Below are 230686 nucleotides of genomic sequence, written 5' to 3'. Positions count from 1 at the left end.
ACGGGTGCCACCGGATCGGCTCCCGCCCTGCTCGCGGCGCTGGCGCTGCTCATGGTGGGTGGCCTCGCGGCGGGCCTCGCAGGCCGTCGCTCGGCGACCCTCGCGGGGCGCCGGTAGTCAGGGTGCTCCCCTCCCGCCGCGCGTCCGACGCCGGCGGGAGGGGAGCACCGCTCCGGCACGGTCTCGGGTCCCGAGCACGGGGCATCGCCGGCCGTCAGAAGTCCTAGACTTCCCCGCATGAGCACACAGCCCCGCGCGACGAGCGACATCAAGCCCCGGAGCCGGCAGGTCACGGACGGCATCGAAGCCACCGCCTCGCGCGGCATGCTCCGGGCGGTCGGCATGGGTGACGACGACTGGGTCAAGCCCCAGATCGGCATCGCCAGCTCGTGGAACGAGATCACCCCGTGCAACCTCTCGCTCGACCGCCTCGCGCAGGGCGCGAAGGAGGGTGTGCACGCCGGGGGAGGGTACCCGCTCCAGTTCGGGACGATCTCCGTCTCCGACGGCATCTCCATGGGCCACGAGGGCATGCACTTCTCCCTCGTCTCCCGTGACGTCATCGCCGACTCCGTCGAGACCGTCATGCAGGCGGAGCGCCTCGACGGCTCCGTCCTCCTCGCCGGGTGCGACAAGTCCCTCCCGGGCATGCTCATGGCCGCCGCGCGGCTCGACCTCGCGAGCGTGTTCCTCTACGCCGGGACGATCATGCCGGGCTGGGTCAAGCTCGAGGACGGCACGGAGAAGGACGTCACCCTCATCGACGCCTTCGAGGCCGTCGGGGCCTGCTCACGCGGGCTCATGAGCAAGGGCGACCTCGACCGCATCGAGCGCGCCATCTGTCCCGGAGAGGGCGCCTGTGGCGGCATGTACACCGCCAACACGATGGCCTCCGTCGCCGAGGCCATGGGCATGTCCCTGCCCGGCTCGGCGGCGCCGCCGTCGGCCGACCGCCGGCGCGACATGTTCGCGCACCGCAGTGGTGAGGCGGTCGTCGAGCTCCTCCGCCAGGGCATCACGGCCCGGGACATCATCACCAAGCCCGCGCTCGAGAACGCGATCGCGGTCGTCATGGCCTTCGGCGGGTCGACGAACGCCGTGCTCCACCTCCTCGCGATCGCCCACGAGGCCGACGTGGACCTCACGCTGGCCGACTTCAGCCGCATCGCGGACCGCGTCCCGCACCTCGGCGACCTCAAGCCGTTCGGCCGGTACGTCATGAACGACGTCGACCGCATCGGCGGCGTCCCCGTCGTCATGAAGGCGCTCCTCGATGCGGGCCTCCTCAACGGCGACTGCCTCACGGTGACCGGCAAGACCGTCGCCGAGAACCTGGAGAGCATCAACCCGCCGGACGCCGACGGCAAGATCCTGCGCGCGCTCGACAACCCGATCCACGCCACCGGCGGCATCACGATCCTCGGAGGCTCGCTCGCCCCCGAGGGTGCCGTCGTCAAGTCAGCGGGCTTCGACTCGGACGTCTTCGAGGGCACCGCGCGCGTCTTCGAGCGTGAGCGCGCCGCGATGGACGCCCTCGAGGACGGCACGATCGCTGCCGGCGACGTCGTCGTCATCCGCTACGAGGGCCCCAAGGGCGGACCGGGCATGCGCGAGATGCTCGCCATCACCGGCGCCATCAAGGGCGCCGGGCTCGGCAAGGACGTCCTCCTCCTCACCGACGGGCGCTTCTCCGGCGGCACGACGGGCCTGTGCGTCGGCCACGTCGCCCCCGAGGCCGTCGACCAGGGCCCCATCGCCTTCGTCCGCGACGGCGACAGGATCCGCCTCGACGTCGCGAACAAGACGCTCGACCTGCTCGTCCCCGAGGAGGAGCTCGCAGAGCGCGCCGCCGACTGGGAGCCGCTGCCCCCGCGTTACACCCGCGGCGTGCTGGCCAAGTACACGAAACTCGTCCAGTCGGCCTCGCGCGGCGCCATCCTCGAGTGAGCCGGGCGGGCGTGACCGGACCACCGCGCGGCCGGTCACGCCACGTCTGCTACGGGACGAGCAGCACCTTGCCCGTCGTCTCCCGGCCCTCGAGCGCGCGGTGCGCCTCGGCGGCGTCGGCGAGCGGGAACGTCGCGCCGACCCGCAGGTCGAGCCGGCCTGCTACCACCTCGGCGAAGAGCTCCTCCGCGCGCCACCGGAGCTCGGCGCGGTCGGCGGTGTAGTCCGCGAGGGTCGGCCGGGTGACGAAGACGGATCCCGCGCGGTTGAGCCGCTGGAGGTCCACGGGCGGCACCTGGCCGCTCGAGCCGCCGAAGAGGACGAGCATCCCGCGCCGGCGCAGAGAGGCGAGGGAGGCGTCGAAGGTCGTCCGGCCGACGCCGTCGTAGACGACGTGGACGCCGCGGCCCTCGGTCAGCTCGCGGACGAGGGCGGGAAGCTCGGTGTCGAGGTCGTCGAGCTCGGTGTACCGGATGACCTCGCGGGCGCCGGCCGCCCGGGCGAGTGCCTCCTTCTCCGGGGTGGAGACCGTGCCGATGACGCGCGCACCGCGCTGGGTGGCGAGCTGGGTGAGGAGGAGCCCGACGCCGCCGGCCGCGGCGTGGACGAGGACGCCGTCGCCCGCCTGGACCGGGTACGTCGAGGCGACGAGGTAGTGCGCGGTCATGCCCTGGAGCGGGAGGGCCGCCGCCGTCGTCAGGTCGACGCCGTCGGGCACGGGTACCGCGACGGCGGCGGGCACGAGCACCTGCTCGGCGTAGCTGCCGGGCGCCGCGGCCCACGCGACGTGGTCCCCGACGGTGGCGTCCGTGACGCCGGGGCCGACGGCGAGGACGCGGCCCGCGCCCTCACCGCCGGGCACGTGCGGGAAGTCCATGGGGTAGGTGCCGGACCGCTGGTACGTGTCGATGAAGTTGACGCCCGCGGCGGCGACCTCGACGAGGAGCTGGCCAGGCCCGGGCTGCGGTGCCTCGAGCTCGGCGGGGGAGAGGACCTCGGGGCCACCGGCGCGGGTAGCGTGGATTGCTCGCATGGCGCCGACGTTACCGGCACGTGCGTCCTCCGTGCCCCGCCGGGGGCGCGTGACTCGCGTGGCGGACGCGTGTCTACATGCTGAGCCTGTGATCCACGATGCGAGACGGCCGGGCGTGGAGTACCGCTCGCGCGCGTGCGGGGTTATGGTTGTGCCGTGCAGCACCGACGACTCGTAGTTATCCCGCGCGCAGCCGCGGCCCGCTGAAGCGGCCCGTCTGCGCGCATCCCTTCGCACCCCGTTGGGGCGGAGGGCTTTTTTGTGCCCGGCACGCTCGCATGAACGACCTGAACGACCAGGAGGGTAACGATGGTTAAGGGACCAGTCCCCGCACCGCCCCGGCCCACGCCTCGCCCCGTGCAGTCGGCGCCGCCCGTGGCGCTCGACGGTGGCACGCAGGAGCGCGTGACGACGAGCGCGGTCGAGCACGTCAACGGGGCGAAGAGCATCGTCCGCTCCCTCGAGGAGGTCGGGGTCGACACGATCTTCGGCATCCCGGGCGGGGCCATCCTGCCCACCTACGACCCGCTCTTCGACTCCACGCGCCTGCGGCACATCCTCGTGCGGCACGAGCAGGGGGCCGGCCACGCCGCCGCCGGGTACGCCGCGGCGACCGGTCGCACCGGGGTCTGCATGGCGACGTCGGGGCCGGGCGCCACCAACCTCATCACCGCCATCGCCGACGCCAACATGGACTCGGTCCCCATGGTCGCCATCACCGGCCAGGTCGGCGCCTCCTACATCGGCACGGACGCCTTCCAGGAGGCGGACATCGTCGGGGCGACGATGCCGGTCACGAAGCACTCCTTCCTCGTGACGAACGCCGACGAGATCCCCGCCCGCATCGCCGAGGCGTTCCACATCGCCTCGACCGGGCGGCCCGGCCCCGTGCTCGTCGACATCGCCAAGAGTGCGCAGCAGGCGCCGACGACGTTCACGTGGCCGCAGCAGCTCAACCTGCCCGGCTACCGGCCCGTCGCCAAGCCCCACGCCCGCCAGGTGCGCGAGGCCGCCCGGCTCATCGCGACCGCCCGGCGCCCCGTCCTCTACATCGGCGGCGGCGTCATTCGCGCGAACGCGTCCGGCGAGCTGCTCCGGCTCACGAACGACTCCGGCGCTCCCGCCGTGACGACGCTCATGGCCCGCGGCGCGCTGCCCGACTCCCACCCGCAGCACCTCGGCATGCCCGGCATGCACGGCACGGTCGCGGCCGTGGCGGCGCTCCAGCAGGCCGACCTGCTCATCACGCTCGGTGCCCGCTTCGACGACCGCGTCACCGGCCAGCTCTCGAGCTTCGCCCCGAACGCCACGGTCATCCATGCGGACATCGACCCCGCCGAGATCTCCAAGAACCGCACGGCCGACGTGCCGATCGTCGGTGACCTCAAGGAGATCATCGCCGACCTCGTCGTCGAGCTCGGCCACGCCCACGCGCAGCACGGGCGGCCAGACCTCGAGGCGTGGTGGCACCGGCTCGACGACCTGCGCTCGACGTACCCGCTCGGCTGGACCCCGACGGCCGACGGTCACGCCGCACCCCAGCACGTCATCAGCCGGCTCGGCGAGATCGTCGGCCCGGAGGCGATCTACGTCTCCGGCGTCGGCCAGCACCAGATGTGGGCTGCGCAGTTCATCCGGTACGAGCGGCCGCGGAGCTGGCTCAACTCCGGCGGGCTCGGGACGATGGGTTACGCCGTCCCGGCCGCCATGGGCGCCAAGGTCGGCGAGCCCGACCGTACGGTCTGGGCGATCGACGGCGACGGCTGCTTCCAGATGACGAACCAGGAGCTCGCGACGTGCGCGCTCGAGGGCATCCCGATCAAGGTCGCCGTCATCAACAACTCCTCGCTCGGCATGGTGCGCCAGTGGCAGACGCTCTTCTACGACTCCCGCTACTCGAGCACCGACCTCAACACCGGTCACGAGAGCCGGCGGATCCCGGACTTCGTCAAGCTCGCGGACGCCTACGGCTGCGTCGGCCTGCGGTGCGAGACGACCGCGGACATCGACGCGACGATCAAGCGAGCGATGGAGATCGACGACCAGCCCGTCGTCGTCGACTTCACCGTGAGCGCCGACGCGATGGTCTGGCCCATGGTTGCGGCGGGCGTGAGCAACGACGACATCCAGTACGCACGCGGGATGACCCCCGCGTGGGACCGCGACGAGTGAGTGAAGGACGAGAAGATGAGTACCCGCCACACGCTGTCCGTCCTGGTCGAGAACAAGCCGGGCGTGCTCACGCGCGTCGCCGCGCTGTTCGCGCGCCGCGCCTTCAACATCCACTCGCTCGCCGTCGGGCCGACGGAGCACCCGGAGATCTCGCGGATCACCGTCGTCGTCGACGCCGCGGAGCTTCCGCTCGAGCAGGTGACGAAGCAGCTCAACAAGCTCATCAACGTGCTGAAGATCGTCGAGCTCGAGCCTGACTCCTCCGTCCAGCGCGAGCTCCTGCTCGTCAAGGTGCGCGCCGACGACGGCTCGCGCACCGCCGTCCTCCAGGTCGTCGAGCTCTTCCGCGCCCACGTCGTCGACGTGAGCCCGGACGCCGTGACGATCGAGGCGACCGGCTCGGACGGCAAGCTCAACGCCCTCCTCACGGCGCTGGAGCCGCACGGGATCCGTGAGATCGTGCAGTCCGGCACCGTGGCCATCGCCCGCGGCTCGCGCTCGATGACCGACCGGGCCCTCGAACGGATCCGCACCGCCTGACCCCGCCGCCGGCCGCGCCGGCACGGGCGACCCACGTCCGACCGCACCACCACACGCACATCACACACACAGGGAGAACCACAGTGGCTGAGCTGTACTACGACGACGACGCCGACCTGTCGCTCATCGCGTCCAAGAAGGTCGCCGTCATCGGCTACGGCAGCCAGGGGCACGCGCACGCGCTCAACCTGCGCGACTCGGGCGTCGACGTGACCGTCGGCCTGCGCGAGGGCAGCTCGTCGCGGGCGAAGGCCGAGGAGCAGGGCCTCAAGGTCGCCGGCCTCGACGAGGCCGTCGCCGCCGCCGACGTCGTCGTCATCCTCGCGCCCGACCAGACGCAGCGCACGATCTACGCCGACCACATCGCGCCCAACCTCAAGGAGGGGGCCGCGCTGCTCTTCGCGCACGGCTTCAACATCCGCTTCGGCTACATCGACCCGGCCGCCGGGCACGACGTCGTCATGGTCGCCCCGAAGGGCCCGGGCCACCTCGTCCGTCGCGAGTACGAGGCGGGGCGCGGCGTGCCCGTCATCGTCGCCGTCGAGCGGGACGAGTCCGGCCAGGCGTGGGACCTCGCGCTCAGCTACGCCAAGGCCGTCGGCGGCCTGCGTGCGGCCGGCATCAAGACGACGTTCACCGAGGAGACCGAGACGGACCTCTTCGGCGAGCAGGCCGTCCTGTGCGGCGGCGCGAGCCAGCTCGTCCAGTACGGCTTCGAGACCCTGACCGAGGCGGGCTACCAGCCCGAGGTCGCGTACTTCGAGGTCCTCCACGAGCTCAAGCTCATCGTCGACCTCATGTACGAGGGCGGCATCGCCAAGCAGCGCTGGTCCGTCTCGGACACGGCCGAGTACGGCGACTACGTCTCCGGCCCGCGTGTCATCACGCCGGACGTCAAGGAGAACATGAAGGCCGTCCTGGGCGACATCCAGTCCGGCGCGTTCGCCGAGCGCTTCATCAACGACCAGGACGCCGGCGCACCGGAGTTCGCCGAGCTCCGCGCCAAGGGCGAGGCGCACCCGATCGAGGCCACCGGCCGCGAGCTGCGCAAGCTCTTCGCCTGGGTCGAGGCGAAGGACAGCGACTACACCGAGGGCAGCGCCGGGCGCTGATCCCGCTGCACGCCTGCAGGTACGACGACGCCGCCCCGCTTCTCGTGGGGCGGCGTCGTCGTCTGTCCGGCGGCAGGGGCCGTCAGGTCAGGATGGCGATCTGCATGGGGTAGCGGTAGACCTCGCCGCGGTTGGCCCGCACCGCGCCGATGACGGAGAAGACGACCTGGAGGACGAAGGCCCCGATCCACAGGACGATCGCGAGCGGGATGAGGATGATCGTGAAGAGGCAGATCCATCCGGCGATGGTCGCGAGCCACACGGTGATGTTGAAGTTGAAGGCGCTCGCCGCGGCGTTGCGGACGAGCTCCCCGCGCTGACGCATGAGCACCCAGACGAGCAGGGGCCCGACGAAGCTCAGCCAGCCCGCGCTCAGCACCATGGCGATGAGCGGGGACAGGTGGGCGAGGACGGCGATGGCGCGGTCGTCGGCGCCGGCGGGCGGCCGGTAGCCGCTCGGTGGGCGGGACCCACCGGTCTGGCCGTACCCGCCGGACTGCTGGTAGCCGCCGGGCGGCTGATACCCGCCGGCCTGGTCGTACCCGCCCGGGCCGGCCGGACCCCCGGTGCCGTGGTCGCCCGCGGACGGGTAGCCGCCCGGCGTCGATCCGTAGCCTCCGGGGGGAGGCTCGTGCCCGCTGGGAGGCGGGGGTGGTGGCAGGGTGCTCATGGCGCTCCTTCGGTGCGGGTGACGTCGATGCCTCGAGCGTAGTGAGCGGAGGCCGCGAGCGGCAGTGGCGGTCCCGCACCTGGCAGACTCCGGGCATGGACAACGACGCGGCACAGCCCGGCCCGGACGACTTCGACGGCACGCCTGCGCCAGGACCGGGTGCCGGCCCCGCGGCCGACGTCGAGACGGACGCCGACCAGGACGCGGCGATCGAGGCCTACTGGGCCGTCGCGCGCAAGCGGACCGGCATCAACCGGCTCGACGTCGTCGTCGGCCAGGCGCCGCTGAGCAACGTCGTCCCGCCGGCCTGGGCCTTCGGCGGCACGCCGGAGGAGGCCGACGATCTCCTCGCGCTCGTCCTGGCCGGGCAGAAGACCGCGACGACGTCCGCCCGGTGGGAGTACGACGCCGAGGACGTCCCGCTGCCCGCCCTCGGCGACCTCTCGATCATCCTCGACGGCCAGGGCCGGCCGCAGGCGCTCATCTCGACGACGGCGGTCGAGGTCGTGCCGTTCGGCGAGGTCGGGGAGGAGCACGCCGCCGCTGAGGGGGAGGGCGACGGCTCGCTCGAGACCTGGCGCCGTGCGCACGAGGCGTACTTCCGTGAGCACCGCGCGGAGCACGAGGTCACGCCGGACATGCCGGTCGTCCTCGAGCGGTTCACGCTCCTCTACCCGCGCGTGAACCGCGCCGGGGGGCCGGTGGCGGGCGACGGCACGGAGACCTCCTCGGCCGGCGGAGCGGAGTAGCGGCGCTCCACCGACCGAAAGGTGAGACCGCCATCCCGTCTGGTGGGACGCGGGGTTACGATCCCCGGCATGACTCGCAGCATCAGTGTGGCAGTGGTGGCAGGGGACGGCATCGGTCCGGAGGTGACCGCCGAGGGCCTCAAGGTCCTCGACGCAGTCCTTGCGGGCGAGGACGTCGCTGTGACGACGACGCCCTTCGACCTCGGCGCCGCCCGTTGGCACCGGACGGGGGAGACCCTCACGGACGCCGACCTCTCGGCCATCGCCGAGCACGACGTCATCCTGCTCGGTGCCGTGGGCGACCCGGGCGTGCCCAGCGGCGTCCTCGAGCGCGGGCTGCTCCTCAAGCTCCGCTTCGCGCTCGACCACTACGTCAACCTGCGCCCGTCCACGCTCTACCCCGGCGTCAAGAGCCCGCTCGCAGCGCCGGGCGAGGTCGACTTCGTCGTCGTCCGGGAGGGCACCGAGGGCCCGTACGTCGGCAACGGCGGCGCGATCCGCGTCGGCACGCCGCACGAGGTCGCCAACGAGGTGAGCGTCAACACGGGCTTCGGAGTCGAGCGCGTCGTGCGTGACGCCTTCGCCCGCGCGGCGGCCCGCCCGCGCAAGAAGCTCACGCTCGTCCACAAGCACAACGTCCTCGTCCACGCCGGGCACCTGTGGCGTCGGACCGTCGACGCGGTCGGTGCGGAGTTCCCCGACGTCACGGTGGACTACATCCACGTCGACGCCGCGATGATCTACCTCGTGACGAACCCGTCGCGCTTCGACGTCATCGTCACCGACAACCTCTTCGGTGACATCGTCACCGACCTCGCCGCCGCCATCACCGGCGGTATCGGCCTCGCCGCGTCGGGGAACATCAATCCCGACCGCACGACGCCGAGCATGTTCGAGCCGGTTCACGGCTCCGCCCCGGACATCGCGGGCCAGGGCAAGGCGGACCCGACGGCCGCCGTGCTGTCGGTGGCCCTCATGCTCGAGCACGTGGGGCTGGGCGAGGCCGCCCGCCGGATCGAGGCCGCCGTCGCGGCCGACATCGCCGCCCGCGGCGACTCCGTGCGGAGCACGAGCGAGATCGGTGACGCGCTGGCCGCGGCCGTTTCCCGCTGAGCAGGCCGAGCCGGCCCGACGACGGCGGCCGTGGCGCTACCGTCGTCCTCAGCACCCTTTGCCAGTGGAGGCACCATGAGCAACGCGACCCCGTCCACCGCTCCGGCGAGCACCGAGGCGACGCCCTTCGTCGTCGTCCCCAGCTCGAGCCCCCGCACGCCCGAGGCGCGGGCCGCGGCGCTCGCCAACCTCCGCTTCGGCGTCGAGTTCACGGACCACATGGCGCGGGCGACGTGGACGCCGGAGCAGGGTTGGCACGGGCACCGGGTCGAGGCCTACGGCCCGCTCCAGCTCTCGCCGGCAGCCGCCGTCCTCCACTACGCGCAGGAGATCTTCGAGGGGCTCAAGGCCTACCGGCACGCCGACGGCTCGGTGTGGTCGTTCCGTCCCGAGGCGAACGCGCGTCGGTTCGCACGGTCGGCGCGCCGGCTCGCCATGCCCGAGCTGCCCGAGGTCGACTTCCTCGGCTCGCTCGAGGCGCTCGTCGAGACCGACCTCGAGTGGGTGCCGGCGAGCGACGGGGCGAGCCTCTACCTGCGCCCGTTCATGGTGGCGACCGAGCCGTTCCTCGGTGTGCGCCCGGCGCGGATGTTCGAGTACATCCTCATCGCCTCGCCCGTGGGCCCGTACTTCACGAACGGCTTCCACCCCGTCTCGATCTGGGTCGCCGAGGACTACCACCGCGCCGGTCCCGGCGGGACGGGTGCCGCGAAGTTCGGCGGGAACTACGCGGCCAGCCTCCTGCCGCAGCAGCGCGCGCACGAGCAGGGGTGCGAGCAGGTGTGCTTCCTCGACGCCGCGACGGAGACGAACATCGAGGAGCTCGGCGGGATGAACGTCTTCGTCGTCGGGGCGGACGGCAGCGTCCGGACGCCGGAGCTGACCGGCTCGATCCTCGAGGGCGTCACCCGCTCCTCGATCCTCGCGCTCCTGCGCGAGGAGGGGCGCGACGTGCGTGAGACGGCCATCCCGCTCGCCGAGATCGTCGCGGGCGTGCAGGACGGCTCCGTCACCGAGATCTTCGCCTGCGGCACCGCCGCCGTCGTCACGCCCATCGGCCGGCTCGCCGGTGAGGGCTTCGACGTCACCGTCGCGGGCGGCGAGCCCGGCCCGACGACGGAGGGGCTCTTCCGGCGCCTCACCGACATCCAGTTCGGCCGCGCCGAGGACCCGCACGGCTGGATGCACCGGCTCGTCTGAGCAGGGCCCGCGGGTGCTTCCACCGGTGCCCGCGCGGCACAGGCGCGCAGCGGTGGCCCGGGGGCGCCGACCACCCACCGCGGCGCCTCGCCGCGGTGGGCGTGGCGGACGGGCCCGACGCCGCGGCGCATGTGGCATGATGTCCGCGTGACGCAGTTCCGGCTCATTATCGGCTAGCGCACCGGGCACATCCGCCCTGTGCGCAGACCTCCCGTACCTCGGGGGGTTTTTTTGTTGCCGGGGCCGACCGCCACCGGCAGCACGCCGGGTGGGAGCCCGGTACCGATACCGGCACCACCCCCGCCGGTGAGCAGGGCGGCGCACATGCCGGCACACAGGAGTGAGAACCATGAGCACGACGAGCACCGCCTCCAGCGACGCCGCTGCCCGCAGCGCCGTCCCGACGATCGAGGTCTACGACACGACGCTGCGCGACGGCGCCCAGCAGGAGGGCATGAACCTCTCGGTCTCGGACAAGCTCGCCATCGCCCCGCTCCTCGACGAGCTGGGCGTCGGCTACATCGAGGGTGGCTGGCCGGGGGCGATCCCCAAGGACACCGAGTTCTTCGCGCGCGCCGCCAAGGAGCTCGACCTCACCCACGCCCGCCTCGCGGCGTTCGGGTCCACGTGCAAGGCCGGCACGGCGCCGCACGACGACCCGCAGGTGCGCGCCCTCGTCGACTCCGGCGCGCCCGTCATCACGCTCGTCGCCAAGAGCGACATCCGCCACGTCGAGCGGGCGCTGCGCACCGACGGCGCGGAGAACCTGCGCATGATCGGGGACACGGTGCGCTACCTGCGCGCCGCGGACCGCGAGGTCATCCTCGACGCGGAGCACTTCTTCGACGGATACCGCTTCGACCCCGCCTACGCGACGGCCGCGATCCGCACCGCGCTCGAGGCCGGCGCGAGCGTCGCGGTCCTGTGCGACACGAACGGCGGCATGCTCCCGCACTGGGTCGGCGAGATCGTCACGGCCGTGCGCGCCGAGGTGGACGGTGCGCTGGGCATCCACGCCCACAACGACACCGGTTGCGCCGTCGCCAACACCCTCGCCGCCGTCGCCGCCGGCGCCACGCACGTCCAGGGAACGGTCAACGGGTACGGCGAGCGCACGGGCAACGCGGACCTCGTCACCGTCGTCGCCAACCTCGAGCTCAAGCTCGGCGTCCCCATGCTCGCCGGCGCGGGCCTGCGCGAGTCGAGCCGGCTCTCCCACGCGATCAGCGAGATCACGAACATCAGCCCATACGGCCGCCAGCCCTACGTCGGCACGAGCGCGTTCGCCCACAAGGCGGGGCTCCACGCGAGCGCGATCCGGATCGACCCGGACCTCTACCAGCACGTCGACCCGATCGCCGTCGGCAACGACATGCGCATGCTCGTCTCGGACATGGCTGGGCGGGCGAGCATCGAGCTCAAGGGCCGCGAGCTCGGGATCGACCTCACGGGCCGTTCCGACGTCCTCTCCCGGGTGACGGACCGCGTCAAGGACGCCGAGGCCCAGGGGTACACCTTCGACGCCGCGGACGCCTCGTTCGAGCTCATGCTCCGCGAGGAGCTCGACGGCGCCCGCCCGACCTACTTCCAGGTCGAGAGCTGGCGGGCCAGCGTCCAGAGCGTCCCGGGCAACCCGACGCTCACCCTGGCCGAGGCCACCGTCAAGCTCCACACCGGTCGCGGGCGGGTCGTGCGCACCGGGGAGGGCAACGGCCCCGTCAACGCCCTCGACCACGCCCTGCGCGAGGCGCTCATCGACGTCTACCCCGAGCTCGAGGAGTTCGAGCTCGTCGACTTCAAGGTGCGCATCCTCGACACGATGTCCGGCACCGACGCGACGACGCGCGTCCTCATCGAGACCTCCGACGGCGTGCGCACGTGGAGCACCGTGGGCGTCGGCCCCGACATCATCGAGGCGAGCTGGGAGGCCCTCGTCGACTCCGTCGTCTACGGCCTGCTCCACCACGACGTCGTCCCGCGCTGAGGCGCTCCCTGCGGCGACGGCGGCGCCCGCCGTCGCCGTAGGGTGGCGGGATGCGCGGTGAGTACAAGGTTCCCGGGGGCAAGCTCGTAGCAGTCGACGTCGAGGTCGACGACGGACGGCTCACCGGGGTCTCGGTCTCCGGTGACTTCTTCCTCGAGCCCGACGACGCGCTCGCGGACATCAACCGTGCGCTCACCGGCATGCCGCAGGAGGCCGGCGTGGCTGAGCTCGCGCGCGCGATCGACACCGCGCTCGCGCCCGACGTCCGGCTCGTCGGCTTCACCACCGAGGCGGTCGGCATCGCCGTGCGCCGCGCGCTCGGGCGGGCGACGAGCTGGGAGGACCACACCTTCGACGTCATCCACGGCGGTCCCGTCCACCCTGCCCTCAACGTCGCGCTCGACGAGGTCCTCCCGCACGAGGTGGCGGCCGGGCGGCGGGGGCCGACCCTGCGGATCTGGGAGTGGGACGCGCCGCTGGTCGTCATCGGCTCGTTCCAGTCGGTGCGCAACGAGGTGGACCTCGAGGGGCTGCGCCGTCACGGCATGTCGGTCGTGCGCCGGGTCTCCGGAGGCGGGGCGATGTTCATGGAGCCGGGCAACTGCATCACGTACTCGCTCGTCGTCCCGGGCTCGCTCGTCGAGGGCCTCAGCTTCGAGCGCTCCTACGCCTACCTCGACGACTGGGTCCTCGGAGCGCTCGCCGAGGTGGGCGTGCGCGCGCGGTACGTCCCCCTCAACGACATCGCCTCGGACACGGGTAAGATCGGCGGCGCGGCGCAGAAGCGGTTCGCCTCGGGCGTCGTCCTCCACCACGTGACGATGAGCTACGACATCGACGCGGACAAGATGCTCGAGGTCCTGCGGATCGGGCGCGAGAAGATGTCGGACAAAGGGACGAAGAGCGCCAACAAGCGGGTCGACCCCATGCGCTCGCAGACGGGGATGGCCCGTGAGGCGATCATCGACGCGTTCCTCGACCACTTCCGCGGCCGCTACGCCACCCGCGAGTCCGCCTACACCGACGCCGAGCTCGCTCGGGCCCAGGAGCTCGTCGAGACGAAGTTCCTCTCCGACGCGTGGACGTACCGCGTCCCCTGACGCCTCGGCCTCGCGCGGAGGCGACGGCCGCCGCGACGGTCCGGGCAGCGCACACCCCGTGTGTGGATCGCCTCACAGCCACCGACCAGCGCTCCCGGCAGGGCGCGGGCGCTTGCCCTGAGGTGGACGTCGAAGCACTCACATCGTGAGATTTCTCCGCGTTCCCCGGGAAGCGCTTTCTAACGTCATTCGGACGCAGCAGCACCTCCGTCGCTGCGTCTGCCCATCACCGAGGAGCGCATCCACGTGCACGGCCACATGCCCGGATCATTCATCGCAGGCTTGCCCCTGCAGCCCTACGCCGCCGCGCTGGCGGCGATGGGCGCCTTCCTGCGTCGCCGCCCCGTGCGGGACTGACCGCCGGGCGGGCGTCGTGCGCGGTCACCCGCGCTCCCCGAACACGGACGTGCCGAGGCGGACCATCGTGGCGCCGGCGGCGATGGCGATCTCGGCGTCGCGGCTCATCCCCATGGACAGCTCGTGGGCCTCCGCGGTCCCCGGCGCGCCGCTGCCGAGCACGTCGTCGCGCAGGGCGGCGAGCCGCTCGTAGGACGCGCGGACGACGTCGGTGTCCGGGTGGTTCGCGCCGATCGTCATGAGGCCCCGCAGGCGCAGGTGGCCGAGCCGCCCGACCGCCTCCGCGAGCTCGACGGCGTGGGCCGGGGCTGCGCCCGCCTTCGTCTCCTCGCCGGAGGTGTTGACCTGGACGAAGACGTCGAGCACGCGCTCCGCCGCGGAGGCGGCGCGGTCGAGCCGCGCGGCCGTCGCCGGTGTGTCGATGCTCTGGACGCAGGCGACGAGCGGGACGACCTTGGCGACCTTGTTCGACTGGAGGTGGCCGATGAAGTGGGTCGCGTGCGGGAGGTCGGCGAGTCCCGGCTCGACGGCGGTGAGCTCCTGGGCGCGGTTGTGCCCGAGCAGCGTGGCGCCCGCCGCGATCGCCGCCCGGACGACCTCGACCGGCTGGGTCTTGACCGCGAGGAGAAGCTCGATCTCGCCCGGGTCGCGCCCGATGACGCCTGCGGCGTCCGCGACGCGGCGCCGCGCGACGGCGATGCGGTCCGAGAGGTCGACGCTCACGCCTCGACCCTAGCGACGCGGAGGCGCGCCGCCCGAATCCGGGGCGGGCCGGCTCGCGGGCCCCCCTTCGCTCCCGCTCCCTACTCCCGCCCTTGTGGGATCGCTGGCAGGATCGGGGCATGGACCGCTCGCTGCACCTCACCGGTGACCCCGAGGCTGACGAGCTGCTCTCGACCGTCCCGCTCGCGCTGCTCATCGGCATGCTCCTCGACCAGCAAGTCCCCATGGAGACGGCGTTCGCCGGGCCGTACAAGCTCGTCGACCGGCTCGGTGGCCTCGACCCGGCGGCCATCGCCCGCCAGGACCCGGACGAGTTCGAGCGCGTGTGCGCGACGCCTCCGGCGGTCCACCGTTTCCCCGGGTCGATGGCGAAGCGCATCCAGGCGCTGTGCGCCGTGCTCGTCGCGGAGTACGACGGCGACGCCGAGGCGCTGTGGACCTCCGGGGACCCGGACGGCCGTGAGGTCCTCGCCCGGCTCAAGGCGTTGCCCGGGTTCGGGGACCAGAAGGCCCGGATCTTCCTCGCGCTGCTGGGCAAGCAGCTCGGCCTGACGGCGGACGGCTGGCGGGAGGCCGCCGGCGCCTACGGCGAGGAGGGCGCCCACCGCTCGATCGCCGACGTCATCGACGAAGACTCCCTCCACCGCGTCCGCGCGACGAAGAAGGCGGCCAAGGCCGCGGCGAAGGCCGCGAAGGGCTGAAGCGGGCGGGGGCGCGGGAGGTCTTCCGCGGCCCGCCGGTCCTGGCGAGTCAGGGGAGCGCACGCTCCCTGGGTCCGGTGAGGCCGAGCCGATCAGTCTGTGAGCGTGATGCCGGGCTGATCAGTCGGCGAGCGTGATGCCGAGCTCACGCGCCATCGCCGGGAGCAGGGCCTGCGCGTCCTCGGGGGAGACCCGAGCCCCGCGCAGGGCGGTCACGCCCGAGATGCCGTCGAGGCGGCAGCCGCGGACGTGGACGTTCTCGCACCGCATGCCGTCGAGCGTCGCGCGCGTGAGGGTGCAGTCCTCGAGGAGGACGTCGGTGAGCCTGGCACCGGTGAGGTCGGCCTCGGACAGGTCGACCCCGCGCAGGACCACCGAAGACAGCCGCGCCCCGTGCCAGTTCGTCAGCGCCGCCTGCGTGCCCTCGACCAGCACCGACCGGAGCCGCGCGCCGGCGAGCTGGGCGCCGGTGAGCCGGACCTCGCGCAGGCTGCACCGCATGAGCGCGAGCTCCTCGGCGTGGAGGTTGGCGAGGTCTGCGCCGTCGAGGCGGCAGTCGACGAGCGTCGTGCGGTGCCACTGCGCGCCCGCGGCCCGAGCACCCTCGAGCGAGGAGCCCTCGACCTGGGCCTCGTCGAGCGCCGTGCCGCTGAGGTCCGCGCCGGACAGGTCGACCGCGCTCACCGTGGCGGAGCGGAGGTCGGTTGGGTCGCCGTGCTCGAGGTGCGCGGCGACGTCGGGCTGGGGGACCCGTGGCGCCTCGGCCCCGCCCCGCGCGCCACGCCTCAACGCGGCCCCCGCGCGAGGTCGGCCCAAGCCCGCCCGCGCCCCGGGCCCGTCACGACCGGCCGATCGGGGCGGTCGTCGCGCCGGTGAGCGCGAGGAGGTCGGCGGGCGCGAGCTCGACGTCGAGCCCGCGCCGGCCGGCGCTGACGAGGACGGTCGCGTGGTCGGCCGTGGTGGCGTCGACGACGACGGCGAGCCGCTGGCGCTGCCCGAGCGGGGAGATGCCGCCGACGACGTACCCCGTCGCCCGCTCGGCGGCCGCGCGCTCGGCCATGGCTGCCCGCTTCCCGCCGACGGCCACGGCCAGCGCCTTGAGGTCGAGCTCTCCGGTGACGGGGACGACGGCGACGACGAGCCGGCCGTCGACGTCGGCCACGAGCGTCTTGAGCACGCGGGCAGGGTCGACGCCCAGCGCGGCGGCGGCCTCCGCGCCGTAGGACAGGCCGCTGCGCGGGTCGTGCTCGTAGGCGCGGACGGTGTGAGCGATGCCCGCCGCCTCGAGCGCGAGGAGGGCCGGTGTGCCCTTGGCCGCGGGCTTGCGGCTCACCGCGGCCCCACCGCGAGGACGTGGACGACGGCGGAGCCCACCTCGTCCGAGGCGTCGAGGTCGACGAGGGCGCTCAGCCCCCAGTCGCGGTCGCCCTCCGGGTCCTCGAACGTCTGGCGCGCCACCCACACGCGTCCGGTCGCGGCGCGGGCGGCGAGGGCGTCGTCGCCCTCGGGCAGGTCCGCGGCCTCGGGCCGCTCGACGATGCTGACCAGCGCGGCGCTCCGCGCCTCTGGGCCGGTGCCGAGCCAGTCGTACTCCGCCCAGTAGGGCTCCATGGCGGCCTCCCAGCGCCGGGCGTCCCAGCCGTCGGCACCGTGGAGGCGCTCCAGGGTCTCGTAGGCCTCCTGGGCGACGATCTCGACCCGGCGGAAGAGCAGGTTGCGCACCGCGACGCGGAAGGCGTGCCGGTTGCGCGTGAACGTGATGGGCTCGCCGTCGGGCCCCTCGCCGAAGCGGCGCTCGACGACGGCCTCCGCCGCCTCGTCGTCGGGATGGGCCACGGCGCCGGAGGAGAGCTGCTCCCACTCGTCGAGGAGGGAGGAGTCGACGGCGCGGACGAGGTCCCCCAGCCACGTGATGATGGCGTCGACCTCCTCGGTGCGGGCGTGGTCGGGGACCACCTGGCGCAGCGCCCGGTACGCGTCGGTGAGGTAGCGCAGGACGACGCCCTCGCTGCGGCCCACCTGGTAGCGGGAGACGAGGTCGGTGAACGTCATGGCGTTCTCGACCATCTCGCGCACGACCGACTTGGGCTTGAGCTCGTAGTCCGCGACCCACGGGTTGGTCTGGCGGTACGTGCCCAGCGCCGCCTCGAGCATCTCGGCGAGCGGGCGCGGCCACGTGACGTCGTCGAGGGCCTCCATCCGGTCGGCGTACTCCATGCCCTCGGCCTTCATCGCGCCGATCGCCTCGCCGCGGGCGGCACGCTGCTGGGCGTACAGGAGGGGGCGGGGGTCCTCGAGCGTCGCCTCGATGACGGAGACGACGTCGAGCGGGAAGTCGGGGGACTCGGCGTCGAGGAGCTCGAGCGCAGCGAGCGCGAACGGGGACAGCGGCGCGTTGAGCGCGAAGTCCCGTGGCAGGTCGACCGTGAGGCGCACGTAGGGCTCGCCCGGGTGCGCGCGGCGCCACGCGGCGTCGGCGTGCTCGACGACGCCCGCGGTGCGCAGCGAGCGGTAGATCTCGATCGCCCGGCGGACGTGGAGGTTGCGCTCGGTGCGGGGCTCGTGGTTGTCCGTGAGGAGGCGGTACATCGTCGCGACCGGGTCACCCGGTCGGGCGAGCACGGAGAGCACCATCGTGTGGGTGACGCTGAACTGGCTCGTCAGCGGCTCGGGGTCCGCGTCGCGGAGCCGCTCGAACGTCTTGTCCGTCCAGTTGACGAGCCCGGCCGGGGCCTTCTTGCGCACGATCTTGCGGCGCTTGCGCTCGTCGTCGCCCGCCTTGGCGAGCGACTTCGCGTTCTCGATGACGTGCTCGGGTGCCTGGACGATGACCTCGCCCGTCGTGTCGTACCCCGCCCGCCCTGCCCGCCCGGCGATCTGGTGGAACTCGCGCGCGGAGAGGTGGCGGGCGCGCTCCCCGTCGAACTTCGTCAGGGCGGTGAGGACGACGGTGCGGATCGGTACGTTGATGCCGACGCCGAGGGTGTCCGTCCCGCACACGGCGGCGAGGACGCCGGCCTGGGTGAGCCGCTCGACGAGGCGGCGGTAGCGGGGGAGCATCCCGGCGTGGTGGACGCCGATGCCCATGCGCAGGAGCCGGGAGAGCGTCGCCCCGAACCCCGCGCCGAAGCGGAAGGTCCCGATCGCGGCGGCGACGGCGTCGCGCTTCTCCCGCGACATCAGCTGGACCGAGGTGAGGGACTGGGCACGCTCGACGGCGTCCTTCTGGGCGAAGTGGACGACGTAGACGGGGGAGCGGTGGGTCCCGACGAGCTCGACGAGGAGGTCCTGAATTGGCTCGAGCGAGTAGGCGAAGGTGAGCGGCACCGGGCGCTCGGCGTCGTCGATGACGGCGACGTCCCGCCCGGTGCGCCGGGTGAGGTCCTCGGCGAAGAAGGACACGTCGCCGAGGGTCGCGCTCATGAGGACGAACTGCGTGCCGGAGAGCTCGAGGAGCGGCACCTGCCACGCCCAGCCGCGCTGGGGATCGGCGTAGAAGTGGAACTCGTCCATGACGACGATGCCCGCGTCGAGCGCCGCGCCCTCGCGCAGGGCCTGGTTGGCGAGGATCTCCGCGGTGCAGCAGATGATCGGGGCGTCGGCGTTGATGGCGGAGTCCCCGGTGACCATCCCGACGTTGTGGGAGCCGAACAGGGCGACGAGCTCGAAGAACTTCTCGCTCACGAGTGCCTTGAGCGGGGCCGTGTAGTACGTCCGCTCGCCGCGGGCCAGCGCCACGGTGTGCGCGGCGAGGGCGATCATCGACTTGCCGGACCCGGTGGGGGTGGAGACGACGACGTGGGAGCCGGTGGCGATCTCGAGGAGCGCCTCGTCCTGGTGCGGGTAGAGCGGGCGGCCGGTGCCCGAGGCCCACGCCGCGAAGCCCTCGTAGAGGGCGTCCGGGTCGACGGGGCCGTCGCCCGCCGCGTCCTCGAGGTCGTCGAGGAGGACGTTGAGGGCGTGCACCGTGATCGTCACCGGGCCAGTCTCGCAGAGCGGCGTGACGCCCTCGCAGGTGGCGGCGCCCTCAGTGGGGCGCGTCGAGGTATCCCGTGCGGTCCGCGTCGGTGATCGTGCGCAGGACCCGGGCGGGCACGCCGGCGGCGACGGTGCGCGCGGGCACCGACCGGGTGACGACGCTTCCCGAACCGATGACCGCACCGTCCCCGATCGTCACCCCCTGGTTGATCGTGACGTCACCGCCGATCCACACGTCGTCGCCGAGAACGACGGGCTTGGCGTAGCAGGCGCCGGCGGCACGCTCGGCCGGGTCGAGCGCGTGGTTGGACGTGTAGATGCCGACGCGAGGCCCGATGAGGACGCGGTCGCCGATGGTGATGCCGCCGCCGTCGAGCATGACGGCGTCGAAGTTGACGTAGACGTCGTCGCCGACGGTGATGTGGAAGCCGAACTCGCAGCGGAACGTCGGCTCGACGTGCACGCGCGACCCGACGCGCGCGAGGAGCTCGCCGAGGATCGCCTCGCGCACGTCGGCGGGCTGGCCGAAGCTGGCGTTGTACCGATCCGTCGCGAGCACGGTCTGCTCGCGGGCATGGACGAGCTCGTCGGTGAGGTCGTTGTACATGGCGCCGGAGAGGATGAGGCGGCGCTGCGCGTCAAGGTTCATGCCGACCATCCTCCCGTGGCGCGCCGGGCCCTGTGGTCGCAGTTGAGTGCGGTGCCGGTGGAGTGGCGCGCTAGTCACGGCAGGGCGAGGGCGCGGACGGCGTCGACCGTGTCCGCCTCGGCAGGGCTCTTGTCGTCGCGGTAGCGCAGGACGCGGGCGAAGCGCAGCGCCATCCCCGCCGGGTAGCGCGGCGAGGTCTGGATCCCGTCGAAGGCGATCTCGACGACCTGCTCGGGGCGGACGTGGACGACGTGCCCCTCGCGGGAGGTCTCGAGGGCGAGGAAGCGCTCCGTCTGCCACGCGAGCATCTCGTCGGTCATCCCCTTGAACGTCTTGCCGAGCATGACGAAGCCGTCGCCGTCGCGGGCGCCGAGGTGGATGTTCGAGAGCCACCCCTGGCGCCGGCCGCTGCCCCACTCGACGGCGAGGACGACGAGGTCGAGGGTGTGGCGGGGCTTGACCTTGACCCACGCGGCGCCGCGGCGGCCCGCGTCGTAGGGCGCGTCGAGGTCCTTGAGGACGAGGCCCTCGTGGCCGAGCGCGAGCACCTCGCGGAAGAAGTCGGCGAGCTCGGCCGGGTCCGCGCTCACCCGGCGCGGCACGAGGGCACCGGCCGGTACGAGGCGCTCGAGGGCGGCGAACCGCTCGGCGGCGGGGGCGTCGATGAGGTCGCGGCCGTCGAGGTGGAGGAGGTCGAAGAGGTACGTCGTCAGCGGGACCTGGGCGCGCAGCGCGGCCCCGTCGCGGCTCATGGCACGCGACCCGGTCTCCTGGAACGGTCGCGGACGCCCCTCTGGGCCGAGCGCGATCGCCTCGCCGTCGAGGATGGTGGACTCCACGTCGAGCGCCCGGACGACATCGACGACGTCCGGCACGCGGTCGGTGATGTCGTCGAGGGAGCGGGTGAAGACGCGGACGTCATCGCCGCGGCGGTGGAGCTGGACCCGGATGCCGTCGATCTTGCAGTCGGCGGCGACGGCACTGCCGACCTTCTCCAGCGCGTCGGCGACCGTGGGGGCCGCGGAGGCGAGCATCGGCCGCACCGGCCGGCCCACCTCGGGGCGGAACCTGGCCAACGACGTCTCCCCGCCGGTCAGCGCAGCGAGCGCGATGGGCCCGGAGGCGGCGCTGAACATCGCCGCCCGGCGGACGGCCGCGACCGGGACGTCCGCCGCCGCCGCGATGGCGTCGAGGAGGAGCGAGTCGAGCGCTCCCTGGCGGAGCTCGCCAAGGACGAGGGCCTGGAGGTACGGCTGCTCGGGCGCGGTCGCGGCGCCGAAGAGCGTGGCGACGGCGGCCGCGCGGGCGGCCTGCGAGCCGGTCCCGGCGAGGGCGCTGATCTCCTCGAGCGCCGCGTCGACGGCGGTCGGGGTGAGGGTGGGCGTCGGCGCGGGCTCAGGCATGGCGACGAGCGAGCGCCACCCTAGGCCGGTGCGCCGCTGGCGGACCTGGCCCGAGAGGTACGTCGCGACGACGTCGATCTCCTCCGGCGCGCACGCCTGGAGCGTCTCGGCGAGGAGCGAGCGCTTCTCCAGGCGCGAGCGGGTGGCCGCGAGGGCGGCGGAGGTCTCGACGAGCCGGGTCAGCAGCACGGTGCCGAGTCTGGCACCGGGCATGGACGTCCGCCCGCGCGCGTGCGCCGTGCTCAGACGGCGTCGCCGTAGCTCTCGACGACGGCGACGTCGAGCGGGAAGTCGACCGGGAAGGTGCCGAAGAGCAGCCTGCCGGCGGACTCGGCGGCTTCCCGCACGGCGGCCGCGACGTCCTCGGCGAGATCCGCGGGGGTGTGGATGACGAGCTCGTCGTGAAGGAAGAGGACGAGGTGCGGGCGGCCCCCGGCGTCCGTCCCGTTCCCGCCGTCGGCGCCTGGCGCGAGGAGTCGAAGACGGGCGCGGAGGTCCGCCATCCAGCACAGGGCCCACTCGGCGGCCGACCCCTGGACGACGAAGTTGCGGGTGAACCGGCCCCAGTCGCGGGCGGCGGTGCCGGCGCGACGACGGTCCGCCGCGGTCGCGCCGTCCTCGCTCGCACGGCGCTGCACCTCGTGCCAGCGCTCGGGGGGCGTGGGCGACGTCCGCCCGAGCCACGTCCGCACGGTGCCGCCGGCCTCGCCGCGCCGGGCCGCCTCCTCGACGACGGCGAGGGCGCGCGGGAACGCCCGCGTCAGCCGCGGCACGAGCTCACCGGACTGGCCGCTCGTCGCGCCGTAGAGCGCGCCGAGCATGGCGACCTTGGCGTGCGCGCGGGTGTCGACGACGCCCGAGTCGACGAGTCCCTGGTACAGGTCCGCCCCGCGGCCGGCGCTCGCCATCCGCTCGTCGCGGGACACCGCCGCGAGTACGCGAGGTTCGAGCTGGGCGGCGTCGGCGACGACGAGCCGCCACCCCGGGTCGGCGACGACCGCGGCCCGGATCGCCTTGGGGAGCTGGAGCACGCCGCCGCCGCGCGCGGCCCAGCGGCCGGTGACGACCCCACCGGGGACGTACTCGGCGTGGAAGCGCCCGCGCGGGCCGGGCCGCACCCAGGCGTCGAGCCAGGCCCAGCCGTTGGCGGCGTGCAGCCGGGCGAGCTTCTTGTACTCGAGCAGCGGGGGGATCGCCGGGTGGTCGATCTCGCGCAGCTCCCACGTGCGGGTCGTGTGCGCCTCGATACCGGCCGAGCGCAGGGCCCGCAGGACCTCGACGGCGGAGTCGGGGTTGAGCCGCGGCGCGTCGAGGGCCGCTCGGATGTCGTCGGCGAGGGCGGCCAGCACGAGCGGCCGCTCACCGTGGTGCGGCCGGGGGCCGAGCGCCTCGGTGAGCGCCCGGTCGTGGATCTCGTGGCTCCAGGGCAGGCCGTCGTGGCGCATCTCGGCCGCGGCGAGCGCTCCGGCCGACTCGACCGCGAGGAGCGTCGCCAGCCGGCCGGCGTCCGGGTGCCCTGCCACGACGGCGCGCTGGCGGCGGTGCTCGGCGAGCACCTCGTCCGGGGAAAGCGGGAGCGTCTCGAAGAGCGTGGGCACCGCGTCGGGGTCCGTCGGTGCCGCGGGTGTGTCCCACGCGGGGTGCGGCTCTGCTCGGCCCGCGGCGCGGTCGAGGATGGCCCGGCACAGCCGCAGGTCGTAGCACCGCTCGACCCGCACGCCGGCCTCGAGGAGAACCGGGTAGACGGCGGTGGTGTCCGCCCAGACCCAGCGGGGGCGCTGGGGTGCGAGGTCCCGCGCCCGGCGCGCGAAGGCTGCGCGGTCGAGGGCCTCGGGGACCGCGGGCACGGCGACGGCGAGAGCGCGCTCGCCGTCTTCTTCCGCGCTCGCGGCACTACTGCCGCCGGCGGGTGCCACCGGCGAGAGGTGGACGCCGTCCTGGGTCAGCGTCACGACGATCTCCACGCCGCGAGCGTACGGCTGCGGCCCGACCATGCGCTCTTGGCGACGCGCTCCGCCCGGCGCCCCGCAAGCGCGCACCTCCCGGGCACGCGCACGCCCTCACGCCGTGGACGTGTGGCAGTTCTGCATGATGGGTGCGGGGTGGGTGGGGATGGGGCGGGTGGGGGGCTTACTCGTCCGGGGTGAACAGGTCCTCGATCGGTCGCCCGAAGACGGCCGCGAGCCGGAACGCGAGCGGCAGCGACGGGTCGTGCTTGCCCGTCTCGATGGCGTTGACCGCCTGGCGGGAGACGCCGAGGCGCTGGGCGAGGTCCTGCTGGGTCCAGGCCCGTTCGGCCCGCAGGACACGCAGCCGGTTCCTCATCGGAACCGGCCGCGTGCCCAGAGGAGGCCGAGGACGTAGGTGGCCGTGAGCACCCCGAACGCGCCGAACCCGCCGAGGGGAGGCAGTCCGACGCCCTCGAGGAAGCCCCACGAGAACACGACGACCGCCGTCACGGCGAAGGAGACGGCGAGCGCCATGAGGTGGATCCGCTGGACCACCTCGTCCATCCGCCGGTACCGGGCCACGGCGCTGACGACGAGCGCCACCGCCGGCGGGACCGGCAGGAGGGCGACGGCGTACCGCCACGGTGAGCCGGCGAGCAGCTCTCCGGACAGGAGCCAGGCCGAGAGCCCGAGGAGCGCGGCGTAGGCGAGGAGCGACGCCGCGAAGAACCTCACCGCTTGGCGTTCGAGGCCGCGAACAGGACGGCACCGATCACCGCGCCGAACGCGTATCCCACCGGTCCCGCGGAGGCGGCGAACGCCGCTCCGGTGCCGAGTCCGACGGCGACCGCCGCGCCGAGCGAGAACCGTGAGCGAGTGGTGTCCATGTCAGGTCTACCTTCCGCTGTGTCATGTTTACCTGACACATCCTGGGCCTGGTCGCCACGGTGTGTCAAGGCCTACGCTCGACCCACCGCCGGCACCGCGGCCGGCCGTACGGAAGGAAATCCGATGCCCGTCCGCTGGTACTCCGTCGTCATCGACTGCCGGGACGTCAAGGCGCAGGCCGCCTGGTGGCGTGAGGCCATCGACTGGCGCACCGCCTACGAGGCTGACGACGAGGTCGTCCTCGTCCCGCCGCACGTCTTCGTCGAGGACTGGCACGACATCCCGCCCGAGCAGCGCGGCCCCGGCCTCGTGTTCGTGCCGGTCCCGGAGGGCAAGGAGGTGAAGAACCGCCTCCACCTCGACCTCGCGCCGGGCGGGAACGACGACCAGGAGGCCGAGGTGCAGCGGCTCCTCGACCTCGGCGCGAGCCGCGTCGACGTCGGGCAGGGCGACGACGTCAGCTGGGTCGTCCTCGCCGACCCAGAGGGCAACGAGTTCTGCGTCCTGTCCCCGCGCGACGACTGAGCGCGACGGCGCGCGGCTGTCCCCCGCCCGGGTCGGGGGCGACCCGGACGGGGGGCCCCGCTACCAGAGGTGCGCCACGTCGATGACGAGGCGCGAGTGGTCGCCCGGGCCGTCGAGGATGAACACCCGGAACGGCAGCCGCGCGCGGACGCCGAGACCGATGGTGGTCTGCCCCTCGAAGCTGCCGGCCGAGGCGATCTGCCGGAAGGTCCGGTAGCCGCTCACGTTGCTCAGCTCCCGGCTGTTGCGCGGGCGGTAGGTGACGTGCCCGGCGCCGTCGTAGGTCGGCACGGTCGCGACGACCTCGAGGCGGGCGCCGCCGCGCAGCGGCACGAGGAAGCCCGAGCCGTCGGCGTAGACCTGGTTGACGTAGCGGGCGGAGTAGCCGCGCACGTCGCCGCGCACGTCGATGACCATGCGGTCGAAGCACGGGTGCTCACCCGTGCGGAGGTTGAGCATCGAGGCGTGGCCCGACATCGTCGGGACGGACTTCGCCAACGAGCCCCAGTAGATCCCGCAGTACGGCGCCGCCTGGGCGGAGGAGGCTACGGGACCGATGAGGGCGAGCCCGAGCATGAGCCCGAGGACGACCCGGAAGAAGCGCTTCATCGCGATCCCCTTTCACCAGGGCCTCAGCGCGGCCAGGGACCGGTGAGGATGCCGCGAATGTACTCCTCGTCACACCCCGTCTGCTATAGTCCGCCGGTTTCGCTACCAACCTGTGACGGCCGCGGCGCGGGGTCCGGTGCGGCTCCCACGCTCACCCAGCGCAGGACGCGCTCGAACGGGCCCCGGCCGAGCCAGTGGTGCCAGGCCGTCGCGGCTGCGAGCGTGACGAGGACGAACCACGCGAGGACGGCGTTGGACTCCGTGCGCCACACGACGTCGTTGCCGAGGAGGAAGATCGCGACGATGTGGATCGCGTAGGCGCTCAGGGCCATCGACCCCGTCGCGGCGACGGGGTGGAGGACGACCCGCACCGCGCGTGCGTTCGCCGCGAGGAGCAGCACCCCGAGGACGGCGATCGCCACGCCGCTGTTGCCGAGGAGCTCGAGGGTCGAGTCGTCGTGCGGCTCGGCGCGCACGAGCTTCTCGGCGAGCGGTCCGGCGTCGGGGCCCAGCCCGGCCAGCAGGGCGTCGGCGCCGAGGTAGCCGGCGAGCGCGAGGACGACGCCGACGACGGCAAGGCGCACCTGCACCGCCGTCGCGCCCAGGTCGAGCCGGCCGAGGCCGAGGCCGAGGAGCATGTACGCCACCCAGACGAGGGCGGGGTAGTAGCCCGTCATGACGAGGTCGAGGACGAACCCGCTGTCGGTGCCGGTGGTCCGCACGAGCCAGCTCTCCCCGCCCGCCGGGTCCGTCGTCGCCAGGGCGACGAGCGTCGGCCCGACGACGGCCATGACGGCCGCCAGCGTGAGGGCGAGCGGGGGCCGCGCGCGCAGTGCCGGGATGAGCAGGAGGAACGTGACGGCGTAGGACGGGAGGATGACGGCGACCGGTGTGCCGAGGAGCATGAGGAGCGCGCCGAGCACGAGGATCACGCCCGCCCGGGACAAGACCCGTAGCCGCGCGAGCGAGAGCGCCGCACCCGTCGGTGGCGTGCGGCGGCCCGTGAAGAGCGCGATGGAGACGCCGGCGAGGACGGCGAAGAGCGCGGCCGACCGGCCGTCGGCCACGACGAGCCATCCGGGCGCCGGCTCACCGCCGACCTCGTGGCCGAGGTGGGCGGCGAACATGCCGAGGACAGCGAGACCGCGGGCGATGTCGATCGCGACGATGCGTTGCACCGGGCCAGCCTAGGCCGCGGGGACGACGCTGCGCGGCGGGACGGTCGGGCGTCGTCCCGAGGTGACCTGCCCCGTTCCCCCGCCGTTCACCCACCGTGCCCGGACCGGTCACCTCGCCTCCCTAGCCTCCGGCGAGGCAGTCGATGACGAGGAGCGCACATGATGGTCACGAAGTACCGCTCGGCGCGGGTCGGAACCCGCAGCACGGCGGTCGTCGCGGGGTTCTCCCTCGCGCTGGGTGCGGCGCTCGCCGTCCCCGCCCACGCCGCACCCGTGGCGGTGTCCGCCACGCAGGGGGCGGCGGAAGCGCCCGAAGGCCTTCCGGCCGACATCGCGCCGCCAGCCCCTCGGCCGGCCCCGTTCATCACCCACGCGGGTGAGCACGACCACGACGAGGGTCACGAGCACGACGACGACACGGCTGCCGCCGCCGGCGCGCAGGCCCGAGCCGCCGCGCTGCCGGCCGACGCCGACCGCCAGAGCTACCTCGGCAAGACCCACTACCGCGCCGAGGTGCACTCGCACACCGCGGTGAGCGACGGCCAGGCCCTCCCCATCGACGCGATGGAGCACGTCGAGGAGAACGGCAACGTCGACTTCTTCGCCGTGACCGACCACGACGTCGTCTTCGACCTGCGCAACGCCGACCACTTCACGCAGGACTGGCGCGAGTCGCTGTCCGAGGAGTGGCGCTACAGCCACCAGACCGCCGAGGACTTCAACGCCGCGGGCAACGACCTCGTCGCCCTCATCGGCGAGGAGGTCACGTGGTACGACGGCACCGGCCACATGAACCTGTTCAACGCCGACTGGTTCCTCACCGCCCAGAGCGACGGCGGCGGCACGTGGGGCACCGGCAACATCATGTACGACATGCCGACGGTCCTCGCGCGGCTCACGCTCGACCCCGAGGCGATCGGCCAGTTCAACCACCCGGCCTCGAGCCACGGCCACTTCGGGTTCGCGCACCTCACCCCGGAGGCCGACGCCCAGGTCCCGCTCTTCGAGTACAAGTCGACGGGCTACCACGACACGTTCGTCGGTGCGCTCGACGCCGGCTGGCACCTCGCGCCGGTGTGGTCCGGTGACGAGCACCAGCAGACGTGGGTGACGGGCAACCCCGCGCACACCGGCGTGTGGGCCACCGAGCGCAGCACGGACGGGCTCTACGACGCGATGCGTGACCGGAGCATGTACACGACCTTCGACCTCAACGCCTCGCTCCAGCTCGGTGCGAACGGTGAGCAGATGGGCGCGATCCTGCCCGCGTCGACGACGGAGCTCACGCTCGACGTCGTCCTCGCCGACCCGGACGACGGTGACGCCTTCGCCAGCGCCGTCGTCTACACGAACGGCGGCGCCGTCGCGCACGAGTTCACCGGCGTCGGCGGGACCGACGTCGCGCTCTCGACGACGCTCGACGTCGCCGACGGGCAGTACTACTGGCTCAAGGCCACGCAGGCCGACGGCGACGAGCTCGTCTCCGCGCCGGTCTGGGTCGGCGAGCGCGTGGCCGGCGCGAACTACGCCCCCGCGCTCACCGTGGGCAAGGCCCCGGCGACCGCGGCCTACGGCCAGCGCATCGAGCTCCCCACGGTGGACGCGACGGACGACGGCGGCACGGAGCCGGCCGTCGACGTCACCGTCTACAACGGTGGCGGCGAGGTCCTGGTCACCGACGGCGCCTTCACCGTCTCGAGCTACGCCGACCACTTCGTCGTCACGAGGGCGACCGACGCGGTGGGCAGCACGGCGGCGCACATGCAGCGGATCGTCGTCTCGCAGGACCACCTCGACCCCGAGGGCGTCTTCCAGTACTTCGGCAGCGCGGCGACCGTCGGCCCTGAGGGAGGGACGGGGGGCCTGGCCACCATCACGGACCCCGAGATCGAGGACGCGTGGGTCCAGCTCCTGCCGGCCGGCAGTGGTGACTGGTCCCAGGCGGTCACCGTGGCCGCCACGGCAGACCAGGTGTTCGAGGTCGACATGGTGGCGACCGAGGCCGAGACCTACCAGGACTCCATCACCGGCCAGACGCTGCGCTCCCACGAGTTCGACCTCACCGGCCTCGAGGACGGGCAGCGCTACGCGTACCGCTTCGGTGTGGGCACCGACGGCGGCTGGACCGACGTCAGGGGCGAGTTCGTCGCCGGGGGCACGGACAACGCCCCGATCTACGTCCTCGGCGACCTCCAGGTGAGCAGCCAGGAGGAGGCGGACCACGCCCTGTTCACCGAGATGCTCGCCGAGGTCCGCGCGCAGCGGCCCGGCGGCAACCTCCTCGTCCAGGTCGGTGACCTCGTCGACAACGGCGGGCGCGGGCAGTACTGGGACCAGGCGTTCGACTGGGTGCTCGACGACCTCGACCTCCAGCTCGCCACGATGGTCGGCAACCACGAGACGTACGGGGACAAGGAGTTCAACCACATCTCCCCGGAGCGCAACGCGATCTTCCGCGGGATGTTCAACCACCCGAAGAACGGCAGCGAGGTCGGGGAGTCGAACTACTCCTTCGACCGCGGCGACATCCACGTCGCCGTGCTCAACTCCAACTACGACCTCCAGACCCAGATCGACTGGCTCGTCGAGGACATGCGCGCCACGGACAAGAGGTGGAAGGTCGTCACCGGGCACTTCTCCTACTACGGCGGCAGCCACGCCGACGACGCGGGCATGTCCAACGACCGCGCGCTCGTCGCCCAGACGCTCGACCAGCTCGGCGTCGACCTCTACATCGGCGGCCACGACCACGTGTACAAGCGCTCCGTCATCCACGACGACGCGCTCGCGGCGACGCCCGAGGAGGAGGCCGCGGGCACGACGTACGTGACGATGGGCTCCTCCGGCCCGAAGTTCTACGAGAACCAGGAGTTCTGGTGGGACGACGTCGTCTACGACGAGAACAAGCAGGTGGGTGCCGTCCTCGAAGTGACTGACGCGGGGCTGACGATGACCGCCTACACCGTCGACGGCGAGGTCATCGACGAGTTCACGGTCACCCAGCCCGAGGGCACGTGGGAGCTGAGCTCGGCGACCATCACCGACCGCACCCTGCCGGGCGTGGGCTTCCTCAGCTACCCGGGCGCACGCGAGTCGCTCACCGTCATCGCGGCCGCTTACGACTACGCGGGTGAGGAGGTCGTCGACCTGCGTGTCGAGGACGTCACGCTCGACCACCGCGGAGGCGAGCAGTTCGTCGTCTTCGACGAGCCGATGCCCATCGACTCCAGCCACGGGCTGCGGGTCTTCGTCTGGGACAGCCTCGGGAACGGCGTGCCCCTGCGCGACCCCCTCGAGCTGCGTCGGGCCATGCTCGGCGAGGGCAGTGCCGAGAGCCCGTACGAGGTCCGCACGTGGCAGGACGTCGAGAACATCGTCTGGGAGCCCGCCGCGCACTACGTCCTCATGAACGACCTGGACCTCGACGGCGCCCAGCGCCCGCAGATCGGTGCGGGCACCGAGCCGTTCCGCGGGGTCTTCGACGGTCAGGGTCATGCCGTCACCGGCTACCGAGCGCCCGAGAGTGGCGGCGCGGGGCTCTTCGCGACGAACGCCGGCACCATCCGCGACCTCGCGGTCACCGGCGCGGACATCGACTCCGCCCAGGGCACGATCGGGATCCTCGCCGACTACAGCACCGGGGTGATCGAGGGCTCGTGGACGTCGGGATCCATCACCGGCGCGAGCCGCGTCGGCGGCGTCGTCGGTGACTCCACCGGCGTCGTGCGCGACTCCTACTCCACGGCGGACGTGCGCTCGCGGGCCACGGAGGCCGGCGGCGTCGTCGGCGTCGCCCTCGCGGGCTCGACGACGCAGCGCGTGTACTCCACCGGCAACGTCACGGCCGACACCCGCAACGTCGGTGGCGTCGTCGGGTACGGGTACACCGGCACCACCGTCGACCACGTCGTCTCGCTCAACGAGTCGGTGACCGCCCCCTCCTACGCGCACGCCGTCGTCGGCCGCGTGGGTTCGGGCCAGCGCGCGGACCTCGCCGGCAACCTCGCCACGGACGCCGCGTTCGTCAGCGTCGAGTCGCTCGCCGACGCCCCCGCGGAGGACAACCTCAAGGGGCGCGTCGTCCCGGCAGCAGACACGCGGAGCGAGGCGCTCTACGCGGGCGCGCTCGGTTGGGACCTCACGGGCACGTGGGTATGGGACACCGAGGCCCAGCGACCGCTGCTCCGCGGCAACACGGAGGACTACGTCGAGGAGCGGCCCGCGGGTGAGCCAAACGCGGACGGCTTCTACGAGATCGCGGACGTCGCCGGCCTCGCGCAGGTGACGGCCTTCCCCGGCGAGAAGTTCGTCCTCACGGCGGACCTCGACCTCAGTGGTGTGAGCGACTTCGAGCCGCTCGGCGGGTTCCGGCCCTTCACCGGCGAGCTCGACGGCAACGGCCACGTCATCGCGGGTCTCACGTCGGCCCGCGGCGGCCTCGTCAACATCAACAACGGGACGATCCGTGACCTCGGCCTCACCGGCGCCGATGTCACCCTCGACGGCGGGCGCGTGGGGATCCTCGCGAACGTGAGCAACGGCCACGTCGAGAACGTCTTCACCACCGGGACGGTCAGCGGCGGCTCCCGGGTCGGCGGCGTCGTCGGCGACTCGGGCGGCACCGTCCGCAACGTCTACTCGACGGCGGACGTCCACACCCGGGCCACTGAGGCCGGTGGCGTCATCGGCGTCGCGCTCGCGGGCTCGGTAAGCGAGAACCTCTACGCCACGGGCGCCGTCTCGGCGGACGCACGCAACATCGGGGGCGTCGTCGGGTACGCCTACACCGGCACCCAGATCAGCGACGTCATCGCGCTCAACCCGGGCGTGAGCGCACCGAGCTACGCCCACCGGGTGCTCGGCCGCGTCCTCTCGGGCAACACCGCGACACTGGCCAACCTCTGGGCGGCCGAGTCGGTCGTGGCGGACGTCGTCTCCAACCTCGAGCCCCCCAGCACGACGAGCTGGATGGGGGCGACGGCGAGCGCTCGGCAGACGCGGGACCCGCAGTTCTACACCCGCACCCTCGGCTGGGACCTCGAGTCGGTGTGGACGTGGCACGAGGACGCTGGCCGCCCCGTGCTCCGAGCCGTCACCGAGGTCGACACCGGCGAGCCTGTGCCGCCGCTCCCGCCCGAGGAGGCGGGGCCGGCGCTCGAGCGGGACACCGACGGCGCCTACCTCATCGAGGTGCCTGGTGATCTTGCCGAGGTCACCGCCTTCCCCGGCGCGGACTTCCGGCTGGCGGCGTCGCTCGATCTCACCGGGGTGGAGCAGCCGCAGCTGGCGCCGGACGGCTTCACCGGGACGTTCGACGGCGCCGGCCGCACGATCGGCGGCTACGCGTCGACGTCCGGCGGGCTGTTCGTCAACAACGTCGGCACCATCACGCGGGTCGGGCTCGCCGATGCGCACGTGACGACGACGGCGAGCAACGTCGGCCTCCTTGTCGACGCGAACAACGGCCTCGTGGACGAGGTGTGGACCTCCGGGTCGATCACCGGGACCGCGACCGTCGGTGGCGTCGTGGGCTACCTCTACGGCACCCTCCGGGACAGCTACTCGACGGCGGACGTCACCGCCGACGGCGGGAGGCAGGCCGGGGGCGTCGTCGGGATCACCGGCCGTGGGAGCCTCACCGAGCGGGTGTACGCCACAGGCGCCGTAGAGTCGGTCGCCAACCAGAACGCCGGCGGCATCACGGGGTACGCGTACACGGGCACGACCGTGCGGGACAGCTTCGCGCTCAACGCGTCGGTGACGGCATCGAGCCAGGCGAGCCGCGTCGTGGCGCGGGTCCTGGCGGGAGACACCGCGACGATGACGAACAACTACGCGTCGGCGGCGCTCGTCGTCGGCGTCGAGACGGTGACGGCCGAGGGGCCGGGCACGCAACGAGGCGAGACCAGGACGGCGGCCGAGGTGGCCGACGTCGCCACGTGGCGCGACGGGCTGGGCTGGGACTTCGACGCCGTGTGGCAGTGGGACCCGGCCGCCGGTCGCCCCGTGCTGCAGGACGCGCGCGAGAGTGCAGGTAACTGACATGAGGAGCACGAGCATGAGCACGTCACTGCTGGCCACCGCGGCCGCGACCGGGGCCCTCGTCCTCGGTGGCCTCGTCCTCGCCCCCGCGGGCGCGGCGACCGCGATCTCGCACGAGGCGAACCTCGAGGACGGTGCCTTTGCGACGGTGCGCGTCGCCACCGGCAGCGCCCTCGCGGGGGAGTGGATGAGTGTCCTCATCCTGGCCGAGGGGGCCGACCACTCGGCGCCCGCCGCCGAGGACATCGTCTACGTGGACCAGCGCGTCCTCGACGGTGACGGCGCCCTCACCTTCCGCGCCGAGCTTCCCTCCGCCGAGCTCGACGGGTACTACCTCGCCCTCGGCACGACCGGGGACACCGAGCGCTACCTGGCGCCACTCGACGGCGAGGAGGACCCCGGCGAGGAGCCGACCGGCCCGGGTGAGGAGCCGACGGGCCCGGGTGAGGAGCCGACGGGCCCGGGTGAGGAGCCGACGGGCCCGGGTGAGGAGCCGACGGGCCCGGGTGAGGAGCCGACCGGCCCGGGTGAGGAGCCGACGGGCCCGGGAGAGGAGCCGACGGATCCCGGCCCGTCCGACCCGGGCGCGACGGACGAGCCGAGCGCCCCGGGTGCGACGGACCGGCCCACGGACCCGGGCGCGACGGACGGGTCGACCGATGGTGGCCCGGACGGCGGCGGCGTCGGCGCTGGTGGGGGCGGGCACGCACCGGACGGTGACGCTGACGCCGATGCGGGCGACGGGCGAGACCGGCTCACCGAGACCGGCGCGCCGGTCGGGCTCGTCACCGGCCTGGCGCTCGCGGTCATCGCGGTCGGCGGCGGCGCCGTCGCCCTCGTGAGGGCTCGCACGGCCCGCGCGCTGGGTGTCCGCGCGCGGTAGCGCCGGTATGAGACCGCCCTCGTGGGCGCCGGGGGCGGTCCCGGCGCCCACGAGGGTTCTCGTCATCGGCGCCGCCGGAGACGAGGACGGCGCTCCGGGCGGCCTCACCTTGGTGGTGATCGTGCAGAAGTGCTGGGTGCTGGCGGCACTTCTGCATGATCACGACGGGGTGGGTGGGGTTTCTGACGCGGGTCGGGTGAGCGCGATGGCGGCCCGCCCGACGAGTCCGACGACGAGGACGGCGCTCCCGGCCGCCACGGACGCGGGAGGGAGCGTCGCCGCGAGCCCGACGCAGCCGGCGATCCCGATGACCTGGAGGACGCGGGGGTAGCGGCGCGCCGCGCGCCCCTGGCGCAGCGCGGCGGCATTGGCGACGCCGTAGTAGAGCAGGACCCCGAACGAGCTGAAGCCGATCGCGCCGCGCACATCTACGAGGAGCACCGCGACGACGACGACGGTGGCCACGGCGAGCTCGGCCCGGTGCGGGACCGCGAACCGCGGGTGGACGGCGGACAGCGCCCGGGGCAGGTCGCCGCCGCGCGCCATGGCGAGGCTCGTCCGGCTCACGCCGGCCAAGAGCGCGAGGAGGGCACCGAGGCTCGCCGCCGCCGCACCGACCCGGACGACGGGCGCCGCCCACGCCGCGCCTCCGGCGACGACCGCGTCGACGAGCGGGGCGGAGGACGCCGCCGTGGCGGCGGGCCCGAGCGTCGTGAGGAGCGTGAGGGCGACGACGACGTAGACGAGGGCGACGGCGGTGAGCGCGGCGGTGATGGCGCGGGGAAGCGTCCGGCTCGGGTCCCGCACCTCCTCCCCGAGCGTGGCGACGCGCGCGTACCCCGCGAACGCGAAGAAGAGCAGCCCGGCGGACTGGGCGATGCCGTACGCCGTCGGCGCACCGCCGTCGTCGACGACCCAGCCGGGCCACGTCGGGGATCCTCCTAGGAGCGCGCCGACGACGGCGACCGCGAGGGCGACGAGCACGAGGACGACGACGAGCCGGGCGAGGCGCGCCGTGCGGTCGACGCCCCGGTAGCCGACGGCGGTGAGCGCGACGACGGTGAGCGCGGCGACCGGGCCCTGCCACGCCTCCGGCACCGTGTAGGCGGCGAAGGTGAGCGCCATGGCCGCGCACGAGGCCGTCTTGCCGACGACGAAGGCCCAGCCGGCGGCGAAGCCCCACCACGGCCCGAGCTCGGCGCGGCCGTAGGCGTACGTCCCGCCCGACGTCGGGTGCGCCGCCGCGAGCTGGGCCGAGCTCGTCGCGTTCGCGAGGGCCACGACGAGCGCGATCGCCAAGCCGGCGAGGAGCCCGGTGCCGGCGGCTTGGGCGGCGGGGGAGAAGGCGGCGAAGACGCCCGCGCCGATCATCGAGCTCAGGCCGATGACGACGGCGTCGCCGGTGCCGAGGCGGCGGGTCAGACGGGGGAAGCCGGCGGGGTCGGCGGCAGGGCCGGGGCGGGTCACGCGCGCACGGTAGCCGCCGCGGGTGACGGGAGCGTGTCAGCCCCGGCGGCCACGGCGCCGAGGAGCGCCGTCGTCACCCCGAGGAGGCGGCGGCGCAGCGGTGCCGACCGCTCGGCGAAGTCCCGCTGCGCGGCGACGTACTCGGCGCGGCCGGCGGCCGTCTCGATGGCGACGGGCGCGTGCCCCAGTCCCGTGACGTCGTAGGGGCTGGCCCGCATGTCGAGGACACGGATGTCCCGCGCCAGCTCGAAGCACGCGAGGAGGAGCTCGCCGGGGCACGCCGGGCCGAGCTTCCACGCCACCTTGAGGAGGTCCATGTTGACGTGGAGGCAGCCGGGCTGGTCGAGCTCGAGCTGGCGCTCGCGGGTCGGCTGGATCCGGTTGTGCGGCACCGCGGCCGGGGTGAAGAAGCGGAACGCGTCGAAGTGCGAGCAGCGCACGGGGTGAGCGTCGACGACGGCGTCCGTGCCCGCCTGGCCGAGGCGCAGCGGCAGCGGGTGCCGGTGTGTGTCCTGGCGGTAGACCATCGCCCACTCGTGCAGGCCGAGGCACCCGAGGTGGGCCGGCCGGGCGGCCGTGCGCTCCAGGAGCGCGTGCAGCCAGCGCACGCCGTCGCCGCGATCGGCGAGGAAGGCGTCGACGTCGAGGGTGAGGGTGCCGTCTTCATCGGAGCGGTACCAGCGCCACGAGGCGCGCTCGGCGAGGCCGGCGGGAGACGCGGCGGGCGTCTCGGCAGCGGGCCCGGCGGTGCCGGGATCGGCTGTGCCGTCGACGTCCGGGGCCAGCGCGACGCCTATGCCCGGGTGCCAGCGCCGCAGCGCACCGGGCTTGATGGGGTAGTACTCGAAGAGGAAGTCCTCGACCGGCTCCTTCGCGCCGCGGGCACGGCGCTCACGTCGCCCAGCGGTGAGGGCGTCGGCGTGGGCCGCGTGCGCACGCTCCCGCGCGGTCCACTCCCGGGTGGGAAGGACGAGCGGGGCTGAGGCGACGACCACCCATTCAGGGTAGGCGGGCTACCGTTGGTGCATGCGCATCGCTCGATTCACCACCGGAGAGAACCCCCAGTACGGCATCCTCGAGGACGGCAGCACGGACCTCGTCGTCCTCGGCGGGGACCCGATCTACGCGCCGATCACGACGACGGGCCAGCGGGTCTCCCTCGACGACGCCCGGCTCCTCTCCCCGGTCATCCCGCGCTCGAAGGTCATCGGCATCGGGCGCAACTACGCCGAGCACGCGGCGGAGCTCGGCAACGAGGTCCCCGACGAGCCGATCGTCTTCCTCAAGCCGAACACGAGCGTCATCGGGCCTGGTGACCCGATCGTCCTGCCTCCGTACTCGAGCGACGTCCACCACGAGGCCGAGCTCGCCGTCGTCATCTCCCGCATGTGCAAGTACGTGCCGGTCGAGAAGGCCTCCGACGTCATCTTCGGCTACACCGTGGCCAACGACGTGACCGCCCGGGACGTCCAGCGCACCGACGGCCAGTGGACCCGCGCCAAGGGGTTCGACACCTCGTGCCCGCTCGGCCCGTTCCTCGCCATGGACCTCGACGTCTCCGACCTCGCCATCAGGGCGCGGGTCGACGGCGAGCTGCGCCAGGACGGCCGCACGAGCCAGATGGTCCGCTCGATCCCCGAGCTCATCGCCTACGTCTCGGGCATCTTCACGCTCCTGCCCGGCGACATCATCCTCACCGGCACCCCGGCCGGCGTCGGCCCCATCACCGAGGGTCAGCGCGTCGAGGTCGAGGTCGAGGGGATCGGCACGCTGAGCAACCCGGTCGTGCGCCGCTGAGTGCCGAATCCGCGCCACACATGTGACTCGTGATGCTCGTGCGGCGTTGCGGTCACACCACCAGCACCATGCGTCACACGTGTGGCGCGAACGCCGGCACGAGTCAGGGAGAGCCGATGCGCACGCACATGGGTCACGACGCTGCAGCGACCGTCATCGCGGGCACGGGGGCGGCGTGGGCGATGAACCGCGTCACGACGGCCTTCTACGAACGGCAGTCACCGGAGTCAAAGCGACGCGAGCGCGAGGCGAGCAGCGACGTCGCCTACGCGGTCGTCGTCCAGAAGGCGGCGTCGCTCGTGGGCAAGAGCCTCGAGCGGGACAGCGCGGAGCGGCTCGGTCTCGGGTTCCACTACGCCGTGGGGGTCGCGCTCGTTCCCGGCTACGTCGTCCTGCGCCGGGTGATCGGTCTGCGGCCGTTGGCGGCGGGCCTCGCCCTGGGGCTGTCGGCCTCCGTCCTCGTCGACGAGGTCGCCAACCCGGTGCTCGGTTCCTCGGCGCCGCCGACGGACTACCCCCTCGTGACCCACCTGCGCGGGCTGGCCGGGCACGTCGCGTTCGGCCTCGCCGTGCCCGTCCTGTTCGAGAGCACGGTGGCGGTGCTGCGGCGGCGGAAGCGGAGCCTATGAAGCCAGCCGCTCCGGTGCGTCCTGGCTCGATCCGGGCGGCGACGCGCCTCGTACGGGCCTGTTGATCTCCGTCCACACCGCGCCGAGGGAGAGGCCGAGGACGTCGGCGATCGCTGCAAGGTGGGAACATGACCGGGATGGCTGTTGGTTGCACATGAGGGGCGTCGCATGATCGAGATCCTGAGCCCGTCCGAGCTGGTCCGCGCACGGGCGGCAGGGAGCCTCGTCGCCGACATCCTCCAGACGCTGCGCGAGCGCACGACGGTCGGCACGAACCTCCTCGAGATCGACCGGTGGGCGCACGAGGTGATCGTCAAGGCCGGGGCGGAGTCCTGCTACGTCGACTACGCGCCCTCCTTCGGGCGCGGTCCGTTCGGGCACTACATCTGCACGGCCGTCAACGACGCCGTGCTCCACGGTCTCCCGCGCGACTACGCGCTCGCCGACGGCGACCTCCTCACGCTCGACATCGCCGTCCTCAAGGGCGGCATCGCCGCGGACTCCGCCATCAGCTTCCTCGTCGGCGACGCGCGGCCCGCGGAGAGCGTCGCGATGATCGACGCGACCGAGCGCGCGCTCGCGGCGGGGATCGCCGTCGCCGGGCCGGGCGCCCGGATCGGCGACATCTCCCACGCCATCGGCGCCGTCCTTACCGACGCCGGATACCCGGTCAACACCGAGTTCGGCGGGCACGGCATCGGCTCGACGATGCACCAGGACCCGCACGTGCCCAACACCGGACGCCCGGGCCGCGGTTACACCCTGCGCCCCGGGCTCCTGCTCGCGCTCGAGCCGTGGGTCATGGCGGACACCGCCGAGCTCGTCATCGACGCCGACGGGTGGACGCTCCGCAGCGCCACGGGCGCCCGGACGGCGCACAGCGAGCACACGATCGCCGTCACGGAGGACGGCGCGGAGATCCTCACGCTCCCGGCGCACGCGCGCTCCTGACTGCCGCGGCGGGCGGCTGGCCGCCGGTTCGTGGCGGGTTGATGTCACCCCGCAGCGGTCGGCACAGGCGGCGTGGCGGGGTCACGGCCTCCTTGTGGCAGCGAGGTGGCACTCGGCGAACCGGTGCTCGGCGTCGGGCCGGCTGACGGTTCGCCACGCCTCCGCGAAGCCCGCACCGGCGAGCGTTCGCGGACGGCGAGGCCGCCTTGCACACTGGGCCGATGAGCGAGGCGCGACGCACGAGCCGCACACCGGACGTCGTCGTCCTCGGGCAGGTCGCCCGGGACCTCGTCCTCGAGGTCGCCGAGCTGCCGCCCGGGGGTGACGCCACGCCCATCACGCGGCGGCAGGAGCTCCTCGGCGGCAAGGGCGCGAACCAGGCGGTGGCCTGGCGCCAGCTCGGCGTCGACGTCGCGCTCGTCGGCGTGGTGGGGGACGACGACGCCGGGCGGTCGGTCCTCGCGCAGGCGGCTGACGACGGCATCGACGTCGCCGGCGTCGTCGTCCGGCAGGGCGCGCCGACGGCGCTGCTCGTCGACGTCGTCGAGGAGGACGGGACGCGGCGCCTCCTTGAGGACGCGCCCGGCGGCGTCCTCCTCACCGCCGCCGACGTCCGGGGCAGTGCCGAGGTGCTCCGCGCGGCGCGCGTCGTCGTCCTCCAGCTCCAGCAACCCGGCGCTGCGATCCTCGAGGCCCTGCGGGTCGTCGACGGCGCGGACTGTCTTCTCGTGGCTGACGGGGCGGCCGAGGACGCCGACGTCATGCGCGCCGTCCTCTCGGCGGCCACCGTCCTGCGTGCCGACGCCGCCGAGGCGGCCGAGGTGCTCGGCGAGGAGCTCCCAGGGGTGGAGGCCGTGCTCGACGGCGCCCGCCGACTCGTCGCCGACGGACCACGGCTCGTCGCCCTCGAGGCTGGCGGCGACGGCAACGTCGCCGCGTGGCCGGACGGCCACGTCGTCATGCCGTTGCTCGACGAGGGGCCCACCCTCGACCCCACGGGTGCCGGTGACGCGTTCGTCACCGGCCTGGTGCACGCCCTCGTGGAGGGGGCTGACGCGGAGACGGCCGCCTGGCACGGGTCTGCCGCGGCTGCCCTGACCGTGACGAAGGCGGGCGGGCGACCCGACCTCCACTCAGGCCGGGTCGCGGAGGTCGCGCGCGCCGCCCGGGAGCTGGCGGAGGCGGACCGCGGGTCACCGCGCGGCTAGCGCGCGCCCCATCTGCTCGAGCGCCTGCCGCAGGACCGGGCGCGGCGTCGCCATGATGAGGCGCACGAAGCCCTCGCCCGCGGCGCCGCACGCCGTGCCGTCGGTGAGCGCCACCCCGGCCTCCCGGCGGAAGAACTGGGCGGCGGGCTCGTCGAGCCCCAGCCCGCGGCAGTCGAGCCACGCGATGTACGTGCCCTCGGTGCGGGTGAGCACCGCGCCCGGCAGGTGCTCGGCGACGAGCGCCTCAAGCGCGTCCCGGTTGCCGCGCAGGTAGTCGACGACCTCGGTGAGCCACTCGTCTCCCGCGGTGTAGACGGCGGTTGCGGCACGGGCGCCGAGCAGGCCGACCGTGTCCCCGGCGTCCGTCGCGTACGGCGCGAAGGCGGCGGCGTCGGCCTCGTTCGACAGGATCATCTGGCCGCACTTGAGGCCGGGGATGTTCCACCCCTTCGACGCCGCGACGGCGGTGATCGTGTGCCCGGCGGTCCGCTCGTCGAGTGAGGCGTACGGGATGTGCGGGACGTCGTCGAGGACGAGCGGGGCGTGGATCTCGTCGGAGAAGACCCGCCCGCCGTGCCGCTCGACGACGTCGGCGAGCGCGAGCAGCTCCGCGCGGTCGAGCACCCGGCCCACGGGGTTCCACGGGTTGCACAGGACGAGCATGCCCGCGCCCGCGGCGAAGGCCGCGTCGATGGCCTCGAGGTCGAGGCTGTACCGCCCGGACTCGTCCCGCAGCGACGGCACCTCGATGACCTCGCGGTCGGCCGCGGGCGGCACGGTGAGGAAGGGCATGTACGCCGGCGTCGGCACGATGACCGCGGAGCCCGGCCGCGTGAAGCGGGCGATCGTCACCCGCATGACCGAGAGAACGTCGGGCAGGAGGTGGACGCGCTCGGCAGGAACCTGCCAGCCCGTCGTCCGCCGGACCCAGTGCGCGCACGCTGCTCGGGTGGCCTGGCGATCGGCGTAGGGGAGGTAGCCGAGAGCACCGGAGTCGGCGGCGCTGCGCAGGACGTCGGCCACGACCGGCGGGATGCCGAAGTCCATCTCCGCGACGAAGGCGCCGATGGCGGCGGGGAAGGCCGTCCACTTCATGCTGCCCGCGCCGCGCAGGTCCTCGATGGTGATGTCGTCGAAGGTGGGCACCCTCTCGCCTCCCGTGCGTTCCGCTCGTGCTCGTCGGCTGCGACGCTACCCCGCGCCGGGCCGGCCTCGCGGCCGGGGCAATAGGCTGGGACGACCATGACCGAGAACTTGCTGAACGCCTCCGTGCCCGCCACCCCCACCGACGCAGCCGGCTCCCCGGTGCCCGTCAGGGTCCGCTTCTGCCCCTCGCCGACGGGCACCCCGCACGTGGGGCTCATCCGCACGGCGCTGTTCAACTGGGCGTACGCGCGCCACACGGGCGGGACGTTCGTCTTCCGCATCGAGGACACCGACGCGGCGCGCGACTCGGAGGAGAGCTACCTCCAGCTCCTCGACGCGATGCGCTGGCTCGGCCTCGACTGGGACGAGGGCGTCGAGGTGGGTGGCCCGCACGAGCCCTACCGGCAGTCCCAGCGCATGGACCGCTACGCCGACGTGGCCGCCCGGCTCCTCGAGGCGGGCCACGCGTACGAGTCCTTCTCGACGCCGGAGGAGGTCGAGGCCCGCCACCGCGCCGCCGGGCGCGACCCGAAGCTCGGTTACGACGGCTTCGACCGCGGCCTCACCGACGAGCAGAAGGCCGCCTACCGCGCCGAGGGGCGCGACCCGGTGCTGCGCATCCGCATGCCCGAGGACGACGTCACGTTCACCGACCTCGTCCGCGGGGACGTGACGTTCAAGGGCGGCTCCGTCCCGGACTTCGTCATCGTGCGCGGCAACGGCCAGCCGCTCTACACCCTGGTCAACCCCGTCGACGACGCACTCATGGGCATCACCCACGTCCTGCGCGGGGAGGACCTGCTCTCCTCCACCCCACGCCAGGTGGTGCTCTACCGGGCGCTGCTCGACATCGGCGTCGCGAGCGTCATGCCGGCGTTCGGGCACCTGCCCTACGTCATGGGGGAGGGGAACAAGAAGCTCTCCAAGCGCGACCCGGAGTCGAACATCTTCCTCCACCGCGAGCGCGGTTTCACGCCCGAGGGGCTCCTCAACTACCTCGCGCTGCTCGGCTGGTCGATCTCCCCGGACAACGACATCTTCACCAAGGAGGAGATGGTTGCGGCCTTCGACGTCGCCGACGTCAACCCCAACCCGGCGCGCTTCGACATCAAGAAGGCCGAGGCCATCAACGCGGCCCACCTGCGCCTCCTCGGCGCCGAGGACTTCCGTGCCCGTGTCGTGCCCTACCTCCATGGCGCCGGCCTGCTCTCGGCCGCCTCCCTCGCCGACCTGCGGCCCGAGGAGCAGGACGTCCTGGTGCAGGCGACGCCGCTCGTCCAGGAGCGCATGACGATGCTCGGCGAGGCACCCGGGATGCTCGGCTTCCTCTTCGTGGCTGACGCGGACCTCGCCGTCGAGCCCGCGGCGCTCGCGGCGCTGCGGGAGGAGGCCCCGGCGGTCCTCGACGCCAGCATCGCGGCGCTCGAGCCGCTCGACGACTTCACGACGGCGGCCGTCGAGGCCACGCTGCGGGCCGCGATCGTCGAGGGCATGGGCGTCAAGCCCAAGTTCGCCTTCGCGCCGCTGCGCACGGCGATCACCGGGCGCCGCGTCTCCCCGCCGCTCTTCGAGTCCATGGAGATCCTCGGCCGGGAGTCCTCGCTCGCCCGGCTGCGGGGCCTGCGCGCGCAGCTGTAGGGATGGGAGGCGCGCGCTTGGCGCGGGGGCCGGGCCGGCACACCGGATCCGTCCCGGAGCGGGGTGAGGAGACAGGGGATGACGTTACTCACACCCCCCGCGGTTTGGTTCCGGACCCCGCGCTCAGGTAACGTTCAATGTCGGTACGGCGCAGGTCCCGCTCACGAGGCAGGGCCGGCGCTATACCCCCTTGGGGTATGGTGTAATTGGCAGCACGACTGGTTCTGGTCCAGTTAGTCTAGGTTCGAGTCCTGGTACCCCAGCGGTTGGAGCACTACTGAACGTCCGGTAGACTCCTCCAGGCTCGTTGAGCCATTACTAGGGCCCCGTCGTCTAGCGGCCTAGGACACCGCCCTCTCAAGGCGGCGGCGCCGGTTCGAATCCGGTCGGGGCTACAGCGCAGAAGGTCTCCACTCCCTCGCAGGGTGGAGGCCTTCTGCGTTTCTGCGTGCTGGTCCGTGCGTTGGCTGCCCGACGACGACGCTGGCCCGACGCCGGGCCGCACGACGGGGGGACGTCCCCCGCACCACCCTGGGCGCGAGCTCGCGCCGCCCCGCGAGCGGGCGAGCACGGGCGCGCTGCGTCCGCCAGGAGACGAGGGGTCTTCCCCTGATGTGGGAAGGCCGCCGACGCGACGCTGGGCCGTCTCCTGGTCCTGAGGCACAGGAGACGGCCCAGAGCGGGGCGCTCGCGCGACGGGGCCGGGCCGCGGACGGCTCAGCCCGCGCCGGTGTCCTCGGTGCGGCGCAGGACCTCGGAGAGGCGGTTGGCGGCGGAGACGACCGCGCCGGCGTGGAGGCGGCCCGGCTGGCGGCTCATGCGCTCGATCGGCCCCGAGACGGAGACGGCGGCGAGGACCCTGCCCGAGGGTCCCCGCACCGGCGCGGAGACCGACGCGACGCCCGGCTCGCGCTCGCTCACCGACTGCGCCCACCCGCGGCGGCGGACGCCGGAGAGGACGGTGGCCGTGAAGCTCGCCCCGTGCAGACCGCGGTGGAGGCGGTCCGGCTCCTCCCACGCGAGGAGGATCTGGGCGGCGGAGCCGGCGAGCATCGTCAGCGTCGCGCCCACCGGGATCGAGTCGCGCAGGCCCATCGGACGCTCGGCGGCGGCGACGCAGATGCGCTGGTCGCCCTGGCGGCGGTAGAGCTGGACGGACTCACCCGTGTGGTCGCGCACCGCGGTGAGGACCGGGCCGGCGGCGGCGAGCAGGCGGTCCTCGCCGGCGGCCGAGGCGAGCTCGGCGAGGCGGGGCCCCAGGATGAACCGGCCCTGCATGTCGCGGGCGACGAACCGGTGATGCTCGAGCGCGACGGCGAGGCGGTGCGCCGTCGGGCGGGCGAGGTGGGTGGCACTGACGAGCTGCGCCAGCGTCGCTGGCCCTGCCTCGAGTGCTCCGAGAACCGTGGCGGCCTTGTCAAGGACGCCGACTCCGCTAGAGTTGTCCATGGAGCGATATTGGCATCTCAGTGGTTGAGATGCAAGTAGGCCGGTGCGGGACGCGCCGGCGAAGGCGAGAGGTGAGGGTATGAGCGGCACGCTGGCAGAGAAGGTCTGGGAGGCGCACATCGTGCGCGAGGGGACCGACGGGGCACCGGACCTCCTCTACATCGACCTCCACCTCGTCCACGAGGTGACGAGCCCGCAGGCCTTCGAGGGGCTGCGGCTGGCGGAGCGCCCGGTGCGGCGTCCGGACCTGACGATCGCCACCGAGGACCACAACACGCCCACGCTCGACATCGACCTGCCGATCGCCGACCTCACGAGCCGCACGCAGATCCAGACGCTGCGCAACAACGCCGCGGAGTTCGGCGTCCGCATCCACTCCCTCGGTGACGCCGACCAGGGGATCGTCCACGTCGTCGGCCCCCAGCTCGGGCTGACGATGCCGGGCCTGACGGTCGTGTGCGGCGACTCGCACACGTCGACGCACGGGGCGTTCGGCGCCCTCGCGTTCGGCATCGGCACGAGCGAGGTCGAGCACGTCCTCGCCACCCAGACCCTGCCGCTCCAGCCGTTCAAGACGATGGCGATCACGGTCGACGGCGAGCTGCGTGAGGGCACGACCGCCAAGGACATCATCCTCGCGGTCATCGCCAAGATCGGGACCGGTGGCGGGCAGGGCTACGTCCTCGAGTACCGCGGCGAGGCCATCCGTGCGCTGTCGATGGAGGCGCGCATGACGATCTGCAACATGTCGATCGAGGCGGGCGCGCGCGCCGGCATGATCGCCCCCGACGAGACGACGTTCGCCTACCTCAAGGGCCGCCCCCATGCGCCCGAGGGCGCGGACTGGGACGCCGCCGTGGAGTACTGGCGCACGCTGCGCTCCGACGACGACGCGGTCTTCGACGCCGAGGTCGTCCTCGACGCCGCCGACCTCGAGCCGTTCGTCACGTGGGGGACCAACCCCGGGCAGGGCCTGCCGCTGTCCGCGAACGTGCCCGACCCGGCGCAGATCCCCGAGGACTCCGAGCGTGTCGCCGCCGAGCGGGCGCTGGAGTACATGGGGCTGACCCCGGGCACCCCGCTGCGCGACATCCCGGTCGACACCGTCTTCATCGGCTCGTGCACGAACGGGCGCATCGAGGACCTGCGCGCCGTCGTCGACATCGTCAAGGGCCGCAAGAAGCACGACGACGTCCGCGTCCTCGTCGTGCCGGGCTCGGCCCGCGTCCGCCTCCAGGCCGAGGCCGAGGGCCTCGACCAGGTGTTCCTCGACTTCGGCGCCGAGTGGCGCAACGCCGGCTGCTCGATGTGCCTCGGGATGAACCCCGACCAGCTCAAGCCGGGCGAGCGCGCCGCGTCGACGTCGAACCGCAACTTCGAGGGCCGGCAGGGCAAGGGCGGGCGCACGCACCTCGTCTCCCCGCTCGTCGCCGCCGCCACCGCCATCCGGGGGACCCTGTCCTCCCCGCACGACCTCGAGACCGCGCCCGCCGACGCGCTCGTCAACGCCTGAGGAAGAGGGAAGCACCATGGAGAAGTTCGTCCGCCACACCGGCGTCGGCGTGCCGCTGCGCCGCAGCAACGTCGACACGGACCAGATCATCCCGGCCGTCTACCTCAAGCGCGTCACCCGCACGGGCTTCGAGGACGCACTCTTCGCCGCGTGGCGCGGTGACGAGACCTTCGTCCTCAACCAGCCCGCCTACCGGAGCGGCTCCGTCCTCGTGGCGGGCCCCGACTTCGGCACCGGCTCCTCCCGTGAGCACGCCGTGTGGGCGCTCAAGGACTACGGCTTCAAGGCCGTCCTCGCCTCGCGCTTCGCGGACATCTTCCGCGGAAACTCGGGCAAGCAGGGCCTCCTCGCCGCTGTCGTCGACCAGGAGGACATCGAGCTCATCATGAAGGTGCTCGAGACCGAGCCGGGGACCGAGGTGACGGTCGACCTCGCCACGCGGACCGTCACGTGCGGCGACGTCGTCGCACCCTTCCACATCGACGACTACACCCGCTGGCGCCTCATGGAGGGCCTGGACGACATCGGCCTCACCCTCCAGCACGAGGAGGACATCACGGCCTTCGAGGAGAAGCGCGCCTCCTGGCGCCCGACGACGCTGCCGGCCAAGCACCTCCCGCCGGTCGAGATCAAGGCCGCCCGCCCCGTCGAGGGCTCCGGCGTGCCGGCGCACGCCGAGGTCCCGCTCCGCTGACCCTCTGCACCACGCCCGCGGCCTCATCTGTCAGCGGCACCGCACGCCGACGGACGCCCCACGCACACCGCGTGGGGCGTCCGTCGTTCTCCACCCGCCAGACCCCGCGGGGCGGCACTTCTGCATGATCACGAACGGGGGACGGGCGGGGGGCAGCGCGGGGTGTGCGGAGGATCTCGGAATGCCCTGCGAGGCCCGCGGCTTATCCTGATGTGTCACGGCCGCACGGCCGCCAGACTGTGAGCCCTCGGACTGCCGGGGGCGGTGAGGTGGGTATGAGCGGGATCCTGCACGTCGAAGGCGGAACCCCCCTGCGCGGGGAGATCACGGTCCGCGGGGCCAAGAACTTCGTCTCCAAGGCCATGGTCGCGGCCCTCCTCGGCGAGAGCCCCTCCGAGCTGCGCAACGTCCCGCAGATCCGGGACGTCGACGTCGTCTCCGGCCTCCTGCGCCTCCACGGGGTCGACGTCGACTACGACGTCGAGGCCGGCGTCATCCGCCTCGACCCGAGCGACGTCGAGACCGCGCACGTCGCGGACATCGACGCCCACGCCGGCTCGAGCCGCATCCCGATCCTCTTCTGCGGTCCGCTCCTCCACCGCCTCGGCGAGGCGTTCATCCCCGACCTCGGCGGCTGCCGGATCGGCGACCGTCCCATCGACTTCCACCTCACGATCCTGCGCGAGTTCGGCGCCGTCGTGGACAAGCGGCCCCAGGGCATCCACATCACGGCGCCGCGGGGCCTGCACGGCGCGAAGATCACGCTGCCCTACCCGAGCGTCGGGGCGACGGAGCAGCTCCTCCTCACGGCCGTGCGCGCCGACGGGATCACCGAGCTGCGCAACGCCGCCACCGAGCCCGAGATCATCGACCTCATCGCATTCCTCCAGCGGATGGGCGCGATCATCTCCGTCGACACCGACCGCGTGATCCGCATCGAGGGCGTCGGTCGGCTCGACGGTGCCACGCACACGGCCCTCCCGGACCGCATCGAGGCGGGCTCCTGGGCCTCGGCCGCGCTCGCCACGGGCGGCGACATCATGGTCCGCGGCGCGGACCAGGCCGGGATGATGACGTTCCTCAACACGTTCCGCCGGGTCGGCGGGGCGTTCGAGGTCACCGACGAGGGCATCCGGTTCTGGCACCCCGGCGGCGACCTGAGCTCCATCGTCCTCGAGACCGACGTCCACCCCGGGTTCATGACGGACTGGCAGCAGCCGCTCGTCGTCGCCCTCACCCAGGCCAAGGGACTGTCGATCGTCCACGAGACGGTCTACGAGAACCGCTTCGGCTTCACCGAGGCGCTGCGCGGGATGGGGGCGACGATCCAGGTCTACCGCGAGTGCCTCGGCGGCTCGCCCTGCCGGTTCGGTCAGCGGAACTTCTACCACTCGGCCGTCGTCTCCGGGCCCACACCCCTCAAGGCCGCGGACATCGAGGTGCCCGACCTGCGTGGCGGCTTCTCCCACCTCATCGCCGCGCTCGCCGCGGAGGGGACCTCGCGCGTGGCCGGCATCGACATCATCAACCGCGGGTACGAGAACTTCATGGGCAAGCTCGACGCCCTCGGGGCGCGCGTGACGCTCGAGGGCTGATCCGCCCCCGTCCCCTGCCGACGACGCCCGCGCGCCCCATGACACATGTCATGGGGCGCGCGGGTCTTCTCCATCCGGACCGGTGACGTCAGGCACTGCTCCCGCGCCGGATCAGGCGCGAGCATTGAGTCATGAACAGCTCAGTCATCGCAGTCACCGGTCTCCGCCGCAGCTACGGCTCCGGTAGCGAGTCCTTCGAAGCCGTCCGTGGCATCGACCTGACCGTGCGGCGCGGGGAGCTCTTCGCGCTCCTCGGCACGAACGGCGCGGGCAAGACCTCGACGCTCGAGGTGCTCGAGGGCCTCGCCCCGGCCTCCGCCGGCGAGGTCCGCGTCCTCGGTCACGACCCCTACCGCCAGCGTCACGCCGTCCGGCCGCGCACCGGCATCATGCTCCAGGACGCCGGGTTCCCCGCGGAGCTCACCGCCGCCGAGACCGCTCGCATGTGGCACGGGACCCTCACGCGCGCGGTCCCCGTCGACGAGGCCCTCGCCGCCGTCGGGCTCGAGCACCGCGCCGGCGTGCGCGTCGCCTCCCTCTCGGGCGGCGAGCGGCGCCGGCTCGACCTCGCCCTCGCCCTCATGGGGCGGCCCGAGGTCCTCTTCCTCGACGAGCCGACCACCGGCCTCGACCCGCAGTCGCGCCGCACGACGTGGGACCTCGTCACCGGTCTGCTCGAGGACGGTGTCACCGTCATGCTGACGACGCACTACCTCGAGGAGGCCGAGGCGCTCGCGGACCGGCTCGCCATCATGGACGCGGGGCGCATCGCGCGGGAGGGGACGATCCCCGAGATCGTCGCCGCCGAGACCGCCGCGGTCACCTTCGCCGACGACGACGGAGCGGGCTCGCTCCCGCTCAGCTCCCTGCCCGCTCTCGCCGCCGCTCCCGCCCGGGAGCGGGGCACGTGGACGCTCGCCTCGAGCGACCTCCAGGCCACACTGACGGCGCTGCTCACCGAGGCGGGCCGCGCAGGTGTGCACCTGCGCGCGCTCGACGCACGCAGCGCAAGCCTGGAGCAGGCCTTCCTCGCTGTCGCGAGCACCCAGACCGACGCCACTGCCGACGATGCCCGGCGCACCGCGCCCGCGGCCGCCTGAACGGAGACCACGATGACCACGCTCACCCCGCCCGCCACGCGGCCCGCGTCGACCGGTCCCTCGGCCCGCACCGGCAGTGCCGCCCGCCGGCTCCGCGCCCTCGCCCGCGCTGAGCTCACCCTCCTCGTCCGCAACCGGGTCGCCGTGTTCTACGCCGTCCTCGCGGCCCCCGCGTTCGTCCTCGCGCTCGGTTCCTCGGGTCTTCTGGACAACATCGCGTCGGTCATGCCGGGAGGCGGCATGGCGACGATGCTCATCGTCCTGCTCGTGCTCATGGGCATGTCGATGTCGGTCTACATCAACGTGACGACGGCGGTCGTCGCCCGCCGGGAGGCGCTCGTCCTCAAGCGGCTGCGCACGGGCGAGTCGCGCGCGTGGGAGATCCTCACGGCCGTCGCCGCACCGAACGTGGCGATCTTCCTCCTCCAGGTCGTCCTCGTCACGGGCGCGCTCTCGCTCGTCATGGAGCCGCCGGCCCTGACGAACCCGCTCGTCGCGCTCGTCGGCGTGCTCCTCGGCGGGGTCGTCTTCGCCCAGCTCGCCTTCCTCACCGGTGTCCTCACCCGGACCGTGGAGTCCGCGCAGCTGACGACGATGCCGCTGTTCCTGCTCGCCTTCTTCGCCTCCGGGTTCATCGTCCCGCTGCCGGTCCTGCCCGACGCGGTGGGGGAGGTGCTCAGCCGGCTGCCCGTCTACCCCGTCACCGAGCTCGTCACGATCGGTATCGGTGGGGCGAGCGCAACCGGCGAGCAGCTCAGCCTGGGGGAGACGTTCACCGCCTCGCTCGAGCCCGTCGCCGTCATGGTCGTGTGGGCGGTCCTGCTCGGTTACGCCGTCGTGCGGTCCATGCGGTGGGAGCCGCGGCGCTGAGCGCTGGGCGCCCGGCCGGTCTGGGAGAGTGGCGACCGTGAGCACGCACGTGACCCGACGGCGCACCGACCCCGAGCGCTTCGACCTCTACACCCGGGGCTCGCTCTACCTCCTCCTCGCCATGACGCCGCTCCTGGGCGCCGCGGCGGCGAGCGAGGCGAGCGGGCGGCCGGGTGCCGTCGTCACGTTCCTCCTCGGCGTCGTCGTCGAGGCCGGCGTCGCGATCGGAGTGACCTCCGCGGCGCTGCGGCAGTTCCTCGGCGGGACACGCGTGGCGCGCGGTTGGTACGTCGCGCTGGGGGTGAGCGCCGGCACCGTCGCGGTGGCCGCCGCCGTCGCGCTTCCTTACGCGGACGGCCTGGGCGGGCGCGCCGGCGGGCTGCTCATCGCACTGGGGGTGCCGGTCATCGCGCTCGCGCCGGTGGTGCGCACGAGGGCGCTCGGGCTCGGCACTCTCGTCGTGGCCGTCATCGTCGTCCTCTCCTACTCGTTGCCGGACCCCGGCGGGGCCGTGCCGGACACGCAGCACCCCCTGCCTGCCGCGATGAGCACCGCCCTCGTCGTCGGGGGGATGGCCGCGAGCTTCCGCGTCTCGGCGTGGATGCTCGGGGTCGTGTGGGAGCAGGAGCGCACGCGCGCCGTCCACGCACGCCTCGCGGTCGCCGAGGAGCGGCTGCGCTTCTCCCGCGACCTCCACGACGTCGTCGGGCGCACCCTGTCCGCCGTCGCCCTCAAGAGCGAGCTGGCCGCCGAGCTCGCGCGCCGCGGCCAGGACGGCGCCGTCGACCAGATGCTCGAGGTGCGCGAGCTCGCCCAGGACTCGCTCAAGGAGGTCCGCGCCGTCGTCGCCGGGTACCGCACCGCGGACCTCGCCGCCGAGCTCGCCGGCGCCCGCTCGGTCCTGCGCTCGGCCGGGGTGCGCACCCGCGTGCTCGGCGAAGGCGCCGACGTGCCTGACGCGGCGCAGAAGGCGCTCGCGTGGGTCGTGCGCGAGGCCGCGACGAACATCGTGCGCCACTCGAGCGCGACGACGTGCACGATCGACCTCGTCGTCGCGGACGGCGCCGCCCGGCTCACGGTGACGAACGACGGCGTCGAGAGGCGCCGGCGCGGCGTCGGCGGGTCCGGCCTCACGGGGCTCGCCGAACGGCTCGCCGCGCACGGCGGCACCCTCGAGACAGCGGCCGAGGGCGCCTCGTTCACCCTCACCGCGTGCGTCCCGCTGAGCGCCGGGAACGCGGACGCCCGCACGGACCGCTCCACGCGCGGGGGTGCCGGTGGATCCTCACCAGGCGACCCGGCGCACGCGAGGATGGACCCGTGACGATCCGCATCCTCCTCGCCGACGACGAGAACCTCATCCGTGACGCGCTCGCCGGGCTCCTCGCCCTCGAGGAGGACTTCGACGTCGTCGCCCAGGCCGCCTCGGGGGCCGAGGCGCTCGCGGCCGGGCGCAAGCACGCACCCGACGTCGCCGTCCTCGACCTCCAGATGCCCGACGGCGACGGGATCGTCACGGCACAACGCCTCGCCGAGCAGGTACCCGGCTGCCGCACGATCATCGTCACGAGCCACGGGCGCCCCGGTTACCTCAAGAAGGCCCTCGCCGCCGGCGTCGCCGGCTTCCTGCCGAAGACGGTCTCGGCGCGTGTCCTCGCCGACGTCGTCCGGCAGGTCCACGGCGGTGGGCGCTACGTCGACCCCGAGCTCGCCGCGGAGGCGATCGGGGCCGGCGACAGCCCGCTCACCGCGCGTGAGGCGGACGTCCTCGAGCTCGCCGCGGACGGGCGCCCCGTGGAGGAGATCGCTGCCCGGGCCCACCTGAGCCCCGGGACCGTGCGCAACTACCTCTCCTCCGCGGCCGGGAAGATGGGCGCGGCCAACCGCCACGAGGCGGTGCGGGTGGCCCGTCGGCACGGTTGGATCTGAGCCGGGCGGCTAGCATCCATCCGGTGACCCCGACGACCTTCCCCCGCTCCTACCGTGCCGTCGCGGCGGTGCTGCGCCCGCTGCTCATGGTGACGACGCGCCGGCACTGGCGAGGGGCAGAGCACCTGCCCGTGGGCGGGTTCATCGCGGCGGGCAACCACCTGACGAACGTCGACCCGCTGACGTTCGCGCACTTTCTCTACGACAACGGCCGCGCGCCGAAGATCCTCGCGAAGCACTCGCTGTTCGCGGTGCCCTTCCTCGGCTGGGTGCTGCGCAAGACCGGCCAGATCCCCGTGCAGCGCGGCTCCGCCCGCGCCGGGGACTCTCTCGGGCCGGCGATCGCCGCGCTGGATGCGGGGGAGTGCGTGGCCGTCTTCCCCGAGGGGACGCTCACGAGGGACCCTGACCTGTGGCCGATGGAGGCGAAGACGGGCGTCGCGCGGCTTGCCCTGTCGACGCGCGTGCCCGTCGTCCCCATCGCCCAGTGGGGGATGCAGGACCTCATGGGCCGGTACTCCGCCGTGCTCAAGCCGTTCCCTCCCAAGGACGTCCACGTCGTCGCGGGACCGCCGGTCGACCTCAGCGACCTCTACGACCGGCCGCAGGACTCTGCGGCGCTGCGTGAGGCGACCTCGCGCGTCATGGCCGCGATCACCGCGCTCCTCGCGGAGATCCGTCAGGAGGAGCCGCCGGCCCGCACGTGGGACATCCGCCGCGACGGCGACCCCCACGCGGTCGCGAAGGCGGCCAAGGCGGCGCGCAAGGGCCGACGGCGCACGACGGACGGGGGGCAGGCATGAGCGGCGCGAGCACCGCTGCCGTCCTCGGGACGGGAAGCTGGGGGACGACCTTCGCCGCCGTCCTCGCCGACGCCGGCACGAGCGTGCGGATGTGGGGCCGCTCGGCCGAGATCTGCGCCGAGATCGACGAGCGCGCGACGAACGAGCGCTACCTGCCCGGCCTCGCGCTGCCGGCGGGGATCAGTGCGAGCACCGACCTCGACGCCGTCGTCGAGGGCGTCGACCTCCTCGCCGTGGCCCTGCCCTCGCAGAGCGTGCGCACGGTCCTCGCCCCGCTCGCCGGGCGCCTGCCGGAGAGCACGGTCGTCGTCTCGCTCATGAAGGGCATCGAGCTCGGCACGCAGGAGCGGATGAGCGAGGTCCTCGCCGACGTCCTCGGCGTGCCGGCCGAGCGCGTCGCCGTCGTCTCCGGTCCCAACCTCGCCCGCGAGATCGCCGTCCACCAGCCGACGGCGACCGTCGTCGCCTCGGCCGACGCGGAGACGGCGACGTTCGTCGCCCACGCGTGCGCCAACAGCTACTTCCGCCCGTACACGAACACCGACGTCGTCGGCGTCGAGCTCGGCGGAGCGGTCAAGAACGTCATCGCGCTCGCCGTCGGCATGGCGCAGGGCTCGGGCTTCGGGGACAACACGACGGCGACGATCATCACGCGCGGGCTCGCCGAGACGACCCGGCTCGGGACGGCGCTCGGTGCCCAGGCCGAGACCCTTGCCGGCCTCGCCGGGCTCGGGGACCTCGTCGCCACGTGCGCCTCGACGCTGTCGCGGAACAACACGCTCGGGCGGCACGTCGGGGAGGGCATGACCCTCGAGGAGGCGATCGTCGCGACGGGCGGGACCGCCGAGGGCGTCAAGTCCTGCCGGGCCGTCCTCGAGCTCGCTGGGCGGCACGGCGTCGACATGCCCATCACCCAGGCCGTCGCCGCTGTCCTCCACGAGGGGCTGCCCCTCGCGGCCATGACGGAGGCACTCCTCTCCCGCCCGCGCAAGGCCGAGGGCGCCTGAGCCGGGCCTCCGCTCACCCCCCGCGGTAGGCGTCCGCCGCCGCCCGGGCGAGACGCCGCCCGACGTCGATCGGCGCCTCCGGGTGACCGCGCAGGAACGCCGCCAGCGTCCCGTTGTAGGCGACGAGCACGTCGTCCGCCAGCGCCTGGGCGCGTGCCCCGGCGAGGGGGCGGGCGAGGTGGAGGAGCCGGTCGGTGAGCAGGGTGTTGTCCGCGGCCAGCACGTCGCTGATCTCGTCCCCGGCCTCGGGGAGCTCGGTGGCGGTGGCGAGGAAGGCGCACCAGCGCGCCGGCGTGCGCTCGCGGCCGCGGTAGGAGGCGAGGGCGTCGAAGATCGCGAGCAACCGGCCTGTGTCGTCGTCGGCCGCGACGACATGCCCGTCCCAGACCGCCTGCCAGTCCGCCAGCCGCGCCCGGAGGGCCGCGGCGACGAGGGCGTCCTTGCTGCCGAAGTGCGTGTACAGCGACGCCGCCGAGACGCCGGCCTCCTGGAGGAGCTCGTCGACCGGGGTGGCCCGGACTCCCCGCGCGAAGAGCAGGGTGTCTGCCGCCTCGAGCAGCCGAGCCCGCGCCGGACCTCGCCGAACCTGCGTCATGCGGCTAGTGTAACGATCGTTCTGCCAGAACGGTCGTTCTGATCTAGCGTAACGGCCGGTACACCATGACGGCCCGGAGGAGGTGACGTGCGAGCGCTCGTGGTCAGCGGCATGGCTCTCATCGCGGCCACCTACGGGCTGGCACGCTTCGGCTACGGGCTCTTCCTGCCCCAGTTCACCGAGGAGTTCGCCCTCGGCTCGGCCATCGCCGGGATGATCCAGGCCGGCAGCTTCCTCTCCTACTGCCTCGCGGCGGTCATCGCCTCGCGGATGCGCGCGCGCCCCCGCGCGGTCGTGGGATGGGCGGGGACGACGGCGGCCCTGGGGTCCGCAGGGGTGGCACTCGCACCGGAGGCGGTGGTCTTCGCGCTCAGCATCGTCATCGCGGGCGCCGGTGCCGGCTTCGCGACGCCGGGTCTCGTCACGCTCATCCAGCGCAACGTCGCGGCGCCACGTCAGGAAGACGCGCAGAGCGTCGTCAACGCCGGGACCGGGGCCGGGATCGTCACCGCGGGTGCCCTCGTCCTTGCCGTCAGCCAGTGGCGCGTGGGCTGGCTGATCATCGCGGCGCTCGTCACAGTGGTGACCGTCGCGACGCTGCGCTCCGACCGCACCGACCGCGCCGACCGCACCGACCGCGCTAACCGCGCGGGCGCCGAGGATCCGGCGGACCCCGGTGATTCCGCGGACCCCTCCGGTGCTGCGACCGCTTCCCAGGCGCTGCGGGCCCGCGGGCTCGCGCCCTTGGCCCGGCCGCTCGTCGCCGCGGTGCTCGCCGGTGCGTCGAGCGCCGCGGTCTGGACCTTCGGACGCTCGGCGATGGCCGACTCCCGCGGAGGTGAGGAGACGTACTCCGTCGTCGCGTGGATGGTGCTCGGCGCGTTCGCGGTCCTCGGCGCCACGTCGGCGCGGATCGTCCAGAGCTGGAGCCTGCGGGTCGCGTGGGCGCTGACGTCGTCGGTCATGGGTGCCGCGACCGTCCTCGTCGGAGTGGCACCGGGGTCCGCGGTCGCGGCGTACACGTCCGTCGCCGTGTTCGGCGCGAGCTACACCGCACTGTCCGGGGTCCTCATCGTCTGGGCCGTGCGCGTCCTTCCCCACCGCGCCGCCGAGGGGACCGTCGTCCTGTTCGTCGCCCTCGCCGTCGGTCAGGCGGCCGGATCGGTCGCGCTGGGAGCGCTGCTCGGGCTGACGTCCCCGGCCGTGGCCTTCACCGTGGCGGGGATAGCCGGGTTCGTGGCCGTGGTGCCGGCGGCATCCCGGGAACCGGTGCCCCCGGGAAGGCCGAGCGTGCCGCGGGTCGTGTGAGGCGCAGGTCCGGCTAGCGCGCCGTGACCGGTTCCTCGCTCGCGCCCTGGCGCGGGGCAACGCGTTGCCGAGCGGCCGCGGCCAGGGACACACCGAGCGCCACCCATGTCACCGCACTCGCCGAGCCCACCTCGAACACCGGAGGGAACGACAGCACCTCCGCTGGCGCCATCGCCGGCGACGGACCAACGACGAGGCCCACGGCGATCGAGACGAGCAGAGCGCCGCACATGCCGGCTGCGAACGGGCGGCCGAGCCGGTGGGAGACCCACAGCACGAGCGCGCTCACGAGGGCGGCCAGGGCGAGCGGCACCCACGGGACCTGGCCGGTCTGCTCCAGGTGGAACGCACGGGCGGAGTCCGTCACCGCCAGGACGACGAACCACACGATCCCCACGGCGGCACCCGCCACTGCCTTCGCGATCATGCGCCGGCTCGGTCGTGGGCGACGTCGACGACGAGGCGCACCGGGTCGCTCAGCGTGAAGACCCGGAAGGGGACCTGGGAGTCCAGGCCGATGAATCCCTGGGTCATCCCCTCGAACGTGCCGTCGAGGCGGACCTCCTCGACGTTCTCGGCGCCGTCCGCCTCGTACGTCGCCGGGGCGACGACGTCCTCGCCCTCGTCGGGGTAGCGGGTGCCGGTGATGACGACGGCGAGGATGGCGTCGCCGTCGACCTCGACGACGTTGCCGCTGCCGTCCTGGATCGCCTCCTCGACGTACTCCACGCGGTACCCGGGCGTGCCTGACCCCTCGAGGTCGAAGACGACCCGGTCGAACCCGTCGTGCCGGCCGATCCGGACGACCGTGGGCAGGAGGGCACCACCACCGCCGGGGAAGTCGGCCGACTGCTGGGGCTCCGACGCCAGCGCGGGCAGCTCCGTCCCGGCGCTCGGCTCGTCCGTCGCCGGAGGCAGCCTCGTCGGACCGCTGGTCGTGGGCGTCGCCCCTGGCGTCGCGGACGGCGTCGGGCTCGCATCACCCGTCGTCGCGCTGTCGGTGGCCGGGGGGATCGTCGTCGGGCCGGCGGGCTCGTCCCTTCCACCCGTGCACGCGCTGAGCGCGAGGACGAGGACGGCGAGACCGGCGGTCGCGGTGCGGGCGGGCATGGCGGGCTCCTTCGGACGGCGTCACGGGCGGCGTGGCGCACGCCGCCGCTGCCATCGTCTCAGCGAAGCGAGCGAAGGGCCTCGTCGAGGTCGCGCCAAAGGTCCTCGACGTCCTCGATCCCCACCGACATCCGCAGGAGGTCGTCGGGGACCGTCGCCGCCTCCGAGGCGAACCGGCGGCGCCGCTCGAGGCTCGACTCGACGCCTCCCAGGCTCGTCGCCGGCACCCACAGCCGCACCGCCGCGACGAGCGCGTCAGCCCCGTCCCGGCCCCCGCGGGGGCGGAGCGTGAGGATGGAGCCGAACCCGTCCATCTGCGTCTTCGCCAGCTCGTGCTGGGGATGGGAGGGAAGGCCCGGGTGGCTGACGGCGACGACGTCCGGGTGGTCGGCGAGCCTGCGGGCGAGCTCGAGCGCACTCGCCTGGGAGCGCTCGACCCGCAGCGCGAGCGTGCGCAGGCCGCGCAGGGCGAGCCACGCCTCCCACGGCCCGGCGATCGCACCGCCGATGTTGCGGCGCGCGAGGACCCGCGCGTGGAGGTCGGCGTCGTCGGTGAGGACGGCTCCGAGGACGACGTCGGAGTGCCCGGCGAGGTACTTCGTCACCGAGTGGACGACGACGTCCGCCCCGAGCCCGAGCGGGCGCTGCGCCAGGGGCGTGGCGAACGTGTTGTCGACGGCGACGAGCGCGCCGACGCCGTGCGCGGCGGCGACGAGCGCGGGCAGGTCGGCGATCTCGAGCATGGGGTTCGTCGGGGTCTCGACCCACAGCATCGACGTGCGCGGTGCGCCGTCCGAGCCCGCGGTCAGGGCCGCGACGACGGCGTCGGTGTCCGTGATGTCGACCTCGATGACCTCGACCCCGCTGCGCTCGTGGAGGTGGCGGGCAGCCACGAGGGCTGCGTGGTAGCTGTGCCTCGGGATGACGAGCGACGTCCCCGGCTCGACGAGCTCGAGGACGGCGCTGATCGCCGCCATGCCGGAGGAGAACACGAGACCCGGGAGGCGGGACTGCTCGAGCCCGGCGAGGGCCTCCTCGAGCGGCAGCCACGTCTCCGTGCCGAGGCGCGTGTAGACCATCTGGCCGGGTGCGGCCTCGCCGCGACCGATGTACGTCGAGGACATGACGACGGGCGGGTTGACCGGCGCCGCCTCCTCGCGGGGCGGCCGGCCGGAGACGACGGCGAGGGTGGAGGGCTGGAGGCGCTCATGCGCGAGTTCGCTCACCGGCAAAGCCTACGGCGGGCCGGGCGGGACGCCGCGCGGGCGTCCGCCGGGGCGGTAGTCTCGCGAGCGATGAGCCCACAGACCTCGCCCGCAGCCGGCCCCTCGGACGGCGCGGAGCAGCCCCGCACCCGCGTCGCCGTCGTCTTCGGAGGCCGCAGCGGGGAGCACCCCATCAGCTGCGTCACCGCCGGCGGGGTGCTGCGCGCGATCGACCGCGAGCGGTACGACGTCGTGCCCATCGGGATCACGACCGAGGGCCAGTGGGTGCTCGTCGAGGACGGGCACGACCTGCTCTCGCTCGAGGCCGACGAGCTTCCCCACGTCGGTGCGGCGCCCGCCGAGGTGGTCCTCCCCATGGGCGACGGGGCGCGCGAGCTGCGGCTCACCGAACCCGGCAAGGTCCCCGCGGTGCTCGGCAGCGTCGACGTCGTCCTGCCGCTCCTCCACGGCCCCTTCGGCGAGGACGGGACGCTCCAGGGGATGCTCGAGATGGCGGGGCTGCCCTACGTCGGCTCCGGGGTGCTCGCCTCCGCCGTCGGCATGGACAAGCACTACATGAAGGTTGTCCTCGCCGGGCACGGGCTGCCCGTCGGTCCCTACACGGTCATCACGCCGCGGCAGTGGCGCACCGACCGCGCCGCCGCGCTCGACGCCGTCGCGGGCCTCGGCCTGCCCGTCTTCGTCAAGCCGGCCCGGGCCGGGTCCTCCCTCGGCATCACCCGCGTCGAGCGAGCCGAGGACCTCGAGGACGCCGTGGCCGAGGCGCAGCGGCACGACCCCAAGGTCATCGTCGAGGCCGCGCTCGCCGGGCGGGAGATCGAGTGCGCCGTCCTCGAGGGCCGCGGCGACGACGAGCCGCGCACGGCGCTGCCCGGGGAGATCGTCGTCGCCGACCACGCGTTCTACGACTTCGCCTCGAAGTACACGGCGGCCGAGGGCGTCCAGCTCAGCTGCCCGGCGGACCTCGCCCAGGAGACGACGGAACGGGTGCGGACCGTGGCCGCGGAGGCGTTCGAGGCGATCGGTTGTGAGGGGCTCGCCCGGGTCGACTTCTTCGTCGACGGCGACCGCCTGACGATCAACGAGATCAACACGATGCCCGGCTTCACGCCGTACTCGATGTATCCCCTCATGTGGGAGCGCACGGGCCTGAGCTACCCGGACCTCGTCGACGAGCTCATCCAGCTCGCGCTCGAGCGACCCGTCGGGCTGCGTTAGGGCTCTCCGCCCCGCCGCCAGTGGTCCTAGCCGGCCGTGACCCGCACGACGGCCCTACGCTGGCACCACAACCTGAGGGAGGCCTGCCTTGTCGACACCAACGCCGTCGTCGTCTGTCCCGCACGACCCGCACTTCGAGGACCCGGTGCTGCTGGAGGAGGACGAGACCGTTCCGCCCCGGCCGGAGGAGGAGGCCGCGGATCTGATGCGCGCCGAGCCCGACCCGCACGGCTGAGGACGCCTGTAGCCAGACCGGCGGCCGCAGCCCCGCGCCGCGGCGCGGGGCTGCGGCCTCAGTAGACGTCGGTGACGCCGACGCAGTGCCGGGACGCGGGAGCCAGCTCGACGGCGCGCGCGAGGTCGACGAGGACCCCGGTCGGCTGGTCACCGGCACGCTCGACCGGGACGACGACCTCGATGGCGGGCACCCGGCCGTAGGTGAGGAAGACCCACGTGCCCTGCCCCTGGCGGGCGTGCTCGGGCAGCGCCTCGTCGTCACCCTCGAGCGCGATCCAGTCCACCTCGGACCCGTCGGCCTCGACCGTGAGGCACCGTTCCGTCGTCGGGCCCAGGGGCTCGACGCCGCACCGCAGGGTGATGGCCGGCTCGCCCCAGGCCGCCGTCGCCTGGCTCGTGATCGAGCGGCGCTCGCCGTCCGCGAGCACGTGCGGGAGGGCCTGGAGCACCTCGCCGCACACCGGGTCCGCGGCGTCGGTCGCGGGCGGGACGTTGACCGCGGGGGCGCACCCACCGAGGAGCGTGAGACCGGCCGTGGCCACGAGCACCCGGGCCGTCGTCGTCCGCCTCGCCATGCCCACCGTCTCCTCGTCGCCTCATGAGCGTCGTCCGCGCGACGTCCGTCGCGCGCGCCCGCTGGCAGGTTAACCCCCTGCCGGGACCGGTCCCGACGGCAAGGTGCTCCGGCGGTACGGTGGCGCGATGGGTGAGGAGCGCACTGTGAGCGAGGTCTCGGAGACCGAGCTCATCGCCGCCTTCTCCCCGCTCCTGCCCCGCGGTGATCACACCCTCGTGCCGACGGGCGACGACGCCGCCGTCATCGCCGCTCCGGACGGGCGCTTCGTCGTCTCGACCGACGTCCTCGTCGAGGACCGCCACTTCCGCCGCGCGTGGGGCACCGCTGAGGACGTCGGGTGGCGGGCGGCGATGCAGAACCTCGCGGACATCGCCGCCATGGGCGCGCGGCCGGTGAGCATGGTCGTCGGGCTCGTCCTGCCGGCCGACCTGCCGGTCGACTGGGTGCTCGGCCTCGCCCGTGGGCTCGCTCAGGCGTGCGCGCCGCTCGGCGTCGGCGTCGACGGCGGTGACCTCAGCTCGGGGGAGAGCATCGTCGTCGCGGTGACCGTCCACGGCGACCTCGGCGGCCGCGAGCCGGTGCTGCGGCGCGGTGCACGCCCCGGTGACGTCGTCGCCCACGCCGGCGTGCTCGGCCACGCCGCGGCCGGGCTCGCGCTGCTCACGGCGAGCACGGGATCGGGCTGGGGGACCGAGGGGGGCGCGGGATCGGGCGGGGGGACCGAGGCGGGTGCGGGGGAGCGGCATGCCCGGCTCGTCGCGGACTTCCTCCGGCCCCGGCCGCCGCTCGCGGGCGGCCCGGCCGCCGCCGACGCCGGGGCGAGCGCGATGATGGACGTGAGCGACGGGCTGCTCCGCGACGCGGGACGGCTCGCGCGGGCCTCCGGGGTCCTCCTCGACCTCGACCCGCTCGAGACGTCGGTGCCCGACGACCTCGCCGTGCTCGAGCCGGTCGCGCACGACCTCGGGCTCTCCGCCCGGGACTGGGTCCTCACCGGCGGGGAGGACCACGGGCTCCTCGCGACGTTCCCGCGGTCGGCTGCGCTACCGCCGGGGTTCCGCCGGATCGGCGAGGTGCGCGCCGTCGGGGCAGGGGAGCCTGCCGTGCTCGTCGGCGGCCACGCGCCGACGACGGGTTCGCTGGGCTGGGACCACTTCAGCGGCGCGTGACCGACCAGTGACTGATGAGGCCCCATGGGTAACGACGTGACGACTCTGACTCGATGCTCCCCAGCGTGAAGCCCTCGGCTTGCCTGTACGCGTGAGCTCGGCGGGCTCGCTGCCAGCCGAGCCCGCGCGCATGCGAAAGGCCGCCCGACCCAGGGGTCGGACGGCCTCGCGGTGCCGGCATCCCGGCGTGGGGTCAGACGGCGCGAGTGACCTTGCCGGCCTTGAGGCAGGAGGTGCACACGTTGAGACGCTTGGGGGCGCCGTTCACGATGGTGCGCACCCGCTGGATGTTCGGGTTCCAGCGGCGGCTCGTCCGCACGTGCGAGTGCGAGACGCTCTTGCCGAAGCTGGGGTGCTTGCCGCAGACGTCGCAGGTGGCAGCCACGGTCGTTCTCCTGATCTTCTTGCCGGCAACGCGATCGGTGCGATCGCGGATGTTCGTACGGCCCTCGGCGCAGACTCCGGCGTGCGGTGCCCGCGCGGGCAACCTGAGAATGGTACCTGACCAGCGCCGCCTGGCCCAAACGAGGGGTTGATCGGCGCGACGACGGCGATCCGCAGCCCCGAGGGGCGACGACGACCGCCCGTCACCGACGCACTAGCCTGCCATCAGCCCATGCGGGGCTCGACGAGGAGAGGAGGGCGCGCGTGAACGAGGCGTTCGAGGTGCTCGACGCCGCCGCCCTGCGCGGGTGGTCCGAGCACGGGCTGCGCTCCCTCCTCGCCGTGCGCGGTCGGATCGACGCCCTCAACGTCTTCCCCGTGCCCGACTCGGACACGGGGACGAACCTCGTCCGCACGCTCGCGGGCGCCCTCTGCCACGCGAGCCGGCTCCCGGCGCACGCGGACCCCGCCGAGCTCACGGCGGCCGCGGCCCGGGGCGCGCTCTACAGCGCCCGCGGGAACTCGGGCATCATCCTCAGCCAGGCGATCCGCGGCTTCGCCAGTGCCGTCGCGGCGGGCGGGGACCTCGACGGGGCGGGCCTCGCGGACGCCCTCGCCGCCGTGGCGGCCGGGGCGCGGGCAGCCGTGGCCACCCCGGTCGAGGGGACCATCCTCACCGCCGCCGACGAGGCCGCCGCCGCGGCCCGTGACGCGCCGGCGGGCGCGTCGCTGCTCGTCGTCGCCGAGGCCGCGGCGCGCGCCGCCCAGGAGGCACTCGGGCGCACCCCCAGTCAGCTGGCCGCCCTGCGCGGGCCGGGGGTCGTCGACTCCGGGGCCGCCGGCTTCACCATCCTGCTCGCCACGCTCGCCGCCGTCCTCGCCGGGAAGAACCTCAGCCCGCGAGCCCGCGCCGACCGCGCCCGGCGGAGCCTCGACCGTGCGCGCGACGCCGCCGCGGCCGTGGCAGCGGCGTCCGCGGGCGGCTCCGGCGACGCCGGACCGGTCCCCGCCCACGGCTTCCACCCCGACGACCACGACCACGGCGCGGGGGAGTTCGAGGTCATGTACGTCCTGCGCGCCTCCGAGCCCGACGCCGACGCCCTCCGGGAGCGGCTCGGCGCCGTCGGGCACTCGGTGGCCGTCGTCGGCGGGCCGGACGGCGCAGCGGGCGGGCTCTGGCACGTCCACGTCCACGCCGACGTCCCGCTCGAGACCCTCGCGCGGATCGGCACGATGGAGCAGGTGTGTGTGCGCTCGCTGCGGGAGAGCGCGCGCGGGGACGTCGGCGTCGTCGCGTGCACGCGGGCGCCCGGCCTCGCCGCGCCGCTCGCGCGGGCCGGTGCCACGGTCGCCCTCCACCCCGACGCTGCGGGGATCGCCCGCGCCGCCGCGGACACGGGTGCGCACGAGGTCCTCGTGCTCCCGTGCGACGACGACTCCGCCCGCGTGGCCGACGACGTGTGCCCCGGTCCGGGCCGCGCGGCCGGGAGCGCGGCACGGCAGCCGTGGCGGGTGGTCGGCACGCGCACCGAGCTCGCCGTCCTCGCCGTCGCGTCCGAGTGGGTGGCCGGCCAGGGGGCCGCGGCCCAGGCAGAGCGGGCCGAACGCCTCGCGGGGCGTGCGCGGACGACCGCCCTCGACCTCCCGACCTCTGACGTGACCCACGCCGGCGGTGCCACTGCCACCGCCACCGCCGCTTCTGACGCTGAGGCCAGCGCCGTCGCGGCCGCGGTCGGCGCGCTCCTGCGGGGTGAGGACGAGGTCGTCACGGTCGTCCTCGGTGCCCGCGTCCTCGCCGAGCCCGCCCGGCGGGACGCCGTCGTCGCGGCGGTGGAGGCGGCCGTGCGGGAGGCCGCGCCCGACGCCGAGGTGCTCGTCCTCGACGGGTCCCAGGAGCGTCCGGACCTCCTCGTGGGGGCGGAGTGAACCGCACGACGAGCCGTCTGGCTGAGCCGCTCCACAGAGTCGTCGGCAAGCGCACAGGGGACGCCCTGGCGAAGATCGGGCCCCAGACCGTCGGGGACCTCCTGCGCCACTACCCCCGCCGGTACAACGAGCCCGGACGCCTCACCGACCTCGGTGACCTGCCCGCCGGCGAGAACGTCACCGTCATCGCCCGCACCAAGAGCGTCACGATCAAGCCGTCGGGTGGGAAGGTGAACTTCATCCTCACCGCGGTCATCACCGACGGCCGGCGGGACCTCGACCTCACGTTCTTCGGCAAGCACCGCGGGATCCTCGCGCACCGGGAGCACGCCCTGCGCCCCGGGCGGGTCGGCATGTTCACCGGCACGGTGGGGGAGTTCCGGGGCAAGCCCAAGCTCACGCACCCCAACTACCAGTTCCTCGAGGACGAGGAGGAGACCTCCCGCGCGCTCGAGCGGCAGAGCTGGCCGACGCCCATCTACCCGGCGAGCTCCGCCCTGCCGTCGTGGCACATCGGCGCGGCCGTCCAGACGGTCCTCGACACGCTCACCGAGGACGAGCTACCGGACCCGGTGCCCGCGTCCGTCCGGGCCGCGCGCGGCCTGCCGACGCTCCTCGAGGCGCTGCGCCTCGTCCATGAGCCGCGCACGGCCGCCGACTGGCGCGCCGGGCAGCACCGGCTGCGGTACGAGGAGGCCTTCGTCCTCCAGGCGGCGCTCGCCCAGCGGCGGGCCGAGGCGCAGGCCCAACCGGCCACTGCCCGGCCCGGCCGCCCGGGCGGGATCCTCGACGCCTTCGACGCCCGGCTCCCGTTCACCCTCACCGACGGCCAGCGGAAGGTGGGCGAGACGCTCGCGGCCGAGCTGGCCCGTACGTGGCCGATGCAGCGGATGCTCCAGGGCGAGGTGGGCTCGGGCAAGACGGTCGTCGCGCTGCGGGCGATGCTCCAGGTGGTCGACGCCGGTGGGCAGGCGGCCCTTCTCGCCCCCACCGAGGTCCTCACCGCCCAGCACGCCCGCTCCATCACGCGGATGCTCGGCCCGCTCGCCGAGGCCGGCATGCTCGGCGGGGACGCGAACGGCACACGGGTCACGCTCCTCACCGGCTCGTTGCCGGCCGCGGCGCGGCGCAAGGCGCTCCTCGCGGCCGCGTCGGGCGAGGCCGGCATCGTCATCGGCACGCACGCGCTCCTCTCCGAGGGCGTCCAGCTCGCCGACCTCGGGCTCGTCGTCGTCGACGAGCAGCACCGCTTCGGCGTCGAGCAGCGCGACGCCCTGCGCGCCAAGGCCGCGCACGCCCCGCACCTGCTCGTCATGACGGCGACGCCGATCCCGCGCACCGTCGCCATGACGATCTTCGGGGACCTCGAGATCTCCACGCTGCGCGAGATCCCCGCCGGGAGGTCCGGCGTCACGACGCACCTCGTCCCGGCGGACAAGCCGGCGTGGCTCGAGCGCGTGTGGCAGCGCACCCGCGAGCAGGTCGACGGCGGGGGCCGGGCGTACGTCGTCTGCCCCCGGATCACGTCCGCCGACGACGACGTCGAGCCGGGCACCGACCTCGCCGTCGACGCCGCACCCGACGACGGCGACGGCATTCCGGGTACGTCCGCTGGCGCGGGCGCCACGTCTGGCGACGCCGCGCCAACCACGTCGTCCGGCCCGTCCCGTCCCGCGCCCGCCCGCCCGCTCGCCGCCGTCGACGAGGTCGCCCAGATCCTGCGTTCGGTCCCCGCCCTCGCCGGGCTCCGCGTCGGGGAGCTCCACGGGCGCCTGCCGGCCGAGGAGAAGGAGGCCTCGATGGCGGCGTTCGCGGCGGGCGACGTCCCCGTGCTCGTGACGACGACGGTCGTCGAGGTCGGGGTCGACGTGCCGGAGGCGAGCGTCATGGTCATCCTCGACGCAGACCGCTTCGGGCTCTCCCAGCTGCACCAGCTGCGCGGGCGTATCGGCCGCGGCGCCCGGCCGGGCACGTGCTTCGCGGTGACGTCGGCGCCGCCGGGCAGCCCGGCGATGACCCGCCTCGAGGCCTTCGCCGGCACGACCGACGGCTTCGAGCTCGCCCAGGTGGACCTCGAGCAGCGCCGCGAGGGCGACGTCCTCGGGGCCGCCCAGTCGGGGCGCGGCAACTCCCTGCGCCTCCTGCGCGTCCTCGTCGACGCCGACCTCATCGACGAGGCGCGCGCCGACGCCCGCGCGCTCGTCACCGACGACGCGACCCTCGCCGGCTACCCCGCCCTCGCCCGCGCCATCGCCGAGCAGCTCGACCCCGAGCGCGCGGAGTTCCTCGAGCGGAGCTGAGGGGCGCCTGCGGGCGCCGACGGGCGGAACCCTAGGATGATCAGCATGCCGTTCGCTGAGGACACCGACCGCCCCGGCGTGCTCGCCCGGACCCGTGACCTCGCCGTCGGCTACGGCGGCGAGCCCGTCTGCGCCCCCGTCACCCTCACCCTCGCGGCCGGCGAGGCGCTCGCCGTCATCGGCGCCAACGGGACGGGCAAGTCGACGCTGCTGCGCACCGTCGTCGGCCTCCAGGACCCGCTCGGTGGCGAGCTCGAGGTGCTGGGAGCAGCCGTGGACCCGCGCACGGCGGCCTTCCGGGCGGACGTCGCGAGCGTCCTCGGGGACGACGCGTTCTTCCCCGCCCTCACCGTCACCGAGCACCTCCTCCTCGTCGCCTACGGCCACGGCGTCCCCGACGCCGCCGGGGTCGTCGCCGATCTCGTCGAGGAGTTCGGCCTCACCGAGCGTGCGCGGGCGCTGCCGTCGGCGCTCTCCTCCGGGCAGCGCCGCCGGGTGCTGCTCGCGGCGGCGTTCGCCCGGCCGCGCTCGCTCCTCGTCCTCGACGAGCCCGAGCAGCGCCTCGACTCCGGCATGCGCAACCAGCTCACCGACCGGCTCGTCGAGGAGCGCGAGGACGGGGGAGCGGTGCTCGTCGCGAGCCACGACCCGATCCTTGTGGCCGGCGCCGCGACGTCCGTCCTCCTCCTCGCCGACGACGAGGTCCGCCTCCTCAGCCCCGCGGAGGGCGCCGCCGCGATCGGGGCGCTGTGAGCGGCGGGGCACGCGCCGAGAGCGACGGCGCAGCTGCTGCGGACGTCCCCGCCGCCGTCCCCGCGGGGCGGTCCATGCGCCGCTGGACGCGCCGCTTCGAGCGCGCCCGCGCGACGACGTCGGCCGCCGAGGTGCTCGGTGACGTCTACACCGTCGTCCTCACCCTCGCCGTCACGGGCGCCATCGTCGCTGCGGCCGCCGCGCGGTTCGGCGCGGGCGCCGCCATGACGACGCACGAGGTCCCCGTCGCGAACCTCGCGCCCCAGTGGGTCGCCGTCCTCGCCGCCGTCGCCGCGCTCGCCGCGACCGCGGGACTGCTCGCGCGCCTCGGCCCCGTCTCGCTCAGCGGGCCGGAGTCGGCGTGGTGGCTCCCCTTGCCGGGGGACCGCCGCTCGCTCCTGGTCCCCGCCGCGCTGCGCTGGCCCGCCGTCTGCGCCCTCGCTGGCCTGCTCGGAGGAGCGGTCCTCGCGCTCGTCCTCGCGCCCGCTCCCGGTGCGGGGCCGGTCCTCGCCATGGCGGCCCTCGGTGCGGGCGCGGGCGCCGCCACCGCCGGCGCGCTCGCCGTCGGGCAGACGCTCCCGCGCTGGCGGCGGGTCCGCGCGACGGTCGCCGACACCGCCCTCGCCCTCGTGCCGGTCGCCGCCGTCGTCCTCACCCTCGTCCCGACGACGCCGCCCGGCCTCCCGCCGCTCGCCGCCCCGCTCGCCGCGGCGTGCGCAACCGGTGCCGCGCTCGCGGCCTGGGCGATGCTGCGCCGCCTTCCCCTCGTCCACGACGCCGAGCTGCGCGAGCGTGGCGCCGTCACCGGCCAGCTCCACGGCGCGGCCCTGTCGATGGACACCCGCGAGCTCGGCCGCGCGCTGAGCCAGGTGGCCACGCCGTCCCGGCGGCGGCGTTCCGCGCGCCTCGCGTGGCTGCGCGGCCGGGGCGGACGACGGCGGCCGGGGCTCGCGCTCGCCACGGCCGACGCGCTCCTCCTCGCCCGTTCGGGGCGCCACGTCGTCCAGCTCGCCGTCGGCGCGTGCCTGCCGCTCGCCGCCCTCCTCGTGCCGGAGCCCGCGCCGCTCGCCGTCGTCCTCTGCGTCACCGCGGGGGCGTGGATCGCCGCCCTTGCCACGGCGGAGGGCGCGCGGTGGGCGGAGATGGCGCCGGCCCTCGACGCTCTCCTGCCCCTGTCCGAGCGTGCCGTGCGCCGCTGGCGGCTCGCCGTGCCCGTCGCGGCCATGCTCGCCTGGTCCTTCGCCGTGTTCGCCGTCGTCGCGTGGCGCTACGGCGACCTCGGGGGCTGGCTCGCGCTCGGGGCGCTCAGCGCGCCGGTGTGGGCGGCCGGCGTCGTGCGCTCGGCCTACCGCGCGTCGCCGGACTGGTCCGGCCCCCTCATCGTCACCCCGATGGGCGCGTTCCCGCCCGGGATGGCGACGTTCGCCTCGATCGGCCCCGACGTCGCGATCCTCGGTGCCGCGCCGGTGGCCGTCGCGCTCCTCGTCGGGGAGGTCGCGCCCGCGCTCCTCGTCGCACAGGTCCTCGTCTCCGCGCTCGCCCTCGGCATCGCCGCTCGACCGCCCAAGCCGAAGCCGGGTCCGGACGCCCGCTGATCGCCCTCGTCCCGCTCCGAGAGCGAGCGCTGCAAGGAACGCAACGGAGCAGACACAGTCTGTGCAAGACCGGTGATGTCCCGGCCGGCGCTGAGCGTGGGGCGGGCAAGCGCAGGCCGGCGTGGCGGAGCGGCCGCCTCGCTGCAGCGCTGTTACCCCGACGAGGAGTGGAGCGAGCCATGTCAGGTCCGAGACGTACGGGGCTCGTGGGCGCTGCCGCTGCGGTCGCACTCCTCCTCGTCGCGTGCGGCGGGGTCGTCGGTCAGCCGGGCGACGGCGCGGTGGACGGTCCGAGAGTCGATCTCGCGGGCAGCCTGTCGGCCGAGGATGCGGCAGCTGCGGCCGAGAGCGTCAACGCCTTCGGCTTCGACCTTCACACCGGCGTCGCGCAGGACGGTGCCAACACGGTCACCTCGCCGCTGTCGGCGTCGGTGCTGCTGGCGATGGTGGCCGCCGGTGCCGGCGGCGACAACGCCGAGGAGCTGGTCAGGCTGCTGCGCCTCGACGGTCCGCAGGACACGCGGAACGCGGCACTGCTCGCCGACCTGGTCGATACCGACGACGTCACGCTGGCGATCGCGAACTCGCTCTGGGCGGCCGAGGGCTACCCGTTCGAGGACGACTACGTCTCGTTCGTGCAGGACACCTACGGGGCGACGCTCGACGAGGTCGACCTCGGCTCGCAGGACGCCGCCGACGCCATCGATGCGTGGGTCGACGAGCGCACCGAGGGGCTGATCGATGAGATCGCCGCGGACCTGGGCCTGCCCGACCCGCAGGCGGTGCTCGTCCTGCTCAACACGGTGTACTTCCTCGGTACCTGGACCACGACCTTCGACGAGGCCGCCACCCGGGAGGCGCCGTTCACGCTGGCCGACGGCGACCAGGTCGGCGTGCCCATGATGCATCGAGGCCATGCCGAGGTGGAGACCTCCGCCGGGAATGGTTTCCAGATGCTTCGGCTCCCGTACGGCGACGAGGAGCGCTTCGGCATGGAGGTGCTCCTGCCCGACGAGGACGTGGCTCTCGACGAGCTCCTCGAGGGGCTCGACGCCGGGGCCTGGCGCGAGGCGGTCGACGGCCTCCAGCCGACCACGCTCGTGGAGGTCGCGCTACCGCGCTTCGAGCTCGAGTGGGACGCGAACCTCAACGATGTTCTCCAGTCGCTCGGGATGGAGGCTGCCTTCGGCGGCGGGGACTTCACCCCGATGTCCCCGGCCGGCCCGTCCCTCGACACCGTCGTGCAGAAGACCTACATCCGGGTCGACGAGGAGGGCACCGAGGCCGCGGCCGTCACCGGAGGGGTCGTGGTCCAGTCGGCCGGACCACCGCCGTTCCGGGTCGACCGGCCCTTCGCGTTCACCGTGAGCGACCGCGAGACCGGCGCCGTGCTCTTCCTCGGCAGCGTCCACGACCCCCGCGGCTGACACGCCGTCACTGCCGCTCTCGGTGGCGAGGCCGGCAAGCCCCGGTCCATGCGCAACCGGTGACCTCGTTACGCTCACCGGATGACGAGGATCGTTGCCGGCACCGCCGGGGGGCGCGTTCTGCAGGTGCCCCGCACGGGCACCCGCCCGACGAGCGAGCGCGTGCGCGAGGCCCTGTTCTCCCGGCTCGAGCACGCAGGCGCCGTCGACGGCGCGCGGGTCCTCGACCTCTTCGCCGGCTCCGGGGCGCTCGGGCTCGAGGCGGCCAGCCGGGGGGCGCGCGCCGTCGTCCTCGTCGAGGCCGCGCGTCCGGCCGCCGAGCTGTGCCGCCGCAACGCCCGCGAGCTCGGTCTCCGTGACGTCACCGAGGTGGCTACGGCCAAGGTCCAGACCTACCTCGCGAGCACGCCCACCGAGCGGGCGGACCTCGTTCTCATCGACCCGCCGTACGAGCTTCCCGACGCTGACGTCGCCGGCATCCTCGCGGCGCTCGCGGACCGCTGGCTCGCGCCGGGCGCGACGCTCGTCCTCGAGCGCTCGCGGCGCAGCGCCGAGCCGGCGTGGCCCGCCCCGCTCGAGGGCGAGGCCAGCAAGCGCTACGGGGACACGACACTGTGGTTCGCCTCCACGCCGTCGGGCGACGGGCAGCTACCGTGAGAGGCATGCCCGAGCGCGCGCCATCCATGCGGGGACGGCGATGACCCTCGCCGTGTGCCCGGGGTCGTTCGACCCCATCACCCTCGGGCACATCGACGTCGTCCGCCGGGCCGCGACGATGTTCGACGAGGTCGTCCTCGCGGTCGCGCACAACAGCGCCAAGCGCTACCTCTTCGACCTCGACCAGCGCCTCGACCTCGCCCGCGACGCCGTCGCCGGACCGCGCGTGCGCGTCGAGCCCGTCCACGGCCTCCTCGCCCACTTCTGCCGCGACGCCGGGGCGACGGCCATCGTCAAGGGGCTGCGCGGCGGCGCGGACTTCGACGCCGAGCAGCCGATGGCGCTCATGAACCGCACGCTCAGCGGCGTCGAGACGGTGTTCGTCATCGGTGACGGCGCGCTCGCCCACGTCGCGTCCTCCCTCGTCAAGGACGTCGCGCGGCACCACGGGTCGGTGGCCGGCATGGTCACCCCCGCGGTCGAGGCCGCGCTCGCCTACGCCTTCCCCGCCGGACCGACTGCAGGAGACCCCTCATGAGCACCCCCGTGCACGCCCGCGCCACGTCCGACAAGGACGGCGGCTCGCTCATCGCCATCCTCGACGAGCTCACCGAGCTCGTCTCCCAGGCGCGCGCCATGCCGATGTCCGCCTCCGTGCTCGTCAACCGGGCCGAGGCGCTCGACCTCCTCGACGCCGCCCGCGGGGTGGTCCCCGGTGAGATCCACGCCGCCGATGGCGTCCTTCACGACGCCGACGCCGTGCTCGAGGGGGCGCGCACCCGCGCCGCAGACATCGTCGCCCGGGCAGAGGCCGAGGCGCAGCGGCTCGTCGGCGAGGCCAACGTCGTCGCCCTCGCCGAGCAGCGCGCGGCCCAGATCGTTGCCGACGCCGAGGCGAGCGCCGCCAAGCTCGCCCGGGAGGCCAACGACTACTGCGACCGCCAGCTCGCGCAGTTCGAGATCGACCTCAGCGCCGTGACGACGCAGGTGCGGGCCGGCCGGGAGCGGCTCGCGAGCCTCGGAGCCGGCCCGCGCGACGAGGGCTGAACGAGCGCCGGTGCGTTAGGATCGCCGGGCTGGTCCGGGCGCCGCGCGCCCCCCTGGGTAGCCGCAGGCACCGACGGACCGCGTCCTCGCACGGCGCCCTGCCGTGCGCCCTCTCTCGTTCGGAGCACATCGTGGACACGCGTTCTCCGCTCGTGGTCAGCACCCACGAGCTCGGCCGCCGGCCCGGCGCCATGCGCCCCCTCGCCCGCACGGTCCCGGCGCCGGCCGAGCTCGGGACCGAGGTCATCGCGATCCCCGAGGGCTCCGACATCGAGCTCGACCTGCGCCTCGAGGCTGTCATGGACGGCGTGCTCGTCTCCGGCCCCGTCCACGCGCAGGCGGCCGGCCAGTGCGTGCGCTGCCTGCGCGACCTCGACGAGGACCTGACGGTCCACCTGAGCGAGCTCTACCTCTACCCTGGCGGCCGCGCCGCCGCGAAGGCCGCCGGTGACGAGGAGGCCGAGGAGCTGCCCGAGCTCGTCGGCGACCGCCTCGACCTCGAGCCCGCGCTCGTCGACGCGCTCGTCCTCGCCCTTCCCTTCCAGCCGCTCTGCACCCCGGACTGCCCGGGCCTGTGCGCGCGGTGCGGCGAGCGGCTCGCCGACCTGCCCGCCGACCACAGCCACGAGGACCTCGACCCGCGGTGGTCGGCGCTCGGGTCCCTCCTCGCGGGCGAGGGCGACGACGCCGACGCGGTGAGCGCCGACGACGACCCCGAGCCCGCCGAGCGGGCCCCGGAGCCGGGGCGCGCGGACTGATGGCGCGGAGGAAGGACAACAAAAGGGCACAACACGAAACAGACGCGGACTGATGGCGCGGCGGCCGGCCGCCGCGGGCGCCCGCGACGACGTCGCGGTGCTCCTCGAGCGGCTCGGGCTGAGCATCGACGGCGAGCTCCTCGTCCTCGCGCTCACGCACCGGTCGTTCGCGCACGAGGCCGGCGGCATCCCGACGAACGAGCGGCTCGAGTTCCTCGGCGACTCCGTCCTCGGGATCGTCGTCACCGAGCACCTCTACCGGGCGCACCCGGAGACCCCCGAGGGTGACCTGGCGAAGATGCGCGCGGCGACCGTGAGCCAGCGCGCCCTCGCGCAGGTGGCCCGCGCGCTCGAGCTCGGCCCGTTCATCCTCCTCGGGCGCGGCGAGCTCGTCACGGGCGGGCGGGAGAAGGACTCGATCCTCTCCGACACCGTCGAGGCCCTCATCGGGGCCGCGTACCTGTGCCACGGGCTGGAGCCGACCCGCGCGATGGTCGAACGCCTCGTCGCCCCGCTCCTCGGCAACGCCGCGGCGCTCGGTGCCGGCCTCGACTGGAAGACGAGCCTGCAGGAGCTCGCCGCGGAGAACGGCCGCGCCCTGCCCGTCTACGCCGTCGTCGGGTCCGGCCCGGACCACGAGCGCAGCTTCGTCGCGCGCGTCCTCCTCGGCGCGGAGGAGTACGGCACGGGCACGGGGACGTCGAAGAAGGTCGCCGAGCAGCAGGCCGCGCAGGACGCCTACGAGCGGCTCACCGCGGAGGTCGCCGAGATCCCGGCGGCGCCGGCCGCCGACCCCGTGCCCCGTGCCGACCCGAGCGAGCGGTGAGTGCCTGAGCTCCCCGAGGTCGAGACGGTCCGGGCCGGGTTGGCCGCGCACGTCCTCGGCCGGACGGTCGCCGCGGCCCACGTCCACCACCCCAGGGCGGTCCGCCGCCACGAGGGCGGGGGAGCGGACCTCTCCGGGCGGCTGCGCGGGCGCACGCTGACGGCGGCCGTCCGGCGCGGCAAGTACCTGTGGCTCCTCCTCGACGACGGCGCCCAGGGCGCGCTGCTCGCGCACCTCGGCATGAGCGGCCAGCTCCTCGTCCAGCAGCCCGACGGCGTCCGCCGCACCGGGGCCGAGGGCGCCGGCGCGGTGGACACGGCGATCGCGCCGGCGGGCGAGCCCGTCGTCGACCTCACCGCCCGGCAGCCCCCGACGATGGTCCGCACGGTGCCCTCGACGGCGGCCCACCTGCGCGTCGAGGTCGAGATGACGGACGGCGCGGCCCTGTGGTTCGTCGACCAGCGCACCTTCGGTCACGTCCTCGTCGCCGAGCTCGCACCCACGCCCGACGGCGCGCCGGGCGGGCAGGGCAGCGAGGTCGCGGCCGTCCCCGAGCCCGTCGCGCACATCGCCCGGGACCTGCTCGACCCCGCCCTCGACCGCCGCGCCCTCGCGGCCCGGCTGCGCTCGCGCCGCACCGAGGTCAAGCGCGCCATCCTCGACCAGACCCTCGTCTCCGGGGTCGGCAACATCTACGCGGACGAGGCGCTGTGGCGGGCGCGCCTCCACCCGCGGCGCCTCGCCGCCGGCCTGTCCGCGCGGGCGACGGGCCTCCTCCTCGACTCGGCGGAGGCCGTCATGCGCGAGGCGCTCGCCGTCGGCGGGACGTCCTTCGACGCCCTCTACGTCGACGTCGAGGGGGCGAGCGGGTTCTTCGCCCGCTCCCTCGACGCCTACGGCCGGGCCGGTCAGCCGTGCCGGCGCTGCGGCGCCCTCATGCGCAAGGAGGCCTTCATGGGCCGCTCCTCGACCTTCTGCCCGCGGTGCCAGCGCCCGCCGCACGCGGTGGCCCCCTGACACCGGAGGGTGGCCGTCGGCGCGTCCGACGGGTCCCTTTCCCATGACCGTGCCCGGTCCTCGATAGGCTCGCGCCCGTGGCGACAAACGAGCACGAGCAGCACGGCGTCCGGGTCATGATCATCGACGACCACGAGATCGTCCGGCGCGGCATCGCCGAGATCGTCGAGCGCGCCGACGGGCTCACGGTCGTCGCCGAGGCGGGCTCCGTGGCCGAGGCGCTGCGCCGGGCCCCGCTCGTGCGCCCGGACGTCGCCCTCATCGACCTCCAGCTCCCCGACGGCACGGGGATCGACATCATCACCGCGCTCGCCGAGTCCCTGCCGAGCGCCCGGCCCATCGTCCTCACGTCCTTCGACGACGACGACGCGCTCGCCGCCGCGCTCCAGGCCGGCGCCCGCGCCTACCTCCTCAAGACGGTGCGCGGCGCGGAGATCGCCGACGTCATCAAGGCCGTCGCGGCCGGTCGCACGCTCCTCGACGAGCGCACCGTCATGCGCCGCCGCGCCGACCACGAGGACCCGACGGCTGACCTCACGCCGTCCGAGCGCAAGGTGCTCGAGCTCATCGGCGACGGCCTGTCGAACCGTGAGATCGGCGAGCGGCTCGGCGTGGCGGAGAAGACCGTCAAGAACCACATCACCGCCCTGCTGAGCAAGATGGGCCTCCAGCGCCGCACGCAGGTCGCGGCGTGGGTGGCCGGCCAGCGGGCGAGCGGCTGGCGCGGCTGAGCGCCGCCCTCAGGTGAGCGGCACCTGCCACGCGAGCAGCGAGCCCTGACCGCTCGTCGTCGTCCCGAGCGAGAACGTCCCGCGGTGGCGACGGGCGCGCACGGCGAGGTTGTCGAGGCCGGAGCGGCGCGTCGAACCGGGGTCGACGCCGGCGCCGTCGTCCTCCACCTCGATGGCGACGCGCCCCGCGGGGCCGGCTCCGTGGACGCTCACCCGGACCTGGACGGAGGAGGAACGCGCGTGGCGCGCCGCGTTGGCGAGCCCCTCCCGGACGACGGCGACGACGTCGTCCGCGATGTCGGCGTCCACCCGGTTGTCGACCGCGTCGACGAGGTGCTCCTCCTCCGCCTCGCTGCCGAGGTCCTGCCCGTCGACGTCGATGACGAGCGACGGGGCGAAGCCGAGGCCCGTCCGGGCGAGGGAGGTCTCGCGCCGCAGCCGCTCGACGAGGGAGACCGCCGTGTCCGGTTCGCGCAGGGAGTGCACGATGCTGCGGATCTGGCGCACGCTCTCGTCCACGCTCGTGAGGCCGTCCTCGAGCACCGTGCTGAGCCAGCCGAGGTCCCCGCCCGCCCCCACGACCTGGGCGCGTGCACTCTCGAGCTGCATGCCGGTCGCGAAGAGCTGCTGGATGGCGAGGTCGTGGAGGTCGCGGGAGATGCGCTGCCGCTCGTCGAGGAGGGAGGCGACGTCCTGGGCGTGCCGCGCGGAAGCGAGCTCGAGGGCGAGGGCCGCCTGCGCCGCGACGGCCTCGGCCATCGTGAGCTCGGTGCCGGTGAACTCGGGCTCGCCCTGGAGCCGGAGGAGGATGAGGACGCCGGCGCCCGTGCCCCTGGCGACCATCGGCGCGTAGAGCGCCGGCCCGTAACGCCCGAGCGCGGGCACGCGCATCGACCGGGCCCGGGAGAGGGAGTCGACGATCATGCCGGTCCCGTTCGCGAGGACGGTCATCGCGCGCCCCTCGGGCGGGAAGACCGCGCCGACGACGTCCTGCGCGCCGACGCCGTCGGCGATCTCGCACACCCACGTGCCACCGACTGACGGCAGGACGATGAGCGCGGCGTCGGCCCGGGCGACCTCGCGGACGCGCGCGGCGATCATCGCGAGCGCCTCCTCCTCCTCGGTGCCCTCGAGGAGCGTCGTCGTGATCTCCTGGCTCACCGCCACCCAGCGCTCGCGGTCCCGCGCCGCCGTGTAGAGGCGGGCGTTCTCCACGGCGATCGCCGCCGCGCCGGCGAGCTGCTCCATCGCCTCGGCGTCCGCCCGGGTGAACCCGCCCGGCTTGTCGGCGAGGTAGAGGCGGCCGTACACCTGCTCGTGGACCCGGACGGGGACGCCGAGGAAGGAGCGCATCCGCGGGTGGTGCTCGGGCCAGCCGCGGAAGCTCGGGTGCTCGGCGAGGTCGTCGAGGAGGAGGTAGTCGTCGGCGGGGATGGCCCCGAGCAGACCGTGCCCGCGGGGCGGCCGACCGAGGAGCCGAGCCGTCTCCGGGGTGACGCCGTGCTGGACGAAGGTCGACGTCTCGCCCCGGTTGTCGAGGACGCCGATGGCGGAGTACGTGGCGCCGGTGAGGCGGGCGGCGCTGAGGACGAACCCCTCGAGCACGGCCTCGAGCTCGAGGTTGGCCGTGAGGTCGAGGGCCGCGCCGAGGAGCGGCGAGGCCTCGGCGGCGACCGTCCCCCGCGGTGCCTCGGCGCGCGGGCTCCCCTCGGCGGACGGGGCGGGGCGGCTCATGGTGCGTCCTCCTGCTCGGGGTGCTGGGCGTGCCGGGACCCTCGCGCGTGCACGGCGGCCCGGTGCCAGCACGGTAGCCGCTGGGGCGGGTCGGCAGAACGGGGCGCGCGGCGCGTCGTGGGTCGGCGCGGGGGCACTGTGCGATACTGAGCGGGATCGAAGGGCGGTCCACACCCGTCCCCAGGTCCGACGACGAACAGGGTCGCGCTGGTCCGCATGTTGCCTCGCGCCGCCTCACCATCCGGGTGAGTGCGCTGCAGCAGAAGCATGCGCCGCGCTCGCACGGCCGGCTCCATGCCGGCGCACGAGGACCCCCCGCCGCCGCCGTCAGCCCCGCGGAACCGCGGGCGCCTGGCGAGACCCACGACTTCCGTCGTCGGCCATGGCTGATGACGACTGAACCGCCTGGCGGCGCCGGGGTGTGGCCGGCGCCGGTGGGCAGGGGAGCACCCCATGACCGAGCAGAACAACGACGCAACCACCGACGCCACCGCGACGGAGGCCCCCGCGGCGCCGGCGCGCCGCGCCAGCCGATCCCGCCGGGCCACGAGCCCGGCGGCCGCGCCCGAGGGCACCGGCACTGATGCGGCCACCACGCCCGCCCCCGCCGCGCCGACGACCGACGCCGCGGCACCCGAAGGAGCGGCCCCCGAGGCCGCCACCAAGCCGCGCCGCAAGCGGGCGACGAGCCCGCGGACGACCGCCGCGGCAGCCGCCGAGGCGCCCGCTGAGGCCGCGGCCGCGCCGGCCGAGGACGCACCCGCCCCCGCGCGGGCACCTCGCCGCCGCGCCACGGCGAAGACGACGGCGCCGACCGCCGACGCCGGGGCGGGCGAGACGGGCACGCCCGCGCCCGCCGCCGACGCTGCCACCACCGAGCCTGCCGCCCCGGAGGCGGCCCCGAAGGCCAAGCGCCGCAGCCCGCGCGCGAAGGTCGCCCCGGCCGAGGCTCCCGCGGGCCAGGCCTCCGAGGCGCCGGCGGGGGAGTCCGCCGAGGCCCCCGTGGCCGCCGACGACGCCGCGGCTGTCGAGGCACCTGCGCCGGCGAAGGCCAAGCGCCGCAGCCCGCGGACGAGCAAGGCCGCAGCGGCCGCTGCCGACGCGACCGAGCCGGCCCCGTCTGAGCCCGCGCCGGCCGAGCCCGCGCCTACCGAGGCGACTCCGGCCGAGGACGCCGCCGCACCGGCACCCAAGGCTGCCACCCGCGCCCGCAAGCCCCGCCGTGCGACGAGCACGACGACGCCCGCGAGCTCCGCCGGCACGGCCCCGGCCGAGGCGCCCGCCGCTATCGAGGTGCCGGCCACCGAGCCCGCGCCGGCCGCCGCCCCGACGGACGCCGAGCCGGCCCCGGCCGCCGCCGAGCCGGCCGCCCCGCGCGCCCGCGGGACCCGCAGGCGCGCCCAGTCGACCGGGACGACCGATTCCACGAGCACGAGCGCGCCCGCCCGCGACGCCGAGCAGACGCTCGACGTCCTCGCCGCGTTCGGCGTGACCTCCGACGCCGCCGCGCCCGCCGCGAGCTCTCCGGACGACACGGCCGACGACGCGCCGCGCAAGCCCGCCCGCAGCCGCCGGACCCGCGCCCCCAAGGCGGCGCAGGACGCACCCCGCACCGAGACGGCCGAGCCCGCGGCAGACCCCGCGACGGACGACACCACGGAGGACGCCGACGCCGCACCGCGGCTGGCGGCCACCGCGCTGCTCTTCCAGGCGCCGGACCCCACCGCGGCCCGCCCGCGCCGTCGCGCCCAGGCCAAGGCCGGACCGCCGGCCGACCCGGAGCCGGTCTCGCCGGAGGACCCGGACGAGGACGAGGAGACGACCGAGGACGACGCCGCACTCGCCGACGACGTCACCGGGGACGACTCCACCGACGAGGCGGCCGCGAGCGACTCTGACGACGACGACTCGGCGAGCGGTCAGCGCCGTCGTCGCCGCCGTGGCGGCCGCGGCCGTCGCAACCGCAGCGGGCAGCGCGAGGAGAGCGACGACACGGGCGAGGAGGCCGAGGCGCAGGACGAGGCCGCCCCGCGGGCGGAGCGTCGCGACCGCCGGTCGGACGCCGGCACCGCGCAGGCCGAGCCCGAGGGCGAGCGCGAGGGCGTTCCCGACACCGAGGACTCCGAGGACGACGGCGACGCCGCGAGCCGCCGCCGCCGCCGTCGGCGCAGCCGCACCGGCCGCTCCGGCGAGGGCGAGGCCGCGACGTCGACCCGCGAGGGCCGTGCCGCGCGCGACGAGGTGACGGCGCTCAAGGGCTCGACCCGCCTCGAGGCCAAGCGGCAGCGCCGCAGGGACGGGCGGGACGCCGGGCGTCGCCGCCCGACCATCACCGAGTCCGAGTTCCTCGCCCGCCGCGAGGCCGTCGACCGTGCCATGGTCGTGCGCGAGAAGGACGGGCGCATGCAGGTCGCGGTGCTCGAGGACGGCATCCTCGTCGAGCACTACGTCGCGCAGAAGACCCAGACGTCGATGGTCGGCAACGTCTACCTCGGCCGCGTGCAGAACGTCCTGCCGAGCATGGAGGCGGCGTTCGTCGACCTCGGCAAGGGCCGCAACGCCGTCCTCTACGCCGGCGAGGTCAACTGGGACGCGGCCGGGATGGAGGGGAGCCCCCGCCGGATCGAGCAGGCGCTGTCCTCCGGCGACCCGGTGCTCGTCCAGGTGACGAAGGACCCCATCGGTCACAAGGGCGCACGCCTCACGGCGCAGATCACGCTCGCCGGGCGCTACCTCGTCCTCGTGCCGAGCGGCGCCATGACGGGCATCTCGCGCAAGCTCCCCGAGAACGAGCGTGCCCGGCTCAAGAAGCTCCTCAAGGAGATCGTGCCCCAGGGCGCCGGCGTCATCGTGCGCACCGCGGCCGAGGGCGCCACCGAGGAGCAGCTGCGCGCCGACGTCGAGCGCCTCACGGCCCAGTGGGCCGACATCGAGGCGAAGCAGAAGTCCGCGAAGTCCGCCCCCGTCCTCCTCAAGGGCGAGCCCGAGCTCGCCGTCCGCGTCGTCCGTGACGTGTTCAACGAGGACTTCCGCTCGCTCACGGTCGCCGGCGACGAGGCGTGGGAGACGATCTCGACGTACGTCCGTTCGCTCGCGCCGGACCTCGCCGAGCGGATGAGCCACTGGACGAGCACGAAGGACGTCTTCGCCGAGTACCGGATCGACGAGCAGCTCGCCAAGGGCATGGACCGCAAGGTCTGGCTGCCCTCCGGCGGCTCGCTCGTCATCGACCGCACCGAGGCGATGACGGTCGTCGACGTCAACACCGGGAAGTTCACCGGATCGGGCGGGACGCTCGAGGAGACGGTGACGCGCAACAACCTCGAGGCCGCCGAGGAGATCGTCCGTCAGCTCCGGCTGCGCGACATCGGCGGCATCATCGTCATCGACTTCATCGACATGGTGCTCGAGTCCAACCGCGACCTCGTGCTGCGCCGCCTCGTCGAGTGCCTCGGCCGGGACCGCACCCGTCACCAGGTGGCCGAGGTGACGTCGCTCGGGCTGGTCCAGATGACCCGCAAGCGCGTGGGCCAGGGCCTCGTCGAGGCGTTCAGCGAGACGTGCGAGCACTGCAACGGTCGCGGGTTCATCGTCCACAGCGACCCGGTCGAGCGCAGCGCCGGCTCGGAGGAGCCCGCCGGACCGGCCGGGCGCCGCCGCGGCAAGCGCGACGAGAGCACGCCGCGCGCGGCCGAGGTCGAGCGCGTCGCACCGCAGGAGTCGCAGGACCCGGCGGCCATCGCCGCGCGGGAAGCCGTCAAGGCGACCCTCGCGACGATCGCCGCCGCGGCGGCTCACGCCCACGAGGAGACCGAGCACGCCCAGGACGGCGGGCGCCCGCAGGAGGCCGCGACGACCGGACAGGGCGGCGAGCCCGCATCGTCGGCGCCGGCCCCGGTCGAGCAGCCCGCGGCGTCAGCTCCGGCCCCGGCCGAGCAGCCGGCACCGGCGGCACCCGCCACGTCGGACCAGCCTGCGGCGCAGGCCGACCAGCCCGGGTCGCAGGCTGGCGAGCCGGTGGCAGCACCGCCGGCCGAGCAGGCCTCGCCCGCGGCAGCCCCGCGCAAGCGCGGGTCACGCCGGGCGTCGTCGTCGGGCCGCGTGACGGCCGGACCCTCGACCCCGGTCGTGGCCGAGCCCGTCACGACGGCGGCCGCCGCCACGTCCGTGGCAGCGGCCGCACCCGCGGCAGCCGTACCCGCGGCTGCAGCGCCGGAGCCGTCCTCCCCGAGCACGCCGGCCCCGGCCGAGGCGGCCGCGCCCGCCGAGCCCGCGGAGCAGGCCGCCCCGCGTCGCGGCCGCCGACCGCGCCGCGCCACGTCGGGCGGCCCGGCCACGGCCTGACCCGTGGGTGGGGGTGCCCCGAAGCCCGGTCGGCTCCGGGCCACACCTGTCTCTGCTGTCAGCCCGGCCCGCGCGCGGCCGGAGCGGCGATGAGCGACCGCGCGCGCCGGCACGCGGCGTCGACCTCGAGCAGGAAGCACGCCATGGCGTGGCGATCGACGTGCCGGTTCTCCTCGAGCCAGGCGACGAGGGCCTCGACCAGCCTCACCTGTGCGCGGGCCGCCGTCTGGGCCGGCAGCAGCCAGGCCGCGTCGACGAACCCCGGGAGCGCCGCCACGAGCGCCTCGGGCCCGGTCACGCGGGCGACCGCTGCCACCGGGTCGATCTGCCGCTCGGCCTCCACGAGCGCCAGCTCGTCCGTCGTGAGTACGCGCTCCGCCTCGGTGTCGAGGTAGACGTCGAGGTGCTGCTGGACCGCGCCCGCGTGCGCGCGCACGACCCGGTTGGCGCGGGCATCGACCGCGCTGAAGAACTCCGCCAGTACTCGCGCCGTCGACTCCGGCGCCCGTGAATCGTTCATGCACGGATGCTGCCAGCGCCCTCTGACATCGCCTCCGGCGCACGGTCCTCGACCGGGGGCCGGACCGGTGCCAGGCTGTCACCCATGAGCAACGCGCTGGAGAAGTACGTCCTGACCCCCGCCGAGGCGCATGCGCGCCCCGGCCTCGAGGACTGGCGGGTCCTGCGCAGCCACCTCCACGCGGCGTTCCGGACCGGCTCGATGACGCGCGGGCTCGAGCTCGTCGAGCGGGTCGTCGCCGCCGCGGAGGCGCTCGACCACCACCCCGACATCGACCTGCGCTACTTCCGGGTGCACCTCGTGCTGACGACGCACGCGACCCGCTCGCTCACCGAGGCCGACGTCGCCCTCGCCGCTCAGATCTCCGTCATCGCCGCGGAGATGGGGCTGCGCGCCGAGCCGGGGCTGGTCCAGCACGTCGAGATCGCCATCGACGCCCTCGACATCCCGTCCGTCCTGCCGTTCTGGAAGGCGGCGCTCGGGTACCGCGCGCAGCTCCCGCCGGGGGAGGAGGACGAGACGGACGCCGACCTCCAGGACCGCTCGGCGCGGGGCCCGTCGGTGTGGTTCCAGCAGATGGACGCACCCCGGCCGCAGCGCAACCGGATCCACCTCGACATCGATGTGCCGCACGACGAGGCGCGCTCGCGCGTCGACGCCGTACTGGCCGCCGGGGGCCGCCTCGTGACCGACGAGTACGCGCCGTCGTACTGGGTCCTCGCCGACGCCGAGGGCAACGAGGCGTGCATCTGCACGTGGCAGGGTCGGGGCTGAGGTCCCGGCCATCCTGAGGCCCCGGCCCGGCTGAGGCGCCCGCCGCCACCGTGCGGCCCCGCCGGGTGCCACGTACGGTCGGCAGATGCGCATCGTCATCGCCGGAGGCCACGGAAAGATCGCCCAGCACCTCGAGCGTCAGCTCGCGGCACGAGGGGACGAGGCGGTCGGGCTCATCCGCAACCCCGACCACGCCGCCGAGCTCGCCGACCTGGGCGCGACCTCCGCCGTCTTCGACCTCGAGCAGGGGACGGCGGCCGAGCTCGCCGAGATCGTCCGCGGGGCCGACGCCGTCGTCTTCGCCGCCGGCGCGGGTCCGGGCAGCGGCGCCGAGCGCAAGAAGACGGTCGACCGCGACGGCGCCCGGCTCCTCGCCGAGGCCGCCGAGCTCGCGGGCGTGCGCCGCTACGTCATGGTCTCCGCCATCAACGCCGACCGTGGCGGGGAGGGCATCGAGGACGAGGTCATGGCCGTCTACATGGACGCCAAGAAGGCCGCGGACGAGGACCTCATGGCCCGCGACCTCGACTGGACGATCGTGCGGCCCGGAGGGCTGACGGACGCACCGGGCACCGGGCAGGTGCACATGGCCGCCGGCACGGGCCGCGGCGAGATCCCCCGCGAGGACGTCGCGGCCGTCATCGTCGCCGCGCTCGACGACCCGTCGACGGCGCGCGGCGTCGCCGAGCTCATCTCCGGCGACACCCCCGTCGCCGAGGCGGTCGCCGCCCTGCGTCCCTGACGGCGGACGTACGCCACCCGGTGGTGGCGTACGATCCAGCGCGGTCGCGGGCGCCTGATGTGTCCGATGCCACACGGGCGTCGGGGCGCTGCCTGGCGGGAGTCATTTGCCCGGGGGGCCGCCTGTGCGTAAACTCGAGCGTCGGTGCGCCCGCGGGTGCGCCGTTCCCGTGCGCCTGGCGCGCCCCTGATGGACTCGAGTCCCGAGGGCCGCTGCGACAGGTTCCGTATCGACAGAGATGAGCAGCAACGTGGTTTACGCGATCGTCAAGGCCGGCGGCCGTCAGGAGAAGGTGTCCGTCGGCGACGTCGTCGTCATGGACCAGGTCCGCGGTGCGGTCGGCGACTCCGTCGAGCTCACCCCGCTCATGCTCGTTGACGGCGAGAATGTCACCACCGGTGCGGACGACCTCGCGAAGGTCACCGTCACCGCCGAGATCGTGCGCCCCGAGAAGGGCCCCAAGATCACGATCATGAAGTTCAAGAACAAGACCGGCTACCGCAAGCGCCAGGGCCACCGCCAGAAGCTCACGCGCCTCAAGGTCACCGGCATCTCCTGATCTCGCGGCCCGCCCGGGCCCGCTCCGCACACGTTCACTACCCAAAGACGAAAGCAGGTTCGAGATGGCACACAAGAAGGGCGCCAGCTCATCCCGGAACGGCCGCGACTCCAACGCCCAGCGCCTCGGCGTCAAGCGCTTCGGTGGTCAGGTCGTCAAGGCCGGCGAGATCATCGTCCGCCAGCGTGGCACGCACTTCCACCCGGGCGAGAACGTCGGGCGCGGCAAGGACGACACGCTCTTCGCGCTGTCGGCCGGGTCGGTCCTCTTCGGCACGCGCCGCGGCCGCAAGACGGTCAACATCGTCACCGCTGAGGTCTGAGCAGACCTTCGGCGAGCAGCGGGGGCGCCCGGCGGAGAGCCGGACGCCCCCGCTTCGTATGTCCAGGGCCCGATCCTCGGGTCATGATGGGAGCGGACCCGGTACGGGGCCGCGGGAGGAGGGACGTTCATGGCGAGCTTCGTGGATCGCGTGGTCCTGCACGCCTCCGGCGGTGACGGCGGCAACGGCGTCGCCTCGGTGCGCCGGGAGAAGTTCAAGCCGCTCGGCGGCCCCGACGGCGCCAACGGTGGCAAGGGCGGCGACGTCATCCTCGTCGTCGACCCGCAGACGACGACGCTGCTCAACTACCACCACTCCCCGCACCGCAGCGCGCAGTCCGGCACCCAGGGCGCGGGCGACATGCGGATGGGCAAGAACGGGACGGACCTCGTGCTGCCCGTGCCCGACGGCACCGTCGTCAAGACGCCCGACGGCGAGATCCTCGCCGACCTCGTCGGGGCCGGCACGCGCTACGTCGCCGCCGCCGGTGGGCGCGGTGGCCTCGGCAACGCCGCGCTCGCCTCGCCGCGCCGCAAGGCGCCGGGCTTCGCGCTCCTCGGCGAGCCGGGCGACGTCGTCGACCTCGTCCTCGAGCTCAAGACCGTCGCCGACGTCGCGCTCGTCGGGTTCCCCAGCGCCGGCAAGTCGAGCCTCATCGCGGCGATGTCCGCGGCGCGGCCCAAGATCGCCGACTACCCTTTCACCACCCTCGTGCCGAACCTCGGCGTCGTGCAGGCCGGGGAGGAGCGCTTCACCGTCGCCGACGTGCCCGGCCTCATCCCGGGCGCGAGCCAGGGCAAGGGCCTCGGCCTGGAGTTCCTCCGGCACATCGAGCGCTGCGCGCTCATCGTGCACGTCCTCGACTGCGCCACCCTCGAGCCCGGGCGCGACCCGCTGAGCGACCTCGACCTCCTCGAGGCCGAGCTCGCCCAGTACGCGGCCGACCTCGAGATCAGCGGCGGGCGGGTGCCGCTCATGGAGCGCCAGCGCGTCGTCGTCCTCAACAAGATCGACGTCCCCGAGGCGCGCGAGCTGGCCGACCTCGTCCGGGGCGACCTCGAGGCCCGCGGGATGCCCGTCTTCGAGATCTCCGCCGTCTCGCACGAGGGCCTGCGGCCCCTCTCGTTCGCGCTCGCCCGGCTCGTGCGCGAGGCGCGCGCCGCCGCCCCGGTCGAGGAGCCGACGCGCACCATCCTGCGCCCCCGCGCGGTCGACGACGCAGGCTTCACGGTCACGCAGCGTCAGCGGCACGACGGCGTCTACTTCCAGGTGCGGGGCGTCAAGCCCGAGCGCTGGGTGCGGCAGACCGACTTCACCAACGACGAGGCCGTCGGCTACCTCGCCGACCGCCTCGCCCGGCTCGGAGTCGAGGACGGGCTCTTCAAGGCCGGTGCCGTCGCGGGCGACGAGGTCGTCATCGGCCCGGAGGAGGGCGGGGTCATCTTCGACTGGGAGCCCACGATGAGCACGGGCGCCGAGCTCCTCGGTCCGCGCGGGGTGGACCTGCGGCTCGACGAGGACCACCGCCCCACCCGCACGGACAAGCGGCGCGAGTACCGCGAGCGGATGGACGCCAAGACCGAGGCGCGCGCCGAGCTGTGGACCGAGCGCGAGTCCGGCCACTGGGCGGACCCGGCCGACGTCGACGACGCGGGCGAGGCCGAGCCGCGCGACTGAGCGCCGCTCGCACTCCGGTCGTGGCACGCGGCCGCCGACCGGGGTACGGGAGGATGGGCACGTGAACCCACCGCTGCAGGGCCGGTCCCGCCTCGCCGACGCCGCGCGCGTCGTCGTCAAGATCGGCTCGTCCTCGCTCACCGGCCCCGACGGCCGGCTCGACCTCGACCGGCTCCGTGAGCTCGTCGAGGTCATCGCCGCCCGGCGGGCCCGTGGGCAGCAGGTCGTCCTCGTCTCCTCGGGCGCCATCGCCGCGGGCATCGCCCCGCTCGGGCTCGCCGGGCGCCCCCGCGACCTCGCGACGGCGCAGGCGACCGCCTCGGTGGGCCAGGGGCTGCTCGTCGCCCGCTACACCCAGGCCTTCGCCGATCACGACCAGCGGGTGGGCCAGGTGCTCCTCACCGCCGAGGACCTCATCCGCCGCCAGCACTACCGCAACGCGCAGCGCGCGCTCGAACGCCTCCTCACCCTCGGTGTCGTCCCCATCGTCAACGAGAACGACACCGTCGCCACCGACGAGATCCGGTTCGGGGACAACGACCGGCTCGCCGCGCTCGTCGCGCACCTCGTCCGCGCCGACGCGCTCGTCCTCCTCACCGACGTCGACGGGCTCTACGACGGCCCGCCCAGCCGGCCGGGCACCCGTCTCGTCCCCGAGGTGCGCAGCGCCGCCGACCTCGAGGACGTCATCGTCACCGGCCGAGGCACCGCCATCGGCACGGGCGGGATGGTCACCAAGCTCGACGCGGCCGCCATCGCCACGGGCGCCGGCGTGCCCGTCGTGCTGACGGCGGCCCCCAACGCCGGCCGGGCCCTCGCGGGGGAGCAGGTCGGCACGTGGTTCGCCGCCACCGGCCGCCGCAAGAGCACCCGGCGCCTCTGGCTCGCCCACGCGGCCCGCACGACCGGTCGCCTCACCCTCGACACGGGGGCGATGCACGCCATCACCGTGGGCAAGCGCTCGCTCCTCGCGGCCGGCGTCATCGGTGTCGACGGCGACTTCGAGCCCGGGGACCCCGTCGAGCTCGCCACCGCCGAGGGCACCGTGCTCGCGCGGGGCCTCGTCGCCTACAGCACCGCCGAGGTCACTGCGATGCTCGGCAAGACGACCGACGAGATGCGCGACGAGCTCGGCTGGTCCGCCCCCCGCGCCGTCGTCCACCGCGACGACCTCGTCATCGTCCGCCGCTACTGACCCGGCGCCGCCCCGGGACCGGGACATGCGGTGGCTGCTGGCGACCGATCCCCTGACCGGCCGCGCGCGAGGTCACACGACCGTGACGGCGACCCCCGCCGCGCGCATCCGCTCGAGGACCTCGGGCGCCGCCCCCTCGTCGGTGATGAGCGCGTCGATCGCCGTCGTCTCGCAGATCTTCGCGAATGCCGTCGTCCCCACCTTCGTGTGGTCGGCGACGACGACGACGCGCCGTGCGTTCGCGACAAGCGCGGCATTGATCGCGGCCTCGCCCTCGTGGTGCGCGAACGCCCCCGACTCGGGGTCGAACGCGTTGACGCCGAGGAAGAGGACCCCGATGGAGATCTCGTCGAGGATCCCCCGGGCGAGGGGACCGGTCAGCTCGTAGCTCATCGCCCGCACGACGCCGCCGGTGAGGACGACGCGCACGTGCTGGCGCACGGCGAGCTCGTTGGCGATGTTGACCGCGTTCGTCACGACGACCACCTGGGCGCTCACGTCGCCGGCGTGGAGGTCCTGGCGCATGACGAGCTCGCGGGCCACCTCCGTCGTCGTCGTCCCGCCGTTGAGGCCGACGACCTCGCCCGCGAGGACCATGTCCGCGGCCGCCTTGGCGATGCGGCGCTTCTCGTCGGCCTGGCGCGCCGTCTTGTAGCGCAGCGGCAGGTCGGAGGACGTCGGGCTCGTCGAGGCCCCGCCGCGGGTGCGGGTGATGAGCTGCTGCTGCGCGAGGTGGTCGAGGTCGCGCCGCGCCGTCGCAGCAGAGATGCCCAGCTCGCGCATGATGTCGCCGATGTGGACGTTGTCGCGCTCGACGACCAGCTGCAGCAGCGCGGTGAGGCGCTCGTGGCGGTTCATGTCAGGAACTTTCCTCTCCTAGGGCGCGGGGTGCGGCGCTGCCCCCCAGTGTGACGCCCACTCACGGTGTGCGATCCGTGAACGCTCGGGATCTGCGAGGAGAGTCCTGTGGCCGGAAGAACGGCGTCCACGACCCGTCCGCCCGTACCGAGCCGGGTACGCCGCCGCCTGACCGCAGGAGTGCTCAGGCGGTCGGGGGTACGGCGCACACCCCGTCGACGCACCACCCGGCGTCGTCGACGGCGCCGAGGGGCGCGAGCAGCGTGAGCGGCGTGAGTGATCCGGCCGGCGCGGGTACGGGCGCGGGCAGCGCCGCTACCAGCGCGACGTCGTCGTGCGCGCGGGAGGCGCCGCTCCCGGCGGTGGCCGCGCTCACGAGACCCCCGCCGTCGTGCGCTCGGCGCGCACCTGGGCGAGGGCGGCGGTGAACGTCTCGGCGCTCTGGGCGCCGGAGATGCCGTACCGGCCGTCGATGACGAAGAAGGGCACGCCCTGGATGCCGTACGCCCGCGCCTGGTCGATGTCCGCCTGGACGGCGCCCGTGTGCTCCCCGGACTCGAGGGCCCGGCGCACGTCGCCGGCGTCGAGGCCCACCTCGGCGGCCAGCCCGACGAGCTCGTCGACCCGGCCGACGTGACGGCCCTGCTCGAAATACGCGGCGAAGAGCCGCTCGACGAGCTCGAGCTGCTTGCCGTGCGCCTTGGCGTGGTGGAGGGCCTCGTGCGCCAGGAGCGTCTTCGTCTGCCGCACCGCTGCGAAGTCGTAGGTGAGGCCCACCGAGCCGGCGACCTCGGCGACGTGCCCGAGCATCTGCTCGACCTGCTGCGCCGGCAGCCCCTTGTGGGCGCTGAGGAAGTCGACAGCGCTGCCCTCGAAGTCGACGGGGGTGTCGGGGGAGAGCTCGAAGCTGTGATAGGTCACGACGACGTCGTCGGCGGCGCCGTCGGGGAGGGCCGCGAGCCCCTCCTCGAACTTCCGCTTGCCGATGTAGCACCACGGGCAGGCGATGTCGGACCAGATGTCAACGGTGATGGAGGGGCTCGTCATACCGGGGCAACGCCGCCGACCGCCCCGGGCATTCCGGCGCTCCTCAGGCGGTCTTCTTCTCCCGCGGCTTGGCGGGTGCGCGCTTCTTGGCGGCGGGCTTCGCGGGCTCCTTCGCGGTGTCCTTCTTCGCCGTCGTGCTGGCCTTGGACGCGGCGGCTTTCGACGCGGCGGGCTTGGACGCGCTCTTCGCGGCCGGCTTGCGTGCAGGGGCCTTCGACGTCCCGGACGCCTTCGTCGTCGTGCCCTCGTCGTCGGACGCCGGCTCCGCCTTGGCACCGCTGCGCTTCTTCTTCGACTGCTCGACAGAGCGGCGCAGCGCCTCCATGAGGTCGAGCACCTCGCCGCCCTCGTCGTCGTCCCGCGCACCGAACGTCTCCTCGGTGTCGAGCGCCTGCCCCTTCTCGAGCTTGGCCTCGATGAGCTTGGTCAGCTCCTCCTGGTAGTCGTCGGTGAACTCCGACGGGTCGAAGTCGGCGGAGAAGGAGTCGACGAGCGCCGAGCTCATCTCGAGCTCCTTCGCACCGAGGCGCACGTCCTGGTCGAGCTCGGGGAAGCTCGCCTCGCGCACCTCGTCGTCCCACAGGAGCGACTGCAGGACGAGGACGTCGCCCCGGACGCGCAGCGCACCGAGGCGCGTCTTCTGGCGCAGGGTGAACGTGACGACGGCGGTGCGGTCGGTCTCCTCGAGGGTCCGCCGCAGGAGCTGGTAGGACTTCGTCGACTTCGAGTCCGGGCCGACGAAGTAGCTCTTGTCCATCATGATCGGGTCGATCTGCTCGCTCGGGACGAACTCCATGACGTCGATCTCACGGTTCTTCTCCACCGGCAGGGACTCGAGGTCGGCGTCGGTGAGGACCACCGTCTGCTCGCCGTCGTCGTACGCCTTGTCGATGTCGTCCCACTGGACCACCTGGTCGCACACCTCGCACCGCCGCTGGTAGCGGATGCGCCCGCCGTCGGCGTTGTGCACCTGGTGCAGGCGCACGTCGTGGCTCTCCGTCGCGCTGTAGAGCTTGATCGGCACGTTGACAAGACCGAAGGTGATGGCACCGGTCCAGATGGCACGCATGGTGGCCCCTTTCCTTGATGATCAGTCAACCGGCGGTGCCGGTGCTCCGCCACCGGGCCGCGGCGGTGCGGACACCGGAAGCGTAGCGAAGGCACCGGTGCGTGCGGTGGGTGGTCGGCTGCCATGCTTGGCGCTGACGCGCGCGGGCAAGCCCCGCGCGAGACGGCCCCCACGAGAGGACGACAGGCCATGACCGCGCTCCGACGTCCAGCGGTGCTCGCCGCAGCGACGGCCCTTCTCCTCGCCGGGTGCGGGACGGGCGGCCAGGCACCGGCCGAGACCGAGGACGGGACGGTTACCAGCACCGCCACCGCCACGAGCGCCGAGACGTCTGCGGAGCCGACGGCGACGCCGGGCGCGGGCGAGGCTGCGGCGCTGCCGCCGGCGGTCGAGGACGCCCTCGGCGCGTTCGTCGACGCCGGCGCGGTGGCCGCCGTCGTCCACCTCAGCGACGGGGGCTCCGCGTGGGCGGGCGCCGCCGGCGTCGCGGACGTCGAGCGCGGCACGACGCCCGCCGTCGACGCGCCGGTACGGATCGCGAGCATCACCAAGGCGATGGTCGCGACCGTCGTCGTCCGGCTCGCCGAGCGGGGCGAGCTCGCCCTCGACGACCTCGTCGCCGACCACCTTCCCGGCGTCCTGCCGGAGGAGCAGCCGGTCACCGTGCGCCACCTCCTCGACCACACGAGCGGCATGCCCGGCAGCGACGCGCTCGCGTTCACGGACGTGGACGGGGCGCTCGCGGCGCTGGGCCGGGCCTGGACGGAGGAGGAGCTCGTGGCGAGCGCGCTCGCCAAGCCGTGGGGCGCGGCACCCGGCACGGCCTTCTCCTACGCGAACGAGAACTACGTCGTCCTCGGCATGCTCGTCGAGGAGCTGACGGGAGCGGGCCTCGCCGCCGTCCTCGAGGAGGAGGTCTTCGCACCGGCGGAGATGAGCGCAACGACGTACCCGGACGACGCGACGATGCCCGCGGACGCCCTGCGCGGCTACCTCTTCAGCGGGCCCGACCCGACCTCGGAGCTCGTCGAGGTCACGGAGCAGGAGCCGTCCGTGTGGAACGCGGGCGCGGCGGTGGTCTCGACCGCGCCGGACGTGACCCGCTTCTTCCGCGCGCTCTTCGACGGCACGCTCGTGTCCGCGGAGAGCCTCGCGCAGATGCAGGCGGTCGGCGTCGAGGGCTACGGCCTGGGCCTGCTCGCGGGCGGCGACGCGTGCGGCGTCCAGCCGCCCGAGCTCGTCCTCGGCCAGCGCGGGAACGGGGTCGGGTACCGCGCGATATCGCTCGCGTCCCCGGACGGGGAGCGCCAGGCGACCCTCGTGTGGACGGGCACGGCCCTCGACCCCGCGGCGGACCCGCTCGAGGGGCCGATGAACGACCTCCTCGTCACCGCGCTCGCGGCGACCTGCCCGTGACCGCGCCCGGCACCGGCCGGACCCGCCCGGGCGCGGGCGGCCGCAACGCGCACGCAGGCGCCCGCCTCGCGGTGGCCGCCATGTTCCTCACGAACGGGGCGATCTTCGCGAACCTCCTGCCGCGCTACCCCCTGATCAAGGACGAGCTCGACCTCAGCAACGCGGCGATCGGGACGGCGATCGCCGCGTTCCCGCTCGGTGCCCTCATCGCCGGGCTCGCGGCCGGGACGCTCATCCAGCGGTTCCGCTCCTCGCGGGTCGCGGTGGCGGGCACCCTCCTCACCGCCGTCGCCATCCTCGTCGCCGGCCTCGCGCCGTCGTGGGTCGCCCTGGCGGCGGCGATGTTCGTCGGTGGCGCGATGGACGCGATCGTCGACGTCGCCCAGAACGCGCACGGCCTGCGCGTCCAGCGCCTGTACGGGCGCTCGATCCTCAACTCCTTCCACGCCGCGTGGAGCGCCGGCGCGGTGCTCGGCGGGCTCATGGGCTCGGCGGCGGCCGGCGTGGACCTCGACCTCGGCGTCCACCTCGGCATCTCCGGGGTCGTGTTCTGCGTCGTCGCGCTCGCCGCCTACCGGTTCATGCTGCCCGGGCCGGAGAGCGCGGAGCGGGAGACGCCGTCGTCGGCGCCCGCCGGGCGAGCCGCGCCGGGCGTACCGGGACGTTCGCGCGGCATCCCCTCCCGCACCCTCGGGATCCTCCTCGCGCTCGGCGTCATCGGGGCCTGCGCCGCACTGGCCGAGGACGCCGGGTCCTCATGGGGAGCGATCTACCTCACGGGCACGCTCGGCGCGGCGGCCGGCGCGGCGGGCCTGGCCTTCGTCGCGCTCCAGGGCATGCAGTTCGTCGGGCGGATCCTCGGCGACCGGATGGTCGACCACTTCGGGCAGCGGACCATCGGGCGCGCGGGCGGGGCACTGACGGCGATCGGCATGGGCCTGGCGCTGGCGTTCCCGACGACGGCGACGACGATCGCCGGGTTCGGCCTCGCCGGGCTCGGCGTCGCGACCCTCATCCCGGCGGCCATGCACGCCGCCGACGAGATGCCGGGGCTGCGCCCGGGGGCGGGGCTCACCGTCGTGACCTGGCTCATGCGGGTCGGCTTCCTCGCGTCCCCGCCGCTCGTCGGTCTCGTCGCGGACGCGGTCGACCTGCGCACCGGCCTGCTCCTCGTCCCGCTGGGCGGGGTCGTCGTCGTCGTCCTCTCCCGGTTCCTCCCGCGCCGGCCGGCGGGCGTGCCCGCGGAGCTCCTCGGGCGCTGAGGGGGCACCGGGGGCCGCGACTCAGCCGTCGCGGGGGTCGGTCGCCGCGGCGGCGTCGAGCGCGGCGAGGGCGTGGCGGCGCTTCTCCTGCTCGACGGGGTCCGGCACGGGGACGGAGGCAAGCAGGCGCTGGGTGTAGGGGTGCCGCGGTGCCCCGAGGACCTGCGCGCCACCGCCCTCCTCGACGAGGCGGCCCTGGTACAGGACGGCGATCCGGTCGGCGAGCATCCCGACCACGGCAAGGTCGTGGCTGATGAAGAGGGTGGCGAACCCGAGCCGCTCCTGGAGCTCGGTGAAGACCTCGAGCACGCGGGCCTGGACGGAGACGTCGAGCGCCGAGGTCGGCTCGTCCGCGATGAGCAGGTCCGGGTCCAGCGCGAGCGCCCGCGCGAGGCTCGCCCGCTGGCGCTGGCCGCCGGAGAGCTCGTGCGGGTAGCGGGCCGCGTAGTGGGTGGGCAGGTGGACGGCGTCGAGGAGCTCGTCCACGCGTGTGCGCGCGCCGGTGGGGTCCTTGGCACGGCCGTGGATGACGAGCGGCTCGGCGATCGCGTCGCCGACCGTGAGGAGGGGGTTGAAGCTCGTCGCGGGGTCTTGGAAGACGAACCCGAGCCGCGCGCGCAGCGGTCGGAACCTCCGCTCGGAGTGGCCGACCATCTCGTGGCCGAGCACTTGCAGGGATCCGCCGGTCACGCGCGTCAGGCCCGCGATGGCGCGCCCGATGGTCGTCTTGCCAGAACCGGACTCCCCGACGAGCCCGAGGATCTCGCCCGGCGCGATGGACAGGCTCACCCGGTCGACGGCCCGGAAGCCGGGTCGGCCGAGCCGCCCCGGGTAGACGACCTCGATGTCGCGGGCCCGCACGACGGGGTCCCGGTCCGCGGTCGCGGCCGCGGCGGCGCGGGCCGGTCCGCGGTCCCTCGTGCGGACGCCGAGCCGAGGGACCGAGGCGAGGAGGCTACGGGTGTACTCGGCCTTCGGGGAGGCGAAGATCGTGCGCACGTCCCCCTCCTCGACGACGACGCCGTCGTGCATGACGGCGACGCGGTCCGCGAGGTCCGCGACGACGCCCATGTTGTGGGTGATGAGGATGATCGAGGCGCCGAGCTCGTCGCGCACGAGGCGCAGGAGGTCGAGGATCTCGGCCTGGACGGTGACGTCGAGGGCCGTCGTCGGCTCGTCGGCGACGATGACCTTGGGACCGAGGACGAGCGCCATCGCGATGACGATCCGCTGCTTCTGCCCGCCCGAGAACTGGTGGGGGTAGTGATCGACCCGCTCGGCGGGGTCGGGGATGCCGACCTTGCCCAGCACGTCGATAGCGCGGGCGCGGGCCTCCTTCCTCGAGACCTCGCCGTGGGCCCGGATCCCCTCGATGATCTGCCACCCGACGGTGAAGACCGGGTTGAGCGCCGTCGAGGGCTCTTGGAAGATCATCGCGACGTCGCGGCCGCGGGCCTGCCGCAGCTGGGAGGGTGAGAGCGTGACGACGTCGTTCCCGGCGAGGACGACCGCGCCGGAGACCAGGGCGTTGTCCGGGAGGAGCCCGAGGACGCTCTTCGCGGTGACCGTCTTCCCCGAGCCCGACTCGCCGACGATGGCGAGGACCTGGCGCGGCTCGGCTCGCAGGGAGACGCCCTCGACGGCGTGCACGGGCTCGCCGTCCGTGGCGAAGGTGATGCGCAGGTCACGGATGTCGACGACGGGGTCCATCAGGCACCTCCCTTCATGACCGGCGGCGTGCGCCGCGGGCGGCGCCGGACGCGCAGGCGCGGGTCGGACAGGTCGTTGAGGCTCTCCCCGACGAGCGTGACGCCCATGACGAGCAGGACGATCGCTGCGCCGGGGAAGATGCCCGTCCACCAGATGCCGCTCGCCGCGTCCGAGAGCGCCCGGTTGAGGTCGTAACCCCACTCGGCAGCGGCTGTCGGGTTGATGCCGAACCCGAGGAAGCCGAGCCCGGCGAGGGTGAGGATCGCCTCGGAGGCGTTGAGCGTGACGATGAGCGGCAGGGAGCGCGTGGCGTTGCGCAGGACGTGGCGGGAGAGGATCCGCGGGGTCGAGGCACCGAGGACGCGCGCGGACTCGACGAAGGGCTCGGCCTTGAGGCGCACCGTCTCCGCCCGGACCACGCGGAAGTACTGCGGGACGAAGACGACGGTGATGGAGATGGCGGCGGCCACGATCCCGCCGAGAAAGCTCGACTGGCCGCCGGAGATGAGGATCGAGACGACGATCGCCAGGAGGAGGGACGGGAACGCGTAGATCGCGTCGGCGATCGTCACGAGCACGCGGTCCAGCCAGCCACCGAGGTAGCCGGAGACGAGGCCGAGAACGATCCCGAGGAAGATCGAGGCGACGACGGCGAGGACAACCGTGAGCAGGGCGGTCTGCGTGCCCCAGACGACGCGGGAGAAGACGTCGTACCCGCCGACGGTCGTGCCCCACCAGAACTCGCCGGACGGCGCCGACTGGCGCGGGAAGCTGCCGTCGGGGCCGGAGAGCTGGCTCGCGCCGTACGGGGCGATGAGCGGCGCGAGGGCGGCGGTGAGGACGAAGAGGGCGCACAGCGCCAGGCCGGCGACGAGCATGCCGCGCTGGAGGCCGACGCTGCGGCGCAGCTGCCACACGAGGGGCAGAGACTTCCACCGCGGCTCGCCCCGGACGACCTGGTCCGCCGTCTCGGCGGGGGTGGTGGCCACGGTCAGTACCTCACTCTCGGGTCGATGAGGGCGGCGACGACGTCGACGACGAAGTTCGTGACGGCGACGATGACGGCGAGCAGCGCGACGATGCCCTGGACCGCGACGAAGTCGCGCGCGCCGAGGTACTGCGCGAGCTGGAAGCCGAGGCCGCGCCACTCGAAGGTGGTCTCGGTGAGGATCGCGCCGCCGAGCATGAGGGCGATCTGCATGCCCATGACGGTGAGGATCGGGATGAGCGCCGGCTTGTACGCGTGCTTGCGCAGCAGGCGGCCCTCGCTGACCCCGCGCGAGCGGGCGGCGTCGACGTAGTCCATCGACAGGGTCCCGATGAGGTTGGTGCGCACGAGGCGCAGGAAGACCCCGGCGGTGAGGAGCCCGAGGGCCACCGAGGGCAGGACCGCGTGGGAGAGGACGTCGGAGATGAGGTCCCACCGCCCGGTGCGCAGCGCGTCGACGATGTTGATGCCGGTGGACCCGCTGATCCGGCCGAGGATGAGCTGCGTCTGCGGGTCTGCGCGCCCCCCGAGCGGGAACCAGCCCAGGCCCACGGAGAAGACGAGCTTGAGGAGGAGACCGGCGAAGAAGACCGGCGTCGCGTAGCAGAGGATCGCGAAGATGCGCAGGGCGGCGTCGGGGAGGCGGTCGCGCCGGTACGCCGCGATACGCCCGAGCGGGATCCCGACGACGAGTGCGACGGCGAGCGCGAAGAGGACGAGCTCGAGGGTGGCGCTGCCGTAGGTGAGGAGGACCTCGCTGATCTCCCGGTTGTCCGTGAGGGTGCGCCCGAAGTCCCCCGTGAAGATCTGGCCGAGGTACTCCACGTACTGCACGAGGACGGGCCGGTCGTAGCCGGCCTCCGCCAGCCGCTCGGCGAGCTGGGCCTGCGTGAGGCGCCCGCCCACCGAGGCGGTGATGGGGTCGCCGACCACCCGCATGAGGAAGAAGACGAGGGTGACGAGGATGAAGACGGTCGGGATGATGAGCAGGAACCGCACGAGGACGTAGCGGCCCAGGCCCGCCCCGCCGGCCTTCTCGGCCGCGCTCTCGACGGTGCGCTCGTCGGCGATCGTCACGTAGGTCTCCTCTCACGCGCGAACGCCGATGCCGCCGCGGGTGGCGGCACCGGCGTTCGCGGGTTGCCCGGCTCAGCGTCCGAGCGGTGCGTAACGGAACTTGAAGGACGCGTCGAGCGTGACGCCGGTGATGTCGTTCTGGGCGACGGCCACCTGGGCGCCCTGGAGGTAGGGAAGCGTCGAGAGGTCCTCGGCGACGAGTCGCTGGACCTCCTCGATCTTCGCGGTGCGCTCCGCCTCGTCGGGCGTTGCGGCCTGCTCGAGGATGAGGTCGTTGACCGCCGGGTCGGAGTAGGCGTTGGCGAGGAAGTTCTCCGTGAGGAAGAACGGGGACAGGTAGTTGTCCGCGTCGGAGTAGTCGGGGAACCAGCCCAGCTGGTAGGCGGGGTAGACGCCCTCGACCCGCTCGCCGGAGTACGTGTCCCACAGCGTCGACTGGAGGTTGACGTCGAAGAGACCACCGGCCTCGAGCTGGCTCTCGATCATGGCGTACTCCTCGTCGGAGGAGTTGCCGTAGTGGTCGGGGCTGTACTGGAGGTTGAGGGTGACCGGCGTCTCGACGCCGGCGTCCGTGAGGACCGCGGCCGCGGCGTCGCCGTCGGGGCCGCCATCGCCGTCGCCGTAGAGCTCCTTGAGCGGCTCGGCCGCACCGGTGAGGCCGTCGGGGACATAGGAGTACAGGGGCGTGAAGGAACCCTGGTAGATCTCCTCGGACAGCGCCTCGCGGTCGAGGAGGTGGGCGGCGGCCTGGCGCACGGCGAGCGCCTTGGCCTCGTCCGCCTCCGGCGTCTGCGCACCGAACGGCTGGGTGTCGAAGTGGAAGACGATGTAGCGGATCTCGCCGCCAGGCCCGTCGTGGACGGTGACGTTGTCGTCGTCCGCGAGGTCCGCGAGGTCGGTCGGGCTGAGCGAACGGAATGCGACGTCGACGTCGCCCTGCTGGACGGCGAGCTTGAGCGAGGTCTCCTCGGTGAAGTACCGCGCCGTGATCGTCTCCGTCACGGCCGGCTCGAGGACGCCGTCGTAGTCGGCGAAGGCCTGGTACTGGATGAGCTCGTTCTCGGTGTAGTCCGTGATCGCGTACTGGCCCGCGAAGGCGTTGGCCTCGACGATGTCCGACGACGGCGTCAGCTCGGTCGGGGAGAAGCTCTCCTCGTCGACGATCGGCCCCACCGGGGAGGAGAGCACCTGCGGGAAGGTCTGGTCGTCCTCGCTCATGAGGTTGAAGACGACCGTGAGGTCGTCGGGTGCCTCGACGCTGTCGAGGTTGTACAGCAGGGACGACGGGCCGTTCGGGTCCGCGATCTCGACCTGGCGGTCGAAGCTGAACTTGACGTCCGAGGACGTCAGCTCGTTGCCGTTGGCGAAGGTGAGGCCCTCCTTGAGGGTGACCGTGTACTCGGCGGGGGCCGTGAACTCGGCCGACTCGGCGATGTCCGGCTCGACGTCGGGGCTGCCGTACGGGGTGTTGAGGAGGAACGGGTACACCTGGTTCTGCACGGCGAACGAGCCGTTGTCGTAGGAGCCGGCCGGGTCGAGCGACGTGATGACGTCCGTCGTGCCGACCGTGATGCCCTCGCTGCTGCTCGTGCCCCCGTCCGTGGCGCCGTCATCGGGGTCCTCGGTCTCGGCGCAGGCGGCGAGCACGAGCGCGACCACGGCGGAGGTGCCGATCACGCTCAGCGCCCGGCGGCGGTGTCCATCGATTGCCATGGTCCACTTCCTTCGGTGCGGGGTGCCGTGGACGCACGACGTCACGGCCTGCCAGAGGTGGTTTCCCTCGTCGTGGTGTGTGTTCTAACACACCGGTCGCGCCGCTCCGGGGATTGACGGCCGGGGTGGATCGATGTCGCGGTGCGCGCCCCCGCGGGCCACGATGGGCCGATGGCGAGGAAAGATCAGCCCGAGACGGTGACCATCGACGGTCGCCGCCTGCGCCTGACGAACCTGTCGAAGGTGCTCTACCCCGTCACGGGCACGACGAAGGCCGAGGTCATCGCCTACTACGCCGAGATCGCGCCCGTCATGCTCCCGCACTGCGCCGGGCGTGTGGCGACGCGCAAGCGGTGGCCCAACGGCGTGGGGACGGCGGACGAGCCGGGGCAGATGTTCTTCCAGAAGAACCTCGACGACTCGACGCCGGACTGGGTGGTGCGGGCCGCCCTCGAGCACAGCAGCCGCACGGCCGAGTACCCGCTCGTCGACGACGCGGCCACGCTCGCCTGGCTCGCCCAGATCGCCGCGCTCGAGATCCACGTCCCGCAGTGGCGGGTGGGCTCCGACGGTGAGCGGCGCAAGCCCGACCGGCTCGTCCTCGACCTCGACCCCGGCGAGGGGGCGGGGCTCGCCGAGTGCGCCGAGGTCGCGCGGCTCGCGCGCGGGATCCTCGACGGGATGGGCCTCGAGCCGGTCCCGGTGACGAGCGGCTCGAAGGGCATCCACCTCTACGCGCCCCTCGCGGGGACACACACGTCCGAGCAGATCAGCGACCTCGCCCACGAGCTCGCGCGCGCCCTCGAGGCGGACCACCCTGACCTCGTCGTCTCGGACATGAAGAAGACGCTGCGCCGCGGGAAGGTGCTCGTCGACTGGTCGCAGAACAACGGGTCGAAGACGACGATCGCGCCGTACTCGCTCCGGGGGCGCGAGCGGCCGACCGTGGCCGCACCGCGGACCTGGCGCGAGATCGCTCATCCCGCGCTCCGCCACCTCGAGTACGGGGAGGTCCTCGACCGGGTGCGCCGGCGCGGGGACCCCATGGCCGGGCTCGGCGCGGTGGCCGACCGTGCCGGAGGTCAGCCGGCGCGCGACCGCCTCGAGATCTACCGCGCCAAGCGTGACGCCACGAAGACGCCCGAGCCGGTCCCGGAGCGGATCGGCGGGGGTACGGGGGAGCCGACGTTCGTCATCCAGGAGCACCACGCACGCCGCCTCCACTGGGACCTCCGCCTCGCGCACGACGGCGTCCTCGTCAGCTGGGCGCTGCCCAAGGGGGTGCCGGTCGACGCGGCGAAGAACCACCTCGCGGTGCAGACCGAGGACCACCCCATGGAGTACGCCACGTTCTCGGGCACGATCCCCGCCGGGGAGTACGGCGCGGGGGAGATGACGATCTGGGACTCGGGCACGTACGAGCTGGAGAAGTGGCGTGAGGGGCGGGAGGTCATCGTCACCCTCACCGGGCGTAGTGACGGCGGGCTCGCCGGTCCCGACGGGCCGGGGCGGACGAGCCGGTTCGCGCTCATCCGCACGGGGGGCCGCGGGGGCCGTGAGGACAACCAGTGGCTCATCCACCTCATGAAGTCCGCCGGCGGCAGCGACCAGGCGAAGGCCGCGGTCGCGTCGGGGGACGACGAGGCGGCGGAGGCCGCCGACGCGAAGTCCGACCGTGCCGGCCAAGACGAAGCTGACGGGTACGACGAGGCGCAGGACGACCCGGCCGAGGACCACGAGCATGCCGAGGAGGAGGACGAGGACGAGGTCGACGAAGCCGATGACGGGGACGGCGCCGCCGACGAGGACGACGAAGAGGGCGACGAAGCCGACGACGGGGACGAGGATGACGTCGACAGCGCGGAGGAGGCCGACGGCGACACCGAGACCGAGGACGAGCACCAGCGCGCTGCGGACGAGAGCGCGGGAGGCGACGCCCGTATCGAGGCCCCGCGGCCCATGCTCGCGACCCTGGGGGAGGTGCGCGACCTGCTCCGCCCCGAGGACTGGGCGCTGGAGATGAAGTGGGACGGGATCCGCGCCGTCGTCGTCGTCGAGGACGGCGAGGTGCGCCTCGCCTCGCGCCGGGGGCACGACATGACGGCGACCTACCCCGAGCTCGCCGACGTGGCGCGGTGCGTCGGGGCCTCGAGCGCGATCCTCGACGGGGAGATCGTCGCCCTCGACGACCGCGGGCGCCCGAGCTTCGGTGTGCTCCAGCAGCGGATGAACCTCACCCGTCCGGCGGACATCAACCGCGCCGTGGGCGCCTACCCCGTGCGGCTCATGCTCTTCGACGTGCTCGAGGTCGACGGCGTGACCTGGCGCTCTCAGACCTACGACGCGCGCAGGGAGGCCCTGCAGCTTCTCGTCGACCCGGACCGGCACCCGCTCGTCGACGTGCCGCCGGCGTACGAGGGAGACGTCGAGGAGGCGATCGCGGCGTCGCGCGCGTGGCGGCTCGAAGGCGTCATGGCGAAGCGGCGGGACTCGACGTACGCGGACGGCCGGCGCTCGCGGTCGTGGCTGAAGATCAAGCACGCGGAGAGCGAGGAGGTCGTCGTCGTCGGCTGGCGCCCCGGCCAGGGCTCCCGGGCCGGCCAGGTCGGGTCCTTCCTCCTCGCCGTACCCGGCGACGACGGCGCGCTCACCTACGTCGGCAAGGTCGGCTCCGGCTTCAGCGAGCGCGAGGCGACCGACTGGGTCGCGAAGATGTCCCGGCTCGAGAGACGGACCCCGCCGCTCGTGGACGTCCCGCGCGCGGACGCCCGCGACGCGCGCTGGGTGACCCCGCGCCTCGTCGCGGAGGTCGAGTTCGCCGAGGTGACCGCCACAGGAAGGCTCCGCCACCCGCGCTGGCGAGGCTGGCGGCCGGACAAGGCACCGGAGGAGGTCGCGGCCCTGTCTGCCCTGCGCGGCTGAGTGGTGCGGTCGCGTGAGACCCGGGTCGTTTCTCTGGCCCGACCTGGCCGGGCCAGGGAGTCGTTGGCGGGCCGCGGTGGCGTTCTCGGGCGTTAGCGCGGGCTCGTCCAGGGGCCGGCTCAGGCGGTGAGGATGTACTGGATGAGGCGGTTCTCGACGGGGCTGATGGCGTAGGGCGGTAGTGGTCGCGGGGGCTGGGGCAGGGGTGGCTGGGTCGCGGTCGTGAGTGGGCCCGTGCCCAGGGTGGGTGACGTCGACGTGCCGCGGGTGGTGGTCGTGCCGGCTCCGGCTTCGGTGGCTGGGGGTGGTGCACCGGGTAGGGGTGGGGCGTGGGAGTGGTACTCGTGGCCGGTGGGGGTGCGGGTGGTGACGGTGTGGGGTCCGTTGGGTGGAGTGGTGGTGCGGGCGGTCCAGCCGGGGGCTTGTTTGGTGTAGTTGCAGGTCTCGCACAGTCCTTGGAGGTTGTCGGCGGTCGTGGGGCCGCCGTCGGCGTGGGCGCGGATGTGGTCGTGGTGGCGGATGGGGGCGTCGCACCAGGGGGTGCGGCAGGTCTGGTCGCGGGTGTCGATGAAGCGGGCGAGGCCGGGTGGGGCGAGGCGGGAGCGGGAGTCCATGGCGATGAGCTGCCCGGTCGTGGGTGTGAGGTAGAGGCGGCGGATCCAGACGGCGTCGGGGCAGGTCAGGCGCCGGGTGATGAGCTCGCGGGCCCAGGCGGCCGGGACGGGGCCGTAGCCCGGCACGTGTGCTGTGCCATCACCCCGGGTGGTGCCACCGTTGTCGTCGTTCTCGGTCGCCTTGCCGCCCGTGCCCGCGCCCGTGCCCGCGTCCGGGTCAGTGCTGGGTTTCGTGGCGCCGTCATCGCGTGCGCTCGACCGGCCGGGAGGCGCGGTGCTGGTCCGGTCGCCGTCGCCGTCGCCGGTGCTGCTGCCGGTCTGGTGGCTGTCGCTCTCGGGGCTGTCGTCGTCGGGCCCGCATGACGTCGCGGGTCCGCTGGTGGTGCCGCGGCGGGTGGTCGGGCTGGTGGTGTGGAAGAGGTCGTGGTCGGTCATGACGAGCTGGACCTCGAGGCGGGTGTCCTCGGCGGTGGTCTGTCCGGTGAGGCGTTCGATGAGGGTGTCGGCCATGATCTGCCCGCGGGAGCGTTCGTCGCCGGTGGCGCGCAGGGTCTCGGCGGTGCGGGTGAGGTTGGCCCAGGCGGCCACGCCCTGGGCCACGGGCACCAGGGCGGTGAGGTAGGACATGGTGTCCGGGGCCGGGCGCAGGGTCACGGTCCGTTCGGTCTCGGCCTTGCGTGCGCGCGCCACGACGGAGCCGGCGTCCAGGGTGTAGGCGGTCTTCTTCGCCGTGGCGATCAGGCGCCGGTCGCCGGCGGACTCCAGGTCGGGCAGGTTCGCGGCCATGAGCTCGTCGAAGGTGGCCCGGTCGGGGCGGGTCAGGCACGCCGACTCGCGTACGAGGAGCGTGGCGCGCCACTCACTGATGCGCCCGGCGCTCAGCGCGGCGTGGGTGTGGGGCATCTCCAGCACGAGGGCCTTGGCCAGGCCGAGGTGGCGCCCGCCGGTGTAGGGCGACTCGCGCCGGGCGAGGGCGACCTGGGACGCGACACCGGCCCCGCGGCGCGCGGCGGGGACACCGGCCGCGGCCTGCGCGGCCCGCTGGGAGGCGTCCAGGTCGACCGCGGCGCGGGCCTGGGCGGCGCACGCGGCGGCCTTGAGGTCCTCCAGCGCCCGGATCTGCTCGACCCGCTCACCGTCATCGACCCCACGGTCCGTCCCGGCCAGCGCCGCCACCCACGACGCGATCACCTCAGCACGCACACCCGAACCCGACCCGGCGCCCGCGCTCGTGCGGACCGCCGCGGGCACGGCTGCCACCGGCACGTCACCGACAATCCCCGACGCAGACGCAGACGCAGACGCAGATGCAGATGCAGATGCAGATGCAGACGCAGACGCAGACGCAGACGCCGGCGCGGACGCGGACGCGGACGCGGGCCCGGGGGCTGGCGCAGGCGCGGACCCGGGCGCAACGGCGATCCCGGACGCCGACCCTTGCTCGGACGAAGCGGTCACCCCGAACGCCGAGCCGCACCCGCCGGAGGCAGCGGGAGAAGCCGCGCGCCCCTGCGCGGCTCCTGCTCGACGACCGGCTTCCCTCATGTGACCGACGCTACATTCGACCACTGACATCGCCCTCAGTCCGACGCCCCAGCCGTGGACAGGCCAGTGGGGTGGTGCGGCCCAGGCCGTCACCCGGTGAACGTGCCGGCGGGCCGGTCCCAGCCTGCGTGCAGCGGCGGGGGTGACTGGCCAGGCAGCCCCGCTCGCCGCCCGGCAGATGGGCCGGCCTGACGACCGGGCGCCGACGGACCTACCCTTGTCCCATGACGGACACCCTCACGCCTCCGGCGACCGACGTCGACGCCGCCGTCACGGACATCGCCCGTGCGGCCAAGAAGGCCTCGCGCGTCCTCGCGACGAGCACCCGGGCCACGAAGGACGCCGCGCTCCAGGCCATGGCGGACGCCCTCGTCGCGGCCGGACCCCGCATCGTCGAGGCGAACGCGGTGGACCTCGAGCGGGGCCGCGCGAGCGGTATGAAGGACTCCCTGCTCGACCGGCTCGCCCTCACCCAGGATCGCATCGTCGCCATCGCCGACGCGCTGCGCGAGCTCGCGGCGCTGCCCGACCCGGTCGGCGAGGTCGTCCGCGGCTCGACGCTGCCGAACGGCCTCAAGCTGCGCCAGGTGCGGGTGCCCATGGGCGTCGTCGGCATGATCTACGAGGCACGCCCCAACGTCACGGTCGACGCAGCCGGGCTCGCCCTCAAGTCCGGGAACGCCGTCATCCTGCGCGGCGGGTCCGCCGCCGCCTCGTCCAACGAGGTCATCGTCGACGTCCTCGCGGGCGCGCTCGAGGCCCGGGGGCTCCCGCCCACGCTCGTCCAGTCGATCGACGCCCACGGCCGCCCCGGCGCGGTCGCGCTCATGCGTGCGCGCGGGCTGGTCGACGTCCTCGTCCCGCGCGGGGGCGCGGACCTCATCCAGACCGTCGTGCGCGAGTCGCTCGTGCCCGTCATCGAGACCGGCGTGGGTAACTGCCACGTCTACGTCGACGCGAGCGCCGACGTCGAGCAGGCGGTCGCCATCGTGCTCAACTCCAAGACCCAGCGCACCGGCGTGTGCAACGCCGCGGAGACGCTGCTCGTCCACGCCGGCGCCGCCGCGACGTTCCTGCCGGCTGTGCTCGCGGCGCTCGCCGCGGCCGACGTGCGGGTCCACGGCTGCGACGAGACCGCCCGGCACGCACCCGAGGGCGTCGACGTCATCCCCGCGACGGACGAGGACTGGGCCACCGAGTACCTCAGCCTTGACCTCGCCGTCCGCGTCGTCCCGGACCTCGACGCCGCCATCGAGCACATCGGGCAGTGGTCGAGCGGGCACACGGAGGCCATCTGCACGCGCGACGTGCGGGCCGCGGACCGCTTCACCTCCGAGATCGACTCGGCCGCGCTCATCGTCAACGCCTCGACGCGCTTCACCGACGGCGGGCAGTTCGGCCTCGGCGCGGAGATCGGCATCTCCACCCAGAAGCTCCACGCCCGCGGCCCGATGGGTCTGGGCGAGCTGACGACGACCTCGTGGATCGTCACCGGCGACGGCCAGATCCGGGAGTAGACGCGACCCGCACCTCCGTCGGGGAGCGTGCGAGACTGTGGGCAGCAGCCACGAGGAGAGGAACGCCATGCAGAGCTCGATCGTGAGGCTTGCCGCCGAGCAGGGTGAGCACGCCGCCAACCACCTTCCGATGCACCCGATCATGTTCGGGGTCATCGCGATGGCCATCTTCGTCTTCCTGCTGCTTGTGACGGTCGCGTTCCGCAGCGTGCACACCCGCCACCGCTGAGGAAGCGAATGACGTCGGCCCAGAAGCAGGCGCGGCGGATCGGGGTGATGGGCGGCACCTTCGACCCCATCCACCACGGTCACCTCGTCGCGGCCAGCGAGGTCGCAGACGTGTTCGCGCTCGACGAGGTGATCTTCGTCCCCACGGGCGAGCAGCCGTTCAAGCGGGACCGCGACGTGACGACGGCGGAGCACCGCTACCTCATGACGGTCATCGCGACGGCGTCCAACCCCCGCTTCAACGTCTCCCGGGTGGACATCGACCGCCACGGGATCACGTACACGATCGACACGCTGCGTGACCTGCACGCGCTCCTTCCCGACGCCGAGCTCTTCTTCATCACCGGCGCCGACGTCCTGCCCCAGATCCTGCGCTGGAAGGACTCCGCGGAGCTGTGGTCCCTCGCCCACTTCGTCGGGGTGACGCGCCCCGGTCACCTGCTCGACGACGCCGGGCTCCCCGAGGCGGGTGTCTCGCTCCTCGAGGTCCCCGCCATGGCGATCTCGTCCACGGACTGCCGGGTGCGCGTGAGCTCCGGGATGCCGGTCTGGTACCTCGTGCCCGACGGCGTGGTCCAGTACATCGCCAAGCACCGGCTCTACGACCCCGAGGGTCCCGTCGAGGTCGACCGGCCCGTCATCGCTGCTCGCCGTGACGGTGCCGAGTGAGCGAGGGGGACCGCGGTATGGAGGACCCGTCGCCGCCCACGGCAGGTCTCGGGGAGCGCCGTCGCCGGCGTGAGGCCGAGCGCGCGGCGGCCCTTGCGGCTGCGCGCGACGACGCCCCCCTGAGCCGCAAGGAGCTGCGCCGCCGCGCCGCTGAGGAGGAGGCGCGGCTCGAGGCCCTGCGCACCGGCGAGCTCCGGCTCGACGGCTCGGTGGCGCCCGTTCCCGACCGACCCTCTGGAGCCTCCCCTCAGACGGGGGAGAGCGGCGCGACCGACGGCGGGGCGCCGGCGGCGCGCCCGGCTGATGGCGGCACGACGGCGCGACCCGACGCCGGCGCGGCCGCGCAGCCGTTGTCCGGTGCGACGTCCGGTGACGCCGCTCCCGGGCAGCCGTCGTCGGACGCGGGCTCCGGTGACGGCGCTCCCGGGCAGGCGTCGTCGGACGCGGGTTCCGACGACGGCGCTCCCGCGCCGCGGTCGACCGACGCGAGGCCCGATGACGGCGCGTCCGGGCAGCCGACGTCCGGCGCGACGGCCGCTGGCGGCGTGTCCGGCCAGCCGACGTCCGACGCGGGCTCGCCCGACGCGGCACCGTCGGCCGCCTCTGGTTCCAGCGGCGCCATCCCCCGCCTCAGCCGGCGGTCGCTGCGCGAACGGCAGCCGGTGGATCCGGTACCGGCAGAGACGCCGCCGAGCCAGCGGACCGCGACGGGCCGGCGCCCGGTCGTCCGTACCCCGAGCACCGCGCAGGGCACCCGCACCATCGACAGCACGGGCCGGCTGACTGGAATCATCCCCGTCGTCCCCGCCGAGGAGCCGGCACCGGAGCGGTCAGTGCCGATGGCGCCCGAGGAGCCGGGCGTCGGCCCTCAGGCCGAGGGGAGCGCGGACCCGGTCTCATGGGAGTCCACCGCAGGCATGCCCGTCATGTCGGAGGAGATCCTCGACCGCGAGTCGGAGCGCTTGGCGAGCCCCCAGACCCCCGCCGTCGTGCCGACGCCGGTGCCCGCGGAGCCAAGCCCTGCCGCCGCACCGTCCCCGGGTGAAGCCGCGGCAGCCGCCGGCGCAGTCCCCGGCGACGACGAGCCCGGCGAGGTGACGGCCCCTGACGGCACCGAGGGCGACGTGACGGCCCCTGACGGCACCGAGGGCGACGTGACGGCCCCTGACGGCACCGAGGACAGCGACGACGAGGACGCCGACGGGCCGCTCCGGCCGCAGTGGGTCGCGCTCGCCGCGGTCGACCCCGCACCCGCCCAGTCCGTGGCCGGCTCGGCTGCCTCTGCCCGCTCGGCCGTCTCCGCCGGGTCGGCGGACACGGCCGCCTCCGACGACGGGGCCCGCACGCACCGCGCGCAAGGCTCGGCTCCCGCGCGGCGGAGCCTCGGTGACCGCACGCGCAGCGCAGCCCAGCTCGAGTCGGACGCACCGGCGGGCGGCGTCCAGGGCAACGATGGAGCCGGCCCTGTGCTCACCGACCCGGAGCCCGAGGACGTGGACGACGGCTCGACCAACCCCGCCGTCGCGTTCGTCAAGGTGCTCGTCCTCCTTCTCGTCGCCGCGGTCATCGGCGCGCTCATCTGGCTTCTGTACTCGGGCGCGCTCGGCGCGGACGACGGCGCCATCCTGGGAACGATCGGCACCGTAGGATCGGCGCAAGCCCTATCCGTTCTTCCTGAGGAGTCCCGTGCCAGCTGACGAGAGGTCACGTCACCTCGCTCTCACCGCCGCCCGCGCAGCATCGGACAAGAAGGCGGACGAGATCATCGCGCTCGACGTCAGCGAGCGGCTCGTCCTCACGGACGTCTTCGTCGTCACGTCCGGCGCGAACGAGCGCCAGGTGAAGTCCATCGTCGACGCCGTCGAGGAGGCCCTCCACGCCGAGGGCGCCAAGGCCGTCCGCAAGGAGGGCGTCACGGAGGGCCGCTGGGTGCTCATGGACTTCGGCGACATCATCGTCCACGTCCAGCACACCGAGGACCGCGAGTTCTACGCGCTCGAGCGGCTGTGGAAGGACTGCCCCGTCATCGAGCTCCCCGCGGAGCTGAACGCCGGGCCCGACGCCGAGGCATGAGCGCCGGGACCCTCGTCCTCTGGCGCCACGGGCAGACCGCCTACAACGCCGCGCAGCGGCTCCAGGGCCAGGTCGACATCGAGCTCAACTCCGCCGGCATCGACCAGGCCGAGCGCGCGGCGGCCGAGCTCGTCAAGCTCGGACCCACCCGCATCATCGCCTCGGACCTGCGCCGTGCCACACGCACGGCGCAGGCGCTCGGGGACCTGGCCCGGATCGGCATCGAGCCCGAGCCGCGGCTGCGCGAGCGCAGCTTCGGGCTCTGGGAAGGGTTGACGAACGAGGAGATCCGCACGGGCTGGCCGGACGCGCACACCGCCTGGCGCCGGGGCGAGGAACCTGCGGACATCGGAGCGGAGCCGCGCGACGCCGTGGCTCGGCGCGTCGCCGCCGCCGTCGGCGAGACGGCCGAGAGCATGGCGCCGGACGACGTGCTCGTCGTCGTCGCGCACGGCGCTGCGCACACCCTCGGCCTCACGCGCCTCCTCGGGCTCGACCCCACGCAGTGGTTCGGCCTCTCGGGCCTCGACAACTGCCGGTGGTCCCTTCTCGCCCCTAACCCCGGCCGTCTGCCCACCTGGCGACTCACCGCGCACAACCTCGGAGTGCCCGGGACCTGAGGTGCCCGCGGTCGCCGCGGGCGAGGTGAGCGTCGGGGTGAGTGGGGAGGCCCCTGCCTCGTCCGGGCGGGATGTGGCGCGCGCCATACCCGGGCGATTGGTCAGGGGCGGCCGGTTTCCCCTAGACTCAACCACGCACTACGGGGCTATGGCGCAGTTGGTAGCGCGCTTCCATGGCATGGAAGAGGTCGGGGGTTCGAATCCCCCTAGCTCCACCCAGGTTCCACACATCAGGGCAAGCCCCGTCGGTCATACGGCGGGGCATTGTCGTACCTCCCGCCCGTCAGCCGGGGCTGTTGCACCGTGACTGGCGTGCGGGGCATGGCCGCGTCATGACGCCGCCGCCCGCGCCGATAGCCTGGCGAGCGTGACCGTCGACCTCATCCACTACCGCGAGTACCCCCTGGGCTGGGCCGGACGGGTCGTCGACGCGGTGTGGGCCGTCGTGTGGCCCGCCGTCGTCGGGGCAGCCGTCGGGCTCGTCGTCCTCGTCCTGGGACTTCAGGTCATGGAGCAGGAGGGGACGCTCACGGCGGGCCTCGACGACGGCTCGCGGGCGTCCTTCGGCGTCTCGCTCCTCGTCCTGATCGGACTGTGGCTGCTCGCGTGCCTGGTGAGCGCGGCGCGTTCGCTGCTCTACGCGCGCCGGCTCGCGAGGCACCGCGCGGACCCCGAGTCCGAGCGCCGGCCCCCGACGCCGTCGCAGCGCTGGGTCGCTCGCGCGCTGAGGCCGCAGAGCGAGGCGAAGCCCTTCGCCCCGCTGTGGGGGTCCGGTCTGCTCCTCGCGATCATCGGGGGGTTCCTCGCCGTCTTCTCCCTCGTCCGGCTCGACAGCGACGGTGCCGTCTCGGCGCTCGTCGGGGGCGCCGCGGCCGCCGCTGCGGGTGTCGGGCTCATCCGCCTCGTGGGGGTCCTGCGCCGCGAGCTCGCCGCCGCGAGCACGTCGTGGCGGCACAGCCCGACCGACCCGGGCAACGCCGAGCAGAAGGTCCGGCTCGTCGCCCTGCCGCTGCGGTACCGGGCGACCGTCTGGGCGGACCGGGTGGCGCGAGCGCTCGCGCTCGCGGCTGCCGCGGGGTTCGCCGGCGCCGCCGCCCTCGCGCTCGGTCCGGCGGCCGGATCACCGGGGCTGCTCCCGTGGGTGATCGAGCACGGGCGCGAGCCCGCCGCGGGGGTGCTGAGGACGCTGCTCGTGACGGGCGTCGCGCTCGTCCTCCTGCTCGGCGCGGCCCTCGTCCTCGAGCTGCTCCGGCACAGCATCCTGCTCGGCGTGCTCGACCGCGAGGCGACGACCGACACCACCGCCGGCCGCGGGGAGCTACCGGCGACCCGGCCGGACCCGCTCCTGACCGGGGAGGTGCTCTCCGAGCGGGGCCCGGTGCGCCGCGGCGCCCAGCTCCTGGCCGGCACGGCTGCGCTCGTCCTCGTCCTGGCCCGGCCGGCCGTCGCCGCGCTCGAGGTGCGCGGGGACGTCGCGTGGGCCGGCGGTCAGGCGACGTACCTCGTCGCCGGCGCCGGCGTCGCGATCCTCCTCGCCTTCGGCTGCGAGCTGCTGACGACCGGCCGTGACCGTCAGCGCCGCAACCGGCTCCTGCGGACCTGGCCCCGAGCCCTCTGAGCGGGCCGGGTCTGGCGGCTGGCGAGACCTCAGCCGCGCACGGCGTCGGCGACCAGCATCACGCCGACCACCCCTGCCCGGGCGGGGACGGCACCGGTACGATCGAGGTGCACAGGGTTCGTTGCGCTTCCGGGGTGGGAGGAGCGCACCGTGCCGTACCTGGAGACTTCTTGTCGGTCCTCGCGTCCTACCGGCGTCTGTTCGCCCTCACCGGACCCCTCTACGTCGTCGTCGCCTTCCTCGCGCGACTCCCGCTCGCGATGTCGCAGATGGGCACTCTCCTGCTCGTCGTCGAGGTCTCGGGCAGCTACACCGCGGGAGGCGTCGCGGCCGGCGCGCTCGCCGTGACGAACGCGATCGCCTCGCCGCTGGCCGGCGGCCTGACGGACCGCATCGGCCAGCGCCCCGTCCTCCTCGTCCAGTCCGTCGGAGGGGCGCTCGGGCTCGCCGCCCTCGTCGTCCTGGCGGGCGACGACGCCTCGTGGGAGGTCCTCGCCGTCGTCGCGGGGACCACCGGGATCTTCCTGCCCCAGGTGGGCACCCTCGCCCGCGTGCGCTGGCGTGAGCTCGCCGCGCCGACGGGCGCCCAGCGCGGCCGTCTCGTCTCGACCGCCTTCTCCTACGAGGGCGCGGCGGACGAGGCGTCCTTCGTCCTCGGCCCGGCGCTCGTCGGCACCGTCGCGGCGCTCGCGTCCCCGGCCGGCGCGCTCACGGTCGCCGCCGTCCTCCTCGCCCTGTTCGCGACGTGGTTCTCCCTCCACCCGAGCGCCGACCTCGTCCGCGGGACCCGGGGCACCGAGGCCGTCGTCCCCTCCCGGCTGCTCACCCCGCTCCTCGTCGGTCTCGCCGCCGGCCAGCTCGTCGTCGGTGTCGTGTTCGGCTCCGTCCAGACGGGCTCGACGGCGGTGGCCACCGAGGCGGGAGAGCCGGGCCTCGCGGGCCTGCTCCACGCCCTCCTCGGTGTGGGCAGCGTCGTGGCGGGGCTCGCGGTCGCCGCGCTGCCCGAACGGCTGCGCCTCGCGGACCGGTTGCCCGTCTTCGCCGTCGCGCTCGGGCTCCTCGCCCTGCCGCTCCTCGCGGTGCGCTCCATCGGGACGCTCGTGCCCGTCCTGCTCGTCCTCGGGCTGGCCGTCGCGCCGTACATGATCACGATCTTCTCGGCGTGCGAGAAGGTCATCGACCCCCAGCGCCTCGGCGCCGCGATGATGCTGCTCGCCGCCGCGACCAGCCTCGGCTACGCCCTCGGCTCGAGCACGGCCGGGCGCATGGCCGACGCGGCCGGGTACACCGGCGCGTACGCCGTCACGGTCACGGCCGCCGTCCTCGGCGCGGTCCTGTCCCTCGGGCTGCGCCGCGGGCTGCACCGCGAGCGCCTCCGCCGGGAGACGCCAGCGACCTGACCCTGGCCGCTAGGCCAGCGCCGGCGCGCACACCTCGCGCCACTGCGCCGGCTCGAGCTGCACCGGCGCGCGGGAGCCGCGCTGACCGGCGAGGCTCTCGCACAGGGCGATGGCGTCCTCGAGGAGGGCGTACAGCCGTGCCGCCGGGTCCGGGACGCACGCCGCGGCGATGCCGAGCACCGCGCACTCGATGACCGCCGGCCCCGGGTGCCGCGCGCCCACCACGGAGGTCCGCGCGCTGTACTCGCGCGCCCACGCGGCAGCGAGCGGGACGTCGTCGAAGGCCCGACGGCTCCGCTCGCTCAGGGTTCCCTCCGGACGCCCCTCGTACCGCGCGAGCAGGCGCTCGCACGAGAGGATCCCGACGGCGAGCGCGCGCTGGTGGGCCTCCGCGGCGACGGGCAGGGCCGCCGTCGCGGCGAGGATCGTCAGCTCGTGGTCCCACCGGGGATCGGTGCTGCGCAACCCGATGACCGAGGGGATGAGGGGAGCGAGCCGGGGCCGGTCCGCGTCGTCGCTCAGGTCGTTGACGAGGCGCGCGAGGTGCGCGAGCAACGGATGGGTGCACGCGGGGCTGTCGCTCCAGCGCTCACCGGCAAGGAAGGACGCGAGCTCCATGAAGCACGCGCCGCGGCGGGGGTTGCGGTGCTTCCCGCGCGCGAGCATGGGGAGCATGTCGAGCTGGCCTGATCGCGTCATCATGACCTCGCCTCGCATCGTGGGCTGGACAGGCTGGAGGTAGGGAAAGTCTGTGCCTGGCGCGGCGGGCGCGCAAGGGGGCGGCGCCTCCGACCTGCCGCTCGTGCCCGCCGTGCGCGCGCGGTGCCGGAGGGTGTTGACTCGGGGCATGCCACTGACAGGAGAGTACGTACCGAGCCCGAGCCGCCGGGCTGCCGACCAGGTCGCGGAGTACGAGGGGTCCGGCGGGACCCGGGGGACCACCCTCGACGGACGTCCCGTCGTCATCGTGACGACGCGCGGGGCACGGTCAGGCAAGCTGCGCAAGATCCCGCTCATGCGGGTCGAGCACGAGGGGGCCTACGCCGTCGTCGCCTCCCAGGGCGGCGCCCCGACCCACCCGACCTGGTACCACAACCTCCTCGCAGACCCGCGGGTGGAGCTCCAGGACGGTCCGCAGCGCTGGGACATGACGGCGCGCGAGGTGGTCGGTGCCGAGAAGGAGCTGTGGTGGGAGCGCGCTGTCGCCGCCTTCCCGCCCTACGCGGAGTACCAGGAGCGCACCGAGCGCGCGATCCCGGTCTTCGTCCTCGAGCTCGCCGACGCCCCGCACGAGGACGGCCCGGCACCGCAGGGCCCTCCGGTCGAGGGCGTCGTGGAGGGGATGGGGCACTCGTGACGGCCGCCGCGCGTGCGCAGGCTCGCCGGGAGGAGCTCCTCGCGTCCCTGCCGACGGACCTCTTCATCGGAGGGCAGTGGCGCGCGGCCGGCGGAGGGGAACGCTTCGACGTCCACGACCCCGCCACCGGTGAGGTCCTGCGCACGGTGGCCGACGCCAGCGCCGACGACGCGCGCGCCGCCCTCGACGCCGCGCACGCCGCCCAGCGGGACTGGGCGCGGACGGCACCACGCGAACGTGGGGAGATCCTGCGCCGCGCCTTCGACGCGCTCATCGCCCGGCGCGAGGACCTCGCGCTCCTCATGACGCTCGAGATGGGCAAGCCCCTCGCGGAGTCGCGCGGGGAGGTCACGTACGGGGCCGAGTTCCTCCGCTGGTTCTCCGAGGAGGCCGTCCGGGTGAGCGGACGCTACAACACCGCCACCGACGCCGGCTCCCGCATCCTCGTGCTGCGCCGTCCCGTCGGCCCGTGCCTCCTCATCACCCCGTGGAACTTCCCGCTCGCGATGGGCACGCGCAAGATCGGGCCCGCGCTCGCAGCCGGGTGCACGGTGGTCCTCAAGCCGGCCCAGCTCACCCCGCTCACGTCCCTGCTCCTCGCCCAGGTCCTCGCCGACGCGGGCGTCCCGCCCGGCGTCGTCAACGTCGTCCCGACGAGCCGCGCGGGTGACGCGACCGGCCCGCTGCTGGCGGACCCGCGGCTGCGCAAGCTCTCCTTCACGGGCTCCACCCCGGTGGGCCGCTCCCTCCTGAGCGCCGCCTCGGAGCAGGTCCTGCGCACGTCGATGGAGCTCGGCGGGAACGCCCCGTTCCTCGTCTTCGCCGACGCGGACCTCGACGCCGCCGTCGACGGCGCGATGGCGGCGAAGTTCCGCAACATCGGCGAGGCGTGCACGGCGGGCAACCGGTTCCTCGTCCACGCCGACGTCGCCGAGGAGTTCACCCGGCGCCTCGCCGGCCGCGTCCGCGAGCTGCGCATGGGCCCCGGGACGCAGGACGGGGTGAGCGTGGGCCCGCTCATCGACGGCTCCGCCCGGGAGAAGGTCGCCGCGCTCGTCACCGACGCGCTCGAGCACGGGGCGGAGCTCCACGTCGGGGGAGAGGTGCCGGACGGCCCGGGCTCCTTCTACCCGGCGACGCTCCTCACCGGCGCGGGCGAGGGTGCGCGGATCCACCGCGAGGAGATCTTCGGTCCCGTCGTGTCGGTGACGACGTTCGACGACGAGGCCGAGGCCGTCGCCCGGGCGAACGACACCGAGTACGGGCTCATCGCCTACGCGTTCACCCGCGACCTCGACCGCGGGTTGCGGCTCGCCGAGGAGCTCGAGTTCGGGATGCTCGGCCTCAACTCCGGCGTCATCTCCAACCCGGCGGCCCCGTTCGGCGGGGTCAAGGCCTCGGGCGTCGGGCGCGAGGGCGGTCTCGAGGGGATCGAGGAGTACCTCGAGACGACGTACGTGGGTATCGCCGACCCGTTCCGGTAGCCGGTAGCCGGTGGCCCGGCGTCGGGCCGAGCGGCAGGGGTGCAGACCGGCCCGCGCCGCCACGACGGACGGACGCCGCCGCCCGAGCACCCCCTGCAGTGCTCGGGCGGCGGCGTCACCGTGCGTGGACGTGCCGTGTCAGCGGCTCACCCGCATGTGCGGGCGGCGTAGTCCGCCGTGACCGTCGTGCCCGCCGGGACACCCGTCCCGGCCGCCGCGACGCTCACCTCGCCCGCGCCGACCGAGGCCAGGCGCGTGCTGAACGTGACGGACGTCGCCCGGTCCGGGGCCACCGTCGTCGTCCGCGACCCGTGGCCGGAGGCGACGGTCACCTCGAGCGGCGCGCCCGAGGTGTTGGCCACCCGCGCGACCTCGACCACCCTGCCCGCGACGCAGCGGGTGTCCGCGGTGACCTCGACGCCCGCGACCGGGTCCTCGCCGGGGAGGAGGTCGGCCCGCGCCACCTGGCCCGCCACCACCGTGATGACCTGGGCGGCCGTGCCGGCCGAGTCCTCGGCGTCGACGCTGTACCGCCCCGGCGCCAGGTCGACGACGGCGAACCAGCCCGTGCCGTCGGTCCGGGCGGTGACGGCCTCGCCCGCGGTGCCCTCGACGGGGGTGAGGACGACGTCGACCTGGTCGGCGACCGCCCCGTCGTCGAGCGTGACGGTGCCCGCGACGAGGCCCGTCGTCGGCTGCGTCTTCCACGTCATCTCCGGCACGACGGCGTCGGAGGTGAACACCGTCGAGCGCAGCGCGACGGCGAGCTCGTCGCGCTCGGCGTCCTTGACGGCGCCGGAGGAGGACTGGTTCGCCGTGAGCGAGGGGTTGGCGTAGGAGTAGCCGGACCAGCCGTCGAGGCCGAGCTCGACGATCTCCTGCGCCTGGGCGACCGAGTCCTCCACCTCGTTGAGGTAGAGCGCCGGGCCGGACACCGCGTGACGCCCGTTGCGGTACTCGACGAGGGCCTCGTTCCACTCACGGAACATCCGGGCCTGCTCCGGCTGCCAGTTCCGCTTGTAGTTCATCGCCGTGATCGTGTCGATGATCCCCTCGTCGAACCAGCCCCTCCAGTCCTGGAGGACCTCGTCGTACGTACGGGTGCCCTCCCAGCCGTCCTCGTAGCTGACGGGTCCGTAGGAGTAGGTGATGCCGTCGATGCTCAGCCGCGCCAGCGGGTCGGTCTCGTACATCGCGACGTAGACCTTGCGGACGAGGTTGGAGACCTGGTCGCGGCGCCACTGGCTGAACTGCTCGTCGTCGGGTGCCGGCCGGTCGGTGCGGCCGGTCTCCGCGGCGAACCGCGCGAGCGAGATCTCCGAGTAGCCCCAGTCGCTCTGGGTCTGGGCGGCGCTGAAGTCCGGGTAGCGGATGTAGTCGAGGTTGACGCCGTCGACGTCGTAGTTCTCGACGATCGAGCGGACGCCGTCGACGAGGTAGTCGACCGCGTCGGGGTGCGCCGGGTCGATGTAGGAGTTCGCGCCCGCCGGGTATCCCGGCTGCCCGAACTGCGCACCGCTGACCGGGACGTTGAGCCAGTAGTCCCGGCCCTGCGCCGTCGGCCCGTGCTGGTTGAACGCGTGCTCCGGGTCCCGCGGCGCGGTCGCGGAGTTCCACATCGTCGTGGCGTTGACCCACGCGTGGACCTCGATGCCCGCCGCGTGCGCCTGGTCGATGACCTCCTGCAGCGGGTCGTACGGCGCGGCGTCGATGAACGCCTGCGTGCGCGGGAACGCCGAGTCGTTGCAGAAGCAGTCGAAGCGCCGACCCACCTGGACGACGAGCGCGTTGGCGCCGACGTTGCGCGCCTCGGTGATGAGCTCGCTCACCTGGCCGGGGTTGAAGATGCCCTCGTTGAAGGCGTCCACCCAGTAGCCGCGCCACTGCTCGACCGGCTCGGTCTCGACGGGCTCGAGCCCGTTCTCGGCGACGCGGTACCAGCCGTCGGCCGTCATTCCCTCCGCGTCGGAGGTCAGCCAGTCGTCGAAGAGCCGGGCGCCGTCCGCACCTGTCACGGCGACGCGGTCGAGGTAGACGCCGCGACCGGCGTAGAGGTTGTCGGTGTCGTACGTGAGCCGGACACGGACGTCGCCCGTGAGGTCACCGAGGCCGAACTCGGCGTCCCACCAGCGCCACTGGCCGTCGCCGGAGACCGTGCCGGTGGACTCCCGGACGACGTCGCCCGCGGTGAGCGTGCCGGGCAGGCGGGTCCAGCTCTCGCCGCCGTCGGTGGAGGCCTCGACGACGAAGAGGTCGGTGGACTCGGTGTGGTACCAGAGGTCGAGCCCGAGCGTGGCGCCGGCCGCCGGGACGGCGACGTCGAAGGTGAGCGTGTGTGCGATGTTGTCCCCGATCCCGGAGTACCACGCGGACTCGCGGCCGAACCCGGTGACCGGCGTCGCCAGGCCGGCGGCGCGGGCGACGGCGCGGCGGGGCGCGTTGATCGAGCCCCAGCTGCGGCTCGGGTGGACGCGGTTCGTCATGAGGATGGCGATCGTCTCGGTGCGCGGGTCGATGACGAGCGACGTGCCCGTGTAACCGGTGTGCCCCGCGCTGTCCTCGCTCGTGAGGACGTCGTGGTAGAACCACGCCTCGAGCTCCGGGCCGAGGCCGCGGTGCGCGCTGCTGATCTGGCCCGTGTAGTCCTGCATCATCTCCTCGACGGTGGCGGCGTCAAGGATGCGCTCGCCGCCGTACGTGCCGCCGTTGAGGAGCATCTGGGCGAAGACGGCGACGTCGTCGGCCGTGGAGAAGACGCCGGCGTGCCCGGCGACGCCCCCGAGGGCCCAGGCGCCCTCGTCGTGGACCTCGCCGTGGACGAGCCCGCGCGCGGGCACCGCCTGGAACTCGGTGGCGGCGATGCGGCCGAGGAGCTCGGACGGCGGGTTGTACATCGTGTCGCTCATGCCGAGGGGACCGGTGATGTGCTCGGCGACGTAGGCGTCGAGCGCAAGGCCGGAGGTCTCCTCGACGACCTTGCCGAGGGTGATGAGGCCGAGGTCGCTGTAGACGTAGGCGCTGCCCGGGGTGCCGCTCAGCGCGACGTCGTAGACCCGCTGGAGCGCCGCGTCCTCGTCCGCCGCCGTGTAGAGGTTGATCCACGCCGGCAGCCCGCCGGTGTGGGTGAGGAGCTGCTCGAGCGTGATGGCACCCTTGCCGTTCGCCGCGAAGGCGGGGATGTGGGAGGCGGCCGTGTCGGAGAGGGCCAGCTCGCCGTCCTCGACGAGCTGCATGACCGCGACGGCCGTGAAGAGCTTGGACAGGGAGGCGAGGTCGAAGATCGTGTCCGCGGTCATCTCGACCCACTCGTCCGCGGGCAGCTCGGTGGTGGCGTCGGCCCAGCGGAGCGAGTGCCCGACGGCCGTGCGGTCGACGACGACGCCCTCGTTGGCCACGAGGGAGACGGCACCCGGGTAGAGGGGGTTGCCGTCCGTGCCGCCGCCCGTGGTCCCGGCGGCCAGCGCCGGCTCGATCGCGTCGAGGAACTCCTGCGTGAGGCCCACCTCAGCGGCCGTGCCGTCCCGCAGGGTGCGCTCCGGCGCCCCGCTCCGGTCCCACCCGAGCGCGACGTCCGTCGCCGCGAGATCGGCCGCCGGTGCGGCATCCGGCGCGGCCCCTGCCGGTACCGCCGCAGCGGCGAGCATCGCCGCGAGCGCACCCGCGGCCAAGATCTTCTTCATCCGTGTCCCCTCCCCAGGAGGCCGGCAACGGCGCCGGCATCGATACCGCACACTGTGCCGAGCATCACACCGGGCGTCAATGGTTTCCGGCATATCGCGCGTTCGCGGAAACGGCTTACGCCCTCGGGGTGCCGAAAGGCTCGCGGCCGTGTTCGGTATGTCCATGACCGCAGCCTCGAGGGCCGAGCTCGCCCGCATCGCCAGGGAGTCGTTCGACTGGGACGAGCTGCGCAGGGGGCAGCTCGAGGCGATGGAGGCGGCGGCGGCGGGGCGCGACGTCCTCGCGGTCATGCCGACCGGGTACGGGAAGTCGGCGGTCTACCAGGTGGCGGCCGTCGCCCTCAGCGGCCCCACCGTCGTCGTCTCCCCGCTCATCGCGCTCCAGGCAGACCAGGTGGCGGGCCTCGACGCCGCACCGGACGCGCCGACGGCCGTCGTCCTCAACTCGACGCTGGGGGAGAAGGAGCAGGGGCGCACGTGGCGCGCCGTCTCCAGCCAGGGCGCGGAGTTCCTCTTCCTCTCGCCCGAGCAGCTCGCCAAGGACGAGGTCCTCGAGCGCATCCGCGCGCTCGCGCCGTCCCTCGTCGTCGTCGACGAGGCGCACTGCGTCTCCTCGTGGGGGCACGACTTCCGGCCGGACTACCTGCGCCTGGGTGGCGTCGTCGAGGCGCTCGGGCGCCCGACCGTCATCGCCCTCACCGCCACGGCCGCCCCGCCCGTGCGCGCCGAGATCATCGAGCGGCTCGGCATGCGCGACCCGCTCGTCGTCGCCCGCGGCTTCGACCGGCCGAACCTCCACCTCGACGTCGTCCCGCACCCCGGGCGGGACGAGAAGCGGCGGGCGGTCCTCGAGCAGGTGGGCGAGCTCCCCCTGCCCGGGCTCGTCTACACCTCGACCCGCAAGGACACCGAGGACTACGCGCAGGCGCTGCGCGAGCGCGGCCTGCGCGCGGACGCCTACCACGCCGGGCGGCGCGCCGGTGAGCGCGCCGACGTCCACCGGGCCTTCCTCGCCGGCGAGCTCGACGTCGTCGTCGCGACCGCCGCGTTCGGGATGGGGATCGACAAGCCGGACGTGCGCTTCGTCCTCCACGCCGACGCGCCCGGCTCGCTCGACAGCTACTACCAGGAGGTGGGGCGCGCCGGCCGGGACGGGGAGCCGGCCCGCGCCGTCCTCCACTACCGCCCGGAGGACCTCGGCCTGCGCCGTTTCTTCTCCGCCACGCGCGTCGACGAGGGGGACCTGCGCGCCGTCCTCGGCGCGGTGCGCCGGGCCCGGGGGCCGCTGACGCTCACCGCGCTGCGGGAGCGCCTCGACCTCCCGGCGCGCCGCGTGACGAACGCCGTCAACGTCCTCGAGGAGGTCGGCGCCGTGGCCGGCGACAGGGCCGGGCTCCGCGCCGAGGGCCGGGAGAGGCCCGGGCAGGTGGTCGCCCGCGTGCAGGCGGTCGTCTCCGCCCGGGAGCGGGTGGAGCGCTCGCGGGTGGAGATGATGCGCGGCTACGCCGAGACGACGTCGTGCCGCCGCCAGTTCCTCCTCGGGTACTTCGGTGAGGAGAGCGCCGACCGGTGCGGTGCGTGCGACGTCTGCGACGTCCTCGCGGCGCAGGAGGCGGGTGCGGGGGCGACGCACTCGCTCCCGCTCGCCCCTCACCGGGACGAGGACGCGCCCGGCGGCGGCACCGGCGCGGACGGCGACGAGTTCGCGCTCCAGGCGCCGGTCGTTCACACGGAGTGGGGGCCGGGCGTCGTCATGCGCCACGAGGGGGACCGGATCACCGTCTTCTTCGAGCAGGAGGGGTACAAGACCCTCGCCCGCGACGTCGTGACGGCGGGCGCGCTCCTCAGGCCGGCGGGCGCCTGACCGGCTCGCCCGGTCGCGCCCCGGGTCGCGCAGCCGCGGCACGCGACCCGGGCGGGTCCGTCGCTAGACCGTCTCCTCGCGCTTCTTCCGCGCGAAGCGCGCGGGCAGGTCCGGGCCGTCCCACACCTGGACCGCCTGCCAGATGGACGCCGCGATCGGTACGGCCAGCACGGCGCCGGAGAGGCCGGCGAGCACCGTGCCGGCCGTCAGCGCGATGAGGATGACGAGGGGGTGCAGGCGCAGCGCCCGCCCCATGACGATCGGCTGGAGGAGGTCGCCCTCGACCTGGTTGACGATGACGACGATCGCCACGACGATGAGCGCCTCGACCGGTCCGACCGCGACGAGAGCGACGAGCGCGGCGAGGATGCCGGCCAGTGTCGCGCCGACGAGCGGGATGAATGCCAGGAGGAACACGAGCACGGAGAGCGGGATGACGAGCGGCACCCCGACGAGCGCCAGGCCGATGCCGATGGCGATGGCGTCCACCGCCGCGATGATCGCCGTGCCGCGCACGTACCCGCCGAGCGAGCGGACCGTCGAGGCGCCGACGCGCTGGCCGCGCTCGTACCGGTGGCCCTCGAAGGGGCGGAGGAGGAACTCCCAGATCTTGGGGCCGTCCTTGAGGAAGAAGAACAGCACGACGATCATGATGAAGAAGCCGGCGACGAAGTCGACGGTCTGGGACACACCGGCGATCGCGCCCGAGCCGACCGCGCTCGACTGCAGGAGGCCGGCGGCGGAGTCCTGGACCGACTGGATCTGCTCCTCCGTGATCTCGAACGGCAGGCCCTGCACGTAGCCCTGGAGCTCCTCGAAGCCCTCGAGGGCCTGGTCGCGCAGGTCGTCCCACTGGTTGAGGACGGCGTTGACGACCAGCCAGACGACTCCAGAGAGCAGCGCGATGAGGGTGAGCAGCGCGATCCACGTGGCCAGCAGCGACGGCAGGCCCTTGCGGCGCAGGAACGACACGAGCGGTGAGATCGCCGCCGAGAGCACGAGCGCGATGAGCACGGGGATGACGACGAGCGTCAGCTGCGTCAGGGCGAGCACGAAGACCGCGACGACGGCGAGGACCGCCAGCACCTGGAGCGAGCGCGTCCCAGCGCGGCCGAAGCCGTCGGACCACAGGCCCGACCCCCCGGCAGGGCGCGGGACGGGCCTCTCCACGTGCGTCACGACAGCGGGCGGAGGCTGGGCGTCCTGCGAGCGTCGACCGAACAGGGCCATCGGGGTCCTCCCTCATGCACGTGCCGGCGGCTGCCGAGGCGCACCGAGGCTACGGGGAGGAGCGGGACCCCGCATGGCGAGGTACACACGCGGGCGGTCAGCCGCCGATGATGACCGTCGGGCACCCCGGGCCCGGCGCGATCGGCGTCCCGTGCATGCTGAGGTCGGCCACCCGCGCGGCGGGCATGCTGGCGATGAGCACGGTCATGCTGCCCATGGCTATGCCGTTCGGCGCGGGGGAGACGCACGCGATCCCGCCGGGGATGTTGTTGGCCACGGCTGCCGGCATCCCCCCGATGAGCACGGTCGGGATGGTGGCCGCCGGGGTGATGGCCCCGCCCACGTGCGGCTTGGGCCCGTCGAAGAGCGGGCACAGGGCCATGTCACCGGCGCGCAGCGCCGGCCCCGTCGGCATCAGGGAGTCTCCGCGGGCCGGTTGAGCGTCCCGCCGTAGTAGACCGCGGTGTCGCACGTCGTCGGCGGCGGGTCCTGGGCGGGTGGGACGCCCACCTCGTCGCAGCGCACCGTCATCGTGAGCTCCGCACCGGCGCCCGCGACGATGGCGGACTGGAAGTGGTAGTCGACGTCCCGGAAGTTCTCGAGCGCGAGGTCGAAGAGGGTCCGGCCGTCGAGCTCGACCTGGACCCGGCCGAAGTCGCCCTGCGGGTTGCTGACGACGAAGTCGTTGAGTCGCAGCGTCGCCCCGTCCTCGACGCCGAAGCTGCGGGTGGCGGTCGCCCCGGGCGGCGTCTGGGCCTGGAGGCGGTCGGAGACGGGTACCGCGATGGCGTCGAGCACCGGAGCGCCGACGAGCTCGTCGGCGAAGACCACGGCCTCCCGTGCCGCGGCGGCCGCCCGCTCCTGCGCCTCCGGGGGGCGGGGACGGGGGGGGCGGAGAGCACCGGGGCGCCGGTGAGTTTGTTTTCTACGACCGCGGCCTCGCCGGCCTGCGCAGCGGCGCCCTGGGCGCTCTGCGCGGCCGACTCGGCCTGCTCGGCCTCCTGTGCCGCGGCGGCCGCCTGCTCCTGCGCCTCCTCCGCGCGCTCGTTCGCCTGCGCGACCGGGCCCTCGACGGCCTCCCGAGCGGCCGAGACGATGGTCGGGCGCAGGAACAGGAACCACGCCGCGAGCAGGAGCAGGAGCAGCGCGAGGAGCGCGAGCAGCGCCTTGGGGAGCCACGTGGGGAGGAGGGGCTCCTGGAGGTGGGTGCCGTCGAGCGTGACGGTGGACGTCTCCTCGGTGAGGACGGCCACCGTGAACGGGTGCGTGACCGACGTGCCGCGCCAGACGGACTTCGCGGGGCGCACGCGGACGTCGGCGAACGCGGCGTGCCCCGGGTCGACCCTGAGCCGCTCCGGGGAGGGCGTGACGGTGAGGAGGTTGTTGGGGTCGACACCCTCGAGGTCGACCGTGATCGGTACGTTTCCGCGGTTGTCGATCGCGACGCGGTGCACGGCACCGCGCCGGCCGCGCGTGGTCCGCGGGACGAGCTCGGCCGTGGTCTCGAGGAAGGGCAGGACCTCGACGACGCCCTCGGGGACGACGGCCTGGTCCGGGTGCTCCGTCGGGACGATGCGCACGCCGTAGGCGAGCTCTCCGGCCGGGACGGCGGCCGAACGGGGCGGGTGGAAGGCGATCGTCGCGGTCGTCTCCGCCCCCGGGAAGAGGCCCGTGATCTCCGCGGGCTCGACCGTCGCCCAGCCGCTCGGGACGCCGAGGACCTCGAACCGGTACCCCTCGACGATCTCGCCGTCGTTGCGGATCTGCAGGGGGATCGTCTCGATCGACCCTGCCGTCAGCTGGACGCGCGGTGTCTCTAGCTTCGCCGTCGTACTCATGTGCTCGACCGTATGGCGGCCGTTCCCCTGCTCTCAGCACTCTCCGGGCCGATCTGCGGGGCACATCCGCTGCCCGTTGAGCCCGCGTTGATTGCACGAAGAGTGCGCCCCGGCATACTCGGGCCACTGCACAGATGCAGTCACAGCAACGACGACAGCCGTGGCGGGCGGGCCATCGGCTCAGGGGAGAGGTCTGTCATGGAACGTGTGTCCGTCTGGGTCAATGCTCGCGACCCCATCTCCGAGGCGGGAGTGGTGAGCCAGCTCCGTCCTCGCCCGGAGATCCGGGTCGTGGGGCCGGACGAGACCGACGCCGCGGTCGTCGCGGTGGTCGTCGCGGACGCCGTCGACGAGGACACGCTGCGCATGCTGCGCGTCGTCCAGCGGCGCGGCTTCACCCGCACCGTGCTCGTCGTCGGCCACCTCGACGACGACGCGCTCATCACGGCGGTCGAGGCGGGCGTCGTGGGGCTCGTCCGGCGGAACGAGGCGACGCCGGAGCGGCTCGTCCAGGTCATCGCCGGCGCCGCCGCCGGCGAAGGGGCCGTGCCGCCGGACCTCCTGGGGCGCCTGCTCGACCAGGTCGGCAAGCTCCAGCGCCAGGTCCTCGGGCCACGGGGCCTGACGTTCACGGGGCTCGCCGCCCGGGAGATCGAGGTGCTGCGCCTCATCGCCGACGGCTACGACACGGGCGAGGTCGCCAAGCAGCTCGCGTACTCCGAGCGCACGGTGAAGAACGTCCTGCACGACGTGACGAGCCGGCTCCAGCTGCGCAACCGCTCGCACGCCGTCGCCTACGCCCTGCGGGAGGGGCTCATCTGAGGGTCGGCCTGCCCGTTCGTGCGGGCGGGACTGCCCGAACCGCTGTCCGCCGCCGCGTGCGCGGCCGGCGACCGGCGCCCCACGGTTGAGAGGGCACCGCCATCCGGCGTGCCCAGGTGGAGGACAAGACGTGAGACAACCACGAGCGGCGACGACGATCCTCGCGGCCGGTACCGCGCTCGGTGTCGCCCTGCCGGCGCTCGCCGTCAGCGGTGTCCTCTCTGCGCCGACGCCGACGGCGGTGCAGCCGGCTGCTCTCGTCACGCCCGAGGCCGTGCAGCCACGCCTCGCGTTCGGCGACGAGCCGGTGGTGGCCTCCGCCGACGAGCCCGCCGACATCACTGACGTCGTCGCCGCCTACGGCTGGGACGCGCGGACACTGGCCAGCAGCCGGCAGCTCCTCGAGAACCCGTACCCCGACCTGCCCGACCCGGCGCCCGTCGAGCTCGACGACACGTCCCCCTCCTACTCCGCCGACGGCACGCAGGTGGTCTTCAGCGCCGACGTCGGCTTCGCCACCCAGGACGACGGCCGCGAGCTGCTCGTCACCGACGCCCTCGAGCCGACGGTCCTCGACCGCGGCTTCTCCGGCGAGGTGGAGGACCTGCTGGAGTACGACCGAGCGGTCGGCGACGTCGACGAGCAGCCCGCGTGGTCGCCGGACGGCACGCGGATCGCCTTCACCCGGGCCAACCAAGCCTCGGAGACGTCCTTCCACGACCCGTGGCTCATGGTCCTCGACGTCGGTCCGGGCGAGGTCCGCGAGGTGGTGACGAACCGGGACGAGGAGTTCTTCGACCGTGTCGGCGACCTGGCCTGGTCACCGGACAGCCGGCGCATCGCCTTCATCGACGCGTGGGAGGGCGACTCCGGGACGCTCACCGTCGTCGACGTCGACTCGGGCATCGCCACGCCGGTGCTGCTCGACGAGGACGTCTGCCTGCCGAGCACGGACAACTGTGGCGAGGCGCTCACCGGGTACACCGTGGCGTGGTCCCCGGACGGGTCCACCATCGCGCTGGGGGACTTCGACCGGATCTACCTCCTCGAGCTCGACGAGGCGCCGGAGGACCCGGCAGAGCCCCAGCTCGTCAGCGGCGTCGACCTCGCCCTGGAGCCCCCGGACGACGAGGACCCCACCGCTGCCCGGCTCTGGCGGGACCTGGCCTGGTCCCCGGACGGCGCGGAGATCGCGTTCACCGGGTACGTGCCGGAGTACGGCGCGTCCTGGCAGAACCGCGGCGTCTTCGCCGTCTCCCTCGAGACGGGCGCGGTCCGGCAGATCGCCTACGACCCCGAGGAGCCCCGGCTGCGTACCGGGCCCAGCTACCAGCCGTGGGCCGACCTCGGTGTCACCCTGACGTCGACGGCGGCCGGCGGGACCGTCCGCGCCGGGCAACCGGTCCAGCTCACCACCACGGTGACGAACGCCGGACCCTCGCCGGCATGGGGCGGTGAGGTCGTCATCGAGGTGCCCGGCGCCGCGACCGGGACCGGCCGCGCCGTCGACTGGCCCGCGGGCTGCGTCCCGGACGGCGCCGTCCTCCGGTGCGACGTGCCCGACCCGATGCCCGTCGGGGAGGACCTCGTCCTCGCCGTCACCGTCGTCGTCGACGAGCCCGGCCTGTTCCTCGCGGGTGCCCTCGCCGATGCGGCCACGATCGACGTGGACACGCAGGACAACGTCGCCGAGCTCGTCCTCACCGCCCCCGACCCCGCCCCGGTCGTCCGGCCGCGGCTCGCCTTCACCCGGCAGCAGCACGACGCACCCGACTACAGCGCGGACGTCGCGGACGTCCCCGTGGGCGGCGTGGCCATCCCGCGCCTGCTCGCCCACGCCGAGGTCGAGGCGCCCGACGAGTCCGTCCACCACCCCCACGAGGCGCACCCGGCATACTCGCCCGACGGCCGGCTCCTGGCGTACAGCACCAATCCGCACCAGCTCGTCGAGTACGGGTCCGGCGACCAGGCCTGGTACGGGCTCCAGGGAAGCCGCGTGCTCGCCGTCGGCGACGTCGACGACGACCCCACCGGCGCCGGGCTCACGAACCACCGGTTCCTCGACTACGAGACCGCGGAGAACGCCGAGGACGACGACCCGGCGTGGTCCCCCGACGGGACGACCGTCGCGTTCACGCGCTACGGCTTCTACCCCGACGGCACGCACGTCGCGCTTCTCGACGTCGACAGCGGTGGGGTCGAGGTGCTCACGGACGCCGAGACGTTCTGGGAGGCGTCCGAGCCGTCGTGGTCGCCCGACGGTGAGCGCCTCGCCTTCTGGGGGCGGCCGCAGGGCGAGGAGCAGCCGGCGCTGTGGGTCATGCACCTCGAGGACGACGGGGACCGGCCCGTCCACCCCGTCCGCGTGGAGTACGACAACTGCAAGGAACCGGACGAGGGGTGCACCGAGCCGGTGCTCGGCACCTCGCCGGCGTGGTCCCCGGACGGCACGCAGCTGGCGTTCGCCCAGGAGAACGTCTACTACTACCCGGGCACGGACATCGACGAGGACCTCCGGTCGGTGCTCGTCGTCGACCTCCCGGCGGAGCCGGAGGACGAGGTCTACCTCGTCGACGACCCCCGGCTCGTCGCCGGCCCCGACCCCGGCAGCGGCGACGTGCCGGAGTCGGGCGTCGTCGACGCGGCGTCCCCGGCCTGGTCGCCGGGCGGCGACGAGATCGCCTTCGTCGGGCGCGTGGACCTCGAGCCGGACGAGGGGCAGGAGGTTCCCGACGACGCCATCTACGCCGTCCCGGCCCCCGGCGGTGACCCGGAGGTCGTCGTCGACGAGTCGGCCGTCCGGGACGTCGGCTACGACGACCCGGCCTACCAGCCGTGGAGCGACGTCGGGATCGTGCTGACGCCGGACCCGGCCGCCGCGGAGGTGGGGGAGGCCGTCGACCTCGAGGCCACGGCGACGAACCTCGGGCCCTCCCCGGCCTGGGGCGTCGAGGTGAGCGTCGAGCTGCCCGCCGGTGCCGAGGCTGTGGACGTGCCGTCCGGCTGCACCGCGGCGGGGAGCGTCGTGACATGTGTCCAGGACGAACCCCTGCCGCCCGGCGGCGCCGTCGCCGTCGTCGTCACGGCCGCCTTCGACCCCGACGGCGAGTACGACGTCGTCGCGCGGGTCGCGGCGCGCTCGCTCGACCCCGAGCAGGGGAACAACAGCGACGAGGCCCGCGTGGCTGTCGAGCCGGTCCCGACGCCGACGCCCACCCAGACACCCACGCCGACACCGACGCCGACCCCCACGCCTGCCCCCACGCCCACCCCCACGCCGACGCCCACGCCCAGGCCGACACCGAGCCCCGGCCCGAGCCCGGCGCCGGAGCCGACGCCGGACCTCGAGCCCGACCTCGAGGTGGACGTGACCCTCGCGACCGGCCGTGCCTGGGTGGGAGGGGACCTGGTCCCGGCGACGATCACCGTCTCGAACACCGGTGCGGGCCCGGCCGACGACGTCGTGCTGAGCACGACCTACCCGGGCGTCGTCGACCCCGACGGCGACCTCGTCTGCCTCACCGCGGACGGCACCTGTGACCTCGGGCCGCTCGGCGCCGGCGCCGAGCGTGTGCTCGACGTCGCGCTCGACCCCGTCGCCGCGGGCGACGGCGAGGTCATCGTCGGTGCGAGCACGACCGTGACGACGCGCGCCCTCCCCGGGCCGACGCCGGCGGTGGCGGCGCCGCCCGTCCAGCCGGGCGGCGCGCTGGCGGACCTCGCCGTGTGCACGCAGGAGTCCCTCGTGCGCGGCGACGACCACTCGAGCGAGCGGTACGAGCTGCCGTTCCCCGTCAACTTCTTCGGTACGCAGTACGAGGCGCTGTACGTCAACAACAACGGCAACGTGACGTTCGACCAGCCGCTGGCCACCTTCACCCCGTTCAGCCTCTCGGGGGAGACGGGCATCCCGGTTATCGCCCCGTTCTTCGCGGACGTCGACACCCGCGGCGAGGGCTCGGCCGTGACGACGTACGGCGCGGACGGCTCCACCTTCTGTGCCAGCTGGGTGGACGTCGGCTACTACAACGCGCACGACGACAAGCGCATCAGCGCCCAGCTCGTCATCGAGGACCGGAGCGAGGCGGGCGAGCCGGGGGACGTGGCCATCACGTTCAACTACTCCACGATCGGGTGGGAGACGGGCGACGCCTCATCCGGGTCGGGGGGCTTCGGTGGCATCTCCGCCGCCGCGGGCTACTCCGCCGGTACGGGCGAGGCGGGGACGTTCCAGGAGCTACCGGGCTCGTTCGTGCCGGGGGCGCTCGTCGACGGTGGCCCGTCCGCCCTCACCGGCGGCTCACGCAACTCGGACGTCCCCGGCCGCTACACCTTCCTCACCCGCGGCGGCGACGTCCACGGTGCGGTCACCGGCGTCGTCGTCGACGCCGACGGCGGCGCGATCCAGGCGGACCTCGCGCTGTGCCCGGTGGCCGGCGGGGACTGCGTGACGACGTCGCCGACGTCGGGCACGTACTCCGTCGTCGGGCTGCCCGTCGGGGACTACGCCCTCACAGCCACGGCGCCGGGCACCCTCGCCTCCGGGCAGCGGGTCACCGTGGCGGCCGGGGAGCGCACGGAGGCCGACGTCGTCCTCGTCCGGCGGACGACGACCCGCACGGACGCCGCCACGGACCGGGCGCCGATCGAGGTCATCCAGGCGCGGCTGCGTCTCCTGCCGCCCATCGCGGTGCCCGGCGAGGTCACCCTCGCGTACGGCGTCGACTTCCCGCCCGGCGCCCAGCTCGAGCTGACGTGGGACCCGGGGATCACGAGCACGCCCGGCCCGCACACGGTCCGTCCCGACGGGACCGTGCGCGCCTCGATGCTCGTCATCCCCAAGGACCTCCTCGGTTCACGCACGCTCGTCGCGACTCCCGCGGCCGGGCCGTCCTTCGGCGAGATCGAGGCGCCCTCGATGCTCGTCGTGCCCGCGACCGTGACGGCGCCGACCTTCCTCGACCGGGGGTGAGACGTGATCCCGGAGATCGATGACGCCCTGCGCGAGCTCGTCCGCACGGAGGCGCTCAAGGACTCCGACGTCGAGGTCGTCTTCGACGCGCCGACGACCGACTGGGCGGCGCGCCGGAACTCGCCCACCGTCAACATGTACCTCTACGACCTGCGCGAGGACCTGCGCTGGCGGGCGCGGGGGTTCGAGGAGCAGCGGGGCCCGGACGGGATGGTCATCGGCCGCATCACCCCGCCACGGCACTACAAGCTCTCCTACCTCGTCACGGCGTGGACGCAGCGCCCCGAGGACGAGCACCGGCTCCTCGACACGCTGCTGCGCTGCTTCCTGCGGCACGAGGTCCTGCCCGCCGACACGCTCGGCGGAGGGATCGCGAGCTCGGGCGGGAGGATCCCCATCACCGTCGGGCTGCCCCCGCCGGAGGACCGCGGCTTCGCCGACGTCTGGTCGGCGCTCGGCGGCCAGCTCAAGCCGTCCCTCGACATCGTCGTCAACACGCCCATCGAGACGGGCATCCTGCTCCCCGCGGGCCCACCCGTCCAGGAGGGCGCGATCATCGACCTCACCGACCTCGAGGGCACGCTCTCCGAGCGGCGCCAGGACCGCCGCCGGGGGCCCGAGCCCGGGCCCGGCGCGTCCGGTGACGACGGTCCGCGCCCGTCCGACGACGACGCGCCCGCGCCCGCCGGTGCTGCCGCCGCAGGCACGGGCAAGGGAACGGGCGCGGCCCGCAAGCCCCGCGCGCGGAAGCCGCGGTGAGCGGCGCCGCAAGCATCGCCCACCTCGTCGGGCGGGTGCGCGTCGTCGAGGAACGGGTGCGCGCGCTCGTCGTCGAGCGTCGCGCGGTCGACCCCGCGCCGGACGACCCCTTCCGGGGGCTCTACCTCAGCGAGGAGACGGTCGACCGGCTGCTCGCCGCCCACGGTGAGGGAACGGTGCCGGGCGCAGGGGCGCCGCCGTCGGCCGTCGAGGAGGCGCTCGCCCGCGTCGAGACCGAGGCCGACGTGCGCGAGGCCGCCGGTGAGCGCCTCCGGCTGCGCGAGACGGCGCGGGCCTTCGGCCTCGACGCCCTCGACGTCGAGCTGCTCCTCGTCGCGCTCGCCTGCGATCTCGACGCCCGGTTCGAACGGCTCTTCGGCTACCTCAACGACGACGTCACGCGGCGCCGCCCCTCCGTGGCCGTCGCGCTCGCCCTGTGCGGGGTGCCCCTCGCCTCGGCCGACGGGCGCGGGCGCGTCCTCCACGGCCCGCTCGTCCGGGGCGGACTCGTGCACGTCGAGGACGACGACCGTCCCCTCCCCGGGCGCGCACTGCGCGTGCCGGACCGGGTCATCGGGCACCTCCTCGGCGACGACACGCCCGACGCCGCGGTGGCGGCCGTCCTCAGCGACGTCCCCGCCGTCGAGTGGGGGGACCCCGAGCCGCTCGCGCGGGCCCTCACCACGGGCGTGCGGCTCGCCTACCTGCGCGAGCCCGCGACCGGGTCGGGCCGGGTCCTCGCCACGCGCGCGCTGCGCGGCACCGGCCGCGCGAGCCTCGTGTGTGACCTCGGGCGGCTCGCGTCCGAGCCGGGTGCAGCGGGGCTCGGGCGGCTCGTCGTGCGGGAGGCACGGCTCGTCGGGGCCGGCCTCGTCGCGGGCCCCGCCGAGGTCCTCAAGGACCACCCCACCCTCCTCGAGCCCCTCGTCGCCCCGGACCTGCCGCTCCTCGTCGTCGGTGGCTGCACGTGGGACCCGGCGTGGTCGGCGGACCCGCCCCTCGCCGTCGAGGTGCCTGCCAGCACCGTCGCCGAGCGGGCCGCGCTGTGGGCGCAGGCGCTCGCGGGCGAGGCCCACGGCCTGGACGAGGCCGCGGCGACGTCGCAGTTCCGCCTGCGTCCCGAGCAGGTCGCGCGGGCGGCCACGACCGCCCGCACCCAGGCGACGCTCGGCGCGGACGGCGTCGTCTCGGTGAGCCACGTGCGCGCCGGCGCCCGGTCGGAGAACGGCACGGCGCTCGAGCAGCTCGCCCGCCGGGTCGACCCCGCCGTCGGGTGGGACGACCTCGTCCTCCCCGCGCCCGTGCTCACCGCCCTGCAGGAGGTGGCGCTGCGCGCCCGGCACCGCGAGCGCGTCCTCGGCGACTGGGGTATGCGGCCGGGCGGCGGCCGCGGGCACGGCGTCGCGGCCCTCTTCGCCGGGGACTCCGGGACCGGCAAGACGATGTCCGCCGAGGTCGTGGCCCACGACCTCGGACTCGAGATGTACGTCGTCGACCTCGCCACCGTCGTCGACAAGTACATCGGGGAGACCGAGAAGAACCTCGAGCGGATCTTCACGGCGGCCTCCGGGGTCAACGCCGTCCTCCTCTTCGACGAGGCGGACGCCGTGTTCGGGCGCCGCTCCGAGGTCAAGGACGCCCACGACAGGTACGCCAACATCGAGAGCGCCTACCTCCTCCAGCGGATGGAGACCTTCGACGGCCTCGCGATCCTCGCGACGAACCTGCGCGCGAACATCGACGAGGCGTTCACCCGCCGGCTCGACGTCGTCGTCGACTTCCCGCTGCCCGACGTCGAGCACCGGCAGGCGCTGTGGGACCGGTGCCTCGGAGCTGCGCTGCCGCGGGCGGACGACCTCGACCTCGCCTTCTGCGCGTCGGCGTTCGAGCTCGCCGGCGGGGCGATCCGCTCGGCGGCGGTGACGGCCGCCTACCTCGCGGCCGCCGACGCCGGGCCGGTGACGATGCGCCACCTCGTCACGGCCGTCCAGCGCGAGTACCGCAAGCTCGGCCGGCTCACCCTCGAGAGCGAGTTCGGGAGCTACTGGCCCCTCCTGCAGGCACGCCGCCCCTGAGCCCGGCGCCCGATCGGGCACCGGGACTACCCCCGGGGACGGTCCGTCCCGCCTAGGCGGGACGGACCGCGCGGTGCGACTCTGGCCGGTACCGACCTTGGGGGCGACATGCACAGTCACGGCCACGACCACCTCGAGACGAGCGAGACCCAGCGGTCAGCGCCGGCGCGCCACGCCGACGCCGCGGACCCCGTCCTGTGGCAGGCGGCGGCCCGGGGCCGCACGGACGTCCTCGGTGCCCAGGGCATGCTCCGGCTGCAGCGCGCCGCCGGGAACGCCGCGGTGAGCGAGCTGGCCGAGGAGGAGCGCTCCCCGGTCCTCGACGTCATCGGCTCGGGCGGGCAGTCGCTCGACCCGGCGGTACGCGGCGACATGGAGGCGCGCCTCGGGCACGACTTCTCCGACGTGCGCGTCCACACGGACGAGGCGGCGCACGCCTCGGCGCGCGCGGTCGACGCGCACGCCTACACGGTGGGCTCGGACATCGTCTTCCAGCGCGGGAACTACGACACGGTCTCGGACTCCGGGCGCACGATGCTCGCCCACGAGCTCACGCACGTCGTCCAGCAGCGCAGCGGCCCCGTCGACGGGACGCCCACCGGCGACGGGGTGCGGGTGAGCGACCCCTCCGACCGTTTCGAGCGGGAGGCGGCGGCCACGGCCGAGCGGGTCGTGTCCGCCCCGGCGCCGGCCGTGCAGACCGCCGCGGCAGCAAGCGCCGGCGAGGCCGGCGCCGTCCAGCGTGAGGCCGAGGACGAGGAGGAGCTCCAGGGCGCCTTCGTCCAGCGCGAAGAGGCCGGCGAGGAAGAGCTGGAGGAGTCGGCCTGAGCGGACGCCTCGCAGCGCTCGTCCCGCCGCGGCGGGCGGTGCCCGTTCGTGCAGCACGCGCTTCCCCCGTTGTCGGCCCGCGGGCCTTCGACGCACCAGCCCGGGACCGGAAACCTTTCCCTCACACGCTTATGGCCCAGGAGGGAACACCATGCCGACCTATCTTTCACCGGGTGTGTACGTCGAGGAGGTCGAGGCAGGGTCTCGACCGATCGAGGGCGTAGGCACCGCGGTCGCCGCCTTCGTGGGGCTGGCCGAGCGGGGGCCCGTCAACGAGCCCACCCTCGTGTCGAACTGGACCCAGTTCTCCGAGACGTTCGGTGACTTCGTCCCCGGCTCCTACCTCGCGCACTCCGTGTACGGCTACTTCCTCAACGGAGGTGGCAACTGCTACATCGTCCGCATCGGCGCGGACGGCGGGAACGGCCAGGCGACGACGTCGCGAAGCGGGAACGGGCGCAGGGCCATCTCCGGCCCGCCCGAGGCGCGGCTCGGCGGCTACCGCGTCGTCGCCAGGTCCGCGAGCGCCAAGCCGATCGTCGTCGAGGTCGCCGAGCCCGGCGGTGAGAAGCCGACGGACGACCTGTTCAAGATCGTCGTCCACGTCGACGGCAAGCCGGCCGAGACATTCGACCGGGTGACGACCAAGAAGGGCGACGACAACGTCGCGACGAAGGTCAGCGCCGAGTCGAAGCTCATCACGATCGAGGAGGTCGCCTCCGGCAGCGCCCTCATGAAGCCCGACAAGGCCAGGGTCGGCCTCCTCGCGCCCGAGCCCGAGCCCGAGGCGCCCACGACCGAGCGCCTCGGCGCGCAGGACTACGTCGGCGACGCCGCCGACCGCACCGGCTTCAGCGGTCTCGAGGCCGTCGACGACGTGACGATGGTCGCCGTCCCGGACCTCATCGCGGCGTACGAGCAGGGCGCCATCGACCTCGAGACGGTCCAGGCCGTCCAGCTCGCGATGATCGCCCACTGCGAGCTCATGGGTGATCGCATGGCCATCCTCGACCCGCCCCCCGGGCTCTCCGCGCAGCAGGTCAAGGAGTGGCGGACCGACGGCGCCGGGTACGACTCGAAGTTCGCCGCGCTGTACTGGCCGTACGTCAAGGTCTTCGACCCCGCCTCGGGCACGAACCGGTTCGTCCCGCCCTCCGGGCACATGGCCGGCGTGTGGGCACGCAACGACGACACCCGCGGGGTGCACAAGGCCCCGGCCAACGAGGTGGTGCGCGGCGCGATCTCGCTGCAGACGAACATCACGAAGGCCGAGCACGACCTGCTCAACCCGGTGGGCATCAACTGCGTGCGCAGCTTCCCCGGTCGCGGCATCCGCGTCTGGGGCGCGCGGACCCTCTCGAGCGACCCGGCGTGGCGCTACCTCAACGTGCGCCGGCTGTTCAACTACCTCGAGGAGTCGATCCTCATCGGGACGCAGTGGGTGGTCTTCGAGCCCAACGACGACGCCCTGTGGGCGAGGATCCGGCGCACGATCTCGGCCTTCCTCGTCAACGAGTGGCGCAAGGGTGCCCTCTTCGGGCTCACCCCGGACGAGGCCTTCTACGTCAAGTGCGACCGGGAGACCAACCCCGCGGAGGCCATCGACGCCGGGCAGGTCAGCTGCCTCATCGGCGTGGCCCCGGTCAAGCCGGCCGAGTTCGTCATCTTCCAGCTCGCGCAGTTCTCCGGCGGCACGAGCCTCGTCAACGAGTAGCTCCCAAGCACATCAACGTAGAGAGAGGGTGAACCGCACATGCCACTCGCCGATCCCATGGACCTGGCTACCGCCTACGCGTTCAGCGTGTCCATCGACGGAGTTCAGGTGCCGCACGTCATGGAGGTCAGCGGCCTCAAGTCCGAGGTCGACAAGGTGACGTACCAGCAGCAGACGACGGACGGGAAGTACATCGCCCGCCAGATGATGGGCCGGCAGAAGCCGGGGGAGTTCAAGGTCAAGCGCGGCCTCACCGACTCCACCACCATCACCGACTGGCTCAAGATGGTCATGCAGGGTGACCTCAAGGGCGCCCGCAAGACCGCCGAGGTGGTCATCTACACGTCCGACAACGTCGCGCTCAAGCGGATGAACTTCCGCAACGTGTGGATCAAGGACGTGGAGATGGGCGGCACGCTCAAGGCGGGTTCCACGGAGCCGCTCTCGGAGAGCTTCACCGTCTGCTGGGACGAGATGGAGTTCGTCTGATGCGACGGGCGATGGGGGGAGCGGCGCTGTCCGATGCGCCCGCCGAGGTCGAGGCGGGCGCACCGGCGGCGCCGGTGCGCGCCGAGGCGCTCCGCACCGAGTTCGACTTCGAGCTGCCGCGCGGGTACCTCGACGCCGACGGCGTCCTGCACCGCAGCGGGACGATGCGGCTCGCGACGGCGCGGGACGAGCTCCTCCCGCTCTACGACGCACGCGTGCAGGAGAACGCCGCCTTCACGACGGTCGTCCTCCTCGGGCGCGTCATCACGTCGCTGGGCACGCTGCCGGCGGTGACGGCGAACGTCGTGGAGAACATGTTCGCCTCCGACGTCGCCTTCCTGCAGGACCTCTACCGCAGGATCAACGCCGAGGGGCACACCCGGGCGGCGGTGACGTGCCCGGAGTGCTCGCACCGGTTCACCCTCGACCTCTCCGGCGGCCGCCTGGGGGAATCGTGACGTACGCGGCAGACCGCATCTACGAGGAGGTCGCGTACGTCGCCTACCACTTCCACTGGCCGCTGGACGACATCCTCGATCTCGAGCACGGCCAGCGGTTGCGCTACGTCCAGGAGATCGCCCGCATCAACACGCGATTGTCCGAGGAGCACTGATCCATGCGTTGGCCGTGGCAGCGCGAGCCCGAGCCACCGGCCCCCGAGGGGCCGGTGGCTCGCCCGCCTGCGCCCCCGCCACCCCCGTCGCCCGCCGGCTGGGCGTTCCTCCCGCCGCTCCAGCGGACCACGGCGGGCCCGAGCATGCTCGTGCGCGACGCCGCGCGAGCGCCGTGGGCGTCGTGGCACAACCCCTCGTTCACCGGGACGATGACCCACCTCGTCTCCCCGGCGACACCGGCAGGCGTCGTCGACGGCGACGGGAGGGGGACTGCTGCGGCCCGGGACGTGCCCGCGATGCCGCTCCTTCCCCCGGACCGGCCCCGGGCGCGCCCAGCCGCCGGTGCGGGGCGCCCGGTCCAGCGGACGCTCTCGCCGATGACGAGCGCGGGGGACGTGGCGGGCCTGCCCGTCGCGCGGCCCGTCGTCGTGCCCGGCGTGCCCGGGGAGCTGCCGTTGCGCGTGACGTCCGCGGCCGCCCCCGCCTACCCAGCGGCCGGCCTCGCCCAGCCGGTGGCTGCCGCCGCCGCGCCGGTGACTGCCCCGCGCGGTGACGTGCCGGGGCTCCGGGGAGAGGCGGGGGTGCCCGCGACAGCGCTCCCCGCGGCGCCAGGACCCGGGCCGGTCACCGGGCCCGACGTGCAGCGCTCCGTGGAGGTGGCGTCGTGGTCCGACGGCGACGCCACCTACGTCCCGCTGCCGGCGGCCGAGGCACCCGCGGCCGGTGCGGCACCGTCGGGCACGGCCCCGACCGCCGGCGCCGGCCCGGCGGCGCCCGCGGCCGCGCGGCCGGGCGGGGCGCGCCGCCTCGGGCTCGGTGCGCCACTCAACCACGTGCCGGTGCAGCGGACCGCGGTGCAGCGGACCGCGTCGTCGCCCGACCCCATGGCCACGCCCGAGCCCGCGGGGCCTCGCGAGCAGCGGACCGCACCCGCCAGCCCGCCGGCGCCGGAGGTGCCCGTCGCGGCACCGCCCGAACCGTATCCGGCCCCGGCGCCCGGGGTGCAGCGCGCGCCGGCGGCGGACGGTGCGCCTCCCGACGCCCCTCCTGCGGGACGCGAGGCCACGAACGGGGCCTCAGCGTCCTCCGCGGGACACGGCGTGGGTCCCGCGGGCGTGCAGCGGACGGCGGAGCGCGACGGGGACTCTGCTCAGCGCGGACCGCGCGCGCCCGACGGGCGGGTGGGACCTGGTGACTCGGCGCCCGACGCCCTCGCCGCCGCCCCGCCCGAGCGGCCGGTCGTCCCGCCACCGCCGCCCGCCGACGACGCGGCGCCCTCCGTCCCCGGCCCTCGGCCGCTCCAGCGGAGCACCGCGATGCCGCTCGTGCCGGAGCGCGTGGCCGGCCGGGACGAGAGCGCCGGCACCCCGGACGCTGCCGTCGTCGCGCCAGCGATCCCGGCCGACGTGCCTGCCGCGCCGGTGACGGTCGCGCGTGCCGCCGCTCCGGCGGCGCCTGAGCTCGACGGGGCCCACGACCCGCGCGGTGCTGACGCGGCCGCCGCGCCCTCGGGTGAGGCCCAGGTGCCCGACGGCGCCTCCGGTGAGCGGGTCGTCGTCGCGCGCAGCGTGGGCGCGCAGGCGTCCCCGGCGGCCGCGGCGCCGGTCGCGCCGGTCGCCGTCGCGCTGCCCCTCACGCCTGAGCGCAGCGCGGCCGAGCCGTCAGGCCCCGCCGGACCCGGCCCTGCCCTCCAGCGCGCGTCCGCAGGCCCGGCGACGCCCCCGCCCGTGACGAGCCCGCCGGAGGGGGAGGGCGGCGGCGCAGCCGCGACGACCGGCGAGGGAGGTCCGCGCCCGGACGCCGCTGCTGAGCACGCCGCTGGTGAGCACGCCGCTCGTGAGCACGCCGCTGGTGAGCACGCCACCGCCGTCGCGCCCCTCCCGGTCTCGCGCCTCGCGGACGCGGGTGGCACGGGGGCGCCGACTCCCGGGTACCTCGACCGACCCGATCAGCGTCTCGCGCCGCCCACCCGGCCCGTGCCCGACCCCCGCGCCGGAGCAGACCCGAGCCCGACCGGGCCCGGGGCCGCGGACGCCGCCGAGCCCGGTGGCCGCGGCAGCATCGTCGGCACGCCGCCGGGCAGCACCGGCGCCCCCGTGCCGCCGGCCGGCCACGCAAGCGTGCCGACGCTCGGCGCGTCGGCTGCCGGTGTCCGCGTCGACGTCGGCACGGGGGCCGGCCCCGGCACGAGGAGCACCCCGGCGAGCGTGCAGACGGCCGGGGCGACGGTGGCGCGGTCCGCCGCGGGGCACCACCCGGCGCCGCGCGTGCCCCGCGCCGTCGTGGCGTCCCCGTCGGGCACCGGCACCACCGGAGCCGTCCCGTCCGGCCACCGCGCCGACCTCGGCGGGTCCACCCCGCCGCCCTCCGGTGCGGCCTCCTCCGCGGAGAAGCCGGCCGGACGGGTTCGAAGCACCGGCGTCGCGGCGCCCAGCCCGGTCGGCACCGCCGGTGCGACGCCGGTTGCAGCGGTCGCGCCGGACGGTTCCGCCGCGGTGCTCGGATCGCCGGGGAGTGTGGAGGGCGCGAGCGGACCGGCGGTCAGCCGGTCCGTCGCAGCCGTGCGCCGGACGTCCGGCCCGGCCACGGGCGGGTCCGGCCCTCGCGTCCCGACGCTGCCCTGGCGCCGTCCCGGCGCAGGGTCGCCTCCGGGCACCCTCGGGGACGCCCCGGGGTTCGCCCCTGCGGCGAGGGCCGCCTCGCCCGCGTCGTCGGCCACGGCTGCCGCGTCACCCGCGGGCGGGGCGCCCGTCGGAGCACCGGCGGCCCCGGTCGTCGCGCGGTGGGCCGGTGACCGCGCGACCCCGCCGCCGACCGCCGGGCCGCCGGGCGGACCGACGTCGACCGCCGGCGCGCGCGCCGCGACGGCGACCGACGTCGTGCCGACGCTCGCCGTGCGCGCGCTCGGCTCGGCGCCCGGCGAGGACTCCGCCGGGGCCGGGGCCGCTCCCGGCTTGGCCGCCGCAGTCACGGCGCCGCTCCTCGCGCTCGCCGTCGCGCCGGGGAGCGCCGCGGTGCAGCGGGCGAGCGACGGGACCTGGTCCGACGACGGCCGGAGCACCGGGCCGTCGCCGACCGCGGGCGACCGCACGAGCGCGAGCAGCGCCGTCACCCCCACCCGCGCCGAGGACGCGCTCGCAACGCTCGCCGACCGTCCCGTCGCCCTCCAGCGCGCGGTCGGGAGCAGCCCCACCACGACGCACGTCCAGCCCACCGTCGCGCGCTCGCGCTGGACCGCCGCGCAGACGCCGACCGGGTCCCGCGCTCGGTCCGGTCTGACCTCCCGTTCCCGGCGCACCGCCGCGCCGCAGGTGGAGGGCGAGGCGATGACACCCCTCCACCTCGTCCGGCCGCCGGAGACGCCCGCGGTCGTCGACGAGCCGGTGGACGAGCCCGTCGACGCGTCGTCGTCCGGCGTCCGCGTCGAGGAGGTCGAGACAGCGGTGGCTCCGTCCGACCAGCCCAGCGCCGATGCCGGCGCCGGCGACCGATCCGCACGGACGTTCACGTCGCAGGAGCTGGACGACCTCGCCCGCCGGCTCCTGCCCTCGCTCACGCGCCGCCTGCGCGCCGAGATCCTGCTCGACCGCGAACGCCGCGGCCGCCGAACCGACTGGAGGTGACCGAGGTGCTGCAAGAGGTCGACACCGCGATGAGCGTGAGGTACGTCGTCAAGCTCGACGGCGTCGACCTCGGCGCGTTCAGCAGCTGCGAGGGCCTCGGCGCCGAGGTGGTCATGGAGACGCGGGAGGAGGGCGGGAACAACACCCAGGTGTGGCAGCTGCCGACCCGCCTCAAGTACCCCAACATCAAGCTGAGTCGCCCGCTCGGGCGCGACACCGAGAAGCTCGCGACGTGGATCGCCAGCATGGCGAGCGGCTACAAGCGCCGCACCGGGACGATCCAGGCGATGAGCGCGAACGGGACCGTCATCGCCCAGTGGGGGCTCCTCGACGTCGTCCCCGTCCGCTGGACCGGTCCCTCCCTGTCCCCGGACAGCCCGAAGGTCGCGACGGAGTCCGTCGAGATCGCCCACCACGGCTTCATCTCTCCCGGCGCGACGGCCTGAGGAGGCCCGCCATGTCACCGTCACCCGTCGCCTTCGACGCCGCTGGGTCCGCCCAGGCCTCGCCGCTGACCGCGAGCGCGCGGCCCAAGCTCGAGCACGCCTACCTCCAGCTCTACGAGCCCTCGGCCGACGGCTCGCTCGCCAAGCCCGGGCCTGCGCTGGACCGCATCGAGTTCCAGTTCAACCCGCGCGAGCTCACGCTCGCCAAGTCCGCGAGCTGGGCGCGCGAGACCGGTACCGGGAACACGAAGAGCGGACCGCCGCAGTACAACGGCCCGCAGCCCTCGTCGCTCGCCCTCGAGATGTTCTTCGACGCCTCGGACACCCAGGACAACAGCGTCGTCAAGCGCGTCGACCGCCTGTTCAGCTGCTGCGTGCCCACGAGCGCCTCGCACGCGCAGAAGAAGGACTCCCCGCCGTGGGTGCTCTTCCGGTGGGGCGGGCTCACCGGGTTCCTCGCCTACATCGGCAGCGTCCAGGCGAAGTACACGCTCTTCACCTCGAGCGGCCTGCCCATCCGGGCCCTGTGCACCGTCACGCTGCAGGAGCTCGCGGGCGAGGCGCCGCGGCAGAACCCGACGTCGGGCAGCATCGTGCCCCGGCGGATCCACCGGCTCGTCGAGGGGGACACGCTCGCCGGCATCGCCTACCGGGAGTACGGGGACCCGGCCATGTGGCGTGCGGTCGCCGAGGCGAACGGCATCGACGACCCGTTCCGGCTCCGGCCGGGCCGGACCGTCCTCCTGCCGTCCCTCGTCGAGCTCGACCGGCGGCCCGCGCCGGACGCGCCCCTGCGCGCCGTCGGGGCACTGCCCGAGGAGGTGAGCCATGCCGTTCGGTGAGGAGTACAGCCACTCGGTCGTCGTGAAGATCGACGGGTCGCCGCTGGCGGACGACGTCGCGGACCTGCTCGTGACCGCCTACGTCGACGAGAGCCGCAACGTCGCTGCCCTCTTCGTCCTGCGCTTCAGCGACCCGCACGACCTCGTCCTCGACAAGGCCCGGGTCAAGGTCGGCGCAGACGTCACGATCGCGGCGCAGTCGAGCGGACCCGGGGGACCGGTCGAGCTCATGGCCGGGCAGGTGACGGCGATCGAGCGGGAGTTCAGCCCCGACGGCGCCCACACGCTCGTGCGCGGCTTCGACCACTCCCACTCCCTCCTCGGGGGCGCCCGGACGCGCGCGTTCGTCGACCAGAACGCCGCTGGGATCGCGCGCACCATCGGGGGCGAGGCCGGGCTGCAGGTGGAGGCGGAGAGCATCGGCCCCACGTACAAGCACCTCACCCAGGACGGGCTCAACGACTGGGAGTTCCTCCGGCGGCTCGCCGACTCCGTGGGCGCCGTCGTCACCGTGGGCGCACGCACCCTGCGGTTCACCAAGCCCGTCCAGGCCGCGGAGGCGCCGTCCGGCACGAGTGCCCGCCAGAGCCAGCAGGTCCTCGAGGTGGGCGTCAACCTCGTCTCGCTGCGTGCCACGCTCACGGCGACGGCCCAGGTGCCCGACGTCGAGGTCCGGGGCTGGGACGTCACCGCGAAGAACGAGCTCGTCTCCCGGGTGAAGCCCGCGGCCGAGGGTGCGCGGGTCGACGGCGGTGCCTCGGCCGCGGCGTTCGCCACCAAGGCCAGGACCGCCGCCCACGTCGAGTCCCGCTCGGCACTCGGCGTGCAGGACGCGGTCGCTGCCCGGGCGACGTCGCTCGCCGACCGCCGCGCCGGAGGCTTCGCCGAGCTCGACGGAACCGCGCGGGGCAACGCCGCGCTGCGTGCGGGGACCGCCGTCGTCCTCAAGGGCGCCGGGACACGCTTCGACGGCAAGTACGTCCTCAGCTCGGTGCGCCACGACTTCGACCCCGAGCTCGGATACCTCACGTCCTTCATCGTGAGCGACGCCTCGGAGCGCTCGCTCTACGGCGCCGTGACGGGGGGCGGACGCCCGGTGGCAGAGGGCGCCCGCGGCGTCGTCACGGCGATCGTGACGAACCTCAAGGACCCGGAGAAGCTCGGCCGCGTCAAGGTGAAGTTCCCCGTCCTCTCGGGCGACTACGAGAGCTGGTGGGCCCGGACGGTCCAGGCGGGCGCGGGCAACCGACGGGGGGCCACGATCCTGCCGGAGGTCAACGACGAGGTCCTCGTCGCGTTCGGGCAGGGCGACGTCAACGAGCCGTACGTGCTCGGTGGGCTCTACAACGGCAAGGACCAGCCGGGCAAGGCGTGGGCCGACCACATCGGCGAGAACGACGGCACCGTCACCCGCCGGGCGATCACCTCGCGCAAGGGAATGATCATCGAGATGGTCGAGACGCCCTCGGACGAGAAGCTGACCGTGAGCACGAACGACGGCGCGCAGCGCATCACGCTCCTCCAGAGCGCGGGCAAGGGCATCGAGATCATCTCGGAGGGCCCCGTGTCGGTGACGGCGAAGCAGGACGCCACCGTCACGTCGCAGCAGAACATCTCCGTGACGACGCAGTCCGGCAACGTCGACATCAAGGGCAACCAGGTCTCCGTCGAGGCGACGGCGAAGCTCCTCCTCAAGGGGGCCCAGGTCTCCGTCGAGGGGACGGCGAGCGTCGAGGCCAAGGCGACCAGCGTCAAGATCGCCGGCCAGGCCGCCGCGGAGCTCTCCGCCAGTGGGGTCACGACGGTCCGCGGCTCCCTCGTGAAGATCAACTGAGGAGCGGTGCCATGGGCCAGGAGTTCATCGGTGCGGGATGGGCGTTCCCGCTGTGCACGGACCAGACGGGTCGCATCGCGCTCGTCACCGACGAGCGGGAGATCGAGGAGAGCATCCGCCTCATCCTCGCGACCTCCCCGGGCGAGCGCCCGATGCGCCCGGAGTTCGGGTGCGCCGTGCACGACTACGTCTTCGCCCCGGCGGACGCCTCGACGGCGGGCGACATCGCCTACGCCGTGCGGGTCTCGCTCGAGCGGTGGGAACCACGCATCGATCTCGAGGGCGTCTCCGTCCGCTTCGACGCGGTCGACGACGGCGTGCTCTACATCGACATCCACTACAGCGTCCGCGGCACGAACGACCCGCGGAACCTCGTCTTCCCGTTCTACGTCATCCCCCAGCACGAGGCAGGTGTATGAGCATGCTTCCCGCCCCGAACCTCGACGACCGGCGGTTCCAGGACCTCGTCGACGACGCGAAGCGCCGGGTGCAGAACAACTGCCCCGAGTGGAGCGACCACAACGTCTCCGACCCCGGCGTCACCCTCATCGAGACGTTCGCCTTCATGGTCGACGAGCTGTCCTACCGCCTCAACCGGGTGCCGGACCGCCTCTACGTCACGTTCCTCGAGCTGCTCGGGGTGCGCCTGCACCCGCCGACGGCCGCCACGGCCGACCTGACGTTCTGGCTCTCCGCACCCCAGCCCGAGCCCGTGACCGTCCCCGCGCGGTCGGCGGCGGCCACCCTGCGCACGGAGCAGGAGGACGCCATCGTCTTCCTCACGTCCCACGCGCTCACGGTGCCGCCCAGGGTGCTCACGCACGTCATGACGCAGGAGGTTGACGCCGAGCCCGTCAACCGGGCGGAGCCGCTGCGCGCCGCGGACCGGTTCGCGTGCTTCGGCTCCCCGCCCCGGCCGGGCGACGTGCTCCTCCTCGGCCTCGACGACCCGGCGCCGTCGTGCGTCGTCGTCCTGCGCTTCGACTCCGACGTCCAGGGCGTCGGGGTCGACCCCCGGTACCCCCCGATCGTGTGGGAGGCGTGGACCGGCAAGGAGTGGCGGGCGTGCGAGGTCGACACCGACGGGACGGGGGGCCTCAACCGGGCCGGGGACGTCGTCCTCCACGTGCCGCCGGGCCACACCGCGTCGGTCATCGGGAACCTCCGGGCCGGCTGGATCCGCTGCCGCATCATCGACCCGGCCGAGGGCTACCCCCGCTACAGCGCCTCGCCGACCGTGAGCGCCGCCAGCGCGTTCACCATGGGCGGGACCGTGCCCGCCGCGCACGCCGAGACGGTGCTCGACGAGGTCATCGGGCTGTCCGAGGGGGTGCCAGGGCAGGTCTTCGCGCTCGAGCGCGCTCCCGTCGTCGCCGGGGGCCCGCCCTTCGTCGTCGAGGTGGCGGCCGGCGCCGGGTGGGAGGAGTGGACCGAGGTCGACTCCTTCTCGGGGTCCGGGCCGCAGGACCGCGTCGTCCGCGTCGACCGCTCCACCGGCGAGGTGCACTTCCCGCCGGCCGTGCGCGAGCCGGACGGGACGCTCCGGCACTACGGAGCCGTCCCACCGAAGGGGGCGCCCCTACGGGTGCCGGTCTATCTCACCGGCGGTGGGGTGCAGGGCAACGTCGCGGCCCGGGCCGTCACGGTCATGCGGAGCACGATCCCGCTCGTCGACCGTGTCGAGAACCGCCGCCCAGCCCTCGGCGGGGTCGCCGGGGAGACGGTGACCGAGGCCAAGGCGCGCGGCCCCCTCGCCCTGCGCACCCGCGACCGCGCGATCACCGCCGAGGACTACGAGCAGCTCGCACGCCGCGCCGCCCCGGGCATAGCGCGGGTGCGGTGCGTCCCGGCGACCGCGCCCGACGACGCCGGTGGCGTGCGCCTCCTCGTCGTCCCCTCGGCCGTGCCCGACCTGGACGCCCAGCTGCGCTTCGAGGACCTCGTCCCGTCCGAGACCGCGCTCGCGACGATGACGAACTACCTCGACGAGCGGCGGCCGGTCGGGGCCCGGGTCCTCGTCGAGCCGCCGTTCTACCAGGGGGTCACGGTGGTCGCGAGGCTGACCTCGCGCCCGCGCAGCGACGCGCAGCTCCTCGAGCAGGAGGCGGTGCGGGCGCTCAACCGGTACTTCGACCCGCTCACCGGTGGGCCCGACGGCGACGGCTGGCCGTTCGGCCGCCCCGTCCAGGCCGGCGAGGTGTACGCCGTCCTCCAGGCACTGGCGGGGACGGAGATCGTCGAGGACGTCAAGATCTTCGGGGCGGACCCCATCACCGGACGGCGGGGCGACCCGGCCCAGCGCATCGACCTCGACCCGAACGGCCTCGTCTTCTCCTTCCGCCACCAGGTGCGCGTCTCCGGAGGCCGGTGATGCGCGGCGTCGTGCCCGGGCTCGTCAGCCCCGTGCCGGTCGCCCAGCGCATGCCGGCGGTCTACCAGGAGGACGACTTCCTCCAGCGGTTCGTCCGCGCCTTCGACGACGCCCTCGCCCCCGTCTTCCTCAGCCTCGACGGCCTCGCCGGGTACGTCGACCCGGCGCTCGCCCCGCCCGACTTCCTCGACTGGCTCGCGGAGTGGGTGGGGATCGAGGTGGACGAGTCCTGGTCCGTGGAGCGGCGGCGGCACATCGTCGCCGGCGCCGCGGACCTCCACCGGCGCCGCGGCACGGTGCAGGGCGTGGTCGACGCCGTCCGCCTCGCCGTCGGAGGGCGCGTCGAGGTCACCGACAACGGCGGCTCCGCGTGGTCGCCGGTGAGCGGCGGCGCCGTCCCTGGCGCCCCGGACCCCTGGCTCCACGTCCGGGTCGCCGTGCCGGACCCCTCGACGGTCGACCGGCGGCGGCTCGAGGCCGTCGTCGCGGGGGTCAAGCCGGCCCACGTCCCGCACACCATCGACGTCGTGGAGGACAACGATGCAGATCTGCACTGACTGCGGCACCCGCAACGAGGACGACGAGCAGTTCTGCGGAGGGTGCGGTTCCTACCTGGAGTGGGCGGACGAGCAGGTGCCCGTGGCGGTCGCTGACGCCGACCCTGGCGCCGGCCCCCTCGCGGCAGACGTCGCCGACGACGGCGCGTCGTCCTACCCGGCCCCCCCGGAGGGCGACACGGTGCTCGCCCCGCCGACCGACGACGTCGGCGACGGTGCCGCCGATGACGGTGCCCCCGGGAGCGGCTCGCTCGCCCCGCCGAGCGACGACGTCGGTGACGCCGTGCGCGGCGCCGGCGCGGTGCCGGCCGCCGGGTCGGTCGAGGACGGTGGGAACCACGAGGACCGCGAGGACCGCCCGGACCGGGCTGCGAAGGACGCGGGCCCCGAGGAGCCGGTGGACGGCACAGCGGGCGGGGGGAACGGCGGCGGCCGTGGGGCGCTGGGGGTCGCGGCCGCCGCCGGGGCGGGGCTCGGCGCCGCCCGGGCGCTCGACCGCGCGACGGGCGGGCGCACGGGCGTCAGCCGCGCCACGGGCGGCCTCGGTCAGGTGGGCAGCACCGCCGGGCGGGGGCGCGGGGGCGCGGCACGTCTCCTGCGGGACGTCGCGGGGCGCGCGGGGGTCGACACGTCCGCCGCCGACCAGGCGCGCCGGGCAGGGAACGACGTCCGGCACGGCGCGGACCAGGTCCGCTCGTCCTCGACGCGCGTCGAGGACGCGCCGGCCGCGGCTGCCACCAAGCCCGCCCCGGCACGTCCCGCGCCCACGAGGCCGGCACCGGCCAAGCCCGCGAGGCCCGCGGTCCCGGCCGGCACCCCGGCGGGCGTCCAGCCGCGCAAGCCGGCCCCCGTGCGCCCGGGCGCACCGGCACCCCGCCGGCGCGTCGTGCCGGCCGCCGAGGACGAAGCACCACCGGCGCCCGGCGACCTCATCTGCGGCAGCTGCGGCGCGGGCAACACCCCGCAGCGCAGGTTCTGCCGCCGGTGCGGGGCGAGCCTCGCCGACGCGCCCGTCCAGCCCCAGCGGGCGTGGTGGCGGCGCGTGCTGCGGCCCGACCCCAAGCCGGGCCCCGTAGCCGGCGCGCGGCCGCGGGCACGCAAGAACCGGCGCTTCCCGACGGGGCTCGTCGTCACCCTCGTCATCCTCGGGCTCCTCGGCTTCGCGGGATGGACCTACCGTGACCAGATCGTCGGCGCCTACGACTCCGTGCTCGACCGCGTCCGGGGGGACTCCCAGGTGACGCCGGTGCACGACGTCCTGCACTCGAGCCAGGCCGAGGGGCGCACGGCGGTCCAGGCGCGGGACGGCCTGAGCGACCGCTCCTGGGCGCCCGTGCCGCTCGGCGAGGCTGCCGAGGGGGAGTGGATCCAGTTCACCTTCGAGGAGCCGTTCCGGCTCGTCCACGTCCTCATCACGGGCGGGAACTCCGCCGACGAGGAGCAGCGGCTCACCGAGGGCCGCCCTCGGGAGGTCCGCCTCGAGATGCACACCGCCGCCGGCGGCGAGCCCGTCCTGCACGAGGTCACGCTCGAGGACACGAGCGGTCCGCAGACGTTCACGTTCGACGGCATCGACGACGTGACCGGCGTCCGGCTCACGATCCTCTCGACGTACGGGGCGACGCCCGAGACTCCGGTCGCGGTGGCGGAGGTGGAGTTCCGCGGGCGGGGGTGACGGCGGCGGCGTCGGAGACGCCGAGGGCCGAGAGGACGCGGGCGTAGGAGCGCATCGCGCGCTGCGCGCCGGCCGGCTCGCCGGCGCGGCGGAGCGCCTCGATGAGGATGCGCCACGCGTCGTCGCGGTACTCGTCGATCTCGGTGCTGCGCTGGGCGGCCGCGACGGCGGCGACGGTGCGTCCCCGCTCGAGCTCGATCTCCGCCAGGGCGGCCGCCGCCTCCGCAGCCCGGCTCCGGTACCGCTCGCGGAAGCTCACCACCCAGTCCGCCGGCCCCTCCTCGGGGAACAGGTCCCCGCCGTACGCGGCGAGGGCCGTGCCGAGAGCAGTGACGGCCGCCTCGGTGCCACCGGTCCGGCGCGCGTCCGCCGCCGCCGCGAGGGCCGTCTCGAAGGTGGCGACGTCGCAGCGCGAACCGGGCCGCAGCGCGAGGGTGTAGGCCTCTCCGTCGCGGACGATGAGGCGGCTCTTGCGCCCGGGCACGCCGGGCTCGAGGGCGCCCCGCAGGCTCGAGACGCTCACCTGGAGGTTGTGCATCGCGGCGTCGGGGTCGAGGTCACCCCACAGGGCGTCGGCGAGGATCTCGCGGTGGACCGGCCGCCCGGCGTGCACCGAGAGGAACTTCAGGGTCGCCCGGGCCCGAGGGCGGACCACGCCGAGATCGATCTCGTCACCATCGACGACCAGCCGGAACGCGCCGAAGCACGTGAGCTCCACCGGCGCGGCCACCGCGGCCGGGACCTCGGCCGCCGGGGCCCGGTCACGTCCTGGCGGAGCGTCGGGTGGCGTCGCGGGGCCGACGGGGCGCTCCGGGGCGCCGGTCACCGCGCCCGCACCCACGTCCGGGTCGCTCGCCACAGCAGTGGCGCCCCACGCCCCGTCACGGCTGCGGGGTCGACTGGGGCTGGCGGTGCGGTCCGCCGTCGGGCCCTCCGGTCCGGTGCCTGGACCGCTCGCTCCGGGTGCGGGTGAGGTCACGCGCGGGAGCCAGGACCAGGGGCGGCAGTCGAGCCCGGCCGAGATCGCCGTCGAGCGGGCGAGGGAGAGCAGCTCGTCACGGTCCGCGGGGCGCGTGGCGGCGAGCGCCGCGTAGGCGAAGGCGGAGGCGCCGGGAACCCCCGCCGTCCGCGCGGCGGCCTCGGCCGCGCGGGCGGTGGCTGCGGCCTCGGGCAGGTCGAGGGTGGCTGCCTCCAGCGCGTGGATAGCGCGGATCCAGACCTCGAGGACCCCGGCGTCGAGCTCACGCAACCGGTCCGCGAGCGACTCGAGCGCGTCCGTGGCGGACCGCCCCGAGCGCAGGGTCGCCAGCGTCGCGGACGCCTCGATGAGGACCGCCGCCCACCGGTCGCCCCGGCTCTCGCAGTCCGCGAGGATCGCCGCGGTCTCGGCCCGCGCGCGGTGCCCGCCCAGGCTGACGGCCAGGCCGTTGGCCAGGCGCGCGAGCCACGGCATGCCCCGGCGCTCCGCCTCGACCTGGACCCGGTCGAACGTCGCCGTGCGGTGCGGGGGCCGCTCACCGAGGCTGCTGACGGTCGCGAGGACGAGCTGAGCGACGAGGGCGATGCGCGGGGAGCCCACGTCCTCGGCAACGGGCCGCAGCACCCGGCGACCACCGCGGCGGTCACCCGCGAGGACGAGCGCGATGCCCTCGGCGAGCACCGCCCGGTCGTCGTCGAGCTCGCGCGCCCGCCGAGCGGCGCCCAGGGGGTCGCTGCGCGTCGCCGCACGCAGGACGTCCCCCCAGCGGGGCCGGGGTGGGGGTGGCGCGCCGCGCCACGTGGCCACGGAGCGCCGCACGTCCTGGCACAGCGCCCGCCCGAGCGGTTCGGTGAACTGGGCCTCGGCGCGGCGGGAGGCGTCCTCCGCGGCGGAGAGCTGGCCGTCCGCGAGGAGGCGGCGCGCCTCGGCGAGGCAGCACCACGGGTCGGTCTCCGTCAGCCACGTCGGGAGCATCTGGGTCCAGGAGTTGTCGTCGGTGCCCACGCCGGCCCCGAGCACCCGTTCGGCGTGCGTCCCGAGAAGTCGCTGGACCGCCCCCCAGTCCTCGGCCCGGCACCGCGCACGCACCGCCTCGACGACGGCGTCCTCCTCCTCGAGGACCTGCGCCGCGCGCTGGTACCACTCCCGCGTCGGGGCGGGGCCGAGCTCCTCGCGCAGCGCGGTCTCGAGGTGGCGGCGGAGCACCTCGTGGTAGGTGAAGGTCTGGCCGCCGTCCTCGCTCGTCGTCAGCGCCTGGCGGTGCTCGAGCTCGAGGAGGGTGCGCTGCGAGTCGTCGGTGCCGAGGAGCGTGTCGCACCGCCGCGCGGTGAGGACGTCGAAGACGCACGTGCGGCGCAGGAAGTCCTGCATCTCGATCGGCAGGCCGGCGAGGACCTGGGCGGAGAGGTAGTCCTGCGCGTACCTGGAGCGCCCGGCGAGCGCGTGGACGGCACGGCGACGGTCTGCTGCCTGACCGCCCAGGGTCGAGAGGTGGAAGAGCTGGAGCGCGGCCGCCCAGCCCTGCGTGTAGCGCGTGAGGGCGGCGACGTCCTCGGGTGCCAACGGCGCGCGGTGGACGTTGCGGAAGAGCCGCTCGACCTCCCACGTGCGGAAGCGGAGGTCGTCGCCCGTGAGGACGACGGGAGGCTCGATCTCCGAGCGCGCGAGGTTGAACGTCGGCATCCGGCGCGACCCGATGAGCACGCGCAGGGCCGCGGGAGCCAGGACGAGGAACTGCTCGAGCTCCGTCTCGCTCGTCGTCCCGGCGACGGTATGGAGGTCGTCGACGACGAGCAGCAGCGGCTCGGTGCGCCGCTCGAGGAGGAGGGCGAGCTCGTCGGCCGTGGAGGGGGGCCGGGCCCCGTGGTCCGTCAGCCAGGGGCTCAGCGCCTGCCACAGCCACTCCACGAGGCGCCCCTGCACGGCGGCCGCGGCCTCGAGCCGGCACCACGCGGCCGGGAAGTCGAGGCTGCCCGCCCACTGCGCCATGAGCGTCGTCTTGCCCGTGCCGGCGGGGGCGATGACGAGCCCGATACGGCTCGTGCGGACGGGGTCGAGCGCGGCCAGGAGCTGGGGGCGCGCGAGGCCCCGGACGTTCGGCACGGCGACGATGGCGCGGGGAAGCCGCGTATGCCCTGAGTAGACGGCGGCCTGTCCGTCCATGGGTTCCCCCTCGCCGCTGACGTGGCGCCTTCAGGTGAGTGTAGGTGCAGGTCGCACCCTTGTGCGAGGACCGTCACGGGCGCCCGCTGCGCGGGGCGGCCCGCCGTCGTCGTCCGCCCTCAGGCGCCCCGGGCGGCGGCGACGGCTGCCGCGAGGAGCTCCCGCAGGGCGTCGGGGTCGAGGTCCTCGAGGCGCTTGACGTAGAGGCAGCCCTTGCCGGTCGTGTGCGGCCCGAGCCGTGCGAGGACGTCGGCATAGGCGTCGAAGCCGTCGGTGAGGTAGAGCGTCGTCGCCGCCTTGCGCGGGGAGAAACCGATGTCGAACCAGTCGAGCTCACGACCGGTGGCGTAGACGAGGTGCCGCCGACCGAAGCCGACGATGCCCGACCCCCACATCGCCGGGGTGTCGCCGGTGACCTCGCTCATGAGCGCGCAGACGCGCTCCGCGTCGGCGCGGCGGCGCGGGTCCGCCACGGAGGCGAGGAAGCCGGCGACGTCCTGCTCGGTCCGGCGGGTGCGCATCTCGGCCATACGGCCAGGATGGCAGGAAGGGGGCCGGGGGAGAAGGGGCCGGCGGGCTCAGCAGTGGGCGGCGGCGACGGCGAGGCGCAGCGCCCGCTCGAACCGCGTCTCCCGCTCCTGCGCACTCATGTCGGCCGAGCCGTCGAGGAGGTGGTCGGAGACGGTGAGGACCGTCAGCGCCTCCCGCCCGTGCTCGGCGGCGACGCCGTAGAGCGCCGCGGCCTCCATCTCGACGGCGAGTACCCCGTAGGCGCCCAGCTTCTCCACCTGGCCGGGGACGGCGAGGTAGAAGTGGTCGCGGGAGATGATCGTGCCGACGTGGACGCCGCCCTCGCCGTCCGCCTCGGCGGCCGTGGCCGCCGCCGCGGCGAGCGGGTAGGAGGCGACGGCGGAGAAGTTGACCCCGGGGATCCGCAGCTGGTTCATGGACGAGTCCGTGTGCGCGCCGAGCGCGATGACGACGTCGCCGACCCGCACGTCCGGTGCGATCCCGCCGGCCGTGCCGACGCGGATGATCCGCTGGACGTCGTACTCGCGGAAGAGCTCGGTCGCGTAGATCGTCGCCGACGGCTGGCCCATCCCCGACCCCATGACGCTGAGCGGCCGGCCGCCGACCGTTCCCGTGAACCCGAGCATGCCGCGCACGTCGGTGACGAGGCGCGCGTCGGGCATGAGCGTCTCGGCGATGCGCTGCGCGCGACGGGGGTCCCCGGGCATGAGGACGGCGGGGGCGAAGTCACCCTTGGCGGCGGCGATGTGCGGCGTGGGCATCGGTACTCCGGGGTCGGCGGGGCGGTGGTGCCCATGCTGCCACGCCGGCGCTCGCGACCTCGCCCGGCGCGGGGGTGCGCGAGCCGGGACGGCACCGGGTGGACCCGCCGCCTGCGCCAGGCGCGCCGCCGCTACGCTCGCGTCAGCACCCGAGGAAAGAGGACGACCATGAGCGACCAGCCGAGCGGATCACAGCCCGCCCGCGACGAGCACGGGCAGCAGGCGTACCAGCCGAGCGCACCGCAGACACCCCCGCCGCCGCCTGGCGCGGCTCCGCAGGCCCCGCCGCCGGGGTACAGCCCCCCCGCCCCGCAGGCACCGCCGGGCTACGGCCAGCCCGGGTACCCCGGCCAGCCGCAGTACGCACCCACCGGTTACGGCCAGCCGGGGTTCGCCCAGCCCGGGTTCGCCCAGCCGGCGAAGCCCTCGACCTTCGCGGGCCTGACGGACATGGGCTTCACCGCCCGCATCACCCCAGCCCTGGCGAAGGTGGCCTACATCGGCGTCGTCGTCCTGGCCGTACTCATCACGGTCGTCGGCGTCATCACGGGGATCAGCGCCTTCGGCGTGGCCGGTGACCCGTTCGTCGGTGGCGGCTCCTGGGTCGTCATCGGGCTCCTGTCCCTCGTCAGCGGGCCGGTCTGGGGCTTCCTCACGTTGGTCTTCGGGCGGTTCGCGCTCGAGCTCTTCCTCGACCACGCGGCGGTCGCCAAGGCGGCGTCGGGACGCGAGTGACCGGTGCCTCCTGCGGAGCCGCGGTACGCGTGACTCCGCGCACACCCGACAGGCCTGATGTGCATCGGCTCTGCGGCGAATGTAAATTCAGCGGGTGAGTCACGCCGGGAACGCTTCCTTCAGGTACCGCAACAGCGCCCTGCTGTCGGTCACGCACATCGAAGCGCCGGTACGGGTCTCCTCGGCCGAGTTCGAGGAGCGGCTGGCGCCCACGCGCAAGCGGCTGCGGCTGCCGGACAACCTCCTCGAGCGCGTCTCCGGCGTCGTCGAGCGCCGCTGGTGGGAGCCGGGCACCCTCTTCGACGACCCCGCCATCGAGGCCGGCGCCAAGGCGCTCGCCGAGGCCGGGGTCGACCCGGCCGAGGTCGGGCTCCTCATCAACACCTCGGTCACGCGCACGAACCTCGAGCCGTCCGTCGCCGTCCGCATCCACCACGGCCTCGGCCTGCCGTCCTCGGCCGTCAACTTCGACGTCTCGAACGCGTGCCTCGGGTTCGTCAACGGAATCATGCTCGCCTCGATGATGATCGACGCCGGTCAGATCCGGTACGCCGTCATCGTCAACTCCGAGGACTCCCGCGGCACGCAGGAGACGACGCTCGCGCGCCTGAGCGGCCCCGAGGTCACGCGCGCCGACTACAACCGCGAGTTCGCCTCCCTCACCCTCGGCAGCGGTGCGGCCGCCGCCGTCCTCGGCCGCGCCGACGAGCACGCTGGTGCCCACCGGATCGTCGGCGGCGTCTCGCGCGCCGGGACCGAGCACCACGCGCTGTGCGTGGGCGGGCTCGACGGGATGTTCACGGACACCAAGGGCCTGCTCGACGGCGGGCTCGAGCTCGTCGTCGACGCCTGGCGCGAGGCCAACAACGGCACGGGCTTCCGCTGGCACGACATGGACCGCTACGTCACGCACCAGATCTCCACCCCGTACACGAAGGCGATCGTCGACGCGATCGACCTCGACGCCGACCGCGTGCCGGTGACGTTCTCCCACTGGGGCAACGTGGGACCGGCGTCGCTGCCGATGACGCTGGCCGCGCAGGCGCCCTCGCTCACGAGCGGCGACCGGGTCCTGTGCATGGGGGTCGGCTCCGGCCTCAACACCGCCATGCTCGAGCTGACCTGGTAGTTCCCGTCCCGCCCACCGACGACCTCGACGAGGTGCCCCCCGCCGTGCCCAGCCCCACCGTGGACCTCTCCGCCCTGCCCGGCCTCGACCCCCGGTGGAGCCGCGAGATCACGGTGCCGGGGACGTCGGACACGCCGCCCGCGCGCTGGCACGTCCTCGACAACGGCGCGCAGCTCGACGCCGAGCCACGCGGCACGCTCCTCGCCGTCCACGGCAACCCGACCTGGTCCTACCTGTGGCGCGACCTCCTCGCCGCGGGCGTGGCGCGCGGCTGGCGCGTCGTCGCCGTCGACCAGCTCGGCATGGGCCTGTCCGAGCGCGACGGGCGCATGCACCGTCTCGCCGACCGGGTGAGCGAGCTCGGCGCGCTCACCGACGCCCTCGGCCTCGACGGGCCCGTCGTCACCGTGGGCCACGACTGGGGCGGGGTCGTCTCCCTCGGCTGGGCGGTCGCGCACCGCGACCAGCTCGCCGGGCTCGTCCTGACGAACACGGCCGTCCACCACGACGACGCCACGCGGATCCCGGCGCTCCTCCAGCTCGCGGGGCACCCCGCCGTCCACGGCTGGGGCACCCGGACCAGCGCGACGTTCCTGCGCACGACTCTCGCGCTCGCCGACCCGGCCCTCGCCCCGGACGTGCGCGACGCCTACCACGCCCCGTACCGGACGGCGGACCGGCGCCAGGCGATCGCCGACTTCGTCAGCGACATCCCCGCCGGCCCCGACCACCCGAGCCACCCCGCGCTCGCGGCGATCGCCGAGGGCGTGCGCACGCTCGCCGTCCCCGCGCTCGTCATGTGGGGCCCGCGCGACCCCGTGTTCCAGAACCGGTACCTGCGCGACCTCCTCCGGCGCCTCCCGCACGCGGACGTCCACCGGTTCGAGGGCGCCGGCCACCTCCTGCCCGAGGACGCCGACGTCGCCGGGACCGTCATGACCTGGCTCGACGCCCGGCTCGGCACGGCCGACGACGGCTCCGCGGACGACGGCGCCGCGCCCGCGCCGTCGGCGGGGAAGGACTTCGTCGCCGTCTCGACGGTGCTCGAGACGTACGCCCGCCGCAGCGGCCCCGCCGTCGTCGCGCTCTCCGGCGGCCGCGTCCGCACGCTCGCGTGGTCCGAGCTGGCCGACCGCGTCCACGACCTCGCCGCCGGCCTCCTCGACGCCGGTGTGCGGCCCGGGCACCGCGTCAGCCTCCTCGTCACTCCCGGCGTCGACCTCACGACGTGCCTCTTCGCGTGCCTGCGCATCGGCGCCGTCGTCGTCCTCGCGGACCAGGGGCTCGGGCTCGCCGGGATGAGCCGGGCGATCCGCGGCGCGGACCCGGACCACCTCATCGGGATCGAGCGCGGCCTCGCCGGCGCGCGCCTCCTCGGCTGGCCGGGCCGCCGCATCGCCGTCGACGACCTCGCCCCCGCCCGGCGCCGGGTGCTCGGGGTGAGCGCGAGCGTCGGCGAGCTCATCGCCCGCGGTGCCTCGCTCCGGGCCGAGGGGGCCGACCTCGGCCCCATGCCGGACGCCGACGACGACGCCGCCATCCTCTTCACGTCGGGCTCCACCGGCGCCGCCAAGGGCGTCCTCTACACGCAGGGCGGCCTCGCGGCGATGCGCGACGCCCTCGCCACGACGTACGGGCTCGGCGCCGACTCCCAGCTCGTCGCCGGGTTCGCCCCCTTCGCGCTGCTCGGCACCGCTCTCGGGGCCGTCTCCGTCACCCCCGACATGGACGTCACCGCCCCGGCGACCCTGACGGCGGCGGCGCTCGCCGACGCGGTGGCCGCCGGTGGCGCCGGCGCGGTGTTCACCTCGCCGTCGGCGCTGACGAACGTCCTGCGCACGGCAGGCGACCTCGACGCCGGCCGGCGCGCGGCGCTCGCCGGGGTCAGGCTCTTCCTCTCCGCCGGCGCGCCCGTCGCGCCCGAGCTCCTCGCCCGCGTCGGTGAGGTCATGCCGAACGCCGAGCCGCACACCCCGTACGGCATGACCGAGGTGCTGCCCGTCACCGACGTCGACCTCGCGGCGATCCGCGCGGCCGAGGACGACGCGCGCAGCGGCGCCGTGGTCGGCGCGGGGAACGGCACGTGCGTGGGCACGCCCGTGCCCGGCGCGGACGTGCGCGTCCTCCCGCTCGACGCCGACGGCGCCGCGACCGGGGCACCGACCTCCGCCCCGGGGGTCACGGGTGAGCTCCTCGTCACCGCCCCGCACCTGAAGAAGGCCTACGACCGGCTCTGGGCGACCCAGGCGGCGAGCGGCGACCACGCGGGCTGGCACCGCACCGGGGACGTGGGGCACCTCGACGCCGCGGGACGCGTCTGGGTCGAGGGGCGCCTCGCGCACATCATGACGACGCCGCTGGGCACCGTCACGCCCGTCGACGTCGAGCACCGCGTCCAGCGGGTCCGCGGGGTGCGGCGCGCGGCCGCCGTCGGCGTCGGCCCCGCCGGGACCCAGCAGGTCGTCGTCGTCCTCGAGACCGACCCCGCGCTCGACCCGCGCGCCCTCGCCCGGCCCTCGCTCGCCACGCCGGGACTCGCGCGCGCGGTCCGCCGCGCCGCGGGCGTCCCCGTCGCCGCGGTGCTGCGGGTGGCCGAGCTCCCCACGGACGTGCGGCACAACTCCAAGATCGAGCGCGGTCGCCTGGCCCGGTGGGCCACGCGCGCCCTCGCCGGCGGACGGATCCCGGCCCCATGACCCCGTCCCCCCTCGTTCGTCATGCCCCGTCCCCCGTTCGTGATCATGCAGAGGTGCCGGGTCCCGGCGGTGGGGCCGCGCGTGTCCTCGTCACGGGGGCGAGTGGCCTCCTGGGGGGCGCGGTGGCGCGGCTCCTCCTCGGGCGCGGGTACGACGTCACGACGTTCCAGCGCCGTCCGTCCGGCGTCACGGGTGCGCGGGACGTCGCCGGCTCGCTCGACGACCGCTCCGCGATCGCTGCCGCCGTCGCCGGCCAGCACGCCGTCATCCACCTCGCGGCCAAGGTGTCGGTGAGCGGGGACCTCGCCGACTACGAGCGGGTCAACGTCCGCGGCACGCAGGACCTCCTCGCCGCCGCCAAGAGGGCGGGGGTGACGCGGTTCGTCCAGGTGTCCTCCCCCTCCGTGGCGCACACCGGGTCGGCGCTCGTCGGTGCCGGCGCCGGACCGGCCGAGCCGCAGCGCGCGCGCGGCAGCTACGCCCGCACGAAGGCGGCCGCCGAGGTCGCGGCGCTCGCGGCCGACGCGCCCGGTTTCGCAGTGACGGCGGTGCGCCCGCACCTCGTGTGGGGACCGGGTGACACCCAGCTCGTCGCGCGGATCGTCGAGCGGGCCCGCGCGGGCCGGCTCCCGTTGCTCGACGACGGCGCCGCGCTCGTCGACACGGTCTACGTCGACAACGCCGCGGAGGCGATCGTCGCGGCGCTCGAGCGCATCGAGGCGGCGCACGGCGAGGCCTTCGTCGTCACGAACGGCGAGCCGCGGCCGATCGGGGACGTCCTCGCCGGGATGTGCCTCGCCGCCGGGGTGCGGCCGCCGTCGTGGCGGGTGCCCGCGGTGCTCGCCACGGTGGCCGGCGCCGTCGTCGAGGTGGTGTGGTCCGTGCGGCCGGGCGAGGACGAGCCGCCCATGACGCGGTTCCTCGCCGAGCAGCTCTCGACGGCGCACTGGTTCGACCAGCGCCGCACGCGCGAGGTCCTCGGCTGGCGCCCGCGCGTGAGCATCGACGAGGGCCTCGCGCGCCTCGCGGCGCACTACCGCGCCTGAGGTCGGGTCAGAGCTCCTCGTGGGTGGCCGGGTCGCCGCCGATGCGGGTCTGCTCGAGGCTGGAGAGCTCGGTCATCTCCGCCGGGCTCAGCTCGAACGAGAAGACGTCGAGGTTCGTGCGCTGGCGCTCGGGGTCGGCGGACTTGGGGATCGGCACGGCCCCGAGCTGGACGTGCCAGCGCAGGACGACCTGCGCCACCGTGACGCCGTGCGCGGCGGCTGCCCCTTCGACCGCGGGGTGGGCGAGGACGTCGCTCTTGCGCCCGAGGGGGCTCCAGCTCTGCGTGAGGATCCCGCGCTCGGCGTGCGTCGCCCGCGCCACCTCCTGGGTGAAGTAGGGGTGGAGCTCGACCTGGTTGAGGGCGGGCACGACGCCGGTCTCCCGCTCGAGGCGGTCGAGGTGCTCGGGCGTGAAGTTGGAGACCCCGATCGAGCGCACGGCGCCCTCCTCGCGGAGCCGGATGAGCGCGCGCCACGAGTCGACGTAGGCGTCGAGCCGCGGCAGGGGCCAGTGGATGAGGTAGACGTCGACGTAGTCGAGGCCGAGCGCGGCCCGGGAGCGCTCGAACGCGGCGAGCGCGGAGGAGTAGCCCTGGTCCGCGCCGCGCAGCTTTGTCGTCACCACGAGCTCGGAGCGCGGGACGTCGGAGGCGGCGATGCCGCGCCCGACGGCGGCCTCGTTGCCGTAGCTCGCGGCCGTGTCGACGAGGCGGTACCCCGCCTCCAGCGCGTGGCGCACGGCGGTGGGCGCGACGTCGTCGTCCATCGGGTACGTGCCCAGGCCGAGGGCGGGGATCTCGTGGCCGTCGCTGAGGGTGCGGGTGGGGATCATGGTCCCAGTCTGGCCCGCCGCTATCCTGGCCGCTGATCTGATGACGGTCCGGCCGCGCCGCGACCCCCCCACCGAGGAGCACGCGTGCCCGTACGGCTGGTCGCCTTCGACCTGGACGACACCCTCACCCCGAGCAAGTCCCCGATCGCTCCCGAGATGGCCAGCGCCCTCGGTGACCTCCTCGCCCTCACCCAGGTGTGCATCATCTCCGGCGGGCAGCTCGCGCAGTTCACCGAGCAGGTGACGGAGCGGCTCGACCTCGACGCCGCCCGCCTCGGGCGCCTCCACCTCATGCCGACGTGCGGCACGCGCTACTACCGGCACGACGGCGCCGCCTGGACGCAGGTGTACGCGAACGACCTCACCGATTCCGAGCGCACCGACGCCCTCGCCGTCGTCGAGGCGCAGGCCCGCCGGCTCGGCCTGTGGGCGGACCGCACGTGGGGCCCGATCATGGAGGACCGCGGCTCGCAGATCACCTTCTCCGCCCTCGGCCAGGCCGCGCCGCTCGCCGAGAAGAAGGCGTGGGACCCCACGGGGGAGCGCAAGGAGTCCCTGCGCGCCGCCGTCGCCGCGCTGCTGCCCGACCTCGAGGTGCGCTCCGGCGGGTCGACGTCGGTCGACATCACCCGCAAGGGCGTCGACAAGGCCTACGGGATGACCCGCCTCGCGGAGCAGACGGGCGTGCCGCTCGGCGACATGCTCTTCGTCGGCGACCGGCTCGACGAGGGCGGCAACGACTACCCGGTCAAGGCGCTCGGCGTCGAGTGCGAGGCCGTCACCGGCTGGGAGGAGACGGTCGTGCTCGTGCGAGACCTCGTCGCCGCGCTCGCGTCCGCGGGGGCCGCCTCCCGCCGGTAGGGAGGGCCAGGTCAGGCTCCGAGCGTCTCGAGCACCGCGCGGACCTGCGCGAGCCGGGGGACGCCGGTGCGGCGCTCGACGACGTGCCCCGCCGCGTCGAGCACGAGGATCGTCGGCGTCTCGGTGAGGGCGAGACGCTCGGCGAGCGCCTCGTGCCCGGTGACGTCGACGTCGACGTGGACGACGCCGTGGCTCGTCGCGGCGGCGCGGGCGAGGACGGTCCGGGCCGAGCGGCACGGGGCGCAGAACGTCGTCGAGAGCTGGACGAGCGTCGCGCGCTCACCGAGCGGGGTCTCGGCCGGCAGGAGGTCGGCCGCCGTGAGGACGTCAGGCGCCGCGAGGGGCTCGGGCGCCCCGGCGGGGCGCCCGCTCACGCGCCGTCGGGGGCGAAGAGCGTGAGGGCCGGCGCGTGCTGGACGAGCCAGGGGCTCAGGGCCCACGGCGCGGAGTCGATCGCCTGGCGCAGCGCCGCAGGTGCGACCCACGCGTAGGCCATCACCTCGCTGGGGTTCGGCACGGGCTCGCCGGTGGTGCGCGCGGTGAAGACGGGGCAGATCTCGTTCTCGACGATGCCCGAGTCGTCGACGGCGCGGTAGCGGAAGTCGGGGGCGGACTCGGTGATGTCGACGAGCTCGAGGCCGAGCTCGTCGCGCGCCCGCCGCGCGATCGCGTCGGCGAAGGGCTCCCCGGGGGCAGGGTGCCCGCACACCGAGTTGGTCCACACCCCGGGCCACGTCTTCTTCGACAGCGCGCGGCGGGTGACGAGCACGTCGCCGTCGGCGTTGAGGACGTGGCAGGAGAACGCGAGGTGGAGGGGCGTGCTCGACGTGTGGACGGTCGCCTTGGCCGCGGTGCCGACGGCGTTGCCGTCCTCGTCGAGGAGGACGACGGTCTCGATGTGCTCGCCGGTCTCGTCGGCGCGTGCGGTGGGCGCGAGGCTGTTCATCCGGTGAGTGTAGGTCGGTCCGCGCGGGCGCGCACCGCTCTTCCGTGCGAGCGGGGAGCGACCGCAATCATCATCCGCGGGCGGTCGTGGCTACCGGCGGTACGTGAGCACCGACGTGTTCTGCGCGGTGCGCACCATGGCCACGGCGAACTCGAGGCTCACCCGGATGAGGACGATGTAGACGAGGGCGGGGATCCACCCGAGCAGGAGGGCGGCCAGACCGGCACCTGGGCTGTCGAGGAAACCGACGATGGTCGCGAACAGCCACAGCACGCCGACGACGACGATGGCGATCACGTAGATGACCTTGGCGAAGGACAGGGTCACGAAGCTCTTGAACGACAGGTCGAACAGGGCCCCGAAGAACCCCTTCTCGGACGCCCCGGGGGCACCCTGCGGGCTGGGCGCGTTCCACGGCGCGGCCCCGTACCCGCCGCCGGGGGGCGGCGGGCCGGCCGGGGGACCGGGGGGTGGTTGCGGCGGTTGGTACGGCCCCGGCGTCTGCCCGTACCCCTGCCCGCCCTGGGCGTTGCCGCCGTCGTACCCACCCGTCGCCTGGCTCATCGTCGTTCCCCTGTCCTGCAGGTGCGTTGCCTGCAGCCACACACTAGGACCGTTCCGACGGGCGAGGTCGAGGATTGGCGGTGCCTTCGCTGCCACGTCCGTGGCGGTGATGTCCGCCGACCGGCCCGGGCAGGAGAGGTGCCGCGTAGGGTGGACGACGCCCTGACCGCCGGCCGCGGCCGCACCAAGGTCGATGTCCCCGATCCCTGGAGGCTGACGTGTCAGCTCGCCCCCGCCTTCTCGCCCTCACCCTCGTCCCCGTCCTCGCGCTGGCCGCGTGCACGGCGAGCGAGGGCCCGGACGCGGAAGAGACCCAGACCCAGCCCGACGTCCGCCAGGCCGAGGTGCGCCAGCCCGCCGAGGCCCCGACGGTGCTCGGCGGCGCGTCGCCCGGCGCGGTGGCGACCAGCACGAGCGAGAGCCTCTTCGCGTCGGCGCCGGTCGTCGTCCTCGCGGAGGAGGACGACCTCGCCGCGCAGCTGCGCGCCGCCTCCGCCGCCGTCGCGCTCGGTGCGCCGATGCTGCTCACCGGCGACGACGCCGGCCTCGGCGCGGAGATCGAGCGCCTCGGGGTGGAGTGGGTCCTTGCCGTCGGGGCGGCCGACCTGCCCGCCGGGGGCGCGGCGGGCGCCGCGGACGACGGGACCGGTCCGCCCGGCGCCGGCACCACCGACGCCGCTGACGACGACGGTGCCACGGGCGGCGGGGCGGCGTCCGAGGGGCCGACGCTCGTCCGGGCGCCCGCGGGCGACGACGCCCTCGCCGACGTGCTCGGGACCGCCGCGGGCGAGGCGACGCCGGCCGACGCGGGGACCGAGGTCACCCACGTCGCGGCACTCGAGGCGGGGACGTTCACCCCGCTCACGCCCGGCGCGCCGGCGGAGCCCGAGCCGGCCGCCGGCGAGGACGGTGAGGCGCCGACCGGCACGCCGGGCGCCACCGAGACCGCCGCACCGACCGGCGCTGCCGAGCCCACCACCGGGCCGGATGCCGAGCCCGAGACCGGCACCCCCTCCGACGACGAGGGCGCCGCGCTGCCCGTGACCGAGATCCCCGAGCCCCTGACCGGCGTCGCCGTCCTGTCGACCGGTGAGGCTGCGCAGGTCGCCGCCGTCGCGACCGCCCGGGCGGCCGGCGCGGAGGTCCACGTCGTGCCCGGCGGGGACCCGCGGGCGACCTCCGAGACCGTGCAGGCGGTGGCGGGGCTCGAGGCCTCGCACGTCATCGGGCTCGGGGACGCGTTCGGCGATGCCGAGACGTTCGCGTGGCGGACGGCGACGGCGGCGACCGGGATCGAGCTGCCGGGCGGGGGCCAGCTCGTCTTCCCGGGCAAGCGCTACGTCGCGCTGTACGGGACCCCCAGCACGACGGCGCTCGGCGTCCTCGGCGAGCAGGACGTGCCCGCCACGGTGCAGCGGGCCGCGGAGCACGCCGCGGAGTACGAGGACCTCACCGAGGACACGGTCGTGCCCGCCATGGAGATCATCGCGACGGTCGCGGCCGCGCAGGCCGGCCCGGACGGCAACTACTCCAACGAGCTGCCGCCGGAGGACCTGCGGCCGCTCGTCGAGGCCGCGGGGGAGGCAGGGCAGTACGTCGTGCTCGACCTCCAGCCGGGCCGGACGTCCTTCGTCGACCAGGCGAGGCTGTACGCCGACCTCCTCGCGCTCCCGCACGTCGGCCTCGCGCTCGACCCGGAGTGGAACCTCGGGCCGGACGAGGTCCACATGGTCCAGATCGGCACGGTCACGTCGGAGGAGGTCAACGAGGTCGTCCACTGGCTCGCCGACTTCACCCGGGAGCGGGACCTGCCGCAGAAGATGCTCGTCCTCCACCAGTTCCAGGTCCGGATGATCCAGGAGGTCTCCGAGGTGGACCTGTCCCGGTCCGAGCTGGCCGTCCTCGTCCACGCGGACGGGCAGGGCGGCCAGCCGGCGAAGCAGGGCACCTGGGCGACGCTGCACGCGAACGCCCCGGACATCGAGTGGTGGGGCTGGAAGAACTTCTACGACGAGGACCTGCCCATGCTCACCCCGGAGCAGACGATGCGCGTCGAGCCGATGCCCCACTTCGTCAGCTACCAGTAGACCCACACCCTCTCGTGCTCATGCGGGAGCGCCGGCGCCGCGAGGGCTCCGGCGCTCCTGCATGATCACGAGGGAAGGGTGGGACGGGAGGGCGCAGGCTGAGGCGGGCGGGGTCAGCTCACGCGCGCAGCGGGGTGTGGGACGGGTCGACGGCCTCCTCCGGGCGCACGGGAGGCGGGGGCGTACCGTCGCCGAACGGGCGGCCGCCGAGGGCCTCACGCCCGTGCGGGGTCACCCAGCCGGCCAGGTCGGGGCCGACCGGCACGATCTGGGTGGGGTTCACGTCCGTGTGGACGACGTAGTAGTGCTCCTTGATCTGCGCGAAGTCGATCGTGTCGCCGAAGCCGGGCGTCTGGAAGAGGTCGCGGGCGTACCCCCACAGCGCGGGCATCTCGGTCAGCTTGTCCCGGTTGCACTTGAAGTGGCCGTGGTAGACCGGGTCGAACCGGACGAGCGTCGTGAAGAGGCGGACGTCGGCTTCGGTGATGGTGTCCCCGACGAGGTAGCGCTGGCGCGACAGGCGGTCCTCGAGCCAGTCGAGCGCCGTCCACAGCCGCTCGTACGCCTTCTCGTAGGCGCCCTGGGAGCCGGCGAACCCGCACCGGTAGACGCCGTTGTTGACCTCGGTGAAGACGCGCTTGTTGACGGCGTCGATCTCCTCGCGCAGGGCCTCGGGGTAGAGCTCCGGAGCACCCGGGCGGTGGTGCTCGCGCCACTCGCTCGAGAGGTCGAGGGTCATCTGCGCGTAGTCGTTGGTCACGACCTCGCCGGTCGGGACGTCGACGAGCGCGGGCACGGTGATGCCGCGGGGGTAGTCCGGGTACCGCGTGAAGTAGGCCTCCTGGAGGCGCTCGATGCCGAGGACCGGGTCACGCCCGCCGGGATCGAGGTCGAAGGTCCACGACCGCTCGTCGTGGGTGGGGCCGGGCAGCCCGAGCGAGATCGCGTCCTCGAGACCGAGGAGCCGGCGGACGATGATCGCCCGGTTCGCCCAGGGGCACGCGCGCGCGGCGACGAGGCGGTAGCGCCCCGGCTCGACGGGGTAGCCGTCCTCGGCGCCCCGCGTGACCCGGGTGGTGATGTAGTTCGTGTCCCGGGTGAACTCCTTGCCGGGCGCCACGTACGTGCCGCCCTCGGCGTGCTCGGGGTGCTCCGGCGTCGTCTCGCTCTGCTCGGGGGTGCTCATCCCCTCACGGTAGCCGCGTCGGGTGGTGCACGACCCGCCGTGGGCGCGGCTCAGAAGCGGTCGGTGCGCGCGCGGGCCCCGTCGGCGAGGGTGTAGACCTCGACCCCGGAGATGAACACCTGCTCGGCGCGGGAGTAGACGTCGAGCGGGTCGCCGGACCACACGACGACGTCCCCGTCGAGCCCCTCCTTGAGCGCCCCGACACGGTCGTCGAGCCCGAGGAAGGTCGCGGGGTTGATCGTCAGCGCCCGGAGCGCGACGTCCCGGTCGAGCCCTTCCTTGACGGCGAGCGAGGCCTGGTGGACGAGGAAGTTGATCGGCACGACGGGGTGGTCGGTCGTGATCGCGACGCGCACGCCAGCCTCGGCGAGCCGGGCGAGGTTGGCGATGGCGCGGTCGCGCAGCTCCACCTTCGAGCGCGTCGTGAACATCGGGCCGAAGATGACGGGGATGTCCTTCTCGGCAAGGACGTCGGCGATGCGCACGCCGTCCGTCCCGTGGTTGATGACGAGGCGGTACCCGAACTCCTCAGCGAGGCGGATCGCCGTCGCGATGTCGTCGTGGCGGTGGGTGTGCTGGTCCCACACGAGCTCGCCGTCGAGGACGCGGGCGAGCGTCTCGAGCGTGAGGTCGCGTTCGAACGGCTTCCCGTCGCTGAGCGCCTCCGTCCGGCGCGCGACGTAGTTCTGCGTCTTGACGAAGGCTTCCCGGATGACCTGGGCGACGCCGAGGCGGGTCGAGGGCGTCTGCTTGCGGTCGCCGTAGACGCGCTTGGGGTTCTCGCCGAGCGCGGACTTGACGGAGACGGACGCGCGGATGACCTGCTCGTCGACGGTCCGCCCTCCCCACGTCTTCATCGCGACGGACTGCCCACCGATCGGGTTGCCGGAGCCGGGCTTGACGACGGCGGAGGTCACGCCGCCCTCGAGGGCATCGCTGAAGCCGAGGTCCTCGATGTTGATGGCGTCGATGGCGCGCAGGGCGGCGCCGTTCGGGTTCGTCATCTCGTTCGTGTCGTTGCCGGCCCAACCCTCGCCCTCCTCGTGGACGCCGAGGTGGGCGTGCGCCTCGACGAACCCGGGCAGCACCCACTTGCCGGACGCGTCGACGACGCGCGCGCCGTCGGGCACCTCGATGTCGGTGCCGACCGCGGCGATGATCCCCTCGACGACGAGGACGGTTCCGCCCTCGACGGGTGGGCCGTCGACGGGGACGACGTAACCGCCGGTGATGGCGACGGTGCCCGAGGTGCCGGGCCGGGCTGCGGGGGGCGTCGAAGTCATGGGTCAAGTGTTATCACTCGTGCGCCGGCGGCGCTCCTGGCACTCTTGCTCAGGTGAGGCGCACCGGCGCCGAGCCCAGCACAGGAGGAACGATGGCAGAGCAGGACCGCCCCCGCGCGAAGACCTTCGGCACGTCCGGCGACGCCACCGGCGACGCCCGCCGCTCCGCGACGGGCAGCGGCCGCCCGGCCGACTCCCGCGCGACGCGCGGTGCCGGTGCGGGCGGCAGCGGTCCCGGCGGCGGTGCGCGCGAGGGGAGCCGGGTGCCCTGGGTGGCGCTCGGTGTGGCCGCGGTGCTCACCCTGTGGCAGATCATCTACTCGATCACGTTCCACACCGTCGCCGAGGAGAGCCAGGAGGTCTACACCTCCGTCTCGCTCTTCGTCAGCCTCATCCTCGCCGTCGGCGCCTTCGTGCTGGGCATCGTCGCGCGGAGCCAGCACCACACGCCCCGGTGGCCGGCCACGGCCGCCGTCGCCATCGGCGTCTACGTGTTCGTCGTCTGCGTCGCCTCCTGGATCGGCGGCCTCATGGCCTCGCCGGTCTGACGCCAGGCGACGAGGCGCTAGAGGAGCCCCGCGACGACGGCGCTCGCCAGGAGGATCGTGCCCGTGACGAGGCCACCGGCAGGCCGAGGAGCTGGCCGGAGGCGAGCAGCACCGGCAGGAGATCCATGCCGGCCGTGGCCGGCGGCTCCGGGCCCGGCGTGAGGGCCGTGAGCCCGAGCGCGACGAGCAGCGCGACCATGCCCTGGAAGAGCGCGGCGTAGGCGCTACGGGATGGGCCAGGTGTGGACAGGTTCGTTCGCGTGCATGCCGGCGACGTACTCCCCGAGCATGGTGCGCAGGGCCTCGGCGCGGTCCATCCCACGCCGTTCGAGCGAGCGGACCGCGGCGACCTGCCACGAGGCGCCGTTGCGCCCGAGCCGCGCTCGCGCCTCGAGGATGTTGAGATACCGGTCGGCCGTCTCGGTGGGCACGCCGAGACGCTCGAGCCCGATCGCGGCCATCGGCAGCAGCCGGCGCAGCACGAGCTCGTCCGCCGGGACCTGGCCCACCTTGGGCCAGTACATCGCGGCGTCGATGCCGTCGCGCGCCCCGGCCTCGAAGTTCTCCCGGGCGGCGTCGAAGGACATCCGCGACCAGATCGGGCGCTCGTCGTCGGCCATCTCGACGATGACGCCGAAGAAGAACGCCGCGTTGGCGAGGGTGTCGACGACGGTGGGCCCGGCGGGCAGCACCCGGTTCTCCACGCGCAGGTGCGGGCGCCCGTCCTGGACGTCGTAGATCGGACGGTTCCAGCGGTAGATCGTGCCGTTGTGCAGGCGCAGCTCGGCCAGGCTCGGGGTCCCGCCGGCGGCGAACACCTCGACGGGGTCCTCGTCGCTCGTCTCCGGCAGGAGCGCCGGGAAGTACCGGACGTTCTCCTCGAAGAGGTCGAAGATCGACGTCACCCAGCGGTCACCGAAGTGGACGAGCGGTCGCACGCCCTGGTTGCGCAGCTCGGGCGGGCGCGTGTCGGTCGACTGGAGGAAGACCTCGGTGCGCGTCTCGGCCATGAGGTGGTGACCGAAGAGGAAGGGGGAGTTGGCCCCGAGGGCGAGCTGCGGTCCGGCGAGCACCTGGGCCGCGTTCCAGTACGCCGCGAACTTCCCCGGCGTCACCTGGAGGTGGAGCTGCGTGGACGTGCACGCCGCCTCGGCGGCGATGGAGTCCACCGTCATGTGGAGCGGCTCGGGCCCGGCGATGTCGAGGACGATGTCCTCCCGGCGCGATCCCATGACCGCGTCGTCGAGGGCGCGGTAGCGCGCGCTGTCGGTCAACCAGGCGCGCCCCGCCTCGGGCGGCTGGAGCGTGGGGAGGATGCCGATCATGACGATGTCCGCCCCGACGTCCCCGGCGCGGTCACGGGCGAGGTTGAGGTTCTTGCGCAGGGCTGCCTCGAACTGCGTGAGCGACTGCCCGTCGATCCGGCGCGGCTCGACGTTGAGCTCGATCGTGAACTGCCCGAGCTCGGTCTGGTAGAGCGGGTCGTCGATCTTGGCGAGGACCTCGGCGTTGCCGAAGAACGGCGCCCGGTCCCCGTCGATGAGGTTGAGCTCGATCTCGAGCCCGGTGCGCCAGTCCTCTTCGACGAACGCCCCCGCGTCGAGCATCGCCTCGAGCGTGTCGAGGCAGCGGCGCACCGCCTGCCGGTAGCGGGTGTGGTCCGCCCGGGAGAACTCGCGGGCCCTGATCTCCTTGCCCATGCCGCTCCTGACCGCTCCGGGGCGGGTGCATGCCCGCCTGCCCACGAGCGAACCACATCCGGTCCCGCGCGGCACGATGATCGCCTGAGCGGAGAGGTGGCCCGGGCCGGCGCGGGCCCGACGGTCGCGCCGCCGGGCCGGGCGTCGGGGACAATGGCCCACGATGAGCCAGCACACACCGGACGGCCCGGCCCGGGAGCACGCCGACGGCGGCGCGCCGGTGGCCGGCCACGACGGCGACCAGGCCCTCGTCGACGGCACCGCGCCCGACGGGGGCGCCGGGGCGCCCACGCGCCGTCGGCGGCTGCCCCGGTGGACGTGGTGGCACCGGCAGACGACGACGACGCGGCGGGTCCTGCGCACCATCCTCGCCATGGTCCTCACGTTCCTGCCGTCCGCGGCGTTCGGTGTCCTCACCGCCACCGCGCAGTCCTCCCTCGGTCCGCACGTGGCCGACTACGCGGTGAGCGCGGACTCCCGCGTCGCCGTCGACCTCGGCCCGCTCGGCTCGATCATCATCGACTCACCGCTGCCGGGGCCGCTCGGGGTGGAGGTCGTCGTCCACGAGATCCCTGCCGAGCTGACCGCCGTGCCGACGAGCTCGGTCACGGGCCTCGCGAACGACCTGGCGGCGTACACCCAGTTCTTCGCGGCCCCGGAGGCGGCCGTCGCGGAAGCCACGCAACGGCTCGTCGACGACGCGGTGGGCCGCACGGTCGTCGCCTGGTCCCTCATCCTCGTCCTCATCGCCGCCGCCCGGCTAGCCTCGCGTGGGCTCCTGCGGGCGGAGGTACGCCAGGCACTGACCCGACGGGGCGTCGGACCGCTCGTCGGCGCGCTCGTCCTCGCCGTCGGGGTGGTCCAGGTCGACGCCCTCACCGGCGACGGCCGGCCCGACGGCCAGCGGATGCCGGCGTTCGCGGGGACACCGCTCGAGGAGGTCCGTCTCACCGGGCGCCTCGCGACGCTCCTCAACGTCTACGGCGGCTACGTCGTCGAGGCCTACAACGAGAACGAGGACTTCTACGCGCAGGTGCAGGTCAACCTCGCCAGCGCCTACGCGGACGACGCCGCGCCCCTGGCCCCGCGGCGCGACGCGCGGCCCGACCCGGCCCTCGCCACCGAGACGCCGACGGCGCCGGACGACGGAGGAGGCGCCGGTGGTGGCACCGACGCCGACGACGGCACGGACGGGGGCATCGACGTCAGAGCGGAAGAGCCGGGCGGGAGCCCGGGGGATGCGCCGGCGGACGGTGCCACGCCGGCGGACGGCGCGACGCCGGCGGACGGCGCGACGCCGGCGGACGGCGCGACGCCGACGGGCGGCGCGACGCCGACGGACGGCGCGACGCCGACGGACGGCTCCACCGAGGAGCCGACCGAGCAGACCCCGAGCCCCTCGCCCAGCCCGACGCCCGAGCCGGAGCCGGTCACGTTCGTCATGGCGACGGACCTGCACTGCAACATCGGCATGGCGGACGTCATCGGCGACCTCCTGCGCCTGAGCGAGGCCAGCGCCTTCCTCGACACGGGCGACACGGTCATGAGCGGCACGAGCGTCGAGTCCTACTGCGTCAACGCCTTCGCCCAGGCGATCCCCGACGGGGTCCAGGCCGTCGTCGCCACCGGTAACCACGACAGCGTCCTCACCGCCGACCAGCTGCGCGACGCCGGTTACACGGTGCTCGACGGCGGGGTCGTCGAGGTGGCGGGCCTGCGGATCCTCGGAGACACCGACCCCACCCTCACGGCCATCGGGGAGGGCACCGCCCCCGAGCGGGAGGAGACCGTCCCGGAGATGGGCGAGCGCCTCGCCGACGTCGCGTGCGAGGCCGGTGACGACGGCGTCGACCTCCTGCTCGTCCACAACCCGCGCGGCGCCCTCCCGGCGCTCGAGCGCGGGTGCGCGCCCCTGGCGCTGTCGGGCCACTGGCACCGCCGGGAGGGGCCCGAGGTGCACGGGCTCGGCGTGCGCTACGTCGGCTCGAGCACCGCGGGGGCGGTGAGCGGCGGCGCGACGATCGGCCCGCTCAACGGCACCGCCGAGCTGACCGTCCTGCGGATGGACGCCGTCACGGGGCGGGCGCTCGACTACCGGGTGGTCAGCGTCGGCATGGATGCCTCGGTCCAGCTCGGGCCCTGGTACGCCTTCACCGAGCGTCCCGCCGCACGGTCGGCCGACCCGGAGGAGCCCACGGCCGGGGGAGCGGCGACGGAGGGCACCGACGGAGCCACGGGCGAGCCTGCGGACGGTGTCGCGACCGAGGAGGGCACCGGCGGCGCCGCGGACGAGCCGACCGGCGCGCCGACCGCCGCTTCCACCGCCGCGGGCTCCGCCGTGCCGGCGCCGGAATCGTCCGTCCCGTGGCGCGTCGTGCGCGCATACTGAGCACCGAACTGTTGCGGCGCGAGGATGGGAACGACGTGAGGACTGAGCACACGAGCGCGGCGGACCGCGCCCGTCCGGACGGTGGGCTCGGCACGGCGGACGGCGGGCTGGACGACCTCTCCGACGAGGAGCTCGCGCTCGCGCTCGCCGAGACCGACCCGACGCGCCCGAGCGAGCACCAGCTGGCCGGCGGGGCGCCCCGGGGCCTCGCATGGCTCCTGACGATCGGTGGGGCGATCGGCCTGTGGGCCGCCGTCATGCTCGTCCTGTCCGAGCGCGCCGTGCGGATCGACCCGGACACCGCCCTGGCGTGCGACCTCAACCCGCTCGTCGGGTGCGGTGACTTCATCGTCAGCTGGCAGGCGGCCGCGCTCGGGGTGCCGAACGCGCTGCTCGGCACGATCGCCTTCACGCTCCTCACGGTGACCGGCGTCGTCCTCCTCGGGGGCGCCCGGCTCCAGCGCTGGTACTGGGTGGGCCTCATGGTCGGCGTGGTGCTCGCCGCCGGCGTCATCACGTGGTTCCAGTTCCAGTCGATGGCGGTGCTGCGCGGTCTGTGCCCGTACTGCATGGTCGTGTGGGCGGTGACGATCCCGATCGTCGTCAACGTCCTCGCGCGGGGGTTCCAGGCCGGCCACGTGCCGGCGCCCGAGGGCCTGCGCCGGTTCCTCGTGCGGGAGCGGTGGCTCGTCGTCGCCGCCTGGTACCTCGTCCTCGTCGGGCTCATCGTCGGTGTCTTCTGGGACCAGTGGCTCCTGCTCCTGTGACGGCGCGGCGGTAGGCGGCGTCCGCGTCGCTGTGCCCTGCCCGGACGCCGCGCCCACGCCTGTCCGCCGCACCGGAGCACCGGGCGCACCCAGGGCGTCGCACGAGCGGCGGGGGCGTGCGCGTGATAGAAGTTCGGTGTGCCGAACTTCTTGTTTCGGGCGGTCGGCGTGATCGCCGTCGCCGTCCTCGCGCTCGAGGCGTGCGCCGCGCCGGCGGCCGACGTCGCCGCGCCCCCCGACGACGGCCGCCCGCTCGTCCTCACGACGTTCACCGTGCTCGCGGACATGACCGCCGTCGTCGGGGCGGACGCCGTCCGCGTCGAGTCCATCACCCGGCCCGGCGTCGAGGTGCACGGCTACGAGCCGACGCCGGAGGACCTGCGCCGCGCGCAGGGCGCGGCGCTCGTCCTCGACAACGGCCTCGGGCTCGAGGCGTGGGCGGACGACCTCATCGAGCGCACGGGCGCGCCCCGGCTCGTCCTCACCACCGGCATCGAGCCCGTCCCCATCACGAGCGGGGCGGGGGAGGGGGCCGCTAACCCGCACGCGTGGATGTCCCCGCTGGCCGGGACCGTCTACGTCGAGAACATCGCCGACGCCCTCGCCGAGCTCGTTCCCGAGGACGCCGCGGGCATCCGTGCGCGGGCCGCCGACTACGTCGCCGCGCTCACCGACGTCCACGACCGGTTCGTCGCCGAGGTCGGGCGCCTGCCCGAGCATGCCCGGGTCCTCGTCACGTGCGAGGGCGCCTTCTCCTACCTCGCCCGGGACGCGGGCCTGCGCGAGGCGTACCTGTGGGCGGTCAACAGCGACGGGGAGACGTCCGCCCGGCAGGTCGCCCGGACGATCACGACCGTGCGGGACAACGACGTCCCCGCCGTCTTCTGCGAGTCCACCGTCGACGACCAGATGCAGCGGCAGGTCGCGTCCGAGTCGGGTGCGGCGTTCGGCGGGACGCTCTACGTCGACTCGCTCTCCGAGCCGGACGGGCCCGTCCCCACGTACCTCGACCTGCTTCGCCACGACGCCCGGACGATCGTCGCCGGGCTGCGAGCGGGCGCATGAGCGCGGCAGGGGTGGTGCTCGAGGTGGAGGACCTCGTCGTGCGCTACGGCGACGTCCTCGCGCTCGACGGCGCGACCCTGCGCCTGGGCGCGGGCCGGGTGTGCGGGCTCGTCGGGGTCAACGGGTCGGGCAAGTCGACGCTCCTCAAAGCGGTCATGGGCACCGTGCGCGCGGACGCCGGCCGCGTCCGGCTGCTCGGGGGCACGCCCGAGCAGGCGCGGCGCCGGGCCGCGATCGCCTGGGTGCCCCAGAGCGAGGACGTCGACTGGGCGTTCCCCCTCAGCGTGCGCGACGTCGTCATGACGGGCCGGTTCGGCCACCTCGGCATGACGCGCCGGCCCCGCCGGGCGGACCACGACGCCGTCACTCACGCCCTGGGCGCGCTCGGCCTCGACGACCTGGCCGGGCGCCAGATCGGCGAGCTCTCCGGGGGCCAGCGCAAGCGGGTCTTCGTCGCCCGCGCGCTCGCGCAGGAGGCACGGATCATGCTCCTCGACGAGCCGTTCGGCGGCGTCGACGCCGTCAGCCAGGCGACGATCACGACGATCCTGCGCGACCTCGCGGCGCAGGGCACGAGCGCCCTCGTCGCCACCCACGACCTGGCCGGGCTGCGCGAGCTGTGCGACGAGGCGGTCCTGCTGCACCGCCGCGTCCTCGCCCACGACACCCCTGCCGAGATCCTGCGTCCCGAGGTCCTCGCGCTCGCCTTCGGTGACGTCGGGCCTCGCGTCGTCGCGCCTGCCCGCACCGCTCCCACCACCGAGGAGGCGTGATGGAGGCAGCCCTGGCCTGGGTCGCCGAGCCGCTCACCTTCGAGTTCATGCGCCGCGCGCTCGCGGTCACGCTCGTCGCCGCCGTCGCCTGCGCGGTCCTCTCGTGCTGGCTCGTCCTCATCGGCTGGTCCCTCATGGGCGACGCCGTCTCCCACGCCGTCCTGCCCGGGGTGGTCCTCGCCTACGTCGCCGGGCTGCCCTTCGCGGTCGGCGCGCTCGTCTTCGGCGTCGGTGCCGTCGCGCTCATCGGGGCGGTGCGGGACACGAGCCGGGTCAAGGCCGACGCCGCGATCGGCGTCGTCTTCACGACGCTCTTCGCCCTCGGGCTCGTCCTCGTCTCGGTCGTGCCGAGCCAGATCGACCTGGGCCACATCCTCTTCGGCAACGTCCTCGGCGTCTCCGACGCCGAGCTGTGGCAGGTCCTCGTCCTCGGCGCGGGGGCGGTGGTGATCGCGCTCGTCAAGCGGCGGGACCTCACCCTCCACGCGTTCGACCCCACGCACGCGCACGCCGTCGGGATCAGCCCCCGCCGCATCTCCACGCTCCTCCTCGGGCTGCTCGCCGTGACGTCCGTCGTCGGGCTGCAGGCGGTCGGGGTGGTCCTCGTCGTCGCCATGCTCATCATCCCGGGGGCGACGGCGACCCTCCTCACCCGCCGCTTCAGGCGGATGCTCGTCATCGCTCCCGCGACCGCGGCCGTGTGCGCGGTGGCGGGCATCTACGCCAGCTACTACCTCGACACGTCGGTGGGCGGGACGGTCGTGCTCACCCAGGGGCTGGCGTTCACGGCGGCGTACGCGGTGACGCTCCGGGCGAGGCGACGGGCCGCGCGCCGGCCGCTGGCGCGAGAGGCGGTGGCGGCATGAGCGTGCCGAGGTCGAACGTCACGCAGGACTACCTCAAGGCGGTCTACGCCGCGGGGGAGTGGGGGGACGCGCGGGTGAGCGTCTCCGCCCTCGCCGCGCGCATGGGGGTCTCGGCCTCGACGGCGTCGGAGACGGTGCGCCGGCTCGCGGCCGAGGGGCTCGTCCACCACGAGCCGTACGGCGGGATCACCCTCACCGAGCCCGGGCGGCGAGCGGCGCTGGCCATGGTGCGCCGGCACCGGCTCATCGAGACGCTCCTCGTCGAGCACCTCGGGTACGGCTGGGACGAGGTGCACGACGAGGCCGAGGTGCTCGAGCACGCCGTCTCCGACCTCCTCGTCGAACGGGCCGACGTGCTCCTCGGCCGGCCGGCGCGGGACCCGCACGGCGATCCCATCCCTGCCGCGGACGGCACCGTGAGGCTGCCGCCGGGCGTCCCGCTCGCGGCGCTCCCCGAGGGCGAGGCCGGCCCCGTCGTGCGCATCTCCGACGACGAGCCCCAGGTCCTGCGCCACCTCGCGAGCATCGGGGTGGTCCTCGACGCGCCGGTACGCGTGACGGAGCGCCGGGCCTTCGCCGGGACGACGGTGCTCGAGGTGGGCCCGGACGCCGCCGTCGTCGAGCTCGGGGACCCGGCGGTCGCCGCGGTGTGGGTCGGGCGCTGACGCAAGGCGGGCGGTGACGCTGACGGCGGCCGGCCGTGCACCCACGCGGCCGAGGGCGCCTGGACGGCCACTCACCGCGGGAGCTTGGCCCCCTACGGCCGATTCGCGCCACACTTGTGACTCCTGGGGCGCCTGAGGCGTCGGAAAGCGTCTTCACCGCCCCATACGCCCCAAGTGTGGCGCAAATCGCGCACCGGCCCTGCGAGGTGGCCGCGGCCGCCTCTCGCGGGCCGGGAGCGCAACGCCGCGAGCGGGCGCTCGCGGGGGCGGGCGCTGAGGCCGGGCGATGCTCCTAGCCGAGGCCGCGCGCTGAGTCGCCGCGCGGGATCTAACCGAGCGCGGGCGAGCCGAGCCCGGCGGGGACGTGCGCGCCGTGGCCGGCGTCGTGCAGCGCCGCGCGTAGGCGCTCGGCCGCGGCGTCGAGCTCGGCGGCGGGGACGTCAGTGCGGGCGCTGTCGAAGCGCAGCGAGGACTCGTCCCACGCCGGGAGCACGTGGAGGTGGAGGTGCGGCACCTCGAACCCGGCGACGAGCACGGCAGCGCGCGGCGCGCCCCACGCGACCTGCTGCGCGAGGCCGACCGCCTTGGCGACCGCGCTGAGGTGGGCGAGGAGCGCGTCGGGGGCGTCGGTGTACTGCTCGACCTCGGCGCGCGGGACGACGAGGACGTGACCGTCGGTGATCGGTGCGATCGTCGAGAAGACGACGCACTGGGTGTCGGCCCACACGAAGCGGCCCGGGATCTCGCCGTCGATGATCTTGGTGAAGACGGTGCTCATGGCCCCCATCATCCCCCGGAGATCAATGCCGTGGACCCGCACGTCCCGCATGCGCGATCCTGGGCCCGTGGCTCACCTCGACCTCGCCGGCATCGGCTACGACCTTCCCGACGGGCGCGGGCTGCTCGGCGACGTCGCCCTGCACGTCGGGCAGGGCCAGCGGGTCGCGCTCGTCGGCCCGAACGGCGCGGGCAAGACGACCCTCGTGCGCATCGCCACCGGCGAGCTCGCGCCCCACCGCGGTGCCGTCTCCCGCAGCGGGACCCTCGCGGTCATGGGCCAGCTCGTCGGCCGCGGCGACACCGACGCGACCGTCCGGGACCTCCTCCTCGCCCACGCGCCGGCCCGGGTCCGCGAGGTGGGCGAGCGGCTCACCGCCACCGAGCTCGCGATGATGACCGACGACGACGAGCCGGCGCAGCTCGCGTACGCCCAGGCGCTCGTCGACTGGGCCGAGGTGGGCGGGTACGCCGTCGAGGCCGAGTGGGACGAGATCACGGCCGGCGTCCTCGCCCAGCCCTTCGAGCGTGCGCAGTTCCGTGCCACGCGGACCCTGTCCGGCGGGGAGGCGAAGCGCCTCGTCCTCACCGCGCTCCTGCGCGGTCCGGCGGACCTCCTCGTCCTCGACGAGCCGGACAACTCCCTCGACGTGCCGACGAAGCGGTGGCTCGAGGAGGAGCTGCGGGCCACCACCAAGGGCGTCCTCTTCGTCAGCCACGACCGCGAGCTCCTGGCCCGGACGTCGACGCACGTGGCTGCCCTCGAGCCCGGGCCGAGCGGGTCGACCCTGTGGGTCCACCCCGGCTCCTTCGCCACGTTCGGCGCCGCCCGCGCCGACCGCATGAGCCGCCTCGACGAGCTGCGGCGCCGCTGGGACGAGGAGCACGCCAAGCTCCGCCAGCTCGTCACGACGTACAAGCAGAAGGCGACGTACAACTCGGACATGGCCTCGCGCCTCCAGGCCGCCCGTACGCGCCTTGCACGGTTCGAGGACGCCGGGCCGCCCGAGGTGTCCGCGTCGGAGCAGAACGTGACGATGCGACTGCGGGGTGGCCGGACGGGCAAACGGGCGGTCGTCTGCGAGGACCTCGAGCTCCCGGGCCTGACGTCGGCGTTCGACCTCGAGGTGTGGTTCGGCGAGCGGGTGGCCGTCCTCGGCGCCAACGGGACGGGCAAGTCCCACCTCCTGCGCCTGCTCGCGGGCGGAGGCACCGACCCCGGCCCGGACCACCTGCCGGCCGACGGCCAGCCGGTCGCCCCCGTGCCGCACCGCGGGGTGGCACGCCTCGGCGCGCGCGTGCGCCCGGGGTGGTTCGCCCAGAGCCACCAGCGGGGCGACCTCAGCGGGCGGACCCTGCTCGAGGTCCTCCACCGCGGGGAGGGGCTGCGCGGAGGGATGGGGCGCGAGCACGCCGGACGGGTGCTCGACCGTTACGAGCTGGCCCACGCCGCCGAGCAGCGCGTCGAGACGCTCTCCGGCGGGCAGCAGGCGCGGTTCCAGATCCTCCTCCTCGAGCTGTCCGGAGCCACGCTGCTCCTCCTCGACGAGCCGACCGACAACCTCGACCTCGACTCCGCCGAGGCGCTCGAGGCCGGCCTCGAGGCCTTCGAGGGCACGGTCGTCGCCGTCACCCACGACCGGTGGTTCACGCGCGCCTTCGACCGGTTCGTCCACGTCCGTGCGGACGGAACCGTCGTCGAGACGCCCGAGCCGGTCTGGGACGACGACGGCGTGCGGGTCCGGTAAGGACCCGCACGCCGCCGGGGTACCGCGTCAGCCGTGCGAGCTAGCGCATCTCGATCTCGGTGCGGTCGGAGGACCAGTCGGTGTGGAAGGCGCCCGCACGGTCGATGCGCCGGTAGGTGTGCGCGCCGAAGAAGTCGCGCAGCCCCTGGAGGAGGGCGGCGGGCAGGCGCTCGGCGCGCACGGTGTCGTAGTAGGCGAGCGCGGCGCTGAAGCCGGGCACCGGGATGCCCGAGGCGGTGGCGCGACCGACGACCTTGCGCCAGCCGTCCTGGCTCGCCGCGAGGTCCTTGGCCACGCTCGGAGCCGCGAGGAGGGTGACGAGGTTCTCGGCGGCGTACTCGGCGCGGATGCGCTCGAGGAGGCGGGCGCGGATGATGCAGCCGCCGCGCCAGATCTTCGCCACCGTCGCGATGTCGATGTCCCAGCCGTACGTCTCGCTCGCCGTGCGGATCTGGTCCAGGCCCTGGGCGTAGGCGACGACCTTGGAGGACCACAGGGCCGCGCGCACGTCGTCGACGAGCTCCTGGACGTCGACCTCGACCTGGGGGCCGGTCGGCCCGGAGAGGGCCTCGCGGGCGGCGGCCCGCAGCTCGGGGTGGCCCGAGGTGGACCGGGCGAAGACGGACTCGGCGATCGTGTTGACGGGGACGCCGAGCTCGAGGGCGATCTGGACGGTCCAGCGTCCCGTGCCCTTCTGCTCCGCCTCGTCCACGACGACGTCGACGAGCGGCTTGCCCGTCGCGGTGTCGACGTGGGCGAGCACCTCGGACGTGATCTCGATGAGGAACGAGTCGAGGTCCCCGGTGTTCCACTCCTTGAAGACCGCGGCGATCTCCGTCGCGGAGAGGCCGCTGCCGCGCAGGATGTCGTACGCCTCGGAGATGAACTGCATGTCCGCGTACTCGATGCCGTTGTGGACCATCTTGACGAAGTGACCGGCGCCGTCGGGGCCCATGTAGGCGCAGCAGGGCTCGCCGTCGACCTTGGCGGAGATGTCCTCGAGCAGCGGGCCGAGAGCCTCGTAGGACTCGCGGGACCCGCCGGGCATGATGCTCGGGCCGAGGAGGGCGCCCTCCTCGCCGCCGGAGACGCCGGCGCCGACGAAGTGGAGGCCGTGCTCACGCAGGGCGGCGTCGCGGCGGCGCGTGTCCGCGTAGTGCGCGTTGCCGCCGTCGACGACGATGTCGCCCTCCTCGAGGAGGGGGACGAGGGAGTCGATGACCGCGTCGGTCGGGCCGCCGGCCTTGACCATGATGATCATGCGGCGCGGGCGCTCGAGGCTGGCGACGAACTCCTCGAGGGTCACAGACGGCACGAAGCTGCCCTCGTCGCCGTGGTCGCGCATGAGCTCGTCGGTGCGGGACTGGGTCCGGTTGTACAGCGCGACCGTGTGACCGTGGCGCGCGAAGTTGCGGGCGAGGTTGCTGCCCATGACGGCCAGGCCGATGACGCCGACCTTTGCGGTCGGTGCTGCCTGAGTTGCGTCCATTGAGATGTCCTCCTGCAAAACGGTCGGGTCCGTGTCTCGCCACCGACTCTAGGGCGAGGACGCGCGAAACGTCCGGACCAACCTCCTGGTGAGAATGACGCGGCGGGTCGTAGGTTGAGGTGACGGGTGGCGACGACGACCAAGGAGCACGATGGCCGACGACGAGCGCGACGCGAGCGCGGGTGCGCGCCACTCCGGGACGCGAGCCGCGGCGGAGGCGTGGGAGGAGCTCTTCCGCGCGCAGGTGACGCTCATGCGGCGGTTCGAGCGTGACGGCAACTTCGAGCCGCTCGCCACGCGCGAGTACGACGTCCTCTTCCAGCTCAGCCTCGGCACGGGTGAAGGGATGCGGATGCGTGAGCTCAACGAGCTCATCCTCCTCAGCCAGCCCAGCCTGAGCCGGATGGTGGACCGGCTCTCGGCGAAGGGCCTCGTGCGCCGCGTCCCCGCGCCCGACGACGCACGGGGCGTGCTCGTCGCGCTCACGGCGGCGGGGGCCGAGCTGCAGCAGACGATCGGCCGCGCGCACGTGCGGTCGATCCGCCGGTACGTCGGCGGAGCGCTGGGCGAGGACGAGCTCGCCGAGCTCGGCCGGCTCGCGCGGAAGCTGCGGGACGCCCAGCGAGGGCTCTGACCCCGATGAGTTTCGGCGCGGGCGGCGGTCGGTAGGGGTGAGCGCGCCGTCTGGGCGCGACCGCACCGAAGGAGACACTTGTGCGTGAGCTGGTCATGAGCATGTTCGTCAGCCTCGACGGCGTGATGCAGGCGCCCGGCGGGCCGGAGGAGGACCTCGCGGGCGGGTTCGCCCACGGCGGCTGGACGGTGCCCTACTGGGACGAGGCCATGGACGCGTTCATGGGGGAGTTCATGACGGGTCCGTTCGACCTCGTCCTCGGCCGCAAGACGTACGACACCTTCGCCGCGTACTGGCCGCACTCCACCGAGGGCGGCGCCGAGGAGCTCAACGCGGCGACGAAGTACGTCGCCTCGCGGGGCCGCCCGACGCTGGGCTGGGACCGGTCGGTCCTTCTCGAGGGCGACGTCGCGGAGGGGGTCGCCGCGCTCAAGCGGGAGGAGGGGCCCGAGCTCCAGGTCCACGGCAGCGGCGACCTGCTGCAGACGCTCATCCGGCACGGGCTCGTCGACAGGTTCCGGCTCCTCGTCTTCCCGCTCGTCCTCGGGTCCGGCAAGCGCCTCTTCACCGAGGCGACGGGGCCCGCCGCGCTCCGGCTCCTGTCGAGCACCGTCTCGAGCACCGGAGTCGTCATGAGCACCTACGAGCCGGCCGGCGAGGTCGCCACAGGCTCCTTCCCGCTCGAGTGAGGCGCTCCCGCGTCGTCCCGCTCAGACCTTTGCCGTCGGGTGCTCCGGTCGCGGGTGGAGCGGCACGCTGATAGGCAAGGGGCGACCGAGCCAGAAGCGAAGGAAGAGGTCCCGATGAGCCGCGTAGAAGAGTCCATCGACGTCGACGTGCCCGTGCGCACGGTCTACGACCAGTGGACGCAGTTCGAGTCGTTCCCCGAGTTCATGGACGGCGTCGACTCCATCACCCAGATCGACGACACGCACAACCACTGGGTGACGACGATCGGTGGCGTCACCCGCGAGTTCGACACCGAGATCACCGAGCAGCACCCCGACGAGCGGGTCGCGTGGAAGACGACGGGCGGCGAGACGCACCACGCCGGGGTCGTAACCTTCCACCGCCTCAGCGACACGACGACGCGCGTCATGATCCAGATGGACTGGAAGCCCGAGGGGCTCGTCGAGAAGGCGGGCGCCGTCGTCGGGGTCGACGACCGTCAGGTCAAGGCCGACGCCAAGCGCTTCAAGAAGTTCATCGAGAGCCGCGGGACCGAGACGGGCGCCTGGCGCGGGAACGTCGAGAACCCCAGCTGACCCTGCCTCCGGAGGCCGGGACGCGCATGCGCCCCGGCCTCCGGCGTGCCGCGCTCAGATGCTGTGCCGCATGGCGCGGATGCCGACGGTGAGCCCGAGCGCGGCGAGGAGCGACGCCGCCAGCGCCCCCTGCCAGACCGCCGCGTCGCCGAAGGCCCCGTTGAAGAGGGCGCGCTCGGCGTCGACCATGTAGGTGAGCGGGTTGGCGGTGGCGAGGACCTGCATCCACCGGGGGGCGGCGTCGAGCGGCAGCAGCATCCCGGACAGGATCATGAGCGGGAAGAGCAGCCCTTGCTGCACGGTCCAGAACATCCAGTCGCGCTCGCGGGAGGCGATCGCCAGCGCGTAGCTGAGCGCCCCGAAGCCCAGGCCGAAGACGGCGAGGACGACGAGCCCGAGAGCCATCCCCGGGATGGACGGCCGGAAGCCGAACAACGAGGCCACGGCGGTGATGACGATCGCCTGGACGACGAGCGGCACCATCTCCTTCAGTGCCCGCCCCACCATGAGCGCGGACCGCGCCACGGGTGCGACGAGCATGCGCTCGTGCGAGCCGCCCTGGATCTCGAAGAGGAGGTTCGAGCCGGTCATCGCCGTCCCGAACAGCGCGATCATGACGATGATGCCGGGGACGAACCACTGGAACGACTCGGCGAGCGGCAGCCCGGTCATCCCGCTGAGGAGCGGGCCGAAGAAGGCGAGGAACACGAGCGGCTGCATGAGCGAGAAGACGAGGCTGAAGGGGTCGCGGATGACCGGCTTGAGCTCTCGGACGAAGACGTTGGCGGTGTCCTGGAGGACGCCGGCCGGGCGCGCGTCACGCCCGAGCGTCTCGTGCGGTGCGGCCGTTGCGGTGGTCATGAGCGGGCTCCTGCGGTCGGGGGCGTCGTGGACGCCGGTGAGGCGGGGGACTGCGTGGTGACGGGGTGGCCGGCGGCGGCGACGGGGTGGCCGGCGGGGGCGGGCTGACCGGCCGCCGGGACCGCGGGCGCGGCGCCTGCGGTTCCGGCCGGGTCCACCGGCTCCGCCTCGGGTGTACCGGGCCGGTCCTCGCGGAGGCTGCGGCCGGTGAGGTTGAGGAAGACGTCGTCGAGCGTGGGCCGGGCCAGCTCGGCCGCGAGGACCCGGTGGCCCTCGGCGGCGAGTTCGGCGAGGAGGCGCGGGAGCACACGGTCGCCCTCGTTGACCGTGACGACGACGCGCTGACCCTCGGGGGTGTCCGTGGCCGTCACCGCGGCGTCGGCCATCCCGGACCGGGCGGCGGCGCCGCGCAGGACCTCGGTGAGTGACGCCCTCGTCCCGTCGCGAGAGCTGCCCGGGGCCGCCGAGGGGTCCCCGGCGACGGTCAGGGTGATGCGGTCACCGGCAAGCTCGGCCTTGAGGCGCGGCGCCGTGTCGTCGGCGATGATCCGGCCGTGGTCGACGACCATGACGCGCTCGGCGAACTGGTCCGCCTCGTCGAGGTAGTGCGTCGTCAGCAGGAGCGTCATCTCGTACCGGTCGCGCAGGCTGAGGATGTGCTGCCACAGGTGCGCCCGCGACTGCGGGTCGAGGCCGGTCGACGGCTCGTCGAGGAAGAGGAGCTGCGGCGCGGGGATGAGGCCGAGGGCGATGTCGACCCGGCGGCGCTGGCCGCCGGAGAGCTTCATCGTCGGGCGCTTGGCGAGCTCGCCGAGGTCGAGGATGTCGATGAGCTCGTCGACGCGCCGCTTGCGCTCGGCGCGGCTGAGCCCGTAGAGGGCGCCCTGGCTCATGAGCTCGTCCCGGACGCGGTAGTACTGCCCGGCGCCGTTCTTCTGCCCGATGTAGCCGATGCGCGCGCGGACCTCGGCGGGGTGGGTGGCGATGTCGTAGCCGCATACGCTCCCCCGGCCGCCGGTCGGCTCGAGCAGGGTGGTCAGCATGCGCAGGGAGGTCGACTTCCCGGCGCCGTTCGGGCCGAGGAAGGCGGTGAGAGAACCGGGCGTGATGTCCATCGTGAGGTCGTCGACGGCGACGACGGTCGTCTTGTTCGGTCCGCGGAAGTGCTTGCTCAGCCCGCGGGCGCTGATGATGGGTGCGGTCATGGCAACGAGACTAGGCAGCATTGCGGTCACATCCTGTCCGCGGTGCGGCGTAGATTTTCAGGTATGTCCGATCCGACGGCGCGCGCCCTGCGGCTCCTCTCCCTCCTGCAGACCCATCGCTTCTGGTCCGGCGCTGAGCTGGCCGAGCGCCTCGAGGTCGGCGCTCGCACGCTGCGGCGCGACGTCGAGCGCCTGCGCGAGCTCGGTTACCGCGTCGTCGCCCAGCCGGGGGCCGGCGGGGGCTACCAGCTCGAGAGCGGGGGCCTCCTGCCGCCCCTGCTGCTCGACGACGACGAGGCGGTCGCCGTCGCCGTCGGCCTGCGCACGGCGGCGGTCCAGGGTGTCGGTGACGGCGACCAGACGTCGCTCAGTGCCCTGGCGAAGATCGAGCAGCTCCTGCCGCGGAACCTGCGGCGCCGCGTGTCCGCGCTGCAGGAGTACACGATCCCGTCGGTGCGGCCGGACGCCCACGTCGCGGCGAGCATCCTCGCCCAGCTGGCGCTCACGTGCCGGGACCACGAGCGGCTGCGCTTCCGGTACACCGATGCGACCGGTGCTGAGTCCGCCCGCCACGTCGAGCCGCACTCGCTCGTCCCGCACGGCCGCCGCTGGTACTTCGTCGCGTGGGACGTCACCCGCGAGGACTGGCGCACGTTCCGGATCGACCGCATGGCCGACCTCCTCGGCACCGGGGCGCGGTTCGCCCCGCGTGACCTGCCGGTCGCCGACGCGGCCGAGTTCGTCCAGGTGGCGCACAGCTCGGTACCGCACCGATACGAGGCTGTCGTCCACCTCCAGGCGTCGCTCGAGGAGGTGCGCGCCCACTTCGGCGTGTGGGCGAGCGGGTCGTCCGAGACGGCGGCGGGCACGGTCGACTGGCCGATCGGTGGGAACTCGATCCCCGAGCTCCTCTCCGCGCTCCTGTGGATCCCGCCGGGCATGACGTGGACGCTCACGTGCCCGCCCGAGGCGGCCGCCGCCGTCGCGACGCTGCGGGAGCGGCTCGCCCAGGCGGTGTGAGCGGGAGCGGTGTGGGCTGACGCTGCACCCGCACGCCGCACGCCGCACGCCCCGGACCCCGGACGCGCGCCGCGCGGTCGGCGAGGCAGCGGCGCGGGCGCGACGACTCGCACTGGTAGGCGGCGCCCCGGCACCCCTACCCCGCGAGGAGGCCGCGGATGTCGTCGGCGGACATGGGCGAGGACAGCAGGGCGTCGTCGTCCATGACGCGGTCGAAGAGGCCCTGCTTGCGTGCCTTGAGCTCCATGACCTTCTCCTCGATCGTCCCGGCCGCGACGAGCCGGTAGACCATGACGGTCTTGTCCTGGCCGATGCGGTGCGCGCGGTCGACGGCCTGGGTCTCGACGGCCGGGTTCCACCAGGGGTCGAGGACGAAGCAGTAGTCCGCCTCGGTGAGGTTGAGGCCGAAGCCGCCCGCCTTGAGGCTGATGAGGAACACCGGCGCCGTGCCGGTCTTGAACTCCTCGATCCGGCGCGCGCGGTCGCGGGTGCGCCCGTCGAGGTAGACGTAGTCCACCCCTGCGGCCTCGAGCCGGGTGCGGACCGTGCCGAGGAAGCTCGTGAACTGGCTGAAGACGAGGGCGCGGTGACCGCCGCTGATGACCTCCTCGAGGTTCTCGAGGAAGGCGTCGGCCTTGCTCGAGCTGACGCCCGCGTACTTCTCGTCGACGAGCGCGGGGTCGAGGCTGAGCTGCCGCAGCAGGGTGAGCGACCGGAAGATCGTGAACCGGTTCTTGTCCATGTCGTCGATGAGCCCGAGGATCTTGCGCCGCTCCCGCTGGAGGTGCGTCTGGTAGATCTTCTGGTGGCGCGGGTTGAGCGTGACGGTGAGGACCTGCTCCTGCTTGGGCGGGAGCTCGGTGACGACCTGCTCCTTGGTCCGGCGCCGGATGAACGGCCCGATGCGACGGCGGAGCGCGGCGAGGAGCTCGGGGCTGCTCCCGGTCTCGATCGGCTTGCGGTACGTCTCGGCGAAGTGCTTGGGGTCGGGGAACATCCCGGGCGCGACGATCGACAGGAGCGACCACAGGTCCATGAGGCTGTTCTCGAGCGGCGTGCCGGAGATGGCGAGCTTGAAAGGAGCGTTGAGCTTGCGCGCGCACTGATACGTCTTCGCCTGGTGGTTCTTGACGAACTGGGCCTCGTCGAGGACGAGCCCGCTCCAGGGGAGCCCCGCATAGGCGGCCTCGTCGATGCGGAAGAGCGCGTACGACGTGACGACGACGTCGCTGCCCGCCACGTGCTCCGACAGCAGGACGCCGCTCTTGTTCTGCGTCTGGGAGACCGTCGTGACGCTGAGGCCCGGGGCGAACCGGGCCGCCTCGTTCGCCCAGCCGGAGACGACGCTCGTGGGCGCGACGACGAGGACGGGGGCGGTCAACCGGCCAGCCTCCTGGGTGCGGCAGATGGCGGCGAGGGTCTGGACCGTCTTCCCGAGGCCCATGTCGTCGGCGAGGATGCCCCCGAGCCCGGCGTCCATGAGGTAGCTCAGCCAGCGGTAGCCGTCGAGCTGGTACGGGCGCAGCTCGGCATCGAGCCCGGCGGGCGGCGGTGCGTCACCGGTGTCCTCCGCCGCGAGCAGGCGCGCGACGCGCTCCTCCCACCGCCGGCTCTGCGCGTCGACGACGCCGAGCTCGCGCAGCTCGTCCCACAGCCCCACCTGGAAGGTGCTGATCTGGAGGTTGTCGGAAGGGCGGTCGGTCAGCTCGCGGGCCTCCGCGATGAGGCGGCGCAGCTGGTCGAGCTCGGGGGTGTCGATGCGGAAGTACGTCCCCGAGAGGAGGACGAGGTGGGTGTCACCGCGGGCGAGGGCGACGAAGAGGTTGCGGAACGGGACGTGCTCGCCGTTGAGATCGACGCTGACGCCGAGGTCGAACCAGTCGGCGTCGTCGGAGTCCGTCGCCGAGACGCGGATGACGGGAGCGCTCTCCTCGAGCCGGTAGTCGGGCACGGTGCCGACGACGTCGATGACGACGTCGTCCTGCGCCCGCAGCTCGGGCAGGACGTCCTCGGTGAAGACGGCGGCGTCGACGCCGCGCAGGTCGACGCCGGCGACGAGGGCGTGCTCAGGTGCCGGTCCTCGGAGCTGGGGGAGGTGCGGGGGCAGCCGGAGGTCGCGCAAGAGCCGCTGCTCGCCGTCGTGGTCGCGCGCGACGGCGGCGGGACCGGGCCCGCCGAGCGGGACCGCTTCCACCTTTCCCGCGACCTCGTACCGGAATGACCACGCGAGGCTGAGCCGGTGACCGTCCGCGTAGGTGAGGCGCAGCCCCAGGCGAGGAGGGGTGATCTCGGGCAGGTCGACCGTCTCGTCGGAGGACGTGACGGTGACGACCTGGCGCAGGCTCGGGTAGTACTCGCGGACGAACCGGTCGACGTCGTCCGGCGGGATGCGCAGGCGGTCACCCGCGAGGAGCTCGGCCACCTGCGGGCTGACGGGCGCGCTCAGCGCCGCGAGGACGAGGCCCTCCTTCGCGCCGTAGGCGACGAGCCCGTGGGCGGGCTCGCCCACGAGGGCGACGCGGCCCCGCAGGACGGCGCCGTCGAGCGTGATCGACGGCGCGAGGACGGCATCCGCCTCCGGGTCGGGCTGAGTGAGGTCGAGTGCGACCTCGGCGGGCCGCACCGCCACCGTGACGGTCCCGCCGAGCGTCTTGTGGGGCACGAGCGTCACGCCGGAGGCGACCACCTCACGGAGCAGGGGCCACAGCTCGGGCCCGAAGTTGTCGAGCTCGACCTCGGCGTCGCCGTAGTAGTAGTGGCTCCGGCCGCGGTGAGTCTGGGCCAGGTCGTCGAGCGCCTCGCGCTGACGGACGGAGTAACGGCGGGAGTAGTCGAACTCGAGGCTCCGCCACGACACGCCCTGACGCACCCACGCGGTCTTGCGGCCGGGGACGACGGGGCGCATGCGCAGGTGCCGCGCGTCCGGCGCCCCGCGGGAGAACGGCTCGAACAGCAGACCGAGCGGGGTGCCGGCGCCGTCCTCCGGCTGGGGCCCGCCGATGACACCGGCGAGGGCGCGCTCCCAGGCCGGGCGGGGGGTGGCCTCGGCGTCGGGCCGGTCCGCATCTGCCCGGGCGGCGATGAAGACCGCGGCGACGTGCTTGCAGTCGACGGCAACCGGGCACGTGCAGCGCCCGCTCAGGAGGGTGCCGGCACGGCCACCGAGGAGCGCGACGGCCTGGTACGGGGAGGGACGGCTGCCGGCGACCGTGGCGAGGATGGCGCCCCCGCTCGGGCTGCCGTGGAGCTGGGAGACGCGGCCCGCCCGGACGTACGCGGCGGCGCGCTCGTACGTCGGTGCGCCGAAGACCCGGCGGATCTCGTGGTCGCTCGGAAGGCCGGACCACTGCTCACCCGCCTGCGTCTCGACCACGCACGCCAGGCTAATCGCCAGGACCGACAGGGAGGTCCACGGCGGTCGAGGACCGGTCCTCGCTGCTGACCGGTGCTTGTCGAGCCGCTCGCGGGCGAGCCGGTCGCGGGCCGGTGCCGCACCCCGGACGTGCGGGATCGCGTACGTCGATGTGCTCGGCGTGCGGCGCCGTGGGCGCAATCTGGGGTAAAGACAAAATAAAGATGACGGACGTGTTCGGCGACTGGCACGCTGACCTCGTGGCATTTACCCGCGTGCGCTGATTCCGCCGCCGCCGCTCGGCTCCCAGCAGGGGCGGGACGACGTCGTCGGGCGGCACAACAGGAGCAGAGCCGGACGCGTTCCGGCTCTCCTTGCCATGCGAGAAACCGGCGGGAGGAACCCGGCGGTCGACGACGAAGAAACGAGAGCACCATGAATCCCGTCATGCTCGGCGATTTCTCCGCCAGGAGCATGGGAATGACCCTGGCCGACCACATCCGCCTCCAGCGAGCCACCGCGACGCGTTACCGGCGGCGTCGGCGTGCGCCGCGCGGGCGCGTCCGTCCCGACGTGCGAGCGCCTCAGCGGGACGCGTCGCCGCGACCCGCCGTCACCGGTGCCAGGGCTGACGGCGCGGCCGCCGTCGAGCCCGACGTCCACGCCACGACGGTCCCGCTCGTACGGGGCTGACTCCGTCGCGGCGTGCGCGGCGGGCGCGCCGGTCGGCGGGTGCCGGGCCCGACGTCCCAGGCGGTGACGTTCGCGGACGGGGCGGCGAAACCGGCTGCCGTCGTCGTCCGTGGGGACCGGTGGAACGACGAGCGGCCCGGCACGCGTCATCGCGTGCCGGGCCGCGCCCATCAGGGCGGTCGCGCCGATCCCGAGGGGACGTGCGGGCCGTCAGGCCTCGGTGACGAGGGGGTAGACGCCGTCCTCGTCGTGCACCTCACGGCCCGTGATGGGCGGGTTGAACACGCACACCGTCGTCATCTCGGTGCGCGGGCGGACCTCGTGCTTGTCCCCGTCGTTGAGCACGTAGATCGACCCCGGACGGAGCTGGTGGGTCTCGCCGGTGGAGATGTCGGTGACCTCCCCCTCGCCCCCCGTGATGAAGACGGCCTCGATGTGGTTGGCGTACCAGAAGTAGTTCTCGGTACCGGCGTACAGGGTGGTCTCGTGCACCGAGAACCCGAGGCCGTCCTTGGCGAGGACGATGCGCTTGCTGCGCCAGTTCTCCTGCCTGATGTCAGCGTCGGTGTCGGTGATGTCGTCGAGGTGGCGGACGATCATGGGGTTCTGCCTTTCGTCGTCGTCAGTTGGCGGCGAGCACGGCGGCGACGGAGGCGTCGATGATCGACAACCCCTGCTCGAGCTCGGCATCGGTGATGGTCAGGGCAGGCAGGATCTTCATGACCTCGTCGTCGGGGCCCGAGGTCTCCATGAGCATCCCGCGCTGGAACGCCTCGGCGCAGACCTTGCCGGCCAGGTGCGCGTCGGCGAACTGGAGGCCGCGCGCGAGGCCACGGCCCTTGGCGGTGAGACCGGCCTCCGGGTAGGCGGCGACGAGCCGGTTGAACCGGCTCTCGACGTAGGCACCCTTGGCGATCGTGGCGCGCTCGAACGCGTCGTCGGACCAGTACATGCGGATGGCCTCGGCCGCCGTGACGAACGCGGGGCTGATCCCGCGGAACGTCCCGTTGTGCTCACCGGGCTCCCAGATGTCGAGGTCCGGGCGGACGAGCGTGAGGGCCATGGGGAGCCCGTACCCGCTGATCGACTTCGACAGGCACACGATGTCCGGGACGATTCCGGCCTCCTCGAAGCTGAAGAAGCCGCCGGTCCGCCCGCACCCCATCTGGATGTCGTCGAGAATGAGGAGGATGCCGTGCTCCTTGCAGAGCTTGGCCAGCCCACGCAACCAGTCGGCGCGGGCGGCGTTCATCCCGCCCTCGCCCTGGACCGATTCGACGATGACGGCGGCCGGCTCGTTGAGGCCGCTGCCGAGGTCCGTGAGCAGGCGCTCGAAGTAGAAGAAGTCGGGGTACTCGCCGGCGAAGTAGTCGTCGTACGGCATGGGCGTCGCGTGGACGAGCGGGATGCCCGCGCCGCCGCGCTTCATCGAGTTACCCGTGACGGACAGCGCGCCGAGCGTCATCCCGTGGAAGCCGTTGGTGAAGTTGACGATCGACTCGCGGCCCGTCACCTTGCGGGCGAGCTTGAGCGCCGCCTCGACGGCGTTCGCTCCGCCCGGGCCCGGGAAGACGACGCGGTAGTCGAGGTTGCGCGGGGAAAGAATGTGCGAGGAGAACGTCTCGAGGAAGTCGCGCCGGGCGCTGGTGAACATGTCGAGCGAGTGCACGATCCGGTCGTCACCGAGATAGTCGAGAAGGGCCTTCTTCAGCTGCGGGTTGTTGTGCCCGTAGTTGAGAGCGCCGGCGCCCGAGAAGAAGTCGAGGTAGGCGTTGCCGTCCTCGTCGTGGATCCAGCTCCCGCGGGCACGGTCGAACACGACCGGCCAGGAGCGGGAGTAGCTACGGACCTGGGATTCCATCTCGGTGAACACAGACATTGTGTTGATCTCCTCGTCGTGGGTGGGGGAGGCGGGAGTGCGTGGTTCGTGCGTTGCGCCGTGGTGAGGTGCGGCCGGCGCAGCGCGGCCGGCGGTGCCAGGGTGTGCCCACCTGCGGCGCTGGTGCGGCGGGCTCAGCCCGCGCTGCTCGGAGCCCGGAAGGGGCCGATCGTGATGAGCGGCTCGCCGTCGTGGTTGTCGGGGAAGTCCTCGGCCGTGAAGAGTGGCGCGATGGCGAGCGCCGCGCCGTGGCGCCGGGCGAGGCTCCCGAAGAGGGCGCGGGAGCCCGCGTTGTCCTCGGTGATGGTGGTCTCGAGCGTGCGCACCGGGGGGCCTGCCCGACCCGCCGGGTCCACGAGGAGGTCCTCGAGGAGCCGCGTCGACAGGCCCCGCCCGCGGTGGTGCTCGTCGACGGCGATCTGCCAGACGAACAGGCAGTCGGGTCGCGTGGGCCTGCGGTAGGCGAGGACGAAACCGACGACGTCACCGTCGGTGGTCGCGATGCGGCACGTGCCCGCGAAATCTCGGCAGAACAGCAGGTAGGCGTACGAAGAATTGAGGTCGAGGGTCCCGGAGTCGCGTGCGATGCGCCACATGGCGGCGCCGTCGCGCATTCTGGGAACGGTTATCTCAATAGTGGCCGGACGGGATGGGTCGTTCTTCTCTTTCAACGGCATACGGCACCCCACCCTAGGCGGACGGCGCTGCGATGTGAAGCGCGCAGGGGCGGCGTCGGGGTGTGCTCGGATTCATTTCACGCGGAGCCGCACGGACTTATCGCTGCCCTCGTGCGGGATACGGCGGGTTGCGTCGCCGGGCTGACGGGCGGTCTCAGAGCGTCCGTATGGCGAGACGAACGTGGGGGCCCGTGCGTGCGGGTGCGTGGGGGCCCGTGCGTGCCGGGCGAGCTGCGCGCGCCCGGTCACGCCCGCCACTGCCGCCACCTGCCCCCGCTCCAGGTCGCCCCGTCACGACCGCGCCACCCCACGGTCGTGAACGGCTCGCCGTGGTCGTCGATGCGGTGGACACCGGCCCGACCGTTGCAGACGATGGGCAGCTCGAGCCACCAGGCGTAGGCGCCCGAATCGACGCGGACCTTGATGAGGAGGCGTTCGGTGTCACCCTTCGCCAGCGTGAATGACGGCGCTCTCGGCTCCGCGGAGCCAGGGTCGCTGTAGTGCACACCCGGGTCCTTGCCGTCGATGTCGATGACGTAGACCCGGGGCGTGACCGGAGCCCCGCCACCCAGCCCCTGGTCGGCGAGGACCCCGGCACCGACGTCGACCGGCTCCGCGTGGAGGCGCGGGACGTCGATGATCAAGGCCGCGTCGGAGAGAGCCTGGAGTGTGACGAGCAGGGTCGTCGAGGCTGCGTCCTCGGCCCCGTGGTCGTGCGCCCAGCGCCACCACCCGGCGCCCGGCTCATTCGGGACCGACTGCGGGAACGCACCGCCGGGAAAGAAGTAGGAGTCGGAGAAGGTGAGGTAGCTGAGGTCGATCTTCGCCGGGTCCGTCTCGACGTGGACCGCGAGGCCGGAGCTGGAGAAGCGACCCGTCGACCAGGAGCGGACCCGGTCGCCGAGCGGCGTGAACAGCGCGACCGCGAGCAGGCCGAGCACTGCGGCGGCGGCGCCGAGCAGGAGCTCCATGCTCGCCGAGGCTAGACCCGCTCGGGTTCGTGCGGAAGGCCTCGGATCGGGCTGGCCGCGGCGCGGCTGCCTGCGTCAGCGCCCCGCGGCGTAGCCCTGGGCGCCGCGGGGGTTGGCCGCCGCGCTGAGGACGCCGGTGGCGGGGTCGACGCCGACGCAGGAGAGGCGGCCGAGCGTCCACGGCCCGGATCGTGACACCCGGTGCCCGCGCCGCTCGAGGTCGGCGATGACGTCCTCGCCGAGACGGTCCTCGACGACGGCGCCCGCCGGTGTCCATGTGCGCGGCCAGAAGGAGCCGGGCACCGACGTCGTGTGGAGCATCGGGGCGTCGATCGCCTCCTGCGGGGCGTACCCGCCGACGATCGTGCGCAGGAGGTAGAGGAGCTGCCACTGGTCCTGCTGGTCCCCGCCCGGAGATCCGAGTGCGAGCGTGGGGCGGCCGCCGGTGAGGACGAGAGTCGGGGTCAGCGTGGTGCGGGGGCGCCGACCTGGCGTGAGCGTCGCCGGGGACCCGGGCTCCAGCCAGCACATCTGCAGGCGGGAACCGAGGCAGAAGCCGAGCTCGGGGATCGTCGGCGAGGACTGGAGCCAGCCGCCGGACGGGGTCGCGGAGATGATGTTCCCCCAGCGGTCGACGACGTCGATGTGGCAGGTGTCTCCGCGGGTCTCGCCGGTCGGGGCGACCGTCGGCTCGCCGACGCCCGCCATGCTGGCCCGGCCCTGCGCCGTCGGCGGCGTGTACTCGGTGCGCAGCGGCGGCACGAAGGGCGTGCGTCCCTCTGGCGTGCCGGGGCGCAGCTCGGCGGAGGCGCGGTCGGTGATGAGGGCGCGCCGCTCGGCGGCGTAGGCGGGCGAGAGCAGCGTGGTGAGAGGGACGTCGTCGTCGCCGTAGTACGCCTCGCGGTCCGCGAGGGCGAGCTTCTGCGCCTCGAGGATCGTGTGCGCGCCGACGGCGGTCGAGGGGTCGAGGTGGTCGTCGTCGAAGCCGTCGAGGATGGCGAGGGTCTGCAGGAGCGCCGGCCCCTGACCCCAGGCGCCGGTCTTGGCGATGGTGAGGCCGCGGAACTCGAGCGTCGTCGCGGGCTCGTACCCGGCTGAGAACGCGGCGAAGTCCTCGACCGTCATGACGCCCGCGTGGTCGGTGCCCGAGGAGTGCCGGTGCGGGGTCCGGAGGAAGTCGACGGCCGCGCGGGCGACGAAGCCCTCGCGCCACTCGCTCCGGGCGGCCTCGATCCGGTCCTCGCGGCTGCCGACGGGGCCGGCGTCGACGCGCGTGCCGGCCGGACCGGTGCTCGTCGTCGCGTGCCCGGCCTCGAGGAGGCGCTCGAGGGTGCGGGCGTAGGCCTCGTTCCGGACGGTCTCGCCGGCGCGGGGCGGCCGGCCCGCGGGCATCCACTGCTGGGCGGAGGACGGCCAGTGCTGGCGGAAGAGGTCGGCGACGGCGCCGATCGTCGCGCCGACCCGCTCGAGCACGGGGTGCCCGTCGCGGGCGTAGCCGATGGCGTAGGCGAGGACGTCCGCAAGCTCCCACGTGCCGTGGTCGCGCAGAAGGACGAGCCAGGCATCGACGGCGCCGGGCACGGCCGCGGCGAGGGCACCGGAGCCGGGCACGAGCTCGAGGCCTTCGGCGAGGTAGTGCTCGCACGTGGCGCCGATGGGGGCAGGTCCCTGACCCATGAGGACGGTGGGGGTCGGGTCGGTCGCGGTGGCGAAGATGGCCGTCATGTCTCCGCCGGGACCGTTGAGGTGCGGCTCGACGACGTGGAGGACGAACCCCGCGGCTGCCGCCGCGTCGAAGGCGTTGCCTCCGCGCTCGAGCACGGACTGGGCGCACGCGGTGGCGAGCCAGTGCGTCGTCGCGCTCATGCCGAAGGTGCCCTGCAGGGTCGGGCGGGTCGTGAAGGCCGGGGGAGCGGTGTACGTCATGGGCGATCATCTTCCTCGCTGGCTGCTGGTGCCGCGAGGTGGCCGCGGCTGACGGCGACGCCGGGCAGTTCGGCGGTGTGCACAGGCCGCGGAGCGATGTCAGTGCTCCGCCTTAGTCTTCACACAAGCGTTCGAGGTAGAGCGGAGGTGAGGACGATGGCGGCGATGCCGGCGGACGTGGGGCCGGACCAGCAGCGTGATGTCCTCACCGCGCCGGGCGGCGCGTGCGGGCCGCAGACGCCGCCTACAGCCGGTATGGGAGCCTCCTTCGCCCCCTGGGCGGTCGACCAGCCCGGGCACGACGCCGGTCGTGCCGCCGGTCGTGCCGCCGGGCGTTCCAGGGCGACCGATGCCGGCGCCACGATCGCCAGCTCCACTCCCCCCGGTGGCCGCGGTTCAGCCGACGTCGACGTCACTGGGGGCGGCTCAGCCGAGACGGCCGGTAGTGGGTGCAGTTCAGCCGACGCTGACCGCTCCCAGGGCAGCGTCACGGCACCCCCCGACGGTCCTCGTGTCGGCGGTGTGTGCGGCGCTGGCTGGGCTGCGAGCGGGTGCACCGGGTGCGTCGGCCAAGGACTGGGAGCGCGGTGAGCGGGAGTCGGTGATCGGCTCCCTGGACGCGATCGTCCGGGACGTGACTCTGTACCGGGGGCAGGTGCTCCTGGCGCACAAGGAGGACGGGAGGTGGGGCACAGCGCGGGACCGGGACTTCACCGACTGGCGCTCGCGGACCACCGGCGCCGGTCGCGGGGCCGCGGCCGGGGAGCTGGGCCTGGCCGAGGGCCTGGACGCGATGCCCGGCGTCGCCGGCGCAGTCCAGGACGGCACGATCACCCTGGAGCACGCCAAGACGTTGACCCGGTTACGGGAGCACGCCTCGCCCGAGGTCAAGGACGCCCTGGAGGGGGACCTGGGTACCGAGCTCCTCGACCTCGCCGCGACCGTGGCCGCGCCCGAGCTCGCCAGGACCGCCAAGACGCGGGCGGCGGCGATCGACGCCGCCGCCGCACAGGCGAGCTTCGATGCCGTCCACGCCCGCCGGACGCTGACGATGCGACGGTCTGCGGGCGGGAGGAAGGGTGAGTTCTTCCTCGACGACGTCGACGGCACGACCGTGGACACCGCGATCGACGCCATCGTCGGCAAGCCCGCCAAGGACGACACCCGCACCCGCGAGCAGCGCCGCGCCGATGCCCTGGTCACCATGGCCGCCCGCGTCCTGCAGGTCGGCGCCGACCGCAACGGCGCCCAGATCCGCCCCCACCTCTCGCTCCTGGTCACCGAGGAGACCTGGACCGACGTCGTGCGTCACCGGGCCGACCTCGACCGGGTCCTTGCGACCCCGCCGCCCGGGCCCGGGCAGCCCGGCCACTCCTTCTACCGCCCCGAGCCCGACGACACCGACCCGAGCGCCGGCACCCGGCCCGGCACGGCCGGCGCGGCCGGCGTGGCGGGCGTGGCGGGCGCGGCCGGCGTGGCGGGCGTGGCGGGCGCGGCCGGCGTGGCGGACGGCCACTCGGACGCGTCGGGCACCGACGGCGGTGGAGCCCCGGCGGACCGGGATAGCGACTGCGCAGGGCGGGGTGGTACGAGGACCGGCGAGGACGGCACGCCCACCGACGGGACGTGGCAGCTCCCGCCGCTGCGGCCGCTGCCAGCCCTTCCCCACGTCGAACCCGCCATCCTCGAGGACGGCTCGATCGTGCCCCTGACCGAGCTCGCCCGGATCATGTGCGACTGCGAGATGACGCGCATCGTCCTCGACGCCCACGGCGTCCCGACGGACGTCGGACAGACCCAGCGCCACTACACCCGCGAGCTGCGCCGAGCCGTGACCGCCCGGGACCGGCACTGCCAGTGGCCCGAGTGCACCCTGCGCGCCTCGTGGTGCGAGGTCCACCACATCACCTGGTGGTCCAACGGCGGAGCGACCTCCATCGAGAACGGCCTCACGCTGTGCAGCTACCACCACCACCGCGTCCACGCCGACCACATCCGCATCACCACCCTGCCCGGCGGCCACGCCTTCCACGACCGACACGGCACCCCCATCGGCACCAGCCTCTACACCGCGCGACCGAAGCGCTCCGCTTGCGCGGGAAAGAACGAGCCCGACGGCCTCACACCACCACGACCCGGCACCGGGACACCCCTGCCGACGACCGAGCGGAGAGGACTGCCCTCGACGCAGGGGACAGGGTTGTTCACGGTCACCGAGGCGGCCCTCGGCGGTATCGGAGAAGCAGCTCCGCCCACTGCCGAGGGGACGGCTCCGCCCGGGGCCCAGGGGACGGCTCCGCCCACGAACGTGACGACCGCACCGCCTACGACTACGGGGACGACCGCACCGCCTACGACACCGGGGGCGACTGGGCCTGGCCGCGATCGCCCACCGTCAACTCGCCGGACCACGCGCAATCGACCCCCGAAGTACGCGCCCATCCTTTTCGACGTCGGCGACCCGCCTCTCTGAGCCACAAGGCGGAGACCCGGGCGATGCGAAGGGTGCGCGCTAGGACATCGGACCGGCGTCGCGCCCTGTGCCCCCTGCGCGCAGGGCAAGACGCCGCACCGGTCAGACCTCTGCCGTCACCGCGCCGATCCGGCCGAGCGCCCGGTCCATGACGTGTGCCACCTCGAGCGTCGAGCTCAACGGCCACAGGGGGCTCTCTGTCAGGCCGGCGGCGAGGCAGTCCTGCACGTGCCGCAGCATGTGGACGTACCCGCGGCCCACGTGCCGCCGCTCGACGTGCTCGGTCCGGCCCCCTCGGTGCACACGCAGCGCGGGCATCTGCTCGAACGAGCCGGCGAGCTCGACCCACCCGTCGGTGCAGTCGACCCACGCCTGCCGCGACCGGTGGCTCGCGATCGACGTCGACAGCAGCGCCGAGGCGCCGCCCGCGTACCCGAGGAGCACCGAGACGTCCGTGTCGACACCCGTCGCCGCGAGCGACCCAACCGCGTGCACCTCGTGCGGCGAGCCGAGGACGAGGTGAGCCAGGGCGACGGCGTACACCCCGCCGTCGAGCATCGCCCCGCCGCCGAGCGCGGGGGAGTAGAACCGGCTGGCCTCGTCGACCGGCACCGGCCAGCCGATGTCCGCGTGGACGGTGCGTGGCTCGCCGAGCGTTCCGCCGGTGACGAGCTCGAGCAGGTGCTCGGTGTTCGGCAGGAAGCGCGTCCACATCGCCTCCATGCAGAACAGTCCCCGGGCGGTCGCGAGGGCGGCGAGCGTCGAGCCGTCCGGCTGCGTCGTCGTGAAGGGCTTCTCGACGAGCACGGCCTTGCCGGCCTCGAGGGCGAGCCGCGCCGCGGCGAGGTGCTGTGCGTGCGGGGTGGCGACGTAGACGACGTCGACGTCGGGGTCCGCAACGAGGCCCTCGTACGACCCGTAGGACCGGGCGAACCCGTGCGAACCCGCGAAGGCGCGCGCCCGCTCGCAGTCCCGGGAGGCAACCGCCCAGCGTTGCGCCCCGTCGACGAGGGCCAGCTCGGCCGAGATCGTCGCCGCGATGCGCCCGGTCCCGAGGACGCCCCACCGCCAGGTCACGACGTGTGCGCGCGGATCGTGCCGGCGTACCAGTGCGCGCTCGCCTTGAGGGTGCGCTCCTGCGTCTCGTAGTCGACGTGGACGATCCCGAACCTCTTGGAGTAGCCGTACCCCCACTCGAAGTTGTCGAGGAGCGACCACACGAAGTAGCCCCGCACTGGCGCGCCGGCAGCGATGGCGTCGCTGACGGCGTCGATGTGGTCACGCAGGTAAGCGATCCGGTCCTCGTCGCGGATGGCGCCGTCCGGCCCGACGGCGTCCGGGAAGGCCGCCCCGTTCTCCGTCACCATGAGGTCGAGGCCCGGGTGCTCGCGGTGCATCCGCAGGAGCAGCTCGGTCATGCCGCGCGCGTCGATCGACCAGCCCATCGCGGTGTACGGGCCGGGCTGCGCCGGGAACTCGAGGTCCGCGCACGCCGGCCACGGGCTGGCTGCGCTGTCGCCGTGCCCGTCGGCCTCCTGCCGCTCCCCGACGCCGTCGTACGCACGCACGACCGTCGGGCTGTAGTAGTTCACGCCGAGCAGGTCGAGCGGCTGGTGGATGAGCTCGAGGTCCCCGGGACGGACGAACGACCAGTCCGTCACCGACGACGTCGCGACGAGGATGTCGCGGGGGTACGTGCCCTGGAGCACGGGGTCGAGGAAGACCCGGTTCTGCAGGCCGTCGACGCGCCGGGCCGCCTCGGCGTCCGCCTCGGACTCGCCCGCGGCGCGCACCCAGGCGAGGTTGAGGGTGAGCCCGACCGTCGCGTCCGGGCGGTGGGCACGGATCGCCGTCGCGGCGAGCCCGTGCGCGAGGTTGAGGTGGTGCACCGCCGTGAGCGCGGCGGCGTGGTCCGTGCGCCCCGGCGCGTGGACGCCGCTGCCGTACCCGAGGTAGGCGGAGCACCACGGCTCGTTGAGCGTGATGAACGTGCCGATCCGGTCGCCGAGGCGCTCCGCCACGACCGCGGCGTACTCGGCGAAGCGCTCCGCCGTCGCGCGGTTGGTCCATCCGCCCTCGTCCTCGAGCGCCTGGGGGAGGTCCCAGTGGTAGAGCGTCGCAGCGGGCGCGATCCCCGCGGCGAGGAGCTCGTCGACCAGCCGTGAGTAGAAGTCGAGCCCCTCCTCGCTGACCGGTCCGAGGCGGGCCGCCGTGACCCCCGGCGTGATCCGCGGCCAGGCGATCGAGAACCGGTACGTCTGCAGGCCGAGCTCCTTCATGATCGCGACGTCCTCGACGTAGCGGTGGACGTGGTCGTCCGCGACGTCACCCGTGTCCCCGCCGAGCACCTTCCCGGGCGTGTGGCTGTACGTGTCCCAGATCGACGGCGTGCGACCGCCCTCGCGGACCGCCCCCTCGATCTGGTAGGCGGCGGTGGCAGCGCCCCAGAGGAAGTCCTTGGGGATGTGCTGGCCGGTCGGCCGGTCGGTCACGGGCGAGGGCGTCGCCGTCACCTCCGGGGCGGGGGGAGCCGTCGTCGTCGACGTGGTCTGAGGTCTGGTCTGGATGCTCATGTGGGTGTGAGGGCGCGCTGACGCCCCGCTCCGTTCTGCGGTGGTGGGGTTGGTTCGTGGGTCGGCCTGCCGGCCGGTGCTCTGGCGGTGTGCGGCTCATCAGTCCGACGGCGGGAGCTCGGAGTCCGAACGTCGCCGCCCGACCGTCGCGGGGCCGCAGCGGGGCTCAGCCCTTGACCGCGCCGGCCATGATCCCGCTGACGATCTGCCGTCCGAGGACGATGAAGACGAGGATGACCGGCAGGGTGCCGACGAGCGTTCCGGCCATGATGATGGCCGTGTCCGGCACGTAGCCGCTGCCGAGGTTGTTGAGCGCGACCTGGACGGTCGGGTTGGACGAGTTGAGGGTGATGACGGGCCAGAAGAAGTCGTTCCAGGCCGTCATGAACGTGAGCATGCCGAGCACGGCCATGCCGGGACGTGCGATCGGCAGCACGATGCTCCAGAAGGTCCGGAGCGACGTCGCGCCGTCGACGCGGGCGGCCTCGAGCAGCTCGTCGGGCAGCGACTGGGACAGGTACTGCCGCATGAAGAACACCCCGAACGCCGTCACGAGGGTGGGGAGGATGACCGAGGGCAGTCGTCCGGCGAGGTCGAGCTCAGCCATGACCATGTAGAGGGGGACGACGCCGAGCGTCGGCGGGATCATCATCGTCCCGATCGCGATCGTGAAGAGCACCTTCTTACCGCGGAAGCGGAGCTTGGCGAACGCGAACCCGGCGAGGGTGCAGAAGAGCAACGTCGTGATCGTGATGGCACCGGAGACGATCGTCGAGTTGAGGATCGCCAGGCCGATGTTCTGCTGCTCGAGCGCGGTCTGGATGTTCGCCCACAGGTGCGGGCCCGGCGTGAGCGGCGGCGGCGAGGCGACCATCTCCGACATGGGTCGGCTGCCGGCGACGATCATGTAGTAGAAGGGCGCGACGAACAGGACCGCCGTGACGATCATGATCGCGTAGGTCGCCCAGCCGGCGGAGTCGTTGCCGCGCCGGCGTCGCCGGGGAGCGGCGAGCGTGGTCCCCGGGATGGCCGGGGGGCGTTCGAGGGTCGCGGTCATCGTCCGCCTCCGTCTGCGAGTCGTTCGCGGGTGCGCCAGCGCACGAGGGCCGCGTTGAGCGCGACCAGCACGACGATGAGCAGGAAGGTCACCCATGCGACGGCTGCCGCGCGTCCGAGGCTCCCGAACTGCCACCCCTGCTGGTACATGAAGAGGCCGAGCGTCTGGTACTGGTTGACCGCACCGCCGTTGGGCGTGCCGCCGCCGAAGAGGAGGGGCTCACCGAAGAGCTGGGTGGCGCCGATCGTGGAGACGACGACCGTGAAGAGGATCGTCGGGCGCAGGCCCGGCAGCGTGATGTACCGGAACTGCTGCCAGCGGCTGGCGCCGTCGAGCGAGGCGGCCTCGTAGAGGTCGTAGGGGATGGACTGCATCCCGGCGAGGTAGATGAGGGCGTTGTACCCCGTCCACCGCCACGTGACGATGACGGCGATGGCGATCTGCGCGCTGAGGTCGCCGTTGCGCCAGTCGATGGCATCGATGCCGATGAGCGAGAGCGTCCAGTTGGCGAAGCCGCCGTCCCGGCCGAAGATCTGTGCGAAGACGAGCGTCGACGCCGCCACGGAGGTGGCGTACGGCATGATCATCGCGATCCGGAAGAAGTTGCGCGCCCGCATCTTGTAGTTGAGGAGGTGCGCGAGCCCCAGCGCGATGAGGAGCTGGGGGACGGTCGACAGGATCCCGATCGTCACCGTCTTGAACAGGGCGTTGTAGAACTTCTCGTTCGTGAACAGCCACGTGAAGTTGCCCAGGCCCACCCACGTCATCTCCGAGTTGAGGGAGAAGTCGTAGAGGCTCACCCATGCCGTGTAGATGAGCGGGAACAGGCCGAACGCGACGAAGAGGATGAAGAACGGCGCGACGTAGACGTACGGCGCCGACCTCGCCTCCCAGCGGAAGACCCGGGACCGCAGGGTGCGTCGCGGGACGTCCGGCGGGGTGGCCGGTGGCGGCTCGGGGTCGGGGGCCGCGACCGCGGGCCGGGTGGTGATGGACGTCATGGCTACCTCTCGATGGACGCGGACGACGCCGGTGGGGCGACGGGCGGACGCGGCGGTGGTGCGCGTCGCGGGCGACGACGGTGGTGCGGCGGGTGGGCGGCGACCGTGGCGCGCCGCGGTCGGCGACGGTGGTGCGCAGGTGAACGCGACCACCGCGGGGCGCTCCGGCGGGCGGTGGCGCCACGGCCGGGCCGCGGCGCGGGGCGGGCAGTGGCGCCCGCCCCGCGCGGGGGCCTAGCTGACCTGGTTGAGGATCGTGGAGACCCCGTTCTCCCAGGCGTCCTCGGGGCTGACCCCGTTGACCTCGACGGAGAGGAGGGCCTGGACGAGGGCGTTCTTGGCCACGCCGTCGTCCGGGCCGAGGATCTGCGTCGGCGCGTTCTGGGCCGAGGTGGTGAACACCTCGCCGATGGGCGCGTCGTTGAAGTACTCGTCGGTGGCGTCCGCGACGAGCTCGATGGCACCGGTGTTGGAGGGGAAGTTGCCGACGTTGGTGAAGACCGCGGCCTGCTGCTCGGCGTCCGTGAGCCACGCGATGAGCTCGGCGGCCTCCTCCTTGTTCTCGCTGGCGGCCGGGATGCCGAGGTAGGCCCCGCCCCAGTTGCCGCCCTGGCCACCGGGCAGCGTCGTGATGTTCCACTGCCCGCTGCCGGCGTCGCCGGCCTTGCCCTTGATGTAGCCGATCATCCATGAGGGGCAGGCGATGGAGGCGAAGGTGCCGCTGCCGAACCCGGCGTCCCAGCTGGGGTCGACGAACTGCTCGAGCTTGGCCGTCAGGCCCTCCTGGCCCGCACGTGCGGCGAGGTCGAAGGCGTCGCGGACGGCCTCGTTGGAGTCGACGACGAGCTCGCCGTCGGCGTCGTAGTAGATCTCCGACTCGGTGGAGATGATGGCGTTGTAGAGGCCGCCGGCGGAGTCGTGGAACGCGCTGCCCTCGGGGGCGCTGGCCGCGAACTCCTCGCCGAGGGCGAGGAACTCCTCCCACGAGCCGAGCTCGCCCGCGAGCTCCTCCGGGTCGGTCGGCAGGCCGGCCTGCTCGAAGAGGTCGGTGCGGTAGCACAGGCCCATCGGCCCGATGTCTGTGCCGAGGCCGACGACGCGCCCGTCCTCGGTCGTGGCCGCGGCGGCCTTCCACTCGACGTAGTTCGCGACCTGGTCGCCGGCAGCCGTCTCGGACAGGTCCGTCCACAGGTCCGCCTGGTTCGCCGTGACGTCGGCGATGCGCGCCACCTCGATACCCTGGATGTCGGCGGTCCCGCTGCCCGAGTTGAGCTTCGTCTGCAGCGCGGGCCAGTACTTGTCCTCGCCCTGGGTGGACTCGTACTCGATCCGGATGTCCGGGTTCTCCTCCATGTACTGCTCGAACAGGCCCGACTCCTCGTAGCCGAATGTCCCGAACAGGGCGACGGTGAGCGTCGTCGTCTCGCCTCCACCGGAGGTGCTGCTCGAGCTCGAGCCCGAGCCCGAGGCCGAGCCCGAACTCTCGCCGTCGCCGCTCGCGTCGGCGGCGCCGCCGCAGGCGGACAGCGTCAGTGCCCCTGCGGTCATGGCCGCCAGGACGACGGCGGACTTTCCACGTGTGGTGCGCATGGTTCCTCCTCCCGGCCCGTGGGCCGGCTGGTACGGGGGGCCGCCAGCTCTTTCTGGTGACCCGGGTGCCACCCAGCTCGTCCTGGGCAGGTCGCGGAACTCGGTATGGACGCTATGGAAGCGGTTCCACGCCGTTCGCACACTCTCTCGGGTGTGACGTATTCGTGTCAAGGGGTTGTCGAGCGGGAGTTCGCCAGGTAGTCGCCAGGTCGACGACGTGCCGGCCCGTCCGCCGGCCCGTCCTCCGGCCCGTCCTCCGGTCTCGCGCTACGCGGAGTCGGGGTGACGAGCCCCCGTCTCCTCCGGCCTCGCGGTCAAGCGGAGTCGCGGGTGACGAGCTCCGTCGCGAGCGTGACCGAGGTGGCGTCGCCGCCGTCGGCGAGGTCGATGAGCATGCGGGTCATGTGGCGCCCCATGGCCTCGAGCGGCTGGCGCACCGTCGTCAGCGGCGGGTCGGCCTCGGCGGCGAGGGGGACGTCGTCGTACCCGACGACGGCGACGTCGTCAGGCACCCGAAGGCCGCGCTCACGCAGCGCGCGCAACGCCCCGACGGCCATGAGGTCGTTCGCAGCGAAGACGGCGTCGATGTCGCTCGCACGGTCGAGGAGGTCCGCCATGGCGCGGTAGCCGCTCGGGAGCGAGAAGTCGCCCGCGGCCACCCGCTCGGCCGGGAGGTCGATCCCGTTGTCCGCGAGCTCGGACCGGAAGCCGAGGAGCCGGTCGCTCGTGGCGGTCATGTCAGCCGGGCCGGAGATGGTGACGGGCCGACGGCAGCCGCGGGCGAGGAGCACCTGCGCGGCAAGGCGACCGCCGTTGACGTTGTCGGGGGTGACGTAGGGGAGCGCGACGCGCCGGCTCGGGGGGCGCCCGGCGAGCACGACCGGGATCCCGAGGCGCTGGACGCGGGCGGGCATGGGGTCGTCGCCGTGGACCGAGAGGAACATGGCGCCGTCGAGGTGGCCCCCGGCGGCGTACTCCTCGAGGCGGGCCCGGTCGTCGTCGTTCGCCACGACGAGGAAGAACAGCTGCCGGCGGCGCTCGGCGGCCGCCGCCTGCGCCCCGCGCAGGACGTTGGCGAAGAACGGGTCGGCGAAGAACCGGTCCCCGGACTCCGAGACGACGAACGCGAGCGAGTCGCTCCGGCGCGTCGCGAGCGAGCGCGCCGCCTGCTGGGGGACGTAGGACAGCTCGGCCGCTGCGCTCCGGACCGCCTCGCGTGCCCGGTCGCTGACCCGGGCGTCGCCGCTGAGGACGCGGCTCGCGGTGGCACGCGAGACCCCGGCCAGGCGAGCCACCGTGTCGAGGGTGGCGCCGGATCCCTTCGCGGGCGGGGTCATCGGCCTACTTCCCTCGGGTGCGCGTCATGCGGGCGGTCGCCACGGTCCACAGTATGCACACCTGCCCGGCGGGCCGTCGGAGGATGCCCGACGGCGAGGGGGCGCCAGCTACCGCGTGACCGTCACCCTGCCCGGGGCTGCGCGTCGCGGTAGCGGAGCCACCGGCGGACGACGATGACGAGAAGGACGGCGACGACGACGATGGCCACGCCGACGAGCACGGGGGCGAGGACGGCGGCGAGGACGAGCCCGACGGACGAGGCGTCTTCGGCCGTCGAGGTGACCGGGGCCCCGACCCCCATGGTCGATGCGTCGATGACGGGCCTGGACAGTGCCTTCGTCGTGTGCGTCGTGAGCGCGAGGAGGACGCCGAGCGCGACGGGCACCCACTGCCAGTCCTGCAGGAGGGTGGCGGGGTCGGTCACGGCTGCGGTCTGTGACGAGGACCCGGCGGCGAAGACGATCCCGCCGGACGCCGGGCGCACCGCCGTCTGGAGGAGGTCGTTGACGGAGTCGATCGCGGGGATCTTGTCCGCGACGACCTCCACGACGAGGAGGACGCCGAGGATGATGAGTGCGGGGGTGCTCTCGATCCACTGCCACCCCGCCGGGAGGGTGAGGAGGTCGGTGAACCGCGAGAGCAGGCCGATGCCGAGCAGGGGGATGAAGGCGTTGAGGCCGGCGGCGAGCGCCATCCCGGAGCCAGTGAGAAGCTCGAGCATCTGAGCAGAGTCCCACGGCCCACCCGTGCCCGCCCCTGCGGCGTGGGGTCCGCGAGCGCCGACCCGGGTCGGGGCTAGGACGCCTGATGCGGGCGGGGCAGCGCGGATCTTCGTCTCCGAGGTGACGGTCACGTCCCGCCTCGCCTCGCCCGTGCTCGCGGGTAGGGCTGCGCCCCGCCACCGCGTCCGCCACGCCCACGGCGTCGACGGCAGCGGGGCGCCCTCCGCTCACGCGCCCGAGCGGAGGTCAGACGGTGTCGCCGGCTGACTGCTCGAACGACGCACCGCTCGTGGAGCCCGCCGTCGGACCGTCCAGGCCCTCCGGCGCCTCGGTCGTGCCGCCGTCGCCACGGCCCGCCGGTGCGGGAGCGGACCGACCGCCCCGCCTGCCGGGTGCCACGCCCTGCTCGACCGCCTCCGTCATGCGCTTCTCGAGCGCGGCCGCCCTCTCGTCTGCCTCCGCCTGGCTGAGGCTGCCGTCCGCCACCGCCGCCTCGAGCCGCTCCGACGCCGCCTCGACGAGGGCGTCGACGACAGCGGCCGTCTCGACCCCCTGGGTCTCGGCGACGTCCGCCAAGGTCGACCCCTGCTCGAGCTCGGCGCGCAGCTCCTCGGTCGTCAGGTCCAGCGCCTCGGCGGCGGCGTCGAGCGAGACACCGCCCGTGCCGCGGGCGCCGTGGTGCCCGCGGCCAGCGAGGACGTCCGAGCCGGCGAGCGTCTCGGCCACGGAGTCCGCGGCCTCCTGCGTGAGGGTGCCGTCGTCGACGAGGCCAGAAAGGGCTTCCTTCAGCCGCTCGAGCCGGTCGGCGAGTGCCGGCTCGCTCGTCGTCGACGTCTGGTCCGGCGCGGTCTCCGCGCTCGCGGGAAGCAACGCGGCGCCGGTGAGGACGAGGCCCGCGAGCCCCGCGGCGCCCATCGCGGTGAGCCTGGTGGTTCTACGCATGGTGTCTCCAACTGTCGTCCGGGTGCGGTGGTCCGGTGTGGTCCGCACGACCGACGTTCGCCGCGCAACCTGCAGGCACGCTGTGACGCCGCTGTCGGGCGGCTGGGGATCACCGGAAGCGGTGAGGGCGGGGTCGCCAGACGGGGCGCCGCGCGCCGGCGCCGGCTCTCACATGCCCCTCACAGGACCGGCACAGGGATGACGAAGGGCGCGGTGGCTGACTGTTCACGTCAGATCTTCTCCACCCACTCCGGAGCGTCCACCGTGCCGAACCTCCTCCTGATCCTCGCCGACGTCGTTGCCGTCGCGCTCCTCACCTTCGCGCTGTACCTCCCGCGCCACCGACGGCGGGACCTGGCCGTCGCCTATCTCGGCGTCAACGTCGGTGTCCTGGCCGTCGCGGCGGCACTCTCCTCGAGCACCGTCGGAGCCGGCCTCGGTCTCGGCCTGTTCGGAGTGCTCTCCATCATCCGGCTCCGCTCGACGGAGCTCTCCCAGCGCGAGGTCGCCTACTACTTCTCCGCTCTCGCACTCGGTCTGCTCGGGGGCCTCGACGTGACGTCGGCCCCGGTGAGCATGGGCTTCATGGCCCTGATCGTCGCGGTCATGTTCCTCGGCGACCACCCGCGCCTGCTGCCGGGCCTGCGGCAGGAGACAGTCCTCCTCGACCGCGCCGTCGCCCGGCAGGACGAGCTCACCGCCCGGCTCGAGGAGCTGCTCGGTGGCCGCGTGCACTCCACCACCGTGCAGCGGCTGGACCTCGTCAACGACTCGACCCTCGTCGACGTCCGGTACAGCGCGGACGGCCGTGCGCCTCGCCGGCGTCGGTGGGCGCCGCAGAGCTCCGGCGCCGCCGTCTCCGGCAGCGGTCCGACCCCGAGTGGGGCTGCTAGCAGCGGTCCGACCCCGAGCTCGGCCTCGGCCGGCGGTCCGACGCCGAGCGCCGCCTCTGGCAGCGGTCCGACCCCGAGTCCCGCTGCTGGCATCGGGCGGGCCCCGAGTGCGGCCTCGGGTGGCGGTCCGGCCACGTCGGCGACCTCGGCTCGACGGGTCGGCGTCCGTGCGGGCGACGACGTCGCGCGCGCCGGCCACACGAGCGGCGCCCGATGACCGCCGGTGCGGCATGCCCGCCGCTGCGGCCCGCGTCCGTCCCGGCCACGACGCGCCCGCTCCCGCTCGGGCACCTCCCACACGTCGACCTCGCGACGCTGGACACGCACGCCGCGCTCCTCACGCGTGTGGACCGCAAGTACGTCCTCGGCCCAGCCGACGCCGCCGATCTCCTCGACGCCCTGCCCGCAGGCACGGGGGTCCTCGAGATCGCCGGCCGCCGGAGCTTCGCGTACGAGTCGGTCTACTTCGACACCCCGGCACTGCACAGCTACACGTCGGCCGCCCACCGCCGGCGCAGACGGTTCAAGGTCCGTACCCGCACCTACCTCGACAGCGGCACCTGCTGGCTCGAGGTGAAGACCCGCGGCGCACGGGGCACGACCGTCAAGCGCCGGGAGCCGTACGACGTGGGCGACCGCGCCACCCTCGTCGCGAGCGGCCTCCGCTTCGTCGACGCGATGCTGGCCGAGGCCTGCATCGACGCCGTGCCCGCGACCGACCTCGCTCCCGTCCTCACGACGCGCTACCGCCGCAGCACCCTCCATCTCCCCGGCTCGGGCGCGCGCGCCACGCTCGACACCGAGCTCGAGTGGACCTCCACGGACGCCCGCAGCCGCGGCGCCGGTGGGCTCGTCATCGTCGAGACGAAGACCGGGGCCTCACCGTCCGCCGTCGACCGGCTCCTGTGGGTGCGCGGTCACCGCCCGACCACCGTCTCCAAGTTCGGCACCGGGCTCGCCGCCCTCAACCCCGAGCTCCCCTCCAACCGGTGGCACCGCACGGTCCGCCGCCTCGACCTCGCCGCCTGACCTCGCGGCCCCCACCCGACTCATCTGGAGAAACCAATGCGCACCCCCATCCGCCCTCTCGCCGCCGCGCTCCTGCTCGGTGGCCTCCTCGCCGGGTGCTCCGCCGCCCAGGGCACGACCGCCGGTCCCACGGAGCAGTCGGTATCACCGGAGCCAGAGGCCTCCGCGGCGACGACCGTGACGGCGGCCAGCGCCCCGACCTCCGCCACGGCGGCCGAGGCACTGGCAGCCAACCTGCCCGCGCACGACGCCGCGCAGACGTGGGACGCGGCGGAGGAGGTGAGCATCGAGCTCGCCGACGGCGCCTCCACCTCCTCTGGCGACGGTGTGACGATCACCGGCGACACCGTCACCATCAGCGCGCCGGGCACGTACCGGCTCAGCGGCGCTCTCTCCGACGGTCAGGTCGTCGTCAGCTCGACGGGCGACGACGTCGTCCGCCTGGTCCTCGACGGCGTCGACCTCACGAGCACCACGACCTCCCCGCTCGCGTTCGTCGAGGCCGATGAGGCCGTCGTCGTCCTCGCCGACGGCTCGGAGAACCAGCTCGCCGACGCCGCCCGCACGCTCGAGGACGGCTCCGACGAGCCCGACGCCGGCCTCTACTCCACGGCCGACCTCACGATCACGGGCGAGGGCTCGCTCGACGTCCTCGGGAGCACGAACGACGGGATCGCGAGCAGCGACGGGCTGGTCATCGACTCCGGCTCGATCACCGTCGATGCGGTCGACGACGGTATCCGCGGCAAGGACTACCTCGTCGTCAACGGCGGAGACATCAGCGTCACCGCGCAGGGCGACGGGCTCAAGGCGGACAACGACGAGGACGCCACGGCGGGGTACGTCGCCGTCCTCGGCGGGACGGTGACCACCGAGGCGGGCGCCGACGGCCTCGACGCGGCCACCGACGTCGTCGTCGGCGGTGGCACCGTGGACGTCACCTCGGGCGGCGGGTCGACGGCGGCCCTCTCGACGGACGACTCGGCGAAGGGGCTCAAGGCGAACGTCTCCGTCGTCATCGACGGCGGCGCCGTCACCGTCGACGCCGCGGACGACGCCGTCCACTCCGACCAGGACGTCACCATCGCCGGCGGAGAGCTGGTCCTCGCGAGCGCGGACGACGGGCTGCACGCGGAGGAGGAGCTCACGGTCAGCGCCGGGACCGTCTCGGTCACCGGCTCCTACGAGGCGCTCGAGGCCGCGACCATCTCGATCGCGGGCGGCGACGTCACGCTCGTCGCGAGCGACGACGGCATCAACGGTGCCGGCGGGGACGGGACCGCGGCCGGCATGCCGATGGAGCAGGCGCAGGCCGGGGCGGCGTCGACCGAGTACTCGGTGACGATCACCGGCGGCACCGTGACCATCGACGCCGGCGGGGACGGGCTCGACTCCAACGGCACGGTGGACATGTCGGGTGGGACCGTCGTCGTCTCCGGACCCACGGAGTCGATGAACGGCGCCCTCGACGTCGACGGTGAGCTCACGACGAGCGGCGGCGTCCTGCTGGCCGTCGGCAGTCCCGGGATGGCGATGGCGCCGAGCTCGGACTCCCCGCAGGCCTCGGTCCTGGCGACGTTCGACACCCAGGCGGCGGGCACCGTCGTCCAGGTCGTCTCGGCCGAGGGAGACGTCGTCGCAGCCTTCGAGTCCGGCAAGTCGTTCGGCTCGCTCGTGCTGTCGAGCCCCGAGGTCGTCGTGGGTGAGACGTACGACGTCGTGGTCGGCGGCGCCACTGCGGGCACGGCTACAGCCGAGCTGCACGACGACGGCGACCTCACGGGGGCGAGCGTGGTGGCCAGCGTCGTCGCCGGGGACTACGCCGCGGGCGGCATGTTCGGTGGCGGAGCGGGTGGCGGCCCGGGCGGTCGTCCGGGTGGCGCCGGTGGCGCGGCCGGTGAGCCGTCCTTCTGAGGCGGCCGACGCCTCTCGACGCCGCCCGGACTGGTCCTCCCAGCCGGGCGGCGTCGTCGTGCCTGCGATCCACAGCCAGCGCACAGGGACTCCTCAGGCGCGTGAGAGGTCGGGCGCCGACCATGGACCCATGAGCGCCACCAGTGCCGACCGACCATCCCCGCGCGACGCCTTCACCCGGGCGGACGGCGCCCGCATCCGGGCCCTCGTCGTCGACGACGAGCCCGCCCTCGGCGAGCTCCTCTCGACCGTCCTGCGCTACGAGGGGTGGGACGTCGACACGGCGCTGACGGGCCACGCCGCCGTCCGCGCTGCCCGTCAGGAGAAGCCGGACGTCATCGTGCTCGACGTCATGCTCCCCGACCTCACCGGCCTCGAGGTGCTGCGCCGGATCCGGGGTCTCCACCCCGCCGTCCCGGTGCTGTTCCTCACGGCGAAGGACGCCGTCGAGGACCGGGTCGCCGGGCTCACCGCGGGCGGCGACGACTACGTCACCAAGCCCTTCAGCCTCGAGGAGGTGGTCGCGCGGCTGCGGGCCCTCCTGCGCCGGGCGGGTGCCACCACCGCCACCGAGGACAACGTCATCGTCGTCGGTGACCTCCGCCTGGACGAGGACAGCCACGAGGTGTCCCGGGCCGGCCAGGCGCTCACCCTCACGGCGACCGAGTTCGAGCTCCTGCGCTACTTCATGCGCAACCCGCGCCGGGTCCTGTCCAAGGCGCAGATCCTCGACCGCGTGTGGCAGTACGACTTCGGCGGGAAGGCGAACATCGTCGAGCTCTACGTCTCCTACCTACGCCGCAAGATCGACGCCGGCCGGGAACCGATGATCCACACGCTGCGGGGGGTCGGGTACGTGCTCAAGCCCGCCGACGGCGCCCCGGCAGGGGTGACGGCGCAGCGATGAGCCGCTGGACGCTGCGCCGCCGCCTGCTCGTCGTCCTCGTCGGCCTGCTCGCCGCGGTCGCCGCGACGACCGGGGCCCTCTCCACCCTCGCGCTGCGCGGCTCGCTCGTCGACCAGCTCGACGAGCGGCTGCTCGCCTCCGCCGAACGTGTCGTCGGTGCCCAGGGGCCGGGCCCGGGCGAGCAGCCGCCCGGCGCGGACCCGGGCGGACCAGCCCCGGGGGAGGGGCCGCCGGGGCTCGACGCCCCGGGACAGCGCGTCGGCACCGTCAGCGTGAGTGTCGCCGGGGGCGCGGTGGTCTCCGGGTACATCTCCGACGACGGTGAGCTGCGGTCGCTCACGGACGCGCAGGAGTCCGCGCTCCTCGCCCTCCGCCCGGGGGCGGAGCCGGCGACCGTCGAGCTCGACGGGCTCGGCACGTACCGGGCCGTCGCCGTGACGCCACCTCAGGGCGGCCTCGTCATCACCGGGGTCTCGGGCGCCGAGATCGACGCGACCGTCCGTGACTACCTCGTGGCCGAGGCCGTCATCGCCGCCGCGGGTATCGCCGCCGCCGCGGTGGTCGGTGGCGTGCTCGTGCGCCGCCAGCTCCGCCCGCTCGAGGAGGTGGCAGCGACGGCGACCCGGGTCTCGGAGCTGCCGCTGCACGAGGGCCAGGTCACGCTCGGGGAACGGGTCCCGGACCGGTACGCGGACGCGGGCACCGAGGTGGGGGAGGTGGGGTCCGCCCTCAACCGCCTCCTCGGGCACGTCGAGGGTGCGCTCCGTGCCCGCCACGAGAGCGAGACGCACGTCCGGCAGTTCGTCGCCGACGCCAGCCACGAGCTGCGCACCCCCTTGGCGTCGATCCGCGGTTATGCCGAGCTCGTGCAACGGCTCGACGGTGACCTCCCGCCGGACGCTGCGCGGGCGGTGCGCCGCGTGGAGCAGGAGGCGCGGCGGATGACGGCGCTCGTCGAGGACCTCCTGCTCCTCGCGCGCCTCGACGCGGGACGCCCCCTGGCTCGCGAGAGGGTCGACCTCTCGCTCCTCGCGGTCGACGCCGTCGCCGATGCCCACGTCGCGGGGCCGGAGCACGCGTGGGCGCTCGACATCCCGGACGTGGAGGACGCGGAGGCCGCGGCCGCCGAGGCAGTGGTCGTGGGCGACGAGGACCGGCTCCGGCAGGTCCTCGTCAACCTCCTCGCCAACGCCCGCGTGCACACTCCCGCCGGGACGACCGTGACGACGACGGTCCGCCGCGACGGCGACGACGTCGTGGTGCGGGTGGTCGACGACGGCCCGGGCATCTCCAGCGACCTCGTGCCGCGCCTCTTCCGGCGCTTCGCCCGGGGCGACGAGGCGCGTGCGCCGGGCAGCGGCTCGAGCGGCCTCGGGCTCGCCATCGTCGACGCCGTCGTCGGTGCCCACGGGGGACGGATCGACGTCGACGGCACCCCGGGGGCGACGACGTTCGCCGTGACCCTGCCCGCCGCGCCGGCGTAAGAGACGCCGGCGGCGCAGCGGACGAGCCGGCGGCGGGTGCGGCGAACGGGTGCCGGGTGGGTCATACGGCTAGCCGTTGGCGGTCATGGCCGTGCTCGCCAACGGTGCGGTGCTCTACGTCGTGCTCAGGCGTCATGGCGCAGCCTCCCTGCACCCGGATGCCGCCTGTGCGGACGGCCCTATGCGCCGCGCGGGGGCGCCGCTAGCCTCAGGCCATCCCGTCCCCGCGCTCGAGGAGCTCCCATGCGGCTGCGCCGTTCCGTCCCACTCGCCGCCGCGGGAGCCCTCGCGCTCGCCGGACTGGCCGTCCCCGCTCCCGCGGCGGTGCCCGACGACGGCCCGGAGCTCACGCTCCTCGCGACCACCGACGTCCACGGCCGCGTCTTCAACTGGGACTACTTCGCCGAGGCACCCTACGAGAGCCCCGAGGACATCCTCGGGCTCGACCTCGTGGCGAGCGTCGTCAACGGCGTCCGGGCCGAGCAGGGCGAGGACGCCGTCGTCCTCCTCGACAACGGCGACGCCATCCAGGGCACACCGCTCACCGAGCTCTACGGCCTCGCCGAGCCGATCACGGAGACCGGTACCGAGCACCCCATGGCCACGGCCTTCAACCTCATGGACTACGACGCCCAGGTGGTCGGCAACCACGAGTACGACTACGGCCTCGACGTCCTCGACGCCTACACCGAGGACCTCGCCGCGCCGCTGCTCGGCGCGAACGTCGTCGACGTCGCCACGGGCGAGCCCTACCACGAGCCGTACACGCTCATCGAGCGCACCATCGACGGCGAGGAGGTGACGGTGGGCGTCGTCGGCCTCCTGACGCCGGCGCTGCGCTCGTTCGTCGTCGAGGAGATCGAGGGCCGGATCGAGATCGGTGACCCGGTCACAGCCGCGCAGGAGTGGGTGCCCGTCGTGCGGGAGGCAGGGGCGGACGTCGTCGTCGTCCTCGCCCACACCGGGGAGGGGACGGTGCCCGACGCCGGCTACGACCCCTCGGCGCTGCACGAGGACGTCGCGGCGAACGTCGCGCGCATGGTGCCGGGGATCGACGTCGTCGTCGCCGGGCACTCTCACCAGGACGTGCCGGCACGGGTCTACACGAACGCGGCGGGGGAGCAGGTGCTCCTCACCCAGCCGTACTACTGGGCGCGCTCGGTCAACGAGGTCACCCTCGAGCTCGTGGCCGACGGCGACGGCTGGGCCGTCGACTGGAGCGCGGGGAACGCGCCGAGCGTCGAGCCGCACTACGGCCACGAGGTGGGCGCGGCGGACCCGGCGCTCACCGCCGCCCTGACCGGGGCGCACGAGGCGGCGATCGAGTACGTCGCGAGCATCTACGAGCCGGTGGCCCCCTCGACGCAGCTCATGCGCTCGTCCACGTCGCGCTACGAGGACACGCCGATCCTCGACTTCGTCAACCACGTCCAGACCGCCGTCGTGCGGGAGGCCCTGGCCGGCACCGCCTACGCCGACCTGCCGGTCGTCGCGCAGGCGTCGCCGCTCTCGCGCACGTCGGTGTTCCCGCAGGGCATGGTGACGACCGGCCACATCGCGGGGCTGTACATCTACGCCAACACCCTCACGGCCGTCGAGCTGACCGGGGCGCAGCTGCGCGACTACCTCGAGAACGCCGCGCGGTACTTCGTCGAGGTCGAGGAAGGCGCCGAGTTCGACCCCGCCACCGGCACGAACGCCGACGGGATCGGGGACTACAACTACGACACGCTCTCCGGCGTCCACTACGCCATCGATATCTCCCGGCCCGTCGGGGAGCGCATCACGGGCTTCACCCACCCCGACGGCACGCCCGTGGCCGACGACGACCGCTTCGTCCTCGCCCTCAACAACTTCCGGCAGACCGGGGCGGGGGGCTATCCCCACGTGGCCGACGCGCCCGTGCGCTACACCGGCGAGACGGACATCCGCGACCTGCTCGCCGACTGGGCGCGGGAGCGGGGGGTCATCGACCCGGCCGACTTCTTCGTCGAGAACTGGCGGGTCGTCACGGCGCCGCTCCCGGAGCCGACCCCGGAGCCGACCGCGACGCCGACCGGGTCCCCGACGGCGGTGCCCACGGATCCCGCGCCGACGACGCCCGGGGTCGAGGCCCCGACGGTCGCGCCGACGACTCCGGCCGTGCCCGGCGGTGGGCAGCTCCCGGCGACGGGTGCGGGCGACGCCGGGGTCGGGGCGCTCGGCGCGCTCGCGCTCCTCGCGGCGGGCGGGCTCCTGCTGGCACGACGGCGGGCGCGGGCGTAAGCGAGAGGTCGCGCTGGCATGAGCGCCTGGCACGACGGCGGGCGCGAGAGCGGGTGGCACTGCCACCGCGCGGCTATGCGTCCGGGCTCGACGCCGTCGGCTCAGGCCCCGGCGAGGGCCACGGTGACGCACGCCGCGGCGAGCACGGCGCACACCGGTGCCATCGTCCACCGCTCAGGGACGCTGCGGGAGGCGGCATTCATGAGGATGCCGAGCGCGAAGTAGGCCGCCAGAACCCAGATCCCCACGCGGGACACAGGCTCATCCCGGTGACGCTAGCGCGTCGGGTGGGCCGCGAACCGGAGCAGGAGACCGCCGCTGACGGCGACGACGACCGCGCCGAGCAGCGCCAGAAGAGCACCGGAGGGAGCACCCGTCGCGGGGAGCTGACCGCCCGTGCCCGTGCCCGTGCCCGGTTCCGACGCGGGGGAGCCGTCGCCGTCAGAGCCGCCGGTCCCGGGCGGCGTCGGGGCGGGCGCGGTCGTCGGCCCCGCCGCCGGCGCGGGAGTCGTGGGCTCTGTCGTCGGCACCTCGCCACCGAGCACCCTGATGCGTCCCTCGAGCTCGACGGCGATGGTGCCCAGCTCGCGGGCGTACGCGGCGATCGCCTCGGCGTCGGCGGGTGCCTCGGCGGCCGGGACGAGCACCTCGGAACCGGTGAAGCCGGTGACGGCGTCCCCACCGCCGACGACGTAGTTGGTGACGGCGACGGTGTGGGTGGCTCCGTCGTCGAGCTGCTGGCCGGCGACGCGCACGTCACCGATGCGCGCGCCCACCGGCGCGGCCGGGTCGTAGGAGTAGGCCATGCCCGAGACCTGCGGGAAGCCGCCGCCCTGGTCCTGCACCCGCGCCACAGCGTCCTCGAGTGCCTGGCGCAGACCGGCGCCGCTCACCTCGACGAGCATGACCTTGTTGTCGAACGGCGCCAGGGCGTAGGCGTCGCGCAGCGTGAAGGACGGGCCGGGTGCCTCGGCGCGGATCCCGCCGCCGTTCGCCCAGCCGACGTCAGCGGAGTGGAAGGCGCGGAAGGCGTCCGCGACGAAGCTGCCGAGCCGGGTCTCGACCCGGCGCGTGGCGTGGTCCGGGTTGAGGAGCGGCGTCTCGACGGTCGCGAGCACCTCGGAGAGGTTGGCGTCCATCTCGGCCGCGTAGAACTCCTCGAGCTCACGCAGCCCGGCGTCCGGCACGACGGTGTGGTCGACCTCGACGACGGACGGCGTGACGGTCACCTCCCCGTCCGGGCCGAGCGTGACGTCCAGCCGGATGAGCGAGCCGAGGTTCCCCTCGGGGGCGGCGAGGACGGCGCCGCCGTGCTCGACGACGACCGAGTCGTACTCGGCCATCTCCTCGAGGAGCACGACGTCGAGCTGCGGCAGCGCGTCGACGAGCGCCTCACCGGTGGCCAGCGGCACCTGCGTGACGGCGACGACGACGTCCGGGTCCGCGGCGGCCTCCATGTCCGCGAGGGCTGCTGTCGCGGCCGCGACGTGGTCGAGCTCGATGATCGCGCTCCCGACGGAGGTCGTCTCCATCCCGTCCGTGAGCCCGATGTAGCCGACGGAGAGGTCACCCACGGGCGCGACGTGCCACGTCGCGCCCGGCAGGAACGGCGTCCCGTCGGCCTCGAGGAGGTTGGAGGTGATCCAGGGAAACTCCGACGCCGCGATGAGGGCACGCGTGTTGTCGACGCCGAAGTCGAAGTCGTGCTGGCCGAGGTTCGCGAGGTCGATCCCGATCCGGTTGAAGGCCTCGACCATGGGGAAGCCCTTGTAGAGGCCGCCGAAGATCGTCCCTCCCGCGAGGTCGCCCCCGAAGACGACGGCGGTTCCCGGGTCCGCGGCACGGACCGAGTCGATCGCCGTCGACAGGCGCGCGACGCCGCCGCGGTCCTGCCCTCCCGTGACGACGGGCCCTATCTCGTGCGCGTCGTTGAAGTAGAGGATCGTGCCGGCTGGCGCCGCCTCACCGACGCCGCGCGGCAGCGTCGCGGCGCCGAGAGCTGGGCTGGCGACCATGAGTCCCGCCGCCGCGAGCAAGGCGATCGAGCGGGAGCGGAGCTGTCGGGACATGGCGGAGCCTTCCGTCGTCAGGCGGACGGCTCCCACGCTAGACCGGGAAGGTGACGTGCAGGTGAAGACGGGGTGACCGGGCTACCCACGCAGACACACAGGCATCTTGACGGCGCGACGCGCCGAGCGGTGGGGGCGCGGTCGTCGCACCCCCACCGCTCGGCGTCGCGCCGGAGCCAACGTGTCAGGCGTTGGCGCCGATCGGAGCGAACTCTCCGGCGCGGACGAGCTCCATCGCCTTCGTCCACGTGACGAGCTGGTCGAGCATCGGCTGCACGGAGCCGGCTGCCGGCGCCGTCGGGGCGAAGACCGAGAAGTTTTCGAAGTCGGTGAAGAGGGACATCGAGACGGCGTTGCGGACGTGCGCGACCTGCATCTCGGAGAGGATGCCGCGCAGGTGCTCGACGGCGCGGGCACCGCCGGCGGAGCCGTAGGAGACGAACCCGGCGGCCTTGTTGTTCAGCTCGCCGTAGACGTAGTCGAGGGCGTTCTTCAGCGCACCGGTGATCGAGTGGTTGTACTCGGAGACGACGAAGACGTAGCCGTCGAACTGGGACACCTTCGCCGACCACGCCCGGGAGTGCGCCTTCTCGCCGGGGCCGAAGGACGGCGGCGTCGCCTCGTCCCACACCGGCAGGTTGAAGTCGGCGATGTCGACGACCTCGAACTCCGCGTCGGTGCGCTCGTCGGCGATGGACTTGACCCAGTTCGCGACGTTCAGGCTCTGGCGCCCCGGGCGGACGCTGCCGGTGATGATGGCGATCTTCGTCATGACACTCCCAATGGTTGCTCGTAGGGGAGCGAGCACCTCGTGCCCGCCACCCATGGCAAGGAGTTGAAAGGTCAAGTTATTCCTCCGTGGGAGATGGTGCGCGGCACGGGCCCGCGTCCGCCGACTGGCGCCCGTGTGCCGGTGCTAGCGTCCGTCGATGACCCCCACGCCACCGGACACGCTCGAGACCGGCCCCACGTCGATCCCCAGGACCCTCGGGCGGTGGGGCCTCGCGACCGTCCTCCTCACCGGCGGGATCGGCCACCTCGCGCGGCCCGAGGAGTTCCTCGCCCAGGTCCCGCCCTTCTTCCCGGCGCGCGACAAGGTCGTCTACTACTCCACGTTCGTCGAGTTCGCCCTCGCGCTCGCCCTCGTCCTCGCCGGACGGCACAAGGTGCGTGTCGGTTGGGTCGTCGCCGCCTTCTTCGTCGCCATCTTCCCGGGAAACATCTCGCAGCTCGTCACCCGGACCGACGCGTTCGGGCTCGACTCGGACCTCGCCCGCGGGGTACGCCTGCTGTTCCAGCCGCTACTCGTCGCGTGGGCGTTGTGGTCGACCGGCGCGTGGCGCGCGTGGCGACGCTCGCGCTGACGCCGGGCAGGCGGCGGCCGGCGCGTGCCGCACCCGCGCCCACGGGGGAGTGAGCTCCCTCAGGCCTCGTCGTGCGAGGCGCGGAACATCCATGCCTGCTTCTCGAGCCCGGTCGCGATGCCGACGAGAAGGTCGTGGCTGAGCGGGTCCTCCTTCTCGACCGCGGGGAGGTTCGCCTTGATCCGGTCCGAGACGCCCTGGAGGCGCTCGTCGAACTCCCGGATGACCTTGTCCACGGCCAGCCGGCCGGCCGCGAGGGTCTCCACGCGGGAGGTGGACGCCACCGTGGACGCGCGCCCGTCCGGTGCGGCGCCGATCGTGGCGAGGCGCTCAGCGACGTCGTCGGAGGCGAGGCGGACCTCGTCGATGACCTCGTCTAGCTGGAGGTGCACCGAGCGGAAGTGGGGCCCGTGGATGTTCCAGTGCGCCTGCTTGCCAAGGAGGGAGAGATCGATGAGGTCGACGAGTGCCTCCTGCAGGCTCGCGGTGACCGCGTCGGCCGGTGTGGCTGCCATGTCCGTTCCTCTCCGCGCCGCCCACGGGGGCCGCGCCTCGTTGATCATGATGGTTCCAACTCTAGGCAGGGCGTCCAGGCGCCGCCCGGGGACGGGAAGGACGTCCGCGTGAGGCGAACGCGCGCACCCGCAGCCGTCAGCAGCAGCCCGCGTACACAGCCGCGCAGCATCCCGGCAGACCGGCCCGGGGCCGCCTGCGCTAACCTGGCACCCATGACGGCACAGGTGCTCCTTACCCAGCCGCGCTGACTCCAGCGGGCGCCCCTCGGGCGCCGCACCAGCGCGGCCGACCTCCCTGCGGGGAGGTTTTCTCATGTCAGGAGCCACCAGCACCCCACGGCGAGGAAGAGCGATGACCGAGAGCAGCAGCACCACCCCGGCCGGCACGTCACACGGCGGACCCCAGGAACCGACCTTCCGCTACACGGCCGCCCTCGCCGGCCAGATCGAGCAGGCCTGGCAGGACCGGTGGGAGGAGTGGGGAACGTTCCACGCGCCGAACCCCGTCGGCGAGCTCGCCCCCGCTGACGGCGAGGTCCCGCGGGAGAAGTTCTACGTCCTCGACATGTTCCCCTACCCCTCCGGCAAGGGCCTGCACGTGGGGCACCCCCTGGGGTACATCGCCACCGACGTCGTCGGCCGGTACCAGCGCATGAAGGGCAAGAACGTCCTCCACGCCCTCGCCTACGACGCCTTCGGCCTGCCCGCCGAGCAGTACGCCGTCCAGACGGGCCAGCACCCGCGCATCACGACCGAGGACAACATCACCAACATGCGCCGCCAGCTGCGGCGCCTGGGGCTGGGCCACGACGAGCGCCGCACGTTCGCGACGACGGACCCCGGCTACGTTCGCTGGACGCAGTGGATCTTCCTCCAGATGTACCACTCCTTCTACGACCCGCAGGCCGAGCGCCGCGGTGGTGGCCGGGGCTCCGCGCGGCCCATCGCCGAGCTCGAGGCCGAGCTGGCCGCCGGGACCCGGCCCACGCCGTCGGGCACCCCGTGGGCCGAGCTGAGCGAGGCCGAGCGCGCGGCGGTCCTCGACGACCACCGCCTCGCCTATGTCTCCGAGGCGCCCGTCAACTGGTGCCCCGGCCTGGGCACGGTCCTCGCGAACGAGGAGGTCACCGCCGACGGCCGCTCCGAGCGCGGGAACTACCCCGTGTTCAAGCGCAGCCTGCGCCAGTGGATGATGCGGATCACCGCCTACGCCGACCGGCTCGTCGACGACCTCGACGCCATCGACTGGCCCGAGAAGGTCCGCATCATGCAGCGGAACTGGATCGGGCGCTCCGAGGGGGCGCGGGTGCGCTTCGCCGTCGAGGCCCGCGTGAGCGTGGGAGAGGCCGACGGCGGCACCGCCACCGAGTACCTCGAGGTCTTCACGACGCGCCCCGACACGCTGTTCGGCGCGACGTTCATGGTGGTCTCGCCCGAGCACATGCTGCTCGACGACGCCGTGCCGTCCGTGTGGCCCGAGGGTACGAAGGACGCCTGGACCGGTGGGCACGCGAGCCCCGTCGAGGCCGTCAGCGCGTACCGCGCCCAGGCCGCGGCCAAGACCGGCGCCGAGCGCCAGGACGAGGGCCGCACGAAGACCGGTGTCTTCACCGGCATCACGGCGACCAACCCGGTCAACGGGGCCGAGGTACCGGTGTTCGTCGCGGACTACGTCCTCATGGGCTACGGCACGGGCGCGATCATGGCCGTGCCCGCCGAGGACGAGCGCGACCACGCCTTCGCGGAGGCGTACGACCTGCCGATCGTGCGCACCGTGCAGCCGCCGGAGGACTTCACCGGTGGCGCCTGGACGGGCGACGGGGTGACGATCAACTCCTCCAACGCGGAGATCTCCCTCGACGGGCTCGGCACGGCCGAGGCCAAGGCGACGATCACGGAGTGGCTCGAGGCCAAGGGGGCCGGCGAGGGCACGGTCACCTACCGCCTGCGCGACTGGCTGTTCTCCCGCCAGCGCTACTGGGGCGAGCCGTTCCCGATCGTCTACGACGCCCAGGGCCGCGTCCACCCGCTGCCCGAGGAGATGCTGCCGGTCGACCTGCCCGAGGTCCCCGACTACTCCCCGCGCACGTTCGACCCGGATGACGCGCAGTCCTCCCCGGAGCCGCCCCTGGGCCGCGTGCCCGAGTGGGTCGAGGTCCGCCTCGACCTCGGCGACGGAGAGCAGACGTACTACCGCGACACGAACACGATGCCGAACTGGGCGGGCTCGTGCTGGTACGAGCTGCGCTACCTCGACCCGGCCAACGAGGACGCCCTCGTCGACCCCGAGGTGGAGCGCTACTGGATGGGACCGCGGACGGCGTCGGACCCCGGCGGTGCGGACCTGGCGGGCGGCGCGGACCTGTACGTCGGTGGCGTCGAGCACGCCGTCCTTCACCTCCTGTACGCCCGCTTCTGGCACAAGGTCCTCTTCGACCTCGGCTACGTCTCGAGCTTCGAGCCGTTCCACACCCTGTTCAACCAGGGCTACATCCAGGCGTACGCCTTCGCCGACGCCCGTGGCCAGTACGTCCCGGCCGACGAGGTCGAGGAGGTCGCCGCCGCGGACGGTTCCGGCGAGGTCACGTACGCCTGGCAGGGCGAGCCCGTCTTCCGGGAGTACGGGAAGATGGGCAAGTCGCTCAAGAACATGGTGACGCCGGACGACATGTACGAGGCCTACGGCGCCGACACGTTCCGCGTGTACGAGATGAGCATGGGCCCCCTCGACCTCTCGCGGCCGTGGGACACCCGCGCCGTCGTCGGCTCCCAGCGCTTCCTCCAGCGCCTGTGGCGCAACGTCGTCGACGAGACGACGGGGGAGACGACCGTCGTCGACTCCCCGGCGGACGAGGCGACGCGCAAGGTCGTCGCGCGCACGATCGCCGAGGTCGAGACCGAGATGTCCGCGATGCGCGTCAACACGGCCATCGCGCGGCTCATCGTCCTCAACAACCACCTGACGTCGCTGGCGGAGGTCCCGCGCGAGGCCGTCGAGCCGCTCGTCCTCATGACGGCGCCGGTCGCCCCGCACATCGCCGAGGAGCTGTGGGCCCGGCTCGGGCACACCGGCTCGCTGGCCCGCGACCCGTTCCCGACGGCGGACCCGGCGCTCCTCGTCGAGGACACCGTCACGTGCGTCGTCCAGGTCGCCGGCAAGGTGCGCGACCGGCTCGAGGTGCCGGCCTCCATCGGCGAGGACGAGCTGCGCGAGCGGGCGCTGGCCACCGACGGCGTCAAGCGGGCGCTCGGTGAGCGCGGGATCCGCACGGTCATCGTGCGGGCACCGCGCCTCGTCAACGTCGTCCCGGCGTAGTTCCCGCGGGCGGGTGGCGGCCCGGGCGACGGAGGCCGCCACCCGGCCGACCGACGGCGGCCGCCAACCCGGCCGACCGACGGCGACCGCCACCCGGGCGACCGACGGCGGCACGAGGCCCGACGCGCCGGAGCGTCCAGCCCATTGGCAGCAGCACCCGTCGCTGACATCATGCGTGGCGGGGGACGACGCCGACGGGCAATACGTGCGGCGGCTGTCGTTACGTGCGGCGGCGCTCGCCGCGGTCCCCGGGTCATTCGTCAGCGACGACAGAATGGGGCGACGTGAACTCCGTCATCTTGGCCGTCATCGGGGTAGCCATGGTGCTCCTCGGGTATTTCCTCTACTCGAAGTACCTCGCGAGGCGGATCTACCAGCTCGAGCCCGCCTTCACCACGCCCGCGCACGAGCTGCGCGACGGCGTGGACTTCGTGCCCACCAACAAGTTCATCCTCTGGGGCCACCACTTCACCTCTGTCGCCGGCGCCGCTCCCATCGTGGGGCCCGCCGTCGCGGTCATCTGGGGCTGGCTGCCGGCCTTCCTCTGGGTGACCATCGGGACCGTCTTCTTCGCGGGCATGCACGACCTCGGTGCCCTCTGGGCGTCGGTGCGCAACAAGGGTCTCTCCATCGGGACGCTCTCCGGCCGCTACATCGGGGCTCGCGGACGGAACCTCTTCCTCGTCGTCATCTTCCTGCTCCTGCTCATGGTCAACGCCGCCTTCGCGGTGGTCATCTCGAACCTGCTCGTCGCCACACCGACGGCTGTCATCCCGACCTGGGGGGCCATCCTCGTGGCCCTGGGCATCGGCCAGGCGATCTACCGGTTCAAGCTCAACCTCGCATGGACCTCGGTCATCGGCGTCGTCGCCCTGTACGCGCTGATCATCCTCGGCGACAACGTGCCGGTCGTCCTGCCGGAGACCGTCCTGGGGCTGTCGGCCAACGCGTTCTGGATCGTCGTCCTGTTCCTCTACGCCGGTGTGGCCTCCGTGCTCCCGGTCTGGATGCTCCTGCAGCCGCGCGACTACATCAACGGCCTCCAGCTGTTCATCGGCCTGGGCATCCTCTACGCCGCGGTGCTCATCTCGGCCCCCACCGTCGTCGCCCCCGCCCTGAACTCCGCGGTACCCGAGGGCACCCCGAGCCTCGTCCCCCTGCTCTTCGTCACCATCGCCTGCGGTGCCATCTCCGGCTTCCACGGCATGGTCGCCTCGGGGACGACGGCCAAGCAGCTGGACAAGGAGACCGACGCGCGGTTCGTCGGCTACTTCGGAGCGGTCGGTGAGGGGCTGCTCGCGCTCGGCGCGATCATCGCGGCCACGGCCGGCTACCGGACGCTGGCCGACTGGGAGGCCGTCTACAGCGCCTTCAACGCCGGTGGCGTGACGGCGTTCGTCGAGGGCGGCGGTGCCATCCTCAACGGGGGCCTGGGGATCCCGGTCTCGCTCAGCGCGACGATCCTCGCCACGATGGCGGTGCTCTTCGCGGCGACGACGATGGACACCGGCGTGCGCCTGCAGCGCTTCGTCGTCCAGGAGGCGGCTGAGCTGGCGGGCATGAGGATCGGGAAGGCCGTCGCCACCGTCGTCGTGCTCGTCGTCGCGATGGGGCTGGCCTTCGGTGCCGGCGCGGACGGTTCCGGCGGCATGGTGATCTGGCCGCTGTTCGGCACGACGAACCAGGTGCTGGCCGGGCTGACCCTCTCCATCGTCGCCGTCATGCTCATGCGCAAGGGACGCCCCGTCCTGGTGGTGCTCGTCCCGCTCGTCTTCGTCCTCGTGATGTCGGTCTTCGCGCTGGTCGTCCAGATGGGCACGTTCTACAGCACGCGGAACTGGCTGCTCCTCGGCATGGACGTCGTCATCCTCGTCGCAGCCCTGTGGGTCATCGTCGAGGCGGCGATCGCGATGTCCAAGGCACGACGGTCCCCGCCCGAGGTGCAGGAGGACCGGGTCTCCGTCGCGTCCCCGCGCGGTGATGGCTGAGGCCCGACGGCGGATCAGGCTCGCGCAGGCCCGTCTCGGGGCGGGTCTGCGCGAGTTCTACGTCGCGCCCTACCGACGCACCTTCGCCCGTGCCCGCCGCGACGAGGACGACCTGTTGACGATGATCGTCATGGCGGAGATGCTCGGCGTCCCGAACCCGGCCAGCTACTACACGGTCGAGCTGCTGCCGGTCATGTACGAGCGCGTGCACGACTGGCACCGGCGCATGGGTATGGACCGCTCGCCCATGGAGCACATCTCGTGCTGCTAGACCTCGCGGCGTCGCGCCGGGTGCTCTTCGTCGGCGGCAAGGGCGGGGTGGGCAAGACGTCCGTGGCCTCGGCGGTCGCCCTCTCCCAGGCGAGAGCGGGCCGGCGCGTCCTGCTCGTCTCGACCGACCCCGCGCACAACCTCGGGCACCTGTGGCGCACGGAGCTCGGTGACGAGGTGACGCCACTCGTGGAGCGCCTCGACGCGATCGAGATCGACCCGGAGCGCACGACAGCCGAGCACCTCGCGTCGGTGCGGACCACCCTGCGCCGGCTCATGCCGGAGCACCTGGCGGGCGAGGTCGACAAGCACCTGGAGCTCGCGCGGGACGCCCCCGGCACGCACGAGTCGGCCATCCTCGAGCGCCTGGCCGAGGTCGTCGAGCTTGGCGTGGCGGACTACGACCTCGTCGTCATCGACACCGCGCCCTCGGGGCACACCGCGCGGCTCATGACGCTGCCGGAGACGATGTCCGCGTGGACGGAGGGACTGCTGCGTCGTCAGGATCGTTCCGAGCGCTTCGGTGCTGCGCTGCGGGGCGTGGACGGTGGCGCAGACCCGGCCGCCGACATCCTCGGCGGGCACCGCCGGCCGGACCCGAGGGGCGCGCGCGACCAGGAGATCCGGCGCATCCTGCTGCGGCGACGCACCCGGTTCGAGGGGCTGCGCGAGATGATCTCCGACGCCGGACGGACGGCCTTCGTCATCGTGCTCGCGGCCGAACGCCTTCCCGTGCTGGAGACCGTCGCGCTGCACGGCCAGCTCGTACGGGCCGGGGTGCTGGTCGGTGCGCTCGTGATCAACAAGCGCTCGCCGGCGGACGGCGGTGCGTTCCTCGCCGAGCGCCGGGCCCAGGAGCAGGAGCACCTGGACGCGTTGCGGGAGGCCCTGCCCCAGGTGCCCGTGGTCCAGCTGCCGCTGATGTCCGGGGACATCGTCGGAGTCGCGGCGGTGGGGCGGTTCGGGCAGGCCCTGGCCGGCGCCCCGCTCGACGCCGGCTCCGGCTGATCCGCAACCGGCGGCGCCGCGTGCTTCGACGTAGGCTCCCAGCCAGCACCACCACGGGGGAGGAGCCGGCATGGCGTGGGAGCGCGGGTCGTTGCACGGGGAGTCGACCGTCGTCGTGCGCTGCGGGGGCGCGCGGCTCGCTGTCGCCGAGCGCGGCGCGACCGTGCTGAGCTGGGCGGTGCCCGGCGCCGACGGGGACCTCGTCGACCTCGCGGACGGCTATCGCTCGGCGGAGGAGCTCGTCGCGCAGGAGCTCGCCGCGTTCGCCGTCATGGCGCCCTTCAGCAACCGGATCCGCGGGGCGAGATACACGTTCGACGGCGTCGAGCACGACCTGCAGCCGGGCGTGCCGGAGGACGAGCGCGAGATCATGCACGGCCTCGTGCGGGGCGTCACGTGGGAGGTCGTCGACGCGCCGGCCGACGGCGCTGGGCACCGCGAGGTCCCCGACGGCGCTGCAGGTGACACCACGCCGCGCGGCGGTCCCGCGCCCGGTGACGCCGAGGCGCACGTCTCGCTCACGACGTCGATCCGCCCCGAGGACCACCCCGGCTACCCCTTCGCCGTCGACCTCCGGGTGACGTACACGCTCGGACCTCGGTCGCTCGCCATCGAGATCGAGGCCGTCAACGCGGGCGAGGTGACGGCTCCGGTCGCCCTCGGGTGGCACCCGTACTTCCAGCTCCCCGGGCACGACGACGTCGACGGGCTCGAGCTCAAGGTCCCGGCGCTCGCGCGCGTCGTCGCCGATGACGCGGGCATCCCGCTCGAGGGGTCCGCAGCCTTCGAGCGGGTCGAGGGGCCGGTGACGTGGACGCCCATCGGCGACGCCGAGCTCGACGACGCCTTCGTCGTCCCGGTGAGCGCCGGAGAGGTCCGTACGGTGCTGCGCTCGCCGCGGACGGGCGCGTCCATCGAGGTGTTCCAGCGCCCGGGGGAGGCCGGGATCATGCACGTCTACACCGGGGACACGCTCCCGGCCCGGCAGCGGGAGGCCGTGGCGATGGAGCCGGTCGCTCTCATGACTGACGCGTTCAACCGGGTCGAGTGCGAGAGTCTCGTGCCGCTCAAGCCCGGCGGGCGACGGCGGCTTCGCGCGCGGGTCGTGTTCCACCCCGGGACCTGAGGAACGTCCGCCGGTCGAGCGGCGCCGGGCCCCTCGTCCCGTCGAGGTCATCCGACCATGCGCATCACGCCCGAGACCTTCGAGCGGACCGGCAACCCCGGTCCGTGGCCACGCGTGCGGGTCAGCTCGTCATGACGAGGCGGCCCGCACGTGCGTCCTCAGCCGGGCTTGCCGGGCGGAGGTGTCGCCCTCGGCGAGGACGAGCCGCGCAGGCGGGCGCGGGGGTGACGGGCGGTACCCGGGCCGGCGACCAGGGCCAGTGCCCGCTTCGGGCGGCATCGTCCAGTGCGGGAGCACTCATCCGCGGCAGTATGGAGAGACGGCGGCCGACGGCGGCCCGGTACCCCTGAGGAGTTCGAATGTTCCGTGGATTCGCCACCATGAGCTTCTACGCGGACGACCTGGCTGCGGCACGTGACTGGTACACCGAGCTGCTGGGCGTGGAGCCGTACTACGCCTTCCCACCACCGCCCGCCCCGCCGGCGTACCTGGAGTTCCGCGTGGGCGACGACGAGGACGAGCTCGGCGTCATCGACCGGCGGTACGCGCCAGGGGGCGCGGCGGGTGGCCCGGGCGGTGCCGTGATCTTCTGGCACGTCGACGACCTCGAGGCCACGGTGGAGAGGCTCGGGGCCATGGGTGCGACGGAGTACGAGCCCGTCACCGCGCGGGAGGCGGGATTCGTCACGGCGTCCTTCGTGGACCCGTTCGGCAACGTCCTCGGCGTCATGCACAACCCGCACTACCTCGAGGTGTAGGCCGCGCGGACGCGGGCGTGACGGTTGGCACAGGTTGTGGTGCCCGTGCGAGCGAGGAGCGGTAGAAGTCGCGAGGCTGCCCTCACGTGCGTCCTCTCCCGGGCGCGCTGGGCAGGTGCCCGGGCCCCGGCTCCGGGCTGGACCGTCTCGCATACCGCGCGCGGCCGTGCTAGGTATCGGGGTGCGCCATCGCGCCGATCACGAGAGCAGGCACAGTGAAGATCCTCGTCCCCACGTCCGTCCCGCTGGAAACCGACCTTCCCGACGGCGTGAACGCCGTCCCCTTCGACATCAGCGACCCGCTCGCTGACGAGCACCGCGACGCCGAGGCGCTCGTCGTGTGGGGCGGGAACACCGAGCGGCTTTCTGAGCTCGCCACGCAGCTCCCGCAGCTGCGCTGGGTGCAGACGCTCTCCGCGGGGCCGGACGCCGTCGTGGCCGCGGGCTTCGCCGACGACGTCGTCATCACCTCGGGGGTCGGGCTCCACGACCTGCCCGTGACGGAGCACGCCCTCGCCCTCATGCTGGCACTCCTGCGCCGCCTGCCCGCGGCGGCCGCCGCGCAGGTAGAGCACCGGTGGGCCGCGGAGCTAGGCGGGCGTCAGGAGCTGCGCCCTGAGGGTGCCGTCACCTCGCTCATCGGCACGAACGTGCTCATCTGGGGCTTCGGGAGCATCGGCCAGACGCTCGCCCCGGTCCTGGAGGCCCTCGGCGCGGAGGTCCGCGGCGTCGCCCGGAGCGCAGGGGAGCGAGGCGGGTTCGACGTCGTCGCCGAGACCGACATCGACGGCGAGCTCGCGGCCACAGACGTCCTCGTCATGATCCTGCCGGCCACGCCCGAGACCGAGCGCGTCCTCGACGCCGCGCGGCTCGGGGCGCTGCCGGAGCATGCGCTCGTCGTCAACGTCGGGCGCGGCACCACCGTCGACGAGGACGCGCTGGTCGCTGCCCTCACCGAGGGGAGCATCGGTGGCGCCGCCATCGACGTCACCGCCGTCGAGCCGCTGCCCGCGGACTCGCAGCTCTGGGACGCCCCGAACCTCATCATCACGCCGCACGCCGCGGGAGGGCGGCCGGTCAACTCCGGCGAGCTCATCGCCCACAACGCCGCGGCGCTCCTCGCGGGTGAGCCGCTGCGCAACGTCGTCGAGGGCTGACGCCGGGGCGCCCTCGGGGTCAGCCTCGGGTGACATGGCCGAGCGCCGGCGGCGTGGTGCTCCGGGGAGCCGCCGCGCGACGTCGTCGTCCGTTTCCCAAGGCCGGCGCATGGGGGCGACGAGGCGCGTCGGCGGCGTGAACCGCTGGTCAGCGCGGCGTCGGGAGCCGCACACTAGGGCGTGGGGCTCGCCGGCAGCGGGGACCTCCCGCACCGTGGCAGTACCTCCGTCGAACGGTCGCACATGGACGTCTCGCACCTCGCCACCAGCTTCCGTGCCTCGCTCCCGCCGTGGGTGCTCACCGAGCTCATGACCGAGCCGGACGTCCTCGGTCTCGACGACCGCATGCGCGTCGTCAACCGACTCGCTGCCCGGAACGCCCGGGAGGGCGGCGGGGGTCCCTTCGCCGCCCTCGTCGTCGATGCCGAGACCGGCAACGTGCTCGCCGTCGGGGTCAACCAGGTCCTCGCCTCGAACCTGTCCGTCACTCACGCCGAGGTCATGGCACTCTCCCTCGCCCAGGCCGCGCTCGGCCGGTGGGACCTCGGGGCGGCGGCTGACCAGCGGCGCCAGCTCGTCGTCAACTGGCGTCCGTGCGCCCAGTGCTACGGCGCCGTCCTGTGGTCGGGGGTGTCCAGCCTTGTCATCGCCGGTGAAGGGCCTGAGGTGGAGAAGCTGACGTCGTTCGACGAGGGCCCGGTGGCGGCCGACTGGGCCGACGAGCTCCGGGGTCGCGGGATCGAGGTCGTCGTCGGGGTCCGGCGCGAGGAGGCGCTCGCCGTCTTCCGTGAGTACGGACGCGCCGTGGCCGGTGGTGAGGTCACGGTGTACAACGCACGCGGCACGGGCACGGGCATGGGCGGGACGACCGGCACCGGTGGCGGTTAGGTGACGTCACGCCGTGCCGATCCCGCCCGTCGGGAGGAAGAGCGCGGCGAGGGCGACGTCGGCCCGGGCGAGCTCGGCGCGGTCGTAGGTGGACGTCGAGGCCATGACCTCGTCGGCGCCGGTCCGCTCGATGAGCGTGCCCAGCTCGGTGGTGACCTCCTCCGCCGTCCCGTAGACCGCGCCGGCGAGGGTGGCCTCGACCGTGCTCCGCTGCTTGTCCGTGAGCGTGCGCGCCGTGACTGCGGCGACGGGCTCGAGGGGCGGGAACGCGCCCGTCGAGCGGGAGGCGGCCATCGCCCAGGCCTCGGGGAGGAGGAGGTCGCGGGCGCCCTCGCGCGTGCCGGCGACCATGACCTCGAGGCTGATGATGACGTACGGCTCCCGGCACGCCTCGCTCGCACGGAAGTCGCGGCGGTAACGCGCCAGCGGCGCGAGGTCCGAGCGGAGCAGTGGCCCGCCGACGACGACGGGCAGGCCGAGCCCCGCCGCTACCTCGAGCCCCCGGCCCGTTGCGAGGACGAGCACCGGTGGAGCGTGGTCGAGCGCAGGCATGGCGGTGACCGGGCCGGTTCCCGCGAGGTAGGCCCGGACCGCGGCGATGTCGCGGCCGAATGCATCGGGTTCGTACGCCTCGACGCCGAGGGCCGCACGCACCGGCGCCGTGAACCCGAGCGACCGGCCGACGCCGAGGTCGATCCGGCCCGGGTGGAGGGCCTCGAGCATCGCCATCTGCTCGGCGACGACGAGGGGACGGTGATTGGGGAGCATGACCCCGCCCGTGCCCACCCGGATGCGGGTCGTGCGGCCGGCGACGGCGGCGACGAGCAGGGTCGGGGCGCCGCTCGCGATGCCGGGGACGGCGTGGTGCTCGGCCACCCAGAACCGGTGGTACCCGAGAGCCTCCGCACGCACCGCCCGCTCGATCGTCGCGTGGAGCGCGGCGCCGTGGTCCTCACCCGCGCGGGTGCGGGAACGGTCTAGCAGGGAGAGCGGCACGGGCAGCGGGGGAGCGGGAGGCGTCACGCCGTCCATGCTCGCTGCTGGACCGCGCGCCCGCACGGCTGAGTTCTCGGCGGACCACCGCTGTCCGCGGCATGGCCGCACGCCACAAGGCCCGTCGTCACTCACCTGGAAGACCGCGGTGACGCATTTCGGACGGTGGAGCCATGAGCGTGCGGTGGGCGCCAGCGTCTAGCGGCTGACCGACTCCAGCACCGTGGCGAGCTCCGCCGGTCGGCTCACCATCGGCCAGTGCCACGTCGGAAGCTCGACGTAGGTCCAGTCGCCGTCGACCATGTGCGCGAACACCGGTGCGTGTGGTGCCATCTGCTGCAGCTGCTCAAGGCTGAAGCTGCACAGCACGCCCGTCCGTGGCAGCCGCTCCCAGGCGCCGGTGAGGGCGACCGGCTGGGTGGCGGTGAGCCACGGCTGCGGCTGCGAGCCCTCGACCAGCGCGGCGACGGCAGAGTCGTCGACGTCGGGCACCTCGGCGGCGAGTACGGCCCAGTCCGGCGGCGGGAGCTTCCAGCCCTGGCCGTGCGTCATGACCAGGTTCTCGTTGGCCGCGCGCGCGTCGGGCCCCTCGAAGTCGGCCTGTGCCGTGCCGTCCGGCAGGGGTCCCGTGTCGATGTAGACCAGGTGCGCCACGCGCTCGGGCACGCGGTCTGCCGCACCGGTCGTCACCAGGGCGCCGTAGCTGTGGCCGACGAGGACGGCGTCGCGCAGGCCCTGCTGCTCGAGCAGGTGCACGACGTCGTCGATGTGGGTCGTCAGGTCGGTCTCGGGCGAGGCGAGGTGGGCGCGCTCGCCCATGCCCGAGAGATCGACGGCGTGCACGATGTGGCCGCGCTCTCTCAGCGAGTCTGCGACGGGGCGCCAGACCGAGGCGCCGAGCCAGAAGCCGGGGACGAGGACGTAGGTGGTGGTGCTCATGGCGACGACGCTAGGCTAGGTTCCGGACAGGTTCCGCCCGGTATCTCGAGCCTGCATCACCGTTCTTTTTCCAAGCAGCGCCGAGGAGGGCCGTGACCCGCCCGACCGCGCGTGTGCTCGCCATGCTGGAGCTGCTCCAGACGGGCGGGCAGCGCACGGTCGGCGATCTCGCTGCACGGCTTGGGGTCGACGAGCGCACGGTCCGGCGCTATGCCGAGCACCTGGTCGACCTCGGCATCCCCGTCCGGGCGCAGCGGGGCAGGTACGGCGGGTACCGGCTCTCACCCGGCTACAAGCTGCCACCGCTGATGCTCACTGATGACGAGGCCGTCGCCGTCGTCCTGGGCCTCAGGGCCGCGGAACGCGCCGGGCTTGCCACCACCGCCCACGCGGCGACGGCGAGCGCGCTGGCCAAGGTGTCGCGCGTACTGCCGCAGGCCCTAAGCCAGCGGCTCGACAGCCTGCTGTCGAGCGCACAGTTCACGACCCCGGTGCGTGCCGCCGCTCCCGCCGGCGCCGACACGCTGCTCAGGCTCGCCTCGGCCGCGCAAGCGGGGCGCACCGTCGTGATCGCGTACACCGCCTGGGACGGGCGGCAGTCGCAGCGCGAGCTCGATGTCTACGGCTTGGTCTTCCACTCCGGCCGGTGGTACGTCACCGGGCACGACCACGGCCGTGATGACGTGCGGACCTTCCGTCTGGACCGCATCGCCTCGGTCGAGCAGGGCGACGGCTCCTACGTCGTGCCCGCTGACTTCGACGCCAGGACGCAGGTCGTGTCGGGCATCGCGGCGGTCAGGTGGTCGCACGAGGTCTCCGTGGTGCTGCGGACCACCCTTGCGGATGCGGCCGAGCGACTGCCGCCGAGCGTGGGACGCCTGAGCGAGCACGTCGACGGTGTGCTCCTCGAGATGCGCGCCGAGCACCTCGACGGCATGGCCTGCATGCTGGCCGGGCTCGGCTGGGACTTCGAGGTGATCACCCCGGACGCCCTGCGCGACGAGGTCCTCGCCCTGTCCGACCGCCGCCGAGTCAGCGCGGTGCGGGGCGCCGTCGCCGGCACCACGGCTACTCCGCAGAGTCCTTGAGCGACAGCCCGAAGGCGTACCCCTGCCGCATCGCGGCCCGCTGTCCCTTGGTCGGCAGCATCACGAGCGGAGCGACCGGCTCGAAGCCATCACCGCAGGGCGAGAGCAGACGCGGTGCTGAGGGTGCCGGGGCGGCCGTGGCTGAACGAGCAGCTCAGTGGTCGAGGCGCCGGGCGAGCAGGTCGGCACCTGGTCCGTGCAGCTGCCCGAGAACTGTCGAACGCCCGCAGGCGGCCATGAGCAGATCGATTCCTCGTCCAGCGACCGGCTCGCCCTCACCCCAGGACGCGCCGAGATCCTCTGCGAGGAGGCGTAGACCAGTCAGGCGTCCGCGAGGCGTGAAACCCACCGGGCGTCCGTCGACGACGAAGTCCAGCGCCATCCGGACTCCTTCCGGTGAAGGTTCGTGCCGGAGACCGAGAGAAAGCCGGATGTCACCGGAGTGGACGAGGACGTCGGTCAGGGGCCCGCGCGCTCCGATCACCGGCGGTGCCGCGCGCGTGTCAGCGCGCTGGCGCAAGGCGCTGACCAGGTCGGCGATCGGCTGGTCCGCCGTACGCCGGGCCACGACGCTGTTGGCCCTGTGCGGGCGTCCGCCGGTGCGAACCAGTGCGGCAACCAGCGGCCAGGGTGAGGGGTCCAGCGCGGCCACCAGGTGCGCGGTCACAGTGCGCACGTCCCAGCCGGTGCACAGGCTCGCCGTGGTCCACTGCTCGTCAGTCAGGTTGTCGAGGTCGTCAGCCAGCGCGCGCCGCTCAGCGGCTGCGGTGCTCCACGCAAGTGCGGCACCCATGCCGCGAGGTTACAACGTCCACCGGCGCCGTCGGCGGGCTTGAGCGGTCGACGCAGGGGACCGCTAATCGGTGCTCCGACGCCTGTTAGATCCATCGGATGCTCGCTGAGCGACCGGTATCCACGCGCGGACGGCGAAAGTGGCCTGCTGCCTGTACCGCCCATCCAGTCGTCGGCACCAGCGTTGCGCGTGACAGCGGCATAGGCGAGGGGGCTCTTGGCGTAACGCCGAGTGAGGGCCCTCTTGCGGAGATGGCTGCCACGCGGTTCTGGCAGCGGACCGCAGCAAGCGCGACGGATCCGCGGCACGTGCGGACGCGCGGGCGGCGGTATGACCGTGCGTTCGCCGAGCCGTTCGAGCTCGGCGCACCGGTGGCGCATTCGGCACGCCGGGACGATGTTTGAATTCTCTGATTAGCTATGGGCCGCGCCGCCATGTCGACCCGGCGGTGCCAGGCTCACCGATTCGCGAACTCATCGATGGCCCGGCACGTGAGGTCCATCTCCAGCGGCCCGCCATGACCTTCGGACTCAACGATGCGGAGTTCGCTGGCCGGCCATGCTCTGTGCAGCCTCCACGGCGTGACCGCCGGGCTGCTGATGTCGCGGCGCCCGTGAATGAGCACGCCCGGGATCTGCGCGAGTTGGTGTGCCCGGGCGAGGACGCTCGCGTCGCCGGGCAGGAAGCAGTCGTTGGCCCAGTAGTGGGTGACGAGGGTGGCGAAGTTGGCCCGCTCTCGAGGGTCCTCGTGCAACGGCCTCGGTTCCCAGTTCGGATCGAGCGAGACGTGGGTGGACTCCCACGCGTCCCACGCGTCGGCTGCTACTGACCGCACGGCTGGGTTGGCATCTCGCAGCTGGCGTGCATAGTGCGCGACCACGCGCATGCCCTCAGGGGTCGTCGCCGCGAACTGGTGCCACGCCTCGGGGAAGATCCGTCCCACCCCCTCGGTGATCCAGTCGATCTCCGCGCGAGCGCCGGTCGTCACCGCGGTCAGCACGAGTTCGGTGACATGGTCGGGATGGGCGAGTGCGTAGGCCAGCGCGAGAGTCGACCCCCATGAGACGCCGTGGACCAGCCACTTGCTGACGCCCAGATGGGTGCGGAGCGCCTCGATGTCAGCGATGAGGGCGGGGGTGGTGTTGTCGTCGAGGCGGGCGAGGTCGTCGATCGCCCAGGGGGTGCTCCGCCCGCATCCCCGCTGATCCATTCCCACGACCAGGTAGTCCTCGGGGTCGAACCGGCGCCGGTAGCCACCGGGGCCGAGACCGCTCCCGGGTCCGCCGTGGAGGTACAGGGCGGGGCGCCCATGGGGACTGCCCGAGGTCTCCCAGTAGAGCTGCACCCCCCCAGGTCGGGGGATCCGACCTGAGTCGAACGGTGCGATAGGAGCGTGCATCCGCACAGGGTACGGGCGAGCGCCTGGACTCGAACGACCCTGGAGTCTCGATCGACGCCCGAGTGCGGTCGAACGGTAGTTCGGTGACTGGAACCGGATGGTCGTCGGCACGGCCGCGAGATGGCGAGGCGCGAGTCGGCGTACCGGCGCGCGGCATGAGATGCCCTGTGTCAAGCGGCGCTGGCGAGAAGGGTGTTCAGGGCGCGGTGGCGGTCGGGGTTGTAGGGGACGCCGTCTTGCCAGCATCGCCAGATGACGTTTAGCCACGCGCGAGCGAGGACGCGGGTCGCGTGGGGATGGTCGTGGCCT

General features: G+C 73.9%; 195 protein-coding genes, 3 tRNA genes and 1 pseudogene (1 of these 199 cut by a window edge). 122 read left to right on the top strand and 77 right to left on the bottom strand.

From position 1 onward, the window contains the following. Together V2J63_RS10115 and ilvD are read left to right on the top strand one after the other, a co-directional pair. Nucleotides 1-117, top strand: partial view of a M14 family zinc carboxypeptidase gene (locus V2J63_RS10115; protein WP_331230914.1) — the final stretch only. The gene continues 2604 nt to the left of window position 1, outside the view; 117 of the gene's 2721 nt are visible here — the last part of the coding sequence; its start codon lies off the left edge, out of view; the stop codon is at nucleotides 115-117. Between the two features lie 120 nt (nucleotides 118-237). Further along, entirely contained in the window at nucleotides 238-1947 is a 1710-nt protein-coding gene (ilvD, locus tag V2J63_RS10110; protein ID WP_331230913.1) for a dihydroxy-acid dehydratase, read from the top strand. Between the two features lie 49 nt (nucleotides 1948-1996). On the opposite strand, the gene V2J63_RS10105 is transcribed toward ilvD, so the two are convergent. Then, nucleotides 1997-2980, bottom strand: coding sequence for a quinone oxidoreductase family protein (locus V2J63_RS10105; RefSeq protein WP_331230912.1), 984 nt, complete (start codon nucleotides 2978-2980; stop codon nucleotides 1997-1999). A gap of 309 nt (nucleotides 2981-3289) precedes the next feature. Here V2J63_RS10105 and V2J63_RS10100 point away from each other — a divergent pair, with 309 nt between their 5' ends. From V2J63_RS10100 to ilvC, 3 genes are all read left to right on the top strand, one after another. Then, on the top strand, nucleotides 3290-5152 hold the full coding sequence (locus V2J63_RS10100; RefSeq protein ID WP_331230911.1) for an acetolactate synthase large subunit: 1863 nt from the start codon (nucleotides 3290-3292) through the stop codon (nucleotides 5150-5152). A 15-nt stretch (nucleotides 5153-5167) separates the two neighbouring features. Then, nucleotides 5168-5692 carry an acetolactate synthase small subunit gene (gene ilvN / locus V2J63_RS10095; protein WP_331230910.1) on the top strand — a complete coding sequence of 175 codons (525 nt, stop codon included), beginning with the start codon at nucleotides 5168-5170 and terminating at the stop codon, nucleotides 5690-5692. Between the two features lie 83 nt (nucleotides 5693-5775). Next, the gene (ilvC, locus tag V2J63_RS10090) at nucleotides 5776-6804 is read left to right on the top strand and encodes a ketol-acid reductoisomerase (protein ID WP_331230909.1); all 1029 of its coding nucleotides are present in this window, start codon (nucleotides 5776-5778) and stop codon (nucleotides 6802-6804) included. An 82-nt stretch (nucleotides 6805-6886) separates the two neighbouring features. On the opposite strand, the gene V2J63_RS10085 is transcribed toward ilvC, so the two are convergent. Continuing rightward, a complete protein-coding gene (locus tag V2J63_RS10085) occupies nucleotides 6887-7474 on the bottom strand; it encodes a DUF4870 domain-containing protein (RefSeq protein WP_331230908.1) in 588 nt (195 codons plus the stop codon). Nucleotides 7475-7569: 95 nt separating this feature from the next. Between V2J63_RS10085 and V2J63_RS10080 the strand changes: the two genes are divergently transcribed. From V2J63_RS10080 to lplAB, 5 genes are all read left to right on the top strand, one after another. Then, on the top strand, nucleotides 7570-8223 hold the full coding sequence (locus V2J63_RS10080) for an ASCH domain-containing protein (protein ID WP_331230907.1): 654 nt from the start codon (nucleotides 7570-7572) through the stop codon (nucleotides 8221-8223). A 69-nt stretch (nucleotides 8224-8292) separates the two neighbouring features. Then, nucleotides 8293-9336 (top strand): 3-isopropylmalate dehydrogenase, encoded by a 1044-nt coding sequence (locus V2J63_RS10075; RefSeq protein WP_331230906.1) that lies wholly within the window; start codon nucleotides 8293-8295, stop codon nucleotides 9334-9336. Nucleotides 9337-9411: 75 nt separating this feature from the next. Beyond that, entirely contained in the window at nucleotides 9412-10536 is a 1125-nt protein-coding gene (locus V2J63_RS10070; protein ID WP_331230905.1) for a branched-chain amino acid aminotransferase, read from the top strand. Between the two features lie 349 nt (nucleotides 10537-10885). Continuing rightward, on the top strand, nucleotides 10886-12520 hold the full coding sequence (cimA, locus tag V2J63_RS10065) for a citramalate synthase (RefSeq protein ID WP_331230904.1): 1635 nt from the start codon (nucleotides 10886-10888) through the stop codon (nucleotides 12518-12520). 50 nt (nucleotides 12521-12570) lie between these two features. Next, on the top strand, nucleotides 12571-13620 hold the full coding sequence (gene lplAB / locus V2J63_RS10060; RefSeq protein ID WP_331230903.1) for a lipoate-protein ligase LplAB: 1050 nt from the start codon (nucleotides 12571-12573) through the stop codon (nucleotides 13618-13620). 381 nt (nucleotides 13621-14001) lie between these two features. Here the strand turns inward: lplAB and V2J63_RS10055 are convergent, their stop codons facing one another. Next, complete coding sequence (locus V2J63_RS10055; RefSeq protein WP_331230902.1) at nucleotides 14002-14700, bottom strand: YggS family pyridoxal phosphate-dependent enzyme; 699 nt, start codon at nucleotides 14698-14700, stop codon at nucleotides 14002-14004. Between the two features lie 119 nt (nucleotides 14701-14819). Between V2J63_RS10055 and V2J63_RS10050 the strand changes: the two genes are divergently transcribed. Then, nucleotides 14820-15401: an HhH-GPD-type base excision DNA repair protein gene (locus V2J63_RS10050; protein ID WP_331230901.1), complete on the top strand. Its 582-nt coding sequence runs from the start codon at nucleotides 14820-14822 to the stop codon at nucleotides 15399-15401. Between the two features lie 120 nt (nucleotides 15402-15521). Here the strand turns inward: V2J63_RS10050 and V2J63_RS10045 are convergent, their stop codons facing one another. The 9 genes from V2J63_RS10045 to V2J63_RS10005 all read right to left on the bottom strand — a co-directional run bounded on the left by V2J63_RS10045 (nucleotide 15522) and on the right by V2J63_RS10005 (nucleotide 24267). Then, complete coding sequence (locus tag V2J63_RS10045; protein ID WP_331230900.1) at nucleotides 15522-16190, bottom strand: pentapeptide repeat-containing protein; 669 nt, start codon at nucleotides 16188-16190, stop codon at nucleotides 15522-15524. A 49-nt stretch (nucleotides 16191-16239) separates the two neighbouring features. Continuing rightward, on the bottom strand, nucleotides 16240-16734 hold the full coding sequence (gene ybaK, locus V2J63_RS10040; RefSeq protein ID WP_331230899.1) for a Cys-tRNA(Pro) deacylase: 495 nt from the start codon (nucleotides 16732-16734) through the stop codon (nucleotides 16240-16242). After that, nucleotides 16731-19373: a DEAD/DEAH box helicase gene (locus V2J63_RS10035; protein ID WP_331230917.1), complete on the bottom strand. Its 2643-nt coding sequence runs from the start codon at nucleotides 19371-19373 to the stop codon at nucleotides 16731-16733. The genes ybaK and V2J63_RS10035 overlap by 4 nt, the downstream gene beginning before the upstream one ends. Nucleotides 19374-19428: 55 nt before the next feature. Further along, a complete protein-coding gene (locus tag V2J63_RS10030) occupies nucleotides 19429-20028 on the bottom strand; it encodes a sugar O-acetyltransferase (protein ID WP_331230898.1) in 600 nt (199 codons plus the stop codon). 74 nt (nucleotides 20029-20102) lie between these two features. Beyond that, nucleotides 20103-21620, bottom strand: coding sequence for an ATP-dependent DNA ligase (locus tag V2J63_RS10025; protein ID WP_331230897.1), 1518 nt, complete (start codon nucleotides 21618-21620; stop codon nucleotides 20103-20105). 53 nt (nucleotides 21621-21673) lie between these two features. After that, on the bottom strand, nucleotides 21674-23395 hold the full coding sequence (locus tag V2J63_RS10020; RefSeq protein ID WP_331230896.1) for a bifunctional 3'-5' exonuclease/DNA polymerase: 1722 nt from the start codon (nucleotides 23393-23395) through the stop codon (nucleotides 21674-21676). Between the two features lie 166 nt (nucleotides 23396-23561). Beyond that, on the bottom strand, nucleotides 23562-23756 hold the full coding sequence (locus V2J63_RS10015; RefSeq protein WP_331230895.1) for a helix-turn-helix transcriptional regulator: 195 nt from the start codon (nucleotides 23754-23756) through the stop codon (nucleotides 23562-23564). Then, a complete protein-coding gene (locus V2J63_RS10010) occupies nucleotides 23753-24115 on the bottom strand; it encodes a hypothetical protein (RefSeq protein WP_331230894.1) in 363 nt (120 codons plus the stop codon). The genes V2J63_RS10015 and V2J63_RS10010 overlap by 4 nt, the downstream gene beginning before the upstream one ends. Then, the gene (locus V2J63_RS10005; RefSeq protein ID WP_331230893.1) at nucleotides 24112-24267 is read right to left on the bottom strand and encodes a hypothetical protein; all 156 of its coding nucleotides are present in this window, start codon (nucleotides 24265-24267) and stop codon (nucleotides 24112-24114) included. The genes V2J63_RS10010 and V2J63_RS10005 overlap by 4 nt, the downstream gene beginning before the upstream one ends. Before the next feature lie 124 nt (nucleotides 24268-24391). Between V2J63_RS10005 and V2J63_RS10000 the strand changes: the two genes are divergently transcribed. Then, complete coding sequence (locus V2J63_RS10000) at nucleotides 24392-24793, top strand: VOC family protein (RefSeq protein WP_331230892.1); 402 nt, start codon at nucleotides 24392-24394, stop codon at nucleotides 24791-24793. Between the two features lie 60 nt (nucleotides 24794-24853). Here the strand turns inward: V2J63_RS10000 and V2J63_RS09995 are convergent, their stop codons facing one another. After that, nucleotides 24854-25402: an AMIN-like domain-containing (lipo)protein gene (locus V2J63_RS09995; protein WP_331230891.1), complete on the bottom strand. Its 549-nt coding sequence runs from the start codon at nucleotides 25400-25402 to the stop codon at nucleotides 24854-24856. Between the two features lie 83 nt (nucleotides 25403-25485). Then, the gene (locus V2J63_RS09990; RefSeq protein WP_331230890.1) at nucleotides 25486-26580 is read right to left on the bottom strand and encodes a heparan-alpha-glucosaminide N-acetyltransferase domain-containing protein; all 1095 of its coding nucleotides are present in this window, start codon (nucleotides 26578-26580) and stop codon (nucleotides 25486-25488) included. A 159-nt stretch (nucleotides 26581-26739) separates the two neighbouring features. Between V2J63_RS09990 and V2J63_RS09985 the strand changes: the two genes are divergently transcribed. Continuing rightward, the gene (locus tag V2J63_RS09985) at nucleotides 26740-32622 is read left to right on the top strand and encodes a metallophosphoesterase (RefSeq protein WP_331230889.1); all 5883 of its coding nucleotides are present in this window, start codon (nucleotides 26740-26742) and stop codon (nucleotides 32620-32622) included. Between the two features lie 16 nt (nucleotides 32623-32638). Next, nucleotides 32639-33505 (top strand): hypothetical protein, encoded by an 867-nt coding sequence (locus V2J63_RS09980; RefSeq protein WP_331230888.1) that lies wholly within the window; start codon nucleotides 32639-32641, stop codon nucleotides 33503-33505. 159 nt (nucleotides 33506-33664) lie between these two features. Here V2J63_RS09980 and V2J63_RS09975 read toward each other — a convergent pair whose 3' ends face one another. Together V2J63_RS09975 and V2J63_RS09970 are read right to left on the bottom strand one after the other, a co-directional pair. After that, nucleotides 33665-34876 carry an APC family permease gene (locus V2J63_RS09975; RefSeq protein WP_491062233.1) on the bottom strand — a complete coding sequence of 404 codons (1212 nt, stop codon included), beginning with the start codon at nucleotides 34874-34876 and terminating at the stop codon, nucleotides 33665-33667. 92 nt (nucleotides 34877-34968) lie between these two features. Beyond that, nucleotides 34969-35967, bottom strand: coding sequence for a 3-methyladenine DNA glycosylase (locus V2J63_RS09970; protein ID WP_331230886.1), 999 nt, complete (start codon nucleotides 35965-35967; stop codon nucleotides 34969-34971). 31 nt (nucleotides 35968-35998) lie between these two features. Here V2J63_RS09970 and V2J63_RS09965 point away from each other — a divergent pair, with 31 nt between their 5' ends. From V2J63_RS09965 to V2J63_RS09950, 4 genes are all read left to right on the top strand, one after another. Continuing rightward, nucleotides 35999-36769, top strand: coding sequence for a fumarylacetoacetate hydrolase family protein (locus tag V2J63_RS09965; protein ID WP_331230885.1), 771 nt, complete (start codon nucleotides 35999-36001; stop codon nucleotides 36767-36769). A gap of 116 nt (nucleotides 36770-36885) precedes the next feature. Next, nucleotides 36886-37398: a DUF1440 domain-containing protein gene (locus V2J63_RS09960; protein ID WP_331230884.1), complete on the top strand. Its 513-nt coding sequence runs from the start codon at nucleotides 36886-36888 to the stop codon at nucleotides 37396-37398. A 168-nt stretch (nucleotides 37399-37566) separates the two neighbouring features. Beyond that, nucleotides 37567-38349: a type I methionyl aminopeptidase gene (gene map / locus V2J63_RS09955; RefSeq protein ID WP_331230883.1), complete on the top strand. Its 783-nt coding sequence runs from the start codon at nucleotides 37567-37569 to the stop codon at nucleotides 38347-38349. A 221-nt stretch (nucleotides 38350-38570) separates the two neighbouring features. Further along, nucleotides 38571-39557, top strand: coding sequence for a PfkB family carbohydrate kinase (locus tag V2J63_RS09950; protein ID WP_331230882.1), 987 nt, complete (start codon nucleotides 38571-38573; stop codon nucleotides 39555-39557). Here V2J63_RS09950 and V2J63_RS09945 read toward each other — a convergent pair. Continuing rightward, complete coding sequence (locus tag V2J63_RS09945; RefSeq protein ID WP_331230881.1) at nucleotides 39543-40703, bottom strand: MalY/PatB family protein; 1161 nt, start codon at nucleotides 40701-40703, stop codon at nucleotides 39543-39545. The two genes, V2J63_RS09950 and V2J63_RS09945, sit on opposite strands and share 15 nt — an antisense overlap. Before the next feature lie 96 nt (nucleotides 40704-40799). Between V2J63_RS09945 and gltX the strand changes: the two genes are divergently transcribed. From gltX to V2J63_RS09930, 3 genes are all read left to right on the top strand, one after another. Next, entirely contained in the window at nucleotides 40800-42341 is a 1542-nt protein-coding gene (gene gltX / locus V2J63_RS09940; RefSeq protein ID WP_331230880.1) for a glutamate--tRNA ligase, read from the top strand. A gap of 191 nt (nucleotides 42342-42532) precedes the next feature. Next, nucleotides 42533-42604, top strand: a tRNA-Gln gene (locus tag V2J63_RS09935). Between the two features lie 59 nt (nucleotides 42605-42663). Continuing rightward, nucleotides 42664-42736 (top strand) — tRNA-Glu (locus V2J63_RS09930). A 322-nt stretch (nucleotides 42737-43058) separates the two neighbouring features. Here V2J63_RS09930 and V2J63_RS09925 read toward each other — a convergent pair. Beyond that, complete coding sequence (locus tag V2J63_RS09925; protein WP_331230879.1) at nucleotides 43059-43790, bottom strand: IclR family transcriptional regulator; 732 nt, start codon at nucleotides 43788-43790, stop codon at nucleotides 43059-43061. A gap of 79 nt (nucleotides 43791-43869) precedes the next feature. On the opposite strand from V2J63_RS09925, the gene leuC reads away from it, so the two are divergent. The 9 genes from leuC (at nucleotide 43870) to V2J63_RS09880 (ending at nucleotide 53301) form a co-directional block, all read left to right on the top strand. After that, complete coding sequence (leuC, locus tag V2J63_RS09920; RefSeq protein ID WP_331230878.1) at nucleotides 43870-45303, top strand: 3-isopropylmalate dehydratase large subunit; 1434 nt, start codon at nucleotides 43870-43872, stop codon at nucleotides 45301-45303. A gap of 16 nt (nucleotides 45304-45319) precedes the next feature. Beyond that, entirely contained in the window at nucleotides 45320-45997 is a 678-nt protein-coding gene (leuD, locus tag V2J63_RS09915) for a 3-isopropylmalate dehydratase small subunit (RefSeq protein ID WP_331230877.1), read from the top strand. 275 nt (nucleotides 45998-46272) lie between these two features. Next, complete coding sequence (murA, locus tag V2J63_RS09910; protein WP_331230876.1) at nucleotides 46273-47592, top strand: UDP-N-acetylglucosamine 1-carboxyvinyltransferase; 1320 nt, start codon at nucleotides 46273-46275, stop codon at nucleotides 47590-47592. A 131-nt stretch (nucleotides 47593-47723) separates the two neighbouring features. Further along, nucleotides 47724-48692: an ABC transporter ATP-binding protein gene (locus V2J63_RS09905; RefSeq protein ID WP_331230875.1), complete on the top strand. Its 969-nt coding sequence runs from the start codon at nucleotides 47724-47726 to the stop codon at nucleotides 48690-48692. Between the two features lie 12 nt (nucleotides 48693-48704). Further along, nucleotides 48705-49562 (top strand): ABC transporter permease, encoded by an 858-nt coding sequence (locus tag V2J63_RS09900; protein WP_331230874.1) that lies wholly within the window; start codon nucleotides 48705-48707, stop codon nucleotides 49560-49562. Nucleotides 49563-49599: 37 nt separating this feature from the next. Further along, nucleotides 49600-50886, top strand: a complete 1287-nt coding sequence (locus tag V2J63_RS09895; RefSeq protein ID WP_331230873.1) for a sensor histidine kinase — start codon at nucleotides 49600-49602, stop codon at nucleotides 50884-50886. Further along, complete coding sequence (locus V2J63_RS09890) at nucleotides 50883-51491, top strand: response regulator transcription factor (protein WP_331230872.1); 609 nt, start codon at nucleotides 50883-50885, stop codon at nucleotides 51489-51491. The genes V2J63_RS09895 and V2J63_RS09890 overlap by 4 nt, the downstream gene beginning before the upstream one ends. An 86-nt stretch (nucleotides 51492-51577) precedes the next feature. Beyond that, the gene (locus tag V2J63_RS09885; RefSeq protein ID WP_331230916.1) at nucleotides 51578-52294 is read left to right on the top strand and encodes a lysophospholipid acyltransferase family protein; all 717 of its coding nucleotides are present in this window, start codon (nucleotides 51578-51580) and stop codon (nucleotides 52292-52294) included. Further along, nucleotides 52291-53301, top strand: a complete 1011-nt coding sequence (locus V2J63_RS09880) for an NAD(P)H-dependent glycerol-3-phosphate dehydrogenase (RefSeq protein ID WP_331230871.1) — start codon at nucleotides 52291-52293, stop codon at nucleotides 53299-53301. The genes V2J63_RS09885 and V2J63_RS09880 overlap by 4 nt, the downstream gene beginning before the upstream one ends. Nucleotides 53302-53314: 13 nt before the next feature. Here the strand turns inward: V2J63_RS09880 and V2J63_RS09875 are convergent, their stop codons facing one another. Continuing rightward, on the bottom strand, nucleotides 53315-53896 hold the full coding sequence (locus V2J63_RS09875; protein ID WP_331230870.1) for a TetR/AcrR family transcriptional regulator: 582 nt from the start codon (nucleotides 53894-53896) through the stop codon (nucleotides 53315-53317). Between the two features lie 87 nt (nucleotides 53897-53983). On the opposite strand from V2J63_RS09875, the gene V2J63_RS09870 reads away from it, so the two are divergent. Next, nucleotides 53984-55204 (top strand): MFS transporter, encoded by a 1221-nt coding sequence (locus V2J63_RS09870; RefSeq protein ID WP_331230869.1) that lies wholly within the window; start codon nucleotides 53984-53986, stop codon nucleotides 55202-55204. Nucleotides 55205-55217: 13 nt separating this feature from the next. Here V2J63_RS09870 and V2J63_RS09865 read toward each other — a convergent pair whose 3' ends face one another. From V2J63_RS09865 to V2J63_RS09855, 3 genes are read right to left on the bottom strand one after another with little or no spacing between them, the layout of a single operon-like run. Further along, nucleotides 55218-55631, bottom strand: coding sequence for a hypothetical protein (locus V2J63_RS09865; protein ID WP_331230868.1), 414 nt, complete (start codon nucleotides 55629-55631; stop codon nucleotides 55218-55220). Beyond that, complete coding sequence (locus V2J63_RS09860) at nucleotides 55628-56314, bottom strand: AMIN-like domain-containing (lipo)protein (RefSeq protein WP_331230867.1); 687 nt, start codon at nucleotides 56312-56314, stop codon at nucleotides 55628-55630. The genes V2J63_RS09865 and V2J63_RS09860 overlap by 4 nt, the downstream gene beginning before the upstream one ends. Before the next feature lie 59 nt (nucleotides 56315-56373). Continuing rightward, nucleotides 56374-57540, bottom strand: coding sequence for a trans-sulfuration enzyme family protein (locus V2J63_RS09855; RefSeq protein WP_331230866.1), 1167 nt, complete (start codon nucleotides 57538-57540; stop codon nucleotides 56374-56376). Nucleotides 57541-57609: 69 nt separating this feature from the next. Between V2J63_RS09855 and V2J63_RS09850 the strand changes: the two genes are divergently transcribed. Together V2J63_RS09850 and V2J63_RS09845 are read left to right on the top strand one after the other, a co-directional pair. Beyond that, nucleotides 57610-58758 carry a D-alanine--D-alanine ligase family protein gene (locus V2J63_RS09850; protein WP_331230865.1) on the top strand — a complete coding sequence of 383 codons (1149 nt, stop codon included), beginning with the start codon at nucleotides 57610-57612 and terminating at the stop codon, nucleotides 58756-58758. An 88-nt stretch (nucleotides 58759-58846) separates the two neighbouring features. Beyond that, the gene (locus V2J63_RS09845) at nucleotides 58847-58993 is read left to right on the top strand and encodes a hypothetical protein (protein WP_331230864.1); all 147 of its coding nucleotides are present in this window, start codon (nucleotides 58847-58849) and stop codon (nucleotides 58991-58993) included. Between the two features lie 58 nt (nucleotides 58994-59051). Here the strand turns inward: V2J63_RS09845 and V2J63_RS09840 are convergent, their stop codons facing one another. Further along, nucleotides 59052-59570 (bottom strand): DUF3515 family protein, encoded by a 519-nt coding sequence (locus V2J63_RS09840; RefSeq protein WP_331230863.1) that lies wholly within the window; start codon nucleotides 59568-59570, stop codon nucleotides 59052-59054. A gap of 127 nt (nucleotides 59571-59697) precedes the next feature. On the opposite strand from V2J63_RS09840, the gene V2J63_RS09835 reads away from it, so the two are divergent. After that, nucleotides 59698-60741, top strand: a complete 1044-nt coding sequence (locus V2J63_RS09835) for a thiamine-phosphate kinase (RefSeq protein ID WP_434056309.1) — start codon at nucleotides 59698-59700, stop codon at nucleotides 60739-60741. A 193-nt stretch (nucleotides 60742-60934) separates the two neighbouring features. On the opposite strand, the gene rpmB is transcribed toward V2J63_RS09835, so the two are convergent. Further along, nucleotides 60935-61126: a 50S ribosomal protein L28 gene (rpmB, locus tag V2J63_RS09830; RefSeq protein WP_331230861.1), complete on the bottom strand. Its 192-nt coding sequence runs from the start codon at nucleotides 61124-61126 to the stop codon at nucleotides 60935-60937. A 263-nt stretch (nucleotides 61127-61389) separates the two neighbouring features. Between rpmB and V2J63_RS09825 the strand changes: the two genes are divergently transcribed. The 12 genes from V2J63_RS09825 (at nucleotide 61390) to V2J63_RS09770 (ending at nucleotide 74162) form a co-directional block, all read left to right on the top strand. Further along, nucleotides 61390-63051: a DAK2 domain-containing protein gene (locus V2J63_RS09825; RefSeq protein WP_331230860.1), complete on the top strand. Its 1662-nt coding sequence runs from the start codon at nucleotides 61390-61392 to the stop codon at nucleotides 63049-63051. Next, complete coding sequence (locus V2J63_RS09820; RefSeq protein WP_331230859.1) at nucleotides 63048-65351, top strand: ATP-dependent DNA helicase RecG; 2304 nt, start codon at nucleotides 63048-63050, stop codon at nucleotides 65349-65351. The genes V2J63_RS09825 and V2J63_RS09820 overlap by 4 nt, the downstream gene beginning before the upstream one ends. A 45-nt stretch (nucleotides 65352-65396) precedes the next feature. Continuing rightward, entirely contained in the window at nucleotides 65397-66104 is a 708-nt protein-coding gene (locus tag V2J63_RS09815) for an ABC transporter ATP-binding protein (protein ID WP_331230858.1), read from the top strand. Beyond that, complete coding sequence (locus V2J63_RS09810; protein WP_331230857.1) at nucleotides 66101-67699, top strand: DUF6297 family protein; 1599 nt, start codon at nucleotides 66101-66103, stop codon at nucleotides 67697-67699. The genes V2J63_RS09815 and V2J63_RS09810 overlap by 4 nt, the downstream gene beginning before the upstream one ends. A 179-nt stretch (nucleotides 67700-67878) precedes the next feature. Next, nucleotides 67879-69126, top strand: a complete 1248-nt coding sequence (locus V2J63_RS09805) for a serpin family protein (RefSeq protein WP_331230856.1) — start codon at nucleotides 67879-67881, stop codon at nucleotides 69124-69126. Nucleotides 69127-69207: 81 nt separating this feature from the next. Further along, entirely contained in the window at nucleotides 69208-69783 is a 576-nt protein-coding gene (gene rsmD, locus V2J63_RS09800; protein WP_331230855.1) for a 16S rRNA (guanine(966)-N(2))-methyltransferase RsmD, read from the top strand. Between the two features lie 40 nt (nucleotides 69784-69823). Beyond that, nucleotides 69824-70321 (top strand): pantetheine-phosphate adenylyltransferase, encoded by a 498-nt coding sequence (gene coaD, locus V2J63_RS09795; protein ID WP_331230854.1) that lies wholly within the window; start codon nucleotides 69824-69826, stop codon nucleotides 70319-70321. Next, nucleotides 70318-70830, top strand: a complete 513-nt coding sequence (locus V2J63_RS09790) for a hypothetical protein (protein WP_331230853.1) — start codon at nucleotides 70318-70320, stop codon at nucleotides 70828-70830. The genes coaD and V2J63_RS09790 overlap by 4 nt, the downstream gene beginning before the upstream one ends. Before the next feature lie 191 nt (nucleotides 70831-71021). After that, nucleotides 71022-71588 (top strand): YceD family protein, encoded by a 567-nt coding sequence (locus V2J63_RS09785; RefSeq protein WP_491062232.1) that lies wholly within the window; start codon nucleotides 71022-71024, stop codon nucleotides 71586-71588. Between the two features lie 52 nt (nucleotides 71589-71640). After that, complete coding sequence (gene rnc / locus V2J63_RS09780; RefSeq protein ID WP_331230851.1) at nucleotides 71641-72414, top strand: ribonuclease III; 774 nt, start codon at nucleotides 71641-71643, stop codon at nucleotides 72412-72414. Continuing rightward, entirely contained in the window at nucleotides 72415-73431 is a 1017-nt protein-coding gene (gene mutM, locus V2J63_RS09775; RefSeq protein WP_331230850.1) for a bifunctional DNA-formamidopyrimidine glycosylase/DNA-(apurinic or apyrimidinic site) lyase, read from the top strand. A gap of 116 nt (nucleotides 73432-73547) precedes the next feature. Further along, nucleotides 73548-74162 (top strand): response regulator transcription factor, encoded by a 615-nt coding sequence (locus tag V2J63_RS09770; RefSeq protein ID WP_331230915.1) that lies wholly within the window; start codon nucleotides 73548-73550, stop codon nucleotides 74160-74162. Nucleotides 74163-74171: 9 nt separating this feature from the next. Here V2J63_RS09770 and V2J63_RS09765 read toward each other — a convergent pair whose 3' ends face one another. Further along, nucleotides 74172-75896 carry a GAF domain-containing sensor histidine kinase gene (locus V2J63_RS09765; protein ID WP_331230849.1) on the bottom strand — a complete coding sequence of 575 codons (1725 nt, stop codon included), beginning with the start codon at nucleotides 75894-75896 and terminating at the stop codon, nucleotides 74172-74174. A gap of 453 nt (nucleotides 75897-76349) precedes the next feature. Between V2J63_RS09765 and V2J63_RS09760 the strand changes: the two genes are divergently transcribed. Then, nucleotides 76350-80240, top strand: coding sequence for an Rne/Rng family ribonuclease (locus tag V2J63_RS09760; protein WP_331230848.1), 3891 nt, complete (start codon nucleotides 76350-76352; stop codon nucleotides 80238-80240). A 58-nt stretch (nucleotides 80241-80298) separates the two neighbouring features. On the opposite strand, the gene V2J63_RS09755 is transcribed toward V2J63_RS09760, so the two are convergent. Further along, nucleotides 80299-80760, bottom strand: coding sequence for a hypothetical protein (locus V2J63_RS09755; RefSeq protein ID WP_331230847.1), 462 nt, complete (start codon nucleotides 80758-80760; stop codon nucleotides 80299-80301). A gap of 84 nt (nucleotides 80761-80844) precedes the next feature. On the opposite strand from V2J63_RS09755, the gene V2J63_RS09750 reads away from it, so the two are divergent. The 6 genes from V2J63_RS09750 to proB all read left to right on the top strand — a co-directional run bounded on the left by V2J63_RS09750 (nucleotide 80845) and on the right by proB (nucleotide 86029). After that, nucleotides 80845-81534 carry a 4a-hydroxytetrahydrobiopterin dehydratase gene (locus tag V2J63_RS09750; RefSeq protein ID WP_331230846.1) on the top strand — a complete coding sequence of 230 codons (690 nt, stop codon included), beginning with the start codon at nucleotides 80845-80847 and terminating at the stop codon, nucleotides 81532-81534. Between the two features lie 85 nt (nucleotides 81535-81619). Then, nucleotides 81620-82276 carry an SDR family oxidoreductase gene (locus V2J63_RS09745; RefSeq protein ID WP_331230845.1) on the top strand — a complete coding sequence of 219 codons (657 nt, stop codon included), beginning with the start codon at nucleotides 81620-81622 and terminating at the stop codon, nucleotides 82274-82276. 238 nt (nucleotides 82277-82514) lie between these two features. Further along, nucleotides 82515-82835, top strand: coding sequence for a 50S ribosomal protein L21 (gene rplU / locus V2J63_RS09740; protein ID WP_331230844.1), 321 nt, complete (start codon nucleotides 82515-82517; stop codon nucleotides 82833-82835). Between the two features lie 64 nt (nucleotides 82836-82899). Then, nucleotides 82900-83157: a 50S ribosomal protein L27 gene (gene rpmA / locus V2J63_RS09735; RefSeq protein WP_331230843.1), complete on the top strand. Its 258-nt coding sequence runs from the start codon at nucleotides 82900-82902 to the stop codon at nucleotides 83155-83157. A gap of 129 nt (nucleotides 83158-83286) precedes the next feature. Next, nucleotides 83287-84834 carry a GTPase ObgE gene (gene obgE, locus V2J63_RS09730; protein WP_331230842.1) on the top strand — a complete coding sequence of 516 codons (1548 nt, stop codon included), beginning with the start codon at nucleotides 83287-83289 and terminating at the stop codon, nucleotides 84832-84834. A 61-nt stretch (nucleotides 84835-84895) separates the two neighbouring features. Then, a complete protein-coding gene (gene proB, locus V2J63_RS09725) occupies nucleotides 84896-86029 on the top strand; it encodes a glutamate 5-kinase (RefSeq protein ID WP_331230841.1) in 1134 nt (377 codons plus the stop codon). Nucleotides 86030-86101: 72 nt separating this feature from the next. Here proB and V2J63_RS09720 read toward each other — a convergent pair whose 3' ends face one another. From V2J63_RS09720 to ku, 4 genes are all read right to left on the bottom strand, one after another. Continuing rightward, nucleotides 86102-86887, bottom strand: coding sequence for a DeoR/GlpR family DNA-binding transcription regulator (locus V2J63_RS09720; protein WP_331230840.1), 786 nt, complete (start codon nucleotides 86885-86887; stop codon nucleotides 86102-86104). Nucleotides 86888-87071: 184 nt separating this feature from the next. Next, complete coding sequence (locus tag V2J63_RS09715) at nucleotides 87072-87263, bottom strand: hypothetical protein (protein WP_331230839.1); 192 nt, start codon at nucleotides 87261-87263, stop codon at nucleotides 87072-87074. Further along, on the bottom strand, nucleotides 87260-87934 hold the full coding sequence (locus tag V2J63_RS09710) for a DsbA family oxidoreductase (protein WP_331230838.1): 675 nt from the start codon (nucleotides 87932-87934) through the stop codon (nucleotides 87260-87262). Before V2J63_RS09710 ends, V2J63_RS09715 begins: the two co-directional genes overlap by 4 nt. Nucleotides 87935-87977: 43 nt before the next feature. Further along, nucleotides 87978-89003 carry a non-homologous end joining protein Ku gene (ku, locus tag V2J63_RS09705; RefSeq protein WP_331230837.1) on the bottom strand — a complete coding sequence of 342 codons (1026 nt, stop codon included), beginning with the start codon at nucleotides 89001-89003 and terminating at the stop codon, nucleotides 87978-87980. Nucleotides 89004-89192: 189 nt separating this feature from the next. On the opposite strand from ku, the gene V2J63_RS09700 reads away from it, so the two are divergent. Both V2J63_RS09700 and V2J63_RS09695 read left to right on the top strand, forming a co-directional pair. Continuing rightward, the gene (locus V2J63_RS09700; protein ID WP_331230836.1) at nucleotides 89193-90419 is read left to right on the top strand and encodes a serine hydrolase domain-containing protein; all 1227 of its coding nucleotides are present in this window, start codon (nucleotides 89193-89195) and stop codon (nucleotides 90417-90419) included. An 80-nt stretch (nucleotides 90420-90499) separates the two neighbouring features. Next, a complete protein-coding gene (locus tag V2J63_RS09695) occupies nucleotides 90500-91681 on the top strand; it encodes an MFS transporter (protein ID WP_331230835.1) in 1182 nt (393 codons plus the stop codon). Nucleotides 91682-91702: 21 nt separating this feature from the next. Here V2J63_RS09695 and V2J63_RS09690 read toward each other — a convergent pair whose 3' ends face one another. The 4 genes from V2J63_RS09690 to V2J63_RS09675 all read right to left on the bottom strand — a co-directional run bounded on the left by V2J63_RS09690 (nucleotide 91703) and on the right by V2J63_RS09675 (nucleotide 97169). Continuing rightward, a complete protein-coding gene (locus V2J63_RS09690; protein ID WP_331230834.1) occupies nucleotides 91703-93391 on the bottom strand; it encodes an ABC transporter ATP-binding protein in 1689 nt (562 codons plus the stop codon). Next, the gene (locus tag V2J63_RS09685; protein WP_434056311.1) at nucleotides 93391-94386 is read right to left on the bottom strand and encodes an ABC transporter permease; all 996 of its coding nucleotides are present in this window, start codon (nucleotides 94384-94386) and stop codon (nucleotides 93391-93393) included. Before V2J63_RS09685 ends, V2J63_RS09690 begins: the two co-directional genes overlap by 1 nt. Then, entirely contained in the window at nucleotides 94383-95456 is a 1074-nt protein-coding gene (locus V2J63_RS09680; RefSeq protein ID WP_331230832.1) for an ABC transporter permease, read from the bottom strand. Before V2J63_RS09680 ends, V2J63_RS09685 begins: the two co-directional genes overlap by 4 nt. 72 nt (nucleotides 95457-95528) lie before the next feature. Further along, nucleotides 95529-97169 carry an ABC transporter substrate-binding protein gene (locus V2J63_RS09675; RefSeq protein WP_331230831.1) on the bottom strand — a complete coding sequence of 547 codons (1641 nt, stop codon included), beginning with the start codon at nucleotides 97167-97169 and terminating at the stop codon, nucleotides 95529-95531. A gap of 171 nt (nucleotides 97170-97340) precedes the next feature. Between V2J63_RS09675 and ligD the strand changes: the two genes are divergently transcribed. Continuing rightward, a complete protein-coding gene (ligD, locus tag V2J63_RS09670) occupies nucleotides 97341-100091 on the top strand; it encodes a non-homologous end-joining DNA ligase (RefSeq protein WP_331230830.1) in 2751 nt (916 codons plus the stop codon). A gap of 119 nt (nucleotides 100092-100210) precedes the next feature. On the opposite strand, the gene V2J63_RS09665 is transcribed toward ligD, so the two are convergent. Next, nucleotides 100211-101908 (bottom strand): HNH endonuclease, encoded by a 1698-nt coding sequence (locus tag V2J63_RS09665; RefSeq protein WP_331230829.1) that lies wholly within the window; start codon nucleotides 101906-101908, stop codon nucleotides 100211-100213. 566 nt (nucleotides 101909-102474) lie between these two features. On the opposite strand from V2J63_RS09665, the gene V2J63_RS09660 reads away from it, so the two are divergent. The 9 genes from V2J63_RS09660 to V2J63_RS09620 all read left to right on the top strand — a co-directional run bounded on the left by V2J63_RS09660 (nucleotide 102475) and on the right by V2J63_RS09620 (nucleotide 110375). After that, nucleotides 102475-103767: a glutamate-5-semialdehyde dehydrogenase gene (locus V2J63_RS09660; RefSeq protein ID WP_331230828.1), complete on the top strand. Its 1293-nt coding sequence runs from the start codon at nucleotides 102475-102477 to the stop codon at nucleotides 103765-103767. A 67-nt stretch (nucleotides 103768-103834) separates the two neighbouring features. After that, the gene (locus tag V2J63_RS09655; protein ID WP_331230827.1) at nucleotides 103835-103996 is read left to right on the top strand and encodes a hypothetical protein; all 162 of its coding nucleotides are present in this window, start codon (nucleotides 103835-103837) and stop codon (nucleotides 103994-103996) included. 8 nt (nucleotides 103997-104004) lie between these two features. Next, entirely contained in the window at nucleotides 104005-104664 is a 660-nt protein-coding gene (gene nadD / locus V2J63_RS09650; RefSeq protein ID WP_331230826.1) for a nicotinate-nucleotide adenylyltransferase, read from the top strand. Then, nucleotides 104661-106361: a hypothetical protein gene (locus tag V2J63_RS09645; protein ID WP_331230825.1), complete on the top strand. Its 1701-nt coding sequence runs from the start codon at nucleotides 104661-104663 to the stop codon at nucleotides 106359-106361. The genes nadD and V2J63_RS09645 overlap by 4 nt, the downstream gene beginning before the upstream one ends. After that, the gene (rsfS, locus tag V2J63_RS09640; protein WP_331230824.1) at nucleotides 106351-106737 is read left to right on the top strand and encodes a ribosome silencing factor; all 387 of its coding nucleotides are present in this window, start codon (nucleotides 106351-106353) and stop codon (nucleotides 106735-106737) included. Before V2J63_RS09645 ends, rsfS begins: the two co-directional genes overlap by 11 nt. Continuing rightward, entirely contained in the window at nucleotides 106734-107357 is a 624-nt protein-coding gene (locus V2J63_RS09635; RefSeq protein ID WP_331230823.1) for a histidine phosphatase family protein, read from the top strand. The genes rsfS and V2J63_RS09635 overlap by 4 nt, the downstream gene beginning before the upstream one ends. Before the next feature lie 142 nt (nucleotides 107358-107499). Further along, nucleotides 107500-107572: transfer RNA gene (locus V2J63_RS09630), tRNA-Ala, on the top strand. Between the two features lie 152 nt (nucleotides 107573-107724). Next, nucleotides 107725-108975, top strand: a complete 1251-nt coding sequence (locus V2J63_RS09625) for a hypothetical protein (protein ID WP_331230822.1) — start codon at nucleotides 107725-107727, stop codon at nucleotides 108973-108975. Between the two features lie 170 nt (nucleotides 108976-109145). Beyond that, nucleotides 109146-110375: an MFS transporter gene (locus tag V2J63_RS09620; protein WP_331230821.1), complete on the top strand. Its 1230-nt coding sequence runs from the start codon at nucleotides 109146-109148 to the stop codon at nucleotides 110373-110375. Between the two features lie 9 nt (nucleotides 110376-110384). Here V2J63_RS09620 and V2J63_RS09615 read toward each other — a convergent pair whose 3' ends face one another. Further along, nucleotides 110385-111077, bottom strand: a complete 693-nt coding sequence (locus tag V2J63_RS09615) for a hypothetical protein (RefSeq protein ID WP_331230820.1) — start codon at nucleotides 111075-111077, stop codon at nucleotides 110385-110387. A gap of 145 nt (nucleotides 111078-111222) precedes the next feature. On the opposite strand from V2J63_RS09615, the gene V2J63_RS09610 reads away from it, so the two are divergent. Continuing rightward, the gene (locus V2J63_RS09610) at nucleotides 111223-111732 is read left to right on the top strand and encodes a nitroreductase family deazaflavin-dependent oxidoreductase (RefSeq protein WP_331230819.1); all 510 of its coding nucleotides are present in this window, start codon (nucleotides 111223-111225) and stop codon (nucleotides 111730-111732) included. Beyond that, on the top strand, nucleotides 111729-113216 hold the full coding sequence (locus V2J63_RS09605; protein ID WP_331230818.1) for an NAD-dependent succinate-semialdehyde dehydrogenase: 1488 nt from the start codon (nucleotides 111729-111731) through the stop codon (nucleotides 113214-113216). The genes V2J63_RS09610 and V2J63_RS09605 overlap by 4 nt, the downstream gene beginning before the upstream one ends. A gap of 146 nt (nucleotides 113217-113362) precedes the next feature. Here V2J63_RS09605 and V2J63_RS09600 read toward each other — a convergent pair whose 3' ends face one another. Continuing rightward, nucleotides 113363-116896 (bottom strand): serine hydrolase, encoded by a 3534-nt coding sequence (locus tag V2J63_RS09600; protein WP_331230817.1) that lies wholly within the window; start codon nucleotides 116894-116896, stop codon nucleotides 113363-113365. Nucleotides 116897-117059: 163 nt separating this feature from the next. Here V2J63_RS09600 and V2J63_RS09595 point away from each other — a divergent pair, with 163 nt between their 5' ends. After that, nucleotides 117060-118760, top strand: coding sequence for a RecQ family ATP-dependent DNA helicase (locus V2J63_RS09595; protein ID WP_331230816.1), 1701 nt, complete (start codon nucleotides 117060-117062; stop codon nucleotides 118758-118760). A gap of 63 nt (nucleotides 118761-118823) precedes the next feature. Here V2J63_RS09595 and V2J63_RS09590 read toward each other — a convergent pair whose 3' ends face one another. From V2J63_RS09590 to V2J63_RS09580, 3 genes are all read right to left on the bottom strand, one after another. Further along, nucleotides 118824-119990 (bottom strand): AI-2E family transporter, encoded by a 1167-nt coding sequence (locus V2J63_RS09590; protein WP_434056308.1) that lies wholly within the window; start codon nucleotides 119988-119990, stop codon nucleotides 118824-118826. A gap of 97 nt (nucleotides 119991-120087) precedes the next feature. Then, nucleotides 120088-120405 carry a PAAR domain-containing protein gene (locus V2J63_RS09585; protein WP_331230814.1) on the bottom strand — a complete coding sequence of 106 codons (318 nt, stop codon included), beginning with the start codon at nucleotides 120403-120405 and terminating at the stop codon, nucleotides 120088-120090. Beyond that, nucleotides 120405-120821 carry a hypothetical protein gene (locus V2J63_RS09580; protein ID WP_331230813.1) on the bottom strand — a complete coding sequence of 139 codons (417 nt, stop codon included), beginning with the start codon at nucleotides 120819-120821 and terminating at the stop codon, nucleotides 120405-120407. The genes V2J63_RS09585 and V2J63_RS09580 overlap by 1 nt, the downstream gene beginning before the upstream one ends. Nucleotides 120822-121192: 371 nt before the next feature. Here V2J63_RS09580 and V2J63_RS09575 point away from each other — a divergent pair, with 371 nt between their 5' ends. From V2J63_RS09575 to V2J63_RS09490, 18 genes are all read left to right on the top strand, one after another. Further along, nucleotides 121193-121810: a hypothetical protein gene (locus tag V2J63_RS09575; protein WP_331230812.1), complete on the top strand. Its 618-nt coding sequence runs from the start codon at nucleotides 121193-121195 to the stop codon at nucleotides 121808-121810. A gap of 216 nt (nucleotides 121811-122026) precedes the next feature. Further along, nucleotides 122027-122650 carry a helix-turn-helix transcriptional regulator gene (locus V2J63_RS09570; RefSeq protein WP_331230811.1) on the top strand — a complete coding sequence of 208 codons (624 nt, stop codon included), beginning with the start codon at nucleotides 122027-122029 and terminating at the stop codon, nucleotides 122648-122650. A 130-nt stretch (nucleotides 122651-122780) separates the two neighbouring features. Further along, a complete protein-coding gene (locus V2J63_RS09565; protein ID WP_331230810.1) occupies nucleotides 122781-127622 on the top strand; it encodes a nidogen-like domain-containing protein in 4842 nt (1613 codons plus the stop codon). A 3-nt stretch (nucleotides 127623-127625) separates the two neighbouring features. Continuing rightward, nucleotides 127626-128381 (top strand): Pvc16 family protein, encoded by a 756-nt coding sequence (locus tag V2J63_RS09560; protein ID WP_331230809.1) that lies wholly within the window; start codon nucleotides 127626-127628, stop codon nucleotides 128379-128381. Then, on the top strand, nucleotides 128378-130456 hold the full coding sequence (locus V2J63_RS09555; RefSeq protein ID WP_331230808.1) for an AAA family ATPase: 2079 nt from the start codon (nucleotides 128378-128380) through the stop codon (nucleotides 130454-130456). The genes V2J63_RS09560 and V2J63_RS09555 overlap by 4 nt, the downstream gene beginning before the upstream one ends. 108 nt (nucleotides 130457-130564) lie before the next feature. After that, complete coding sequence (locus V2J63_RS09550) at nucleotides 130565-131284, top strand: eCIS core domain-containing protein (protein WP_331230807.1); 720 nt, start codon at nucleotides 130565-130567, stop codon at nucleotides 131282-131284. 151 nt (nucleotides 131285-131435) lie between these two features. Beyond that, nucleotides 131436-132998 (top strand): phage tail sheath family protein, encoded by a 1563-nt coding sequence (locus tag V2J63_RS09545; protein ID WP_331230806.1) that lies wholly within the window; start codon nucleotides 131436-131438, stop codon nucleotides 132996-132998. A 39-nt stretch (nucleotides 132999-133037) separates the two neighbouring features. Then, entirely contained in the window at nucleotides 133038-133487 is a 450-nt protein-coding gene (locus V2J63_RS09540; protein WP_331230805.1) for a phage tail protein, read from the top strand. Beyond that, complete coding sequence (locus V2J63_RS09535; protein WP_331230804.1) at nucleotides 133487-133945, top strand: hypothetical protein; 459 nt, start codon at nucleotides 133487-133489, stop codon at nucleotides 133943-133945. The genes V2J63_RS09540 and V2J63_RS09535 overlap by 1 nt, the downstream gene beginning before the upstream one ends. Further along, complete coding sequence (locus tag V2J63_RS09530; RefSeq protein ID WP_331230803.1) at nucleotides 133942-134100, top strand: DUF6760 family protein; 159 nt, start codon at nucleotides 133942-133944, stop codon at nucleotides 134098-134100. Before V2J63_RS09535 ends, V2J63_RS09530 begins: the two co-directional genes overlap by 4 nt. A 3-nt stretch (nucleotides 134101-134103) precedes the next feature. Further along, the gene (locus tag V2J63_RS09525; protein ID WP_331230802.1) at nucleotides 134104-137724 is read left to right on the top strand and encodes a hypothetical protein; all 3621 of its coding nucleotides are present in this window, start codon (nucleotides 134104-134106) and stop codon (nucleotides 137722-137724) included. 8 nt (nucleotides 137725-137732) lie between these two features. Further along, the gene (locus V2J63_RS09520) at nucleotides 137733-138170 is read left to right on the top strand and encodes a phage tail protein (RefSeq protein WP_491062031.1); all 438 of its coding nucleotides are present in this window, start codon (nucleotides 137733-137735) and stop codon (nucleotides 138168-138170) included. Nucleotides 138171-138181: 11 nt separating this feature from the next. Beyond that, nucleotides 138182-139012: a CIS tube protein gene (locus tag V2J63_RS09515; RefSeq protein ID WP_331230800.1), complete on the top strand. Its 831-nt coding sequence runs from the start codon at nucleotides 138182-138184 to the stop codon at nucleotides 139010-139012. After that, nucleotides 138999-140846: a VgrG-related protein gene (locus V2J63_RS09510; protein WP_331230799.1), complete on the top strand. Its 1848-nt coding sequence runs from the start codon at nucleotides 138999-139001 to the stop codon at nucleotides 140844-140846. The genes V2J63_RS09515 and V2J63_RS09510 overlap by 14 nt, the downstream gene beginning before the upstream one ends. A gap of 11 nt (nucleotides 140847-140857) precedes the next feature. Beyond that, nucleotides 140858-141265: a GPW/gp25 family protein gene (locus tag V2J63_RS09505; RefSeq protein WP_331230798.1), complete on the top strand. Its 408-nt coding sequence runs from the start codon at nucleotides 140858-140860 to the stop codon at nucleotides 141263-141265. 2 nt (nucleotides 141266-141267) lie between these two features. Beyond that, entirely contained in the window at nucleotides 141268-143217 is a 1950-nt protein-coding gene (locus V2J63_RS09500; RefSeq protein WP_491062231.1) for a putative baseplate assembly protein, read from the top strand. Next, entirely contained in the window at nucleotides 143217-143774 is a 558-nt protein-coding gene (locus V2J63_RS09495) for a phage tail protein (protein WP_331230796.1), read from the top strand. The genes V2J63_RS09500 and V2J63_RS09495 overlap by 1 nt, the downstream gene beginning before the upstream one ends. Further along, nucleotides 143758-145449: an NADase-type glycan-binding domain-containing protein gene (locus V2J63_RS09490; RefSeq protein ID WP_331230795.1), complete on the top strand. Its 1692-nt coding sequence runs from the start codon at nucleotides 143758-143760 to the stop codon at nucleotides 145447-145449. The genes V2J63_RS09495 and V2J63_RS09490 overlap by 17 nt, the downstream gene beginning before the upstream one ends. Here V2J63_RS09490 and V2J63_RS09485 read toward each other — a convergent pair. The 3 genes from V2J63_RS09485 to deoD form a co-directional block, all read right to left on the bottom strand. Then, nucleotides 145370-148591, bottom strand: a complete 3222-nt coding sequence (locus tag V2J63_RS09485) for an AfsR/SARP family transcriptional regulator (protein ID WP_331230794.1) — start codon at nucleotides 148589-148591, stop codon at nucleotides 145370-145372. The two genes, V2J63_RS09490 and V2J63_RS09485, sit on opposite strands and share 80 nt — an antisense overlap. Nucleotides 148592-148710: 119 nt before the next feature. Then, nucleotides 148711-149121 carry a DUF1801 domain-containing protein gene (locus V2J63_RS09480; RefSeq protein WP_331230793.1) on the bottom strand — a complete coding sequence of 137 codons (411 nt, stop codon included), beginning with the start codon at nucleotides 149119-149121 and terminating at the stop codon, nucleotides 148711-148713. Nucleotides 149122-149169: 48 nt separating this feature from the next. Then, nucleotides 149170-149883, bottom strand: coding sequence for a purine-nucleoside phosphorylase (deoD, locus tag V2J63_RS09475; RefSeq protein WP_331230792.1), 714 nt, complete (start codon nucleotides 149881-149883; stop codon nucleotides 149170-149172). A 168-nt stretch (nucleotides 149884-150051) separates the two neighbouring features. Here deoD and V2J63_RS09470 point away from each other — a divergent pair, with 168 nt between their 5' ends. The 4 genes from V2J63_RS09470 (at nucleotide 150052) to V2J63_RS09455 (ending at nucleotide 155489) form a co-directional block, all read left to right on the top strand. Continuing rightward, nucleotides 150052-150618, top strand: coding sequence for a DUF4282 domain-containing protein (locus V2J63_RS09470; protein WP_331230791.1), 567 nt, complete (start codon nucleotides 150052-150054; stop codon nucleotides 150616-150618). Nucleotides 150619-150712: 94 nt separating this feature from the next. Further along, on the top strand, nucleotides 150713-151747 hold the full coding sequence (locus tag V2J63_RS09465; protein ID WP_331230790.1) for a 3-oxoacyl-ACP synthase III: 1035 nt from the start codon (nucleotides 150713-150715) through the stop codon (nucleotides 151745-151747). A gap of 44 nt (nucleotides 151748-151791) precedes the next feature. Beyond that, nucleotides 151792-154443: an alpha/beta fold hydrolase gene (locus V2J63_RS09460; RefSeq protein WP_331230789.1), complete on the top strand. Its 2652-nt coding sequence runs from the start codon at nucleotides 151792-151794 to the stop codon at nucleotides 154441-154443. Nucleotides 154444-154496: 53 nt separating this feature from the next. Next, on the top strand, nucleotides 154497-155489 hold the full coding sequence (locus V2J63_RS09455) for an NAD-dependent epimerase/dehydratase family protein (protein ID WP_331230788.1): 993 nt from the start codon (nucleotides 154497-154499) through the stop codon (nucleotides 155487-155489). Nucleotides 155490-155496: 7 nt separating this feature from the next. Here V2J63_RS09455 and V2J63_RS09450 read toward each other — a convergent pair whose 3' ends face one another. After that, a complete protein-coding gene (locus tag V2J63_RS09450; protein ID WP_331230787.1) occupies nucleotides 155497-156321 on the bottom strand; it encodes an aldo/keto reductase in 825 nt (274 codons plus the stop codon). An 84-nt stretch (nucleotides 156322-156405) separates the two neighbouring features. On the opposite strand from V2J63_RS09450, the gene V2J63_RS09445 reads away from it, so the two are divergent. Then, a complete protein-coding gene (locus tag V2J63_RS09445) occupies nucleotides 156406-157182 on the top strand; it encodes an HAD-IIB family hydrolase (protein ID WP_331230786.1) in 777 nt (258 codons plus the stop codon). An 11-nt stretch (nucleotides 157183-157193) separates the two neighbouring features. On the opposite strand, the gene V2J63_RS09440 is transcribed toward V2J63_RS09445, so the two are convergent. The 3 genes from V2J63_RS09440 to V2J63_RS09430 form a co-directional block, all read right to left on the bottom strand. Next, a complete protein-coding gene (locus V2J63_RS09440) occupies nucleotides 157194-157556 on the bottom strand; it encodes a TlpA family protein disulfide reductase (protein ID WP_331230785.1) in 363 nt (120 codons plus the stop codon). Then, complete coding sequence (idi, locus tag V2J63_RS09435) at nucleotides 157553-158128, bottom strand: isopentenyl-diphosphate Delta-isomerase (protein ID WP_331230784.1); 576 nt, start codon at nucleotides 158126-158128, stop codon at nucleotides 157553-157555. Before idi ends, V2J63_RS09440 begins: the two co-directional genes overlap by 4 nt. 90 nt (nucleotides 158129-158218) lie before the next feature. After that, nucleotides 158219-158692 carry a DUF4282 domain-containing protein gene (locus tag V2J63_RS09430; protein WP_331230783.1) on the bottom strand — a complete coding sequence of 158 codons (474 nt, stop codon included), beginning with the start codon at nucleotides 158690-158692 and terminating at the stop codon, nucleotides 158219-158221. A gap of 218 nt (nucleotides 158693-158910) precedes the next feature. On the opposite strand from V2J63_RS09430, the gene V2J63_RS09425 reads away from it, so the two are divergent. Next, nucleotides 158911-160779 carry a hypothetical protein gene (locus V2J63_RS09425; RefSeq protein WP_331230782.1) on the top strand — a complete coding sequence of 623 codons (1869 nt, stop codon included), beginning with the start codon at nucleotides 158911-158913 and terminating at the stop codon, nucleotides 160777-160779. A gap of 118 nt (nucleotides 160780-160897) precedes the next feature. Here V2J63_RS09425 and V2J63_RS09420 read toward each other — a convergent pair whose 3' ends face one another. Then, nucleotides 160898-161965, bottom strand: coding sequence for a glutathione S-transferase family protein (locus tag V2J63_RS09420; RefSeq protein ID WP_331230781.1), 1068 nt, complete (start codon nucleotides 161963-161965; stop codon nucleotides 160898-160900). Nucleotides 161966-162015: 50 nt separating this feature from the next. Next, nucleotides 162016-163248: an amidohydrolase gene (locus V2J63_RS09415; RefSeq protein ID WP_331230780.1), complete on the bottom strand. Its 1233-nt coding sequence runs from the start codon at nucleotides 163246-163248 to the stop codon at nucleotides 162016-162018. Nucleotides 163249-163340: 92 nt separating this feature from the next. Between V2J63_RS09415 and V2J63_RS09410 the strand changes: the two genes are divergently transcribed. After that, nucleotides 163341-163796, top strand: coding sequence for a hypothetical protein (locus tag V2J63_RS09410; RefSeq protein WP_331230779.1), 456 nt, complete (start codon nucleotides 163341-163343; stop codon nucleotides 163794-163796). A 224-nt stretch (nucleotides 163797-164020) separates the two neighbouring features. Here the strand turns inward: V2J63_RS09410 and V2J63_RS09405 are convergent, their stop codons facing one another. Further along, nucleotides 164021-165496: a glutamate-cysteine ligase family protein gene (locus V2J63_RS09405; protein ID WP_331230778.1), complete on the bottom strand. Its 1476-nt coding sequence runs from the start codon at nucleotides 165494-165496 to the stop codon at nucleotides 164021-164023. 163 nt (nucleotides 165497-165659) lie between these two features. Here V2J63_RS09405 and V2J63_RS09400 point away from each other — a divergent pair, with 163 nt between their 5' ends. The 6 genes from V2J63_RS09400 (at nucleotide 165660) to V2J63_RS09375 (ending at nucleotide 172021) form a co-directional block, all read left to right on the top strand. Then, nucleotides 165660-167885, top strand: a complete 2226-nt coding sequence (locus V2J63_RS09400) for a metallophosphoesterase (protein ID WP_331230777.1) — start codon at nucleotides 165660-165662, stop codon at nucleotides 167883-167885. A gap of 35 nt (nucleotides 167886-167920) precedes the next feature. Beyond that, nucleotides 167921-168652, top strand: a complete 732-nt coding sequence (locus V2J63_RS09395) for a vitamin K epoxide reductase family protein (protein WP_331230776.1) — start codon at nucleotides 167921-167923, stop codon at nucleotides 168650-168652. A gap of 138 nt (nucleotides 168653-168790) precedes the next feature. Continuing rightward, entirely contained in the window at nucleotides 168791-169717 is a 927-nt protein-coding gene (locus tag V2J63_RS09390; RefSeq protein ID WP_331230775.1) for a metal ABC transporter substrate-binding protein, read from the top strand. Continuing rightward, a complete protein-coding gene (locus V2J63_RS09385; protein WP_331230774.1) occupies nucleotides 169714-170490 on the top strand; it encodes a metal ABC transporter ATP-binding protein in 777 nt (258 codons plus the stop codon). The genes V2J63_RS09390 and V2J63_RS09385 overlap by 4 nt, the downstream gene beginning before the upstream one ends. Continuing rightward, a complete protein-coding gene (locus V2J63_RS09380) occupies nucleotides 170490-171356 on the top strand; it encodes a metal ABC transporter permease (RefSeq protein ID WP_331230773.1) in 867 nt (288 codons plus the stop codon). The genes V2J63_RS09385 and V2J63_RS09380 overlap by 1 nt, the downstream gene beginning before the upstream one ends. After that, nucleotides 171353-172021, top strand: a complete 669-nt coding sequence (locus V2J63_RS09375) for a metal-dependent transcriptional regulator (protein WP_331230772.1) — start codon at nucleotides 171353-171355, stop codon at nucleotides 172019-172021. The genes V2J63_RS09380 and V2J63_RS09375 overlap by 4 nt, the downstream gene beginning before the upstream one ends. A gap of 328 nt (nucleotides 172022-172349) precedes the next feature. Here the strand turns inward: V2J63_RS09375 and V2J63_RS09370 are convergent, their stop codons facing one another. Continuing rightward, nucleotides 172350-172799: an HIT family protein gene (locus V2J63_RS09370; protein WP_331230771.1), complete on the bottom strand. Its 450-nt coding sequence runs from the start codon at nucleotides 172797-172799 to the stop codon at nucleotides 172350-172352. 67 nt (nucleotides 172800-172866) lie between these two features. Here V2J63_RS09370 and V2J63_RS09365 point away from each other — a divergent pair, with 67 nt between their 5' ends. Beyond that, nucleotides 172867-174546 (top strand): ABC-F family ATP-binding cassette domain-containing protein, encoded by a 1680-nt coding sequence (locus V2J63_RS09365; protein ID WP_331230770.1) that lies wholly within the window; start codon nucleotides 172867-172869, stop codon nucleotides 174544-174546. A gap of 40 nt (nucleotides 174547-174586) precedes the next feature. Here V2J63_RS09365 and gnd read toward each other — a convergent pair whose 3' ends face one another. After that, on the bottom strand, nucleotides 174587-176035 hold the full coding sequence (gnd, locus tag V2J63_RS09360) for an NADP-dependent phosphogluconate dehydrogenase (RefSeq protein ID WP_331230769.1): 1449 nt from the start codon (nucleotides 176033-176035) through the stop codon (nucleotides 174587-174589). A 151-nt stretch (nucleotides 176036-176186) separates the two neighbouring features. Here gnd and V2J63_RS09355 point away from each other — a divergent pair, with 151 nt between their 5' ends. The 3 genes from V2J63_RS09355 (at nucleotide 176187) to V2J63_RS09345 (ending at nucleotide 177934) form a co-directional block, all read left to right on the top strand. Then, the gene (locus V2J63_RS09355; RefSeq protein ID WP_331230768.1) at nucleotides 176187-176669 is read left to right on the top strand and encodes a MarR family winged helix-turn-helix transcriptional regulator; all 483 of its coding nucleotides are present in this window, start codon (nucleotides 176187-176189) and stop codon (nucleotides 176667-176669) included. A gap of 80 nt (nucleotides 176670-176749) precedes the next feature. After that, nucleotides 176750-177358: a dihydrofolate reductase family protein gene (locus V2J63_RS09350; RefSeq protein ID WP_331230767.1), complete on the top strand. Its 609-nt coding sequence runs from the start codon at nucleotides 176750-176752 to the stop codon at nucleotides 177356-177358. 114 nt (nucleotides 177359-177472) lie between these two features. Then, entirely contained in the window at nucleotides 177473-177934 is a 462-nt protein-coding gene (locus V2J63_RS09345; protein ID WP_331230766.1) for an SRPBCC family protein, read from the top strand. A gap of 54 nt (nucleotides 177935-177988) precedes the next feature. Here the strand turns inward: V2J63_RS09345 and V2J63_RS09340 are convergent, their stop codons facing one another. Next, nucleotides 177989-178795 carry an ABC transporter permease gene (locus V2J63_RS09340; protein ID WP_331230765.1) on the bottom strand — a complete coding sequence of 269 codons (807 nt, stop codon included), beginning with the start codon at nucleotides 178793-178795 and terminating at the stop codon, nucleotides 177989-177991. After that, on the bottom strand, nucleotides 178792-180000 hold the full coding sequence (locus V2J63_RS09335; protein ID WP_331230764.1) for an ATP-binding cassette domain-containing protein: 1209 nt from the start codon (nucleotides 179998-180000) through the stop codon (nucleotides 178792-178794). The genes V2J63_RS09340 and V2J63_RS09335 overlap by 4 nt, the downstream gene beginning before the upstream one ends. Before the next feature lie 63 nt (nucleotides 180001-180063). Here V2J63_RS09335 and V2J63_RS09330 point away from each other — a divergent pair, with 63 nt between their 5' ends. Next, on the top strand, nucleotides 180064-181020 hold the full coding sequence (locus tag V2J63_RS09330; RefSeq protein ID WP_331230763.1) for a helix-turn-helix transcriptional regulator: 957 nt from the start codon (nucleotides 180064-180066) through the stop codon (nucleotides 181018-181020). Nucleotides 181021-181156: 136 nt separating this feature from the next. On the opposite strand, the gene V2J63_RS09325 is transcribed toward V2J63_RS09330, so the two are convergent. Beyond that, nucleotides 181157-184393: a DEAD/DEAH box helicase gene (locus tag V2J63_RS09325; protein WP_331230762.1), complete on the bottom strand. Its 3237-nt coding sequence runs from the start codon at nucleotides 184391-184393 to the stop codon at nucleotides 181157-181159. Nucleotides 184394-184807: 414 nt separating this feature from the next. Between V2J63_RS09325 and V2J63_RS09320 the strand changes: the two genes are divergently transcribed. After that, nucleotides 184808-185065, top strand: coding sequence for a hypothetical protein (locus tag V2J63_RS09320; protein ID WP_331230761.1), 258 nt, complete (start codon nucleotides 184808-184810; stop codon nucleotides 185063-185065). A gap of 210 nt (nucleotides 185066-185275) precedes the next feature. On the opposite strand, the gene V2J63_RS09315 is transcribed toward V2J63_RS09320, so the two are convergent. The 5 genes from V2J63_RS09315 to V2J63_RS09295 all read right to left on the bottom strand — a co-directional run bounded on the left by V2J63_RS09315 (nucleotide 185276) and on the right by V2J63_RS09295 (nucleotide 190518). Beyond that, a complete protein-coding gene (locus tag V2J63_RS09315) occupies nucleotides 185276-185665 on the bottom strand; it encodes an ectoine synthase (protein WP_331230760.1) in 390 nt (129 codons plus the stop codon). Nucleotides 185666-185687: 22 nt separating this feature from the next. Beyond that, nucleotides 185688-186944, bottom strand: coding sequence for a diaminobutyrate--2-oxoglutarate transaminase (ectB, locus tag V2J63_RS09310; RefSeq protein WP_331230759.1), 1257 nt, complete (start codon nucleotides 186942-186944; stop codon nucleotides 185688-185690). Nucleotides 186945-187078: 134 nt separating this feature from the next. Further along, nucleotides 187079-187558, bottom strand: coding sequence for a diaminobutyrate acetyltransferase (gene ectA / locus V2J63_RS09305; RefSeq protein ID WP_331230758.1), 480 nt, complete (start codon nucleotides 187556-187558; stop codon nucleotides 187079-187081). A 308-nt stretch (nucleotides 187559-187866) separates the two neighbouring features. Beyond that, nucleotides 187867-188592, bottom strand: a complete 726-nt coding sequence (locus tag V2J63_RS09300) for a hypothetical protein (protein WP_331230757.1) — start codon at nucleotides 188590-188592, stop codon at nucleotides 187867-187869. Nucleotides 188593-188667: 75 nt separating this feature from the next. Next, on the bottom strand, nucleotides 188668-190518 hold the full coding sequence (locus tag V2J63_RS09295) for a gamma-glutamyltransferase family protein (protein ID WP_331230756.1): 1851 nt from the start codon (nucleotides 190516-190518) through the stop codon (nucleotides 188668-188670). Between the two features lie 634 nt (nucleotides 190519-191152). On the opposite strand from V2J63_RS09295, the gene V2J63_RS09290 reads away from it, so the two are divergent. Then, nucleotides 191153-192991 (top strand): HNH endonuclease signature motif containing protein, encoded by a 1839-nt coding sequence (locus tag V2J63_RS09290; RefSeq protein WP_331230755.1) that lies wholly within the window; start codon nucleotides 191153-191155, stop codon nucleotides 192989-192991. Between the two features lie 102 nt (nucleotides 192992-193093). On the opposite strand, the gene V2J63_RS09285 is transcribed toward V2J63_RS09290, so the two are convergent. From V2J63_RS09285 to V2J63_RS09250, 8 genes are all read right to left on the bottom strand, one after another. Then, nucleotides 193094-194068 carry a Gfo/Idh/MocA family protein gene (locus V2J63_RS09285; RefSeq protein ID WP_331230754.1) on the bottom strand — a complete coding sequence of 325 codons (975 nt, stop codon included), beginning with the start codon at nucleotides 194066-194068 and terminating at the stop codon, nucleotides 193094-193096. Further along, entirely contained in the window at nucleotides 194065-195564 is a 1500-nt protein-coding gene (locus tag V2J63_RS09280) for a GH1 family beta-glucosidase (RefSeq protein WP_331230753.1), read from the bottom strand. Before V2J63_RS09280 ends, V2J63_RS09285 begins: the two co-directional genes overlap by 4 nt. 166 nt (nucleotides 195565-195730) lie before the next feature. Then, nucleotides 195731-196621, bottom strand: a complete 891-nt coding sequence (locus V2J63_RS09275) for a carbohydrate ABC transporter permease (protein WP_331230752.1) — start codon at nucleotides 196619-196621, stop codon at nucleotides 195731-195733. Beyond that, a complete protein-coding gene (locus V2J63_RS09270; RefSeq protein ID WP_331230751.1) occupies nucleotides 196618-197622 on the bottom strand; it encodes a carbohydrate ABC transporter permease in 1005 nt (334 codons plus the stop codon). Before V2J63_RS09270 ends, V2J63_RS09275 begins: the two co-directional genes overlap by 4 nt. A gap of 234 nt (nucleotides 197623-197856) precedes the next feature. Beyond that, nucleotides 197857-199212: an ABC transporter substrate-binding protein gene (locus V2J63_RS09265; RefSeq protein ID WP_331230750.1), complete on the bottom strand. Its 1356-nt coding sequence runs from the start codon at nucleotides 199210-199212 to the stop codon at nucleotides 197857-197859. 314 nt (nucleotides 199213-199526) lie between these two features. Then, nucleotides 199527-200549: a LacI family DNA-binding transcriptional regulator gene (locus V2J63_RS09260; RefSeq protein WP_331230749.1), complete on the bottom strand. Its 1023-nt coding sequence runs from the start codon at nucleotides 200547-200549 to the stop codon at nucleotides 199527-199529. A gap of 122 nt (nucleotides 200550-200671) precedes the next feature. Beyond that, entirely contained in the window at nucleotides 200672-201271 is a 600-nt protein-coding gene (locus V2J63_RS09255; RefSeq protein WP_331230748.1) for a DUF4126 domain-containing protein, read from the bottom strand. Between the two features lie 247 nt (nucleotides 201272-201518). Continuing rightward, the gene (locus V2J63_RS09250; protein ID WP_331230747.1) at nucleotides 201519-202214 is read right to left on the bottom strand and encodes a hypothetical protein; all 696 of its coding nucleotides are present in this window, start codon (nucleotides 202212-202214) and stop codon (nucleotides 201519-201521) included. 213 nt (nucleotides 202215-202427) lie between these two features. On the opposite strand from V2J63_RS09250, the gene V2J63_RS15800 reads away from it, so the two are divergent. From V2J63_RS15800 to V2J63_RS09220, 6 genes are all read left to right on the top strand, one after another. Next, nucleotides 202428-203324: a DUF4956 domain-containing protein gene (locus V2J63_RS15800; protein ID WP_434056307.1), complete on the top strand. Its 897-nt coding sequence runs from the start codon at nucleotides 202428-202430 to the stop codon at nucleotides 203322-203324. After that, the gene (locus tag V2J63_RS09240; RefSeq protein WP_331230746.1) at nucleotides 203321-204136 is read left to right on the top strand and encodes a polyphosphate polymerase domain-containing protein; all 816 of its coding nucleotides are present in this window, start codon (nucleotides 203321-203323) and stop codon (nucleotides 204134-204136) included. Before V2J63_RS15800 ends, V2J63_RS09240 begins: the two co-directional genes overlap by 4 nt. A gap of 36 nt (nucleotides 204137-204172) precedes the next feature. Next, nucleotides 204173-206050, top strand: coding sequence for a carbohydrate-binding domain-containing protein (locus V2J63_RS09235; protein WP_331230745.1), 1878 nt, complete (start codon nucleotides 204173-204175; stop codon nucleotides 206048-206050). A gap of 130 nt (nucleotides 206051-206180) precedes the next feature. Next, nucleotides 206181-206957, top strand: coding sequence for a response regulator transcription factor (locus tag V2J63_RS09230; RefSeq protein WP_331230744.1), 777 nt, complete (start codon nucleotides 206181-206183; stop codon nucleotides 206955-206957). Next, a complete protein-coding gene (locus V2J63_RS09225; RefSeq protein WP_331230743.1) occupies nucleotides 206954-208441 on the top strand; it encodes a sensor histidine kinase in 1488 nt (495 codons plus the stop codon). Before V2J63_RS09230 ends, V2J63_RS09225 begins: the two co-directional genes overlap by 4 nt. A 243-nt stretch (nucleotides 208442-208684) precedes the next feature. After that, nucleotides 208685-210706, top strand: a complete 2022-nt coding sequence (locus V2J63_RS09220) for a bifunctional metallophosphatase/5'-nucleotidase (RefSeq protein WP_331230742.1) — start codon at nucleotides 208685-208687, stop codon at nucleotides 210704-210706. 101 nt (nucleotides 210707-210807) lie between these two features. Here the strand turns inward: V2J63_RS09220 and V2J63_RS09215 are convergent, their stop codons facing one another. The 3 genes from V2J63_RS09215 to V2J63_RS09205 form a co-directional block, all read right to left on the bottom strand. After that, a complete protein-coding gene (locus V2J63_RS09215) occupies nucleotides 210808-210954 on the bottom strand; it encodes a hypothetical protein (protein WP_331230741.1) in 147 nt (48 codons plus the stop codon). A gap of 27 nt (nucleotides 210955-210981) precedes the next feature. Then, nucleotides 210982-212775 carry a bifunctional metallophosphatase/5'-nucleotidase gene (locus V2J63_RS09210; protein WP_331230740.1) on the bottom strand — a complete coding sequence of 598 codons (1794 nt, stop codon included), beginning with the start codon at nucleotides 212773-212775 and terminating at the stop codon, nucleotides 210982-210984. A 184-nt stretch (nucleotides 212776-212959) separates the two neighbouring features. After that, nucleotides 212960-213547: an NADPH-dependent FMN reductase gene (locus V2J63_RS09205; protein ID WP_331230739.1), complete on the bottom strand. Its 588-nt coding sequence runs from the start codon at nucleotides 213545-213547 to the stop codon at nucleotides 212960-212962. Nucleotides 213548-213704: 157 nt separating this feature from the next. Between V2J63_RS09205 and V2J63_RS09200 the strand changes: the two genes are divergently transcribed. Beyond that, the gene (locus V2J63_RS09200) at nucleotides 213705-214139 is read left to right on the top strand and encodes a DoxX family protein (protein ID WP_331230738.1); all 435 of its coding nucleotides are present in this window, start codon (nucleotides 213705-213707) and stop codon (nucleotides 214137-214139) included. Between the two features lie 59 nt (nucleotides 214140-214198). Here V2J63_RS09200 and V2J63_RS09195 read toward each other — a convergent pair whose 3' ends face one another. Continuing rightward, nucleotides 214199-214654 (bottom strand): Dps family protein, encoded by a 456-nt coding sequence (locus V2J63_RS09195; RefSeq protein ID WP_331230737.1) that lies wholly within the window; start codon nucleotides 214652-214654, stop codon nucleotides 214199-214201. Nucleotides 214655-215006: 352 nt separating this feature from the next. Between V2J63_RS09195 and leuS the strand changes: the two genes are divergently transcribed. The 8 genes from leuS (at nucleotide 215007) to V2J63_RS09155 (ending at nucleotide 225165) form a co-directional block, all read left to right on the top strand. Further along, nucleotides 215007-217970 carry a leucine--tRNA ligase gene (gene leuS / locus V2J63_RS09190; protein WP_331230736.1) on the top strand — a complete coding sequence of 988 codons (2964 nt, stop codon included), beginning with the start codon at nucleotides 215007-215009 and terminating at the stop codon, nucleotides 217968-217970. Between the two features lie 284 nt (nucleotides 217971-218254). Then, nucleotides 218255-219958, top strand: coding sequence for a carbon starvation CstA family protein (locus V2J63_RS09185; RefSeq protein WP_331230735.1), 1704 nt, complete (start codon nucleotides 218255-218257; stop codon nucleotides 219956-219958). Next, nucleotides 219951-220229 carry a cory-CC-star protein gene (locus V2J63_RS09180; protein ID WP_331230734.1) on the top strand — a complete coding sequence of 93 codons (279 nt, stop codon included), beginning with the start codon at nucleotides 219951-219953 and terminating at the stop codon, nucleotides 220227-220229. Before V2J63_RS09185 ends, V2J63_RS09180 begins: the two co-directional genes overlap by 8 nt. Continuing rightward, nucleotides 220220-221236, top strand: a complete 1017-nt coding sequence (locus V2J63_RS09175) for an ArsA family ATPase (RefSeq protein ID WP_331230733.1) — start codon at nucleotides 220220-220222, stop codon at nucleotides 221234-221236. Before V2J63_RS09180 ends, V2J63_RS09175 begins: the two co-directional genes overlap by 10 nt. A 70-nt stretch (nucleotides 221237-221306) precedes the next feature. After that, a complete protein-coding gene (locus tag V2J63_RS09170; RefSeq protein WP_331230732.1) occupies nucleotides 221307-222362 on the top strand; it encodes an aldose 1-epimerase in 1056 nt (351 codons plus the stop codon). A 359-nt stretch (nucleotides 222363-222721) separates the two neighbouring features. Then, nucleotides 222722-223120, top strand: a complete 399-nt coding sequence (locus tag V2J63_RS09165; protein ID WP_331230731.1) for a VOC family protein — start codon at nucleotides 222722-222724, stop codon at nucleotides 223118-223120. 215 nt (nucleotides 223121-223335) lie between these two features. Then, the gene (locus V2J63_RS09160; RefSeq protein ID WP_331230730.1) at nucleotides 223336-224277 is read left to right on the top strand and encodes an NAD(P)-dependent oxidoreductase; all 942 of its coding nucleotides are present in this window, start codon (nucleotides 223336-223338) and stop codon (nucleotides 224275-224277) included. A 243-nt stretch (nucleotides 224278-224520) separates the two neighbouring features. Next, nucleotides 224521-225165 (top strand): nucleoside deaminase, encoded by a 645-nt coding sequence (locus tag V2J63_RS09155; RefSeq protein WP_331230729.1) that lies wholly within the window; start codon nucleotides 224521-224523, stop codon nucleotides 225163-225165. A gap of 6 nt (nucleotides 225166-225171) precedes the next feature. Here the strand turns inward: V2J63_RS09155 and V2J63_RS09150 are convergent, their stop codons facing one another. Beyond that, nucleotides 225172-226197: an MsnO8 family LLM class oxidoreductase gene (locus tag V2J63_RS09150; protein WP_331230728.1), complete on the bottom strand. Its 1026-nt coding sequence runs from the start codon at nucleotides 226195-226197 to the stop codon at nucleotides 225172-225174. Between the two features lie 159 nt (nucleotides 226198-226356). Then, nucleotides 226357-227097: an alpha/beta fold hydrolase gene (locus V2J63_RS09145; RefSeq protein ID WP_331230727.1), complete on the bottom strand. Its 741-nt coding sequence runs from the start codon at nucleotides 227095-227097 to the stop codon at nucleotides 226357-226359. Between the two features lie 92 nt (nucleotides 227098-227189). Between V2J63_RS09145 and V2J63_RS09140 the strand changes: the two genes are divergently transcribed. Then, nucleotides 227190-228185 carry a helix-turn-helix transcriptional regulator gene (locus tag V2J63_RS09140; RefSeq protein ID WP_331230726.1) on the top strand — a complete coding sequence of 332 codons (996 nt, stop codon included), beginning with the start codon at nucleotides 227190-227192 and terminating at the stop codon, nucleotides 228183-228185. Nucleotides 228186-228339: 154 nt separating this feature from the next. Here the strand turns inward: V2J63_RS09140 and V2J63_RS09135 are convergent, their stop codons facing one another. The 3 genes and pseudogenes from V2J63_RS09135 to V2J63_RS15860 form a co-directional block, all read right to left on the bottom strand. Next, on the bottom strand, nucleotides 228340-228978 hold the full coding sequence (locus tag V2J63_RS09135) for a maleylpyruvate isomerase family mycothiol-dependent enzyme (RefSeq protein WP_331230725.1): 639 nt from the start codon (nucleotides 228976-228978) through the stop codon (nucleotides 228340-228342). A 457-nt stretch (nucleotides 228979-229435) separates the two neighbouring features. Further along, the gene (gene pip, locus V2J63_RS09130) at nucleotides 229436-230377 is read right to left on the bottom strand and encodes a prolyl aminopeptidase (protein ID WP_331230724.1); all 942 of its coding nucleotides are present in this window, start codon (nucleotides 230375-230377) and stop codon (nucleotides 229436-229438) included. A gap of 170 nt (nucleotides 230378-230547) precedes the next feature. Beyond that, nucleotides 230548-230686: pseudogene (locus tag V2J63_RS15860) on the bottom strand (IS110 family RNA-guided transposase); the annotation flags it as partial.

It is taken from the genome of Georgenia wangjunii (genome assembly GCF_036421975.1).
Classification (GTDB): Bacteria; Actinomycetota; Actinomycetes; order Actinomycetales; family Actinomycetaceae; genus Georgenia_A; species Georgenia_A wangjunii.
The sequence above is the reverse complement of the archived record's forward strand: the minus strand, read 5'-3'. Positions and strand labels throughout refer to the sequence as shown.

Coding starts and splice junctions, on each gene's coding strand:
- ilvD (WP_331230913.1), top strand. CDS start 238: ATGAGCACACAGCCCCGCGCGACGAGCGACATCAAGCCCCGGAGCCGG.
- V2J63_RS10105 (WP_331230912.1), bottom strand. CDS start 2,980: ATGCGAGCAATCCACGCTACCCGCGCCGGTGGCCCCGAGGTCCTCTCC.
- V2J63_RS10100 (WP_331230911.1), top strand. CDS start 3,290: ATGGTTAAGGGACCAGTCCCCGCACCGCCCCGGCCCACGCCTCGCCCC.
- ilvN (WP_331230910.1), top strand. CDS start 5,168: ATGAGTACCCGCCACACGCTGTCCGTCCTGGTCGAGAACAAGCCGGGC.
- V2J63_RS10085 (WP_331230908.1), bottom strand. CDS start 7,474: ATGAGCACCCTGCCACCACCCCCGCCTCCCAGCGGGCACGAGCCTCCC.
- V2J63_RS10080 (WP_331230907.1), top strand. CDS start 7,570: ATGGACAACGACGCGGCACAGCCCGGCCCGGACGACTTCGACGGCACG.
- V2J63_RS10075 (WP_331230906.1), top strand. CDS start 8,293: ATGACTCGCAGCATCAGTGTGGCAGTGGTGGCAGGGGACGGCATCGGT.
- V2J63_RS10070 (WP_331230905.1), top strand. CDS start 9,412: ATGAGCAACGCGACCCCGTCCACCGCTCCGGCGAGCACCGAGGCGACG.
- cimA (WP_331230904.1), top strand. CDS start 10,886: ATGAGCACGACGAGCACCGCCTCCAGCGACGCCGCTGCCCGCAGCGCC.
- lplAB (WP_331230903.1), top strand. CDS start 12,571: ATGCGCGGTGAGTACAAGGTTCCCGGGGGCAAGCTCGTAGCAGTCGAC.
- V2J63_RS10050 (WP_331230901.1), top strand. CDS start 14,820: ATGGACCGCTCGCTGCACCTCACCGGTGACCCCGAGGCTGACGAGCTG.
- V2J63_RS10030 (WP_331230898.1), bottom strand. CDS start 20,028: ATGAACCTTGACGCGCAGCGCCGCCTCATCCTCTCCGGCGCCATGTAC.
- V2J63_RS10015 (WP_331230895.1), bottom strand. CDS start 23,756: ATGAGGAACCGGCTGCGTGTCCTGCGGGCCGAACGGGCCTGGACCCAG.
- V2J63_RS10005 (WP_331230893.1), bottom strand. CDS start 24,267: ATGGACACCACTCGCTCACGGTTCTCGCTCGGCGCGGCGGTCGCCGTC.
- V2J63_RS10000 (WP_331230892.1), top strand. CDS start 24,392: ATGCCCGTCCGCTGGTACTCCGTCGTCATCGACTGCCGGGACGTCAAG.
- V2J63_RS09995 (WP_331230891.1), bottom strand. CDS start 25,402: ATGAAGCGCTTCTTCCGGGTCGTCCTCGGGCTCATGCTCGGGCTCGCC.
- V2J63_RS09985 (WP_331230889.1), top strand. CDS start 26,740: ATGATGGTCACGAAGTACCGCTCGGCGCGGGTCGGAACCCGCAGCACG.
- V2J63_RS09980 (WP_331230888.1), top strand. CDS start 32,639: ATGAGCACGTCACTGCTGGCCACCGCGGCCGCGACCGGGGCCCTCGTC.
- V2J63_RS09975 (WP_491062233.1), bottom strand. CDS start 34,876: ATGATCGGCGCGGGCGTCTTCGCCGCCTTCTCCCCCGCCGCCCAAGCC.
- V2J63_RS09965 (WP_331230885.1), top strand. CDS start 35,999: ATGCGCATCGCTCGATTCACCACCGGAGAGAACCCCCAGTACGGCATC.
- V2J63_RS09960 (WP_331230884.1), top strand. CDS start 36,886: ATGCGCACGCACATGGGTCACGACGCTGCAGCGACCGTCATCGCGGGC.
- map (WP_331230883.1), top strand. CDS start 37,567: ATGATCGAGATCCTGAGCCCGTCCGAGCTGGTCCGCGCACGGGCGGCA.
- V2J63_RS09950 (WP_331230882.1), top strand. CDS start 38,571: ATGAGCGAGGCGCGACGCACGAGCCGCACACCGGACGTCGTCGTCCTC.
- gltX (WP_331230880.1), top strand. CDS start 40,800: ATGACCGAGAACTTGCTGAACGCCTCCGTGCCCGCCACCCCCACCGAC.
- V2J63_RS09925 (WP_331230879.1), bottom strand. CDS start 43,790: ATGGACAACTCTAGCGGAGTCGGCGTCCTTGACAAGGCCGCCACGGTT.
- leuC (WP_331230878.1), top strand. CDS start 43,870: ATGAGCGGCACGCTGGCAGAGAAGGTCTGGGAGGCGCACATCGTGCGC.
- leuD (WP_331230877.1), top strand. CDS start 45,320: ATGGAGAAGTTCGTCCGCCACACCGGCGTCGGCGTGCCGCTGCGCCGC.
- murA (WP_331230876.1), top strand. CDS start 46,273: ATGAGCGGGATCCTGCACGTCGAAGGCGGAACCCCCCTGCGCGGGGAG.
- V2J63_RS09905 (WP_331230875.1), top strand. CDS start 47,724: ATGAACAGCTCAGTCATCGCAGTCACCGGTCTCCGCCGCAGCTACGGC.
- V2J63_RS09900 (WP_331230874.1), top strand. CDS start 48,705: ATGACCACGCTCACCCCGCCCGCCACGCGGCCCGCGTCGACCGGTCCC.
- V2J63_RS09885 (WP_331230916.1), top strand. CDS start 51,578: ATGGTGACGACGCGCCGGCACTGGCGAGGGGCAGAGCACCTGCCCGTG.
- V2J63_RS09880 (WP_331230871.1), top strand. CDS start 52,291: ATGAGCGGCGCGAGCACCGCTGCCGTCCTCGGGACGGGAAGCTGGGGG.
- V2J63_RS09875 (WP_331230870.1), bottom strand. CDS start 53,896: ATGACGCAGGTTCGGCGAGGTCCGGCGCGGGCTCGGCTGCTCGAGGCG.
- V2J63_RS09865 (WP_331230868.1), bottom strand. CDS start 55,631: ATGATCGCGAAGGCAGTGGCGGGTGCCGCCGTGGGGATCGTGTGGTTC.
- V2J63_RS09860 (WP_331230867.1), bottom strand. CDS start 56,314: ATGCCCGCCCGCACCGCGACCGCCGGTCTCGCCGTCCTCGTCCTCGCG.
- V2J63_RS09850 (WP_331230865.1), top strand. CDS start 57,610: ATGAGCCCACAGACCTCGCCCGCAGCCGGCCCCTCGGACGGCGCGGAG.
- V2J63_RS09840 (WP_331230863.1), bottom strand. CDS start 59,570: ATGGCGAGGCGGACGACGACGGCCCGGGTGCTCGTGGCCACGGCCGGT.
- V2J63_RS09835 (WP_434056309.1), top strand. CDS start 59,698: ATGGGTGAGGAGCGCACTGTGAGCGAGGTCTCGGAGACCGAGCTCATC.
- V2J63_RS09815 (WP_331230858.1), top strand. CDS start 65,397: ATGCCGTTCGCTGAGGACACCGACCGCCCCGGCGTGCTCGCCCGGACC.
- V2J63_RS09805 (WP_331230856.1), top strand. CDS start 67,879: ATGTCAGGTCCGAGACGTACGGGGCTCGTGGGCGCTGCCGCTGCGGTC.
- rsmD (WP_331230855.1), top strand. CDS start 69,208: ATGACGAGGATCGTTGCCGGCACCGCCGGGGGGCGCGTTCTGCAGGTG.
- coaD (WP_331230854.1), top strand. CDS start 69,824: ATGACCCTCGCCGTGTGCCCGGGGTCGTTCGACCCCATCACCCTCGGG.
- V2J63_RS09790 (WP_331230853.1), top strand. CDS start 70,318: ATGAGCACCCCCGTGCACGCCCGCGCCACGTCCGACAAGGACGGCGGC.
- V2J63_RS09785 (WP_491062232.1), top strand. CDS start 71,022: ATGCGCCCCCTCGCCCGCACGGTCCCGGCGCCGGCCGAGCTCGGGACC.
- rnc (WP_331230851.1), top strand. CDS start 71,641: ATGGCGCGGCGGCCGGCCGCCGCGGGCGCCCGCGACGACGTCGCGGTG.
- V2J63_RS09770 (WP_331230915.1), top strand. CDS start 73,548: ATGATCATCGACGACCACGAGATCGTCCGGCGCGGCATCGCCGAGATC.
- V2J63_RS09765 (WP_331230849.1), bottom strand. CDS start 75,896: ATGAGCCGCCCCGCCCCGTCCGCCGAGGGGAGCCCGCGCGCCGAGGCA.
- V2J63_RS09760 (WP_331230848.1), top strand. CDS start 76,350: ATGACCGAGCAGAACAACGACGCAACCACCGACGCCACCGCGACGGAG.
- V2J63_RS09755 (WP_331230847.1), bottom strand. CDS start 80,760: ATGAACGATTCACGGGCGCCGGAGTCGACGGCGCGAGTACTGGCGGAG.
- V2J63_RS09750 (WP_331230846.1), top strand. CDS start 80,845: ATGAGCAACGCGCTGGAGAAGTACGTCCTGACCCCCGCCGAGGCGCAT.
- V2J63_RS09745 (WP_331230845.1), top strand. CDS start 81,620: ATGCGCATCGTCATCGCCGGAGGCCACGGAAAGATCGCCCAGCACCTC.
- rplU (WP_331230844.1), top strand. CDS start 82,515: ATGAGCAGCAACGTGGTTTACGCGATCGTCAAGGCCGGCGGCCGTCAG.
- rpmA (WP_331230843.1), top strand. CDS start 82,900: ATGGCACACAAGAAGGGCGCCAGCTCATCCCGGAACGGCCGCGACTCC.
- obgE (WP_331230842.1), top strand. CDS start 83,287: ATGGCGAGCTTCGTGGATCGCGTGGTCCTGCACGCCTCCGGCGGTGAC.
- V2J63_RS09720 (WP_331230840.1), bottom strand. CDS start 86,887: ATGAACCGCCACGAGCGCCTCACCGCGCTGCTGCAGCTGGTCGTCGAG.
- V2J63_RS09710 (WP_331230838.1), bottom strand. CDS start 87,934: ATGACGAGCCCCTCCATCACCGTTGACATCTGGTCCGACATCGCCTGC.
- ku (WP_331230837.1), bottom strand. CDS start 89,003: ATGCGTGCCATCTGGACCGGTGCCATCACCTTCGGTCTTGTCAACGTG.
- V2J63_RS09700 (WP_331230836.1), top strand. CDS start 89,193: ATGACCGCGCTCCGACGTCCAGCGGTGCTCGCCGCAGCGACGGCCCTT.
- V2J63_RS09695 (WP_331230835.1), top strand. CDS start 90,500: ATGTTCCTCACGAACGGGGCGATCTTCGCGAACCTCCTGCCGCGCTAC.
- V2J63_RS09690 (WP_331230834.1), bottom strand. CDS start 93,391: ATGGACCCCGTCGTCGACATCCGTGACCTGCGCATCACCTTCGCCACG.
- V2J63_RS09675 (WP_331230831.1), bottom strand. CDS start 97,169: ATGGCAATCGATGGACACCGCCGCCGGGCGCTGAGCGTGATCGGCACC.
- ligD (WP_331230830.1), top strand. CDS start 97,341: ATGGCGAGGAAAGATCAGCCCGAGACGGTGACCATCGACGGTCGCCGC.
- V2J63_RS09660 (WP_331230828.1), top strand. CDS start 102,475: ATGACGGACACCCTCACGCCTCCGGCGACCGACGTCGACGCCGCCGTC.
- V2J63_RS09655 (WP_331230827.1), top strand. CDS start 103,835: ATGCAGAGCTCGATCGTGAGGCTTGCCGCCGAGCAGGGTGAGCACGCC.
- nadD (WP_331230826.1), top strand. CDS start 104,005: ATGACGTCGGCCCAGAAGCAGGCGCGGCGGATCGGGGTGATGGGCGGC.
- V2J63_RS09635 (WP_331230823.1), top strand. CDS start 106,734: ATGAGCGCCGGGACCCTCGTCCTCTGGCGCCACGGGCAGACCGCCTAC.
- V2J63_RS09615 (WP_331230820.1), bottom strand. CDS start 111,077: ATGATGACGCGATCAGGCCAGCTCGACATGCTCCCCATGCTCGCGCGC.
- V2J63_RS09610 (WP_331230819.1), top strand. CDS start 111,223: ATGCCACTGACAGGAGAGTACGTACCGAGCCCGAGCCGCCGGGCTGCC.
- V2J63_RS09600 (WP_331230817.1), bottom strand. CDS start 116,896: ATGAAGAAGATCTTGGCCGCGGGTGCGCTCGCGGCGATGCTCGCCGCT.
- V2J63_RS09595 (WP_331230816.1), top strand. CDS start 117,060: ATGACCGCAGCCTCGAGGGCCGAGCTCGCCCGCATCGCCAGGGAGTCG.
- V2J63_RS09590 (WP_434056308.1), bottom strand. CDS start 119,990: ATGGCCCTGTTCGGTCGACGCTCGCAGGACGCCCAGCCTCCGCCCGCT.
- V2J63_RS09585 (WP_331230814.1), bottom strand. CDS start 120,405: ATGCCGACGGGGCCGGCGCTGCGCGCCGGTGACATGGCCCTGTGCCCG.
- V2J63_RS09570 (WP_331230811.1), top strand. CDS start 122,027: ATGGAACGTGTGTCCGTCTGGGTCAATGCTCGCGACCCCATCTCCGAG.
- V2J63_RS09550 (WP_331230807.1), top strand. CDS start 130,565: ATGCACAGTCACGGCCACGACCACCTCGAGACGAGCGAGACCCAGCGG.
- V2J63_RS09545 (WP_331230806.1), top strand. CDS start 131,436: ATGCCGACCTATCTTTCACCGGGTGTGTACGTCGAGGAGGTCGAGGCA.
- V2J63_RS09540 (WP_331230805.1), top strand. CDS start 133,038: ATGCCACTCGCCGATCCCATGGACCTGGCTACCGCCTACGCGTTCAGC.
- V2J63_RS09535 (WP_331230804.1), top strand. CDS start 133,487: ATGCGACGGGCGATGGGGGGAGCGGCGCTGTCCGATGCGCCCGCCGAG.
- V2J63_RS09525 (WP_331230802.1), top strand. CDS start 134,104: ATGCGTTGGCCGTGGCAGCGCGAGCCCGAGCCACCGGCCCCCGAGGGG.
- V2J63_RS09515 (WP_331230800.1), top strand. CDS start 138,182: ATGTCACCGTCACCCGTCGCCTTCGACGCCGCTGGGTCCGCCCAGGCC.
- V2J63_RS09510 (WP_331230799.1), top strand. CDS start 138,999: ATGCCGTTCGGTGAGGAGTACAGCCACTCGGTCGTCGTGAAGATCGAC.
- V2J63_RS09505 (WP_331230798.1), top strand. CDS start 140,858: ATGGGCCAGGAGTTCATCGGTGCGGGATGGGCGTTCCCGCTGTGCACG.
- V2J63_RS09500 (WP_491062231.1), top strand. CDS start 141,268: ATGCTTCCCGCCCCGAACCTCGACGACCGGCGGTTCCAGGACCTCGTC.
- V2J63_RS09495 (WP_331230796.1), top strand. CDS start 143,217: ATGCGCGGCGTCGTGCCCGGGCTCGTCAGCCCCGTGCCGGTCGCCCAG.
- V2J63_RS09490 (WP_331230795.1), top strand. CDS start 143,758: ATGCAGATCTGCACTGACTGCGGCACCCGCAACGAGGACGACGAGCAG.
- V2J63_RS09485 (WP_331230794.1), bottom strand. CDS start 148,591: ATGGACGGACAGGCCGCCGTCTACTCAGGGCATACGCGGCTTCCCCGC.
- V2J63_RS09480 (WP_331230793.1), bottom strand. CDS start 149,121: ATGGCCGAGATGCGCACCCGCCGGACCGAGCAGGACGTCGCCGGCTTC.
- deoD (WP_331230792.1), bottom strand. CDS start 149,883: ATGCCCACGCCGCACATCGCCGCCGCCAAGGGTGACTTCGCCCCCGCC.
- V2J63_RS09470 (WP_331230791.1), top strand. CDS start 150,052: ATGAGCGACCAGCCGAGCGGATCACAGCCCGCCCGCGACGAGCACGGG.
- V2J63_RS09450 (WP_331230787.1), bottom strand. CDS start 156,321: ATGATCCCCACCCGCACCCTCAGCGACGGCCACGAGATCCCCGCCCTC.
- idi (WP_331230784.1), bottom strand. CDS start 158,128: ATGAACAGCCTCGCGCCCACCGCACGCGCCGACGAGACCGGCGAGCAC.
- V2J63_RS09430 (WP_331230783.1), bottom strand. CDS start 158,692: ATGAGCCAGGCGACGGGTGGGTACGACGGCGGCAACGCCCAGGGCGGG.
- V2J63_RS09420 (WP_331230781.1), bottom strand. CDS start 161,965: ATGAGCACCCCCGAGCAGAGCGAGACGACGCCGGAGCACCCCGAGCAC.
- V2J63_RS09415 (WP_331230780.1), bottom strand. CDS start 163,248: ATGACTTCGACGCCCCCCGCAGCCCGGCCCGGCACCTCGGGCACCGTC.
- V2J63_RS09410 (WP_331230779.1), top strand. CDS start 163,341: ATGGCAGAGCAGGACCGCCCCCGCGCGAAGACCTTCGGCACGTCCGGC.
- V2J63_RS09405 (WP_331230778.1), bottom strand. CDS start 165,496: ATGGGCAAGGAGATCAGGGCCCGCGAGTTCTCCCGGGCGGACCACACC.
- V2J63_RS09400 (WP_331230777.1), top strand. CDS start 165,660: ATGAGCCAGCACACACCGGACGGCCCGGCCCGGGAGCACGCCGACGGC.
- V2J63_RS09385 (WP_331230774.1), top strand. CDS start 169,714: ATGAGCGCGGCAGGGGTGGTGCTCGAGGTGGAGGACCTCGTCGTGCGC.
- V2J63_RS09380 (WP_331230773.1), top strand. CDS start 170,490: ATGGAGGCAGCCCTGGCCTGGGTCGCCGAGCCGCTCACCTTCGAGTTC.
- V2J63_RS09375 (WP_331230772.1), top strand. CDS start 171,353: ATGAGCGTGCCGAGGTCGAACGTCACGCAGGACTACCTCAAGGCGGTC.
- V2J63_RS09370 (WP_331230771.1), bottom strand. CDS start 172,799: ATGAGCACCGTCTTCACCAAGATCATCGACGGCGAGATCCCGGGCCGC.
- gnd (WP_331230769.1), bottom strand. CDS start 176,035: ATGGACGCAACTCAGGCAGCACCGACCGCAAAGGTCGGCGTCATCGGC.
- V2J63_RS09355 (WP_331230768.1), top strand. CDS start 176,187: ATGGCCGACGACGAGCGCGACGCGAGCGCGGGTGCGCGCCACTCCGGG.
- V2J63_RS09345 (WP_331230766.1), top strand. CDS start 177,473: ATGAGCCGCGTAGAAGAGTCCATCGACGTCGACGTGCCCGTGCGCACG.
- V2J63_RS09340 (WP_331230765.1), bottom strand. CDS start 178,795: ATGACCACCGCAACGGCCGCACCGCACGAGACGCTCGGGCGTGACGCG.
- V2J63_RS09335 (WP_331230764.1), bottom strand. CDS start 180,000: ATGACCGCACCCATCATCAGCGCCCGCGGGCTGAGCAAGCACTTCCGC.
- V2J63_RS09330 (WP_331230763.1), top strand. CDS start 180,064: ATGTCCGATCCGACGGCGCGCGCCCTGCGGCTCCTCTCCCTCCTGCAG.
- V2J63_RS09320 (WP_331230761.1), top strand. CDS start 184,808: ATGAATCCCGTCATGCTCGGCGATTTCTCCGCCAGGAGCATGGGAATG.
- V2J63_RS09315 (WP_331230760.1), bottom strand. CDS start 185,665: ATGATCGTCCGCCACCTCGACGACATCACCGACACCGACGCTGACATC.
- ectB (WP_331230759.1), bottom strand. CDS start 186,944: ATGTCTGTGTTCACCGAGATGGAATCCCAGGTCCGTAGCTACTCCCGC.
- ectA (WP_331230758.1), bottom strand. CDS start 187,558: ATGCGCGACGGCGCCGCCATGTGGCGCATCGCACGCGACTCCGGGACC.
- V2J63_RS09300 (WP_331230757.1), bottom strand. CDS start 188,592: ATGGAGCTCCTGCTCGGCGCCGCCGCCGCAGTGCTCGGCCTGCTCGCG.
- V2J63_RS09295 (WP_331230756.1), bottom strand. CDS start 190,518: ATGACGTACACCGCTCCCCCGGCCTTCACGACCCGCCCGACCCTGCAG.
- V2J63_RS09280 (WP_331230753.1), bottom strand. CDS start 195,564: ATGAGCATCCAGACCAGACCTCAGACCACGTCGACGACGACGGCTCCC.
- V2J63_RS09275 (WP_331230752.1), bottom strand. CDS start 196,621: ATGACCGCGACCCTCGAACGCCCCCCGGCCATCCCGGGGACCACGCTC.
- V2J63_RS09270 (WP_331230751.1), bottom strand. CDS start 197,622: ATGACGTCCATCACCACCCGGCCCGCGGTCGCGGCCCCCGACCCCGAG.
- V2J63_RS09265 (WP_331230750.1), bottom strand. CDS start 199,212: ATGCGCACCACACGTGGAAAGTCCGCCGTCGTCCTGGCGGCCATGACC.
- V2J63_RS09260 (WP_331230749.1), bottom strand. CDS start 200,549: ATGACCCCGCCCGCGAAGGGATCCGGCGCCACCCTCGACACGGTGGCT.
- V2J63_RS09255 (WP_331230748.1), bottom strand. CDS start 201,271: ATGCTCGAGCTTCTCACTGGCTCCGGGATGGCGCTCGCCGCCGGCCTC.
- V2J63_RS09250 (WP_331230747.1), bottom strand. CDS start 202,214: ATGCGTAGAACCACCAGGCTCACCGCGATGGGCGCCGCGGGGCTCGCG.
- V2J63_RS09240 (WP_331230746.1), top strand. CDS start 203,321: ATGACCGCCGGTGCGGCATGCCCGCCGCTGCGGCCCGCGTCCGTCCCG.
- V2J63_RS09235 (WP_331230745.1), top strand. CDS start 204,173: ATGCGCACCCCCATCCGCCCTCTCGCCGCCGCGCTCCTGCTCGGTGGC.
- V2J63_RS09230 (WP_331230744.1), top strand. CDS start 206,181: ATGAGCGCCACCAGTGCCGACCGACCATCCCCGCGCGACGCCTTCACC.
- V2J63_RS09225 (WP_331230743.1), top strand. CDS start 206,954: ATGAGCCGCTGGACGCTGCGCCGCCGCCTGCTCGTCGTCCTCGTCGGC.
- V2J63_RS09220 (WP_331230742.1), top strand. CDS start 208,685: ATGCGGCTGCGCCGTTCCGTCCCACTCGCCGCCGCGGGAGCCCTCGCG.
- V2J63_RS09210 (WP_331230740.1), bottom strand. CDS start 212,775: ATGTCCCGACAGCTCCGCTCCCGCTCGATCGCCTTGCTCGCGGCGGCG.
- V2J63_RS09205 (WP_331230739.1), bottom strand. CDS start 213,547: ATGACGAAGATCGCCATCATCACCGGCAGCGTCCGCCCGGGGCGCCAG.
- V2J63_RS09200 (WP_331230738.1), top strand. CDS start 213,705: ATGACCCCCACGCCACCGGACACGCTCGAGACCGGCCCCACGTCGATC.
- V2J63_RS09195 (WP_331230737.1), bottom strand. CDS start 214,654: ATGGCAGCCACACCGGCCGACGCGGTCACCGCGAGCCTGCAGGAGGCA.
- leuS (WP_331230736.1), top strand. CDS start 215,007: ATGACCGAGAGCAGCAGCACCACCCCGGCCGGCACGTCACACGGCGGA.
- V2J63_RS09180 (WP_331230734.1), top strand. CDS start 219,951: ATGGCTGAGGCCCGACGGCGGATCAGGCTCGCGCAGGCCCGTCTCGGG.
- V2J63_RS09170 (WP_331230732.1), top strand. CDS start 221,307: ATGGCGTGGGAGCGCGGGTCGTTGCACGGGGAGTCGACCGTCGTCGTG.
- V2J63_RS09165 (WP_331230731.1), top strand. CDS start 222,722: ATGTTCCGTGGATTCGCCACCATGAGCTTCTACGCGGACGACCTGGCT.
- V2J63_RS09155 (WP_331230729.1), top strand. CDS start 224,521: ATGGACGTCTCGCACCTCGCCACCAGCTTCCGTGCCTCGCTCCCGCCG.
- V2J63_RS09150 (WP_331230728.1), bottom strand. CDS start 226,197: ATGGACGGCGTGACGCCTCCCGCTCCCCCGCTGCCCGTGCCGCTCTCC.
- V2J63_RS09145 (WP_331230727.1), bottom strand. CDS start 227,097: ATGAGCACCACCACCTACGTCCTCGTCCCCGGCTTCTGGCTCGGCGCC.
- V2J63_RS09135 (WP_331230725.1), bottom strand. CDS start 228,978: ATGGGTGCCGCACTTGCGTGGAGCACCGCAGCCGCTGAGCGGCGCGCG.
- pip (WP_331230724.1), bottom strand. CDS start 230,377: ATGCACGCTCCTATCGCACCGTTCGACTCAGGTCGGATCCCCCGACCT.